Origin of the sequence: Bradyrhizobium sp. CB2312, assembly GCF_029714425.1 — a bacterium.
GTDB lineage: Bacteria > Pseudomonadota > Alphaproteobacteria > Rhizobiales > Xanthobacteraceae > Bradyrhizobium.
On sequence record NZ_CP121668.1, the window covers coordinates 6,954,726 to 7,185,411 of the forward strand.

The following is a 230,686-nucleotide window of genomic DNA, read 5'->3' on the forward strand; positions in this document are numbered from 1 at the left end:
GCCTGGTTCGAGCCGGAGCATCACATCGTCGAGCTCGCCGCGCCGTTTTTCGCAAAACGCTTTGCCGACATGCCGTGGTCGATCCTGACGCCGGACCTCTGCGCGCATTGGGACGGCCACGCGCTCTCGTTCACGCCGGGCGTGAGCAAGAGCGAGGCACCTGGCGAAGACCGGCTGGAGGAAACCTGGCGGCGCTACTACGCCAGCATCTTCAATCCGGCCCGGCTGAAGGTGAAGGCGATGCAGACGGAGATGCCGAAGAAATACTGGAGGAACCTGCCCGAGGCTTCGATCATTAAACCCCTGATCGAGGACGCCGAGCGCATGACCGGCGCCATGATCGCCAATGCCGCAACCGATCCGCACAAGCCTCAGAAGCGGGCGGAGGCTCCGATGAAACGCAAACCTGCTGCCGACGATCTCGAAGCCCTCCGCGAGGAGGCCGCGCATTGCCGCGCCTGCCATCTCTACAAGGACGCGACACAGACCGTGTTCGGCGAGGGCCCGAAGAACGCCAACATCATGCTGGTCGGCGAGCAGCCCGGCGACAAGGAAGATCTCGCCGGCCATCCTTTCGTTGGACCCGCCGGGCAGATGCTCGACCGCGCGCTGGAGGAAGCCGGCGTCGACCGCAAGAAGGTCTACGTCACCAACGCGGTCAAGCACTTCAAATTCGTGCCGCGCGGCAAGATCCGCCTGCATCAGAAGCCGAACACACCTGAGATCCGGGCCTGCCGGCAATGGTATGAGCGGGAAGTTTCGGCAATCCAGCCTGATCTCATCGTCGCGATGGGCGCCACCGCCGCGCAGAGCGTGTTCGGCAAGATCACTCCGATCGGAAAGACCCGCGGCCGGCTCATAGACCTGCCCGATGGACGCAAGGCGCTGGTGACGGTGCATCCGTCCTATCTGCTGCGGCTGCCCGATCCGGAAGCGAAAGTACTGGAGTATCAGCGCTTTGTCGAAGACCTGAAGATCGCCGCCGCCTTGCAGAAGAAAGCTGCCCGCGCCGCTTAAATAGAAGAGGAAAGCGACGTTAGCACGCAGGTTGTCATCCAGCCTTCAAATCATTCGCGGACAATAGCCCTTCCAATAGGTTAAGGGGCGTTCAAACATGACCGATGTAGCATTTAACGGGACGGTAGCCGATGGCACGCCGATCCAGCCGGCTTCCCGGCCAAACCTCGACAAGGGCTTCAACCCTCTCACGATGATCCTGTTCTTCGGCATCCTCGCCGCGGGCCTGCTGTTCGTCGCCTACAGCATCTATGTCGACGTCAACGCGACCGGCACCAAGGTCACGACCTTCCTGCCCTACATCCTTCTGTTCGTCGCGCTCCTGATCGCGCTCGGCTTCGAATTCGTCAACGGCTTCCACGATACCGCCAATGCGGTGGCGACGGTGATCTACACCCATTCGCTGCCCGCCGAATTCGCCGTGATGTGGTCGGGCTTCTTCAACTTCCTCGGCGTGCTGCTCTCCTCCGGTGCGGTCGCCTTCGGCATCGTCTCGCTGCTGCCGGTCGAGTTGATCCTCCAGGTCGGCTCCAGCGCCGGCTTCGCCATGGTGTTCGCGCTGCTGATCGCTGCGATCATCTGGAATCTCGGCACCTGGTTCTTCGGACTTCCCGCCTCCTCCTCGCACACGCTGATCGGCTCGATCATCGGCGTCGGCATCGCCAACGCCGTCATGCGCGGCCGCGACGGCACCTCGGGCGTGGACTGGAGCAAGGCCACCGAGATCGGCTACGCGCTGCTGCTGTCGCCGTTGTTCGGCTTCATCTGCGCCGCCGTGCTGCTGCTGGTTCTCAAGCTCATCGTGCGCAACCCGGCACTCTATGCTGCGCCCGAAGGCCACAAGGCGCCGCCGCTCTGGATCCGCGGCATCCTGATTGCGACCTGCACCGGCGTCAGCTTCGCGCACGGCTCGAACGACGGCCAGAAGGGCATGGGCCTGATCATGCTGATCCTGATCGGCACCGTCCCGACCGCCTACGCGCTCAACCGCGCGCTGCCGGAATCCCAGGTCGCCCAGTTCCAGAAGACGTCGGAGGCCGCCTCCAAGGTGATCTCGGCCAAGGGCGCCGGCCACAGCATCATCGGCGATCCCCGTCCGGCCGTGACGCAGTACATCGCACTGCATCACATCAACGAAGGCACCTACCCCTCGCTCGCCGTGCTCGTGAAGGATGTCGGCGATCAGGTTGCCAAATACGGTTCGCTGAACAAGGTGCCGGCGGAAGCGGTCGGCAACACCCGCAACGACATGTACCTGACCTCGGAAGCGATCCGCTTCCTGATGAAGGACAAGGAAAACGATCTCAACAAGGACGAGGTCGCGACCTTAAACGCCTACAAGGGCTCGCTCGACGCCGCCACGAAGTTCATCCCGAACTGGGTGAAGATCGCGGTCGCCATCGCGCTCGGCCTCGGCACCATGATCGGCTGGAAGCGCATCGTGATCACCGTCGGTGAGAAGATCGGCAAGACCCATCTCACCTACGCCCAGGGCGCCTCCGCCGAGCTCGTCGCCGCCGCCACGATCGGCGCCGCCGACGTGTTCGGCCTGCCGGTCTCGACCACCCACGTGCTGTCGTCCGGCGTCGCCGGCACCATGGCGGCCAATGGCTCGGGCCTGCAATTGGCGACGATCCGCAACCTGCTGATGGCCTGGGTGCTGACGCTTCCCTGCGCGATCATGCTGTCGGCCACGCTCTACGTGATTTTCTCGCGCATGTTCTAAGCCGAGCAGATCCCGCAACGACAAAGGGCCCGTGCGATGCGCGGGCCCTTTCATTTTGTGCGTCGGACGTGAGCCTTACGACGCCGCGAGCTGTTCCTCGACCAGCTTGACCCAATAGGACGTGCCGTAGACGATCGCCTCGTCGTTGAAATTGTAGGCGGGGTGATGCAGGCCGGCACTGTCGCCGTTGCCGCAGAAGATGAAGGCGCCGGGGCGCGCTTCCAGCATATAGGCGAAATCCTCCCCGCCCATCAGCGGCGGCATCTCGAGCACGTTGGCTTCGCCCGCAACCTGCTTCGCAATGCGCGTCGCCACTTCGGTCTCCGCGGCATGGTTGTTCACGACGGGATAGTTGCGTTTGTAGTGCAGATCGATCTTGGCGCCCGTAATCTGCGCCACGCCCGCCACCACCTCGTGCACGCGCTTCTCGACCAGCTTGCGCACCTCAGGTGTCAGCGTGCGGATGGTGCCGCGCAGCGTCGCCGTCTGCGGAATGACGTTGCGGGCGTTGCCGGCGTGGAACTCGCAGATCGAGATCACCGCCGATTCCAAGGGATCGACGCTGCGCGCGACGATCGATTGCAGCGCCGTGATTACCTGCGCGCCGACCAGCACCGAATCCACGCATTTGTGCGGACGCGCGGCATGACCGCCGAAGCCCTCGATCACGATATCGACCTCGTCGGTCGCCGCCATGATCGGGCCCGGCCGGATCGCGAACGAGCCGATCGGGATGCCGGGGCCGTTGTGCATGCCGTAGACCTGCTCGATGCCGAAGCGCTCCATCAGCCCGTCCTTGACCATGGCCGCACCACCGGCGCCGCCTTCCTCGGCCGGCTGGAAGATCACCACCGCATCGCCGGCGAAGTTGCGGGTCTCGGCAAGGTAGCGCGCCGCGCCGAGCAGCATCGCCGTGTGGCCGTCATGGCCGCAAGCGTGCATCTTGCCGGGGGTCTTGGAGGCGTAAGGCAGGTTGGTCTCTTCGTCGACAGGCAGCGCATCCATGTCGGCGCGCATGCCGATCACCCTGAGCCCCTCGCCGGCCGGCTTGCTGCCCTTGATCACGCCGACCACGCCGGTCTGGCCGACACCGGTCACGACCTCGTCGCAGCCGAACTCGCGCAGGCGGTCCGCGACGAATGCTGCGGTGCGGTGAACGTCGTACAGCAGCTCGGGATGCTCATGGATGTCCCGGCGCCAGGCCTGAATATCGGGTTGGAGGTCGGCGACGCGGTTCACAACTGGCATGGAGGGTCTCAAGCTTGGTTGAAAATACAGCACTGTCTACCATGCAAGCGCGAGTCCACCCAACTGCTTGGGGTCCGGGGTAGCTCTGTCTTCCCGTCATGGCCGGGCTTGTGGCCAGCTTGTCTTGCCCATCCACGTCTGAGTATTAGGACGGGAAGCGCGTGGAAGCCCGGGACAAGCCCGGGGATGACGCCTGTTTGGGTGGAAGCAGAATGCCAAGACGGCTCGAAGGTGAGTTTGACTATATCGTCGTCGGAGCCGGCACCGCCGGCTGCATCCTCGCCAACCGGCTGTCCGCCGAGCCAAAGAACCGTGTCCTGATTCTCGAAGCCGGCGGCGACGACAACTGGATCTGGTTCCATATCCCGGTCGGCTATCTCTTCGCGATCGGCAATCCGCGCTCGGACTGGATGTTCAAGACCGAGGCCGAGCCGGGCCTGAACGGCCGCGCGCTCGCCTATCCGCGCGGCAAGGTGATCGGCGGCTGCTCGGCGATCAACGCCATGATCTCGATGCGCGGCCAGGCCGCCGATTACGATCACTGGCGCCAGCTCGGCATGACCGGCTGGGGCTATGACGATGTGCTGCCGCTGTTCAAGCGGCTGGAAGACCACTTCCTCGGCGCGAGCGAGCATCACGGCGCCGGCGGCGGCTGGCGCATCGAGGCGCCGCGGCTGTCGTGGGCGGTGCTCGACGCCGTTGGAGACGCCGCCGAGGAGATGGGCATCAAGCGCATCCCGGATTTCAACACCGGCGACAACGAAGGCACCAGTTACTTCCATGTCAACCAGAAGCGCGGCCGCCGCTGGTCATCGGCACGCGGCTTCCTCAAGCCGGCCCTGAACCGCCCCAATCTGCGGCTCGAGAAGCATGTGCTAGTCGATCGTCTCATCATCGAGCAGGGCCGCGCCGTCGGCGTGCGTTTCATCCAGAACGGCGAGATCATCGAGGCGCGTGCCAAGCGCGAAGTCGTCCTCTCGGCCGGCTCCATCGGCTCGGTGCAGGTGCTGCATCGCTCCGGCATCGGGCCTGCCGACTGGCTATCACCGCTTGGCATCGACATCGTCATGGACAAGCCCGGTGTCGGCCGCAATTTGCAGGACCATCTCCAGCAGCGCGCGATCTACAAGGTCGAGGGCGTACGCACGCTGAACGAGACCTATTACAATCTGTTCCGACGCGGCCTGATGGGGCTCGATTACGCCTTCCGCCGCCGCGGTCCCTTGACGATGGCGCCATCGCAGCTCGGCATCTTCACGCGTTCCGACGCGACGCGCGCGCGGGCCAACATCCAGTTCCACGTGCAGCCGCTGTCGCTCGATAAGTTCGGCGATCCGCTGCACCGCTTCCCCGCGATCACGGTCAGCGCCTGCAATCTTCAGCCGACCTCGCGCGGCACCGTGCGCCTGCGCACGGCGACGCCCGACGAGAAGCCGATCATCGCGCCGAATTACCTCTCGACCGACGACGACCGCCAGGTCGCCGCCGACGCCATCCGCACCACCCGCCGCCTGATGCAGCAGAAGGCCCTGGCAAAGTACCACCCGAGCGAATATCTGCCCGGCCCGTCGGTCGGCGACGACGAAGCCTCCCTCGCCAAGGCCGCCGGCGATATCGGCACCACCATCTTCCATCCCGTCGGCACCGCCAAGATGGGCGCAGCGAACGATCCCATGGCGGTGGTCGATGAGCGCCTGCGCTTCTACGGCCTCGGTGGCCTGCGCATCGTCGACGCCTCGATCATGCCGACCATCACCTCGGGCAACACCAACACGCCGACGGCGATGATCGCGGAGAAGGGCGCGACGATGATCCTGGAGGATGCGAAGTAGCATCGCATCGCCATGGTCAATCCGCACCGCTTTTCAATTGGCCCCGCCGGCGCAGAGATCGCCATGTTGCAATGGGGCGAGAGCGGGAAACCGCCCGCCCTGCTCGTGCACGGCACCGGTTTCGTCGCCGATGTCTGGAACGAGGTCGCGCGCGAGCTTGCGTCGACCTACACCGTCTACGCCCTCGACCGCCGCGGCCACGGCGCCAGCCACAAGCCCAGCACCTATCACTTCCTGGACTTTGCCGACGACGTCTGCCGGGTCATCGATGCGCTCGGGCTGCGCGACGTCTACGGCATCGGCCACAGTGCGGGAGCGACCGACCTCCTGCTCGCGGCAAGGCTATTGCCCGGGCGTTTCACGCGCCTGTTCGTGATGGAGCCGACCATCATGGACCCGCGCGCGGCACGCTCCGGCGGATTGGACGAAGGGGCCCTGTCCCGCGTGCAAGGCGCGCTGCGCCGGCAGGCGGAATTCGACAGCCACGATGCCGTCTTCAACCGCTACCGCGCGGCACCGGCATTCGCGGATTGGACCGAAACGTCGCTGCGGGCCTATGTGCGTCACGGCTTCATGCCGATCGAGGATGGCCGAGTCCGGCTCTGCTGCACGCCCGAGATCGAGTCGGCGATGCTGCGTCCGATCTACGAGGCGATGACACAGGTTTACGTCGGCGATGCGCGCGGCAATCCGTTTGCCTCGCTCGCCGAGATCGCCTGCCCGGTGCGCGTCACCACCGCCGCGAAGTCGGGGCCGATCTACAAGGTGATGGCGGCGCGTGCGGTCTCGCTGATTCCGCGCGTCAGCACGCTGGTCTTTGAAGGCGCCGGGCACTGCGTGGCGCAGGAGGTGCCTGCTCTCGTGGTCGAAGCGGTGCGGGAGTTCGCGAACTAAGTCTCGTGCCCCGGACGCGCTGCAGCGTGCAACGCTGCTGCGCAGAGCCGGGGCCCATCTTACAACGTACCGTGCGGCCTTCTAGGTCCCGGCTCTGCAGCGCACCGCCAAGAGGCGCTGCGCTGCGTCCGGGACACGAGAGCCACCTCACGAAATCGTCATCGCGTCTGGGAATAAGCCTCCCCCTCCCCCAATCACCTCCCCGCAGCCCAATTCCGGGCGAAGCGGAGAGGTGCGATGAGCGGACACGATCACGGGGACGACGGCGTCAGCCGCCGCAAGGTGCTGGAATGCATGACCTGGGCCGGCACGGGGGTGCTCTGGACCGTCACGGGTGGCGTGCCGCGCTCGCTCGGCATCATCGATTCGGCTGAAGCCGCGACGGCGGCCACGCCCGGCATGACCTTCCTCCAGATCAGCGACAGCCATGTCGGCTTCGACAAGCCGGCCAATCCCAACGCGCTCGGCACGCTGGAGGAGGCCGTGAACAAGATCAACGCGATGCCGGCAAAACCGTCCTTCATGATCCACACCGGCGACATCACGCATCTGTCGAAGGCCGCCGAGTTCGACAATGCCGAGCGCATCATCTCGCAGAGCAAGCTCGACGTGCACTACGTTCCGGGCGAGCATGACTTCCTCGACGAGGAGGTGAAGTTCTATCGCGAGCGCTACGGCCGCGGCACCAAGGGCCAGGGCTGGTACTCCTTCGACGCCGGCGGCGTGCACTTCGTCGGCCTCGTCAACGTCGTCGACCTCAAGGCCGGCGGCCTCGGCAATCTCGGCGCCGAGCAACTCGCCTGGCTCGCGGACGATCTGCGCGGCAAGTCGAAATCGACGCCAGTCGTCTTGTTCGCCCACATCCCGCTCTGGACCGTCTATCCCGAATGGGGCTGGGGCACCGAGGACGGCGGCCGCGCGCTGGAGCTCGTGAAGGGCTTTGGCTCGGTGACCGTGCTCAACGGCCACATCCACCAGGTGATGCAGAAGGTCGAGGGCAACGTCACCTTCCACACCGCGCGCTCGACCGCCTTCCCGCAGCCGTCGCCGGGGGCCGCCCCCTCGCCCGGACCGATGAAGGTCGAGGACGCAAAACTCCGCTCCATGCTCGGCGTTGCCAGCGTCAACTTCAAGCAGAACGAGCAGCGGCTCGCGATCATCGACACGCCGCTCCAGGGTTGATCCAGGGCCAGACGGAAGCTGACAATGAAAACCCTCAACCGCCGCGACTTCGGTGTCGACCTCGGTCTCGCTTTGGCCGCGGCCATCCTGTTGCCCGCCACAAAAGCCCGTGCCGACAACGACCTGGAAGTGCATATCGACAATTTCGTGTTCCAGCCGGCCGAGCTCAAGATCAAGGTCGGCACCACCGTGACCTGGACCAACCGGGACGACATCCCGCACACCGTGGTGTCGGCCGGCAAGTTCAGGTCCAAGACCCTGGACACCGACGACAAGTTCTCGTTCACCTTCACCAATGCGGGCGACTACAAGTATTTTTGTTCGCTGCACCCGCACATGACGGGGATGATCAAGGTTGAGTAACGTCTCCAACCAAGGCATCAACGTCTTGCCCGGCCGGTGGTCCCACGCCGGCCGGGCTCACGCGTCTTCGGCCGCGGCCGTAGCGGAAGCAAAGCAAGAGGCAAAGCGAGGAGCGATGCCCGCCAACGACGATTTGCAGAAGGCTCAGCGCTTCCGTGAAGCTGCGCTGCCCTATCTCAACGACGTCTATACGCTCGCGCGCTATCTCTTGCGCGACGCCTCCGACGCCGAGGATGCGGTGCAGGAGTGCTATCTGCGCGCGCTGAAGCACTTCGACAGCTACCGTGGGCCGGCGATGAAACCTTGGCTGTTCGCGATCCTGCGCAATGTCTGCAACGCCGAATACGCACGGCGGGCGCACCGGCCGAGCGCGATCGAGGATACGCCCGGCGCCGACGAGCAGACGCCGTTATGGCAGGAGAGCGAGGCAAGCCCCGAGACCGAGGTGCTGCGCAGCCGCGATGCCGGCACCATCCGCAAGCTGATCGAGGCACTCGCCGAGCCGTTCAGGGAAACATTCGTGCTGCGGGAGATCAACAACCTGTCCTATCGTGAAATTGCCGAGGCGGCCGGCGTGCCCGTCGGCACCGTGATGTCCCGCCTCGCCCGCGCCCGCGCCATGCTGCGCGCGGCCTGGACGGCGGAAGAGGAGCATTCGAAATGACCTGCGACGAAGCAAAGATCCTGCTTCACGCGCTGCTCGACAACGAGCTGGACGCCGGCCATGCGCGCGAGGTCGAAGCCCATATCGCAAGCTGTCCGGACTGCGCCGCCGAGTTTGCCGCTCAGCGCCAGATGCAGCGCGTGCTCGCCGACACCGATTTGCGCTACACCGCGCCGGCGAGCCTCCGCACCCGCATCGAGGCCTCGTTGCCGCAGCCGCAGCGCCAGCAACCGACCCGCCGCTCCGTGCTGCGCGGCTTTGCCATGGGCTCGGCGGTCTCCGCGCTCGCCGCCTCCGGCGTCGTCGCCGTGGTGCTGCGCCAGGACGACCAGCAGCGCATCCTGTCGGAGGTCGTCTCCGCGCATCTGCGCTCGCTCCAGGCCGGTCACCTCATCGACGTGGTCTCGACCGACCAGCACACGGTGAAGCCGTGGTTCAACGGCAAGCTCGACGTTGCGCCGCCCGTGATCGACCTCACCGCGCAAGGCTTTACGCTGGTCGGCGGCCGGCTCGACTATATCGACGCACGCGCCATCGGCGCCGTCGTCTACAAGCGCCGGCAGCACGTGATCAACCTGTTCGTGTCGCAGACGTCGAACGCGGAATATCGCGCACCGAAGACCGAGACCATGCAGGGCTTCAACTGCCGCCGCTGGGGCAATCGCGGCCTGAACTTCTGGGCCGTCAGCGATATCGGCGCCGACGAGCTCGCCGAGTTCGTCGACAAGTTCGAGGCCGCGATGAAGGCGAATGTAGAGGGGTAGACCCAAGGTATGTATCACACACTGATACATTCTCCTTGCGTCTGTATCAGACTATGATACACTGCCTCTGTGATCAGAACGTTTCGGGACAAAACCACTGAAGCGGTCTTTAACGGCGAAAGTCCAAAGGGCTTTCCGGCCGACCTCGTGAAGGTTGCGCGGCGGAAGTTGCGCTATCTTCACGCGGCCGCCGAGCTCGGCGACTTAAGGGCGCCGCCCGGCAACCGCCTCGAAGCCTTGGCAGGCGATCGCAAGGGACAGCACTCGATCAGGATCAACGATCAATTCCGAGTGTGCTTCATCTGGACCGCGGAAGGTCCCGCTGAGGTCGAGATCGTGGACTATCACTAAGAGAGCGAGAAGATGGCGAGAAAGCTCAAGCCCATGCATCCTGGTGAGGTTCTGCGGGAAGAATTTCTGATCCCGCTGAACATGTCCGCCGGCGCGCTCGCCAAGACATGCGGCCTGCCGCGCACGCGCCTTGAGCGGATTGCGAGTGAGCAGACCGGGATTACCGCCGACACGGCACTTCGGCTTGGCAAGGCGCTCGGCACGACCGCCGAACTTTGGCTCAATCTTCAGAACGATTTCGACATCCAGATCGCCAAACGCGATCTCGGCAAGGCGCTCGATCGCATCGAGACCGTCAACAAGCCCAAAGCGGCCTGAGCGATCGTACGGCGCCTGCGCGCGTTATTCGAGCGGGGGAAACCGTTCGAACACCGGCAATTCGTGCGCCCGCTCCATCCAGCCAATCCGCTCGGCGATCTGGATGTGCATCATGGCCGGAATGGCATCGGGGTCATCATAGGTGCCGCTCTGGATGTCGATGACGTCGGGCATCAGGTTTTCGTTGACGTAGAACAGCCCCGTGCCGCAATCGGCACAGAAGTGCCGGCGTCCATGCTCCGAGGAGTGGTAGATCTTCGGCTGGCCCCGCACCACTTTGACCGCTTCGCGCGAATACATCGCCCAGCCGACCATCGGCGCTCCCGAATGGCGACGGCAATCCGCGCAGTGGCAGAGCGCGTGCACCATCATGTCGCCGTTCACCTCGTAGCGGATCGCACCGCAATGACAGCCGCCAGTCACAGGCATCGCGCAACTCCTCTCCCGGTCAGGTCAATGCCGGGAAGGTAAGTGCCGATTTGGCGTTTCAGGAGGCAGACTGCTTCAGCAGGCCGCACGTCGCGACATCAGGCCGCGGCGGAGGCCTTACGCCGACCGCCGCACCGCGTTGTCCACCAGCGTCTTGCCGAGCGACCAGATCGCGCCGGGGACCTTGTGGCTGCCGGCGATGACGTCGTCGAAGGCGCGCTCGATCCAGTTGCAGTCTTCTTCGGTGATGGTGAGCGGCGGCAGCAGCTTGATGGTGTGGCTGCCGTGGCCGGCGACCTGGGTGAGGATCTTGTGGTCCTTGAATAGCGGCACGGTGATGAGCTGGCAGAACAAGCCCTTGTTGGCGGTCTCCAGCACGTTCCATGAGGCGCGCAGGCGCAGCGACTTCGGCGGGCCGAACTCGACGCCGATCATCAGGCCCTTGCCGCGCACTTCCTTCATCAACTCGTAGCCGGGCACCATGCGCGTCAGCGCGAGGCGCAGCTCGGCGCCGCGCTTGGCGGCGGACTCGATCAGCTTCTCGGACTCCATGACATCGAGCGTGGCGATGCCCGCGGCCATCGCCAGGTCGTTCTTGGAGAAGGTCGAACCGTGCACCACCGCACGGTCCATCTGGTTGAAGATCTTGTCGAAGATGCTCTTGCGCGTCAGCACCGCGCCGACCGGCACGTGGCCACCGGACAGCGACTTCGACAGCAGCACCATGTCGGGCTCGACATTCCAGTGCTCGACTGCGAGGAAGCGGCCGGTACGGCCCATGCCGGTCTGGATCTCGTCGGCGACGAACAGGGTGCCGTATTTCTTGCAGAGCGCGGCCGCGCCCGGCAGGAACTCGTCGGTGGGCATGTTGACGCCCTTGCCCTGAATCGGCTCGACGACGAAGGCTGCGACCTCGCGCGAGGCCAGCGCCTTTTCCAGCGCGGCCAGGTCGTTGAACGGGATCGACGTGCAGCCCGGCAGCAGCGGCTCGAAGCCGGTGCGGAAATTCGAATCACCCGTCAGCGACAGCGCGCCATAGGTCAGGCCGTGATAGCCGTGGGCGCAATAGACGATGCCGGGACGCCCTGTCGCGCCACGGGCGAACTTGATCGCCGCTTCGACGCATTCGGCGCCGGAATTGGCGAAAAACGCCTTGTCGAGATAGGGGACGTATTTCAGGAGGCGCTCGGCGAGCACGCCGGCGAGCGTCGAGACGTCGAACTGGACGAGATTGGGCAAATCGGCGTCGAGCACGCTCTTGAGCGCCTCGCGCATGACCGGATGGTTGCGTCCGATCGCGAACACGCCGAATCCGGACAAAAGGTCGAGATAGCGCGCCCCGTCGCGGTCGTAGAGGTACTGCCCCTGCCCCTTCTGGAAGCCGACATCGTAGCCGATGGTCTTCAGAACCCGGACGAACTGCTCGTTCAGGTACCGATTATGCAGAGCGCTGCGCTGGGCCTGACGGTCCGCGAACAGCTGAGACATGTCTGGATTTGGACTGTGCATCCGCTACATACTTCGGTTGAGGGCCGTCTCGTCAACTGAAAACGGACCGTTACTGAAAACGGCTGTGCGGCCTTTTGCCCTTTTTCGGACCATCTTCGCAAGCACAGCTTTAGACCATGTTGCACTGCCAAGGAACTCTCATGCGTTTAGCCCTTTACACCGGAATTATACTGGCTGGCGGTTACACCTGCCTGACCCCGGCGCTCGCCGCCGATCCTACCGGCGACTGGCGGGTCGCCGACGGCGTCGCCAACATCCGTGTCGCCCAATGCAATGGCAGCATGTGGGGCGCAGTTTCCTGGGAAAAACAGCCCGGCGGCCGCGACGAGAACAATCCGGATGTGTCAAAAAAGAACAGGCCGACGCTGGGCATGGCGACCCTGATCGACATGAAGAAGAAGCCCGGCGTCGATCAGTGGGAAGGACAGGTCTACAACGCCAAGGACGGCCAGCTCTACAGCGCGACCATCACGCCTGCCGGCACCGACCAGCTCGAAATCAAGGGCTGCGTGATGGGCTTCCTCTGCGGCGGCGAGACCTGGACCCGGGTCGGCCCGCCGATCCCCTTGAGCACAGCGAACGCCATGGCGAAGGGTGGACCGAAGTCCACGGCGCCGAAAGCCCAGAGCACGACGGGCGCCGCAGCGCCTGCAGCCCCCGCGCCCGCAGCCCCGAAGACCGCCGCCAAGCCCGGTCAGAAAGGCGCCGCCGACACGGTCGGCGACATCTGCCTACTCCCTGAGATTGCGGGGCTTGCCCATTAGGGCCGGCTGGAACAGCAGCACCGCGGCAAGCGTCGTCACCAGCGAGAGTGCGAGCAGCTTGCCCATGCTGGACGTGCCGGGATGGCTCGACAGCCACAGGCTGCCGAACGCAGTCGCCGTCGTCAGCGCACTGAAGAAGATTGCGCGCGTGAGGCTGGTCTGGAGCAGATTCGTTCTGCCCGAGCGCCAGGCCACGACATAATAGATCTTGAAGGCGACGCCGACGCCGAGCAGCAGCGGGAACGCGACGATGTTGGCGAAGTTGAGCGGCAGGCCGATCAACACGCAGATTTCGAGCGTCACCGCGCCGGCCACCAGCAGCGGCACCAGCGTCATCAGCACGTCGACGAACCGCCGCAACGTGATCCACAGCAACAGGCTGATCACCAATAGCGCGTAGATGCCGGCGTGGATGAACGCCTTCACCACGGTATCGCCGGACTTCAGGATCGAGACCGGCCCGCCGATCGCCGTCGGCTCGGCCGCGAGCACCGCGGCGGCAAATCTGCGCAGCGTGTCGTTGTCGTTGGGATCGCCCTTGGGCAGCGCTTCGACGCGGATGACGCCGTCCTTGCTCTTCCAGGCGCTGACGAGATCGGGCGGCAGCGAGGCCAGGGTCACGGGGCCCGCCTGCATCGCGTTCCTGAGCTGGTCGAACACGATCTTCATCGGCGTGACGAACACGTTCTGCGCCTTGTTGCGCGTGGCCTCGTCGCCATTGGCGAGCTTCTCGAGCGCGTCCGCCAGCCGCCGCGAGGCGACCGCGCCAGGGCCCTTCGTATCACCGGCGGTCCGGCGCAGATTGTCGACCGAGGATTTCAGCGCCTCGACATTTTCCTGATCCGTCGGCGCCGCATCGATCTGGTCGGGGTTGAGCGCGGGGTTCAGCACCTTGGCGCCCTGCGCGATCAGCTTCAGCTTCGGCTGCTGGTCCTGCGGCACGAAGCTGTCGAGCGACATCACCCGCAGCACTTCCGGGACCTTCTCCAGCCTCGCCTCGACCTGCCTCGCCTGCTCCTCCGATGTGGTCATCACGTTGATGGCATTGGCGCCGGTGTTGGGATCCTTGCGCAGGTCGAGGAAGGTCGCGATCGATTCGGCATGCGGGTTGCGCAGGTTCATCGGGTTGAAGTCGAACTTCATGAAATAGAGCAGCGGCAGGCCGGCGAGCGCCAGCAGCAGCGTGCCGCCGACGACCAGCACACGGTGCTTCTCCAGGAAGTGATCGAGCGGCGCCAGGAAGGCGTAGCCGACCGGCTCCATCTCGCCGGGCGGGTTCAAGAGCTTCAGCAGTGCCGGCAGAACCGTGATCGAGGACAGGAACGCCACCAGCATGCCGACGCCGGCAATCTGGCCCAGCTCCGCGATGCCCTTGTAGTCGGTCGGCATGAAGCAGAGGAAGCCGGCCGCGGTCGCCATCGCCGCCAGCGACAGCGGGATCGCCGAACGCTTCGCCGCCAGCACCAGCGCACCCGTGAGGTCGTCGTGCTTGTAGCGCTCCGAGCGATAGCGGACGCTGTACTGGATGCCGAAATCGACGCCGAGGCCGACGAACAGCACCGCGAACGCGATCGACAGCAGATTGAACGAGCCCACCATCATCAGCCCGGCCGCGGTCGTGATCGCGAGTCCGACGAAGAGATTGATGAACACGGCGAAGATGATCTTGGCCGAATGCAGCGCCAGCCACAGGATCACCAGCACGACGAGGACCGTGCCGACGCCGTTCAAGACAGCACCTTCCTGCACGGTGGCGTATTCCTCGTTCGCGATCGGCACCGGGCCGGTCAGCCGCACCCGGGCCTGGAATTTGGTCGGGAAATCGAGCTCGGCGGCAGCCTTGCGGATCGCGTCGGTGGCGTCCTTGCCGGGCTCCAGCGCGTTGTAGTCGAGGATCGGCTTGAACTCGATGAAGGCGCGCCTGTCCGAATCCGACAGCGGCTGGTCGCTGACGAGCTCGCGCCAGGAGAAGGTCGCGTTGCCCTTGTTGACCACGGTCTCGACGGTCTGCGCGATCTGGTTGAAAGGCCGCTCGGTGCTGTCGAGCTTCACCTGCCCGCGCTTGACGCCGGCAAGCCCGGTCTCGAGCGCTCCCGTCAGGCCGCGGATCGAGGGATCGCCGGCCATGATCTCGATCAGGGGCGCTGCGGATTCGAACTGACTGGTCGCCTTGGCAACCTCTTCGGTCGGCAGGAACAACAGGCCGTTGCGCTCGAAGAACTCGCCGGTGCCGAGCTGCTGCATCGACACGAAATTGGTCTTGTCGTCTTTCAGCTTCGCATAGAGCGCGTCCGCCGCGGCGGTCGTCAGCTCGGGCGTCGCGGCCTCAACGACCGCGAGAATCGTCGCGTCGCGGTCGAAGGCGCGGTCGAACTGCTGGTCGCGCTGGCGCCAGTCGAGATTCTGGGAAATCAGCGAATTGATGTCGGTGTTGATGGCGAAGTGCCGCGCGGCGTAATAGCCCGCGCCGACCGACAGCAGGAGCCCGAGAATGACGACGAGGGAGGCAAACCGGGTGCAGGCCCTGACGATGGCAACGACTACGCTTTGCAGCACATCTTTTCTTTCTGGTGAACAGCTTGCCGAAAACGCCCGCTGTTTATCGGAGTTCCCGGGCGAAACCTATTGCTGTTTTGGGTGGCACTCGCCGCACCGAGGTTCGAGGTAAACGGCAAAGGCCGTCGCGAAATGCGGCGGTCGGTATAGCCGGGGAGTTAAGGCGGGAAAGTGGCGATGCGGTGAGCACAAAGGTCGCTTTGCCCACCGGGGGGTACCATATTATAGTACCGCATCGTTAGGGCAGCCGGGGAACCCGGGTTCATTGACCTTTCCTTGCTGCCGATTTTTTGACACAAAGTATTGCGCCTCCATGCGCCGGAACCCCGATGGGGGTGGGTGGTTACCGCGTGCGCGAAACCAATGGTGCGGTTATTGCACCTGATTGGTCAGGGTCGGGGTGCCGCCGGGGACTTGAAGCGGATTGGTGCAACTTGCGTGATGGGCGTCCTATGGAAGTTTACCTAGCGCAGCCGCGCGGCTTCTGCGCCGGCGTGGTGCGTGCGATCGAGATCGTGGAACGGGCGCTGGAGAAGTACGGCCCGCCCGTCTACGTGCGCCACGAGATCGTGCACAACAAGTACGTGGTCGAGAGCCTGAAGAACAAAGGCGCGATCTTCGTCGAGGAGCTGTCCGAGGTTCCGCCGAAGGCCGTGACGGTGTTCAGCGCCCATGGCGTCGCCCGCAGCGTCGAGGAAGAGGCCGCCGCGCGCGACCTTCCGGTGCTCAATGCCACCTGCCCGCTGGTCACGAAAGTTCACAATCAGGGGAAGCGCTACATCACCAAGGGCCGCACCCTGATCCTGATCGGCCATGCCGGCCACCCCGAGGTCGAGGGCACGATGGGCCAGGTTCCCGGCCCCGTGCTGCTGGTCCAAAGCGTTGAAGAGGTTAACGCCCTGGCGCTGCCGGCAGATACGCCATTGGCCTACATCACCCAGACCACCCTGTCGGTCGACGACACCAGGGACATCATCGCGGCCCTCCAGGCCCGCTTTACAGATATTCAAGGTCCGGATATCCGGGATATCTGCTATGCGACACAGAACCGCCAATCTGCGGTAAGGGACTTGAGCAAGCTGGTCGACGTGATCTTGGTGGTGGGCGCTGCCAATAGCTCGAATTCGAACCGGCTCCGCGAAATCGGCACTGAGGCCGGCGTCGCGAGTTATTTGATTGCCGACGGCAGCGAGCTCAATCCGGAGTGGTTGAAGGATGCCAGGACCGTCGGCGTCACGGCCGGCGCCTCGGCGCCCGAGGTACTCGTGGATGACGTGATCGAAGCGATGCGGCGGATCGGACCGGTGAAGGTCCAGGTGCTGCCGGGCCGCGAGGAAAACATCGAATTCAGGCTTCCGGCCGAACTGGCTGCGAGCTGACCTACCCCGAATTCCAATCCCAGAAAGAAACCTGCAATGGCTATCCCCTTCTTCAAGGAAATGCGTATCGGCGGCTATTTGCTCAAGCAGAAACTGCTTGGCCGCAAACGCTATCCGCTCGTGCTGATGCTGGAGCCGCTGTTCCGCTGCAACCTCGCCTGCGTCGGCTGCGGCAAGATCGATTATCCGGATGCGATCCTCAACCGCCGCATGACCGCGCAGGAGTGCTGGGACGCGGCCGACGAGTGCGGCGCGCCGATGGTCGCGATTCCCGGCGGCGAACCGCTGATCCACAAGGAGATCGGCGAGATCGTGCGCGGCCTCGTTGCGCGCAAGAAGTTCGTCTCGCTCTGCACGAACGCGCTGCTGCTCGAGAAGAAGCTCGACCTGTTCGAGCCCTCGCCCTACCTGTTCTTCTCGGTGCATCTCGACGGCCTGCGCGACCACCACGACAAGGCGGTGTCGCAGAAGGGCGTGTTCGACCGCGCCGTCTCCGCGATCAAGGCGGCCAAGGCGCGCGGCTTCACCGTCAACGTCAACGCCACCATCTTCGACGGCCATCCGGCCGAGGAGATCGCAAAATTCCTCGACCTCACCGTCGAGCTCGGTGTCGGCGTCTCGATGTCGCCGGGCTACGCCTATGAGCGCGCGCCGGACCAGGAGCACTTCCTCAACCGCACCAAGACCAAGAAGCTGTTCCGCGACGTCTTCGCGATGGGCAAGGGCAAGAAGTGGAACTTCATGCATTCCGGCCTGTTCCTGGACTTCCTCGCCGGCAACCAGGAATACGAGTGCACGCCGTGGGGCATGCCCGCGCGCAACATCTTCGGCTGGCAGAAGCCCTGCTACCTGCTCGGTGAAGGCTACGCCAAAACCTTCAAGGAGCTGATGGACACCACCGACTGGGACACCTACGGCACCGGCAAGTACGAGAAGTGCGCCGACTGTATGGCCCATTGCGGCTACGAGCCGACGGCGGCGACCGCAGCGCTCAACAACCCGCTGAAGGCGATGTGGGTGTCGCTGCGCGGCATCAAGACCACTGGCCCGATGGTGCCGGAGATCGACATGTCCAAGCAGCGCCCGGCGCAGTACATCTTCTCGGAGCAGGTCCAGAAGAAGCTGTCGGAGATCCGCAAGGACGAAGCGCTCGCCGCCGAACAGAAGGCCGCGCGGAAGGCTTCGACCGCCGCGTAAGCGCGCGGACAACAGATACAAACAGAAAGGCCCGGTCGCGCGACCGGGCCTTTTCTTTTGCTCAGCGCGAAGACGTCGCTCAGGCCGCCTTGGACACCAGGACCTCGCTCTCGATGAGCTCCGTCCCGATCAGATAGTCGCGGCAGCCGCGAAGTGAGCGTAGCGCGCGATTGAAGTCGATGCCGGTCGAGACCAGCGCATGCAGCGTCGTCGGATTGCGCACGATGCCGCGCAGCACGGCTGGAAGGTCGATCTGACCGTTCGGCTTGATCGCGGCACGGGCGAGCGCCGGCAGCGCACGGTGGGCGGGGTCGCTGATGACGCGGACCGCGGCGAAGGGCAGCCCGGCCTCGGCGGCATAGGCAGCCGCGATGTGGCTTTCCATGTCGACGGCCGCAGCCCCGGTCTCGGAATGCAGCGCCGCCTTGCAGGACCGCTTCGTGACCACCTCCTCGGCGCCGGCGAGGCTGCCGCGCACCACGCGGCGGCGGCCCGAGGTCAGGCGGTCGATCAGGTCGTCGCCGAGCGACAGGCCTGCGGCCCAGCGGGTGTCGCCGGACAGCACCTCGGTCGCCAGCACGACGTCACCGGAGCGCAGCGTCGGATCGAGCCCGCCGGCCACGCCGAACGAGATCACGCCGCGAATCGTATCGGGATCGACCACCGTCAGCAGCGCGCGCAATTGGCTGGGGCTGCTGGACGAGCAGATGACGGCCATTCCAGGCCCGGCCGCGATACGGGCCTCCTGAACCAGTCCAGTCACGATCAAGATCGGCCGCGGATCAATGGCATTGCCCGCGGTAAAATAGTCCCCCGTCCCCAAAGTCACATTCCGACCCCTACCACCCTGCTGTTGGTGTTCCGCAAGTTCCGATACCGCGCCAGCGCCCACAGCGGAAAGAACTTTGGGTAACCATGATACCGTAGATAGAACACGCGGGGGAAGCCTGTGGCGGTGTACCGCAGCTCGTCCCACAGTCCTTTTTTGTTCTGTGTTGCAATCAGGTACTCCACCCCGCGGGCGACGGCCGGGTGATCAACCTCGCCTGCCGCCATCAGGGCAAGCAAGGCCCATGCCGTTTGCGAGGCGGTCGACGGGGCGGCCTCCCAGCCCTTGTAGTCCAGGCGGTAGCTGACCGCGTCCTCGCCCCAGCCGCCGTCCTTGTTCTGGATCGAGGCCAGCCAGGCGGCAGCCTTCCGCATCATCGGGTCCTTGTGGTCGACGCCCGCCATGTTGAGGGCGCAGAGCACGGACCAGGTTCCATAGATGAAGTTCAGGCCCCAGCGGCCATACCAGGAGCCCTCGGGATGCTGGGTCTTGCGGAGATAGGCCACGCCGTCGGCGACGTGCTTGCTGGTCTTCTCGGTCTCGCCGAGCTGGGCCAGCATGGAGATGCAGCGAGCGGTGACGTCCTCGGTCGGCGGATCGAGCAGCGCGCCGTGGTCCGAGAACGGAATGTTGTTGAGGTAATATTCGAGGTTGTTGACGTCGAAGGCAGCCCAGCCGCCATCGTCGCTCTGCATGCCCTCGATCCACTCCCGGCCGCGGGCGATCGCGGCATCATAGCCGGTCGCACCGTGCTCCCGGCGCATGCGGTCCATCGACATCACCACGACGGCGGTGTCGTCGAGATCGGGGTAGTGGGCATTGTTGTACTGGAACGCCCAGCCGCCCGGGCGCACGTCGGGCCGCTTCGCCGCCCAGTCGCCCTTCACCTCGAGCTCCTGCTTCGGGATCAGCCAGTCGAGGCCCTGCTTGGCCGCGGGCACCGCCTTGTCGCCGCCGGCTTCCAGCAGCGCATGCGCGGTCAGCGTCGTGTCCCACACCGGCGAGACGCAGGGCTGGCAATAGGCTTCGTCGTCGCGGATCACCAGCAGCTTGTCGATGCCCCGGCGCGTCACCGCACGCGGCGGATAGTTCTCGTCCTTGCCGAGCGCATCGTACATCATGACGATGTTGGCCATCGGCGGATAGATCGCGCCCATGCCGTCCTCGCCGTTCAGCCGCTCCTCGGTGAAGGCGAGCGCCGCATCGATCGCGCGCTGGCGCAGGCTCTTCGGAAACATCGGCTCGATGACGCGCAGGATCGCATCGAGCGAACGGAATAGCAGGAACCAGGCCATGCTCTGATGCGGCGCCTTCGCCGTCATGCCGATCGAGCGCGGATCCTGCAAAAACAGCTCGTCGATGCCGACGCCCTTCGGATTCTTCGCGCGCGGCTTGAGCGCAGCGATCACCATCAGCGGCACCATGGTGGTGCGCGCCCAGTAGGAGATCTTGTTGAGGTGGAACGGCGACCAGAACGGCAGCAGCACGATCTCGATCGGCAGCACCGGCACCGCGCGCCAGGTCACGACGCCGAACGTCGCGAGCAGGAAGCGTGTGAAGACGTTGCTGTGAATCGCGCCGCCGCGGGCATGGATCGCCTCGCGCGCACGCACCATATGAAGCGCATCGACGGAGTCGCCGATCATCTTCAGCGCGAAGTACGCCTTCACGCTGGCGCTCATGTCGAACTCGCCGTCATGCACCAGCGGCCAGCCGCCATGGGCGCCCTGGACGCGGCGCAGATAATTGCCGATCTTGGCCTCGAGCACGGTGTCGACGGGCTCTGCGAGATAATGGCGGAGCAGGATGTACTCGGCCGGAATCGTGCAGTCGGCCTCGAGCTCGAACACCCAGTGGCCGTCCGGTTGCTGGAAGCCGAGGACGCCTTGCGTGGCGAACGCAATGCTCGAGTCCAAGGTCCTCGATTCCAAGGTCCTCGATTCCAGGACTTCGCGATTGGGCGCGTTCACGGAATCCATCTCGCTCGATTACTCCGATAGTTGATTGAAAATGACCGGGACATCCGCCCGTCAGGGCCGCTTTCAAGATCCTTTGGCGGCCAGAACCAGATCCGCGGCGCGGTCACCGGACCGGACCGATCCTTCGATCGTTGCAGGCAATCCCGTAGCAGTCCAATCGCCGGCAAGGAACAGGTTTTTCAGCGTAGTCGCCGGCCCTGGACGCAGGGCATTCTGGGCCGGCGTCGCCGCAAATGTGGCACGGCGCTCGCGCACGATCTGCCACGGCGGCAGCTCGCCGGACACGCCTGCGGCCTCGCAGACATCGTTCCAGATCGCCTGCGCCAGTTCCTCGCGCGGCATGTCGACCAGGCGGTCGCCATTGCTGATGGTGACTGAGAGCCGGTTCGGGAACGCGAACAGCCATTCCACGACGCCGCCGATCACACCGAGGATCGGCGCCGAACCGGGCGGCGGCTCAAAGCGGAAATGCGCGTTCACGATGGCGCGGAATTCGGTCGGCGTCTTCAGGCCCGGCAGCAGGCTCGCTGCCGCGCGCGGCGGCACCGCCATCACGATGACGTCGCCCGCACCGAGCTGGACCACGTCCTCGCCGCCGAAATTCAGCGCGGTCACCTTGCCGTCGCTGCTGACGAACGACCGCAGCTCGTGGCCGAGCTGAACGGAATGGCCGCGCTCCTGCAGGAATTTCACGGCCGGCTCGATCAGCACGGCGCTGAGGCCGTCGCGCGCGATCAGCGGGCGGCAGGCCTGCCCGCCCGCAAGCAGCGTCTCGCGCACGATGGCGCCGGCAAGTCCGGCCGAGCCCTCGGGCGGATCGACGTTGAGCGCGGCAAGCAGCAGCGGCTGCACCAGGCGCTGATAGAGGATGCCTTCGCAAGGAATCGACTTGCCGACCAGCGTGTCTTCCGAGGCCCAGATCAGCGGCGCCAGCTTCAGATAATCGGTGAGCCCGGTGTCGGGCACGCGGCGGCTTTCGTCGAGCACCCAGGTCGGCAGCCGGCCGTTGCCGAGATCGATCTGCCAGCGCTGGCCGGTCTTGATGTCGACGAAGGGAAACTGCGCGCTGTCAGGGCCGACGAGGCCGGCCTCGGTGCCGATCGAGCGCGCATAGGCGCGCGCATGGCCGTTGCCCGACAGCAGCAAGTGATTGCCGTTGTCGATGGTGAGATTGGTGGCGCCGTCGAAATAGGAGCGGCAGCGGCCGCCGGCCTGGTGCGTCGCCTCGTGCACGGCGACCTTGAAGCCGGCATTGGCGAGCCGCACGGCGGCAGAGAGGCCGGAAATTCCGGCGCCGATGATGTGAGCTGTCTTTTGCATCAGATGAAAGCGTAGCGGAGCAGGATCAGCATGCGTGTGACCTTCGACACACGCACCGGTTCGCGCGGCGCGTTGAAACCGCGCGCGATCAGGAGGTCCAGAATGGAATGGTAGTACTTCGACATGATCCGCGGCGCACGCACGGCGCGGCGCTTGTTGCGGTTCATGATCTCGTCCGACTTTTCGAAATGCGCCTTGGCGCGCTGCGTCAGCGGCACGCAGACCTTCGGCAGCGCGCGCTCGGCGATCACGCGGTTCGGATCGTTGGAGGTGATCCCGGCATGCAGCAGCGCCTCACGCGGCAGATAGAGCCGGCCAAGGCCGGCGTCCTCGTCGATGTCGCGCAGGATGTTGGTGAGCTGGAGCGCGCGGCCCAGATGATGGGCGAGCAGGATGCCGTCCTCTTCCGGCAGGCCGAACACGCGCACCGACAATCGTCCGACAGCGCTCGCGACGCGATCGCAATAGAGATCGAGCGTCGCCATGTCGGGCGCGCGGATGTCCTGCGGCACGTCCATCTCCATGCCGTCGACGATGGCGAGGAAATCCTCCCGCTTCAGGCCGAAGGTCTTCACCGAGGCGACGTAGTCCTTCAGCCGCGGCGGCGGATTGCCCTGATAGAGCGCATCGATGTCGTTGCGCCACTCCTGCAGCGCGGCGAGCCGCTCGTCGCGCGGGCCGTCGGAATCGGCGATGTCGTCGACCTGGCGGCAGAAGCTGTAGATCTGGAACATCGCTTCGCGCTGGTCATGCGGCAGGATGCGCATCGCAGCGTAGAAGGAGCTGTTCGATGCGGTCGAGCCATAATTGGCGCCGGGCGAGGTCGCCTCAAGCGTCATGGGCAGTCCCCGGTCTGGAAATGGCCTTGCGCCCGATCGCGCGGCGGCCGACTTCGCCGATCATGCCGGCGAGGCTGAAGGTGAGCAGCTCGAACTTGTTCAGGTGCACGCGCTCGCGCAAGGGGTCGCGCACCTTCAGGAGGCGCACGATGCGGTCGGCATAGGCCTGGATCACCGCGACGTCGACGCCGAGGCGGAAATCCCGGATCTCCGCAGCTAGCGACCTGCCCTCGTCGAGCAGGGCCTCATTGCGCGCGGCAAGCGACTGAAGGCAGGCCAGCATGGCCGGCGGCGACTGCGCGAGCCCGAGTTGCTCGACCGAGGCGCCGCTCGCGGCCAGCGCATCGCGCGGCAGATAGACGCGGTTGAGCTCGCGGAAATCCTTGCCGCAATCCTGCAGGTGATTGTTGATCTGAAGGCCGGCGCAGAGCGCGTCCGACGCGGCCCAGGTCGAGGTGCTCTCGCCGTGAACGTCGAGCATGAAGCGTCCGACCGGCATCGCCGAATAGCGGCAATAGTGGATCACTTCGTCCCAGGTCTCGTAGCGCAGCTTGGTCACATCCATGCGGAACGCGATCAGCACGTCGAGCGCATGGCGCGGCGTCATGCCGCGGTCAGCCAGCGCACGCCGCAGCGTGACAGCCTCGGCCTGGGTATCGCCCTTGCCGAGCAGTTCCGCCTCGAGCAGGTCGAGATAAGCGAGCTTCTGGTCGGGGGGCAGCGTCGCGTGGTCGGCGATGTCGTCGGCGGTGCGGACGAAATTGTAATACGCCAGGATCAGGGCGCGATGACGCGGATGAATGATCCAGGACGCGACGGGAAAATTCTCGTCGCGGTCACCCTTGCCGGATCGCAATTCGCTCGCAGAGGTCATCGAGGGCTGATTTACAATCGTTTGGACAGGAAGGGGTTTTTCGCTCGCGCGGGCTCATGCCGGCGATGCCGCCGCGGCCCCCATATAGGGGAATACGGCCGCAAAACCAATCCTGTCACTCGATGGCAGCCCTTCCAGATCCGCCCAAAAAGGCGGCTCCTGGGCCGCCTTTGTGGGCCAGTGGCCGAGCTTACTGGTTGTGGTTCTTCAGGACCTGGTCGCAGGCCTGCGAGATCTTGGCCCGGTTCTCCTTGAGGCAGGCCAGGATGGTGAAATCGCCCTGGTCGATGACCGGACGGCAGAACTTCTGCACGTCGCGCGTGCAGGCCTTCTGCTCGGCGTCCGTGCCGCGCCCACCTTGCTGCTGGGCGAATGCTGCCGTCGAAAGAGATGCGGACACCAGGGTGAGAGCGACGAGAAGCTTACGCATTGTATTCCTTCATTCTGACGGCAGAATCGCACCGATCCCGGACAGCACAGCGCGGAGACGGGAACGGATTGTTCTGATGGCAAGTCGCCGCGGAAGCAGCGGCCTCGGAGAAGGCACAAGCACTGGCAAATGCGGCCAAATTGGCGCCGCGCCTCCCAAATCAGGTCTTCCCTACGCTTTCATTGGCAGATGTAACAGGTTGATACTACGTCATAATTCTGGCACGTCGCGTTTTGCTTGGCACCTGTTGCACACCTGCATCTCTCCGCCCGGCTGTTTCGCCCAGAAACATGCGGAAATAAAGGGAATCGCGATATCGGGGCGGCGCGAGCCGTCGTGAACCGCCATCTCTGGCGGCCGGGATTTGAACCTGAGACAGGCTCAAGGCACTAAACTTTCGATGTGGCGAGACGTTCTTCATCATAAGCGAACGTCGTTCCAAAACGGGATATTTGAGATGAAATTCTTTGGGCGATCTGGACTGGCAATCAAGGCGGCCGGCATCGGGGCTGCGCTGCTCTTCTCAGTTACGGCAAGCCATGCTCAGTCGTCCGGACCCTTTGCCGGTTTCGACGGCGCGTGGACCGGCACCGGCACGGTGTCGCTGTCAGACGGCTCCACCGAGCGCATCCGCTGCAAGGCCGACTACAAGGTCGCCGGCAGCGGCCTCGCGCTCAAGCAGGCGCTGCACTGCGCCTCCGACAGCTACAAGTTCGACCTGACCAGCGATGTCACGAGCCAGGGCGAGCGGATTTCCGGCAATTGGAGCGAGTCCAACCGCAACATCTTCGGCAATCTGCAAGGCACCGCCGGCGGCGGCCAGATCGACGTGTTCGTCGAGGCCAACGGCTTTGCCGCCAATCTGTCGCTGCGCACCAACGGCACCAAGCAGACGGTCCAGATCTCCTCCAAGGGTGAGATCCGCGGCGTCAACATCACGATGACGAAGGGCTGATTGCCCTTCTCGCGTTGGAAGGAACACGCCCCCGGTTCTCGCGAGCCGGGGGCTTTTTGCTGACATGAACGTGGCCGGATTGCTGAAATGGACCTAATCCGCAGACATCTTCTCAAGGCCGCCGGGCTCTTCGTGGCCAGCCGCGCCTTCGCCGACGATCAGCCGCCAAATCAACAGGGAACGAACATGCAGCCATCCTCGGTGAAGCCGCGTCACGTGCTCTGCTTTCTCGGCAAGGACGACAGGCTGCTCACTCCGCCGAACGCAGTGGCGAAGACGATCGCCGATTTCAACTTCGAGATCGACCGCACCTATTCGCAAGCCAAACCCGATCCGCATATGGAGCGATCGTTCGGCGTGTGCTGGGACCGCGTCTTCCCGAAAGCATGGTCGGCGGCCGACGAAGCCGCCGTGGCGAGCCACAAGGCGGTTCTCTACGTGCTGAGCCCGCCGCTGGAGCAGCAGAAGGCGGTCGCCTATTCGGCGGCAGCCTTGCGTATCGTCGAGGAAATGATCGAGGCCGGCGCCACCGCCGTGAAGGGCGAAAGCGCCGGCGTCGCCCACGGGCTTGCGCGGTGGCGCAGCCTCGCTGATCAGGCACGCACGGGCGCAAAGACCAGCCAGGGCCTTGGCATGACGCTCGCCCTCGCCAAGGCCTGTCGCCTTGCCTTCGCCAAGCGCCCGCTCGGCGGCGATCGCTATTACGAGACCGTCGGCTATCACCTCGTCGGCCTGCCGGAGGTCTATGTCGCAAAATCGCGCGGCAACGAGTGGTCCGCGGTGATGCTGATGGAGGAAATCGCCAACGCGATGGCGGAGCACGGCATCGAGGCGACGCTGCGCGACCGCAAGCTCACGCTCTCGCGGGAGCAGGACTACGCGGAAGACGATTTCAAGTTCAATCCGTACGGGATCGTCCGCATCGAGACGTGAGCGCCGCACACCGCCGGGTCAATCCTTGCGCGCGACGCATTCGCACCGGCATCTGAAATAGACAGCGTCCGGATCGCGCCCCCAGGCGTCCCATCCGGTCAGCGCAGCCTGGATCTCATCGTCGGTTGCGAGCCCCTTCGCAACGAGCTGCGGCCCGAGACCGAGCAAGCTCCGCCGCGCATCGGTGACGGCTTCGGTGCGGCTCGCAGCATCGGCGCTATGATTGACATAGCTCGCACCGGCCCAGACCGGCGTAAAACCGTGAGCGCGAAGAATCGAGCCCTGCCGCCGGCCGAAGCGAAGCGCGTCCGGATCACCGTGCTCGTACCAGCGCTGCCAGAGATCGAGCGCGAGGCGCACGCCATCGATGTCAGGATGAAGGACGTTGCCGCCGATATCGGCGTCACGCGTCGCGATGAGGCCACCGGGCTTCAGCAACCGCCGGGCTTCTGCCAGCGCTCGCGCCAGCACCGCATGGCTCTGATGGTAGAGCACCGCATGAAAGAACACCGCATCGAACGACTCGTTCTCGAAGGGAAGCGCGGTGATGTCGGCTTCGACAAAGGCCAGATTGGTCAAGCCTTCCGCTGCTGCCAGCCGATTGGCGGCAACGATCGCATTCGGCTCGATGTCGACGCCGACTGCCTTTGCGACGACGCCCGCGAGCGCCGCCGTGATGGTCCCGGGCCCACAGCCGGCATCGAGCAGGATCATGCCCGACGTCAGGAACGGGACGAGAAAGGCGGCGGAATCACCGCTCCGCTTCCGCTGAAACTCCACGATGGAACTGTCGTGCCGTATCGGCCGCATGAGCTATCCTCGGAACGAAAATCGGCGCAGTCGTTCAGACTGCGCCGATTCCATGTCCGGTGGATGAAGCCGCTCAGATCGCCGGCTTGTCGGGGCCCTGAAGCCTGGCGTGCAGGTTGATCAGCCACATCGCCGTCGGCCTGAGGATGAAGAGGTCGGCGACGAGCGCCATGACCATCGAGAAGGCACTGAGCCAGCCGAACAGCCGCAGCGACGGCAGGTCGGAGAACACGGTGACGACGAGGCCGCAGGCCAGCACCACCGTGGTCAGGATCAGCGCAGGTCCCACCAGCACGGTCGCCCGCTCCACCGCGAGCGCCGAGCCGACGCCGGGCTTACTCTCCAGGCGGAGGCGATTAAGGAAGTGGATGGTGGCACTGAGGCCGAGACCGAACGAGACGGTGAGCGCGACGACGCTGGCAAATTGCAATCCCTCGCCCATCGCCCACAGCACCGTTCCCGACATCACGACGGGGAAGATGCCCGGCAGGATGCAGGCGAACATCACGACCCATGAGCGGAAGGCAAGGCCGATGAAGAGCGCGACCAGCGCGAATTCAACCGTGAGGCCGCGGTTCAGCTTCTCGATCATGCTGGCGGAGTTGCGCGCGGCAATCGCGGCAAGACCGGTCACCGCGATCTCATAGCCGGGATGCTTCTTGCGAACGGCGTCGAGCTCGGTATCGAGCTTGTCGACGATCGGCAGCAGCTGGCTGGAATCCTTGTCCGGCACGCGGCCCGCGACCACGACGGCATCCTGCTCGGCGTCGATGAAACGCCGCACCAGATGCTCGGGGATGACGCTGACATATTCCTTCAACGTCGCGACGTCGGCGCTGCCGGCCTTTTCCGCGAGCCAGCGGCGCAGGGTCTCGAGCGACCAGACGTTGCCGACCCCGGCCGCCTTCTCCACCGTCGCGTGCACGTCCGCGATGGTCTGGAGCGTCTCCGGCGAATACAGCGTCTCACCCTTGGGGAACTGGATCAGCACGTTGACCGGGTTGGCGCCGGTCAGCTTGGCGTCGAGCCGGTCGCTGGCGGCGACCGCCTGGCGCTTGTCCGGGACCTGGTCGGCGAGCCGATAGCGCGGCTCCAGATTGGCGTAGATGACGCCGAGGCCGCCGACGAACAGCACCGCGATCAGGCTGAACAGGCCGGGCCGGCCGACCATGCGCACCGCGATCCAGTAGCAGAAATTGCGCAGCGCCTGCACGCCGGCATCGGCGCCCTGGAACTTGACCGCGAAGACCTTCTCGTTGCGCACGAACAGCACGCCGAACACCGGCACCAGCGACAGCACCGCGACCAGCGCGATGATGGTGGCGGCAAGGCCCGCCTCACCGAACTTGCGGATCAGGTCGGAGTCGGAGAACTGGAGCGCGATGAAGGAAATGCCTGCGGTGCCGTGCGTCAGCACGCAGGCCGGGCCCACCACCAGCACCGCGTTCTTGAATGCGGTGAACTTGTCCTGCCCTGCGATCAGCCGGTCGCGCGCGGCGAAGGTGAGCTGCATCGAGTCCGAGAAGCTGATCACCATGATGAGCGGCGTCATCACGTTCAGGAACATGTTGAGATTGAAATTGGCCCAGCCGAGCGCGCCGAGTGCCAGCAGGATCGCGATCATCGGCGGGAACGCCGCCGCGATCATGAAGGAGATCTTGCGGAAGAAGATGATGGCGATGACGCAGCCGGCGAGAATGCCGAGGATGTTGTAGGTCAGCCCGTCGCGCTCGACCGCGTTGCGGATCTCGAGCTGCATCACCGGCACGCCGGAGAGCTGCACGTTCAGCCCGGTATCGCCGAGATCCTCCTTCATCAGCGCGCGGATGTCGCCGACGGTCTTGGTCAGCTTGCTGGAGGCGACCACCTCCGGATCGAGCGACAGCACGATCAGCGCCAGCGTGCCGTCCTCAGAGAGCAGCTTGCCGCGGATGATCTCGTTGTTCTTGACGGTCTCGATGAACTTGTCATAGGCCGCGCCCTCGGGCAGCTCGGGCGGGAACAGCGCCGCCGGCAGCTTGCCCGGCGCCGGTGCCTGGCGCGCCGAGAACAGCGAGACGAGGCCGCGGGTGCCTTCGACCAGCTGCATGTCGGTGATGAAGTCGCGCAGCTTCTCGAGGTTGTTCCGCGCCAGGAGATTCTTGCCCTCGACCACGACGAGGACGTCGAATTCCTCGGCCGGGAACTTCTTGGTCACCTCTTCATACTGCCTGAATTCGCGGGTGTCGGAGCGGAACAGCTGCGACAGCGAATCGTCGATCTTGATCCGGTGGATGCCGAACACGGCGCCGACGATCAGCGCGAGCAGGATGATGCAGGAGACGATCGGCGCTCGGACCGCGATCAGGCCGAGGCGTTCGAGCCCGAAGGCGATCGAGGACGCAGGTCCCTGCTCGACCTTGTCGACATGAACCTCACTCTCGCTGTGCTTTTCGAGCATGCCTTATCCAGTTCCTAAATCGGCTCAAGCTGTTGGCTTATGGCGTCCCGTGAACGGCTTGAAAATGCCATACCAATGGGAGGCTTGCCCTTTGAAATTGCGCGGAAAATCGCCGGCAGCGGTTTAGCAGGTCAAAAGGCCTTTTCGCAAGCAGGCGGAGGGCAGCCGAATCGATCAAGATGCGGCGATTTTGCCGGAATGCCCGTCATTCGGGCCGCGCCGTACCGATTCGACGCGGCGCGCGGTCGGCGCTCTCGTCCTTCAGCGCCACCCCGGTGACCTCCCGGGCCAGCCCCTCGCGGACCAGCCAGGCGATCTTGAAGGCGGCCTCGTCATAGCCCAACCCGGCCTTGTGGATGTTCGAGACGCAATTGCGCTCGGCATCGCTGCGGCCGGGCTTCGGCGCGAAGGTCAGATAGGCGCCGAGGCTGTCGGGCGCCGACAGGCCGGGCCGCTCGCCGATCAGCATCACGACCATGCGCGCACCGAGAATCGCGCCGATCCCGTCGCCAAGCGCGACGCGCGCGCCTGAGGCGACGACCAAATGGCCGATCGCGACATCCCCTTCCGCAAGCAGCGGCAGGAGGGATTCCACCAGCGCCGCCGCATGGGCGTGGACTGCGGCCGCCGACAGGCCGTCGCCGATCACGATCGCGAGCGGGCACGGTGCGGAAGCACTTCGTGCCAGTAGCTCAGCCGAGCCGGCATCGAGCTGTCGTCCGAGATCCGGCCGGCGCAGATAGTCCCTGCGATCGACCGCCTGGCTGCTCGCCTCGGTGACGACGAGGCCGAGCGCGCGGAGATCGGCAGCGAGCCGCGGCGCATCGAACACCGCATGCACGGCGTCGCGCGCGCGGGCATGATCCAGCGTGAAATCGAGTAGGGGCTTGGTCGGCACGCTCGCGCCGCTGCGGCCGAGCGCAACGCGCGCGGGTGTGAGCGACCGCAGATCAAGGGTCGGACGGCGCGGAACGGCCGGATCAGACATGTCGCATCATTCTGCGGGAACGGCAGCCTCGCGCAGCCGCAGCGAATAGTTCGACGCATTCTGCTGGCCGCTGGAGGCCGCGCGCGCGAAGGTGATGAGATGGTGCGCGATCAGGGTGCAGCCGATCAGGCCTTCGAGATCGCCGCGCTTGATGCGACCGAGCGCGAACTTCCAGAACACGCGCCTGTAGTTGCCGAGCACGCCGACCTTCCAGAAGATGTTGCGCATCATGACGAGACCGCGCCGGATGTTCGGCCAGGTCTTCATCTCGTCCGGCACCGGTATCTTGAGGCGGTGGGGATAGACGTGATCGCACTGATACTGGAAGCGCGCGTAGACCTTCTCGGGCTCGTAGGCGACGGCCATGGCGTGCTTCCAGGACGCGACGACGTCGTCATAGGGCAGCAGGAAGTCGACGTTGGAATCGCGCCCGTCGTCGTCGATCAGGCGCCCTTCCCGCTCCAGCCGGTCCCACAGCGGCGTCTTCGGCAGCGCCTGAAGCAGGTTGATGGTGAGCAGCGGAATGCGCGATTCCTCGACGAAGGCGAGCAGCGCTTCGGATGTATTCGGCTTGTCCGTGTCCAGGCCCATGATGATGCCGGACACCACCTCCATGCCGTAGGAGTTGATGGTGCGCACACCCTCGAGGATCGGGACCATCATGTTGTGGTCCTTGTGCATCGCCTTCAGCGCGTCGGGATCGGGCGTCTCGATGCCGCAGAAGATGGTGATGAAATAGGCCTCGCGCATCTTCTCGAGGATCTCGGGCCGCTTGGCGATGTTGAGCGTGGCCTCGCAGGCGAGACGCACCACGTAGCCGGTCTTCTTCTGCCATTCGATCAGATGCGGCAGCAGGTCCATCGCCGCCTTGCGGTTGCCGATGAAATTGTCGTCGACGAAATAGACCGTGTCGGTCATGCCGCATTCGCGCAGGCGGTCGAGCTCGGCGATGATCTGCTCCGGCGTCTTGATGCGCGGGTTGCGGCCGTAGAGGCCGGGGATGTCGCAGAACTCGCACTGATAGGGACAGCCGCTGGAATACTGGATGCTGCCGAGGAAGTATTTCTTCACATCGGCGAGCTCATAGGCCGGGATCGGAAACTCCGTCATCGGCACGCGGTCTTTGGTGGTCAGCACCACCTGTTCGTCGGGACGCGAGGTGTCGCGCGAAAGAATCTCGATCAGCTGGTTGGTGGCGTCGCCAAGTTCGCCGACATGGAGATAGTCGAACGACGGATAATAATCCGGGCAGGCGCTGACGGAGGGACCACCGAGCGCGACCGGCAGATCGAACTCATGGGCGCGGCGGCAGATGTCGTTCATCTGCTGGCGCTGGATGTGCATGCCGCTGACGAAGACGGCTTCCGCCCATTCGAACTCGTCCTTCGTGGTGCGGCGGAGATTCTCGTCGACGAATTTGACCTGCCAGTCCTCAGGCAGATAGGCGGAGATCAGCAGCAGGCCCTGCGGCGGCATGAAGGCGCGGACGCCGTCGGTCAAGGGATAGGAGTGCTCGAACGTCCCGAACGACGAGGTGTATCGCGGAAACACGCAGAGAATCCGCCGGGCCGTACCGTTGCTTTCAGCTCGCATCAAAGCTCCCCCAGCCACGCTCGACAGATGGTGCGGAAATTGCCAGCAGACACATAGCGTAACGCTGCCGCCGGAATTTCTCAATATTGTGGCAGCATCTTAATTCGCAAAGCCCGCCAATGGTTTCCTCTCGGGGATCTGGGCGCTTCAGCGCCCTCATGCGATCAGCCGCGAGGCAAAATCGGGCAGCAGGCCTGCATCGCCGGCAAGGCGGAAATCGGCGCCTGCAATGCCTGACTGCACCAGCCAGTCGTCGAATTCCGGGGCACGGCGCAATCCGAAGACGTCGCGGACATAGAGCGCGTCGTGAAAAGACGTGGACTGGTAATTCAGCATGACGTCGTCGGCGCCGGGGACGCCCATGATGAAGGTGACGCCGGCCGCCGCGAGCAGCGTCAGCAGATTGTCCATGTCGTCCTGGTCCGCCTCGGCATGGTTGGTGTAGCAGATGTCGATGCCGAGCGGCAGGCCGAGCAGCTTGCCGCAAAAATGATCCTCCAGCCCGGCGCGGATGATCTCCTTGCCGTCATAGAGATATTCCGGGCCGATGAAGCCGACCACGCTGTTGACCAGCAATGGCGCGAAGGCGCGGGCGACCGCATAGGCGCGCGCCTCGCAGGTCTGCTGGTCGACGCCGTGATGGGCGTTGGCCGACAGCGCCGAGCCTTGGCCCGTCTCGAAATACATCACGTTCTCGCCGACCGTGCCGCGCCGCTGCGACAGCCCGGCTTCTCGCGCCTCCTTCAGCAAGGCGAGGTCGATGCCAAAGCTGCGGTTGGCGGCCTCGGTGCCCGCGACCGACTGGAAGACGAGGTCGACAGGCACGCCCTGCCCGATCAGCGACAGCGTCGTCGTGACATGGGTGAGCACGCAGCCTTGCGTCGGGATCTTCAGCCGCGCGATGATCTCATCCAGCAGCCGGAGCAATTGCGCGATCACGGCAGGATCGTCGCTGGCCGGATTGATGCCGATGCAGGCATCGCCGGCCCCCAGCAAAATGCCGTCGAGGATCGAGGCTGTGATGCCCCTCGCATCGTCGAACGGATGGTTGGGCTGAAGCCGCGTGCTGATTCGGCCCTTGAGGCCGATGGTGTTGCGGAAGGCTGTGGTGACCTCGCATTTCCGCGCCGCCAGGATCAGGTCCTGGTTGCGCATCAGTTTTGAGACCGCAGCCGCCATTTCCGGGGTGATGCCGCCCGCCAGCTTGCGCAGGACTTCGGGCGTCGCGGCATCCGACAGCAGCCAGTCGCGGAAGGCGCCGACCGTGAGCGAGGCGACCTGCGCAAACGCTTTTGCGTCGTGGCTGTCGATGACGAGGCGGGTGACCTCGTCGGCCTCATAGGGGATGACCGCTTCCTGCAAGAACTGCCCGAGCGGGACATCCGCCAGCGCCATCCGCGCCGCGATCATCTGCTCGGCGCTGGCGGCGGCGATCCCGGCCAACCGGTCGCCGGAGCGCGGCGGGGTTGCCTTGGCGAGCAGGTCGCGCAGATCGGGGAAAGTGTAGGTCGTGGCATCGATGGTGTGGCGGTAGACCAAGGGCCTCTCCGGGACTCGTCGGCCAGCGGCCGACTCCAGGGACTATCCTGAAACTATACCTTCTGATCAAGACGCTGAAATATCTTACCTTTCTTTCGACTAAGGGCGAAGGGGGCGACGGCGCATGTTAACGCTGCATCCACCTTCGTTCTGCATAGTTTTGCATCAATTCTAGACGACCGCACTCTCCGGCCGCTCCCGGCCATTCGGGCTCCGCACCATGACATCAGACCGATCTGGGAATGCCGCCGGGCTGGCAGGCCGTTTCACGCTGACCGCCAAGCTCTATGCGATCTTCGCGCTGTTTGCTCTGCTGACGGCGGCGATCGCGATGCTGTCCGACTACAACAGCCGCCGCAGCGCCGAGCTGACCAGCGCGATCGAGACCGCCAACGCCGCTGCGCTGAACGTCGAGCGGGTCAATTCGCTGGTCTACGCGGTCGTGATGGAGTCGCGCGGCGTCTACATGTCGACCGAGCCTGCCGTCGTGAAGAAATACGGCGATGGCCTGCTCAAGTTCAACGCGCAGATCCTCGAGGTCGTCAAGCGCTGGGAGACCATCGTCAAGGCGGACGATGCCGAGCAGTTCGCCACCTTCAAGAAGCGCATCGAGCAGTTCGTCGAGTTCCGCAAGGAGCTGGTGCGCCGCGGCGTCGAGATCAACGCGGCCGCGGGCCGCGAATGGGGCGACAACAACGCCAACCGCACGGTGCGCTCGGCGCTGAACAAGGATCTCGAGGCGCTCTCCAAGGTCTATGCCGAGCGCGCCAAGCAGATCGCGCACGAGACCGAGACCAACCGCACCCTGTCCTTCGTCCTGACCTGCCTGGGCGGCCTGGCACTGGTGCTGGTCGTGATCGGCATCGTCATCATTGCCCGCTCGATCGCGCGGCCGCTCTCGGCCATCACCGCGACCATCAAGCAGGTTGCCGACGGCGCCGAGGATGTCACGGTGCCGCACACCGAGCGCGCCGACGAGATCGGGGCGCTGGCGCGCGCGATCCAGGTCTTCCAGGAGGCCATGGACCGCAACCGCAATCTGGCCTCGCAGGTCTCGCAGGACTCCGCGACGCGCGAGGAGCGCGCCCGCCACATCGAGACATCCGTCGAGGCGTTCCGCGAGGCGATCGGAGCGATCATGCGCGGCCTCAGCGACAACGCCACCGTCATGCGCGAGACCGCGCAGACCATCACGCGCGCCACGGCGAACGCCAGCGGCCGCGCCGGCACGGCGGCCAGCGCCACCGAGCAGGCTTCAAACAACGTCACTGCGGTGGCGGGCGCGGCCGAGGAACTGTCAGCGTCGGTCGAAGAGATCGGTCGCCAGGTGCGGCAGTCCGCGAGCGCCGTCGAGCAGACCGGCCAGCGCACCGAGAAATCGATCGCCGAGATCGAGAGCCTAGCTGCCGCCACCCAGCGCATCGACGGCGTGCTCAATCTCATTCAGGCGATCGCCGAGCAGACCAACCTGCTCGCGCTCAATGCCACCATCGAAGCCGCCCGCGCCGGCGATGCCGGCCGCGGCTTTGCCGTGGTCGCCCACGAGGTGAAGGCGCTGGCGGGCCAGACCGCCAAGGCCACCGCCGAGATCGGCGAGAACGTCTCGATGATCCAGAGCTCCACCCGCAACGCGGTCGACGCGGTGCGCGAGATCGGCGGCGCGGTGCGCGAGATCAACGAGGTCACCTCGGCGATCGCCGGCGCCATCGGCCAGCAGGACCAGGCCACGCGCGAGATCTCGTCCAACGCGCAAAGCGCGGCGCAGGGCAACGAAACGCTGGTCGCCAACATCACCTCGCTGCGCGACGCCATCGGCGAGACCGACACGGCGGCATCCTCCGTGCTGACCGCCGCGAGCAGCCTCACCGCAACGGCCGCAACGCTGTCGCGCGAGGTGGAGACGTTCTTCCAGAACCTGCGCTCGGGAGCGGCCGACAGCCGCATCGCCAAAGCGGGATGACAAGGCGGGATGACAGCGGTTCCGCCCGCTCCAACAAAATATCGAAAACAACCCCATGCACAGTAGCCGGGGTGAGCCTTATCAACGGCTTCGCTGCCCCGTGCAGCGGTTGTGCGGATTTTACGAATTCCTTTTGACACGTCGGGCAAAACACTGGCATGATGTCAGTATGCCGATCCTGCCCGTAGCCGCGCGATGCTTCCATTCCTCATCCCATCACTCCAGCGCTGGATATGCATTCCCCCTCGAGGAGTGCGTCAGGTCGAATGTCCAGCACTTCATCGAAACTTCTATCTGGCGATGTACTATACGGGCTAGTCACGCAGGCTGCCGCAAACGGCAAAAGACGATCATCGCCGAAAGCACAACTCAATGAACAAGAACAATCGCGTGCTGTTTCTCTGCACCGGCAATTACTACCGCAGCCGTTATGCCGAAGAGATCTTCAACCACCGCGCCAGGCGCGAAGGACTGGATTGGCTTTCCTTCTCGCGCGGCGTCGCCGAAGCACTTTCGCCGGAAAACGTGGGCCCCATCTCGATTCATACGCTGGACGCCCTGCAGGCGAAGGGCATCGCGCCTGATGGCGCTGCGCGGAATCCGGCGCTGTGCACGACCAGCGACTTCGCGGACGCGGCGCTTGTGATTGCGCTGAAGGATGCCGAGCATCGCCCGATGATCGAGCGCCGCTTTGCCGGCGTCGCCCATCGTGTCGAGTACTGGGACGTGGATGACATCGAGTATCTCGATGCGCCAACGGCGCTGGGCAAGATCGATGAGCTCGTTGGGCAGCTGATCGGGAGCCTGCAAAGCCGCTCCCGATAGACGGCGTTGCTCCGCCGTCACACCGTCAGCAACGTCTTGATCGCGCGGCGCTGGTCCATCGCGCGCGTAAGGAGCTTGCGCGCCGGTGGCAGCCCTAGAGCATCATGGAAGCGAGGACGATCAGGCCGATCGCGGTCAACCCCCAAGCCAGCGAATGCATTGCCCACGGCCGCATCGTTGTACTCCGTCCGGGTCTCCTGCGCTCAGCATGAAACGCCCGGGCGACACGCACGGCTTGAGGTAGATCAATGATTGAAGATGAGCGCAGAGACGACGGCCACAGTGAAAGCACCGGCCGCAATGGCGATGACGCGCAGGAGAAGCTCGTTGCCCATGCCCAAGACTAACATGGGTTAAGCCGGGCAAATTATGCAATTTGTGCCAGAATGGACCGTTCGGACAATGCGCCGCTTCGATAGGCCGGGTTAGTCCGCCGTTGCGCCTATTTCGGCAAACATTCCACATTGTAGGCGATGATGATCTGGCTGGGGTCAGCCTTTCCCAGGCTCTTCAAATCTTCCAGGCCACTCTTCAGCCTCTCGCCTGCGTGGCTCAGGCTGGACTCGAGCGTCGTCTTTGCCGCCCTGCATCGCTCTTCGTTCGAGAACTCCTGAAACACGACGGTCGGCAGCAGCCGCCATTCCGCCTTGTCGTTCGTTGCGGCCGGACTGACCGAATAGGAGAAGACGTACATCAGGACCCACATTGAGGGGCTCCCGTGAGATGCGGTACTGGCCGTATCCGGCCACGCGGCGCCGTGTCCTGCTTGATCCAGATCAACGATATGGTGGGTCTCGCGCGGCCGCGCAGCCATTCCCATGGCGAAGGCCTCGATAACGAAAAGCCCCGGCATGCGGGCCGAGGCTTGCGATCCAGCCCGCGTACATCCGGCGAACCGATCGTCGACGCAGAGATTAGCCGCGAATTTTGAATAGATGATGACGGACTAGCATCGACAAAATGTCGCGCCGGGTCGGAACCGGATCGCGCATCGTGGGACTATCGTTCCGAAATCGCTTTTTGATCGACGAAGATCCGAACGCGGCCGATATCCTCGACCTCACGATAGTGGCTCAGCTCGAGCTTGAGCTCGGGATCGGAACTGGCCCAGGCCAGCCAATCGAACGGAACCGAGCTCAGCATGTAGGTATCCACCAGAATTACGTCGGGGCGGCCGCTTCGCAGGTCAGCCAACAGTTGTCGACGCTCGAAATCGATGATGCCGTCCAGCTTTGCCCGCTCGCCCTGACTGAGCTGCGGGTTTCTCTGCTGCATCATCGCGCCGGCCGCCAGCATTTGCACACAGGCATTGCCCGCCCAGGTCCCCTTGATCTTGCGGACGAGCGGATGTCCCAGAGCGATGTGATCGGTGATCGTGATCAGCCGCGGGTTTTTGACGAGGCCCGCGATACGCTCCTCCAACGGAGGAAAGTGCCGGACCGGTACGGACAGGCAGAAGCCGATGAACACGATGGCAGCGAGGCCGCCGATCATGACCGGCAGGCGCAACGTCCTGGCGCGAACATGCAGCAACGGCGCGGCGATCGCAAACATGCAAAGCGCGAATGCCGTGTAGGTCCAGCCCTTGCCTTGCAGAACGAAGCTCGCGGCGCCGCCAACGGCCGCGGCGAGCCACGGGGTTGCCTCGCCGTCCAGCTTGAAGTGTTGCGGAGCGACCAGGCGCAGAAACGCGATGGAGGCGAAGATCACGATGGCCGGAAAGTAAAGCAGATCGCCCAGATTCATCCTCAACGGTACATAGGTGGCCGCGACCATCGGAGCATAGGTGAACAGATACTCGGGAAAGGCGAGAGCGAGCACCGCGCCGTAGCAGATGACGACGGCTGCGGCTGCGCACGCTTCAGCGGTGAACAAGGGCCTGAGCGAGCGCTGGCGCAAGGCGGCAAGGATGATCGGAACGCCTGCCACGAGCGCGAGATGCGGCTTGATGCTCATGGCGAGCCCGGCCCCCAGCCCCGCCACGACCGCAACCGGTCCGGGGCCAAGGCCGCGCCAGCGGATCGCGGTAATCGCGACGAAAGGGGTCAGTGCAATGACGGCGATGTGCTCGCGCTGTCCGAACACGGCGCTGGGAAGGATTGCGAACAGGAAGGCGAGCAGGCACGTCGCAAGACTTCTCTCGCCAGCGTCCAGCCCTGCCGTCACGGCGGCGCGGTCGATCACGACGAGCGCGCCGACGATCTCGATCATCACCAGGATGATCACGAAGATCTCGGGCGCAAGACCGGTCGCACGCGCCAGCATCAACGCGGGCATGTACAGGTAGACCGAGAGCGGCGGATTCACCTCGAAGACGTTGACCCCGAGCTTGCCGCCGTCCAGGACCTTCTCGCCTCCGGTCAACAGGCAGCCCAGATCCGCGTTGAGAACGACGGGCATCTGAACAAGCAAGGCCGTCAGCAGGATCGCGGCCACGATCATCCAACGGTGCTTCATGCTGAAATTGCTTCCTGACAGACCCGGGGCGCGGCCGCCTCTCGTGAGGCCGGCAGAAGCGCTCTCCGCGGGCGGGAGCAGTCTATTCTCTTCACCTGCGTGAACCTGCCGTAGAGCGCGCTCAGCGCCACTCTCAACAGTAGTCGTTACTATTGTGCTACAACGATCTGAAACAATGCTGCAATAGCCTCGAATAATGCCGTGTCATGACCGGAGGCAGGCCAGCGGCGGCCTTCTCATTCTCGCCGATAACATAAAAACATAACATATAACACAACGTTGCGCCGGCGATCCCTGCGGTGCCCGACTGCGCATCCGTCTCGGCCGGCGGCTAGCGGCCTACCTCATCACCCCGCCGCGCTTGATCAGCTCCTTGCCGACCGCGGCAAGGTGCACCTGATCCGGCCCGTCGCCGATGCGGATGAAGCGGGCGTAGACGTAAGCACGCGCGAGGAACGTATCCTGCGAGACCCCGGCGGCGCCGTGGATCTGGATGGCGCGGTCGATGACGCGCGCGGCCATGCTGGGCACCACGATCTTGGCCGCGGCGATCAGATCGCGCGCGGCCTTGTTGCCCTCGCGGTCCATCTTGTCGGCGGCCTGCAGCGTGAGCAGGCGCGCCTGCGCGATCTCGCAGAAGGAGTGCGCGATGTCCTCGCGCACCGAGCCCTGCTCGGCCAGCGGCTTGCCGAAAGCAACGCGGGAGACCGACCGCTGGCACATCAATTCCAGCGCGCGCTGGGCGCAGCCGATCAGCCGCATGCAATGATGGATGCGGCCGGGGCCGAGCCGCCCCTGCGCGATCTCGAAGCCACGGCCCTCGCCGAGCAGCATGTTCTCGGCGGGCACGCGGACATTCTCATAGACGATCTCGGGATGGCCAACCGGGGCGTCGTCGTAGCCGTAGGTGAGCATGTCGCGAATGATGCGCACGCCGGGCGTCGCCTTCGGCACCAGGATCATGGATTGCTGGCGATGGCGGTCGGGATCATCGGGCGCGGTCTTGCCCATCACGATCAGGATCTCGCAATCCTCGTTCATCGCACCCGAGGTGAACCATTTGCGACCGTTGATGACAGAGCCCGCTCACCCCACTCGTTGCCTCGCTTCACGTCCCGCGCAAGAGCTCGCTCGCGACGACCCAGTCGTTGCCGTCGAACTGGAGCATGTAGCCGTCCTTGATCGGGCGGAAATCCTGCGGCGTGGTGTTGAGGGTGATGCCAGGCATCAGCAGCGAGAGCGGCACGTTCTTCAGGTTGGCCGCCTGCGCCATGATGTTCTCGCGCGTCAGATTGTCCTTGCATTGCTTCAGCAGCACCACCAGCGCCTCGGCGACGGTGTAGCCGTAGAGCCCGGCGACGTTGTTGATGTCGGCATTGGGCAGGCGCTTCTTCATGAACTCGATATAGGCCGTCATCGCCGGATCGTCCTTCGGCTGCTCGACGAAGGGTTTCAGCGAGCCGAGCGAGAGCACGCCCTTGCCGGCATCGAGGCCGGCAGGCGTCATCACCGTCGCCTTGTTGGCGCAGCCGCTCGCAAGGAAGCGCGTCGGCTGCCAGCCGACCTCATGCGCCTTGCGAATCGCCTGGGCGCAGGCGCGCGGTGTCACCGAATAGATCATAAAGACGTCGGCCTTGGTGTTGGCGAGCGTCAGCACCTGGGAATCGACGGTGGGATCGGTGACCTCGAAGCTCGACGCCATCGCGATCGCCTTGTCGGCGTCGGCGCCGAGCGCCTCCTTGACGCCGCGGAAATATTCCTTGCCGGCGTCGTCGTTCTGGTAGAGCACGGCGAAGCGCGCATTCGGGTTCTTGGCGCGGGCATAGGCGACGTCGATCGCAGCCTCGCTGGTGTAGTTGGGCGCCCAGGGCAGCGCCATCGACCACGGCATGTTGGCGGGATCGTTCCACTTCGAAGCCGAGCTGATCAAAAAGATCTGCGGCACCTTGTTGCTGTTGAGATATTTCGCGATCGCCGAGCTCGGCGCGGTGCCCATGGTCGCGAAGATGAAGGCGACCCCGTCGCCTTCGACGAGGCGCCGCGCGGCCTCCATGGTCTTGGGCGGCGAGAACGCGTCGTCGAGCGAGATCAGGTTGAGCTTGCGGCCGTTGACCCCGCCCTTCTCGTTGACCTCGTCGAAATAGGCGGAGATCACCCGGCCGGTGATGCCGAGCGGCGAAGCCGGCCCGCTATAGGGCATGGTGTTGCCGATCTTGATCTCGGTGTCGCTGACACCAGGACCGTAGGATTTCTGTGCGAACACGGGTGTGGACAGGCAGGCGGCAGCTAGCGCTGCGGCCAGGGCCCAAGCGGCTTTCATGGTTTCTCCCCGATGATTTTCGCCGCGCGAGGCGACACGCGGCGTGCTGCTTCTTGTCAGCGCGTCAGATCAGCGGAGTTCCGCAAGAGGGTCTTGCGTCGAGTTGCTGGTAGCTAGTGCCTCAGGTTGTTGCTTGAGCATGATCTTTTCGGAAAACCGCCGCGCACTTTGCGCTAACGCGGCCGTCCGGGTCCGGATCATGCTCTCCGCTTCAGGCTCAAGCCGAGGCCGATCCAGCCCGCGCCCGCCATGATCAGGTCGATGCCGAGGAACAGGCCGAGGATGTAGACGCTGTTCACCGGCCAGCGCGCCACGATCAGCAGACCAAGCAGCAGCGTGATGGCGGCCGAGAGTGCCACCCACACCCACGGGCTTTCGCGCTTCATGCTGAAGGCGAGAAACAGCCTGACGGCGCCGGAGGCGATCAGCGATATGCCGAGGAAAAGCGTCAGCAGGACTGCCGCGAATAGCGGGTTCTCGAAGGTGAGGAAGCCGGCGATGACGTAGAGCACGCCGAGCAAGGCCCAGATCAGGAACTTGCCCCAGCTCTTCATCTGGAACGCACCGATGATCTCGGTGGCGCCGGCGACGATCATCATGGCGCCGACCACGATCACGCTCGCCACCGTCGCCATCACCATGCTGCCGAGCGCGATGAAGCCGGCGATGAGATAGACGACGCCGAGCGCGACGATCCAGCCCCATTTGGCGTGAAGCGCCGTGATACCCGAGCCGAGGCTTGAAGGATGAGTCGTATCCGAAGCACTTGTCATGGCGGCCACTCCTGCATGCAAGCCCGGAGGCACACGCCAGGATAGCACGAGCCGAGCCGGGGCGACAGCATCAGAGCAGCCCTCAGCGACAGCAACATTGACGCAAATCAAGATCGAATGCGGCGCGTCAGGGGCGCGAGCGCTCCATCTCGAGCTCGGCCTTGAGGCTGTCGAGGTCGCGATAAATTGAAGCAACCGCTAGCACGCGGCCGCCCTTGCGGTACTTCAGCAGGCAGTCCTTGCCGGAGATGCTGCCGTCGATCGCGATGTCGTCAAAACTCTCGGCGTGGCCGACATAGTTGATCGGCACGTCGTAATGCTGGCTCCAGAAGAACGGCACGGCCTCGAAGCGCTCGCGCCTGCCGAGCATGTTGCGCGCCGCGGTCTGGCCCTGGCGCTCCGCCACCACCCAGTGCTCGACGCGGATGGTGTGCCGCGAGTGCGGATCGGGCCAACGCGCGATGTCGCCGGCCGCGAAGATGCCGGCGATGCTGGTCTCCAAAAATTCGCTGACGCTGACGCCGCGATCGGCGGCAAGGCCCGCCTGCTCGGCCAGCGCCAGGCGCGGCTTGACGCCGATGCCGACCACGACGAGATCGGCCTCGATCACCCCGCCGCTCTTCAGGGTGGCGCGGGTGCCGTCGAGCTTCTCGACCGTGTCTTTCAAGTGAAAGTTGACGCCGTTCTCCTCGTGCAGCGAGCGGACGAAGTCGCCCATCTCGGGGCCGAGCACCTTCTGCATCGGCCGCTCCTCGGGCGCGACGACATGCACCTCGATCTTGCGCGCACGCAGTGATGCCGCGACCTCGAGGCCGATAAAACTGGCGCCGATCACCAGCGCGCGCTTGGCGCTGCTGGCCGCCTTGATGATGGCACGGCTGTCGGCGACGGAGCGCAGGGTGTGGACATGCGGCTGGTCCGCGCCGGGAATCTGGAGCCTGACCGGCTCGGCGCCGGTGGCGAGCAACAGCCGGTCGAACGGGAGCTTGTCACCATTGCCCAGCGTCACGCTGCGCGCCTTCGGATCGATCGCCGAGACGTCAGTGTTCAGCCTGAGGTCGATGCCGGCGTCCTGATAATAGTCCTCGCCCCGCAGCGGCAGCCAATCCTCCGGCGCGTTGCCGGCGAGGTAATCCTTGGAGAGATTGGGACGGTCGACCGGCATCGCGCCGTCATTGCTGAGCATGGTGATGGCGCCGGCAAAACCCTCGCGCCGGAGTGTCTCGGCCGCCGCAAAGCCCGCCGCACCACCGCCGACGATGACGAATTTTTCCGGCGTCGGCGCGTTGCGATGAGCGGCTGACGGCTTCGGCGCCTCGCGCTTGCGCTGGACGATGATCCGGTCGCCATCGCGCAAGACGTCCCATACCGCGAGTGCATTCAGCGCCGGCGGGCGCGTGGTCTCGCCCGTGCGCAAGGAGAAGCAGGCGTGGTGCCAGGGGCAGCGGATGGTGTCGTCGACCACGAGGCCTTCCGCGAGCGGGCCGTGATAGTGGCTGCAAGACGGCTCGATCGCAAAAATCTCGCTGCCGGCCTGCACCAGGAGGACATCCTCTTCGCCGACATGGCCGAGCAATTTGCCGTCCTTGAATTCGGTCAGCGACACGCCGCTGGTGAGGTCGGGTCCGCTCGGCTTCTTGTCCTCGGTCATGGTTGTCTCCTTGGCGTCGTCTCCTTGCGGATCAATCGTCCGAATTTGCCAGCCCCAACAGCTCCTGGCGGGTCAGCGCATTGTCGCGGAACACGCCTAACATGCGGCTGGTGACGAGATCGGTGCCGGGCTTGTGCGCGCCGCGCGTCGTCATGCAGTGATGCGTCGCCTTGATGATGACACCGACGCCTTCGGGCTGCAGCACATCGTTGATCGTGTTGGCGATCTGCGCGGTCATCTTCTCCTGGATCTGGAGGCGCTTGGCGTAGATGTCGACGACGCGCGCAAGCTTGCTGATGCCGACGACGCGGCCCTGCGGGATATAGGCGACCCAGGCGCGGCCGACGATCGGCGCCATGTGGTGCTCGCAATGGCTCTCGAAGCGAACCCCGCGCAGCACGATCATCTCGTCATAGCCTTCGATCTCCTCGAAGGTCTTTTGCAGGATTTCGGTCGGATCCTGCGCATAGCCGGAAAAGTACTCCTCGAAGGCGCGCGCGACGCGGTCCGGCGTCTCGCGCAGGCCGTCGCGCGAGGGATCATCGCCGGCCCAGCGGATCATGGTCCGGATCGCCTGCTCGACCTCCGCCCTGTCAGGCCGGTCGCTCGGCGCCTGCGCCACCGCGACCCGTTCCAGCTTGCGCGCTTGCAACTTCATCCAAAACCTCCCCTGCAACGAGCCGCAGACAAAAGCGGCCCCACAACTTGGACGGCCGCGATTGGAAAAGGTTCCCGGGATCGGGAAAAATCGCGAAGGGTGGCGGATCAATGGAGCCACGCCCCCCTTTAGACCCTCATGGTGAGAGCGCCACAGGCACGTCTCCGGACGATGCTTCGCATCGCCGGGAGAACCATGCAGGCCCGGCTGTGGCCTTCATCCTTCGAGACGCCCGCTGCGCGGGCTCCTCGAGATGAGGAGCTGGGCTGTCTATGGCGCGGCCGCCTTGCGCGCGTCGATCGCGGCCTGCGCCCATTCGGCCGGCCGCTCCTGCGGCAGGTTGTGACCGGCGCCCGCGAACACGCGGCGCTCGAAGAAAGCGTCGAACTTGCGCGCGTGGTGCGCGGTGCCGGGATTGACGCCGTCGCTGTCGCCGTCGATCGCGATCGTGGGAACGCGGATCTGGGGCTGCGCGGCGAGCTTCGCCTCGATCCCCGCATAGGCCGGATCGCCCTCGACCAACGCGTAGCGGTGGCGATAGGAGTGGATCACGACATCGACGAAATCAGGATTGTCGAAAGACGCGGCGCTCCTCTCGAACGTCGCGTCGTCGAAGGTCCACGTCGGCGACCACATCGACCAGAGCTGGCGCGCAAAGCCGCGCCGGTTGCGATCCAGCGCACGGCGGCCGCGCTCGTTGTGGAAGAGATATTGATACCAGAGCGCCGCCTCCTCCGGCGGCGAGGCCGGCTCCATGGACCGCGCGATGTTCTGGATGTTGTAGGAATTGCCGGAGACGAGCGCGACGACGCGCTCGGGATGCAGCGCCGAGACCACGCAGGCCGCGCGGCCGCCCCAGTCGTAGCCGCCGACCACCGCGCGTTCGATGCGGAGCGCGTCCATGAAGGCGAGGAGATCGGCCCCGAGCGCGGCCTGCTCGCCGGAGCGCAAGGTCGACGCGGAGCGAAATCGCGTCGGCCCATAGCCGCGCAGCCAGGGCACCAGCACCCGCGCGCCCGCCGCCGCGATGAGCGGCGCGGTGTCGGCATAGGCGTGCACGTCGTAGGGAAAGCCGTGGCCCATGATGCAGGGCCAGCCATCCTCAGCGCCGTAATCGAGATAGGCGATGTCGAGAACGTCCGTGGTGATGGTTTTTTGTTGCATGGTTTGCTCACGGATTGGGGGACCTCGTAGCCCGGATGGAGCGCAGCGTAATCCGGGGTTCGCGGATGCAGGCGTCCCCGCATTCCGCTCCGCTCCATGCGGGCTACGAGAGCTACTTCTGCGGCCCGGACAGTGAGATGTCGCGCTCGGCGCGGAACACGTTGCTGTAGAGGTTGGCGATCCACTGCCGGCCAATCTCGGTCTTGTTGAGATAGCCGATCTCGGTCTGGATGTGCGGTGCGACGCTATTCCAATAGAATTGTGGATAGCGGTTCACGATGTCGGCCGGCGAGTCGTAGCCGAGCTGGCGATTCATGCCGACTTCCTCGAACTCGTAGTAGAGCGCATTGGCCTTGCGCAGATAGTTGGGATCGCCGAGCTGGCCGATGAAGTCGGCGGCGCGCAGGATCGAGGCTTCGTCGTCATATTCCTGCCCCTCCCGTGCCGGGAAGCGCGTCCCCTCGATGGCACGGACAATGCGCTCAGAGTCGAGGCCGCGGATCGGCGGCAGCCGCCGCCGCACAAATAGTTGCGAGCGATCGACGTGATACATCATCAGACTGGCATCCGAAGCCCCGCGCGGCAGCGACACCTTGGTCCCGGCTTCGTCGATGATGAAACCATCTTCGTCATCCTCCGGAAACAAGCCGCGGACATAGCCGATGTCGTGCGCAAGGCAGGCAATCAGGACATGAACGTAGTCGTCCGCCTCCAGGTGAGTGTGAAGGTACCGCCCGCTGAGAATGGAATGGCCCGCCAAAGTCACCAGCATCGTATGCTCGATGTTGTGATAGAGCGCATCGCTGTTGCCGATGCATTCCATGGTGGTGCGGGTGGCGCTCTCGATGACGTTCGCCGACTCCTCGCCGTACCTGCGACGCATGAACGAGCCCAGCAACTTCTCCAGGGATTCAGCCGCCAGTCTCGGCAACGTCAACATGGATGCAGCCCCGCTTGTCGGTGGTGTCCCACGCCAGCTCCCGACGTTATTGTCCTCAACGCAAGAGCCAGCATAGCCCATCTTGGGCCGGGGGGCCAAATCCCGCGCCCCAAATCGGTAAATTAAGTTGCTCTTGTGCCCCGCGAGATCGTGGTTGCAGTCGCGGCGCGATGCAGCCGGGCCGACCGGTCGGAAGGGTCCGGCCGAGGCGCGTAAATCAAATTCGCTTTATCGGACGTCGGCGCAAGGCTGGCGCAATGGACCGCAGCCGGGCGCATGCGCCTGCATCGTCTTCGCGGCCGGGACGGCGGAGCGCGCCGTCACTCCACCAGCAACACGTCGACGGCGACGCCGAGCTTCTGTTTCGGCGAACCGACGATGATGCCGTCGACCGGCGAGACATCGGAGAAGTCGCGGCCGACCGCGAGCACGATATGGTCGTTGGCGACAAGGAGATCGTTGGTCGGATCGAAATCGACCCAGCCGAGCTCCGCCCCGCACCACAACGACACCCAGGCATGAGTGGCATCGGCACCTTGCAGGCGCGGCTGGCCCGGCGGCGGAATGGTGCGCAAATAGCCGCTGACATAGGCCGCAGGCAGACCGAGCCCGCGCAGCCCTGCGATCATCACATGAGCGAAATCCTGACAGACGCCGTGGCGCTTGTCGAAGACCTCGTTGAGCGGCGTCGAGATCACGGTGGCCTTCGGATCGTAGCGGAATTCGGTGCGGATACGGTGCATGAGATCGACCGCGCCGGCGAGGATACCCCTGCCCGACGCAAAACTCTCTGCAGCATAGGCACTGACGGGACGCAGAACAGGCACCAGCGGGCTTGCAAAGACATAGCCGACCGGCGAGGACGGTCCGAGGCTGGTTGCTTCGAACGCGATGTCGCGAACGCTCTCCCAGGGCGGGCTCGACGCATCGCGCGCCGGCGGCTGCCGCTCAACGGAGACACGCGAACGTGAATCGATCCGCAGGTTTCGATGCGCGGCCTCGATCACGATGCTCTCGGTCAGCGTGCCGAAGAAATCGCGCCGCACGTGACGCTCGGCCGGGCGCGGACGGATCTCGACGCGATGCGAGATCAGCTCCTGGCCGCTACCGCTCTTCGGCTCGAGCCGCAGCGTGCAGCGGGCGAAGCTGACCGGACTTTCATATTCGTAAGTGGTGACGTGACGGATGTCGTAGATCACGCCAGCCCCGTCAGCTTTTCCGGCCGGCTGGCATTGGGGCCGTGCGGGAAGTAGTGCAAGCCCACCGCCTCGGCGAGGCTGAGCAGATCCTGCTCCAGTCCGAACAGCGTCTTGACCTCGAGCTTCTCGGCTTCCGCGGTAGCGAGCATCGCCTGCACGGCGACCGCAAGCCGCTGCGGCTGCTCGATCAGGCCGTGCTCCTTCAGGCTCGGCAGTGCCGCGATATGCTCATTCAAGGTCGCGACCTGGAACGCGACCGACCGCGGGTTGTACGTGTCGAGCACGGCGAGGTCGCGCACGGGCGCGAGGATCGGCGTCAGCAGATAGCGCGAGCGGTAGGTGATCTGGGAATCCACCAGCGTCAGCAGGATGTCGAGATCCTCATCGCCCGCCTCGTCATATGCAAATTGACGCGCAAAGCGCGTCGTGTTGATGGCGCGCTCGGCGCGGCGGCCGATGTCGAGGAATCGCCAGCCGGCAGCGCGGTTCATGTTCTCCTGCGCAAGGCCGGCAAAGCTCGCGAGCTCCTGCAAGGTGAGCTCGGCCGCGCTCAGCACGTCGTCGTCGTCCTCGACCTCGAGAGCGAGGCGCTCGGCCATCTCGGTGATGACCTGCCAGGCATCGGGCGACAGCCGCTCGCGCAAGGAGGTCGCGGTGCGCTGTGCCGCGCGCACCAGCGACAGCGCCGAGCCGAAACGCGCCTCGCTCTGCAACGCTTCGGCGACGATGCGCCCCGGCGCCGCGCGCGAGGCCTGCGAGATCGCGCCCCACGCCACCAGCAGGCGCTGGATACGGTCGGCCGATTGCAGCGAGGCCGCGGTGCCCTTGTTGGGCCCGCTCGGCGAGCCCAGCGCGCGCACGAGACGCAGCGTCGCCTCGGCGCGTTCGAGATAGCGGCCGAGCCAGAACAGATTGTCGGCGGCGCGGCTCGGCAGCACGCCGGCGATGCGGCGGATGCGGACCTTGTCGGTCGCCGGCAGCAGCGTCGCGGTCGAGACCTTCTTCTCGGAGACCACCCAGACGTCGGCCGCGCGCGCGCCGTCGCCCATCGACACCGCGCGCGCATCGGCCTGCTCGGCGATCCGGCAGAAGCCGCCGGGCATGATGGCCCAGCCGTCCGGGGTTGCGGCCGCAAACACCCGCAGCACGAAGGGGCGCGGCGTGAGCTGGCCCTGTTCCCACACCGGCATGGTCGAGAGCCGCACCACCTCCTGGCCGACATAGTCCATGCCGCGCGCGCTGATGGCGTCGACCAGCCGCTGACGTCCAGATGCATCGAGCTCGCTCGCGAGCACCGGACCTTTGCTCTCGAAGCCGGGAACGCCGCGGCGATAGGCGCCCTCGATCGCGACCTCGTCGAGCCGCGACAGCACCTCATCGCGCGCATTGCGCTGGCCGCACCACCAGGTCGCGATGTGCGGCATCTTCAGCTCTTCGCCGAGCAGGCGGCGGCTCAGCGCCGGCAGGAAGCCGAGCAGCGCGCGCGCTTCGAGGACGCCGGAGCCCGGCATGTTGGCGACGACGACGCCGTCCTTGCGCAGCACATCGATCAGGCCGGGCACGCCGAGATGCGAGGATGCATCGAGCTCGAGCGGATCGAGCGAGTTGGAATCGACCCGGCGCAGCAGCACGTCGAGCCGCTTCAGCCCGGCCACAGTGCGGATGTGGATGCGGTTGTCGCTGACGGCGAGATCGTCGCCCTCGACCAGCAGGAAGCCGAGATAGCGCGCCAGCGTGGCGTGCTCGAAATAGGTCTCGCTGAAGCTGCCCGGCGTCAGCACGCCGATGCGCGGCTCGTCGCGATCGGCGCGCGCGCGAAGACTGTCGCGGAACGCCTCGAAGAACGGCGCGACGCGCGGCACGTTCATCGACTTGTAGAGATCGGAGAAGGCGCGCGATTGCACCAGGCGGTTCTCCAGCGCATAGCCCGCGCCCGACGGCGCCTGAGTGCGGTCGCCGAGCACCCACCAGCGGCCATCGGGCCCGCGGCCGACATCGGCGGCATAGAGCGAGAGATAGCGCCCGCCGGGCGGCGGGACGCCGCAAACCGGACGAAGATATTCGGGGCTGCCGGCGATCGCGGCCGCCGGCAGCGCGCCCTCGGCGACCAGCCGGCCCTCGCCATAGATGTCGCGCAGCACGAGCTCCAGAAGCTCGGCGCGCTGGGTGATGCCGGCGGAGAGCTGCTGCCAGTCGGCTTCGTCGATCAGGAGCGGCAGATGGCTGAGCGACCACGGCCGGTCGGCGCCGTCGCCGGGCGCGCGGTAGGTGACGCCGGCCTCGCGGAGGTGACGGTCGGCCATGGCGAAGCGCCGCTCGGCCTCGTCGGGCGCCAGCGCGCCGAAGGCGTCGAAGAAGCGGCTCCAGACCGAGCGGGGCGCGCCGTCGGGCCCCAGAAACTCGTCGGGAATGCCGGGCAGATGGCTGTAGTCGCGGACCCATTGGGCGAGACGGCGCTGGCCTTCACGCTGGCCCTCACGCTGGCCTTGCGCCTGCCCCGCTCTGTCGTCCTCGGCTGCGCCCTCGGCCATCCGCCTCTCCCTGCCCCACCATCATACTCATTGCAGGAGCGGGGTCCGCAAGTCGAGGGTCAGCGGAAACTCATTTGTGCGTTCCTCGGGCGGCGGCTGCATCGGACCCGGGGTGTGGCCGTGGTCCTGGAAGCGCGCCAGCCGCCGCGCCTCGGCCTCGTAGGTGTTGACCGGCTTGGTGTCGTAGTTGCGCCCGCCGGGGTGGGCGACGTGGTAGACGCAGCCGCCGAGCGAGCGGCCGTTCCAGGTGTCGATGAGATCGAAGGTCAGCGGTGCATGCACAGGGATGGTCGGGTGCAGGCCGGAGGCCGGCTGCCAAGCCTTGAAGCGAACGCCAGCCACGGCCTCGCCCGAGCGGCCGGTCGAGGTCATGGGCAGACGGCGGCCGTTGCAGGTGACGATGTGGCGGCCTTCGACGAAACCTTCAGCCTTTACTTGAAGACGTTCAACCGACGAGTCCACATAGCGCACGGTACCGCCGGCCGAGCCCTCCTCACCCAAGACATGCCAGGGCTCCAGCGCCTGGCGCAATTCCACGGTCACGCCGCCATGATGAACGCGGCCGAACGCGGGAAAGCGGAATTCGAGCTGGGCCAGATACCATTCCGGCTCAAAGGGATAGCCTGACTGCTTCAACTCAGAAAGTACATCAACGAAGTCTTCCCAGATGAAGTGAGGCAGCATGAAGCGGTCATGCAGCGCGGTGCCCCAGCGCACGAACTTGCCGGCTTGCGGCTCGCGCCAGAACTTTGCGATCAGCGCGCGGATCAGGAGTTGCTGCGCCAATGACATGCGCGGATCAGGCGGCATTTCGAGCGCGCGGAATTCGACGAGGCCGAGGCGGCCGGTCGGCCCTTCCGGCGAATAGAGCTTGTCGATGCAGATCTCGGCGCGATGGGTGTTGCCGGTGATGTCGACAAGCAGATGCCGGAACAGCCGGTCCACCAGCCACAGCGGTGTCTGGTAGCCCGGCGGCGGCACGTGCGAGAGCGCGATCTCGAGCTCGTAGATACTGTCGTGACGGGCCTCGTCGATGCGCGGCGCCTGGCTGGTCGGACCGATGAACAGGCCGGAGAAGAAATAGGACAGCGACGGATGCCGCTGCCAGTACAGCACCAGGCTCTTGAGCAGATCGGGCCGGCGCAGGAACGGCGAGTCCTGCGGGCTCGAACCGCCGACCACGACGTGATTGCCGCCGCCGGTGCCGGTGTGGCGGCCGTCGACCAGGAAACGGTTGGCGCCGAGGCGCACCTTGCCGGCGTCCTCATAGAGGCCCGTGGTGATCTCGACCGCGTCGCGCCAGCTCTTCGCCGGCTGGATGTTGATCTCGATGACTCCAGGGTCGGGCGTCACCTTGATCACCTCGATGCGCGGGTCGAACGGCGGCGGATAGCCCTCGACATGGACCTGGAGCTGCATCTCCTCGGCGGTGGCTTCGAGTGCAGCTGTCAGCTCGAGATAATCCTCGATGCGCTCGACCGGCGGCATGAAGGCGCAAAGCACGCCGTCGCGGACTTCGACCGACATCGCGGTGCGGACCGGGATGGAGGTGTTGAGATGCTCGGGAGCGACCCGTGGCGGCGCTTCCGGGCGCGCTGCGAGGGTGAACACGGGCAGCTTGCCCCGTGCGTCCATCGGGTCCCGCTCGATGATGTAGGGATATTGATTGGGCGGGACATAGCCGAGCGACCCGATCGGCAGGCGCAGGCCGAGCGGTGAATCGCCCGGCGTCAGGAACAGATGGTTGCGCCGGAGTTGCCAGCGCTCGCTGCGCCAGCGCGGCGGCGCGTTCCAGCGCTGCACCGGCAGCACGAAGCCGCGCGGCGTATTGAGGCCCTGCTCGAACACCCGCGCGATGCGCGCACGCGCCTCCGGATCGGATAATTTGGAGTCGGAGGGATCGACGTTGACGGGAAGCTCGGCTTCCTTCTGGAGCCAGAGCGTGGTGTCCTCATAGGCCGGCATGATGTAGCCGGGATCAAGCCCGAGCCGCAGTGCCGCGCCCTCCATGAAGGCCTCGGCGTCCTTCGTCCCGGCGGGCCGCGGATTTTCGATCTTCGCGATGAGGTCGGCGTTCTTCCAGATCGGCACGCCGTCCTTGCGCCAGTAGAGGCCGAAGGCCCAGCGCGGCAGGCTCTCGCCCGGATACCATTTGCCCTGGCCGTAATGCAGAAGGCCGCCGGGCGCAAAGCGCGTGCGCAGGCGGCGGATCAGATCGTCGGCGAGCGTGCGCTTGGTCGGACCGACGGCGTCCGTATTCCACTCTGCCGCTTCGAGATCATCGACCGAGACGAAGGTCGGCTCACCACCCATGGTGAGCCGCACGTCCTGGCTTACGAGATCGCCGTCGACCTGCTCGCCGAGATCGTTGAGCCGCGCCCAGGATTCGTCGGAGAACGGCTTTGTGATGCGCGGCGCCTCGCGGATGCGCTTGACGCTCATGTCGAAGGCGAACTCGACCTCGGCAAAGCCGGCGCCGCCGGAGATCGGCGCGGCCGAGCGATAATGCGGCGTGGCGGCAACGGGGATGTGCCCCTCGCCCGCGAGCATGCCGGAGGTGGCGTCAAATCCGATCCAGCCCGCGCCCGGCAGGTAGACCTCGGCCCAGGCATGCAGATCAGTGAAGTCGTTCTCGACTTCTGGCGGGCCCTCGATCGGATCGATGTCGGGACGGATCTGGACCAGGTAGCCGGAGACGAAGCGCGCGGCGAGACCGAGATGGCGCAGGGTCTGGATCAAGAGCCAGGCGGAGTCGCGGCACGAGCCGGCGCCGGACGACAGCGTCTCCTCCGGCGTCTGCACGCCGGGCTCCATGCGGATGATGTAGCGGACCTTGTTCTGGAGCTCCCGGTTGAGCTCGACCAGGAAGTTGACCGTGTTCGGGGCTTCATGCGGGATCGTGTCGAGATATTTCGCGAACAGGCGATCGGGCTTGATGGTCTCGAGATAAGGCGCGAGCTCGGTCTTGAGGTCCTTCGGATACTCGAACGGAAAGCTGTCGGCATAGGGCTCGACGAAGAAGTCGAACGGGTTGACCGTGGTCATCTGCGCCGTGAAGTCGACCTCGAATTTCAGCTCGGTGGTCTTCTCCGGGAAGACGTAGCGCGCGAGCCAGTTGCCTTGCGGGTCCTGCTGCCAGTTCACGAAGTGATTGGCCGGCGTGACCTTGAGCGAATAGCTCAGGATCGGCGTGCGCGTGTGCGGCGCCGGCCGCAGGCGGATGGTCTGCGGTCCGAGATCGATCGGGCGGTCGTATTTGTAGTGCGTGACGTGGTGTAATGCGACGTAGATCGACACGGGGTACGGTGCTCCAGCAGCTTTTTTGAGCAGAACACCTGATGTCAGTGCGATCAAGCACTAACAACGGGCAGAGGCTGCCTATGCAAGGTGCGGGCCGAGTGCTTGTGGGGGCGTTCTCGGCGCATGCTGCCCTCCCTTCTCCCCTTGTGGGAGAAGGTGGCGCGCGAATGCGCGCCGGATGAGGGGTATGTCTCCGCTGCGCAAGAACGCTCGTGAGGATAGAGACCCCTCACCCGTCTCGCCGCTGTCGCAGCGAGCCACCCTCTCCCACAAGGGGAGAGGGTAAGAAGACGCCCAGTCTTGGCGCAAATCTTATGCCGCCGAGGTCAGCCGCTGCAGGAACTGCGTCACCTCGTGGCGGAGCGTTTCGACTTCGCCGTGGACACGTTCGGAGGCGCTGTTGACGCGGCTGGCGACGCGGCCGGTGTCGGCGGCGGCATCGCTGATGCCTGTCACGTTGGAGGAGACCTGCGAGGTGCCGGCGGAGGCTTCCTGGACGTTGCGGGCGATCTCGCGCGTTGCGAGGCCCTGCTGCTCGATCGAGGTCGCGATCGCGGCGGTGATGCCGTTGATCTCGGCGATGGTCTGCGCGATCGCCTCGACGGCCGCGACCGAATTGGTGGTCGATTGCTGCATCTCGCCGACCTTGGCGCTGATCTCTTCGGTCGCCTTCGCAGTCTGATTGGCGAGGCTCTTGACCTCGGAAGCCACCACCGCGAAGCCGCGGCCGGCCTCGCCTGCGCGCGCCGCCTCGATGGTGGCGTTGAGCGCGAGGAGATTGGTCTGCGAGGCGATCTCGCTAATCAGCTTGACGACGTCGCCGATCCGCATCGCCGCGTCCGCAAGCGCGCGGATCTCGCTGCCGGCACGATTGGCCTCGTTGACGGCGCGGCCCGTGCTCGCGGTCGAGCCGGTCACCTGGCGGCCGATATCGGCAATCGAGGATGCCAGCTGCTCCGCCGCGCTGGCGACGGTCGCGACATTGCGCGAGGCCTGGTCGGAGGCGCTGAGCACGCCGGAGGTCTGACGGCTGGTCTTCTCGGCCGCCGCCGCCATCTGGTGGGCGTCGGATTCGAGGTCGGTCGCAGCGCCCATCAGCGTGCCGGCGACGCCATCGAGATGCGTGCCGAACTGCTTGGCGAGATCGGCGATTTCCACCACGCGACGGCCAAGGCTGTCGGTACCGGAATTGATGACGACAGCCGAACGGCGGAACGAGCCAGGCAAGCCGCGCGCCAGGATCTTGCGAAAATGCTTGCCGCGGCTGGCATAGTCCATCGACGCCGAAGCCTCGCGCAGGAATGCGTCGGTGATGTCGAGCATGTCGTTGACCGATTTCTGGATCGACCCGATGCGCCCGGCCTGGCGGTCGCTCAGGATGCGCGCTTCGAGATCGCCCTGCGAGGCCTTGCGACAGACATCGGCGACCTCATCGACGGCGGCGGCGGTGCGATGCTGGCACCAGACCGCATAACCGAGTAGCGCGATCATCGCGCCGAGCAACACCGCTCCGGAGATTCCAGTTACACCGAGAAGCGAGAGTCCGAAGGCAACGACGGCAAGAACACACGCGAGCGCGGTCGCTCCCTGCGCCTTAGAGAGAGAGCACAAATTCATCGTAACCGATACCCTGTTGCTTCAGTAATCCGACCATCGCATCAAAGCTCGCATGCATGCCGTCCCTGGCATTGGCGTGCCGCGCCTCTTCCGCGCACAGCGTCTTGTAGATCGGCTTGATGCGCTCGATCTGCGCCGGATCGGGCTTGCGCCGGTTGGAGTGATAGCCGACGATGTTGCCGCGTTCGTCGAACGTCGGGGTGACGTGGGCGAACACCCAGTAATGGCTGCCATCCTTGGCCAGATTGACGACATAGGCGAAGATCTCCCGCTTCGCCTGAAGCGTGTCCCAGAGCAGCTTGAAGACGGCGCGCGGCATGTCGGGGTGACGGATGATACTGTGGGGCGCGCCCATCAGCTCCGCGTAGCTGTATTTCGCCATGCGGACGAAGACGTCGTTGGCGTAGGTGATGCGGCCCTTGAGATCGGTCTTGGAGACGATCAGCTCCTCCTCACCGAGGAGATTTTCCACGCCGGTCGGCCGCATCGCACGCGTCATCGTTGACGAATCCTGTCGAAAGGCAGCGCCCCCTCGAAGGAGTCGCCCGCATCACCTCACGATTACGGTGGGAAATATTAATCCCGAGTGACCGGGGGAACTGCTGCGATCATATGACACCTACGTATGACTACGTAGGTGTCCACCGTTCGTGCTGTCATTCAGGCAGCGAGGTGCATCAGCACCGTTACATCGTCGCGCCCAGCACCCAGGGCGCGAACTCGGCGCCGCCGAAATCGAAGCTTTCGCTCTTGGTCGGCTGGCCGGATGCGGTCTTGAGGATGAGATCGAAGATGCGCTGGCCGCATTCCTGAACGCTCTCCTCACCTTCGAGGATGGTGCCGCAATTGACGTCCATGTCCTCTTCCATGCGCTTGTACATGGGCGTGTTGGTGGCGAGCTTGATCGAGGGCGCGGGCTTGCAGCCGAACACGCTGCCGCGGCCGGTGGTGAAGCAGACGAGATTGGCGCCGCCGGCGACCTGGCCGGTCGCAGCGACTGGGTCGTAGCCGGGCGTGTCCATGAAGACGAAGCCCTTCTTGGTAATGGGCTCGGCGTAGCGCAGCACCTCGACGAGGTTGGTGGTGCCGGCCTTGGCCATCGCGCCGAGCGACTTCTCCAGAATGGTGGTGAGGCCGCCGGCCTTGTTGCCGGGGCTCGGATTGGCGTTCATCTCGGCGCCTTCGCGCTCGGTGTATTCATCCCACCAGCGCATCAGATCGACCAGCTTCTCGCCGACCTCGCGGCTGACCGCGCGACGCGTCAAGAGATGCTCGGCGCCGTAGGTCTCCGGCGTCTCCGACAGGATCACGGTGCCGCCGTGGCGCACGATGAGATCGCTCGCAGCCCCCAGCGCCGGATTGGCTGATACGCCGGAATAGCCGTCCGAGCCGCCACATTGCAGCGCCACGGTGAGCTCGCTCGCGGGAACGCTCTCGCGCTTGACCTTGTTGGCGTCAGCCAGCGCCTCGCGCACGAAGGCGATGCCTGCCTCGACCGTCTTGCGGGTGCCGCCGACCTCCTGGATGTCCATCGCGCGCAGACGGCCGGCGAGCTTCTGCTCTTCCATCAGCCCGCCGATCTGGTTCACCTCGCAGCCGAGACCGAGCACGATGACGTGGGAGAAATTGACGTGCCGGGCGTAGCCGCCGAGCGTGCGGCGGAGCAGCGCTAAGGGCTCGTTCTGCGTCATGCCGCAGCCGGTCTTGTGGGTCAGCGCGACCACGCCGTCGACGTTGGGGAAGTCGGCCAGCGGATTGTCGCCGGTGAAGGGATTCTTCTTGAAGACGTCGGCGACGAGGCTTGCGACATGCGCACTGCAATTCACCGAGGTGAGGATGCCGATATAGTTGCGCGTGGCGACGCGGCCGTCCGGTCGGCGGATGCCTTCAAAGGTTGCCGGCAAATCGAAATTCGGCGTCGGCTTGACGTCGGCGCAATAGGCATAGTCCTTGGCGAAGTCGCCCATGCCGATGTTCTGCACGTGCACATGCTGGCCCGGCGCGATCGGTGCGGTCGCAAAGCCGATGATCTGGCCGTAGCGGATCACAGGCTCGCCCACGGCGAACGGCTTGATCGCGACCTTGTGGCCGGAGGGAATGCGATCGACGGTGGTGACGCCGTCGGCGACGACCGTTCCCGGCGGCAGGCTGGCGCGCGCGATCAGCACGCCATCATCGGGATGCAGGCGGATGACGGGGCTGATGGTCATGGCGAATCTCCTTCGGAGGCGAATAGCGAGTGGTGAGTGGCGAATGGAAAAGGGGAGCAGCGCCATTCGCTACTCCCCATTCGCCATTCGCGAGTTCCTAGGCTTTGCCGCCCGACTCCTTGCGGGTCGCGTTGACCTGCATCTTGGCGTAGGTCGTCATCAGGCCGACCTCGTTCGACAGCGTCACCAGCTTGAAGCCCATGTTGATGGCGCGCGCAGCGCCCTCGGCGCCGCTGCAATGGATGCCGGGGTTGAGGCCGCGCTTGCCGCACTCCTTGATGATCTTCTCGTAGATCGCGAGGATCTCCGGCTCGGTGCGGTCGAGCTTGGGCTCGAGACCGTAGGAGAAGCCGAGGTCGGACGGGCCGATATAGACGCCGTCGATGCCCTCGACGTCGAGGATCGCTTCCATGTTCTCGACCGCGGTCTTCGTCTCCATCATCGGCAGCAGGATGGTGTCGGCATTGGCGGTCTTCTGATAGGAGCCCGCGGTGCCATACATGCCGGCACGGATCGGGCCGTTGGAGCGCACGCCCTGCGGCGGATATTTCGAATAGGAGACGAGGTTCCTGGCTTCCTGCGGCGTGTTGACCATCGGGCAGATCACGCCATAGGCGCCGCCATCGAGCACCTTGCCGATGATGCCAGGCTCGTTCCAGGGCACACGCACCATCGGCGTGACCGGATGCTTGTCCATCGCCTGGAAGCACTGCACCATCGAGAGGTAATCCTGCACGCCGTGCTGCATGTCGACCGTGACGCTGTCGAAGCCGCATTGCGCGATCATCTCGGCCGAGAAACCGGACGGTATCGCGAGCCACGCATTGACGACGGCCTTGCCCGACTTCCAGATCTCTTTGACTTTATTCGCCACGTTGCCTTCCTTCTTTGTTGTTTGGACCGTCGTTGTTTGGACCGTCGTCACCATGACGAGCGCCGCGACAGGGCGGCGCCGTTATTACCGCGAACTCGATCGCCGCGCTACGCTCGCGATGACGCGAGATGTCTTGGCTGGGGCGGCGTTATCCGTTCCGGCGCCGATTTTCGCGCGATCGGCTTGGGCGGCACTTTGAGCGAAAAAGAGCGGCCATGTCCATGGTTTGTCGTCGCGCGACGGCGCATATCAGCTTTCACTCCTCTGCACTTGCCTCCTCGCCGGCGCCGAGCCCTGCCAGACTCTGCTCGAGCTCGCCGAGCATGTCCTGCAATTCGGCGAGCTTGCGGGCGCCGAAGCGCCGCGTGATCTCCGCATAGATCGCTTCCGACGTCGGCGCCACCGAGGCCATCAGCTTCACGCCCTCCTTCGAGATCGAGACCATGCTGCGGCGCTGGTCATTCTTCACGGTCTTGCGCTCGATCAGATTGCGCGCCTCGAGATCGCGCAGGATGCGCGACAGGCTGGGTCCGAGCAGGAACGCGGTGCGCGCGAGTTCCGTGACCTCGACCGCCTCGATGGCCGCGAGCGCGCGCAGGATGCGCCATTGCTGCTCGGTGAGGCCGTGCTCCCGCAGCGAGGGGCGAAACTGCCGCATCACGGCCTCGCGCGCCCTGAGCAGCGACATCGGCAGCGAGCGCGAGAAATCGCGCATCGGCACCTGCCGCGCGGCAGGCGCACCACCATTTGCCGGATCACCCGGTCTCTTCGTCATGGCGCCCTTTCAGCCCGCAAAAGTTTGCAGTGCAGCAAAGCCAGATTCCGTTTGACGCATTCACTTAACATGTTAAGTATCTCCGGGCACCACGATTTGTAAGATCACAAATGGCGCTTTCCAACGACGATATCCAAGCTTGCGCGAGCCGTCTGCATCAGGCGGAGAAGACCCGCACGCAGATCCGGCAGCTCTCGCAGGATTTTCCTGAAATCACTATCGCTGACGCCTACGCGATTCAGAAGGCCTGGGTCGACGTCAAGATCGCGGAGGGGCGTATGGTCAGGGGCCACAAGATCGGCCTGACCTCGAAGGCGATGCAAAGCGCGCTCAATATCGACGAGCCTGACTCCGGCGTGCTGCTCGACGACATGTTCTTCGCCGATGGCGGCTTGGTTCCGACCGAGCGCTTCATCGCGACGCGCGTCGAGGCCGAGCTCGCCTTCGTCATGAGCAAGCGCCTCTCGGGGCCCGATTGCACCATGTTCGACGTGCTCAACGCCACCGACTTCGTGGTGCCGGCGCTGGAGATTTTGGACTCGCGGATCGAGCGCGTCGATGCCAAGACCAAGGCGACGCGCAAGATCTTCGACACCATCGCCGACAACGCGGCGAATGCCGGCATCGTGCTTGGGGGACGGCCGATCCGTCCGCTCGACGCGGACCTGCGCTGGATCGGCGCGCTCTGTTTCAGGAACGGCCAGTTAGAGGAGACCGGCCTTGCCGCCGGCGTGCTCAATCATCCCGCCACCGCTGTCGCCTGGCTCGCCAACAAGATCGCACCGCTCGGCCTTGCGCTGGAGCCCGGACAGGTGGTGCTCGCCGGCTCCTTCATCCGCCCGATCGAGACCCGCAAGGGCGACACAATTCAGGCCGATTATGGCGCCTACGGCTCTGTCAGCTGCTACTTCGCCTGAGAAACAAAAATACAGGGAGTGAAACCGCGATGCCGCATTTCACGATCGAATATTCGGCCAATCTCGATCGCCGCCTCGACATCGCGGCGGTCTGCGAGGTCGTGCGCAAGGCGGCGGTGGAGACCGGCATTTTCCCGCTCGGCGGCATCCGCGTCCGCGCAATCCGCTGCGAGCATTATGCGATTGCGGATGCGCGCAACGACTACGGCTTTCTCGACATGGTGCTGCGCATCGGCGAGGGCCGCGACCTGCCGACCCGCCAGAAAGCCGGCGAGCATGTCTTCCAGGCCCTGTCAAAACATCTCGATCCCGTCTTCGCCGCCAGCAAGTTCGCTTTGTCGTTCGACATGCAGATCAACGACAAGGACACCAGCTGGAAGCGCAACAACATCCACGATGCCCTGAAAGTGGAGGCCGCCCATGGATAAGCCCAGCCCGAAAGCCGATGTGTTCCAGGCTAACCGCGACCGCGTCGCGCCGCTCCTGAAGAAGCTGCGGGCCGACGGCATCGGCCACATGATCGACGGCAAGACCGTCGCCTCGATCTCGGGCGAGACCTTCGAGACGAAATCGCCTGTCGATGGCGCTGTGCTCGCCACCGTCGCACGCGGCAATGCCGAGGATATCGACGCCGCGGCAACGGCCGCTGCCCTCGCCTTCAAGTCCTGGCGCGACATGGGGCCGGCGATGCGGCGCAAGCTGCTGCACCGGGTCGCCGACGCCATCGAGGACAATGCCGAGGACATCGCGGTGCTCGAATGCATCGACACCGGCCAGGCCTACCGCTTCATGGCCAAGGCGGCGATCCGCGCCGCCGAGAATTTCCGCTTCTTCGCCGACAAATGCGCCGAGGCACGCGACGGCCTCAACACGCCGAGCGAGGAGCACTGGAACATCTCGACCCGGGTGCCGATCGGCCCGGTTGGCGTGATCACGCCGTGGAACACGCCGTTCATGCTCTCGACCTGGAAGATCGCCCCGGCGCTGGCCGCCGGCTGCACCGTCGTGCACAAGCCGGCCGAATGGTCGCCGGTGACCGCCGCCATCCTGGCGAAGCTGGTCAAGGAAGCCGGCGTTCCCGACGGCGTGCTCAACACCGTGCACGGCTTTGGCGAGGAGGCCGGTAAGGCGCTGACCGAGCATCCCGCCATCAAGGCGATCGGCTTCGTCGGCGAGAGCGCGACGGGCTCTGCGATCATGGTTCAGGGCGCGCCGACCTTGAAACGCGTGCATTTCGAGCTCGGCGGCAAGAACCCGGTGATCGTGTTCGACGATGCCGATCTCGATCGCGCGCTCGATGCCGTCGTGTTCATGATCTACTCGCTCAACGGCGAGCGCTGCACGTCTTCCAGCCGCCTGCTGATCCAGCAGAGCATCGCGGACAAGTTCGTGGAGAAGCTGACCGCGCGGGTAAAGGCGCTGAAGGTCGGCCATCCCCTCGATCCCACCACCGAGATCGGGCCGCTGATCCACGAACGGCACCTCGCAAAAGTCTGCTCCTATTTCGCCGTCGCGCGCCAGGACGGCGCGACGATCGCGGTCGGCGGCAAGGCCTATGACGGCCCCGGCGGCGGACATTATGTCGAGCCGACGCTGGTGACCGGCGCGCACGGCAAGATGCGTGTGGCGCAGGAAGAGGTGTTCGGCCCCTTCCTCACCGTGCTGCCGTTCAAGGACGAAGCCGACGCCATCGAGATCGCCAACGACATCCGCTATGGCCTCACCGGCTATGTCTGGACCAACGACGTCGGCCGGAGCTTGCGTGTCGCCGACGCGCTCGAGGCCGGCATGATCTGGCTGAACTCGGAGAACGTCCGCCATCTGCCGACGCCGTTCGGCGGCATGAAGGCAAGCGGCATCGGCCGCGACGGCGGCGATTACTCGTTCGACTTCTACATGGAAACCAAGCACGTCTCGCTGGCGCGGGGCACGCACAAGATTCAGAAGCTGGGAATTTAGCTGTCATTCCGGGGCGCGCGAAGCGCGAGCCCGGAATCCATATCCACCAGCCGGGGTTATGGATCCCGGGCCTGGCCCTTCGGGCCATCCCGGGATGACGAGCCGAAAGGGGAAACGCACATGCCCGTACCGCAACATATCTTCGAGCCGCCGTTCAACATCATCCGCTCCAGCCACGTCGTGCTCGACGTCACCGATCTGAAGCTGAGCCGCGAGTTCTACGAGACCACCGTCGGCCTGCATGTCGAGGATTCCGACGACAATGTCGTCTACTTGCGCGCCGCGGAAGAGCATCAGCATCACTCGCTGGTGCTGCGGAAGGCGGCCGTGCCGGCCTGCGCCCGGCTCGGCTTCAAGGTCGGCAACGACGGGGACCTCGACAAGGCCGCGGCCTTCCTCTCCGAGAACGGCCTGTCTTACGCCTTCGCCGACCAGCCCTTCCAGGGCCGCACGCTCCACTTCACCGATCCCTTCGGCTTCCAGATCGAGCTCTACGCGTCGATGGACCGCCGGCCGCATCTCCTCCGCCGCTACGACCTCTACCGGGGCTGCCATCCGCAGCGGCTCGACCATTTCAACGTGTTCGCCGCCGAGGTGCAGGACACCGTCGACTTCTATGCGCGGCTCGGCTTTCGTCTCACCGAATATGCCGAGGAGGACGGGCCGAACGGCCGCATCGCCGCGGCCTGGATGCATCGCAAGGGCAACGTCCACGATTTCGCGATCACCAACGGCAAGGGCCCTCGCCTGCACCACTTCGCGTACTGGACGCCGACGGCGATGAACATCATCCATCTCTGCGACGTCATGGCCTCGCAAGGGTTCGTGAAGAACATCGAACGCGGCCCCGGACGCCACGGCATCTCGAACGCGTTCTTCCTTTACGTGCGCGATCCCGACGGACACCGCCTCGAGCTCTACACCAGCGACTATTTCACCGGCGATCACGACCACGAGCCGCTGCGCTGGTCGCTGCGCGATCCGCGCCGCCAGACGCTGTGGGGCGCGCATGCGCCGCGCTCCTGGTTCGAGCAGGGCTCGCCGTTCACGGGCCAGGCCGTTCGTGAGCCGAAGTTTGTCGCCGATGTGCTGGTGGCGGACTGATGCCGGTGACAGGCAAAGCCTCTCTCCCCGTCGTCCCTGCGAAAGCAGGGACCCATAACCACAGGGAGAAGTTTGGCGAAGACCCGTTGTTCGGTACTCCTGCCTCATCCAATCGATAGATTCCGCGGTATGGGTCCCGGCGTTCGCCGGGACGACAGGAAATACAGGAAATAGAGTCGCTAATGAAGCTCCCTTGCCTCGCCACCTATTCCGTCAAGGGTGATGTCAGCTACGGCGCCGTCCTGGCGGGCGGCATCGTCGATCTCTCCGCCCGCTATGCCAAGACCTATCCGACGCTGCGCGAGGTGATCGCGGCGGGAAAGCTCGTGAGCCTTGCCGAAGAAGCCGCCGGCCGCGCGCCGGATTATGCACTCGCCGACATCACCTGGCTGCCGCCGGTGCCCGCGCCGGAAAAGATCATCTGCATCGGCGTCAACTACCCCGACCGTAATGCCGAGTACAAGGACGGCCAGGACGCGCCGAAATATCCGAGCATGTTCATGCGCTCGCCGCGCTCCTTCGTCGGCCACGACACGCCGCTGGTGCGGCCGCGCGTGTCCGCGCAGCTCGACTATGAAGGCGAGATCGTGCTGGTGATCGGCAAGCCCGGCCGGCACATTGCGGAAAGCGCCGCGCTCGACCACATCGCCGCGCTGACGCTCTGCAACGAAGGCTCGGTGCGCGACTGGCTGCGCCACGCCAAGTTCAACGTCACGCAGGGCAAGAATTTTGATTCCAGCGGCAGCCTCGGGCCGTGGCTGGTGCCGTACACACGGGAATCCCAGATTGCGGACATCAGGCTCATCACGCATGTCAATGGCGAGCTGCGTCAGGACGACCGCACCAGCCGGCTGATGTTTCCGTTCCGCTACCTCATCAGCTATATCTCGACCTTCGCAACGCTGATCCCCGGTGACGTCATCGTGACGGGCACACCGACCGGCGCCGGTGCGCGGTTCGATCCGCCGCGCTATCTCAAGCCGGGCGACGTGATCGAGGTCGCGGCCGAGGGCATCGGAACCTTGCGCAACGGTGTCGTCGACGAAGCCTGAACAACAATGGAAGTGGAATAGTGCAATGACCACCCTCACCGGCGGCGAAGCGATCGTCAGCGGCCTTGTCGCCCACGGGGTCGACACCGTGTTCGGCCTGCCCGGCGCGCAAATCTACGGCCTGTTCGATGCCTTCCATCAGGCCCAGCTCAAGGTGATCGGCGCGCGGCACGAGCAGGCCTGCGGCTACATGGCGTTCGGCTATGCGCGCGCGAGCGGCCGGCCCGGCGTGTTCAGCGTGGTGCCCGGCCCCGGCGTGCTCAATGCTAGCGCGGCGCTGCTCACCGCCTATGGCTGCAACGAGCCGGTGCTGTGCGTCACCGGCCAGGTGCCGACGCAATTCCTCGGCAAGGGCCGCGGTCATCTGCACGAGATGCCGGACCAGCTCGCCACCTTGCGCACCTATTTGAAATGGGCCGACCGCATCGAGACGCCCGGCAACGCGCCGACCACGGTCGCGCGCGCCTTCCAGGAGATGAACTCGGGCCGGCGCGGCCCCGCTTCGGTCGAAATGCCCTGGGACGTCTTCACCCAGCGCGCCGACACCTGTGCCGCACGGGTGTTGGAGCCGCTGCCCGCGCCGCTGCCTGACCCCGACACGATCAAGCAGGCGGCCGCACTGATCAAGGCCAGCAAGGCGCCGATGATCTTCGTCGGCAGCGGTGCGATCGAGGCAGGCGCGGAGATCCTCGAGCTCGCCGAGATGATCGATGCGCCCGTCGTCGCCTTCCGCAGCGGCCGCGGCATCGTCTCCAATGCGCACGAGCTCGGCCTCACCATGGCCGCCGCCTACAGACTATGGCCGAACACCGACCTCATGATCGGGATCGGCACGCGGCTGGAGCTGCCGACCATGTCGCGCTGGCCGTACCGTCCCGAGGGGTTGAAGAGCATCCGCATCGACATCGATCCCGTCGAGATGCGGCGCTTCATCTCCGACATCGCCATCGTCGCCGATGCCAGGACCGCCACTGCCGATCTCGCCGCGGCCGTCAGCAAGGCCGGCTACAGCAAGACGGTCGGCCGCCGCGCCGCGATCCGCGAAGCCACTGCCGCCGCGCAGGCCGATATCCAGCGCGTCCAGCCGCAGATGGCGTATCTCAACATCCTGCGCGAGGTGCTGCCGGCGAACGCGATCGTCACCGATGAATTGTCGCAGGTCGGCTTCGCTTCCTGGTACGGCTTTCCGATCTACGAGCCGCGCACCTTCATCACCTCGGGCTATCAGGGCACGCTCGGCTCGGGCTTCCCGACCGCGCTCGGCGCCAAGGTTGCCAATCCCGACAAGCCGGTGGTCGCGATCACCGGCGACGGCGGCTTCATGTTCGGCGTGCAGGAGCTCGCCACCGCCGTGCAGTTCAACATCGGCGTGGTGACGCTGGTGTTCAACAACAATGCCTATGGCAATGTCCGCCGCGACCAGCGCGAACGTTTTGACGGCCGCGTGGTGGCGTCGGATCTGGTCAATCCGGATTTCGTCAAGCTGGCGGAGTCGTTTGGTGTGGCTGCGGCACGCGTCACCGCGCCGGAGCAGTTCAAGGCGGCGATGGAGAAGGCGCTTAGCCACGGCGGGCCGTATCTGATCTCGGTCGAGGTGACCAGGGATTCGGAAGTCAGCCCGTGGGCGTTCATTCACCCGCCGAAGCCCTAAAGCGAAACATCGCGGCCGGGTTTCTTCCCTTCTCCCCTTGTGGGAGAAGGTGGATCGCTGACGCGAAGCGGCAGCGAGACGGATGAGGGGTCTGTCTCCGCGGATGGAGTCCCCTCATCCGCCTTCCCTTCGGGAAGGCACCTTCTCCCACAAGGGGAGAAGGAAGATCACCGCGTCCTGCGAAACGTCAAATTGATCCGCTTCCGCCCGAGCAGCGCGTGCTCGCCCTCGGCCAGGGGTGCGACGCCGTGATAGGCGAGCCTGGACGGGCCGCCCCAGACCACGACATCGCCATGCACGAGGCGGAAGCGGCGCGGCTTGTCGCTGCGCGCGAGGCCGCCGAACAGGAAGGTCGCGGGCAAGCCGAGCGAGACCGAGACGATCGGCGCCGAATAATCCAGCTCGTCCTTGTCCTGATGCAGCGAGAGCCGCGTGCCGGGCTCGTAGCGATTGACGAGGCACGCATCGGGCGCGAAGTTCTGGAAGCTGCCCTGCTCCGCCGCGTTGCGGGCGAGATCACGGAGCACTTGCGGCATCGCCGGCCAGGGCGCGCCGGTTCGCGGGTCGATCGGATCATAGCGATAGCCGGTGTGATCGGTGATCCAGCCGCGCTCGCCGCAATTGGTCATCGCGACCGACATCAGATGGCCGCCCGGCGTCGTCATCCGCCGGAACGGCGACTGCGCCACGATGGCACGCACCGCGTCGATCAGCTCGCGCTCGATCGGCTTGACGAAGCCGCGCAGCAGCACGGCGCCGTCGGCGATGTCCTCGCGCGACGGCTGCGCCTCGGCAACGTTGTCGAACAGATCAGCCGTCAATCGCAGCGCTCATTTGGCATCGTGAAAGATCACACCCAGCGTGTGGCGCTGACCAGAGCGAATCCGGCTGACGCCATGGCGCATGTTAACGCGGTAGGTGCCGCGTGTCCCCTGTACCGGGCGGTGATGCACGGCAAAGGCGACCGCATCACCCTGCATGAGCGGAACCACCTCGGCACGCGACTGCATGCGCGGCCGCTGCTCGGTCAGCACGAACTCGCCGCCGCTGAAGTCGCGGCCGGGCTCGGACAAGAGGATCGCGACCTGGACCGGGAACACATGCTCGCCATAGAGGTCCTGGTGCAGGCAATTGAAGTCGCCGGCTTCATATTGCAGCAGCAGCGGCGTCGGCCGTGACTGGCCCGACTCATGGCAGCGCTTCAGGAACGCCGCGTGCGCCTGGGGATAACGGATGTCGATCCCCATCGCCTCGTTCCAGCGATTGGCGACGGCTTGAAGATGCGCGTAAAGCGCCGGACGCAGCTGCGCGATCAGATCGGGCAGCGGATAGGAGAAATATTTGTACTCGCCGCGGCCAAAGCCGTGGCGGCCCATGACGATGCGGCTGCGGAAGTGCGCGTCATCGGGATAGAGGGTGGCGATGGCGCGGCATTGGTCCGGCGTCAGCAGGCCCTTGAGGACGGCGCAGCCCTGGGCGTCGAGCTCGGCGGTGATTTGCGGCCAGTCGAGGGTGTCGACGTGGGCGGCTGGGTCGGCGGAGGGCGGCGAACGAGACGTTTTGCGTGCTGTTGCTGTCATGGCTGCGACTTTCGCAATGCGTCCCCTCTGCAGCCACCCGATTTCCGATTACTTTCCCGTCATTGCGAGCGAAGCGAAGCAATCCAGAGTGTCTCCGCGGAGGGAACCTGGATTGCTTCGTCGCTTCGCTCCTCGCAATGACGCGGAGAGAGTCCCGCTCGCAATGACGACGGAGAGAACTAGCCCCTCACCGGCAGCGTCACCACGTCGTAGCCGTGCCTGATCGTCCGCTTCAGCACGGGGTCTTCCAACTCGAAGTCGAAGCGGTCCGCCGGGCGGATGCCGCCCTTGGCGGCAAAGGTGCCGCCGAACATGGCGCAGCCGTCGGGGAACTTGCCGCCCTCGAAACCTCGCGCGATGAGATCAGTGACGGGCAGCATCGCGTCCAGCGTGCCCTCCTGGTAGAGCACGCGCTCGCCCTTGATCGTGGCGTAGGAGCGCAGGATCATCTTGTCCCAGTGACCGATGACATCCTCGAGCTCCCACAGCGTGGAGGCGACCGGCTTGTCGCACATCTGCTTGGACACCGTGACGTTGTAGGCCTCGACCTTGCGGTCGGTGTGGTCGGAACCGCAGCCGACGAAGATGCGGCCCTGCCAGCCGATCAGCACGAACTCGACCTCGCCGGAGGAGTCCCCGCCGCAGCATTCGATGCTGTCTTCCTGGGTCAGCCGGCGCGCGGAGGCGCGGTAGTAGATCGGCGTCGAGGCCGGCGGAGCGATGCCCATCTCTTGCAGCTCGGCGATGTGCTTGTCGCGCGCAACGGGGTCGCGGCCGGTCCAGCCGGCGATGACCATCTGGTCGATCGCGAGCGTCAGCGGCGTGGTGGTGTCCTGGGCATCGACGGTGAAAGTGAGATCAAACACGAATGACAGCCTCCATGCCGGCAGCAAGTTCAAAGATGCGGCGGTCCGAGCCGCCCGCCCCCGCGAGCATCAAGCCGACGGGAACGTCGCCCTCGCGGTGCGCGGGCAACGAGATGGCGCAGCCGTCGATCATGTTGATCAGGGTGCAATTGCGCAGCGCACGCAGATTTTGCGTGGTGAACGCCTTGTCGTCGGCCAAGTCGGAAATCTTCGGCGGCGTGTTGGCGGTGGTCGGCAGCACCAGGGCGTCATAGGGCGCGATGCGCCCGTTGACGCGGGCGATCAGCGAGCGGCGCTCGTTCAGGAGATCGATGTAGTTTGCCGCGCTCTGCGCCTCGCCGCGCATGATGCGCACCGACACGCGCGGATCGTAGACGTCGCCCTTGGCGGTGATGAGATAGCGATGCCAGGCGTAGCTTTCCGCGGCGGCAAAGCCGCCCTTCGCGTTCATCGGACCGATATCGTGGAACTCCGTCATCTCGATGCGCTCGATCGCGGCGCCGTGGTCGGCAAGCGTCTTCAGCGCGCGCTCGAAGGTCTCGGCGACCGCCGCATCGAGATCGTCGAGCGCGATCGTGGTGGGCACCGCGAGCCGCATGCCCTTCACGGGACGCGGCTTCAGCGGAACGATCGGCTCGTTCGCCAGCACCGCGTCGAGAATGGCACAGCAGCTGACCGATCGCGCCAAGGGCCCGATGCTGTCGAGCGAGAACGACAGCGGCACCGAGCCGTCGAGCGGCACGCGGCGCTGCGTCGGCTTGTAGCCGACGATGCCGTTATAGGCGGCCGGAATGCGGCAGGAGCCGCCGGTGTCGGTGCCGAGCGCGCCATGCGCCATGCCGTCGAGCACCGAGACCGCGGCGCCCGAGGACGAGCCGCCGGGCACATGGCCCTCGGCGCGGTTCCAGGCGCCTTTCGGCGTGCCGTAATGCGGATTGATGCCGATGCCGGAATAGGCGAACTCGGTCATGTTGGTCCGCCCGATCACGACGAAGCCGGCGTGGCGCAGCCGCGCAACCGCCGGCGCATCGTGCTCCGCTGGATCGGAATCGTCGAGCGCGCGAGAGCCGGCGCGCGTCGTCTGCCCCCTGATATCGAAGAGGTCCTTGATCGAGACCGGGATACCCGCATAGGGCGACGGCGCCGCCTTGACCCTGCGCAGGGCATCCATCGCATCCGCGGTCGCGAGCGCGGCGTCCTTGTCGACATGGATGAAGGCGCGCTGGCCTTCACCGGCGGGGTCGGCGATCCTGGCGATGCACGCCTCCACCAGCTTGCGGGAGGTGGTGCGGCCGCTTTCAAGGTCTTCGGCCAGTTTCGCCAGTGTCGGAAAATCGGGCATGTCTGTCTCACGGAATATTGGCGCGCGCAATCTATAGCGCTGCCTCAGTTCGACACAAGCATTGTGCGCATGATGGCATGCATGCGCATTGCTGGACCGTTGACGCACGATGGTCGATTGTCGCATCAAGATCGAAACGGGCGGGCGTCAAGCCTGCCCCTTGTCAAAAGAAGTCCTGGGAGGGCGTTCCGAGATGGCCGAACCGCAGCGCGCGCGACCGAAACCGACGCCGGAAACCCAGCATTTCTGGGACGGCGCGAAAGCGGGCGAATTGCGGCTGCAACGCTGCGATGCCTGCGCGCATGTCTACTTCCCGCCGCGCCCGTTCTGCCCCTCCTGCGCCTCGCGCAAGGTCAGCATCTTCAAGGCGAGTGGCAAGGGTTTCCTCTACAGCTACGTGATCAACCACCGGCCCGCCGCGCCCGGCTTCACGCCGCCCTACGCGATTGCGGTGGTCGAGCTCGACGAGGGCCCACGGATGATGAGCAACATCATCGACTGCCCGCAGACCCCGGAGGCGCTCGAGCTCGACATGAAGCTCGAAGTCGCTTTCCAGGAGCTCGACGACAAAATCACCCTCCCCGTCTTCCGTCCGGCGAAGGGGTAGACCATGCGCACGAACCAGGTTGCCGTCGTCGGCGCGGCCGAGACCACCGAGCTCGGAATCATCCCCAATGCCTCGCAGCTCCAGCTCCACGCGGATGCGGCGCTCAATGCCATCGCGGATGCCGGCCTGAAACTGTCCGACATCGACGGTTTCGCCACCGCGGTCGAAACACCGCAGCAGGTCTGCCACTATCTCGGCATCAAGCCGACCTGGGTGGACGGCACCTCGGTCGGCGGCTGCTCGTTCATGCTGCACGTCCGCCATGCCGCGGCGGCGATCGAGGCTGGTCTCTGCAAGACCGTGCTGATCACGCATGCGGAGAGCGGCAAGTCCATGATCGGTAAATTGCCGCGCTCGACGCCGGCGGACAGCCTCAATGGCCAGTTCGAGGTGCCCTATGGCGTCTACGGACCGCCCAGCATGTTCCCGATCCCCGTGCTGCGCTTCATGAAGACCTACGGCATCACGCATGAGCAGCTCGCCTCGGTGGCGGTGGTGCAGCGCGAATGGGCGGCGAAGAATCCGCGGGCGATGATGAAGGACCCGATCACGGTTGCCGACGTCCTCAATTCGCGCATGATCGCCTATCCGTTCCGCTTGCTTCAGTGCTGCCTCGTTACCGATGGCGGCGGCGCGCTGATCCTGACCTCGGCCGACCGCGCCAGGGATTTTCCGAGGAAGCCGGTCTACATCATGGGCACCGGCGAGAGCGTGGAAACGCCGATGGTCAGCCAGATGGAGACGTTCAACTCCTCCCGCGCGTTCAAGACCGCGGGTCCGCTGGCGTTCAGGGAGGCCGGCATCGCACACAAGGACGTCGATCATCTCATGATCTACGACGCGTTTGCGCATCTGCCGCTGTTCGGCCTCGGTGATCTCGGCTTCATGCCGTATGAGGAGACAGGCAGGTTCATCGCGGAGGGCAACACGCGGCCCGGCGGCAAGCTGCCGCTCAACACCAATGGCGGCGGCCTCTCCTACATGCATTCGGGCATGTACGGCATGTACGCGCTTCAGGAGAGCGTGCGGCAGATGCGCGGCATCGCGCCGGCACAGGTGCCGAATGCGAAGATTTCCGTGTGCCACGGCGTCGGCGGCATGTTCGCGGCGAGTGGCACGATCGTGTTTACGAACGAGAGGTAATTGCTGTCATTCCGGGGCGGCGCGAAGCGACGAGCTATGATGCGCAATTGCGCATCTGAGAATCCATACCCCCGATGGTGGTTATGGATTCCGGGCTCGCGCCAAGAGGCGCGCCCCGGAATGACGGCGGAATTTGGAACGCATAGCGGAGAACCCACATGAGCAAATCACTTCAGGACAAGGTCATCATCGTCACCGGCGCAGGCCGCGGCATCGGGCGCGAGATCGCGCTGCTCTGTGCTGCCGAAGGCGCCAAGGTCGTCGTCAACGATCCCGGCGGGGCCGCTGACGGCGCGGGCACCAGCGCCACGCCCGCGGAAGAAGTGGTGGAGGAGATCAAGAAGCGCGGCGGCACGGCCGTCGCCAATTTCGAGTCGGTGGCCGAAGCGATCCCTGCCAGCAAGATCGTGAAGACTGCGACCGATGCCTTCGGCAAGCTCGACGGCGTCGTCAACAATGCCGGCATTTTGCGCGACATGATCTTCCACAAGATGAGCGTGGAAGCGTTCGAGGCCGTCATCAAGGTGCATCTGATGGGCTCGTTCTACGTCAGCCACGCCGCGGCGCGCATCTTCCGCGAGCAGGAGAGCGGCTCCTTCGTCCACTTTACCTCGACCTCGGGCCTGATCGGCAACTTTGGCCAGGCGAATTACGCCGCCGCCAAGCTCGGCATCATCGGGCTATCGAAATCGATCGCGCTCGACATGGGGCGCTTCAACGTCCGCTCCAACTGCGTCTCGCCGTTCGCCTGGACGCGCATGATCGGCACCATCCCGACCGAGACCGAGGCCGAGAAGGCCCGTGTCGAGAAGATCAAGCAGATGGGGCCGGAGAAGATCGCGCCGATCTGCGCTTATCTGCTCTCCGACGCCGCCAAGGACGTCACCGGGCAGATCTTCGGCGCGCGCATGAACGAGCTGTTCCTGTTCAGCCAGAACCGCCCGCTGCGCTCGGTGCACCGGAGCGAGGGCTGGACGCCGCAGTCGATTGCGGAACACGGCATGCCGGCGCTGAAGGGATCGTTCTACAAGCTCGATCGTTCGGCCGACATCTTCCCCTGGGACCCCGTGTAGGGATTCCCGTCTAGCCACATTTTTGGCATCCCTGCGCTGCGGTCTCTGGTTGTCTGGTCCGGAGATCGCCCCGCTTTATGCCTGAATGCGGGCGAATGGTGTCCTCCCAACAAACTTTGGGAGGAAACCATGACAAGAATACTGACCAACTCCGACGACACGACAGCAACCGGCGGTCTCGGCCGCCGTACGCTCCTCAAGGGCGCGGCAACTGTCGCCGCAATCAGCCTGCTCGCCACGAAGGCCGACGCCCGCGACTTCGGCGCCAATGCCGAGCCGCAGCGCTACCCCGACCCTGACATCCTCGTCATCGATCCCAAGCGCTTCAAGGCCAAGGTCGGCAACACCACGATCAAGCGGCTCTACACTGGCTGCCTGTGGGCGGAAGGACCGGCGTGGAATGCGCAGGGACAATATCTCGTCTGGAGCGACATTCCGGCCAATCGGCAGCTGCGCTATCTCGACGACGACGGCCATATCTCCGAGCAGTTCCACAAGCCGTCGAACGAGGCCAACGGCAACTCGTTCGACACCGAGGGACGCCAGATCACCGCCGAGCGGACCCGTCTCGTCCGCTACGAGCACGACGGCGCGGTGACGACGTTGGCCGAGCAGGCGGGCGGCAAGCCACTGAACGGGCCGAACGACATGGTCGTGCATCCCAACGACAAGGCGATCTGGTTCACTGATCCCGGCTATGGCGCGATCAGCATCTACGAGGGCAAGCTCGCCAACACAGGCTCGCTGCAGCCCTACCAGAAGGAAGCGGTCTACCGGCTGGACGCACAGACGGGACAGGTCGCGAAGGTCGCCGACGAGCCGTTCAAGCCGAACGGCATCGCGTTCTCTCACGACTACAAGAAGCTCTATGTCTGCGACACCGGCATCACGCATTATCCGCAAGCCGAGAACGTGGTGTGGTCCTACGACATCGACGGGCCGAAACTGTCGAACCCGAAGAAGCTGATCGACATGAAGCTCGAGGGCAAGTCAGGCTTCCCCGATGGATTGCGCGTCGACACCGAGGGCAATATCTGGGTTGGCGCCGGCTGGGTTGGCCCCGGCTATGACGGCGTGCAGGTGTTCTCGGGCGCCGACGGCGCGCGGATCGGGCAGATCCTGCTGCCGGAGACCTGCGCCAACCTCTGCTTCGGCGGCAAGAAGCGCAACCGCCTGTTCATGACCGCGAGCCAGTCGCTGTATTCGGTCTATGTGGAGACGCAGGGCGCGCATTTCTGTTGAGTGCTACGCTCTCACCACGCGTCATGGCCGGGCTTGACCCGGCCATCCACGTGGTAGCGCAAGCGAGGGAAGCCGTCATGGCCGGGACAAGCCCGGGCATGACGGCTGAGTGTGTGGCGGCAGCGTCGCCCCTACCCCGTATTCCTCAACCCCGCCGAGATGCCGTTGATCGTCAGCTGAATCCCGCGCAGCACCTGCTCGTCCGGGTTCTGCGCGCGGTGCTCTTTCAACAGCTCGACCTGCACGTGGTTGAGCGGATCGAGATAGGGGAAGCGGTGGCGCACCGAGCGCTCCAGCAGCGGATTGCCTTGCAGCAGGCGGTCCTGCCCCATGATGTCGAGCAGCGTCTCGATGCAGGAATGCCATTCGCGGCGGATGCGGCCGAAGATTTTTTCGCGCAAGGCCTCGTCCGGCACCAGCTCGGCATAGCGCGAGGCGATCGCAATCGAACTCTTGGCCAGCACCATGTCCATGTTCGACAGCAGCATGCGGAAGAACGGCCATTCCTTGTAGAGCTCTTTCAGGAACGGCATGCCCTGCTGCGGATGCGCCGCGATCCACTGCTCGACCGCGCTGCCAAAGCCGTACCAGCCCGGCAGCATCAGGCGGCATTGCGCCCAGGAAAACACCCAGGGAATGGCGCGCAGGTCTTCGATCGCGCGGGTCTTCTTGCGCGAGGCCGGACGGCTGCCGATGTTCAGCGTCGCGATCTCGTTGATGACCGTCGAGGCCCAGAAGTAATCGACGAAGCCGTCGGTCTCGTAGACGAGGCCGCGATAAGCCCTAAACGCAAGGTTGGACAGCTCGTCCATCGCGGCGAGATATTCGCGGCGCGGCGCGCTCTGGCGCGGCTGAAGCAGGCTCGCATCCAGCGTGGCGGCGGCGAGGATCTCCAGATTGTTGCGGCCGACCTCGGCGTTGGAATATTTCGACGAGATGATCTCGCCCTGCTCGGTGATGCGGATCTGGCCATTCACCGCGCCGCCAGGCTGCGCGATGATGGCGTCATAGCTCGGCCCGCCGCCGCGGCCGACCGAGCCGCCGCGGCCGTGGAACAGGCGCAGCCTTACGTGATGGCGCTCGAACACCTCGACGAGACCGATCTCGGCCTTGTAGAGCTCCCAGCCCGAGGTGACGAAGCCGCCGTCCTTGTTGCTGTCGGAGTAGCCGAGCATGACCTCCTGCACGCTGCCGCGGCTGTCGACGAGGCGGCGGTAATCGTGCAGCGACAGCATGCGGTCCATGATGCCGGATGAAGCCTGCAGATCCTCGATGGTCTCGAACAGCGGCACGATGTTGATGGCGCTGCGCCCGGAGGGATGGACGAGGCCCACTTCCTTCAAGAGCACCGCGACCTCGAGCATGTCGGACATGCCCTTGCACATCGAGATGATGCACTGGGGGATCGCATCCGAGCCGAACTTCGCATGCGCTTCGGCTGCGGCATGGAAGACGTTGAGCTCGCCCATGGTCTCGTCGCTGTACTTCACGAACGGCGAGACCAGCGCGCGCGTCGAGCGCAGCTCGTTGGTGAGCAGCGAGATGCGCGCGTCCTCGCCGAGCGCGAGATAGGACATGCCGGGATTGGCGGCATCCATCAGCTCGGCGATGGTGCGCTCGTGCACCGCCGAATTCTGGCGGATGTCGAGCCGCGCCAGATGAAAGCCGAAACAGTCCACCGCGCGGCGGAGCAACCGCAGCCGGCCGCGGGCAATGACGCGGGCATTGTTGGAGATCAGCGAGCGGTGCAGCACGTCGAGATCGGCCTGCAATTCCCTGACGCTCTCGTAAGGCTTCCCCTTGCCGACCGGCCGGCGCGTGATCTCGACCTCGAGCTTTTCCGCCGTTGCGGTGAGACGGGCATAGATGCCGGAGACCGCGAGCCGATAAGGCTCGCCGCTCCGATGCGGCGAGGTGTCGGGCGATCGCTCCGCCAGCGTGCGCAGCTCCTCGGAGACGTCGGCGAGATGCGCCGCGATCGACAGTTCCGAGCCGAGCACGTGCAGCTCTTCGAGGTAGAACTGCATCACCCGGCTCGACTGCAGCCGCAGCGTGCCGCGCATGACGTCGGCGGTGACGAAGGGATTGCCGTCGCGGTCGCCGCCGATCCAGCTCCCCATGCGCAGGAACGAGGCGAGCTCGTGTGCTGCCGCCTCGCCGCCCTCCTCCAGCCGGTCCTCCAGCACGTTGACCAGCCGCGGCACCTCGCGCAGGAAGGTGTAGTCGTAGAACGACAGGCCGTTGGCGACCTCGTCGAGCACGGTGAGCTTGGTGCGGCGGAGCAGATTGGTCTGCCACAGCGTCAGCACCTCGCGGCGCAGCTGCTCGTCGCTGGCGGCGGCCTCGTCCGCGGTCAGCGCGACACGCTCGCGGCGGTCGAGCAGCGCGGCGACCTCCATCTCGCGGTCCATGGTGCTCTTGCGGCGGACCTCGGTCGGGTGCGCGGTCAGGACCGGGCTGACCAGCGCGGTCCTGAAGAAGCCGCGCAAGGTATCGGAGTTGATGCCCGCGGCCTTGGCCTTGGCCAGGGCCTCCGCCAGCACACCGGAGCCGCCGCCCTTGCCGGCACGCATCTGGCGGATGTTGTTCTGGTCCTCGGCGATGTTGGCGAGATGGGAGAAATAGCTGAAGGCGCGAACGATCCGCACCGTCTCGGAGGTCGACATGCTGTCGAGGATCTGCTCGAGCTCGCGGCGGGCGAGCCGGTCCTCGTCGCGGTGGAACCGGATCGAGGTCTGCCGGATGCGCTCGACCAGGTCGAACACGTCGGCGCCCTCCTGGTCGCGCACGGTGTCGCCCAGGATGCGCCCGAGCAGGCGAATGTCGTCGCGCAGCCGCGCTTCCGCTTCCGTGACCTGAACGTCCTCGGGGCGGTTGGAGCGGTGATCAGGCGCGTCGGATGGTATGGTCTGGAGGGACATTGGCTCGCTCCCCTGAGTAGAGCTCCGTATGGCTCCCCGGCCGACCGAGTGTGCAAGTTTTTTGCCGCAGCGCAAGACGAAGTTGGGGGCGGCGCACACCCAGGGGGCTAGAGCGCGAAGACAATCGTCCTCGCGCTCTAGGTTGTTGTTTAGGCATGATCTTTTCGGAAAACCGCTTCGCACTTTTCCGGATCATGCCTATGCCGGCACGATCACCTTGCCGATCGGCCAGAGCGCGATGCCGGCGAGCTTCAGATGGGCCCAGGCGAAGGGGATGCCGATGATGGTGATCGCGAGCACCAGCGCGGTCACGAGGTGGCCGAGCGCCAGCCACCAGCCGGCGAGCACGAACCAGATGATGTTGCCGATCACCCCGAGCGGGCCGGTGCCGATATCGCTCTCGCCGGTGACCTCGTAGCGGCTGACCGCGCGCGAGCCGAACGGCAGCAGCGTGTAGACGGCGATGTTGAACGCCGCCCGCGCCCAGGGCAGGCCGATGATGGTGACGGCCATGATGACCGCAGCCACCAGCCAGCCGAACGCCATCCAGGCGCCGCCGATGAGAATCCAGAGAATGTTGAGCAGGATGGAAACGGGGGACATGGGACGATCCGCGGGTCAGTGATCCCTCACTATAACACGATGCCCGAGGTCATAGTCCATGACGCCGGCTGCGTTCGGCCCGCAGCGACGTGCCGACAAACCCAACATCTTCGATCCCTCGCGAAATATCCTTCGCGCAGAGCCAAAGCGTCAGCGCGACAGCGCCAATCGCGCCCAATCCCGAGATGAGAAGCGGATTCGGGCAGAATATGACGAGAAAATTGTCGAGCGGAACGGATCCAGTTGGCCAGCGCGGTGTGCAAGAAAATGACAGTGCCCAACCGCAAAGCATCACGGCGGCGGCGTTCGCTCCGGCCAGGGCCCCCACGACGATCGCGAGACCCTTCGTCATGGAGAGTGCGAGATCAACCAACTTCACGACGGCGCAGCATGCGAGCGCGACGATGATCATCAGCCCCCATCCGGAAGCCCCCGCGGCGACGGTCTGGGCCTGACCGCTCCATGTCCACAGCGCAGTGACGCAGACGAGCAACGTCAGATTGACCTTCACGGCTTCGGGAAACTTGCAACGAAGCGCATAGGCATTCGCCTTCTCGACCAGGTCCAGCACCGCGCAGGCGATCAATCCGGCGGCAAAGCCACCGAGATGGACACCCCAGTCGATACGCGAGTTGCTGAGCGCGAACGCGATGTTCAAGCCGATGTTGATCGCGAAGAAGTCGAACCTGACGTCGAGCTTGCCGAGGATCCACAGGCAGAGCAGCGCACCAAGAATGCCAGACGTGGCGCCGGACGCTCCGACGGTCAAATAGGGGGTGGAATGAATGCCATTGCCGATGACGGCGCCGAACACCATCGCGCAGAGATAGATGATGAGGAAGTAGGCCGGCCCGATCCGTCTTTCGAGATGTCCTCCCCACAGCACAAGACACAGCATGTTCATCGTCAGATGAACGAAATTGACATGCAGGAAGCCGTAGGCGACGAGCCGCCAATACTCATGCCGCGCGATTGCGGTCGAATACATGCCGCCGTAGCGATACAGCAGCTCCGCCGGCGCTGACGGGCCGCCCGCCTGGATGAAGCAGATTCCCGATACGAGGACCGTCACGGTCATGACCGCGTAGACGGCGGCGTGCGGGATTTCGAAAAAGCCGGGGCTGCTGCGGTATGCGGGCATGAAAGAATCGCGATCGGATGCAAATGGAAATCGCAGCGTAGCGAACCCAATCGGCAATTGCCACCCTTGCGTGCACCGTCTCGCGTGCATATCATACGGGTCGTGCAGCATCCTCGCTCATGGGCGGGACAGGCGAAGTCGATTGTCTCCGACGAGAGTTCGCGAGCCACCCATTGATCTCGGCGCGATTGCCTCGAATGGCCTCGCCGGCTCTTTCTCGATCAAAACCGGCGTTTCATCGAACTGACGTGCACACGGCCCAGAATGGCACGCCGCTTGAAACATTCGGCAGGCGTTGGCGTTGCCGTCGCGGCCATTGGGGCTTGGGGATTCACATGTCCGATTTCATCATCGAGGAGGGCCTGCCCGATCCGCTGGGTGCCCATTGGAGCGGCAAGGGCACGAATTTCGCGGTGTTCTCCGCCAACGCCACCAAGGTCGAGGTCTGCCTGTTCGATGGCGAGCGAGAGACGCACCGCTTCGAGCTGCCGGAATATACCGACTAGGTCTTTCACGGCTACATCGCCGGGTGCGGTCCGGGCATCTTCTACGGCTACCGCGTCTACGGCCCCTATCAGCCCGACGCGGGTCATCGCTTCAATCCCAACAAGCTGCTGCTCGATCCCTATGCGCGGGCCCATGCCGGAAGCCTGACATGGGACCCGGCCGTGTTCGGCTACAAGATGGAGACCGGCGACGACCTCACCTTCGACGAGCGTGACAGCGCGCCGTTCATGCCGAAATGCGTGGTGGTCGATCCCGATTTCGACTGGCAGGCCGAGGCGGCGCGGCAGAACGTCCATTGGGACGAAACCATCGTCTACGAGACCCATGTCAAAGGCTTCACGAAGAAGCACCCCGATGTTCCGGAGAACCTTCGCGGCACCTATGCCGGCTTCGCCGCGCCGGAGCTGATCGCCCATCTGACATCGCTCGGCGTGACCTCGATCGAGCTGCTGCCGATCCATTCCTTCATCAATGATGACAATCTCCTGAAGAAGAACCTCGTCAATTACTGGGGCTACAACACCATCGGCTTCTTCGCGCCCGATCCGCGCTACGCCTCCGACGTGCCGAACAGCCTGCGCGAATTCAAGGAGATGGTGTCGAAGCTGCACGGCGCCGGGCTCGAGGTGATCCTCGACGTCGTCTACAACCACACCGCCGAAGGCAACGAGCTCGGGCCGACGCTGTCCTTCAAGGGCATCGACAATGCGAGCTACTACCGCCTGCTGCCGGACCGGCGGCGCTATTACATCAACGACACCGGCACCGGAAACACCGTCAATCTCTCCCATCCGCGCGTGATCCAGATGGTGATGGACTCGCTGCGCTACTGGGCCGGGCATATGCATATCGACGGCTTCCGCTTCGATCTCGGCACCATTCTCGCCCGCGAGGTTTACGGCTTCGACGAGCAGAGCGGCTTCCTGAAGGCAATGGACCAGGATCCGCTACTGTCGACGGTCAAGCTGATCGCCGAACCCTGGGATTGCGGCCCCGGCGGATACCAGGTTGGCGGCTTCCCGCCCGGCTGGGCGGAGTGGAACGACAGGTTTCGCGACACCGCGCGCGACTATTGGCGCGGCGAGGCGCCGCCGTCTGCGCTCGCATCGCGGCTGCTCGGCTCCGGCGACATCTTCGCCCGCTGGGGCGGCCGCCGCTCCTGGGCCAGCGTCAATTTCATCACCGCCCATGACGGTTTCACGCTGAACGACTGGGCGAGCTACAACGACAAGCACAATGAGGCCAATGGCGAGGGCAACCGCGACGGCAATTCCAACAACCGCTCCTGGAACTGCGGCGTCGAGGGCCCGACCGACAACAAGAACGTCATTGCGCTGCGCGAACGGCAGAAACGCAACATGCTGGCGACGCTGCTGCTCTCCCAGGGCACGCCGATGCTGCTGGGCGGCGACGAGTTCGGCCGCACCCAGCAAGGCAACAACAATGCCTATTGCCAGGACAGCGACATCTCCTGGTTCGACTGGAACATGGGCGAGAACGCGCAGAAGCTGCTCGCTTTCAGCAAGCGCGTGATCGAGCTTCGGCGCGACTACCCGATCCTGCGCCGCAGCCGCTTCCTCACCGGCGCGCACGACACCAAGCTCGACATCCGCGACGTCGTCTGGGTCAATGCCAATGGCAGCGAGATGTCGAGCGCCGACTGGCAGACCGGCTGGCTGAAGTGCTTTGGCGTCGTCCTCGACGGCCGTGCGCGAAAAACCGCGATCCCGCGCCGCGGCGAGGACGACAGCGTGCTGATCATCCTCAACGGTTTTGAGGGCGAGGTCGACTTCAAGCTGCCGCACACTTCGGCCGGCCCATGCTGGTCATTGCTGCTCGATACCAATGTCGGGGACGGCGGGTCAGGCGCCCGGTTCGAGTTCGACAGCATCTACAAGGTGCCGGGGCGGTCGTTCCTGCTGTTCGTCGGCGGGGAGCTGGTTTAGGAGCGCAGATCCGCTTTGCCTGTCCATGAAGGCTTTCATGGCACCTTGAGCGTGATGGTCGCGATGTGGTCCGCGACTGCGTAGAGAACTTCCTTCGCAGCGTCGCTCATGACAAATGTTTCCGCATCCGTTATCTCGTAGGGTGGGCAAAGGCGCGCTTGCGCCGTGCCCACCATTGTCTCCGTAGTCGAATTTGGTGGGCACGCTTCGCTTTGCCCACCCTCCGGATTCTCGTCGAATGTCAAATCTTCCGTCCCGCCTGCTCCCAATAGGGATCGCGCAAGCGGCGCTTGAAGATCTTTCCGGAGTCTTCACGCGGCAGCCCGCTGCGGATCTCGATGTGCTTGGGCACCTTGTAATCGGCGAGCGAGGTCTTCAGCCTTGCGCGGACATCGCCGGCATCGAGCGTGACGCCCGCTTGCGGTTCCACCACCGCCATCAATGCCTCGCCGAACTCGGCATCGGGGATGCCGAACACCGCGCAATCATGCACGCCCGGCACGGCATGCAGCACGGATTCGATCTCGGCCGGATAGATGTTGACGCCGCCCGAGATCACCATGTCGCGCTTGCGGTCGCAGATGAAGACGTAACCGTCCGCGTCGATATAGCCGACATCGCCCGAGGTGATGAAACCGCCACGGTCGATCTCGGCGCGCTTCTCCGGCTTGTTATGGTAGGTGAAGTCGGCAAGCTCGGCCATGCGGGAATAGATCTCGCCGATCTCGCCGACGCCGAGCACGCGGCCGTCCTCGCCGATGAAGCGCAGCTCGGCGCCGGGCGAAATCTTGCCGACCGTACCCGGCTTCTTCAGCGCATCCTCGGAAGTTGCGAAGGTGACGGCGCTTGATTCCGTCGAACCGTAGAACTCGTAGATCACCGGCCCCCACCATTCGATCATGGCGCGCTTGACGTCGGCCGGGCACGGCGCGGCGGCATGGATGACGTGGCGGAGCGAGGAGACGTCGTACTTCCTGCGCACCTCTTCCGGCAGCTTCATCAGGCGAATGAACATGGTCGGCACCATGAAGATGGTGTCGATCTTGTAGCGCTGGATGAGCTCCAGAAATTCTTCGGCCTCGAAGCGCGGCATCAGCACCAGCGCGCCGCCGAGTTTCCCCGCGCGGATGCCGAACGAATTCGGCGCGGAATGATAGAGCGGCCCCGGCAGCAGCGCGCGGGCATTGGGCTTGAGGCCATAGATCATCGCGCGCATGCGTTCGCCGGCGGCCTGCTGCCCCGGCGTCGGAGCATTGCGCCGCACGCCCTTGGGATGGCCTGTCGTGCCTGACGTGTAGATCATGTTCATCGGCTGCGGCACGACCGGGCCGTCATAGGGCTGGAATTGCGCGAGCCAGGGCTCGAAATCGATCGCGAAATCCGGCGTCTTCAGATGATCGGGATCGATCTTGTAGTTGGACAGGATCTCCGGCGGCGTCGGCACGCTGAGCGCGGTGACGCCTTTGGGAATCGCATCGCGCAGGGCATGCAGCATGTCGGCATGCCCGATCAGCACGGACGTGCCGGTGTCGTTCAGGATGTAGTTGATCTCCTCGGGCTTGAAGTGCCAGTTGATCGGCACGCCATAGGCCCCCAAACGCATCGCGGCGTATGCGGCCTCCAGGAAGGCGATGTCGTTGCGCATCAGCATGCAGACGCAATCGCCCTGGCGGACGCCGATCTTGGCGAGGCCGGAGGCGATGCGATCGGCGCGATTGGTGACCTCGGCGTGGGAACGGCGGCGATCGCCGGAGATGATGCCGAGGAATGGGGACGTTTCGCTCATTATTGTTTTTCTTTATTGTTGTGCGCCGATCTTAGTTAGTCGTCATCACCGGGCTTGTCCCGGTGATCCACGTTCCTGCTTCGTCGCCTGGATCAAGAACGTGGATGGCCGGGACATCTAGCGCGAAGACGCGCTTCGCGCTTTTGCCCGGCCATGACGGAGAGTCTCAATCCGCAAACTTCGCCGCGCGCTTTTCTAGATTGGAGCGCACCGCCTCGGTCTGGTTCGCACTGCCGATCAGCTTCTGCTGCTCGACGGACTCCGCGAGCAGCGCCGGCCCCGGATCGACCGAGAGATTGTTCAAGAGGCGCTTCGCCGCGCGGATCGCATCGGGGCTCTTGCCGGCGATCTCGCGCGCGACTTCGAGTGCCGCAGCGCGTGGATCGTCACAAATGCGCGTGGCGAGACCATATGTCATCGCTTCCTGCGCGGAGAAGATGCGGCCGGTATAGGTGAGATCGCGCAGGATGTCGTCGCGCACGAGCGAGGCCAGGATCGGCGTGCCCGCCATGTCGGGGACGAGGCCCCATTTGATCTCCATGATCGACATCCGCGCATCTGCGCTGAGAAATCGCATGTCGGCGCCGAGCGAAAGCTGAAATCCGCCACCGAAGGCAACGCCATGGACCGCCGCGATCACTGGAACCGGAAGCTGACGCCATCCCCATACCGCCTGTTGCGGAAAGTTCGCCTGGCCATGCGTCCGCTTGGTGAGATCGCGATTTTCGCCACCCGGAATTCCGTTGCCGCCCTTCTCTTTCATGGCGGCAAAACGCCCCATGTCGAGGCCGGCGCAGAAGGCGCGGCCTTCGCCCGACAGCACGACGGCGCGCAGGCCTTTTTCCTTCGAAAGCCGCTCTGTTGCCGCGACAAGGGCCTCGAACATGGCCTGATCCAGCGCATTCATCTTGTCGGCGCGCACCAGCCGCACGTCGGCAACCCCTTCCGAGATCGAGATCGAGATGCGCTCTTCCATGGATCAATTCTCCCCTGTTCTTGTTCAGTGCCGCTTTACAGGAAGCTGGCGGCCAGATTTAGTCAATCGACCAATTAACTGACAATCCGTACGGGAGAAACAGCCATGTTCAAGGAAAATCTTCTGGCTGGGCGGCGCATTCTCGTGACCGGCGGCGGCACCGGGCTCGGCAAGTCGATGGCGGCGCGCTTCCTCCAGCTCGGCGCCGAAGTGCACATCTGCGGCCGGCGCAAGATCGTCTGCGACGAGACTGCGACCGAGTTGATGGCCGAGTATGGCGGCCGCGTCACCAGCCACGGCGTCGACATCCGCAATGCGCTCGCGGTCGAGGAGATGATCGAGAATATCTTTCGGGACGGACCGCTGACTGATCTCATCAACAATGCCGCGGGCAATTTCATCTCGCGCAGCGAGGAGCTATCGCCGCGCGGGTTCGATGCGGTCGCCAACATCGTCATGCACGGCACGTTTTACGTGACCCAAGCGGTCGGCAAGCGCTGGATCGCCCTAAAGCAGCCCGGCAACGTCGTCTCGATCACCGTGACTTGGGTGCGCAACGGCTCGCCCTATGTGGTGCCGTCGGCGATGAGCAAGTCGGCGATCCATGCCATGACGATGTCGCTCGCGACCGAATGGGGCCGCTACGGCATCCGCCTCAACACGATCGCGCCGGGCGAGATTCCGACTGAGGGCATGAGCAAGCGCATCAAGCCTGGTGACGAAGCCGGCGCGCGCACCAAGGCGATGAACCCGATGGGCCGCGTCGGCACCATGGAGGAATTGCAGAACCTCGCGGTGTTCCTGATCTCCGGCGGCTGCGACTGGATCAACGGCGAGACCATCGCCATGGACGGCGCGCAGGCGCTCGCGATGGGCGGCAATTTCTACCAGCTGCGCGACTGGAGCGACGACGACTGGAAAGCCGCGCGCGAGAGCATCATGGCGCAGAACGAGAAGGATCGGGCCAAGCGGGGGTGATTGTGCGAAAGCTTGCAAGTGGCTGACACTTTCGCCCCACCCGCAATTGTCGTCCCTGCGAAAGCAGGGACCCATAACCACAGCGAAGAGTTGTAGGGCGAGACAGGCAACTCCGAGTCTTCGCCAAGCCACTCCCTGTGGTTATGGGTCCCGGATCTTCGCTTCGCTCGTCCGGGACGACAGTGGGGCTCCCATCTTGTCTTCACCCACAGATGACGCCACACTCCCGGCATAAAAACAAAACGCCACGGGAGAGACATGTCCACCACACAGCCATTGGCGAACCTCGCCGACATGGTGCGCGAGCGCGCGACGAGCCGCGGCGATGCCATCGCCTACGAGTTCGAGGGCCGCGTCACCAGCTTTGCCGAATTTGATATCAAGACCAACAAGGTCGCCAACGCGCTCCTCGCAATGGGCGTGAAGAAGGGTGACCGCATTGCCTATCTCGGCAAGAACAGCGACCTCTATTTCGAGCTGCTGATGGGCGCGATGAAGGCGGGCGTCGTGATGGCGCCGGTGAACTGGCGGCTCGCGGGGCCCGAGGTCGCCTTCATCGTCGCCGATTGCAAGGCGCCGGTGCTGTTCGTCGGGCCGGAGTTCATCGCGCAGGTCCGGCAGATCAGGGACCAGATACCCGGCGTCCGCACGATCATCACCACCGAAGGCGGCGCGCCGGAATGGCAGGATTTTACAGCGTGGCGCGATGCGCAGAACGGCGACGACCCGAAGGTGCCGATCGACACCAAGGACATTGCGATCCAGCTCTACACCTCGGGCACCACAGGCAAGCCGAAGGGCGCGATGCTGTCGCACGCCAACTTCCTCAACCTCGTCCAAACCGGCAATGCCGAGGACAAGCCGGAGTGGAACCGGTGGTCAACCGACGACGTCTCGCTGGTGGCGATGCCGATCTTCCACATCGGCGGCTCCGGTTGGGGCGTGATGGGGCTCTATCATGGCGCCCGCGGCGTGATCGCCCGCGAGTTCGATCCGACCAAGGTTTTGGATTTCTTCGAGCAGTCGGGCATCACGAAGCTGTTCATGGTGCCGGCGGCGATGCAGTTCGTGGTGCGGCAGCCGCGCGCGAAGACCGTCGATTTCTCGCGATTGAAATACATGCTCTACGGCGCTTCGCCTATACCGGCGGCGCTGCTGAAGGAATGCATCGAGGTCTTCAAATGCGGCTTCGTGCAGATGTACGGCATGACCGAGACGACGGGCACGATCGTCGCGCTGCCGCCGGAGGATCACGTCGAGGGGCTTGAACGCATGCGCTCGGCCGGCAAGGCACTGCCGGGCGTCGAGATCGCAATCCTCGACGTGGACGGCAAGCCGCTGCCGCCGCGTGAGGTCGGCGAGATCGCGACGCGCTCGGGCTCGAACATGGCCGGTTACTGGAATCTGCCTGAAGCCACCGCCGCGACGCTGCGAGGCGACGGCTGGCTGCGCACGGGCGATGCCGGCTATATGGACGAGGACGGCTATCTCTACATCCACGACCGCATCAAGGACATGATTATCTCCGGCGGCGAGAACATCTACCCCGCCGAGGTCGAGAGCGCACTGTGCGATCACCCCGACGTCGCCGAGGCCGCGGTGATCGGCGTGCCCGACGACAAATGGGGCGAGGCGGTGAAGGCCGTCGTCGTGATGAAGCCGGGCAAGCACGCCACCGCCACCGACATCATCAACTTCACCCGCGAGCGCATCGCCGGCTACAAGACGCCCAAGAGCGTCGAGTTCTTGCCGGCCCTGCCGAGGAATCCGTCAGGCAAGATTTTGCGGCGGCAATTGCGCGAGCCGTATTGGGCGGGGAAGGATCGGCGGGTGAATTGATCTGCGGTCCCGTAGGTGGGCAAAGGCGCGAAGCGCCGTGCCCACCATCTCGTTCCGTATACAAAGGGATGGTGGGCACGCTTCGCTTTGCCCACCCTATGAGACCGGTGCAAGCCTCAGTGCTTCCCCGGCCCCATATAGCCGAACAAGAACCCCGCCACTTTCCGCATCTGGATCTCCTCGCTGCCCTCGGTGATGCGATAGCGGCGGTGGTGGCGGTAGATGTGCTCGAACGGCTTGTGGCGTGAGTAGCCCATGCCGCCATGAACCTGCATGGCGCGGTCGGCGGATTCGCAGCAGAGGCGGTTTGCCCAGTAATTGCACATCGAGACGCGGTCGGACAGCGTGCGCTCGATCTGCTCCTCGGTGAGCTGGTCCATCTCCCAGGCCGTCTTGCGGATCAGAAGGCGCAGCATCTCGGCCTGCGTCGCGAGCTCGACCAGCGGGAACTGGATCGCCTGGTTCTCGGCGAGCGCCTTGCCGAACGGCTTTCGCTCCCGCGCGTATTTGACGCTCTCGTTGATGCAATAGACGGCCGCGCCAAGCGAGCTCGCCGCCTGGCGGATGCGGTTCTGATGGACAAAGCACTGCGCCAACGACAGGCCGCGGCCGACCTCACCGAACTGCGCGTCTTCTGGCACGAACACGTCGGTGAAGCTGACGCGGGGATGGTCGGTCGGCATGTTGAAGGTCCACATGTATTCCTCGACCTTCACGCCGTGGCTCTTGGCCGGCACCAGGAAGCAGGTGATGCCGCGGGCATCGCCATCATTGCCCGAGGTGCGCGCGAACAGCGCGCAATGCGTGGCGACGTGCATGCCTGTGGTCCACATCTTCTCGCCGTTGATGATCCAGCCCTTGACGTTGTCGCGGGTCGCCGGCACCGCGCGCGTCTCCATATGGGTGGCATCCGAGCCGTGATGCGGCTCGGTCAGTCCAAAGGTGATGCGGTACTTGCCCTTGATCGAACCGTCGATCATCGCCTTCTGGTCGTCGCGGCCGTAGCGGTCGAGCATGGTGACGACCGGGAAGTTGCCGACGATGGAGTGCTCGTTCTGCAGGTCGTTGTGCAGGCCGAGGCCCTTGGCGGCAAAATGCTCGCGGATCACGGCCATCCAGAGATTGGAGCCGTCCTTGCCGCCATATTGCTTCGGCACCGGAAAGCGCAGATGACCGGCGGCATCCGCGAGATCTTTTGCCTTGCGCAGCAGCGCTTCCCATTCGTGGCGCGGCAGGCCGCCATTCTCGAAATCGGTGCGCGCCCATTCGCGGCGATGGTCGAAGAAGCGGATGTTGTCGTCGGCCTCCTCCAGCGGCTTGATCTCGCGGTCGATGAAACGGTCGAGCTCTCCGAGATAGGCGACGAGATCGGCAGGCAGTGAGAAATCCACAGGTTCTCTCCCGGATTGATTTTATCGTTTTGCGTTAAGGCGCTAGGCACGCTTTTGCTTCGTACGATTAAGGTGAGAAGAGCGCTGCCAAGTCAAGCAAGGCGAGACGTGCCGGATGCGCAAGGCGCGCCCGCGCAATTCGATGGTGCTCAGGCGCTGAGGCACGGTAGTATGACGCCGATATTCCTTCAGAAGAAAATGCGGGAGCGCGCGATGGAGCTGAAGTTTTCAAAGGTGGAACGCAAGGGGCCGATCACGATCGTCACGCTGTCGCGGCCCGAGGTCTACAACGCGCTGCATATCGATGCGCATTTCGAGCTCAACAAGGTGTTTGACGATTTCTCCGCGGACCCTGCGCAGTGGGTCGCGGTCGTCACCGGCGCCGGCGACAAGGCGTTCTGCGCCGGCAACGATCTGAAGTGGCAGGCGGCGGGTGGCAAGCGCGGCTGGGACAAGGGTGGCTTTGCCGGCCTCACCTCGCGCTTCGACTGCGACAAGCCGATCATCGCCGCCGTGAACGGCGTCGCGATGGGCGGCGGCTTCGAGATCGCGCTGGCCTGCGACCTGATCATCGCCGCGGAGAATGCGACCTTCGCTCTGCCCGAGCCGCGCGTCGGCCTTGCTGCGCTTGCCGGCGGCCTGCACCGGCTGCCGCGCCAGATCGGCCTGAAGCGCGCCATGGGCATGATCCTCACCGCACGCCATGTCAGCGCCAAGGAAGGCCATGAGCTCGGCTTCGTCAACGAGGTGGTGCCGCAAGGCGAAGCGCTCGCCGGCGCACTGCGCTGGGCGGAGATGATCACCAAGAACTCGCCGATGTCGATCCGCGCGTCGAAGCAGGCCATCCAGCGAGGACTGGGCGTGTCGCTGGAGCAGGCCATCGCGGAGCAGCGGGACTATCCAGCCGTGCAGGCGATGGCGGCCTCACAGGATTACATCGAGGGCCCGAAGGCGTTCTCGGAGAAGCGGCCGCCGAAATGGGTGGGGAAGTAGGGTTCAATCCTCTCCGCGTCATGGCCGGGCTTGTCCCGGCCATCCACGTCTTGCCGCGCATTACGAAGAACGTGGATGCCCGGGACAAGCCCGGGCATGACGAGACGGAGGGAGCGCAACTCCCCAATACCGTCATTGCGAGCGTAGCGAAGCAATCCAGAATCGTTCCGCAGAAAGTGTCGGGATTGCTTCGTCGCAAGGGCTCCTCGCAATGACGAGAGAGAGGCCTACCCGCCTACCGCCCCAGCTCCCGTTTATACGACGCGTAATTCGGCTGATCGACGGCGAGCTTGTCCATCGTGGTCGCCCACAGGTGCTCGGCTAGCCCTGGCGTTGCGAGATCGACCTCGCCCTTTGCAATGCGCTCGGCAAGCGCGCGGTTGAGCTCGGTCACCGAACCATCGATGCCGAGCAGCGCACGCAGCCGCTCCACCTCCTTCGCATCGCTCCCCGCCTCCTGCGTCAGCTGCCGCGTGACGAGATCGAGGATGTTGATCGCGACGCGCAGCTTGAAGGCCTGGTGGCCGGAGATCAGCGGCGTGATGTCGCTCCGGAGGAAATCGGCGACAGCCTTGGTCAGCTCGATCGGTGTCGGTTCGTCCTGCATGCGTCAGCTCCCGCGCGGCGCCAGCAGCCGCAACAGATCGATCTCGGTCTCGCTGGCGCGGCGGCCGATCATGGCGCGCTCCATGGAATGGTCCGGCCCCTCGCGAAAACGCTGCATCATGCCGCCGCACATGATGCCCCAGCGCAGCGTCCCCATCACTTCCCAGAATTTGACGCGCGCGGGATCGACCTTGCGGCCTGCCGCCTCATAGCCCGTGAACAGCTCCTCGCGTGAGCCAAAACCGCCGACGGGCTTGTCGATCTCGCCGAAGCGCCAGGAGTTGACGCACACCCAACCGAGATCCTCCATGGGATCGCCGAGATGGGCGAGCTCCCAGTCCAGGACCGCGCGGACGCCATCCGCGCCGATGATGAGATTGCCGTTACGAAAATCGCCATGCACCAGCGTGGTCTCGACCGAGGGGCCAGGATCGTGGTCGCGCAGCCAGCGCAGCGCCAGCTCGAATACGGGCTTGGGCCAGTTCAGGCTGCGATAGTCGCGCTCGAACTCCGAGATCTCCTGGGTCGCGCCGCGGCTGCGCAGCTCGGGCAATTTGTCCTGCGGCAGCTTGTGCAGGCCGGCCAGCACACCGCCGATCTGCCGCGCGAGCAGCGGCCTTGCCGCCGCGTATTCCTCATCACGCAGGATCTTGCGCGCGATGGTCTCGCCCTCGACGCGCTGCATGATGAAGCCGGTGCCGAGATCATCTTCCGGCACCAGCACATGCATCACGCGCGGCGACGGCACGCCGGCCTCGTAAGCGAGCTGCATCAACTGCGCCTCGGCGGCGAGCCCGGCCGCACGCGTCGGTGCTGCGCCATAGCCTTTCGGCGAGCGGCGCAGGATTGCACCGATCGGCCCGTCCGGATGCGTGATGTCGAAGCGCCAGGTCTCCTGGCTGGCGCCGCCGGACAGTTTTGCCGCGCCGGCGACGCCGGTCGCGCCCTTGCACCAGCGCGCGACGCTGCGCGAAAGCTCCGCCTCGATCATTTGCCTTTGAACTGTGCGGGGCGCTTCTCCAGGAACGCGCCGACGCCCTCACGGAAATCCTGGGTGTCGCCAGCACGCAGCTGGCACTGGAATTCGAGATTGAGCTGGTCCTCGAAGGAATTTTCCGGGCTGTCCCAGTAGAGCTTGCGGATCAGCGATAGCGCCACTGTCGGCCCGCTGGCGAGATCGCGCGCGAGCTTCATCGCCTCCTCCATCAGCACGCCGTCGTCATAGACGCGGTTGATGAGGCCCCATTCCAGCGCCTTCTCGGCCGGCAGCCGCTCGCCCATCAGCGACAATTCGATCGAGCGCGCCCGGCCGACGAGGCGCGGCAGCAGCCAGGTCGAGCCGCAATCCGGCACGAGGCCGATACGGCGGAACGCTTGCAGGAAATAGGACGAGCGCGCGCAAAGGATCATGTCGCCGAGCAGGGCGAAGCTCATGCCGGCGCCTGCCGCCGGCCCGTTGACCGCGGTGATGATCGGGCAGTGCAGATTGCGGATGCGGCGCAGGAAGGGGTGAAAGCCGGTCTCCAGCGTCAGGCCGGCCTTGGTCTTCTTCGACTGGTTGTTGCGCCCTTGCAGATTAGCGCCCGTACAGAACGCGCGCCCCGCGCCGGTCAGCACCACGCAGCGCACCTCGTCCTTCCTCTCCTCGATCGCGTCCAGCGCCTCGGCAAGGCCGCCCAGCATGTCCACGGAGACCGCGTTCATCACCTCCTGATGGTCGAGCCTGAGGATCGCGACCGAGCCATCGAAATCGAGCGTGACGTGTTTGAACTGCATGGTTTCCTCGTCAGTTGCGGACCGCGTCAGTTTCGCAGACCGGAATTCGTTTTTGCCGGGCGCATATTTGATTTTTGTCGCGGCCTTGTCCATGGTGATCGGAGCATAGCAAGCAATCTTGTGCGCAGCGGCTGATGCGCCTCATATCAAGAACAGGAAACGCGCCATGAACATTTTCGACCTCACTGGCCGTGTCGCCGTGATCACCGGCGGCAATGGCGGCATCGGGCTCGGCATCGCGCAGGCCCTCGCCGGCCAGGGCTGCAACGTCTCGATCTGGGGCCGCAATGCTGACAAGAACAAGGCTGCTGCCGCGAGCATGGCGGGGCTATCAGGCAAGATCGACAGCCGCGTCTGCGACGTCACCGATCCCGCCTCGGTCAATGCCGCCATGAAGGCGACGCTCGACACGTTCGGCCGTGTCGACGGCTGCTTCGCCAATGCCGGCATCGGCGGCGGCGGGCGGCGTTCCTTCATCGAGCGCACCGAGGAGGAATGGCGAACGATGTTCGCGACCAATCTCGACGGTGTGTTCCACGCATTCCAGGCCGCCGCAAAGCACATGACCGACCGCGCCAATGCCGGCGATCCGTTCGGCCGGCTCGTTGCGACCTCGAGCCTCGCCTCGATCTTCGGCACCGCGCGCAACGAGCATTACGCCGCGACCAAGGCCGCTATCAACGCGCTGGTGCGCGCGCTCGGCGTCGAGCTCGCCCGCCACGGCGTCACCGCGAACGCGATCCTCCCGGGCTAGATCAAGAGCGACATGACCTCGGGTCTCATGGCCAACGAAAAATTCGTCGCCAATGTGATGCCGCGGATTCCGGTGCGGCGCTTCGGCGAGGCGTCCGATTTCGGCGGCATCGCCGTGTATCTGATGAGCAAGGCGTCGTCGTATCACACTGCGGATACGTTCGTGATCGATGGCGGCTATACCGCGTTTTGAGATTTCGTAGCCCGGATGGAGCGAAGCGCAATCCGGGATTTCTAGAAGCAAGCAAGATCCGGATTTCGCTACGCTCCATCCGGGCTACACACTCTGAGGGGAATGGGCAATGTTCTCGCACATCATGATCGGCACCAACGATCTGGACAAGGCCAAGGCGTTCTATGACACGCTGCTCGGCACGCTCGAGGTGCGTCCGGCCAAGGTCGACGGCCATCGCATCTTCTACTTCACCAAGACCGGTGTGTTCTCGGTGACGAAGCCGATCAACGGCGAACCGGCGACCTGCGCGAATGGCGGCACGATCGGCTTTGCCGCCAACTCGCCCGAGCAGGTCGACAAGTGGCACGCCGCCGGCGTCGCCGCCGGCGGAACGCCGATCGAGAATCCGCCTGGCATCCGCGAGGGCGCGGGGAACAAGCTCTATATCGCTTACCTGCGCGACCTCGACGGCAACAAGATCTGCGCGATGCATCGGATGCCGAGCTGATTGCTCTAGGACGCTGTCATTCCCCGCGAAAGCGGGGAATCCAGTACGCCGCGGCTTCTCCGTGACTCGCTGACGTCACGGCGTACTGGATCGCCCGCCTTCGCGGGCGATGACAACGGTGAGTACGGCGCGCGCCTGCCACTCACCCCCATTCAAACAACATTTCAAACGCCCTCGCTAAATTCCATCACGTGGCATGGCCCCGCGTGAAAAATACGCGCTCGCACTTTGGCGTCGCTGCGACTATTCTTGCGGCCAACACGATCTCAGCGCCCCTCGGGAGGAACAATGACAAAACACGCCTACATTCCCCGCACCACCAACTATACGCTCAATCCCGGCGACGAGCTGAACGATCTGCGCATGTCGGACCAGGTCCGGCCGCTCTATGATCACGTCAAGAAGTTCATCCGCGACACCGTCGAGCCGATGTCGATCGAATTTGCCAAGGCCGGTGAAGGCAAGGAGGATCGCTGGAGCTTTACGCCGAAGCAGCTCGAGGTGCTGGAGAAGGCCAAGAACAAGGCCAAGCAGGAAGGCCTGTGGAATTTCTTCCTGCCCGATGACGAGACCGGCCAGGGCCTGAAGAATCTCGACTACGCTTACATCGCCGCCGAGCTCGGCAAGAGCCCGCTGGCGTCGGAGACCATGAACTGCTCGGCGCCCGACACCGGCAATATGGAGGTGCTGGAGCGCGTCGGCACCAAGGAGCAGAAGGAGAAGTGGCTCAAGCCGCTGCTCAACGGCGAGATCCGCTCGGCCTATGTCATGACCGAGCCGAACGTCGCCTCCTCCGACGCCAAGAACATCTCGACGACGGCAAAGCTCGTCGGCGACGAATGGGTCATCAACGGCGAGAAGTATTACATCTCCGGCTTAGGTGATCCCCGCTGCAAGATCCTCATCGTGATGGTGAAGACCAACCCGGATGCGGCGCCGAGCAAGCAGCAATCGCAGATCCTGGTGCCGCGCGACACGCCCGGTGTCGAGGTGCTCGGGCCGATGTACGTGTTCGGCCAGGACCACGCGCCGCGCGGCCACATGCACATGCGCTTCAACAATGTGCGGGTGCCGAAGGAGAACATGCTGCTCGGCGAAGGCCGCGGCTTCGAGATCTCGCAGCTGCGTCTCGGGCCGGGGCGCATCCATCACTGCATGCGCACCATCGGCAAGGCCGAGAAGGCGCTCGACCTGATGGTGCAGCGTGGCCTCACCCGCGAAGCGTTCGGCAAGAAGATCGCCCATCTCGGCGGCAACATGCAGATCATCGCGCAGGCACGCTGCGAGATCGAGGCGATGCGGCTGATGGTGCTGAAGGCGGCGAAGGCGATGGACGTGCTCGGCAACAAGGAGGCCCGCGTCTGGGTCTCCATGGTCAAGGCCATGGTGCCGGAGCGTGCCTGCAAGATCATCGACCAGGCCATCCAGATGCACGGCGCCACCGGCATCTCGCACTGGACCCCGCTCGCGGAGATGTATCAGGACGTGCGCCACCTGCGCTTTGCGGATGGTCCGGACGAGGTGCACTGGATGGTGGTCGGTCGCCACGAGCTGAGCATGGCGTAAAGGTCTCTCCTCTTCCCACTCGGGAAGAGCCGTAGGGTGGGCAAAGGCGCGCTCTTCGCGCGCCGTGCCCACCATCTCGGGCGTCACAAAGAGTGGTGGGCACGCTTCGCTTTGCCCACCCTACGATATTCGCGAACGACGTTATGCAGTCTTCGCGACTTCGATCTTGTCCTGGGTCTTGGTCTCGAAATCACTCGCGTCGTGGCGCTCGTGGAGCTGGCTGGCAGGGTCGCCGGAGACGCGGTTGACCATGCGGCCGCGCTTCACCGCGGGGCGCTGCGCGATCTGGTCGGTCCAGCGCTGCACGTTCTTGTAGTCCTGCACCGACAAGAATTCGCCGGCGCCGTAGACCAGTCCCTTGGCGAGCGCGCCGTACCACGGCCACACCGCCATATCGGCAATGCTGTAATCCTTGCCCGCGAGGTACTCGTTGTCGGCAAGGCGCCGGTCGAGCACGTCGAGCTGGCGCTTCACCTCCATCGCGAAGCGATCGATGGCGTATTCGATCTTGGTCGGGGCGTAGGCGTAGAAATGGCCGAAGCCGCCGCCGAGATAGGGCGCGCTGCCCATCTGCCAGAACAGCCAGGACATCGCCTCGGTGCGGGCCTTGATGTCCTTGGGCAGGAAGGTGCCGAATTTCTCGGCGAGATAGAACAGAATCGAGCCGGATTCGAAGATCCGGATCGGCTCCGGGCCGGAGCGGTCCAACAGGGCCGGGATTTTCGAGTTCGGATTGATGTCGACGAAGCCGCTGCCGAACTGGTCGCCATTGCCGATCCTGATCAGCCAGGCGTCGTATTCGGCGCCCTTGTGGCCGAGCGCCAGCAGCTCCTCCAGCATCACGGTGACCTTCACCCCGTTCGGGGTCGCCAGCGAATAGAGCTGGAAGGGGTGCTTGCCGACCGGCAGCTCCTTGTCGTGGGTCGGACCGGCGATCGGCCGGTTGATATTGGCGAACTGCCCGCCATTCTCCTTGTTCCAGGTCCAGACTTTGGGCGGCACGTAGGCGGGGGCGTCGGTCATGCGGGGGCTCCGGCAAAAAGATGCGCTTGCATTAATTAGCCCGCGCGCGGCCGATGACAAGGCCTCCGAAATGCATTGCCCGGCAGGGCAACTCACCGTTTCGTCATGGCAAGCCCCTCCCCACCGTCATTCCGGGGCGCGCACAGGGCGGGCCCCGGAATGACAGCCTCTATGACGCTGCCGCCTGCGGCTGCAGCTCGGCCTCCATCACAAAACCCTCATATCCCTTCGCAGCGACCTCGTCGCAGATGCGGCGATAGACGCCGACGCCGCCGATATAGGGCATGAAGATGCGCGGCTTGCCCGGGATGTTCGCCCCCATGTACCAGGAATTGGCCTGCGGATAGAGCGTGCCGTGGGCGACCTCGTTGACATGGGCGACCCATTTCTCCTCGGCATCTCCGTCCGCCTCCATCGTCGCGAGGCCCTGCCCGCGGATATGGACAAGGCCATCGGCGATCCAGTCGACATGCTGCTCGATCGAGACGATCATGTTCGAGAGCACGGACGGGCTGCCGGGACCGGTGATGATGAAGAGGTTCGGAAAGCCCGCGCTCATCAGCCCGAGATAGGTCTTTGGGCCCTCCGCCCATTTCTGGCTCAGCGTCTGCCCGCCGCGGCCGTGGATGTCGATCTTCGCGACCGCCCCGGTCATGGCGTCAAAGCCGGTCGCCATGACCAGCGCATCGACCTCGTGGTCCTTGCCTGCGACACGGACCGCGTTCGCGGTGATCTCCTCAATCGGGTTGGTCTTGATGTCGACCAGCGAGACGTTCGGCCGGTTGAACGTCGCGAAATAATCCGTGTCGATGCAGATGCGCTTGGTGCCGATCGGATGGCTGTTCGGCTGGAGCAGTTTGGCGGTCGCGGGGTCCTTCACGATCTCGGCGATCTTGCCGCGGACGTAATTGGCGGCGGTGTCGTTCGCGGCCCGATCGAGGCCGAGATTGTTGTAGACGTACATGAAGGTGAGTCCGCCGCGATCCCATCGCGCCTTGTATTTGGCGCGCCTGACGTCCTCGGCATCGTCGAGCGCGCCGCGGTCGGGCTGCTCGGCATAGATGCCGTTGCGGGCGACCTCGCGGGCGAAGCGGCGGATCTCCGGATAGTGCTTGCGGAACGCATCGCGCTCCTCGACGGTCAGCGCGGCGTTGCGAGCGGGGATGGAGAAGTTCGCGGTACGCTGGAACACGGTGAGATGTTTCGCTTGCTCCGCGATGATGGGCGCCGACTGGATTCCTGACGATCCGGTGCCGATCAGGCCGACGCGCAGGCCGGTGAAGTCGACGTCGTTATGCGGCCAGTTGCCCGTGTGGTAGACGGGACCCCTGAAATTTTCGAGGCCCTTGATGTCAGGCTTGCGCGCGTTCGAGAGACAGCCGGTAGCGAGTACGACGAACTGGGCCCGAACCGTCCTGCCGTCGGAAGTCGTAACCGACCAGACATTCGCACGCTCATTGAACACGGCGCGCTCGACGCGGGTGTTGAACTGGATGTCACGGCGAAGGTCAAAACGGTCGGCGACGTGATTGGCGTATTTCAGGATCTCTGGTTGCGGCGCGTAGCGTTCGCTCCAGTCCCATTCCTGCTGGAGCTCCTCGGAGAAGGAGTAGGAATATTGCATGCTCTCGACATCGCAGCGCGCGCCGGGATAGCGGTTCCAGTACCAGGTGCCGCCGACGCCGCCGCCCTGCTCGAAGACACGTGCCGAGAAGCCGAGCCCGCGCAACCGGTGCAGCATGTACAGGCCGGCAAAGCCCGCACCGACGACGACCACATCGTGGGCTTCCGTACCCTGAGCCGGATTCGCTTGCGCTGACGACATCTCTTGGCACTCCCTGATTTGTTTTCTGTTGTTGCGAGCCAGCATTCTCTGAAGGGTGCGAAAGCGCAAGAGGCTAATCGGACGGCCTTGGCCCGCTTATTTTGTAGAGCGGAATGGTGCGTTCTCTGCGCGGCGCCTGCACGCAAGATGCGGGGTCGAATCCGGCATGGCATCGCAGGCGACGATGGGCTAGCGTCGCGCAATCTTCGCACGCAAAGCAACAACAGCGACGAAGGCGGCCGCCGGGAGAGAACCATGAAATCGCCGATCTGCGACATGCTGGGCATCGAGTTCCCACTGCTCGCCTTCAGCCATTGCCGCGATGTCGTTGCCGCCGTCAGCCGCGCCGGTGGTTTTGGCGTGCTCGGTGCCACCGCGCACATGCCCGACACGCTCGAACGCGAGCTGAAATGGATCGACGAGCACGTCGACGGCAAGCCCTACGGCATCGACGTGCTGATCCCCGAAAACATCTCGACCGCGGGCGAGAAGGACGTCACCTGGAAGAGCCTGGAAGCGCGCGTGCCGCAGGAGCATCGCGCCTACACGCGCGACCTGCTGAAAAAATACGATATCGAGCTGACGACAACTGATGTCGCCGACAACCGGCCGCAGCCGTTCGACGCCAAGACGGCGCTGGAGCTGCTCGAAGTCTCCTTCAATCATCCGATCCGCCTGATCGCCAATGCGCTGGGCGTGCCGCCGAAGGCGATGATCGAGATGGGCAAGACGCACGGCGTGCCTGTGGCCGCGCTCGTCGGCGCCAAGGAGCACGCGTTACGCCAGGTCGCGGCCGGCGTCGACATCCTCGTGGTGCAAGGCACCGAGGCCGGCGGCCATTGCGGCGAGGTCTCGACCATGGTGCTGGTGCCGGAGGTGATCAAGGCGATCAAAAAGGTCCGCGACGTGCCCGTGCTGGCGGCCGGCGGCATCATGACCGGGCGGCAGATGGCAGCCTGCATGGCGATGGGCGCGGCGGGCGCATGGACCGGCTCGGTGTGGCTCGCGACCGTCGAGGCAGAGACCAGCGAGATCTTTCGCGAGAAGATGATCGCCGCCTCGTCCCGCGATGCGATCCGCTCGAAGGGCCGCACCGGCAAGCCGGCGCGGCAGCTCCGCTCGGTCTGGACCGATGCCTGGGACCGCGCGCCGGAAAGCCCAGGTGCGCTGCCGATGCCGCTGCAAAGCATCATCAGCCGCGATGCCTTCCATTCGATCGATCGCGCCGCGGCAGCCGGTAACGCCAAGGCGCGCGATCTCGTCAGCTACTTCGTCGGCCAGGGCGTAGGACTGATCGACAGCGTGAAGTCCGCCGGGGCGGTGGTGCAGGAGTTCAAGGAAGATTTCGCCGAAGCCGTCGAGCACATGAATGCGCTGGTGGCGGAGTAGCATCCACATCGTCATTGCGAGCGAAGCGAAGCAATCCAGACTGCTTCTGCGGAAAGATTCTGGATTGCTTCGCTGCGCTCGCAATGACGAAACAACCGACATCGTGAATTGAAGCATGACAGATAAGACCAATACCCCTGAAGACCGCATTCCCGTCATCGTCGGCATCGGCGAAATCGTCGACCGCCCCAGGGAGATCACCGACGGCCTCGAGCCGCTCGATCTGCTCGAACAGGCATTGCGGCGCGCCGAAGCGGACGCGGGCGCAAAGCTGCTCGGCGAGGTGCAGTCGCTCGACGTGGTCAATTTCCTGAGCTGGCGCTATCGCGATCCGGAAAAGCTGCTGGCGCAGCGGCTCGGCATCTCGCCGGCGCGTTGCTATTACGGCCCGGTCGGCGGCGAGAGCCCGATCCGTTACATCCACGAAGCGGCCAAGCGCATCGCGCGCGGCGAATGCACCGTGGCGGCGGTGTGCGGCGCGGAGGCGCAGTCGACCGCGACCAAGGCCGAGCGCGTGGGTGCAAAGCTGCCATGGACGCCGTTCGCGCATGACGTCGAGGAACCAAAACGCGGCGCGGCGTTCCAGAAGCCGCTGGCGGTGAAGCTCGGCGTGTTCCGGCCCGTCACCGTCTATCCGTTCTATGAGGCGGCCTCATCAGCGCATTGGGGCCAGACGCCGCGCGAGGCGATGGCCGAGTCAGGCACGCTGTGGTCACGCTATTCGGAAGCCGCCGCGCAAAATCCCAATGCCTGGCTGAAACGTCGCTATGCGCCTGAGGAGATCACGACGCCGACCGCTGACAACCGCCTGATCGCCTGGCCCTACAACAAGCTCATGGTCGCCAATCCCAGCGTCAACATGGGCGGCGCGCTGCTGCTCACCAGCCTTGCCAAGGCGTGTGCGCTTGGCATCGCGGAAGACAAGCTGGTCTATCCGCTCGGCGGCGCCTCGGCGGAAGAGCCGCGCGACTATCTGCTACGCGATCAGTTCTACGAGAGCCATCCGCAGAACGCGGTGCTCAGGAGCGTGATGGACCTCGCCGGCGGCGACGGCAAGAAGTTCGACGCGATCGAGCTCTACAGCTGCTTCCCCTGCGTGCCCAAGATGGCACGGCGGACGCTCGGCCTTTCCGACGACGTCCAGCCGACCGTGACCGGCGGCCTCACTTTCTTCGGTGCGCCGCTCAACACCTACATGACGCATGCCGCCTGCGCGATGGTACGGCGCCTGCGCGAGGGCGCAAAACTCGGACTGCTCTACGGACAGGGGGGCTTCGTCACCAAGCATCACGCGCTGGTGGTGGCGAGGACGCCGCCGCGCGAGGCGCTGGCGCAGGAGACGAGCGCGCAGGCGGAGGCGGATCGCAACAAACGCGCGGTGCCGGAGTTCGCTAACGAAGCCTCAGGCAAGGGAAAGGTCGAGAGCTTTACCGTGCTCTACGGCCGTGGCGGCGATGTCGAGCACGGTGTGGTGATGCTGCGGACGGAAGACGACCGACGCACGTTGGCGCGGATTCCGGCGGGTGATAGCGCGACGCTGGCGCATCTGCTGAACATGGATCGTACGCCGGTGGGTTCGCTTGGCGAGATCACCATGGCTGCGGATGGCGTGCCGGAGTGGCGGGTGGCGTGATCTCGTAGGGTGGGCAAAGGCGCTCTTGCGCCGTGCCCACCATTCTTTCCGCATCGCACGGAAGTGGTGGGCACGCTTCCGCCTACGCTCTTCGAGCTACGGCGGACAAGTCGCTTTGCCCACCCTACGAGTCTAGCGTCCGCGGCGCGAGATCGCGTCTCAGCCCTTCGGCGGCTGCTTCTCCGACGCCGTCGCCGGCTTGCCCTTGGCGCCGGCGCCAACCACACGCACCTGATCGCCATCGGAGAGACCATCCGGCGGAGCGGTGATGACGCGGTCATCAGGGGCGATGCCCGAGGCGAGCTCGATCTCGCGGCCGAGATCGCGGGCGATGGTCACGGTCTTGAACAGCACCTTGTCGTCGGCACCGACGGTCGCAACCCGCAGGCCGCTGCCGTTGAAGATCAGGGCGCTGGCGGGGATGCTGAGCGGCGCAGTGTCGCGCTGCAGGTTCAGCTTCACGCTGGCATAGCCGCCGGGCATCAGCTCGCCCGAGGAGTTGTCGAGGCCGAGCTGCATCCGCGTGGTGCCGGAGGCGACGTCGACAGCCTGCGAGGACGCCTCCACCGTGGCCTGGAAGGTACGGTTCGGATATTCCGGCAGCGTGATGATGGCCTTGGCGCCGATCTTGATCGCCGGCACGTAATTCTGGGGCACGTTGACGTAGACGCGCAGCTTGGTGATGTCGGACACCACGAACATCGCGGGGCCCGAGCCGCCGCCGGCATTGATGAGCGCGCCGACGTCGGTGTCGCGCGCGGTGACAACACCGTCGAACGGTGCGGTGATCTTCTTGTAGCCGGCGAGCGCCTCGAGCCGCTCGACATTGGCCTGTCCCGAATGGACGGCAGCGTTCTTGTTGGAGAGGTCGGCGGTGCGCTCGTCGATCTCCTGCGCGGAGACGAAGTTGGAGGCGACCAGCGTCTTGCGGCGGTTGAGCGTTGCTTCCGACAGCCTGGCGCTGGCCTGCTGGCTGGCGAGGTCGGCGCGGGCCTGGAGCAGCTGCTGGTCGAGATCGGGCGCCTCGATCTCGGCAATCACCTGTCCGGCCTTGACGCGGGCGCCCATGTCGGCGCTCCAGCTCTTCAGGTAACCAGAGACGCGCGCGAAGATCGGGGCGCGGTAATAGGCCTCCAGCCGGCCCGGCAGATCGATGGTGGCATTAAGGGACTTGGCGTTGGGCAGGGTCACCGCGACGCTGGGAATAGCCTGGTCGTCGGTCCACTCCTTCAGCTTGGAGCCTTGCTCTTCGCGGGCCCGGATGCCGCTGCCGACGACGAGGCCCGCCGCGATCAGCGCCACCACGCCGAAGATGCCCAGTTTCCGGTGCGACACCGGGGAGCGAGGTTCAGTGGGCGACATGCGGTGTCTCCGATGAGGCGGCGGCTTTGGCGCCTTGTTTCTTGTGTACCATACTGAACACCACGGGAACAAACATCAGCGTGGCGAAAGTTGCAAAGATCAGGCCACCGATCACGGCGCGGCCAAGTGGCGCATTCTGCTCGCCGCCCTCACCCAATCCTAAGGCCATCGGCGCCATGCCGATGATCATGGCGAGCGCGGTCATCAGCACCGGGCGGAACCGGACGAAGCCGGCCTCCAGCGCAGCCGCGACGGGATCACCGAGTTCCTCGTAGCGCTCGCGGGCGAAGGAGATCACCAGCACGCTGTTGGCGGTGGCAACGCCCATGCACATGATCGCGCCTGTCAGCGCCGGCACCGACAGCGTCGTCTCGGTCATGAACAGCATGCAGACGATGCCGGCGAGCGCAGCCGGCAGCGCGGTGATGATCACGAACGGATCGGACCAGGACTGGAAGTTCACGACGATCAGGAAGTAGATCAGCACGACGGCGCCAAGCAGGCCGAACAACAGGCCGGTGAAGGCGCTGTTCATGGTCTGCACCTGGCCGAGCAGCACCACCGAGGAACCCTTCGGCACGTCCTTGGCGGTGTCGGCGATCACCTTTCGGATGTCGGCGGCGACGGCGCCGAGGTCGCGGCCCGAGGTCGTCGCGAAGATCTGCACCATCGACTGAATGTCGTATTGCGAGACCACCGCGCTCGAGGTCGAGCGCTTGATGTCGGCGATGCCGCCGAGGATCGGCGACTGGGCGTTGCCTGCTGCTGTGATCGGCAGGGTCTGCAGCGCGCCGAGCGAGTCGATCTGGTATTGCGGCGTCTGCATCACGATCGAGTAGGACACGCCGTTGTCGGGGTTGAGATAGTAGGTCGGCGCGACCTGCGAGGAGCCGGCGAGATTGACCACGAGGCTGTTGGTGACGTCGCGCTCGGTCAGGCCGACATATTGCGCGCGGGTGCGGTCGACATCGATGTTGAAAGTCGGGTTGTTCGGCGATTGCTGGATGCGCGCGTCCGCAACGCCCGGGATCTTGCGGACCTTGGCCAGCAGGCTGTTGGCGTAGGCGAAGTTGGCGTTGAGATTGGCACCGCGGATCTGCAGGTCGATCGGCGCCGGCGCGCCGAAATTCAGGATCTGGCTGACGATGTCGGCGGGCAGGAACGCGAAGCTGACGCCGGGGAACAGGCGCGGCAGCTGCTCGCGCAGAACCTTCACATGCTCCTCGGTCGGCTTGTGGCCTTCCTTCAGCTTGATCTGAATGTCGCCGTCCTGCGGGCCGATCACGCCGGTGTTGTTGTAGGTCATGTTGATGCCGGAGATCGGCATGCCGATGTTGTCGGTCATGGTGTCGATCTCGCCCGGGATCAGCTTGCGCACCGCCTTCTGCACGTCGGCCAGCTGGTTGGCGGTCTCCTCGACACGGGTGCCCACTTGCGTGCGGACATGCATCAGGATGTTGCCGGCATCGACGGCCGGGAAGAAGTTGCGTCCGAGGAACGGCACCAGCGCAAAGGACGCGCCGACCACGCAGAGGAAGCCGATCACGAACACCGCACGATGCGCCAGCGCCATGCCGAGCAGGCCGCGATAGAAGCCGCGAATGCGCTCGAACCGCGCCTCGAAGCCGCGCTGGAACCAGACCAGGGGATTGCGCGACTTCGGTGGGCCGCCCTCATGATGGACATGCGCCTGCAACAGGTAGTTCGCCAGGGTCGGCACCAGCGTGCGCGACAGGATGAACGACCAGATCATCGCGAACATCACCGCTTCCGCCATCGGCACGAACAGGAAGCGCGCGACGCCGGTGAGGAAGAACATCGGCACGAACACGATGCAGATGCAGAGCAGCGAGACGAAGGCCGGCGTCACGATCTGGTTGGCGCCGTCGAGGATCGACTGCTCGACCGGCTTGCCCTGCTCGAGATGGTAGTTGATGTTCTCGATCGTCACGGTCGCGTCGTCGACGAGGATGCCGACCGCGAGCGCAAGACCGCCCAGCGTCATGATGTTCAGCGTCTCGCCGATCGCCGACAGCATGATGATGGCGCCCAGCACGGAGAGCGGGATCGAGACCGCGATGATGATGGTCGAGCGCCAGCTGCCGAGGAACAACAGGATCATGACGCTGGTCAGCAGCGCCGCGATCACGCCTTCGAAGGCGACGCCCTCGATCGCGCCACGGACGAACACCGACTGGTCGCCGATGAAGCCGATCTTCAGCGCGTCCGGCAGCTGGTCCTTGACCTCGATCACCTTCTGCTTGATGCCGGCGATGATGTCGAGCGTCGAGGTCGCGCCCGCCTTCAGCACCATCATCAGCACGGAGCGGTTGCCGTCGACATGGACGATATTGGTCTGCGGCGGATTGCCGTCGCGCACGGTCGCGACGTCGCGCACATAGACCATCGCGCCGTTGACGGTGCGGATCGGCAGATTGCCGAGCTCGTCGATCTTCAGCGGCGAGTTGTTGAGCTGGATGTTGTACTCGAACTGGCCGATCTTCTGGGTGCCGACCGGCGTGATCAGGTTCTGGGCTGCGAGCGCATTGGCGACGTCCTGGCCCGACAGGCCGCGGGCCTGGAGCGCGGTGGGATCGAGGTCGATCTGGACCTGGCGCTGCTTGCCGCCGAACGGATAGGGGATCGCCGCGCCCGGCACGGTGACCAGCGGCGTGCGCAGCTGGTTGATGCCGATGTCGGCGAGGTTCTGCTCGGTGAGGCCCTCGCCCGACAGCGCCACCTGGATGATCGGCACGGTCGAGGCCGAATAGTTCAGGATCAAGGGCGGCGTCGCGCCCGGCGGCATCTGCTTGAGCAGCGTCTGCGATATCGCGGTGACCTGCGCGTTGGCGGTGCGGATGTCGACGTTCGGCTGGAAGAAGATCTTGATGATGCCGAAGCCGTTATAGGAGTTGGCGGTAATGTGCTCGATGTCGTTGACCGTCGTCGTCAGCGCGCGCTGGAACGGCGTCGTGATGCGGCCGGACATCTGGTCGGGTGGCAGGCCAGTGTACTGCCAGACCACACCGATCACGGGGATGCGGATGTCAGGGAAGATGTCGGTCGGAGTCCGCAGCGCCGCCAGCGGTCCGATGATCAGGAGCAGGAGCGCGAGCACGACAAACGTGTAGGGTCGGCTCAGGGCAATACGGACCAGAGCAATCATTCGTCAGGCAATTCCAGGTCGAGCGAGGATTACGGAATCCGCCCCATGGGGACCCCTTTCCCGTTTACCCGAGCACCGCCGGAAACGCTAATCTCCGGCGGCCGTCCTGCATTCACTTCCCTGCTACCGCACTGCGAAATCAACATCGCAGCCATGCAGACGGACGCCTCAGGCGACGCGAACGTTGGTCAGGAACTTGCTGACCTCGGTCTTGAGCCGGTTGGAATCGCGCGACAGCATCTGCGCCGCCGACAGGACTTGTGAGGACGCCGAGCCGGTCTCCGAGGCGCCGCGCTGAACGTCGCTGACGTTGGAGGAGACCTGCTGGGTGCCGTGGGCCGCTTCCTGCACGTTGCGGGCGATCTCCTGGGTCGCCGCGCCCTGCTGCTCCACGGCCGCCGCGATGGTGGAGGATATCTCCGACAGCCGCGCGATGGTGCCGCTGATTTCGCTGATGGCGCTGACCGATTCCTGGGTCGCCGCCTGGATCCCGCCGATCTGCTGGCCGATCTCGCCGGTCGCCTTGGCCGTCTGCTCGGCCAGCGCCTTGACCTCGGAAGCGACCACCGCGAAGCCGCGGCCGGCCTCGCCGGCCCGCGCCGCCTCGATAGTGGCATTCAGTGCCAGGAGATTGGTCTGCCCTGCGATGGCATTGATGAGCTCGACGACGTCGCCGATCCGCGATGCGGCGCGCGACAATTCGCTGACCCGCTCGGTGGTGGCGTGCGCCTGGCTGACCGCCTCGCCGGCGATGCGGGCGGAATCCTGCACCTGGCGGCTGATCTCGCTCACCGAGGACGACATCTCCTCGGCCGCAGAGGCCACCGAATGGACGTTGGTGGAGGCCCGTTCGGAGCCGGAGGCGACGGCCGTCGCCAGATCCTGCGCGCGGCCTGCGGTCGAGGACAGCGTCGAGGCCGAAGCCTCGAGCTCGGTCGCGGCCGAGGATACGGTCTCGACGATCTCGCCGATCGCCGCCTCGAAGCCGTCGGCGAGCTTGGTCATGTCGGTCTTGCGCTGCGCCTCGGCACGACGCTGCACCGCCTGCACCTCGTCACGGCTGAAGCGGATGATGGTCTGGACGGTCTGGAGGTTGCGCAGCGCCTCGCCGATCTCGTCGTCGCGCTCGATGTTGATGCGGTTGTCGAGCTTGTCCTGCACGAGGTTGACCAGCGTGTCGTTGAGATGCTGCATCGGCCCCTGGATCGCCCGCATCGTCGCAAGGCCGGCGAAGCCGGCGATGGCAGCGCCGATGACGGCTAGCAGCGACAGGATCAGGCTGGTCGAACCGCCGGTGGAGAGCGCACCACCGGCGCCGAGTGCGAGCATGAACAGCGCCTGGAGCGCCATCGTCGTGACAAGACGCGCCTTCAGCGTGCCGGTGAAGACGCTGAAGCGGTCGAGCAGCGAGCGGCGGCGGATGATGCCGGCATCGATGCGATAGCCATGCGGCTTCTTCTCGCGGATCGCGGCGTAGACCTCTTCGGCGAGCTTGCGCTGGTCGGCCGGCAGCCTGGTGCGGATCGAGGTGTAACCCTTGACCTGCCCGTTCTCACGGATCGGAGATGCCGTCGCCAGCACCCAGTAGAAGTCGCCGTTCTTGCGGCGGTTCTTCACCGCGCCGAGCCATGGCTTGCCGGCCTTCAGCGTGTCCCAGAGATTGTCGAATGCCTCCGGCGGCATGTCGGGGTGACGGACGATGTTGTGCGGCTGGCCCATGAGCTCCGCCGACGTGAAGCCGGCGGCCGCGATGAAGTCCTCGTTGAAATAGGTGAGCTTGCCCTTGAGGTCGGTGCGCGAGACGATCAGCGTCTCGTCGCTGACCGGATATTCGGTGTCGGTGACAGGAAGATTCTTGCGCATCGGCCCCCCAGAGCAAGCTTCGGTATGGACTCATTCCAACCGGGGCTGCCGCCATGCGAGACCGCCCGCGCGCAACTCTCGTAAATCGAATTTAACCATCGATGAAGCGGCGCACCCGTACGATTACGGATCATCCGACACGACGCTACCTTGAGACGACATCATGCGACCGCCAAAAGAAAACGGGCGGCGCTCGCGGCGCCGCCCGTTCGTCGATGGATGTCCGGTCGCGATTTACGCTGCGCGGACGTTGGTCAGGAACTTGCTGACCTCGGTCTTGAGCCGGTTTGAATCGTTGGACAGCATCTGCGCCGCCGACAGCACCTGCGAGGAGGCGGTGCCGGTCTCGGTCGCGCCGCGCTGCACGTCGGTGATGTTCGACGAAACCTGCTGGGTGCCCTGCGCCGCTTGCTGGACGTTGCGGGCGATCTCCTGGGTCGCTGCGCCCTGCTCTTCCACCGCAGCCGCGATCGCCGACGAAATCTCCGAGAGGCGCTCGATGGTCGAGGAGATCTCCTTGATCGCGCCGACCGAGTCGTTGGTCGCCGCCTGGATGCCCGAAATCTGCTGGCCGATCTCGCCGGTCGCCTTCGCGGTCTGCTCGGCCAGCGCCTTCACCTCCGAGGCCACCACGGCGAAGCCGCGGCCGGCTTCACCGGCGCGCGCCGCCTCGATCGTGGCGTTCAGCGCCAGCAGGTTGGTCTGGCCGGCGATGGTGTTGATCAGCTCGACGACGTCGCCGATGCGGGATGCCGCCTTGGAGAGCTCGCTGACGCGCTCGGTGGTGGCACGGGCCTGCCCGACGGCGTCGCCCGCCATCCGCGCCGATTCCTGCACCTGACGGCTGATCTCGCCGACCGACGAGGCCATCTCCTCGGTCGCCGAGGCCACCGACTGCACGTTGGTCGAGGCTTCCTCTGAAGCTCCGGCAACGGTGGTCGCGAGCCGCTGCGAGCGATCGGCGGTCGAGGTCAGCGTCGAGGCTGAAGCCTCTAACTGGGTCGAGGCCGACGACACGGTCTGGACGATCTCGCCGATCATGGATTCGAATTCGCGGGTGATGTTGTCGACGCGGCGGCCGCGCTCGATCTTGGCCTCGGCGTCGGCGGCGGCAGCCTCGTCGGCGGCCTTCTTGGCGATGAGGGCCTCCTTGAAGATCTGGAGCACGTCGGCCATGGCGCCGATCTCGGTCTTCTCGCCGCGATGCGGGACCTCGGCGGAGAGGTCACCCTTGCCCAGCGCCTGCATCGGCAGGGTGATCGAGTTGATGCCGCTGGAGACGTCGTGGACGAGATAGAAGCCGACGCCGATACCGACGATGACGGCGGCGCCGAGGATGATCGAAAGCAGCATGAACGCAAAGGAATAGCTGCTGTCCGCGTCCCGGGCAGCCTGATCGCCACCTTTGGTGTTGAGATCGATGTCCTTGCGCAGAACCTCGTCGGACTGGATACCGATCTTGTTGGCGGTCTTGACGTTCAGCTCATGCGACTCGTGCGGAACCTTGCCGACCTCCTTGCGCGACAATGCAAAAACCTCGTCGGCGCCCTTCTTGTAGTCGTCCCACAGCTTGGACCATTCGGTGTAGAGCGCCCGCTCCTCCGGCGAGGTGATCATGGTCTCGTAGGTCTGGCGGGCCTTGGCCAGGGCCTCGCTGGTTGTGACCGCGATCTTTTCCATCGCGAGCTTTTCTTCCATGGTCTCGGCCAGCATGTGCTCGCGGACCACGCTGCGATAGGTGATGACCGAGGCCCGAAGCTCGCCCAGCACCCGCACGCTCGGCATCCAGCTCGTCGTGATATCGACCGTGTTGGCGTTCATCGACCGCATCTTCATGACGGCGAGCAGGCCCATGCCGGCCATCGCGACCAGCAGGAACGCCACGACACTGATGATCTTGGCGCGAATGGAAATCTTGGCGAGCATAAGCGGTCTCTTTGCGTTGGCGCGGCGGCGCGTCCGGAAATGATCATCAACCAAACGATGCGGCGCCGATATCCAACAACAAAGCGACTGAGCAGTTGTTAACTACGACTCCGCACAAGTACGGAAGCCGAAAGAAATGAATGAGGGGCTAAGAATGCTCTGCGCTCAGCGCATGAGCCTAAGCGCATCCGAGAAAAACTCCGCGCCGCCGAAATTTCCGGACTTCAGCGCGAGCAGCATGTCGCCACCAGCACCGACCGCGCGCAGCACCGGAACGCCAGCGGCAATTTCTACTCCTACGAGAAATCCGGGAATCTTCAACCGATCAACGACCGCGCCGGATGTCTCGCCACCGGCAACCACCAAGCGCCGTATACCTGATTTCACAAGGCTTTCGGCGATGTCGGCCATCGTCTGCTCGATGGCATGGCCCGCCGCGTCGCGGCCGTGACGCGCCTGAAGCGCGGCGACCTGATCCGGTGTCGAGCTCGATGCGATCAGCACCGGACCTTCGGCCAGTCGCGGCCTTGCCCAGTCCAGCGCACGCTGGGCTTCACCCGCTCCCGTAAGAATACGGTCCGGATCGAGATGCAACACCGGCATGACACGTTCGGCATTCGCGATCTGCTGAAGCGTCGCCTGCGAGCAGCTTCCGGCAAGGCAGGCCGCCGGTCCGCCGACAGCCGCGCCGGTCTCTGCGCCCGTCGCGGCCGATTTGACCTTGCCCGTCGACACCAGCGCCCGCGCCAGCCCAAGGCCGATGCCGGAGGCGCCGACCGACAGCCGATGTCCGGCGGCGACGAGACCGATGGTCTCGAGATCGCGGTCGAACACGGCGTCGATGATCGCAGCGCCGATGCCCTTGCCCGCGAGCTCGGCCAGCCGCGCCCGCACAGCGTCCGCGCCGCGCGTGACGGTGGCGAGATCGACCAGGCCGATTTGCGTCCGGCTCTGGCGCGCCAGCACGCGCACCAGGTTGGAATCGTGCATCGGGTTGAGCGGATGGTCCTTCAGCGGGCTCTCGTTCAGCGGCACCGCGCCGACGAAGAGGTTGCCCTGATAGACGGTGCGGCCGGTCTCGGGGAATGCCGGCGTCACCAGCACGACGGCCTCGCCACTATCGGCGCGGAGTGCATCCATCACCGGGCCGATATTGCCGGCGTCGGTGGAATCGAAGGTCGAGCAGATCTTGAACAGCACATGGCTCGCGCCGCGGCTCCGCAGCCATGTCTCCGCCGCGCACGAGCGCGCTACGGCAAGGCCGGCCTCGATCGAGCGGCTCTTCAGCGACACCACGACGGCATCGACATCGGGGAGCGCGAGGTCGTCGGCGGGCACGCCGATGGTCTGCACCGTGCGCAGGCCCCCGCGCGTCAGCGTGTTGGCGAGATCGGACGCGCCCGTATAGTCGTCGGCGATGCAGCCAAGCGAAAGCGTCACGGCTTCCCTCCAACGTAAGGCTTGAACCAGGCGAGCCCATCGGTGGTCTTGCCGCGCGGATTGTATTCGCAGCCGACGAAGCCGGGATAGCCGAGCCGGTCGAGCTCCTCGAACAGGAACGGATAGTTCAGCTCCTCGCCGTCGGGCTCGTTGCGCGAGGGGATGCTGGCGATCTGGACGTGGCCGATGATCGGCATCATCTCGCGCAGCCGCATGGTGACGTCGCCATGGATGATCTGGCAGTGATAGATGTCGAACTGGAGTTTCAGGTTCGGAAGCCTCAGCTCCTGGATCAGGTCGCGGGCGAAGCCGAAATCGTTGAGGAAGTAGCCGGGCACGTTGCGGGCGTTGATCGGCTCGATCACGACGTCGATGCCATGCGGTGCGAAGAACTCCGCGGCCCAGGCCACGGATTTGTAGAACGCCTCGATCGCGACCCGCTCGCCGCGATTGGCGATGCCGGCCATCAGGTGCAGACGCTTCACGCCGGTTGCCTTGGCGTAAGGCAGCGCGGTCTCCAGGCCCGCCTTGAGATCATTGAACCGCGCCGGCAGCGCCGCAAAGCCCTTCTCGCCCGCATTCCAGTCACCCGGCGGCAGGTTGAACAGCGCCTGGGTCAGGCCGTTGCGCTTGAGCCGCTCGCCGACGGCCTCGGCCGGATGCTCGTAGGGAAAGAGGAACTCGACCGCGGTGAAGCCTGCTTGCGCGGCGGCGTCGAAGCGATCGAGGAACGGCACCTCGGTGAACATCATCGAGAGGTTGGCGGCGAAACGGGGCATTGGAGATCCTCTTACTTGTCGCCGGGAAGCTTCACGCCGGTGACCTGCGCATACATCCGCGCCACCGAGGCGTCGTCGTCGCGGCCCATGCCGGCGGCTGCCGTCATCAGGAACATCTGGAGCGCGGCGGCGGAGACCGGCACCGGGAACCTGGCACTGCGCGCCATGTCCTGGATGATGCCGAGGTCCTTCACGAAAATCTCGACGGCGCTGCGCGGCGTGTAATCGCCATCGAGCACGTGCGGCATACGGTTCTCGAACATCCAGGAATTGCCGGCGGAAGCCGTGATCACCTCGTAGACCTTGCGGATGTCGAGACCCTGCTTGGCGGCGAACGCCATCGCCTCGCTGGCAGCGGCAATGTGCACGCCAGCGAGCAACTGGTTGATCATCTTGAATGCAGCGCCCTGCCCCGCGGCATCGCCAAGCTCGTAGAGTTTTGCCGCCATGGCATCGAGCGCCGGTCGCGCCTTCGCGAAGGCGGCGGCGCTGCCGGAGGCGAGGATCGTCAATTCGCCTTGCGCGGCGCGCTGCGCACCGCCCGAGATCGGCGCATCGAGATAATGCCGGCCGGTCGCCTCGAGCTGTTTTGCAAGACGCCGCGCCACGTCGGGATCCATGGTGGCGGAGGAGATGAAGACGCCGTCCTTCGGCAGGGTCTCGGCGACGCCATCCTTGCCGAACAGGATCGCTTCGGTCTGGGCGGCATTGACGACGACGCTGACGACGATGTCCGCGCCCTTCGCCGCCTCGGCCGGCGTTTTAGCACCGGCGCCGCCGTCCTTCACGAACCGCGCCACCGCATCAGCCGAGACATCGCAGCCGGTCACGGCATGGCCGGCGCGCTTCAGCGAGGTCGCCATGCCGTACCCCATCGAGCCGAGCCCGATGACGGCGATGCGCTGATTTTGTGACGTGGAGGCGGACATGCAACTGACCCTTGCGAACGTTTCCTGGACGGCCGCCCTTTGCGGCGGCTTGGCAACCGAATAACACGGCTTGGCCGCGCTGCCAAAGCGTGAGACAAGCGGGCATGACGGCCATGAGCACTGAAACGAGCAACGAGACAAGGCTGCGTGAGGATATCTGCCGGTTCGGACGGTCCCTGTTCGAGCGCGGGCTGACGCCGGGCTCCTCCGGCAATATCAGCGTCAGGCTGGACGGCGGTGGCTGGCTGGTGACCCCGACCAATGCCTCGCTCGGCTTCCTCGATCCGGCAAAGCTGTCGCGGCTGGACGAACAGGGCCGGCTGGTCTCGGGTGATGCGCCGACCAAGGAAGTTCCGCTGCACACCGCGCTCTATGACACGCGCGGCAGTGCCCGCGCGATCGTGCATCTGCACTCCACCCATTCGGTCGCGCTCTCGATGCTGCCCGAGATCGACCCGCGCGCCGCGCTGCCGCCGATGACCGCCTATTATCTCATGAAGTGCGGCGCCACCGCGCTCGTGCCCTATTACCGCCCCGGCGATCCCGCGGTCGCCGATGCGATCAAGGGACTGGCGGGGAAATATTCATCCGTGCTGCTCGCCAATCACGGCCCGGTCGTCGCGGGCGACACGCTCGAAGCCGCGGTGTTCGCGACGGAAGAGCTGGAGGAGACCGCGAAGCTGTACCTGCTGCTGCGGGGGATGAACCCGCGGTATCTTTCGCCGGAGCAGGTGACGGATCTGGTGAAGGTGTTTGGGGTGAGCCTGCCGGAACATGGGCACGAGCATTAGTGCTCGCCGCTGTCATTCCCCGCGAAGGCGGGGAATCCAGTACGCCACGGCATATCCGTATCCCGCTGACATCTCGGAATACTGGATCGCCCGCCTTCGCGGGCGATGACACCGAACATGTTGCCCGAGCGCGCGCAATACTTTGCGTCTACAGCCCCAGATACGCCTTGCGCACGTCCGGATTGCCCTTGATCTCCGCTGATGGGCCCTGCATCAGCACGCGGCCGGTTTGCAGGATGTAGGCGCGGTCGGCGATCTCGAGACACTCGGCCATGCGCTGCTCGACGATCAGGACGGTCATGCCGGCGTCGCGGATGCGCTTCACGGCCTGGAAGATCTCGTCGACCAGTTTCGGCATGATGCCCTGCGAGGGCTCGTCCAGCATCAAGAGCCGCGGACGCGTCATCAGGGCGCGACCGATCGCGAGCATCTGCTGCTCGCCGCCGGAGAGTGTCTCGGCGCGCTGCTCCAAACGTTCGGACAAACGCGGAAACAGGTTGAAGACGAGATCGAGCGGCCCCTCGCGATTCGCCTCGCCGCGGTAGAGGTAGCTGCCGAGACGGAGATTGTCGCGCACCGACAGGCGCGGGAACAGGCGGCGATTCTCCGGCACATACGCGATGCCGGTGGCAGTGATGTGGTGCTGCGCCATGCCGTCGAGACGCTTGCCGTCGAACGTCACCGTGCCCGAGCGCGGACGCTCGGCACCGGCGATGGATTTCAGCAGCGTCGACTTGCCCGCGCCGTTGGCGCCGGCAACGCAAACGATCTCGCCCTTCTGGACCTCGATCGAGACCGCGGAGATCGCGACCAGGCCCTGATAGGCGGTCGTGACTTCATGCACGCTGAGCATGACGATCTCCCAGATATGCGCTGATCACCTTGGGATCGCGGACGACGTCGGCGGGCTTGCCCTCGACCAGCACCTTGCCGAGGTCGAGCACGATGGCGCGGTCGACCAGCGGCATCACGATCTCCATGACGTGCTCGACCATCAACACGGTGATGCCGGCATCGCGCACCTTGCGCACCAAGGCAACGCCGGTCTGGGCCTCGGTCGGCGTGAGGCCGGTGAGGACTTCGTCGAGCAGCAGTAGTTTCGGTTCGGTCGCGAGCGCACGGGCGACTTCGAGGCGGCGCTTCTCGGCCGGCACGAGATCGCTCGCGAGCACGTCGGCGCGCGCGGCCAAACCAGTGAACTCCAGCACCTCATGCGCCTTGCGGCGCGCCTCACGCATCACGGTGTTGCGGACCAAGGCACCGACGATGACGTTGTCGATGACGCTCATGGTCTCGAAACTCTTGACCACCTGGAAGGTGCGTCCGACGCCGCGCTGGCAGCGCGCGGCCGCCGGCATGTGGGTGACGTCCTCGCCGTCGAACCAGATCGAGCCTTGCGTCGGCGGCAGGACGCCGGCGATGAGATTGAACAGCGTCGACTTGCCGGCACCGTTGGGGCCGATCAGGCCGACGATCTCGCCGCGCCCGACCGAGATCGAGACATCGCTGTTGGCAACGAGGCCGCCGAACCGCTGCCAGACGCCGCGGGTTTCAAGGAGCGCGGTCATCGCGTGGCTCCTTTCGCCTTCGAACGGGAGAACAGGCTCACCAGGCCTTGTGGCAGCGCCAGCGAGATCGCCACGATCAGCGCACCATAGACGATGAGATCGACGCCGCGGCCGGAGCCACCGATGTAGGAGCGCGTCAGCTCCGTCATCGGGATCAGGATGGCGGCGCCAAGCACGGGGCCCCAGAGGGTGCCGATGCCGCCGAGCACGGCCGGCAGCGCCATCAGCAGCGAGAATTGGAAGCCCATCACGCTCTCAGGATCGATATAGGCGAGGAACTGCGCATAGAACGCGCCGCCGATGGCGACGAGGAAAGCGGAGACCGCGGCCGCGCCCATCTTGGAGTTGAACACGACCACGCCGAGACTCTCGGCCGCTTCCGGATTGTCCTTCACCGCGCGCCACCAAAAACCCCATTTGGAGTCTTCCAGCCACCAGGTGACGAACCAGGCAAGGCTGCACAGCGCCAGCGCGAAATAGAAGTACGGCAGCTTGCTGCGCAGGAACTGGAATTTCAGCCAGCTGTCGCCGCGCACCGGAATGGTGATTCCCATCGCGGCGCCCGCCCACTCCCAGTTCTGGAACAGCAGCAGGCCGATCTCGGCGATGACGATGGTCGCGATCACGAAGTAATGGCCGCGCAGGCGGAAGAATGGATAGCCGAGCCCCATCGCGATGACCGCCGCGATCACGCAGCCCGCGAGCATGCCGAACCAGGGCAGCACGCCGAACTTGGTGAACAAGAGCTCGGTGGTGTAGGCGCCGATGCCGAAATAGAGCGCGTGCCCCAGCGAGATCTGGCCGCAATAGCCGGACAGGATGTTCCAGCTTTGCGACAGCGCCGCATACATCAGGGTCAAGATCAGAATGTTCTGGACGTAGACGTCCTTGATGAACAGCGGCGCGAGCGCGGCGAGGGCTGCCAGCACCGCGGCGATGATGAGGTCGCGGCGGCGCCGCGCGGCAAAATCCTTGTCCATCACATCGACCCGAACAGGCCGCGCGGCCGGATGAAGACGACGAGCAGATAGACCGCGTAGATGCCGACCGATTTCAGCGAGGGCGGCAACACCAGGGCGGTCGTGGCCTCGACGAGGCCGACGATGATGCCGCCGGCGAAGGCGCCGAACACGCTGCCGAAGCCGCCGAGCGCCACCGTGACATAGGCGATCAGCGCGAAGGACGCGCCGACATCGGGATAGATGTAGAAGAACACCGCCATGATCGCGCCGGCGAGGCCGACCAGCGCGGCGCCGAGGCCCCAGCCGAGCGCGAACACGCGGTTCTTGTCGATGCCGACCAGCGCGACCGCGCCGGGATCTTCACGCGTCGCTTCCAGCGCGCGGCCGAAATCGGTGCGGTGGATGAAGAAATAGAGGCCGGCGAAAGCGGCGATCGACACCAGCGCGCCGATCAGCTGCGGCTCCGGCAGGAAGATGCCGGCGATAGACACCGTCTTGCCGCCGAGCCATGACTGCGGAATGCTGCGATAGTCCGGCGTGAAGAAGAACTGAGCGAGGCCGCGCATGACGATGGCAAGGCCGAAGGTCGAGAAGATCTGCACCATGCCGGCATTGGCCTTGGCCCGCATGGCGAAGCGTACAATCAAGAGGTAGACCACCGCCCCGAACACGAACAGCGCCGCGGCGACCAACGGCGCCGACAGCAAGGGGTCGATGGCGAAGAACGCGAACAGGAAGAAGCTCGCATACATCGCGATCATCAGGAACTCGCCATGGGCGAAATTCACGACGTCCATCAGGCCGAAGATCAGCGCGAGGCCGACCGCGATCAGTCCATAGAGCAGGCCCATGAGAAGGCCGCTCGCGAGACTCTGGATAATGGCTTGGGCTGTCAACTCTGGTCCCCCGTTCGAAACGTCATCGTTTGCTCCGTCATTGCGAGCGAAGCGAAGCAATCCAGACTGCCTCTGCGGCAATAGCCTGGATTGCTTCGTCGCTTCGCTCCTCGCAACGACGAGGCTCGCGCGACGATCTCGACTTGCTCCCCTGCTCCCGCAGCGCTTACTTCATCGGCCAGGTCGCCTCGGCGATCGCGGCCTGCGGCGGGAAGACGGTGACGAACTTGCCGCCGATATATTGCAGCAGCACTGGGTCGGCGTCGTTGTTCTGGCCCGTCTCGTCGAACTTGACGCGCTTCCACGGCATGATGGTCTGCTCGCCCGGGATGTCGGTCGCCGCCAGCGCATCGCGGATCTTCTCGCCGTCGGTCGACTTGGCGCGGCTGATGGCGTCGGCGAGGATGATCAGGCCCATGAACTGGCGCGAGGTGAGGTCGTTGAAGTCCTTGCCCGAGCGCGCCTTGAACATCTCGTTGATCTTGCCGACCATCGGGCGCTTCTGCGCGAGGTCGAGCGAGAAGGTGCCGCGCGAGATCACGCCTTCGAGCTTGTCGCCGACGGCGTCGTACAGCGCCTTCTCGGAGAACCCGGCGTCCTGCGCCACGATCGCGTTCGGCTTGTAGCCGAGCTCGGCCATGGTCTTGACCAGCAAGATGCCGTCGGTGGTGTAGCTCGACGGCATCAGCACGTCGGCATTGGCGGTCTTGAGCTGCTGCACTTCGGCCGAGAGCGAGGGCGAGTTGGCGCGATACTTGATGTCGGAGACGATCTTGTAGCCGCGCTCGCCGGCGATCTTGGCCTGGGCGTTGCCCGAGTCGGTGCCGAAGATGGTGTCCTCGTGGAACAGCGCCAGCGTCTCGATCTTGGTGCCCTTCTTCTTCATGGCATCGAAGAAGTCGAACATCGCAGCCGAATACATCTCGTCATGCGGCGCGGCGCGGAAATAGTACTTGAGACCGCGGCGATGCAGGCTCGGCGAGGAGTTGTCGGCGGAGACGAACGGGACCTGGTAGCGTTCGCAGATCTGGCTGACCGTGACGGCAACCGCGCTCTGGTAGGTGCCAATGATGGCGCAGACCTTCTCCTGTGTGATCAGGCGCTCGGCCTCGGCGCGGCCCTTCTGCGGATCGGCCTGGTGGTCGGCAAACACGAGGCGCACCTTGGCGCCGCCGAGGCCCGACAGGCCCTCGCCCTTGGCCAGCGGCAGATCGAAATCGGTATCCTTGTTGATGACCTCGAGCGCGGTTTCATAGGCCTTCTGCGCGTCGACGCCCTGCTGCGCGCTGCCGCCAGAGAACGGATAGATGACGCCGATCACGACTTCCGAGGTCTGGGCGCGTGCGGCGAGCGGCATCAGCGCAGCTGTCGCAGTGGCTCCCAGCAGCACATCGCGGCGAGTGATCGTCATGGCAAAGTCCCCTGTTACGAATTTCGACTGTTCGAATGAAGCGATTGGCGGTTAGCGTAAAGCCCGAAGAAGCAGCAAACGCTGCCTCCTAAATCACGGCCATGGTCCTGTTCTTCAGATCCGTCACCAGCATCAAGCCGGGCGAATGCGTGATCGCGAACGGGAGCTTCGCGGCGTTGATCACCGATTGCGGCGTCACGCCGCAGGCCCAGAACACCGGGATCTCGTCGTCGGCAACGGGCACGGGATCACCATAGTCGGGCTTGGCGATGTCCTTGATGCCGATCAGGTGCGGATGGCCGAGATGCACGGGCGCGCCGTGCACGGCGGGATAGCGCGAGGTGATCTGCACCGCGCGGATGGCATCGGCAGGCTTGAACGGGCGCATCGACACCACCATCGGACCGGCGAACGGACCGGACACGCCGCAGGCGATGTTGGTGCGGTACATCGGCACGCGCACATTGTGCTCGATGTGGCGGATCGGCATACCCTCGTCGAGCAGCGCCTCTTCGAACGAGAAGGAGCAGCCGAGCACGAAGGTCACGAGGTCATCGCGCCAGTAGCTGGTCACGTCGGTCGGCTCGTCCGCTACCTCGCCGTCGCGCCAGACGCGGTAGCGTGGAACGTCGGTGCGGATGTCGAGATCGGCGCCGAGCGCCGGAATATACGGGCTGCCGACATCGGACATGCCGATGATCGGGCACGGCTTCGGATTGAGCTGGCAGAAGCGGTGAAAGGCGCTGGCGTATTCGGCCGGCAGGATCGCCAGATTGCCCTGGACGAAGCCGGGGGCGATTCCCGCGGTGGAAGCGACCAGCCCGTCGCGGTAGGCGAGCCGGGCCTTGCGGCTCTGGAGCGTGTCGGGCGTTTCAGTTTGCTGCGCTGCCACTAAAACAGTCATTTGATCGACCTGCCTATGAACTCGACAAGCACAGCCAACATCAAGCATACTATAAAGTCTAATCGTCCTTTCTAATCGATATCGATAAAACTGTTTTATCGATCGGGAAAATCCTTCCAATGCTCGACTTCAGGTCGATCGAAACCTTCCTCTGGGTCGTGAAGCTCGGCAGCTTCCGCGGCGCCGCGGCACGGCTCAACACGACCCAGCCGGCCATCTCCCAGCGCATCGCCCAGCTCGAGCGCGAGATGGGCGTGAAGCTTCTGAACCGGGATCACCGCGTCGCCTCGCCGACGCCGAGCGGGCGGCAGATGATGGTCTATGCCGAGAAGCTGATCGGCCTGCGCGCCCAGATGATGGCGGAAATTGGCGATCGCTCCGCGATGCGCGGCGTGATGCGTCTCGGCGTCGCCGAGACCATCGTGCACACCTGGCTGCCGCGCCTCGTGAAGAGCGTGAACGAGATCTATCCGAACCTGTCGCTGGAGATCGAGGTCGACATCACGCCGAACCTCACCGCGCGCCTGCTCGCGCAGGAGATCGAGCTTGCGTTCGTGGTCGGCCCGCTGTCGGCCTCGGGCGTGCATAATCGCGTGCTCGCGGATTATCCGATCGGATTCCTCGCAAGCCCCTCCCTCGGTCTCGGCAAAGGTCCGGTGACGCCGGCGGAGCTCGCGCGGTTTCCGATCATCACCTTCCTGCGCAAGACCAAGCCGTACGAGGTCGTGCGTGAGGTGTTCGACCGGCCGGAACTGCCGCCGATCCGGCTGCACGCGTCCGCCTCGCTCGCGACCGTCATCCACATGGCGGTCGAGGGGCTCGGCATCGCCGTGATCCCCGACGCCATCGTCGAGAACGAGCTTGCCGACGGACGACTGCAACTGCTCGACACCGATCTCGCGATCGCGCCGCTGACCTTTACCGCGAGCTGGCTCGCCTCGCCCGACGTGGTCGCGGTGGAGCGCGTCGCCGAGCTGGCACGGCAGATTGCGCAGAGGAGCCTTGCGGTTGACGCGCCCGCGCTGGCGGGTCATTGAAAAAGGCGCCGGACAAAAGAGAGAACGACCGCATGAGCCGAGCCGCCACCAATCTGCAAATCGATTCCACCCGTCTCTGGGGCTCCATCCACGAGACCGCGCAGTTCGGTGCGACGGCCAAGGGCGGTGTGAAGCGGCTGACGCTGAGCAGCGAAGACAAGCAGGTGCGCGACTGGTTCCGCAAGGCCTGCGAAGAGGCAGGCCTGGAAGTGCACACCGATGCGCTCGGATCGCAGTTCGGCCTGCGCAAGGGCCGCGACATGTCGAAGCTGCCCGTCGGCATCGGTTCGCATCTCGACACCCAGCCGACCGGCGGCAAGTATGACGGCATTCTGGGGACGCTCGGCGCGCTCGAGGTGATCCGCACGCTGAACGATGCCGGCATCGAGACCGAGGCGCCGATCTGCATCGTCAACTGGACCAACGAGGAAGGTTCGCGCTTTGCGCCGGCGATGATGGCATCCGCCGCCTATGTCGGCGATTTCACCACCGACGACATCCTCTCGCGCAAGGATATCGAGGGCACCACCGTCGGCCAGGCGCTCGACAGCATCGGCTATCGCGGCGACAAGCCGGTCGGCTTCCAGAAGCTCGGTTGCTTTGTCGAGCTGCACATCGAGCAGGGCCCGATCCTGGAGGCCGAGGGCAAGACCATCGGCGTGGTCGATTCCGGCCAGGGCGTGCTCTGGTACGACGGCAAGATCTCCGGCTTCGAGAGCCATGCGGGATCGACGCCCATGCCGCTGCGCCGCGATGCGCTGGCGACGCTCTCGGAGATCGTGCTGGCGATGGAGGCCATCGCCAAGAAGCATGGGCCGAACGCGGTCGGCACCATCGGCGAGGCCGTGATCGCAAACCCCTCGCGCAATGTCATCCCCGGCGAGATCGCCTTCACCATGGATTGCCGCAGCGCCGATGGCGCGATCATGGATGCGCTCGACCGCGATCTGCGCGCCGCCATTGCCGAGATCGCCGCGCGCCGCAAGGTTGACGTGAAGATCGACCTGGTCTGGCGCAAGCCGCCGACGCATTTCGATCCCAAGCTCATTGCAGCCGTCGAGAACGCGGCCAAGACGCTCGGCTATTCCTCCCGCCGCATCACCTCCGGCGCCGGCCACGACGCCTGCAATCTCAACACCGTCATGCCGGCGGCGATGGTGTTCGTGCCCTGCAAGGACGGCATCAGCCACAACGAGCTGGAAGATGCCACCCAGCCCGACTGCGCCGCGGGCACCAACGTGCTCATGCATACCGTGCTGGCGATCGCCGGCGTCGCGTCCTGATCGGAGGGAGCCATGCGCGGAGTTTTCGTCGACGCCAACGAAGCCCTCGCCGTGATCATGGAGCGGCTGGAAAAGCCCGGTGATCCCAAGGTGCGGATCCACCGGGACCCCGACATCAAGCCCGAGCAATACCCCGAAATCCTCGACGGCGCCGAGATCGCGATCGTCGACCACACGGCGCTGCCGACCGAAGTCGCGAAGAAATGCACGGGGCTCAAGCACGTCGTCTTCCTCGGCACCGGCGCGCGCAGCTACATGAACCCGGAGGAGCTCGCCGAGCTCGGCATCTCCGTGCATCTGATCAAGGGCTATGGCGACACGGCGGTCGCCGAATCCGCGATCGCGCTGATGTGGTCCTCCGCCCGCGTCATCGCGATGATGGACCGCGAGATGCGCGCCGGCAATTGGCTGCGCGAGGACGGCATGCAGCTCACCGGCAAGACGCTCGGCCTGATCGGCTTCGGCGGCATCGCCGCGGAAGTTGCGCGCATCGCGTCCGGCTCAGGCATGAAGGTCATCGCCTGGAACCGCTCGCCGAAGAGCCATCCCGGCGTCGAGTTCACCGATCTCGACAGCGTCTTGGCGCGAAGCGACGTCGTATCGTTGCATCTGCTGCTCAACGATGAGACGCGCGGCATGATCACACACGAGAAGATCTTTGCGATGAAGCCTGGTGTCATCCTCGTCAACACCGCCCGCGCCGCGATCGTCGATGAAGCCGCCATGATCGACGCGTTGAAGTCGGGGCATATCCGCCATGCCGGCCTCGACGTCTTCAACACCGAACCGCTGCCGGCGGACCATCCGCTGACCAGGATTCCGAACGTGACGCTATCGGCGCATTCGGCCTTCCGCACGCCAGAGGCGAGCGAGAACCTGATTGAAGCGGCCTGGGTCCACTGCCGCCGCATCGTGAAAGGATAAGAGCAACAACAATGGCCGACTACCGCACCATCAAGGCAGAGGCGCTTAACAACGCCATCCACGCCATCGTCAAGGCCGGCGGCTCCTCGGACCGCGAAGCCGAGCTCGTCTCCACCAACCTCGTCGAGGCCAATCTGAAGGGACACGACTCCCACGGCGTCGGCATGATCCCGCGCTATGTCCAGAGCGTCACCAATGGCGGCCTCACTGTGAACCAGCACGTCAAGATCGTGCTCGACACCGGTCCGCTTCTCACCCTCGACGGCCTCACCGGCTACGGCCAGGTGATCGGCCATGAAGCGATGGAGCTGGCGGCCGAGCGCGCCAGGCGCAACGGCGTGTGTCTCGTCGGCCTCTCCAACTCGCATCACATCGGCCGCATCGGCCACTGGGCCGAGCAGTGCATCGACCACGGGCTGGTCTCGATTCACTTCGTCAACGTGATCTCGCGCCCAATCGTGGCGCCCTGGGGCGGCAGCGATGCGCGCCACGGCACCAACCCGTTCTGCGTCGGCATCCCGCGCAGGGGCAAGGACCCGATTGTGCTCGACTTCGCCACCAGCAGGATCGCGCAAGGCAAGACCCGCGTCGCCCACAACAAGGGCGTCGAGCTCGAGCCCGGCACCATCATCGACAATGAGGGCAAGCCGACCACCAATCCGCGCTACACCGTGATCCCGCCGCACGGCGCCATCCTGCCGTTCGGCGAGCACAAGGGCTCGGGCCTCGCGCTGGTGTGCGAAATCCTCGGCGGCGCGCTCTCCGGCGGACAGGTGGTGAAGGGCCCGTCTGACGGCAAGTACAACGTCCTCAACGGCATGCTCTCGATCGTCATCGACCCGGACAAGCTCGGCACCGGCGAAAACCTCGCACGCGAAGTCGAGAGTTTTGTCGCCTGGCACACCGGCTCGCCTCCCGGCCCCGGCGTCGACAAGGTCAAGATCGCCGGCGAGCCCGAGCGCGAGACCAAGACCAAGCGCCTCGCTGAAGGCATTCCGGTCGATCCGACCACCTGGCAGGAGATTCTCGACGCCGGGAAGAAGTTCGGGCTGGACCAGGCGACGATCGAGAAGATCGCGGGCTGATCGCGACGGAGCCCAATGCTCGGAAGAGTTCCGGCCGAATGCACAATTGCGCAACAGAGGCTAGACCAGGGCGAAACATTGGCGCACCTGCGGGGTGGATTTGAACCGGTCCGCGTTGTCTTACGACAACGCGGATATCCCGGCTCACATCCGCCCCAGAGGTTCACATGCTCTCCCGTCTCGCAAAGTTCATGTCCGGCTCAGATCGGCCGTCAGGCTCGGCCGACCTCTATCGGCATCGGCTCGCGATCTATGAGAGCGAGCTTGGCGAGCCCGAGCACAGCTTCACCGACAGCGCCGAGCGCCGCATCGACATTCACGCCTTTGGCCGCGATTTCGTGCCGGTCTGCCAAGAGGGATCTGACGAAGGCTCCGTGCTTCTGACCAACGGCATGAGCGAGCAGCGGATGTCGGGCGTGCATGGGGACGCGAAACCGCGCGCCGAGCTGATGTGGTACGTCCGCGAGCCGACAGAGGAGATCTGCGCCAATCTGCGCTGGCTCGCCAATCTGCCGTTCATCGACACGACCTGGTTCGGCTTCGGTCACCGCGTCGCGCTGCCGTGGCCGCCGGTTGCGGGAACGGACTTCCAGACGTTTCTGTTTCTCACGCCGATCATCGGCCCGGATAAGAGCATCGCCGAGGCATTGGAGATCGCAGGCGATCCGGTGGAGATTTTGACGGTAAACCTGATCTCGCAGCAGGAGCTCGGGCTGATCAAGTCCAGGGGGCTCGATCCGTTTCTCGACCTGCTCGACGAGAACGACTATCCGCCGATCTTCGATCCGGCGCGGAAGTCGTATGTCTAGGGTGCGCGCCAAACCACCGCGGTCCTTCCCTTCTCCCCTTGTGGGAGAAGGTGGCATAGGCGGCCTTCGGCCGCCGTTCTTAAGAACGCCGATGCTTCGCATCGGCTATGGCGCCGGATGAGGGGTTCTCTCCGCGAGCAATTCTACGACTGATAGGTCTGCATCTGCGGAGACAGACCCCTCACCCGTCTCGCCGCTATGCGGCGAGCCACCCTCTCCCACAAGGGGAGAGGGGAAAACTGGCCGTCTCAATCCACCATGTCCGCGACCGCCTTGCCGCAGGCCGTGGTGTCGGCATTGCCGCCGAGATCTTTGGTCCGCAGAGTGCGCTCGGCGAGCGTCCGCTCGATCGCCTCGACAATCGACTTGCCGGCAACCTTCTCGCCGAGATGCTCGAGCATCATTGCGCCCGACCAGATCATGCCGATCGGGTTGGCGATGCCCTGCCCTGCGATGTCGGGCGCCGAGCCGTGCACCGGCTCGAACACCGACGGGAAATCGCCCTCGGGATTGATGTTGCCCGACGGCGCGATGCCGATGGTGCCGGTGCAGGCCGGGCCGAGGTCGGAGAGGATGTCGCCGAACAGGTTCGAGCCGACCACGACGTCGAACCAGTCCGGATGCAGCACGAAATTCGCCGTCAGAATGTCAATGTGGTACTTGTCCCACTTCACGCCCGGGAACTTCTTGGCCATCGCCTCCACGCGCTCGTCCCAATAGGGCATGGTGATGGAGATGCCGTTGGACTTGGTCGCCGAGGTCAGGTGCTTCTTCGGCCGCGACTGCGCGAGCTCGAACGCGAATTTCAGGATGCGGTCGACGCCGGTGCGGGTCATCACCGTCTGCTGCGTCACGAACTCGCGGTCGGTGTCCGGGAACATGCGGCCGCCGACCGAGGAATACTCGCCTTCGGTGTTCTCGCGCACCACCCAGAAATCGATGTCGCCGGGCTTGCGGTTCGCCAGCGGCGACGGCACGCCGGGCATCAGCCGCACCGGGCGCAAATTCACATACTGGTCGAACTCGCGGCGGAATTTGATCAGCGAACCCCACAGCGAGACGTGATCCGGAATCTTGGCCGGCCAGCCCACCGCGCCGAAGTAGATCGCATCGTGCTTGCCGATCTTCTCCTTCCAGTCATCGGGCATCATCTGGCCGTGCTTCTCGTAATAGTCCCAGGACGAGAAGTCGAAATGGTCGAAATGCAACGAGACGCCGTGCTTCTTTGCCGCTGCCTCCAGAACGCGCAGGCCTTCGCGCATCACTTCCTTGCCGATGCCGTCGCCGGGAATGACTGCGATCCGGTATTGTTTCTTGCTCATTGAGAACGTCCTTCGTTGGTCCGGCAGCCGCCGCGTTTTGACCGCACTGCAATGGACCAAAGTCGCGGGCAGCGCAACGCTGCACTGCAATGTTGACCGTGGCGCCGCCGAGCGCCTACTGGTTTCATCCTGTTCCCATCCTTGCGAGTACCTCTCATGGATCTGCATCTGCGTGGCAAGCGCGTCCTGATCACAGGCGCGTCCAAGGGCATTGGCGCCGCCGCCGCCGAGGCTTTCGCTGAAGAAGGCGCGCATCTCCTGCTCGCCGCCCGCAGCGGCGACCAGCTCAAGGCGCTGGCCGAGCGCCTGCGCTCCGCGCACCAGATCGATGCCGCAACCAGCATCGTGGATTTGCGCAAGGCCGAGGACATTGCGCGGCTCGCCAGAGAAGCGGCCGAGATCGATATCCTTGTCAACAACGCCGGCGACATTCCCGGCGGCTCGATCGACAAGATCGACGAGGCGACCTGGCGACACGCCTGGGAATTGAAAGTGTTCGGCTACATCAACCTGACGCGGCATATCTATGCGCAGATGAAGGCCAGGGGCGGCGGCGTGATCGTCAATGACATTGGTGCTGCCGGCGAGAAATTCGATGCCAACTATATCTGCGGCAGCGCCGGCAATGCCGCGCTGATGGCCTTCACCCGCGCGCTCGGGGGAAAAAGCCTCGCCGACAACATTCGCGTGGTCGGCATCAATCCCGGGCCCGTCGGCACCGACCGACACGTCACCCTGCTCAAGACCCGCGCAAAGCACCAGTTCGGTGACGAGAGCCGCTACAAGGAATTCCAGAAGAGCCTGCCGCTCGGCCGGCCTGCGCATGCGCGCGAGATCGGCGACCTCATGGCGTTCCTGGCGTCGGATCGCGCGGGCTATACGTCCGGCGTGATCTATACGGTGGACGGCGGCATCAGCGCGGGATGGGGTTGACTCTATCCTCGTCATTGCGAGCGAAGCGAAGCAATCCAGGAATGTGGCCGCGGTGACAGAGTGGATTGCTTCGCTGCGCTCGCAATGACGACCAAAGAATAAGCACAGGAGTAAGATAATTGTCTCAAGACCTGATCCGCGACACCGCCTGCACCGTCGTCGACAAGCTGCGCTCCGGCGACGTCTCGCCGCTCGAACTGCTGGATGTGGTGGAGAAGCGCGTCAGGGACGTCGACGGCAAGGTCAACGCGCTGCCGACGCTGTGCTTCGATCGCGCGCGCGACCATGCCAAGGCGCTGATGCAGAAGCCGGCCGGCGCGCGCGGCCTGCTCGCGGGCCTGCCGGTTCCGATCAAGGACCTGACCGACGTCGCGGGCGTCCTGAACACCCAGGGCTCGCCGATCTTCAGGGATAACATCCCCGCAACGTCCGACCTCATGGTCGAGAACCTCGAGGCCAACGGCGCAGTGGTCTACGCCAAATCCAACACGCCCGAATTCGGCGCCGGCGCCAACACCTTCAACGAGGTGTTCGGCGCGACGCTCAATCCCTGGGATACGTCAAAGTCGGCGGCCGGCTCGTCCGGCGGCGCCGCAGTGGCGCTCGCCACCGGCATGGCCTGGCTCGCCCAGGGCTCCGACATGGGCGGCTCCCTGCGCAGCCCCGCGGCGTTCTGCGGCGTCGTCGGCATGCGGCCGAGCATCGGCCGCGTCGCGCACACCCCGAAATCGGCGATCGACCGCAATCTCGGCGTGGTCGGCCCGATGGCGCGCAGCGTCGAGGATCTCGCGCTGCTGCTCGATGCCATGAGCGGCGACTATGCCGCCGACCCGCTGTCGCTGCCGGCGCCTCTGATCTCGTTCCTGTCGGCCGCCCAATCGGGCAAGAAGCCGAAGCGCATCGCCTATTCGCCCGACCTCGGCATCACCCCTGTTGATCCCGAGGTGAAGGCGATCACGCGCAAGGCAGCGGAGCGTTTTGCCGAAGCCGGCGTCATCGTCGAGGAGGCGCATCCGGACTGGCGCGAGGCGCATGAATGCTTCCACGTACTGCGCGCCTTCGATTTTGCGATCACCAAGGCCAACCTCCTGCGCACCAAGCGCGACCTGCTCAAGCCCGAGGTGATCTGGAACATCGTGGAGGGCCTCAAGCTCACGGTCGAGCAACTCGCGCGCGCCGAAGCGCAGCGCGTCGGCATGACCGCGCGCGCGATCGAGTTCTTCAAGACCTACGATCTGTTGCTGACGCCGACGACAATCGTGCCGCCGTTCCCGATCGAGCACCGCTATGTCGCCGAATGCGCCGGCAAGAAATTCGAGAACTACGTCGAATGGCTCGGCATCGTCTACGCGATCACCCTCGCCTGCTGCCCGTCGCTGTCACTGCCTTGCGGCTTCACAGCCTCGGGCCTGCCGGTCGGCGTGCAGGTGGTCGGCGCCCCGCGCGCGGATGCGCAGGTGCTCGCGGGCGCAAAGGTGCTGGAGGATATTCTGGGCCTGCGCGGGACGACGCCGATCGACCCGAAGGTCAAGGCATGATGCGGGCCGGATCGGGGGACCTTAGCTGTCCCCCGATGCCGGCATCCGCGTGCCCTAGTCGTTTGCTTTCGGGCCGCCATGATACTGATGCGCGTCGTAGCCCGCATCCTCCGACATAGCAGTGTAAGCCATGGAGCCCGGATGGACCTGTGACATCCGGACAGCCGCTTCCGCTGCGGACGGATGGTGCGCCACATCGCGGGCGTCGGCAGCGGAGCAAAGCGCGACCAGAACGGCCGACGCGGCGAGAACAGATTTCATCATGATTTGACGTGCCTCGTGTTGAAGCCCACCAGCAAACCAGAGGTGGGTTTCGCAACGTAGGATTCCCAGTCTGAATCGATGCTCCTGCTATAGGCGCGGCATAAACATTTCGTGCTCCCGGATTTACCTCGCGGCGGTGTGAGCCTCCAGGCTCCGGCTGTAGCGCGACATCGCAAAGCAAAACACGAAATAGATCGCGGCGACGAAGATATAGACCTCGACCGAAAACTGCTGCCAGGCCGGATCGATGATCGCGGTTTTCGCTGTCGTCAGCAGATCGAAGATGCCGATGATCAGGACGAGGCTGGTGTCCTTGAAGAAGGCAATGAAGGTGTTGACCAGCGGCGGAATGACGTGGCGGATCGCCTGCGGCAGGATGATCAGCCGGTGCTTGCGCCAATAGGACAGTCCCAGCGCATCCGCCGCTTCATACTGCCCACGCGGCACGGCCTGGAGGCCACCGCGGATGACCTCGGCAAGATAGGCCCCGGCAAACAGGATGATCGCGATCTGCGCGCGCAAGAGCTTGTCGATGTTGAAGCCGGCGGGCATGAACAGCGGAAACATCACGCTCGCCATGAACAGCAGGCTCACCAGCGGCACGCCGCGGATCAGCTCGACATAGAGCACGCTGAGCGAGCGGATCGCCGGCAGTCTTGAGCGCCGGCCTAGCGCGATCAGGATGCCGAGCGGGAAGCCGAACGCCAACCCGAACGTCGCCAGGATTAGCGTCACCGGCAGGCCGCCCCAGCGATCCTGCGAGACGAAGGAGAGCCCGAACACGCCGCCCCACATCAGCACGCTGATCAGCGCCAGTGCGCCGATCCAGAGATAGACCAGCTCGCGCCGCCACAGGGCGCGACGGGTCGAGACATAATACAGCGCGATGAACAGCACGACCGACAGCGCCGGCCGCCACTGCTCGTCGAACGGATAGGTGCCGAACAGGATGAAGCGGTATTTTTCGGGGATGATCGCCCAGCAGGCACCGATGCCACGCGCGGCACGACAGGCGCTGGAGTCGTTCGCGGGCGTCACCCAGACCGCATTTGCGATGCCCCATTGCACGAAGCTGAAGATGCCCTTGGCGAGCAGCGCCAGCAGCACGACCGTGAGGATGCCGTTCGGGATCGACGAGAACAGGTTCGTGCGCAGCCAGCGCAGCACCGGATTGCCTGCCTGCGGGCGGCGCGCGGCACGCGGTGCATCGGGGATGTCGGTGATCGCGGTCATGCTCAGCGCTCCACCAGCGCGATGCGCGCATTGTACCAGTTCATGAAGAAGCTGATGGACAGGCTGATGGTCAGGAACACCGCCATGATCAGCGCGATCGCCTCGATCGCCTGCCCGGTCTGGTTCAGCGTGGTGTTGGCGACCGAGACAACGTCCTGGTAACCGATCGCGACCGCGAGCGAGGAGTTCTTGGTGAGATTGAGATATTGGCTCGTCATCGGTGGCACGATGACGCGCAGTGCCTGCGGCAGGATGATCTGCCGCAGCATGAAGCTGCGGCGGAGGCCAAGCGCATTGGCGGCATCCCACTGGCCGCGCGGCACCGACTGAATGCCGCTGCGCACGATCTCGGCGATGAAGGCCGAGGTGTAGGTGACGAGCGCGATCAGCAGCGCGAAATATTCCGGCGCGAGCGTGAGCCCGCCGACGAAGTTGAAGCCGCGCAGCTGCGGCCACTCGATTGTCCAGGATACGCCGAGCAAAAGCGAGACTGCCGCCGGAAGCACGACAATGAGACCAAGCGCAAAGGGCCAGGCCGGCCGCGGTTTGCCGTCGCGCATCTGCTCCGCGATCAACCGTCGCCGGATGAGATAGTATACGGCGAGCCCGAGCACGGCCGTGCCGAGCACCCACAGCTGCGGCAGGCCAATCGGGACCGCCGGCAGGATCAGGCCGCGATTGGACAGGAACACGCCCTCGACCGGCCGCCACGCCGCGCGAGCGGCCGGCAGCGCCTGCATGAGCACGTACCAGAACAGAAGCTGGAGCAGCAGCGGGATGTCGCGGAGCGTCTCGACATAGACGGCGGCGAGCCGCGACAGCAGCCAGTTGGCGGACAGCCTGGAGATGCCGATCAGCGTGCCCAGGACGGTGGCGAGCACGATGCCGATCACCGCGACGCGCAAGGTGTTGGCGACGCCGACGACGAACGCCCAGAGATACGTATCCCTCGGGCTATAGGCGAGCAGGCTGTCCGCGATGGGCATGCCGGCCTCGCGGCCGAGGAAGGCAAAGCCGGTCGTGATGCGGCGGGCGGTGAGATTGGTGACGGTGTTGGACCAGAGGAAGGCGATGATCGCAACCGCGATCCCGACCACCAGCACCTGCCAGAACAGGCCCTTCAGCTCGCGGGGGCCCCATGCGCCGAACAAGCGGCGACGCGGCGGCGGTCTTGGCGTGTCGGATGTCACAGCACAAAAATCCTTCTCAAAAGCAACGATTTCCGGCGGCGCACGTCAACTGTTGCACCAATTCCAGATTCATGCAACAAATGTTTCATGGCCGAGCCCGCGAAATCCTCGCCTTTGAGCGAACTGCGCATCGCATTGCCATCGCTTCCCCTGCGCCTGCAGGAGGTCGGCCGCTTCGTCGCCGCCAATGATTACGACGCCACCACCCGCTCGATGCGCGACCTCGCCGCGGAAGCCGGCGCCGATCCCGCCGCGTTCACACGGCTTGCCAAGGCGATCGGCTATTCCGGCTGGGACGAGCTGCGCGCGGCGCTGACCGAAGCGCGGCGGCCGTCGCAGACCTCGCCTTTCTCCGCCAGGGCGAAGGGCCGGCGTCATGGCCCCAACGCCGATGTCGCGCTCGTCATCGACAAGCTCGCGGCCGAAGGCGCCGGCCTGCCACGTATTCCGGCACAACCCATCGCGGAAGCGGCCCGTGCGCTGCACGAGGCCAAGCGAATCTGGATCGCCGGCTACCGCAGCTGCCGCAGCGTCGCGGAGCTGTTGAACTACGAGCTGCGGCTGTTCCGCCCGGAACAGGTGCAGCTCGTCGGCGCATCCGGCCCCGACGATCTCGATCTCGGCGCCTTCCGTCCTGGCGAAGCCGTCATCGTCGTCGGCTTCCTGCCCTACACGAACGCGAGCGTGCGGGTCGCGCAAGCCGCTCATCGCGCTGGCGCAACGTTGATCGCGATCGCGGACAGCCTCTCGGCACCGATGGCCGAGGGCGCCGACCAGGTGCTGCTGTTCGAGGCGGCCTCGTCTCCCGGCTTCTTCCCCAGCCTTACCGGCGCCATCGCGATCGCGCAGTCGCTCGCTGCGGTGACGTTCTCGCTCGGCGGCACCGCCGCGAAGAAGCGCCTGGAGCATACCGAAGCGCGGCTCGCCGCGGCCTCTACCTACGTCTCAGAGAAAGGTTGACCCATGAGCACCCGCACCAGCCGCGTGCTGCACCGCTCGCTCCGCGAAACGCCGCCCAAGGCGATCGGCGGCGAGGGCGTCTATCTCTTCGCCGAGGACGGACGCCGGGTGATCGATGCGTCCGGCGGCGCCGCGGTCTCCTGCCTCGGGCACCAGCATCCGCGCGTGATCGCGGCGATTGCCAAGCAGGCCTCGACGCTGGCCTATGCCCATACCGCCTTTTTCTCGTCCGAGCCGGCCGAGGCGCTCGCCGAAAGGCTGGTCGGCCACGAGCCCGGCGGCCTCGGTTACGCCTATTTCGTCAGCGGCGGGTCGGAGGCGATCGAGGCCAGCATCAAGCTGGCGCGGCAATATTTCATCGAACGCGGCGAGCCGCAGCGGCAGCATTTCATTGCGCGGCGGCAGAGCTATCACGGCAACACGCTCGGCGCGCTCGCCGCCGGCGGCAATGCCTGGCGCCGCGCGCCCTATGCGCCGCTGCTCTCGGCCGCGTTCAGCCATGTGACGCCGGCCTTCGCGTATCACGAGAAGCACGACGGCGAGACCGATGCGCAGTTCGTCGCGCGCCTCGCCGCGGAGCTCGAGGCCGAGTTCCAGCGGCTTGGTCCCGACACGGTCGCAGCGTTCCTGGCCGAGCCCGTCGTTGGCGCTACCGCCGGCGCCGTGACGGCACCGGACGGCTATTTCAAGGCGATGCGCGAGATCTGCGACCGCCATGGCGCGCTGCTCATTCTCGACGAGGTCATGAGCGGCATGGGCCGTACCGGCACGATGCATGCCTGGGAGCAGGAAGGCATCGCGCCTGACATTCAGACGATCGCAAAGGGTCTCGGCGGCGGCTACCAGCCGATCGGCGCGATGCTCGCGAGCAGAGAGATCATCGACACCATCCGGTCAGGCTCCGGCGCGTTCCAGCACGGCCACACTTATCTCGCCCATCCCCTCGCCTGCGCAGCCGCGCTCGCAGTGCAGGATGTGATACGCGAGGACCGCCTGCTCGACCGCGTGAAGGAGCGCGGCAAGCAGCTCGAGCAGAGGCTGACCGAGCGCTTCGGCAATCACCGCCATGTCGGCGACATCAGGGGGCGCGGCCTGTTCTGGGCGATCGAGCTCGTCGCCGATCGCGCCAGCCGCACCTCGTTCGACCCGGCGCTCAAGCTGCACCAGAAGATCAAGGCGGAGGCCTTTGCCGGCGGGCTCGGCTGCTATCCCGGCGGCGGTACCGTGGACGGCGTCCGCGGCGACCATGTGCTGTTGGCGCCGCCCTATATCGCTTCGGCAGACGAGATCGATCAGATCGTCGACAAGCTCGGCACGGCCGTCGACAACGTGTTGCGTAGTGTCAATCACTGAGGGGAGAGTAGAATGAGGAAAGTGGTTATCGCAGCGGGCGTGCTCGCGGCATCACGGTTGTCGCATCGGCGGCGACGCTGGACACGGTGAAGAGCCGCGGCACGCTGGTGTGCGGCGTCAGCGCCGGCTTTGCCGGTTTCTCGGCACCGGACTCGCAAGGCAATTACAAAGGTCTCGACGTCGACTATTGCCGCGCGCTCGCAGCCGGCGTGCTCGGAGATGCCAGCAAGGTGCGCTACGTCTCGCTGACCGCGCAGAACCGCTTCACTGCGCTGCAATCGGGCGAGATCGACGTGCTCTATCGCAACTCGACCCAGACCTATTTGCGCGGCGTCACGCTGGGCCTGCGTCAGGGTCCGATCAACTTCTACGACGGCCAGGGCTTTGTCGTGAAGAAGGACCTCGGCGTGAAGGAGCTGAAGGATCTCAAGGGCGCCACCGTCTGCGTCGCGCAGGGCACCACTCATGAGGTCACGCTCGGCGATTACGGCCGCGCCAACGGCATCGACTGGAAGCCGCTGGTGTTCGACCGCGTCGACACCATGTACCAGACCTTCTTCGGCGGCCGCTGCGATGCCATGACCCAGGATGCCTCGGCGCTTGCCGGCGCCGTCACGACCGCGGCGCCGAACCCGGCCGATTACGTCGTGCTGCCGCAGACCATCAGCAAGGAGCCGCTCGGCCCCTTCACCCGCAACGGCGACGAAGTCTGGAGCGACATCATCACCTGGCTGCATTACGGCCTGATCGAGGCTGAAGAGCTCGGCGTCACGCAAGCCAATGTCGAGGAGATGACGAAGTCGCAGACCCCCGCGATCCAGCGCCTGCTGGGCGCCACCGGCGATCTCGGCTCGCGGCTCGGGCTGGACAACAAATGGCTGGTCATCGCGATCAAGGCCACCGGCAATTACGGCGAGATCTACGAGCGCAATGTCGGCAAGGCGAGCCCGCTCAAGCTCGAGCGCGGCCTCAACGGCCTCTGGAGCAAGGGCGGCTTGATGTACGCCGTGCCGTTCAAGTAAGGAAGCTCTCACCCCACCCCTCTCCCCGTAAGAACGGGGAGAGGGAGACGAGACATACGATGCGTATCGCCCTGATCCACGCCCTCAAGCACTCCATCGCCCCGATCGAGGCGGCATTCGCGCAGGCGTGGCCGGAGGCGCGGCTGATGAATCTGCTCGACGACAGCCTGTCGGCGGATCTGGCCCGCGACGGCGCACTCAACGATGCTATGACCGGGCGTTTCCTCGCGCTCGGCGACTATGCAGCGGCGACCGGAGCCAATGCGATCCTGTTCACCTGCTCAGCCTTTGGTCCCTGCATCGAAGCGGTGGCGCGGGCGCATGCGCCGATGCCGGTGCTCAAGCCCAACGAAGCGATGATCGAGCGGGCCGTGACGATGGGCAAGCGGATCGGCCTGCTCTCGACCTTTCCGCCGACGCTGGTGTCGATGCCGCCGGAGTTTCCCGCCGCCGTCCAGATCGTGCCGAAGCTCGCCGAGGGCGCGCTGGCGGCGCTCGACCGCGGGGACCGCGCCACGCACGACCGGCTGATTGTCGAAGCATCAAAAGACCTGCGCGATTGCGACGTCATTGCGCTGGCGCAGTTCAGTATCGCGTCGACGGCCCCGCTGGTCGCGGAGGCCACCGGCCGTCCCGTGGTGACAACGCCTGACAGCGCAGTCGAGAAGCTCATGAGGCTGCTGAAGGCGAAAGCCTAAGCGCCGGCCTTCTTCTGGCGCCGCGCGTCCTTGATCGCGACCGCGAGCGCCGCCTTCGTCTCGTTGACAAAATCCTCGACCAGCTCCTCACGCGTGGCGTGCGCCGACTCGCCGGTGAACAGGCCCTGCTCGGCCAGCATCACCACGCCGTGCAGCGCGGCCCAGATCTTCAGGGCCTGCCGCTCGCGCAAATAGCCAACGGCGGGCGATTCCAGCGCTTCGATCACGAGCCCGAACGTCTCGCGCGTCGCCGCGTGCAGCTCGCTGTCCTTGGCCGCGCATGACACGATGCGGGATGCGAACATCAACCGGTAGATGCCGTTGCGGCGCAGGCCGAAATCGAGCGTCGCCTGCGCCAGGCGCGACAGCTTCGATTGCTTCGACGGTTTCGCCATCGCCTCGCGCAGGATCGCGCTGAGCTGCCGGAACGCTTCGGCCGTCGCCGCCGCAAGCAGCGCCTCGCGATCGGCAAAGTGCCGGTATGGCGCCGGCTGCGAGACGCCGAGCTGCTTTGCCAGCGCCTTGATGCTGATTGCTTCCACCCCGCCCTGCTCCGCCTCGCGCAACGCGGCCTTGATCAGAGCGTCGCGGAGATCGCCGTGATGGTAGGTCTTCTCGGGCTTGCGAGCGAGTTGTGAGCGCATGTTGCGGTCAAGCCTATAAGTTTGCGCTTGACAGGGGAAGCCTGTCGCGAATGTAATAGCATATAACTTAGAATAAGCCGCAAATGTCGCGGACAAGATAGACACGAGGAACGCGCCGCCCTTCCGGCCCCGCGCATACGACCGAGGAAGCCGCCATGACAGAGCGACTGAGGGTTCACGTCGATCCCGACAAGTGCCAGGGCCACGCACGGTGCAAGGCGCTCGCGCCGGAGCTGTTCGAGCTCGACGAATACGGCAACGCCCATGAGGCTGGCGATGGCGTCGTTCCACCGGGCCTCGAAGACAAGGCCTGGCTTGCCAAATCCAACTGCCCGGAAATCGCAATCGATGTGATCGAAGAGTAGCGGGGAGCTCCCCGCGCCCCGCGAGTTGCCAACGAACGCGAGCTACAAGGGATTTTCGAGATGTCCGACGTCAGCCAGCCCGCCGCCCATCCGCCCGTGACCGACTGGGTCCATGATTTCGACCACACCGACCCGCAATGGACTGACGACCCCTTCCCGATCTGGGAAGAACTGCGCGCCGCCAGTCCCGTCGTACATACCGAGCGGTTCCTCGGCTGCTACATGCCGACGACCTACGAAGCTGTGCGCGCGATCGCCAATGACACCGAGCATTTCTCCTCCCGCCGCATCATCGTCCGTGACGTACGGCCGGAAATCACCAGCAGGAACGCGGCCCCGCCGATCACGTCCGATCCGCCCGTGCACAAGCCGGCCAAGCAGCTGCTGCTGCCGCCTTTCACACCGGACGCGATGAAAAAGCTCGAGCCGCGGGTGCGCGCCATCTGCAACGAGCTGATCGACGGATTCATCGCCGAGGGCCGGATCGATGCGGCGGACCGCTACACCAAGCACATCCCGGTGCGCGCAATCGCGCACATGCTCGGCATTCCCGAGACCGACAGCGACCTCTTCATCAACTGGATCCACATGATCCTCGAGCTCGGCATCAAGGACGAGAACGTGCTGCTCCAGGCGGTGCAGGAGATGAGCGCCTATTTCAGCGGACACATCGAGGAGCGCAAGAACAAGCCGACCAACGACCTGATCTCCTATTTGATGAATGCGAAGGACAAGGAGGGCAATCCGCTCGAGGATTCCCACGTGCTGGGCTCGCTGCGGCTGCTCCTGATCGCCGGCATCGACACCACCTGGAGCGCGATCGGCTCCTCGCTCTGGCATCTGGCCAAAACGCCTGTTGACCGCGAGCGGCTGATCGCCGAGCCCGGGCTGATCCCGACCGCGGTGGAGGAATTGTTGCGCGCCTATTCGCCCGTCACGATGGCCCGCGAGGTGGTCAAGGAGACCACGATCTCGGGCTGCCCGGTCAAGACGGGCAACATGGTGCTGCTGTCCTTCCCGGCCGCCAACCGGGACCCAAAAATGTTTCCGGACGCTGACAAAGTCGTGATCGACCGCCGCGAGAACCGCCACGCCGCTTTCGGCCTCGGCATCCACCGCTGCGTCGGTTCCAATCTTGCGCGCATGGAGATGCAGGTGGCGCTGGAGGAATGGCTGAAGCGGATTCCGGACTTCGCCCTGGATCCGGCAGGCACCGTGACCTGGTCCCAGGGCACGGTGAGAGGCCCCCGCCAGTTGCCATTTTTGCTGGGAAAGGCGATGTAGACCTTTCCGACAGAGATACGGAGAGGCCGGACGTGACTGAGCAAGCAATCCAACCGGCCTCCGACCACATTGACCTCGCCGACGCCGAACGCCGGATCAAGGCGATCTTCATCGGCTCGATCGGCAATCTCGTCGAGTGGTACGACTTCTACGCCTACACCGCGTTTGCGCTCTATTTCGCCCCGGCGTTCTTCCCCGGCAATGACCCCGTCGTACAGCAATTGAATGTCGCCGTGGTGTTCGCGGCGACCTTCCTGATGCGCCCGCTGGGCGGCTGGTTCTTCGGCTACCTCGCCGACCATTTCGGCCGGCGCATCTCGCTGACCCTGTCGGTCGTCTTCATGTGCTTCGGCTCGCTGATCATCGCGCTGACGCCGACCTATGCGACGATCGGATTCGCAGCGCCGGTGATCCTGGCGCTCGCCCGCATCATCGAGGGCCTCAGCCTCGGCGGCGAATACGGCGCCAGCGCCACTTACCTCAGCGAAGTTGCCGACCCCAGGCATCGCGGCTTCTATTCGAGCTTCCAGTACGTCACGCTGATCGGCGGCCAACTCACCGCGATCATCGTGCTCCTGCTCCTGCAAAAGGTCTTCCTCACGCCGGAGGAACTGAAGGCCTGGGGCTGGCGCATCCCGTTCGCGATCGGTGCGGCGCTCGCGATTTTTGCCGCAGTGATGCGGCGCAATCTGCACGAGACCGAGGCCTTCGAGGAAGCCAAGAAGGTCGTGAAGCCGACCGGCTCGCTCGCTAATCTGCTGCGCTATCCGCGCGAGCTGCTGCTGGTGGTCGGCCTCACCGCCGGCGGCACCGCGGCGTTCTACACTTTCACCACCTACATGCAGACCTTCGTCAAGCTCTCGGTCGGATTGACCGAGGACCAGACGACTTTCGTGATCTTCGGCACGCTGATCTTCGCCACCATCCTGCAGCCGATCTACGGCGCGATCTCCGACAAGATCGGCCGCAAGCCGCTTTTGATCTTCTTCGGTGTCGCCGGCACGCTCGCGACCGTGCCGCTGCTGATGACGTTGAAGGAGACCAAGTCGCCGTTCATGGCCTTCATCCTGATCTGCTGCGCCTGGCTGTTCGTCGCCGGCTACACCTCGATCAACGCGGTGGTGAAGGCCGAGCTGTTCCCGACCAATGTCCGGGCGCTCGGCGTCGGCCTGCCCTATGCGATCACGGTCTCCATTTTCGGCGGCACCGCGCCGGCGATCGCGCTCTATTTCAAGAGCATCGGGCACGAGGACTGGTTCTATTACTATCTCGCGGGCATTATCTGCCTGTCGCTGATCATCTATTCCACCATGCGCGACACCAAGCACGCCTCCGCGATGCATCGCCACGAGTAGCCCATTTCACGAGTAGCCTATGGCTGACGAGACGCCATCCGACAGCAAGCTGACGCGCACCAAGGAGAAATGGGCGCGCGAGGGCCGCTTCCTCACCGGCAAGGTCACGCGTCCGGAGGACCAGCGTCTGCCGCCGGGCCAGCATCTGACAAACGACTGGCCGGTGCTCGATCTCGGCGTCGTGCCGCCGGTGTCGCGCGAGCGCTGGCGGCTCGACGTCTACGGCGCGGTCGACAATCCCGTGTTCTGGAGCTTCGCCGAATTCGCTGCTCAGAAGCAGGCGCAATTCACCTCCGACATCCACTGCGTGACCACCTGGTCACGCTACGACAACCATTGGGAAGGGCTCGCGACGCGCGAGCTGCTCGAAGCCTGCCGGCCGCGCGAGGATGCACGCTTCGTCGTGCTGCATTCCTATGACGGCTACACCACCAATCTTGCGCTGCAAGATTTTGCCGCCGAGGACGCCCTACTTGCCCATAGCTGGTCCGGCCAGCCGCTATCCGACGAGCATGGCGGCCCGGTACGGCTCGTGGTGCCGCATCTGTATTTCTGGAAGAGCGCCAAATGGCTTCAGGCCATCGAATTCCTGACCGAGGACGCGCCGGGTTTCTGGGAAGTCCGCGGCTATCATAACCGCGGCGATCCCTGGGCCGAGCAGCGCTATTCGGGCGATTAGACTTCGAACAAGAGCGGGGAAGAACCATGGCAACGGAGCGCTTTCAATTCACCGGCGAAGATGGCCATCAGCTCGCGGCCGCGCTGGAATTGCCGGACGGCGAGCCCGCGGCTTACGCGCTGTTCGCGCACTGTTTCACCTGCGGCAAGGACACGCTGGCGGCCAAGCGCATCTCGGTCGCGCTCGCCGCCAGGGGCATCGCCGTGCTGCGCTTCGACTTCACCGGGCTCGGCTCCAGCGAAGGCGATTTTGCCAATTCGACGTTCTCCTCCAACGTCGCCGATCTCGTGCGCGCCGCCGATCATTTGCGCAGCGTCCGCAAGGCGCCGTCGATCCTGATCGGCCACAGCCTCGGCGGCGCCGCGATCCTCGCGGCAGCCGGGAAGATCCCCGAAGCCAGGGCGGTCGCGACCATCGCGGCGCCGTCCGATCCGGCTCATGTCACGGGTCTCTTCAAGGAGCATCTCGACAACATCCGCGCGCAGGGCGAGGTCGAGGTCTCGCTCGCAGGGCGACCGTTCCGGATCAAGCGCGAATTCCTCGACGACATCGTCGAGCACGAGCTGATGAAGGACGTCACCGGCCTACACAAGGCGCTGCTGGTGATGCATTCGCCTGTCGACGACACCGTCGGCATCGACAACGCCACAAAGATTTTCCTTGCGGCAAAGCACCCCAAGAGCTTCGTCTCGCTGGATCACGCCGATCATCTGCTGACCAAGCCGGCCGACGCGCTCTACGCAGCCGATGTGATCACGGCCTGGGCGAGCCGCTACATCGATACGGCAAAGCCCGCGCCGACAATGGACCTCGCCGAAGAGCCTCGCAAGGTGGTGGTTCAGGAGACCCGCAAGAGCAAGTTCAACCAGATCATCACCGTGGGCCCGCATCATCTGGTCGCGGACGAACCGAAGGCTGCCGGCGGCGAGGATGCCGGTCCGGGACCTTACGACTTCCTGCTCGCCGGTCTCGGCGCCTGCACCTCCATGACCATGCGCCTCTATGCCGACCGCAAGTCGCTGCCGCTCGATCGCGTCACGGTGACGCTGAAACATTCAAAAATCTACGCCAAGGACTGCGCGGAGTGCGAGATGCGGGACGGCATGCTCGACCAGATCGAGCGCGATATCGCGATGGACGGCGCACTCGACGCCGAGCAGCGCAAGAAACTGATGGAGATCGCCGACAAGTGCCCGGTGCACCGGACGCTGACGTCCGAGATCCGCATCGTGACCAAGGCCGTGGATTAGCGCCTAAAGCGAAATGGCCTTAATTTGAATCGACCGCCCGCGGGCTTGTTCGAACCTCTCCCGCTTGCGGGAGAGGTCGGCGCGAAGCGCCGGGTGAGGGCTTTCTCCTCTTGGGGGTTCTTCGTGGTGGAGACACCCTCTCCCCAACCCTCTCCCGCAAGCGGGAGAGGGAGCGCACCTCCTCCGTTGCCGCATCAAGCCTATCTCCATGCTCTAGAAGCACGACGCCATCGTCCGCAGCGCCGCGCTGATCTCGCTCTCGCGCCACGCCGCAAAGCCGAGCAGCAGGCCGTGATCGCGCGGCCGGCCAAGCGCAAGACTCGATAAGGCGCGCGTCTCGACACCCGCGGCGACGAGCCTCTTCACGGCCGCCTGATCGGCCCGGCCGCGCTTGAGGCGCGCGACGAGCTGGATGCCGCCGGAGGGCACCTCGACCGCAAGCACCTCGCCGAGTTGGCGCTCCAGTCCCGCGACGAGATGATCGCGGCGCGCATGATACAACCGGCGCAGCCGGCGCAGATGCGCGAGGAAGTGGCCGTCGGCAATGAACTCCGCCAATGCTTCCTGGATGTGGCTGGCGGCGATCAGCCCGATGTGCCGCTGCGCGATCTCGAGGGTGCTGACCAGCGCCGGCGGCGCGACGAGATAGCCGAGCCGGATATCCGCCGTCATCGCCTTGGCGAAGGTGCCGACATAGAAGACACGGCCATGGGCATCGAGCCCTTGCAGGGCCGGCACGGGGCGGCTGTCGTAGTGGAATTCGCCGTCGTAATCGTCCTCGACGATCCAGGTCTTGCCGGCCTTGCTCAGCCCAAGAAATTCGGTGCGGCGCGCCAGCGACATCAGCCGTCCGGTCGGATGCTGATGCGACGGCGTCATGAAGACGAGCTTTGGCGCCGACAGTCCCGGTATCCGCTGCATGCCCTGCTCGTCCAGCCTGATGCCGGTCACGCGCGCGCCGGATGCACGGAAGGCGGCCGCCGCGCCGGGATAGCCGGGATCCTCGACCCAGACCTCGTCACCGGGCGAGATCAGCGCGGCCGCGATCAAGGTCAGCGCGGCCTGCGCGCTCGGCAGGATCAGGATCTGGTCCGCCCTGGCGCGAACGCCCCTGCTGGTCGCGAGATAATGCGCGAGCGATTCGCGCAGGCGCGGCCGGTTGATCGGTCCAAGCTCACGCCTCGCCGCACGCCCGGCACTGCGGCGCAGGCAGCGCGCCCAGACCTCGTTCGGAAACTCCCGGAAATCGCCGTGTCCCGGACGCAACGGTTTTAGCAGCGCCTGATAGGACATCGGCCAGTCGGTCTGCTTGAGTTTTGCCGCCCATGGCGAGAGCCGCGGCTTGCCGATACGCGCACCTGCGGCGCTCGCCGCTTTGCCGGGCTCGCCGCCATCGACCGTGACGACCGGACGGCGTCCGTGCGATGCCTCGAGATATCCCTCGGCGGCGAGTTGCTCGAACGCATAGGTGACGGTGTTGCGCGAGACGCCGAGATCGCTGGCGAGGCGGCGGCTCGACGGCAGCACACGGCCTTTGCCGAGACGGCCGCTCGCGATCAGGCGGCGGAGCTGGCTGGTGAGCTGCGCCATCAGCCCCTGCTCGTCGGCCCGGTTCAGGGCGATCATGGCGGAGATCACACCGTCTGAAACTGGCACCTTATTATTCTCCGATCTGGCACTTTTTCTGGTGCCAGCGACGATGCTATCCGGCGCACTGGACTGCTTCAAGGACCTCCGCGATGAACTCCCTGTCACCCCGTGCGGCCATCGGCCTGTTCCTGATCGTCGTCGTGGCCTGGGGCGTGAACTGGTCGGTGACGAAGCAGCTGGTCCAGTTCTTTCCGCCGCTGTGGACGTCAGCGATCCGGAGCTGGATCGCGCTGGCCGGATTGTTCGTGATCCTCGGACTGAGCAACAATCTGGTGATCCCGGAGCGGCGCGACATGCCGGTGGTGCTGAGCGTGGCGCTGCTGCACATGACGATATTCTCGGTCCTGGTTGCGGCCGGTGTGCGCTTCCTGCCCGCGGGCAAGGCCATCGTGCTCGGCTACACCACCCCGCTCTGGGTCGCGATCGCCGCGCCGTTGCTGGGGAAGGATACCTTGACTGCGCCAAAGCTCGCCGGCGCGCTGCTTGGATTGATCGGCCTCGCCGTGATCCTGAACCCGACATCGATCGACTGGACCAACATCAACGTCCTCATTGGTGCCGGCATGGTCATCCTGGCCGCGATCTCCTGGGCGGCGAACATCATCTATATCCGCGCGCATCGCTGGATCGCCTCACCGCTGCAGCTTCTGATCTGGCAGGTGCTCGTCGCGCGTGCTGACAGTCAGCGCGACGGTCGCTGATGGGCTGCCGCACGCGGAATGGTCGTGGAAGCTCGTGCTGCTATTTCTGTATTCCGGTCTGATCGGGACAGCGCTGGCCTATTGGGCGATGTCGATGGTCAACAAGAGCATCTCGGCGTTGACGACCTCGCTCGGCACCACTGGGACGCCGCTCGTCGGCATCGCCGCCGCCGCGATCCTGCTGGGTGAGCCGATCGACATCAGCCTTGCGATCGCCGCCGGACTGATCGTGACTGGCATCGCTCTTGCGACGCTCGGCGACCGCCTGCTGCGCGGTCAGGCCACCGCGAGCGGCTGAACGCGCAAGCTCCCGCGCAGGCCGGCCGTGGTGCCGAGCAGAATGCCGGCGACGGCGACGAACGAGCCCAGCGCGAGCGTCGATAGGCCCGTAAGCCCCTGCCCGATCGAGCAACCGAACGCCATCACGCCGCCGATGCCCATCAGTGCAGCGCCGCCGCCTGAACGCAGCATGTGGCGCGGCGAGGAATAGCCTTCGAGATGGAAGCGGCCGGTGGCGAGTGCAGTGACCAAGCTACCGGTGAAGACGCCGGCGACCGTCGCGATGCCGAAATTGAGCGTCAGGCCGGTCGAGAGCATCGCGTATTGCAGGCTATCGGCGATCGGCGCAATGAAGGTCAGCGACGTCACCGGCACGGGGTTGAAGTCGTCGGCACCGAGGTAGCCGGTGACGTACCAGCCGCCAGCGACGAGAAGACCGACGATGATTCCCGCCGCGATCTGGCCCGGCGAGCGGCGGAACGGCGGATGGGCGAAGGCGAACAGGACCAGCGCAAGAACGATCGCGGCAGCGGCCAGCGCGCGCGCAACCGCCTCCGTGAAACCGAGCGTCGCCAGCAGCGACGGCAGCGAGTTCGCATTGACGGTCATCTGCGAAGCCTGAACCATCGCGATGCGCGCAGGTGCGACCAAGCCCTTCAGCGTCATCTGCGCGGCGATCCCCAGCACGATCACGACGACGAAGGAGCGGAGATTGCCGCGGCCGAGCAGCACCAGCGCGCGCGAGCCGCAGCCATTCGACAGCACCATGCCGTAGCCGAACAGCAGGCCGCCGAGGAACAGCACGGGCACCGAAAAGGTTGGTTGCAGATAGATCGACTTGCCGAGATCGACCATGCCGTTGCCGGCAAGGAGCTGGCTCGCCGCGATCGCGACCGCGATCGCCAATGCATAAGAGCGCACCAGCCGCCCGTCTCCCTTCGTCAGCCAGCCGCGCATGCTGCTCATCAGGCAGAAGCCGCTAAGGAGGCCGACGGCGCCGTAGACGAGGCCGATGACGAGACCGGCGAGGACGACGAGTTGGGTGGGTTCCATCTGTAGTTCTCAGACCTCTCCGCGTACTCCGTCATTGCGAGCGTAGCGAAGCAATCCAGACTCCCACCGCCGAAAGACCCTGGATTGCTTCGCTACGCTCGCAATGACGAGCCTCATGGCCGCAGAATTATTCTGTCGCGCGACGAGCCGGCGACGGCAGCGTATGCTTCCTTCGCGCGCTCCAGCGGATAGATCGCGTTCGCCTTGATCGGGAATGGCTTGAGGTGGCCGCTGGCAAAGCCCGGGCCGAGATCGCGCAGCACCGCACCTGTCGTGGCCGAGGACAGCCCAAGCGTGTCGATGCCGACATAGGTGTGCTGCCCGCGATAGAATTCGAGGATGTTGAACTGCACGATGCGGTCGATCGCGGCGATCAGGATTTGGCGGCCGCGAAGAGCAAGCGACTTGTGTGCGGCCTGGAAGTAGGGATCGCCGACCGTGTTGAAGACGACGTCCGCACCCTTGCCGCCGGTCAGTTCGCGCACGCGCGTGGCGACATCGGTCGCGGAGGCGTCGATCACTTCGATGGGCGCGTTGGCGTGACCTTCGTAAGCTTCCGCCTTGCGCACCACGCCGATGACGCGCGCGCCCTGCCAGGTCGCGATCTGCACGGCGGCCTGGCCGACCTTGCCGTTGACGCCGAACACCAGCACGGTGTCGCCGCTCTTCGGCACGCCGGCGCGGCGAAAGCCCTCCATCGCGGTCACGAAGGGCACGCCGATGCCGGCGGCCTCCTCCCAGGACACCGTCTTGGGCTTCTCCACGACCGCATCGGCCTCGACGACGAGATGGCTTGCGTGGGTACCGTCGCGGCGGATGCCGAGATCGCCGGAGGAGCCGAACACTTCGCGTCCCATCGTGCCGGCCGGTCCGTCGATCACCACGCCGGCATAGTCGCGGCCCGGTGTGCGCGGGAACACGGCATAGGGCATCAGCCCGGTCGCAGCCTTGACGTCGGACGGGTTGACGGCAGCAGCCTTCACCTCGATCAGGAGATCATTGGGACCGCGCGCCAGCGTATGGTGCTCGACCACCGGCGCAAGCGCGCCGGCATTCTCGGCCTTGGCATTGAGGCGCACGCAGCGCGCTTCGATGGCTTTGGGATCGGCTGATGACATGGAAAGACCCGCGATTTCTCGCGGGCCTTGTCGCCCCTGGGGGCGGTCAAGTCAATCCGTCAAGTCAGTCCTTGGGCCGCTTGTCGTAGAGGCGCTTGGCCTTGCCGAGCGAGCGCTCCAGCGTGGCCGGCGCGACCACCTGGACCCTGGAGCTGATGCCGATCGTATTCTTGATATGGGTCGAGACCCGGTCGGCATGGTCGACGAGGCCCCGGCCGTCCCAGCTCTCGGGCCGCGCCTCGGCGATGATGGTCAGCTCGTCCATGCGGCCCTCTCGGGTGAGCTCCAGGATGAAATGGCCGCCGCACCAGTCGGTCGCGAGCAGGACCTCCTCGATCTGGGTCGGGAACAGATTGACGCCGCGCAGGATGATCATGTCGTCGGAGCGGCCCGTCACCTTCTCCATGCGCCGCATGCCCGGACGCGCCGTGCCCGGCAGCAGCCGCGTCAGGTCGCGGGTGCGATAGCGGATCACCGGAAAGGCCTCCTTGGTGAGGGAGGTGAAGACGAGCTCGCCCTTCTCGCCATCGGGCAGCACCGCACCGGTCTCGGGATCGATCACCTCCGGATAGAAATGGTCCTCCCAGATGTGCAGGCCGTCCTTGGTCTCGATGCATTCCTGCGCGACGCCGGGACCGATCACCTCGGACAGGCCATAGATGTCGGTCGCGTCCATGTCGAAGGCATCCTCGATCTCGCCGCGCATCGCGTTGGTCCAGGGCTCGGCACCGAAGATACCGACCTTGAGCGAGCACTGGCGCGGATCGAGCTTCTGACGCTTGAACTCGTCGAGGATCGCGAGCATGTAGCTCGGCGTCACCGTGATGATGTCGGGCCTGAAGTCGTTGATGAGCTGCACCTGCCGCTCGGTCATGCCGCCGGAGATCGGCACCACCGTGCAGCCGAGCTTTTCGGCGCCGTAGTGAACGCCGAGACCGCCGGTGAAGAGGCCGTAGCCATAGGCGTTGTGGATGATCATGCCGGTGCGGCCGCCGGCGGCGCGGATCGAGCGCGCCATCACCTCGGACCAGGTGTCGATGTCGCGCTGGGTGTAGCCGACGACGATCGGCTTGCCCGTGGTGCCCGAAGAGGCATGCACGCGCACCAGCTTCTCGCGCGGCACCGCGAACATGTTGAAGGGGTAGTTGTCGCGGAGATCCGTCTTCACCGTGAACGGGAATTTCGCGAGATCGGAGAGCTCGCGAAAGTCGGACGGATGCGCGTCGGCCTTGTCGAACGCCTTGCGATAATGCGCGACGTTGTCGTAGGCGTGCTTCAACGACCAGGCAAGGCGCTGCGTCTGCAACGCCATGATCTCGTCGCGTGACGCACGCTCATGCGCGTCCATCTCGGCACTATAGGCGTTGCCACCTTCCTTGAGCCTCGTCAGAGCCATCCTCGTTTCCCCACATTGATTTGTTCTTTTCTTTATTGATCCTGCGCGGGCAGCCATGTGCCGGGAATGACACGGGAATGCCCGCGGAATTCCGCGATGACGGAGTCGCCGACGGTAACGCGCACATCGTAGATGCCGGAGCGGCCGCCACGGGTCACCTCGCGCGCCTTCGCGACGAGGCGGTCGCCGAGCCTGCCGGGCTTGATGAAGGTGATCTGCCCCTGCGCCGCCACCACGCGCTCGTTGTGCGAGTTGCAGGCGAACGCAAAGGCAGAATCGGCGAGCGTGAAGATGAAGCCGCCATGGGCGATGCGCTGGCCGTTGACCATGTCCGGCCGCACCGTCATCGCGAGCGTCGCAAAGCCCGGGCCGATCTCGACGATCTCCATGCCGAGACCTTTGGATGCATCGTCCTCCGCCCACATCGCATCAGCGCAGGCGCGCGCAATATCCTGAGGTGACAGGGCGGCTTTGACGTTCACGCGCTTCTCCCGGTCAATCGTTTGCTCATGATGTTCTGCTGCCTGGTCAAAACTGTCAAACGTGGTCGTAGTCGACCACGACGCGCGCGGAGGCTGGCTTGGCCTGGCAGGTCAGGACAAAGCCGGCCTTCAGCTCCCATGGTTCCAGCGAATAGTTGAGGTCCATCGGCGCCTCACCCTCGACCAGCTTGGCGCGGCAGGTCGAGCACATGCCGCCCTTGCAGGCGAAGGGCAGATCGACGCCGGCGCGCAACGCGGCATCGAGGATCGCTTCGTCCTCGGCGACCGGCACGTCGCGGCGCTTGCCGTCGATGATCAGGGAGGCGATCGCCTTCGGCGGCGCATCGGGCGCAACGGCCTTCTTCGGCCGCGGCTTGCCGCCGAACTCGGAGACGAAACGCTCGACGTGGATGCACTCATCCGCGATGCCGAGATCGCGGCAGGTCACTTCGATCTCCTCGCTCATGCCGAGGGGACCGCAGATGAAGACGTGGTCGACGCTTGTTGCCGGCACCAGCGAGCGCAGCAGCACCCTCACCTTGTCGCCATCGAGCCGGCCATGCAGGATCGGGATGTCCTGCTCCTCGCCGGAGATGACGTGGAAGAGCGAGAGACGATCGATGAAACGATCCTTGAGCTCCTCGAGCGCCTCGAGGAACATGATGTTGTCGGTGGCGCGGTTGCCATAGAACAGGAAGAAGCGGCTGTGCGGCTCGCGCGCGAGGATGCCCTTGACGATCGACAGGATCGGCGTGATGCCGGAGCCCGCGGCGAAGCCGACATGGATGCGCCCCGCTTCGGCAGGCGGAACCACGCCAAATCGCCCCGTGGGCGTCATGACGTCGAGCTCATCGCCGCATTTCAATTCGTCCGCCGCCCAGTTCGAAAACGCACCGCCGTCGACCTTCTTCACGGCGATACGGATCTCGCCGTCATCAGGGCCGGAGCAGATCGAATAGGAGCGGCGCACCTCTTCGCCGTCGAGCATGGTGCGGAGGGTGAGGTACTGGCCGGGCGTGAAGGCGTAGTCGTCGGCGAGTTCACCGGGGATGGTGAAGGTCATTGAAACCGCATCCGACGCCTCGCGGCGGAGATCGGCGACGGCCAGACGATGGAAGCGTGGTGCGGCTGCGGACATGGTCAATGACACTTGAAATAATCGAAGGGTTCGCGGCAGGCCTTGCAGCGCCACAGCGCCTTGCACGAGGTCGAGCCGAACTCGGACAGCAGCTCGGTCTTGTCGGAGCCGCATTGCGGACATGCGACGGCCTGCGCACCGAACAGCGCGCGGCGCGAGTGCGAAGCCTGAGGCGGTGCGATGCCGTAGGCGCGCAGCTTCTCGCGGCCCTCCTCGCTCATCCAGTCGGTGGTCCAGGCCGGCGACAGCACCGTGCGCACCTTCGGGCGACGAAAGCCGGCACGCTCCAGCGCGACCTCGATTTCGAGCGCGATCATGTTCATGGCCGGGCAGCCTGAATAGGTCGGCGTGATCGCGACCTCGACGCGGTCGCCGTCGATGACGACATCGCGGAGCACGCCGAGATCGGCGATGGTCAGCACAGGAATTTCGGGATCGACCACGCTCGCCGCGGCATCCCAGGCGCGCCGGCGCAGCTCGCTGTCACGGTCCAGCACCGTCACCATGTGAGCCCCGGAAACGTTCGCTGCATCGATTGCAGCTCGGACAGGAGATGGCCAAGATGCTCGCTGTGCCGGCCGGCGCGGCCACCCTGCTGCGTCCAGTCGTTCTGCGGCAGCGCGAGCGTGGCTTCGCCGACGACATCAGAGAGAATTGTCAGCCAACGGCCGCGCAAGGTCCCGGGATCGACGGCGATACCGGCATGAATCAGCGCGCGCTCGCCATCATCGACGACGAACATCTCGCCGTTGAAGGCCCAGAGGTGATCGATCGCAGCCTGCGCACGTCGATGGCTTTCGTCCGTGCCGTCGCCGAGCCGGATGATCCATTCCGACGCGTGGCGCAAATGATAGGCGCTCTCCTTCTCCGACTTGGCGGCGATGGCCGCGAGCGTCGCATCGCGCGAAGTCATCATCGCGCGCCAGTAGAGATCGGCGAAGGCGGAATAGAAGAACTGCCGCACCAGGGTCTGGGCGAAGTCGCCATTAGGCTGCTCGACCAGCAGCAGGTTGCGGTACTGCCTGACGTCACGCAGGTAAGCGAGCTTGTCCTCGTCGTTGTCCCTGCCTTCAACCTTGGCGGCATAAGTGTACAGCTCGCGAGCCTGGCCGATCAGGTCGAGCGCGATGTTGGAGAGCGCCATGTCCTCTTCCAGCATCGGCGCATGCCCGCACCATTCCGACAGCCTGTGGCCGAGGATCAGCGCATCATCGGCCCGGCGCAGCGCGTAGAGCACCAGCGGCGCTTCGGAGACCTGGATGTTGGCGGTCGCCATCACATGTGCCCCACTTCTTCCGGCACCTCATAGAAGGTCGGGTGCCGGTAGATCTTGGATTCCGCCGGCTCGAACATCATGCCCTTCTCTGCGGGATCGCTCGCGGTGATCGCGGTCGAGGGCACGACCCAGATCGACAGGCCCTCGCCGCGCCGGGTGTAGATATCGCGGGCGGCTTGCAGCGCCATGGTCGCATCGCTCGCATGCAGCGAGCCGACATGCTTGTGCGCGAGCCCGTTGCGGCTGCGTATGAAGACTTCCCACAGCGGTGTATTCGGCGTGGCCATATTGATCTCCCTATTCCGCGGCTTGCGCGGTCCGACGCTGCGCGCGCTTGGCCGCGTAAGCGGCCGCCGCCTCGCGCACCCAGGCGCCATCGTCGTGTGCCTTGCGGCGCGCGGCCATGCGATCGCGGTTGCAGGGGCCGTTGCCGGCGAGCACCTGCTTGAACTCGGTCCAGTCGATCTCGCTGTAGCGCCAGTGCCCTTCCGCATCCTGCGTCATGCCGGGATCGGGAATGGTGAGGCCGAGATATTGCGCCTGCGGGACGGTGGCATCGACGAATTTCTGGCGCAGCTCGTCGTTGGAGAAGCGCTTGATCTTCCACTTGGTCGAAGTGTCGCTGTGCTGGCTCGTGGCATCGGGCGGGCCGAACATCATCAGCACCGGCCACCACCAGCGGTTCAGCGCGTCCTGCGCCATCGCCTTCTGCTCGTCCGAGCCGCGGCACAGCGTCAGCATGATCTCGTAGCCCTGGCGCTGATGGAACGACTCCTCCTTACAAACGCGGATCATCGCGCGCGCATAGGGACCATAGGAGCAGCGGCACAGCGGGATCTGGTTCATGATCGCGGCGCCGTCGACCAGCCAGCCGATCGTGCCGATATCGGCCCAGGTCAGCGTCGGATAGTTGAAGATCGAGGAATACTTGGCTTTCCCTGCGAGCATCGCATCGACCAGCTCCTCGCGCGAGGTGCCGAGCGTCTCGGCCGCGGCGTAGAGATAAAGCCCATGGCCGCACTCGTCCTGCACCTTGGCGAGCAACGCGGCCTTGCGGCGCAAGGTCGGCGCGCGCGTGATCCAATTGCCTTCGGGCAGCATCCCGACGATTTCGGAATGGGCGTGCTGGGAGATCTGGCGGGTCAGCGTCTTGCGATAGGCCGCCGGCATCCAGTCGTTCGGCTCGATGCGCTCCTCGGCATCGATGCGGGCCTGGAACTGCGCGGCTTTGCCTGCGTCCTCCAGACCGCGATCGTCGGTCTCGGCCGTGTTCAGCGCCTGGGTGTACATGCGCGTCCTCCCGTTTTATTGGGAGGCAATATATAACAGAAATTATGTCATGCAAGATATTTCTGTAACATATAAATCAGGCCTCGAACCTCCTTTCCAGGAGCTTTCGGGCGGGCGGCAGCGGCCCCTTTTCGTTGGTTCCGTGGCCATCAAGCCATTGTTCGGACGGGGCAAGCAGCGCGCGATAGATCTCGCCGCAGAGCGCGCGGGCCGCCCTGCCCGGCCAGTCCGTCGGCAGCAGGCTCTCGGGCAGCAGCGGATCGCGCAGCACGACACGGCGGTAGTAGTGGATCAAGAGGATGCGCGCGGTGAACGCTTCAGCCTCGGACAGATCCGTGCCGCGCGCGATCGCGGCGCGCAGCGGCTCAAAGGTCTTCATGAATTTCAGATAGGCGTCCGCGGTGCGCTCCAGCGGCCAGCTCGCGCTGAGCAGGCGGCGGCCATTGTCGTCCTCGGCGGCGACTTCGAGACGGATCGCACCCGCAGCTTCGTCCGGCACCGGCACACCCGATGGCGCCACCCATACGCCTGGCAGCGGGCTGCCGAAACCGGCGTTGCGCAGCGCTTCGCGCGAGACGTCGCGGTCCTCGCCATTGCCGATCAGCAGCAGCTCGAAGCGTCCGGTCCAGTCCGACGGCGGTGGATCGTAGATGTGGCGCGTCGCGGCTTCAAACGTCTGGCGCCCCTTGTCGGCGAGGCGATAGAAACTGTTGCGGCCGACCTTTTCGCGCGTCAGCCAGCCATCGGCGGCAAGCCGCGACATCGCGGTGCGCACCACGCCGCTGTCGATGTCGAGGCCTTCGAAGAACTCCAGCAGCGTGCCGAGCCACACCACACCGCCGCGTGGCACGATGGCATCGCCGAACACGGTGATGACGATGGAGCCGGTGCGCGACGGCTCGCGCTTGAGCTGGTCGATGATGCGGGACAACGGATGCGCCATGCGCGAGGCATAGCGCGTTTGGTGCGGGCGCGACAATGGACGGCAGCGACGCTTCCTCTTCTCCTTCGCCCCGCTTGCGGGGAGAAGGTCGGGATGAGGGGGACCCTCCGCACGTTCGGTGAGAGTTGGACTCGTGGAGACTCCCCTCACCCGGATCGCATCTCCGATGCGATCCGACCTCTCCCCGCAAGCGGGGCGAGGTGAAGAGAAGTGCTACCGATGCGGATCGGGATAGGCCAGGCTGCGCCAGCCGCTGCGATCGAACGGGCGCCACTGGCCTTCCTTCTGCGCGAGGCGGTCGGCGACGGCGTAGACCGCGGCGGGATGGTGGCCCATGCCGCAATGGCTGCTCTCGACCTCGATGCTCTCGGTCTGCGCGCCCGACTTCTCCATGCAGCCTTGCCAGGCGCAGACACCGTCGGTGCGGCTGAAGATGGCAGAGGTCGGCACCGGCGGCGGCACGGCGAGCTCGCCGCCGAAGCATGGATCGACCTCGTCAGCGCGGCGGCCGCTCGCCCATTCATAGACGCGCCAGGCATTGGTCGATCGGGGGTTACCGGCGAAGGGGCTGCCGAGCGTGATCACCTGGCGCACGCGCTCCGGCATCATCTTGGCGAGCTGGCGCGCGTAGAGGCCGCCCAGGCTCCAGCCGACGAGGCTGATCTTGCGGCCGTGCTTGTCGTTGAGCTCCTCGACCAGATCGACCATCGCATGCTGCACACCCGGCCGCAGGCCGTAATTGCGGCCCTGGCGCCAGCCGCTCACCGCATAGCCCTTGCTGGTCAGGAACGTGCGTAGCGCGCGCGTGGACGCGTCGGAGGCCACGAGGCCCGGCAGCACCAGCACCGGATGCCCATCGCCGCGCGGCGCGAGGCTTAGGAGCGGCAGCGCGCCGAGGAATGCGCCGAACTCGTGGATCGCGCGCCCTTCCAAGAACATCAGAGTACGGGACGGTGGACGCAGCGTCTGGGCAGTAGCGGTCATCAATGGATCCCCTGGAGAAGGCGCCGGTCGCGATGCCGGCAATGGGCATGAATTCCAATACGCCGGCTTCTTGAACGTTCCGCAGCGCAACATGAATCAGCTAGGCGGCCGGTTCCGGATATTCAAGCGGGAGAGACGCGAAGCGACAATAGGTCCGCACGTTAATGCTAACGGCCGTGACGCAAAAGTCACAGCAATCGAAGCAGGAATTCTACGGAGTATAGCGCAAGACCGGCGAGGCCGCCGATCAGCGAGCCGTTGAAGCGGATGTATTGCAGGTCGCGGCCGATGTTGATTTCGATCAGCGAAATCAGCTGCGTCATATTCCACGCCTTGACCTGGTCGGAGATGAAGGTCGAGACGCCGCTCTTCTGGTCGGCGACGAAGCTGCGCAGCACCGTCACGAGACCCTGGTTGATCTCGCCGCGCAGCTCGGCATCGCCGGCGAGCGCCTCGCCAGCCGAAACGAACATGCCGGCAAGATGATGCTGCAAAACCTGCGTCTCGCCACTCGCGCTGCGCTCGATGAAGGAGCGCGTGTTGGCCCAGACAGTGCGGGCGAGATCTGCAAGCTCGGGGCGCGCGAGCAGGTCACGCTTCAAGCCGTCGATGCGGTCGATATAGGCTTGGTCGGTGCCGAGGCGATCGACGAAGCTGAGCACCATGCGGTCGAACTCACCGCGGAACGGATGCTTGGGATCGCTGCGCACCTCGTTGAAGAACGCGGTGGCGGACGACACGATCTTGTTCACCAGAAACTTGTCGGCGCGATAGAGATTGAGCAGGGTCGGCAGCTCCGCGCGCACCTTGTCGCGGATCATCGCCATCGTCTCTTTCTGGGTCAGCGTCTCGTGCATCACCCGCAGGAGATCGTCGAACAGGATCTGATGCCGCCCCTCCGCCACGAAGCCGCGCAACGTGCCGGCCGCGAGCGGCGCAAGGTCGATGGCCTGGAGCTGCGAGGACATGCGGCGGATGATGAAGGTCATCAGGCCGGAGCTTTCCGTCGCGGAGACGGCTTCCGGCAGCAGGCGCAGCGCGAAACGCGCAAGGTCATCGCTTCGCTTGCGGTCGCGCAGCCAGTCGGCGACGAAGGAGCCGAAATCGATCTCCTTCAGCTTGGCCTCGACGGGACCCGCCTCGAGGAAATGCACCTGGATGAACTCGCCGAGCTTGTCGGCGATGCGGGCCTGGTTGCTCTGGATGATTGCGGTATGCGGGATCGGCAGGCCGAGCGGCCGCTTGAACAGTGCGACCACCGCATACCAGTCGGCGAGCCCGCCGATGGTCGCGGCCTCCGCGAAGGCGGCGATGAAGCCGAACACGGGATGCACGGGCAGCAGCCATTTTGCGACGATGAACAGCGCCAGCGTCGAGGCCAGCACCAGCGTCGCCAAGGCCTTGACGCGGCGCAGCTCGGCAGCGCGTTCGGCATCGCCGGGAGTGTCGAAGGAGAAGGTGGCGGGTGCGTTCATGGCTGCATCACAGTACTCGTCATTGCGAGCGAAGCGAAGCAATCCAGCCCGCCCCCGTGGAAAGACTCTGGATTGCTTCGTCGCAGCAGCGCAAAATTGCTTTGCAATTTTGTCGCGGGCTCCTCGCAATGACGGCGGCGCAAAACAAAAAACAAAAGGCCCGCCGAAGCGGGCCTCATATTCAGTTGCTACTCAGGCGGCCAAATCAGGCGGTCTTGGTGTAGACCTTGGCAAAGTTGTCCTGAGCGGACTTCGCACCATTGGCGGCGAGCTTGCCGAGATAGTCGGCGGTCGCCTTGGCGCGCGAGACGAACACTTCGCCGCGGGCGCGGAGCAGGCTCGACTGGATCTCGACGGCTTCGCTGACCGACTTGGCGGACGCGAGCTTGTCGATACCCGAGAAGAACGCCTCGGCGTCCTCGTAGATCGCATGCTGAATGTTGCGGCTGATCTTGCCGGCCTCAGTGACGGACTCGGTCACCGCGTTCTCGACGGCGGCGGTCACGCGCTCGGAGCCAGCGAACACCTCGGCAGCACGGTCCTTGGCGGTGTTGGCGGTCTTCTTGACGAATTCGCGGGCGGCCTCGGGAACTTCCAGGTTCTGGATGTTCTTGAAAGCGTCCTTGAAGCCCTCGAAAGCAGTGTTGGTTTCAGTGGTCATGGGGTTCTCTCCATCCTCATTGGGTTGAGCTATGGGCTCACCCCGTCCGCATTGGCCCGGGGCACGACCTATATGGCATAGTTAATTGTGCGATGCAATATTCCTATTGCACTGCGATATCACGAGATCGTGAACAGCCTTAACAGAAGGCATCCTGATGCCTCCCTGCCCAATCGGGTTCCCAAGAGGCCGGGCGGTGCTGCGAGTACTGGACGCCCCCTTTCAGTGCTGGACGGCGCCCGGCAGACCATAGGCCTCCATCTGGGCCTGGACCTGCGCAATGTTGTGGCCGAGCACCACGATGTCGTGGGTCTTGCCGTCGACGTCCCGGACATGGTCGCGCAGAAGAGCCTCGGCCTTGAAGCCGAGGCTCTCGAACAGCGCGATCGCCGCCTGCTGGTCCACGGTCATCTGGACGGAGAGTTTTTCGAGGCCCGCCCCTAGAGCGAGCGCAAAGGTCTCCTGCGATACCGCCTTTCCGACGCCCTTCCCGCGCACGTCGGGCGAGACCACCATGCGGATCTCTCCGACATGCGGCGACCAGGAGTGGGGATCGCGCACCAAGGTGCCGCAGCCGACGACCCTGCCGTCCTTGACGGCGAGCAGGCTCTGAATCGCGCCGCGCTCGATCTCCTTGACCCAGGCCGACAGCACCTTCGGCTCGCTGATATTACGCGGCAGGAACAACAGGTCATGGGTCGGTAGGCCCTTGCCGAAGGCCAGCACCGCGGCCTCGTCCGCGGGCGACATCAGGCGGATCTCGATCTCGCCGGCCTCGGTCTTGACGTCACGCGGATAGGAACGCTGCTCGCTCATGTCGATCTCTTCCCCAGCCAGGAATCCAGTTTCGGCCACAGCCGCTTCACCGCGTTGGCGCCGGCGACCAGCGAGACGTGACCGCCTTTCAGCATCACCTCTTCCTTGTCCTCGGACCCGATCTTGGCGATCAGGTGCTTTGCGGCGTCATAAGGCACGATGTGATCGTGCTCGGCGACCGCATGCAGGATCGGCACCTTGATGTCTTCGAGCTTCGCCGCGCGGCCGCCGACCGACATGGTGTCGTTGAACAGCTTGTTGTCCCACATCAGATCCTTGGTGATGGTGCGGAAATATTCGCCCGCCAGCGGCAGCGTGTCGGTCGCCCAGCGGTCGAACATCCGGTACGACTTCACGAACTCGTCGTTCCAGATGTTTTCCCAGAGCTGGATCTGGCTCACCGTGCGCGAGGCCGGACGCAGCATCTCGAACGAGGACAGGATCATCTCCGGCGGCACATTGCCGACGCTGTCGACGAGGCGGTCGACGTCGAAATAGCGGCGGTCGGAGAAGTTCGAGAACAGCTTCATTTCGCGGAAGTCGATCGGCGTGGTGAAGCAGATCAAATTCTTCATCGGCCCGTCCTTGAAGATCGAGCCGTAAAGCAGCGACAGCACGCCGCCGAAGCAGTAGCCGACGACGGAGACATCCTGCTCGCCGGAATCGGCCTGCACGCGGCGGACGCAGTCCGGGATGAAGTCGAGGACATAGTCCTCCATGCGCAGGCTCTTCTCCTCCGGCCGCGGCGCACTCCAGTCGAGCATGTAGACGTCATAGCCCCGCTTCAGCAGGAACTCGATGAAGCTCTGGCCGGGCACGAGGTCGAGAATGTAGCCGCGGTTGGTGGTCGCCATCACGATCAGCACCGGCACGCGGTAGATCTCGTCCGACATCGGCCGGTAATGATAGAGGCTCATGGTGCCGCGCGAATGCAGCACGTCCTTCGGCGTCGAGCCGAGCGTCGGACCGGAGGTGGAGAAATATTCGACGCCCTTGATGCTGCGCATGATGGCGCGCTGCACTTCGGACTGGATGCGCTCCGGGATCCCTGCGAAATCAAGTCCCGTCGGCGCGTTCATTTTTGCTCTCCGCCTTCGGACGGCGGACGTTTCGTGCGCGGCGGCCGCGGCACGGCGCCAACCTGCTCTGCGCCCGAATTGGCCGACATCTGGCTCAACATCGACTTGATCTCGCCGATCTGACCTTCGATCGACTGGAGCCGTTCGGCGATACCGGTCATCTGCTCGCGGCTCGGCAGGTTCATGGAGAGCAGGTATTTCTCCATGAGATCGCCGAATTGCTTCTGAGCACCTGCAGCAACGCCGCCGGCGCGGTTCATCGCCTGCGAGAATTCGGGCGTCTCCATGGCCTTGGTGGCGAAGGAGTTGAAACCCTTCTCCATCTCGCCAACCATCTTCTGCCACAAGGCGACCGGATCGGTGATCTTGTCGGTCATCAGCGTCCTCCCAATGTGGAGGGCTTTGCACCCTTCTTGTCTCGCCATACCACACCGTTGCGCGGTGCCGGTCAACCGGCAAGCCGCGGATGCGATCTCGCGCACGCGGCTTCTTCGCGGAACAAAACCGTGCGATACAGCATCGATCAGCAGGAGGGACCGCGCCCGTGACCACCCATCAGCCGCCCCACACCGTCCGCGCCAACGGCATCGACATCTGCTACGAGATCTTCGGCAACGACAACGCCGAGCCGCTGCTGCTGATCATGGGGCTCGGCGCGCAGATGATCCATTGGGACGACGGGTTCTGCGAGCAGCTCGCCGCACGCGGCTTTCGCGTGATCCGCTTCGACAATCGCGACATCGGCAAGTCGAGCCATCTCACCGGCGGCAAGCGCCTGACGCCGCTCGAACTGCTGAAACTGCGCTTCCTCAGGATCCCCGTCGCCGCGCCCTACAAGCTGATCGACATGGCCAGGGACACGGTCGGCCTGATGGATGCGCTCGGCATCAAGTCGGCGCATCTCGTCGGTGCCTCCATGGGCGGCATGATCGCGCAGGAGGTGACGCTGTCGTTTCCGCAGCGCGTGCGCTCGCTGACCTCGATCATGTCGACGACGGGCAATCCGCGCGTGCCGCCGCCGACGCGCGAGGCCGCCGCCATGCTGATGGCACCGCCGCCGCGCAGCAAGGAGGAGTTCATGGTCCGCTTCGGCGAGACCTGGAAGGTGCTCCGCGCCGGGTCCTTTCCGGAAGAGGAAGCGCTCGATCCCGGCCGCGCCGAGCGCGTGTTTGCACGCGGTCTCAATCCGGCCGGCGTCGGCCGCCAGCTCCGCGCCGTGCTCGCCTCCGGCAGCCGCAAGGAGCGGCTGCACAGCGTCAAGACGCCGACGCTGGTGATCCATGGCACGGTCGATCCGCTGGTGCGGCCCGAAGGCGGCAAGGACACGGCAGCGTCCATTCCCGGCGCCAAGCTGCTGATGATCGAGGGCATGGGTCACGCGCTGCCGATGCGCTTCTGGCCGGAGATCATCGCCGCCATCGACAAGCACGCGCATGGCGCGGCGGCGAAGGCGGCGTAGACCGGTCAGTCTCCTCTCGGTGACCATGTGAGCTGCCGGTTACTCTCTTAACGCACGCCGGCGCGAAAGCTATACAAGCCCTCCCTCAGTCGCAAGATAAAGAGGCTGCGGCCTCTCGGAGCTCACATGCATCCCATCGTCCGGCCCGTCGCAATGATTGCGGCCTCCATTCTCGTGCTGTCCTTCGCTGGCGGCGCCGCGATTGCCGGCAGCGCGCAGGAAGAAGACAATCGCGCCGCCGTGCTTGCCTTCTACGAGAAGGGCCTCAACCAGAAGGACGTCGATGCCGCCCTCGCCTATGTCGGCAACCGCTATGTGCAGCACAATCCCAATGCGGCCGATGGTCCGGAAGGCTTCCGGAAGTTCATCGGCTTCCTCCGTGAGAAGTTTCCGAACTCGCACAGCGAGATCAAGCGCAGCTTCGTGGATGGCGACTACGTCATCCTGCACGTTCACTCCGTTCGCGAGCCCGGCACCAGGGGACGCGCGATCGTGGACATCTTCAAGCTGGAGAACGGCAAGATCGTCGAGCACTGGGATGTGGTTCAGGAGATTCCCGAGAACCCGGCCAACGGCAACACGATGTTCTAGCCCGCGGTTCGTAGGGTGGGCAAAGGCGCGCACTTCGCGCGCCGTGCCCACCATCCCTCCACATCGACGATAGGAATCGTGGGCACGCTTCCGCCTTCGCTCTTCGAGCTACGGCGGACAAGTCGCTTTACCCACCCTACGGTTTCCGCGCGATCCAGATCACGTGGCGTGCACCGCCGCCTCGGCCGGTGGCGCGGACGTTGACTTCGTTGACCTCGAAACCGGCGCTGCGAACGCGCTTGGTGAATGCGGGGTTGGGTCCCGACGACCAGACGCCAAGCACGCCGCCCGGCCGCAGCGCCGTCTTCGCAGCCTTCAATCCGCTCACACTATAAAGCGCGTCATTGCCTTTCCGGGTCAGCCCTTCCGGGCCGTTATCGACGTCGAGCAGAATGGCGTCGAAGGCCGAGCTCTTCGCCCGGATAATTTCGCCGACGTCGGTCTCGCGGATGCTCACCCTGGCATCATCGAGGCTGTCACCAAAAACCTCCGCCATCGGGCCTCGCGCCCAGGCGACGACCGACGGCACGAGCTCGGAGACGACGATCTTCGCCTTGGCGCCGAGCACGGCGAGCGCCGCGCGCAGCGTGAAGCCCATGCCGAGACCGCCGATGAGAACGACAGGCTTGGCGACCTTCTCGATTCTCTTCGCCGCGAGCGTCGCGAGCGCGGCCTCGGAGCCCGACAGGCGGCTGTTCATCAGCTCGTTGGTGCCGAGCTTGATCGAAAACTCCTTGCCCCGCCGCATCAGGCGAAGCTCCTCGTCGGAGCCGGGGATTTTGGCGGTGTCGAGCTTTTCCCAGGGAATCATGGGAGTGCTTTAGCACGATTACTTCGTAGCCCAGATGGAGCGAAGCGCAATCCGGGAAACTCTCAAGAGAAAAGACCGCCCCGGATTTCGCTTCGCTCCATCCGGGCTACGGGAGCAGGCCCTTGCGCCTATCCCCCCGCCCAGACGTCCAGCACGTAGCGATTCTTCGTGCCCATCTCCTCGATCCACCGCGCACTGGCGGCGGCATCGCTGCCGGTCTTCTCGCGATGGATCGCGACGAGCGCGGCCTTCACATCGGGCTCCATCTTGCCGCCATCGCCGCAGACATAGATGATCGCGCCCTGCTCGATCAGCGGCCAGACCTTATCCTTTTGGGCGGCGAGCACGTGCTGCACGTAGGTCTTTGGTCCGTCCGCGCGCGAGAACGCCGTGAACAGCTCGGTGATGCCGCCGGCCGCCAGTGCCTTCAGCTCCTCCGCATAGAGAAAGTCCTGGTCGGGATGGCGGCAGCCGAAGAACAGCATGGCCGGACCGAGGGTGGCCCCTTTCGCCTTGCGGGCGGCGCGCTCCTGGAGGAAGCCACGGAACGGCGCAAGGCCCGTGCCCGGGCCGATCATGATGATCGGCACGGATGGATCATCCGGCAGGCGGAAGCCGGCCTTTGTCTCACGCACAGTGGCGTAGATCGTATCGCCCGTGCGCCGGTAGGCGAGATAATTCGAGCAGATGCCTTTGTAGACGCCGCGCCCGGAGGCCGCGGGCCCTTCGACCACGCCGACGGTGACGCTGCATCGCGCCGGATCCGCTGACGGCGAGGACGAGATCGAGTAATAGCGCGGCGCCAGCAGCGAGAGCATTTCGAGATAAACGTGGAACGGCAATTCGCAGGCGGGATATTCGAGCAGAAGGTCGAACACCGATTTGCGCCTGGACAGGATCTCGGTGCGGTAACGCTCGAGCGGTTCAGCCTCCTCGCCGACGAAGGCCAGCAGCTTCGGCTTGGTGACGGGGCAACGGGTGTGATCCGCCATAATCTGAATTTGCTTGCGCGTTGCGACCTGCTGCAGCTCGACGAACTCGCTGAGCAGGCGGCCGACTGATACGGCATCCCCCACCGGCAATTGTGCGCGGCGGCCTTCTGCGACCTGAAGCCTGATCTGATCGGCCGGCAGGAAGCCGAAGCGGCGGGCAACCGAATCCACCAGCGTTGGATCGTTGCGCGGGACCACGCTCAAATGATCGCCGACGCGATAGGTGATGCTGGACGGCAGCTGCACCTCGATATGGCGGGTCGAGCGTTCGGAAGGATTTGCGCCGGACTTGTTCTGGAGCTCGGCATTGACCAGCACCTTCATCGCCACCGCGCCGCCCTGGGCGACGATGGTGTTAACGGCGGTCACCGCGACCGGCTCGATCGCATAGAGCGGATCGTCTTCCGCCGTGCGGGTGAAATTCCAGTCGATGCCGAATTCCTTGGTCGCGACTTGCGCGGCCGCCGGGAACCATTTCTGGAACTGGCCGTCGAGATCGCTGCGCGCATCGCCCTCGCCGCGCGGATAGACTGCGCGCGCACCATGCGCCGACAATTTCTCGTCGATGAAGCGCGGCACGGATTGATAGGTCGCCGCCCAATCGCTGTTGCCGCAGCCGAACACGGCGTAGCGCACATTGGCGAAGGCATCCTTTGGCAGGTCCTCGCCGAGCCATTTGACGAACTGCGTCGCATTGTCAGGCGGCGCGCCGTTATAGGAGGCGCAGATGATCAGCACACCGCCCTCCCGCGGCAGCTTGCCGACATAGTCGTCGAGCGCTCCGAGATGTACGGCAAAGCCGTTGATCTCGGCAAGATCCGCCATGCGGGTCGCAAGCTCTTCGGCGGTGCCGAGATTGGAGCCGTAGAGCACCAGCATCGGCGTGTTGTGGCCGGGGCGCGTGGTCGGCTGGCGCTGCGCCTTCGGCACTGAGGATGCGGCCGCGATCGGCCCGCCATAGGCGCCGCGCTCGCGGTCCGCCCGCGGCCGCACCTTGATCTTGAAGCCTTCCGGCTTCATCGTCAGCGTTTCCTTCAGATGCATCTGGTAGCGCTGGTGGTCGATCAGCTTGAAGCGTTGCAGGATCATGCCGAGCGCAAGTGCGGCCTCGTGCATGGCAAAGCCGCGGCCGATACAGGCGCGCTGGCCGTTGCCGAACGGCTTCCAGGCATTGACCGGCCGCTTGGCCTCGGCCTCGCGGCTGAAGTTCTCGGGGTCGAAGGCGTCGGGGTTCGGCCCCCAGACGGTGGGATCGCGATGCAGCGCCGTCACCAGGATGGTGATGAAGGTGCCCTTCCGGAGCTTGTACTTACCGCCGCCGATGGTCTCGTCGGCGAGCGGCGAGATGCCGTAGGCCGGCGCCGGCGGCCACAGCCGCAGCGCCTCCTTGAGGATCTGCGTGATGTAGCTGAGCTGCGTCACCTGCTGGTAGGTCGGCTTCGCGTTGACGTCTGGACCGAACACACGATCGACCTCGTCATAGGCCTTCTTGAGAATGTCCGGATGCTTGAGCAGCGCATAGAGCGTGTAGGACAGCAGGCCGCTGGTCGTCTCGTGGCCCGCGATCAGGAACGTGTTGATCTGGTAGCGGATGTTGACGTCGTCGAGCTGCTCGCCGGTGGAGCGATCGACACCGGTCATCATCGCGGCGAGCATGTCCTTCTTGTCGTCGATTCCTTCCGAACTCTTGCGGCGCTCGGCGATGATCTCGTCGACCATCTTGTTCATGAAGGCGACGTCTTCGGCGAGCGTCTTGCGCCGCTTCTGCATCCAAAGCTGCTCGAACGGCAGGCCGCGCGTCATCATGATGGTTTCGAGCGAGCGCACCAGCGACTCGACGAAGGGATGATAGTCGCGCCGGTAGAACGAGTTGAAGCGGTACTCGAAGCCGCACAGGCCGATCGTGTCCAGCGTCAGCGCCGTCATGTCGTGGACGACGTCGATCTCGTCGTCGGCGTTGAGCCGCTCCCATTTCTGCACGAGCTGCTCGGCGATATCGACCATGCTCGGGTGATAGGACTGCATGGCGCGGTTGCCGAACGGCTGCAGCAGGATGTTGTGGGCCTTGCTCCAGTTCGGCTCCCTGGTGTCGGCCGTGAACAGGCCGTCGCCGCCGACCGCGCGCACGCGCCGCAGCGCGCCGCGCACCGTCTTGTCGAAACGCTTCTCGTCGGAGAGCTCGTCGACGAGATCGTGGCCGGAAACGACGACGATCGGCGCGCCCATCATGTCCAGCCAGAAGATCGGGCCCAGCTCCTTGGCCAGCCGCGTCAGATGCTGCACGGGGGCAGCGGAATCCAGCGACAGCATGTTGCCGACCACCGGCTTGGTCGGCGGCTGCGGGATCGGATTCAGTCGGTTCTTGGATGACATTTAACTGCGCTTCCCCCTGCCTCGGTATTCATCGCCGTCATTGCGAGCGAAGCGAAGCAATCCAGGAATATATCCGCGGAGGCAATCTGGATTGCTTCGTCGCTTCGCTCCTCGCAATGACGAGCTAGCCAAACCGCCTTCTACGCCATTCGATCAGCTTGGCACTGACCTCTTCCGGCTTCTCCTGCTGCGTCCAATGGCCGCTGTCCTTCACCAGATACTTCTCGAGGTCGGCGATCAGCTTCTCCATGCCGTCCGCCGCCGACGGCGGCAACACGGCGTCGTTCTCGGCCATGATCATCAGCGACGGCACGCTGATGTGGTGGTCGAGCCCCTTCGACCGCTCCCAATTGCGCGTGAAATTGCGATACCAGTTGATGCCGCCGGTGAAGCCTGTTTTCGTGAAGGTGTCGACGAACACCTTCTTCTCCTCCGCCGACAGGATCGGCGTGCGCGGATCATGTTTGGCGTCGTAATTCGCGATCATCTGCGGGAACGCCAGGTTGATGCGGGGCGAAGCACCAATGCCGGCAATCGGCTGTTCCTCGGGCGCATCCGGAGGGCGCGCGGCCGGCTTGCGCATGAAGGCATCGAAGGTCTCTTCGACGCGGCTGCCGAAGATCTTGTCCGGCCCACGCGCGGGGTCCTGGAATTGGACGATATACATCTGCTCGCCGAAGCGCTGGCGAAACAGCGCGATCGGATCCATCGGTGCGCGATCCCAATGCGGGGTGTTGACGCCGACAACGCCGGCGACGCGCGTGGGATGCCGCAGCGGCATCTGCCAGACGACGAAGCCGCCCCAGTCGTGGCCGACGAAGATCGCCTTGTCGATCCCGAGATGATCGAGCAGTCCGACGAGGTCGCCGGTCAAATGCTCCATGTCGTAGGCCTCGACCGGCTCGGGCCGGTCGGTCGCGCCATAGCCGCGCTGATCGGGTGCGATCACGCGGATGCCGGCCTCGCTCAGCGCCTTGATCTGATGGCGCCAGGAGAAGGCGAGCTCGGGCCAGCCGTGGCACAGCACGACCGGCGGGGTGTCGCTCTTCGGGCCCGCATCGTAATAGCCCATGCGGATTCCGTTCGTCTGCGCGAACGCAAGCTGCGGCATTTCAGTCATTGCAAGCTTCCTATTCGGCTGCGCCCTTGACGTCTGCGGCCGGCGGCGCGTAGGCCGCCTCCAGCGCGGCAAACTCCTCCGGCAGCATGTCGCACATCACCTGCACATGCGGGATGATGTTGGCGCCGACGATGAAGCCGAAATCGAGCTGGTCGCGATAGCTCTGCACGGTGATGTTGAGCGCCTGCCCGTGGGTCGAGATCGACACCGGGAAGATGTGCAGCAGCTCGGCGCCGGCCGCATAGAGCGTCTGCCGCGGCCCCGGCACGTTTGACACCGTGATGTTGGCTGCCGGCGGCAGCACGTCCGACAAATTGGAGCGGCTGTAGAGCAGCGCCAGGATCTGCACCATGATCGGCGCGCCCAGCATCGAGATGTTGGAAACCTGCGGCATCAGGGCGCGCAACGGGTGCGACATCTCCTTGGACTTGGTCGACTGGGCGATGATGGCCTCCAGCCGCGCCTTGGGATCGTCGATGTTGGTCGCGATCGCGCAGATCATGCCGAACACCTGGTTGTTGGCCTCGGTATTGCCTTCCTCGCGCAGCGAGATCGGCACCGCCGCCGTCAAGGATTTTGCCGGCAGCGTGCCATATTGCTGCAGGTAGCGGCGGACCACGCCGGAGGCGAGCGCCAGCACGACGTCGTTGAGCTTGCCGCCGGCCTGCTTGGCCAGCGCCTTCGCCCGCGACAGCGAGATCGACACGCCGGCGAAGCTGCGCTCCGACGAGATCGTCTTGTTGAGCATGGTCGGCGGCGAGACCATGCTGACGAGGCTCTCGCGCGACTTGGGATCAGAGACCTTGCCGAGCACGTCGGAGACGCTCTTGAGCACGGTCGGGATGTTGCCGGCAAAGCGCACCGCGCTCTCGATCTGGTACATCGCGTTGTCGAACAGGATCGAGCCGATGTCGCTCTTGCCGGTGCGCGGCAGCTGCAGGTTCTTTGCCGCTTGCGAGGCATCGAGCGGCTGGCTGAACAGCTGCTGATAGGAATCGAGCAGGTTCGCCGCGATGTCGCGCGGCTCCTGTCCGGGCTTCGATCCGCCGGTCGGCGGATCAACCTGCCGCGGGATCGGCGAGATGTCGTAGATCATGTTGGTCAGCGCCGCACCGGCGCCGCCGTCGATGGCGGCATGGTGCATCTTGGAATAGAGACCGACCTCGTTGTCCTTCATGCCCTCGAACACGTAGAACTCCCAGAGCGGGCGGGCGCGGTTCAACAGCTTGGCATGCATCCAGCCGACGATGCGCTCGAGCGTGGCGCGGTCGCGCGGCTGCGGCAGGCTGGCGCGGAAGATGTGGCGGTCGATGTCGAACTGGTCGTCCTCGACCCAGGAGGGATGGTCGATGTCGAGCGGGGCTTTCTCCAGCCGCGCCTTCAGGATCGGCGCGATGTGCAGGCGCGAGACGATCATCGCCTTGAAGTCTTCGAAGAAATCGCCCTTGTAGTCGTCGGGCAGGCGAAAGATCGCCATGCTGCCGACATGCATCGGCATTTCCGGCGTTTCGAGATACAGAAACGACGCATCCAGCGACGACAGCTTCTTACCGTCAGCCATAGTTCCCTCCACTCATATTCGACGGGCGCCTTTGCCGGCGCTTCTCGTCAGGCCGATACTGCCCGCTCCGGCGGGGCATATGCAATGGCAAAGGGCCCTGCCCGGTCAAATGGCCAGAACTCTCCCTCCGGTTGCGCCAGCCGGTCCGCCACGGCCCACAATGCGGCGGGGTTCACCCCGAGGCCGATGTGGCTCGCCAGGTGGACCTCGATGTTCTCGGCGCGGTCGGACGGGCGGAGCAGACAGGTCCGCCAGTTCACGACGCCGTCGGCACGCGAATAGATCGACGTCGCGGGCACCGGAAGATCGCCGGCGATCGCCGCGCGCGCTTCGGCGAAATCCTCGACCCGGTCGCCGGACAGCGCCTCGTAGAGCCGCGTGGCGTTGGTCGCGCGTACGTCGTTCGCAAACGGGCTGCCGAGCGTGATCACGTAGCGGACCTTGTCGGGCGCCCAGAGCGCGAGATCGCGGGCATAGACGCCGCCGAGGCTCCATCCGACCAGGCTGACTTTGCGCCCGGTCGCGCCATGGATCTCGGCCAGGCGGGCGCGCAGCGACTCCCGCATCCGCCCGAGACCGCCGAGATTGCGGCCCATCCGCCAGGCATGTGCCTCATAGCCGAGCTCGCTGAGATAGCGTCGCATCGGTACCATCGAAAGATCGCTGGCGAGAAAGCCCGGCAGGGCCAGCACCGGATGGCCGTCGCCCCTGGGCGCGCGCATCAGCACGGGCGACAGCATGAGGCTCGCATTCAATTCGAACAGCCCGCGCGCTTCGGCGAGCAGCAGGCCGAGAGCCGGCGGACGAAGCCGGTCCGTCTCCAGCGGCGCGTCCCGCCCGGGCGCCACTACTTCTTCTTGTCGCCGCTGCGCGGGCCGCCGAGGCCGGCCATCGCGACGAACATGTCCTGAAACCGCTCGGCGATCTTGGGATCGAAGGTGAACCAGCTCTGGACCAGCGATTCCGGCGAGATCTTCTCGATGTTGCTCAGGACTTGCTGCTGCAGCTTGTCCATCACCGCCGTCTGCATCGGCGCCACGTCGGGCAATCCGAAGAACTGGCGGGCCTCAAGGGGGGTGCAGTCGATTTCGATGTTAACCTTCATGTCCCCTCCGGATCAGATTCGAGCGGCCTGTTGCAGTATCGCCGCGACACGGTGTGCAACGCAAGCGACCTGAGACGGCCGGCTGGGCGCCGCCCTGCGCAAATGGCGGGTATGGTCAATCAAATCGCGAAGGCGCCGCACCGGCGGCCGGGCACGACCGTCCTGCCCCCGGAGGATTTCATAGGTCGAAAGTCGATATCGTCCACGGCCCGCTCGCTCCAAAATTACCGGTCAGCATTGCTGCACAGCGGTGCAACTTGGCGCGTTCCTTGCTGGAATGCCGCTTGCACGGGTCGAGAACTCTGGGCAACATGGATAAGTCAGCCCCGCCGAACAATCAAAAATCACCGGCGCGGGCGAGTGGAGAGGGTCAAGAATGTCAGTCGGACGAAGTCTGTTTGCGGCGACGCTCGCCGGTGTGCTTGCGCTGGCGGTTTCACCGGCGTCGAGCCAGACGCTGCGCTACGCCAACCAGGGTGAGCTGAAATCGCTCGACCCCTACACGCTGAACGAGTCGACCACGAGTGCGCATCTCGGCCATGTCTATGAGGGCCTTGTCGCCCGCGGCAAGGACCTGAAGATCATCCCGGCGCTCGCCGAAAGCTGGGAGACGCCGGAGCCGACGCGCTGGCGCTTTCACCTGCGCAAGGACGTAAAATTCCATAACGGCGACCCCTTCACCGCGGACGACGTCGTATTCTCGGCCGAGCGCGTGCGGGCGAAGGGCTCGAATTTCCAGAGCCGCGTTCCCGCCGATGCCAAGGTCGTCAAGGTCGACGACTACACCGTCGATTTCATCCTGACCTCGCCCAATCCCATCCTGACGGCGCTGTGGGCGACCTGGTACATCATGGACAAGAAATGGGCAGAGGCGAACGATGCGGTGGCACCGACGCCGGCCGCGGCCACGACCCCGAGCTATGCCTCGCTCCATGAAAACGGCACCGGCGCCTTTACCATCGAGAGCCATCAGCCGGGCGTGAAGACCGTCTTCAAGGCCAATCCGAACTGGTGGCGCAAGCCGGAGCATAATCTGAAGGAGATCGTCTTCACGCCGATCGCAAACCCGGCCACGCGTGTCGCGGCGCTGCTGTCGGGCGAGGTCGACGTGATCGAGCCGGTTCCGGTCCAGGACATCGAGCGCGTCAAAGCGAGCCCCAACGCCACCGCGCTGACGGGACCCGAGCTCCGCACCCTCTTCGTCGGCATGGATCAGGCACGTGACGAACTCCTGTACTCCAACGTCAAGGGCAAGAACCCGTTCAAGGACGTTCGCGTCCGCGAAGCCGTCTACCGGGCGATCGACGTTGATCTGATCAAGAATCGCGTCATGCGCGGGCTCTCCACGCCGTCCGCACTGATGGTCGCACCGGAGATCTTTGCGATGTCGAAGGACTTCACGCGACCGAAGCTCGATCCTGACGCCGCCAAGAAGCTTCTGGCGGACGCTGGCTATGCGGACGGTTTCGAGGTGACCATGGACTGCCCGAACGATCGCTACGTCAATGACGCCGCGATCTGTCAGGCCATCGTCGGCATGCTCGCCCGCATCAATATCAAGGTGGACCTGCTGACCCAACCCAAGGCCCAGTATTTCGCCAAGGTGCTGAAGCCCGGCGGCTACAAGACCTCGCTGTACATGCTGGGCTGGACCCCGGATACGCTCGACTCCCAGAACGTGCTCCACGACATCATGGGCTGCCGGGACGATCCCAAGGATCCCAACCGCGGTGAGGCCAATCTCGCAGGCTATTGCAACAAGCAGTTCGACGAGCTCGCCGACAAGGTTCTCGTGGAATCCGATACGACCAAGCGCGATCTCCTGATCAAGCAGGCCTTCGAGGTCTCGATGAAGGACTGGGCCTACGTTCCGCTGCACCAGCAGGCGCTCGCCTGGGGCGTGTCGAAGAAGGTGAAGCTGACCCAGCGTGCTGACAACATGGTCATGCTCTACTGGGCGACCAAGCAGGACGAGTAAGTGTCGACATCTTGTGAAGTCCCGGAAGCCCAGGCTTCCGGGACTTGCTATTTCGAGCTAACGCAATGATGCGTGCTGTTAAAGAGATGTGAAAGGAACAGATGCTCGCTTTCACACTGCGCCGAGCCATCCAGGCCATCGGTGTCATGATCGCCGTCGGGGTCATCGCGTTCTCGATGTTCCGCTTCGCGGGCGATCCCGTGAACCAGATGGTCGGTATGGATACGTCGGGCGCCGAACGCGCAGCGATCCGCAAATCGCTCGGTCTCGATGATCCCGTACTGGTGCAGTTCGGCCGCTATATCGGCAATGCCGCGCAATTCAAGTTCGGCGTGTCCTATCAGTTCCGCCTGCCCGTCACCAACCTGCTGGTAGAGCGGATGCCCGCGACGCTGGAGCTCGCCATCTGCGCCACCATCTTCGCGATGATCAGCGGCATCCTGATGGGGGTCTATTCGGCGCTTCGCCGCGACAGCTGGCTCGCGCACATATTCCAGGCCGTCTCGCTGATCGGTATTTCGCTGCCGACCTTCCTGATCGGCATTCTCATGATCTACCTGTTCTCGGTAACGCTCGGCTGGCTGCCCTCGTTCGGCCGTGGCGACGTCGTGCATATCGGCTGGTGGACGACCGGGCTCCTGACGCTGTCGGGCCTGAAGGCGCTGATCATGCCATCGATCACGCTTGGCCTGTTCCAGATGACGCTGATCATGCGCCTCGTTCGCGCCGAGATGCTGGAAGTGCTGCGGACCGACTATATTCGCTTCGCCCGCGCCCGCGGGCTCACCACGCGGGCGATCCATTTCGGCCATGCGCTGCGCAACACGCTTGTTCCCGTCATCACCGTCGCCGGCCTGCAATTTGGCTCGGTCATTGCTTTCGCAATCATCACCGAGACCGTATTCCAGTGGCCGGGCATGGGCCTCCTGTTCGTGCAGGCCATTCAGAACGTCGATATCCCGATCATGGCAGCCTATCTCATGATGGTCGCCCTGATCTTCGTCACCATCAATCTCGTGGTTGATATCCTCTACACCATCGTCGATCCGCGGCTGCGCTCGACGGTCAGCCGGGCGCATTGAGATGAGCGAAGCCGTCGTTCCGCATACAACCGACAAGCGCGCTGCGGAGGCCCCCGGCTGGTTCAGGCGCGCGCTCGACAGCGACCTGTTCTATTCGTTCCGCCGCTCCAAGATCACCATGATCGCGGCAGGGGTAACGCTGCTGTTCTTCCTGGTCGCGATTTTCGCCTCCGTGCTGTCGGTGCAGAATCCGTTCGACCCGGCGCAGCTCCAGCTGATGAATTCGCGCATCTCGCCGCTCTGGACGGCCGACGGCCAGAGCCCGTTCCTGCTCGGCACTGACGAGCAGGGCCGCGACGTGCTGTCGGCGATCCTCTACGGCCTGCGCATCTCACTGCTCGTCGGCGTGCTCGGCGTGGTCTTGTCCGGCGCGATCGGCATCCTGCTCGGGTTGACGGCCGGCTATTTCGGCGGCGCCGTCGACGGGCTGATCATGCGCATCGCCGACGTGCAGCTTTCCTTCCCGGCCATCCTGATCGCGCTTTTGATCAACGGCATCGCCAAATCGGTCTTTGGCAACAAGCTTGACGAGATGAGTATGTTGGCGGTCCTGGTCTTCGCGATCGGTCTGAGTTTTTGGGTACAATATGCGCGCACGGTGCGCGGCTCGGTGCTGGTCGAGAAGAACAAGGATTATGTCGCGGCTGCGCAATTGATCGGCCTGCCCGCCCCCGTGATCATGCTCCGCCACGTGCTGCCGAACACCACGGGGCCGATCCTCGTGATCGCCACCATCAACCTGGCGCTCGCCATCATCACCGAGGCAACGCTCTCGTTCCTCGGCTCGGGCATGCCCGAGACCATGCCCTCGCTCGGCACGCTGATCCGCATCGGCAACGGCTATCTGTTCGCAGGCGAATGGTGGATCGTCGCCTTCCCTGGGATCGCACTCGCGGGGTTGATCCTGTCGATCAACTTGCTCGGCGACTGGCTGCGCGACGCCCTTAACCCGAAACTCCGATGAGTATGCAGCGTTCATGACCGAACCCGTTCTCTCCGTCCGCAATCTCAAGGTTGAGTTCGCCTCGCGTCGCGGCACGCTGCGCGCCATCGATGGCGTCTCCTTCGACATCGCCAAGGGCGAGGTGCTGGGCGTGGTCGGCGAATCCGGCGCCGGCAAGTCCGTCACCGGCTTGTCTGTGATCGGCCTGATCGATCCGCCTGGCCGCATCGCCGGCGGCGAGATCCGTCTCGCAGGGCTGCGGATCGACAACCTGCCGCCGGAGGAGATGCGCCGCGTCCGCGGCAAGCGCATCGGAATGATCTTCCAGGATCCCCTCACCTCGCTCAATCCGCTGTACAAGGTCGGCGACCAGATCGTCGAGACGATCCGGACTCACCTGAACTTGTCCGAGACCGCCGCCCGCCGCCGCGCCATCGACCTCTTGGCCGAAGTCGGCATCCCCGCACCGGAAAAGCGCATCGACGGCTATCCGCATGAATTCTCCGGCGGCATGCGCCAGCGCGTCGTCATTGCGCTAGCGATCTGTGCCGAGCCGGAGCTGATCATCGCGGACGAGCCGACCACCGCGCTCGATGTCTCCGTGCAGGCGCAGATCATCTCGCTGATCAAGCGGCTCGGCCGCGACCACGGCACCGCCGTGATGCTGGTGACGCACGACATGGGCGTGATCGCCGAAACTTCGGACCGCGTCGCGGTGATGTATGCCGGGCGCGTTGCCGAGATCGGCCCGGTGCAGGACGTCGTCAGGAATCCTCTGCACCCTTACGCCAAGGGCCTGATGGGCGCGATCCCGACGCTTGCAGGTGACGACAAGCGCCTCGTGCAGATCCCCGGCTCGATGCCGCGCCTGTCGGCGATCCCGCGCGGCTGTTCGTTCAATCCGCGCTGTGCCTTTGCCTTCGACCGCTGCCGCGTGGAGCGGCCGGAGCCGCTGCCGCGCGGCGCGCAATCTGTCGCGTGCCATCTCTATGACACCGTCCCGGCGGAGAGCGCAGCATGAGCACGCCCTTCGTTCAGGCCAAAAATCTGCGCCGCGTCTTCGACGTCTCGAAGCCATGGCTCAACCGCGTGCTCGAAGGCGGGCATCTCGAATATCTTAGGGCGGTCGACGGCGTCACCTTCGACATCCGGAAGGGTGAGACCTTCGCGCTGGTCGGCGAGTCCGGCTCGGGCAAGACTACGGTGGCGCGGATGGTGGTGGGCCTGTTGCCGCCAAGTTCCGGCGACGTGCTGATCGACGGCGTCTCGATGACCGATCCGCGGCAGGCACCGGCACGTCGAAAACTGCGCCGCCGCATCCAGATGATCTTCCAGGATCCCTATGCGAGCCTTAACCCGCGTTTCCGCGTCGATGCCATCATTTCCGAGCCGATCCGCGCCTTCGACCTGATCCAGGGCGAGCGCGACATCCAGGCCCGCGTCGGCGAATTGCTCAGCCTTGTCGGCCTGCATCCGGACGACCGGCTGAAATTCCCGCACGAATTTTCCGGCGGCCAGCGCCAGCGCATCGCGATCGCGCGGGCGCTCGCCTCCGACGCCGAGTTCATCGTCTGCGACGAGCCGACCTCGGCGCTCGACGTCTCCGTGCAGGCCCAGATCCTGAACCTGATGCGCGACCTCCAGGACAAGTTTGGCCTGACCTACATGTTCATCAGCCACAACCTCGCCGTGGTCCGTCACATGGCGAGCCGGGTCGGCGTGATGTATCTCGGCCGCATCGTCGAGATCGCGGAAGGACGCGAGCTGTTTTCCCGGCCGCGCATGCCCTACACCAAGATGCTGCTGGGCGCCGTGCCTGACCTTGCCATGAGCGGCCGCCAGCGCATTCCGGTCAAGGGCGAGATCCCGAACCCGATCAATCCGCCCTCGGGCTGCGCCTTCAATCCGCGCTGCCCGCTGGCGTTCGATCTCTGCCGCAGGGAAACGCCGGAACTGATCGACGGTGTCGCCTGCCACGCGGTGAACACCGCACCGGTCCCAGCGTGACGCGCGCGTGCCATGCGGCCTGCGCATTTGGCATCCCAGCACCGGCTGTGATCAATTGCGCGCGCCGCAAATGAGGTAGCCCATGGCCAGCAACATCAATCCCGATCCGTTCACGACGCGCCCCGAGATCGAGGGCACGTTCGGGGTCGTCGCCTCCACGCACTGGATCGCGACCGCCGTCGGCATGGGCATCCTGGAGAAGGGCGGCAACGCCTTCGATGCCGGCGTCGCCACCGCCTTCACGCTCCAGGTGGTCGAGCCGCATCTGAACGGTCCCGGCGGCGATGTTCCGATCATCGTCCACGACGTCAAGCGCGGCCGCACCGAGGTGATCTGCGGCCAGGGCCCGGCGCCGGCGCGCGCCACCATCGCGCATTACAAGAGCGAAGGCCTCGACATGGTGCCCGGCACCGGCCTGCTCGCCGCCTGCGTCCCCGGCACGTTCGAATCCTGGATGATGCTGTTGCGCGACTACGGCACGATGCGCGTGCGCGACGTGCTGGAGCCCGCGATCTCCTATGCGCGCGACGGCTATCCGCTGGTCGAGCGCGCCTGCGCCACGATCCAGACCGTCGAGCAATTGTTCCGCAAGCACTGGCCGACCTCGGCCGCCGTCTATTTGCCAAATGGCGAGGTGCCGAAGCCCGGCACGCTCTTCACCAACAAGACGCTGGCCGCGACCTACACCCGCATTCTAGGCGAAGCCGAGAGCGGCGGCGGTGGCCGCGACGCCGAGATCGAGCGCGCGCGAAAGGCCTGGTCGCAAGGTTTCGTCGCGGAGGCCATCGACAAATTCTGCCGGACGCAAGAGGTGATGGACGTCAGCGGCTCGCCACATCGCGGCGTGCTCTCGGCCGACGACATGGCGCGCTGGCAACCGACGGTCGAAGCGCCCCTCACCTATGATTATGGCCGCTACACCGTCTGCAAGGCCGGCGTCTGGAGCCAGGGCCCGGTGACATTGCAGCAGCTCGCGCTGCTCAAGGGCTTTGCGCTCGACGGGCTCGACCCGACCGGGCCGGAATTCATCCATCTCCAGATCGAATGCGCAAAGCTCGCTTTCGCCGATCGTGAGAAGTTCTACGGCGATCCCAAGTTCACGGAGATCCCGATCGCGACGCTGCTGTCGGATGCCTACAACGACGAGCGCCGCAAGCTCGTCACCGACAAGGCCTCGCTCGATTTCATTCCTGGTTCGGTCGAGGGCTTTGGCGGCGTCGTCAAGCTGCGCCGCGCGGAAGGCCAGCGCGAGGCGGTCGGCGCGCTCGGCGCCGGTGAGCCGACCGTCGGCCGCTTCGGCGAGGTGCGCGGCGACACCGTGCATTTCGACATCATCGACAAGGCCGGCAACATGGTGTCCTCGACGCCGTCGGGCGGCTGGCTGCAATCCTCGCCGATCATTCCGGAACTCGGCTTCTGCCTCGGCAGCCGTGCCCAGATGTTCTGGCTGGAGGAAGACCATCCCGCCGCGCTCGCGCCGGGCAAGCGGCCGCGCACGACGCTGTCGCCGACCATGGCGCTGCGCGACGGTGAGCCGTATCTGGCCTGGGGCTCGCCCGGCGGCGACCAGCAGGACCAATGGATCACGCAGTTCTTCCTGCGCCACGTTCACTGCAACCTCAATCTCCAGGAGGCCATCGACGCGCCGGCCTGGCATTCCGAACATTTTCCGATCTCGTTCTGGCCGCGCACCGCGCGCCCCGGCGTGCTCGTGGTCGAGAACCGCGTGCCGAAGGCGACGATCGAGAACCTGCGCGAGCGCGGGCATATCGTCGAGGTCGGCCCGGACTGGTCGGAAGGCCGCCTCACGGCGGCTTCGCGCGTCGGCGTGCGCCGGCGCGCCGCCGCCAATCCGCGCGGGATGCAGGGTTACGCCGCGGGACGCTGAAGGTAGCACATGACCTGGTCGATCATCGCGCGAGACCCTGCCACCGGCCAGTTCGGCATCGCGGTTGCGACCCGCTTCTTCGCCGTCGGCGCGCGCGTGCCCTATATCGCTGCGGGCCTCGGCGCCATCGCAACGCAGGCCTTCGTCAATCCCTATTACGGCATCGACGGCTTGAAGCTGCTGCGCGAAGGTCTGAACGCCCACGACGTGCTCGCCACGCTGCTGGCGGCCGATGACGGACGCGAGAGCCGGCAGATCCACATCATGGATGCTAGCGGCGAGATTGCCGCGCATACCGGGCGCGACTGCATCGCCTGGTGCGGCCACGTCGCAGGCAGCGGCTTTTCCATTGCCGGCAACATGCTGACAGGCGCCGACGTGCTCGACGAGACCGCAAAAACCTACATTGCCAATGACAGCCTGCCCTTCCCGCGCCGCCTGCTCGCCGCGATGCGCGCGGGCGAGGCCGCCGGCGGCGACAAGCGCGGCAAGCAGTCCGCAGCGCTGCTGATCCACGGTGAGGAGGAATGGCCGGCGCTCGACATCCGCGCCGACGATCATCCCGATCCGCTCGGCGAGCTCGAACGGCTCGAACGTGTCAGCCAGGAGCTCTGGGTTCACTTCCGCAGCTCGCTGCCGACGCGGCAGAACCCGGCCGGCAACACCGATCGCAGCGTCATCGACGCCAGCATCGCAGCCGCGCGCGCAAGGACGTCATGAGCGCGAGCCCCCTCATCGAAATCAGGGACCTGCGCATCCGTTTCCACGGCGACGACGGACGCGTCACCCACGCGGTCGACAGCGTCGATCTCAGCGTCGCCAAGGGCGCCACGCTCGGCCTCGTCGGCGAATCCGGCTGCGGCAAGAGCGTGACGTCGCTGGCGATCATGGGCCTGCTGCCGAAGCAAAGCGCCGAGATATCGGGCGCGATCAGCTTCGACGGCTTCGACCTGCTGCATACGTCCGATCAGACCCTGCGTGACCTGCGCGGCAACCGGCTCGCGATGATCTTCCAGGAGCCGATGACCTCGCTCAATCCGAGCTTTACGATCGGCGACCAGATCATCGAGACGATCCTGCGCCACCGCGGCGGCTCGCGGAAGAGCGCGCGCGAGCGAGCGGTCGAACTCTTGCGCCGTGTCCACATTCCCTCGCCGGAACGGCGGATCGACGAGTATCCGCACAAGCTCTCCGGCGGCATGCGCCAGCGCGTGATGATCGCGATGGCGCTCGCCTGCGACCCGCAGCTCCTGATCGCGGACGAGCCGACCACGGCGCTCGACGTCACCTTGCAGGCGCAGATTTTGGAGTTGATGCGCGAGCTGAAAGCGGCGAGCGGCGCCGCGATCATCCTGATCACCCACGATCTCGGCGTAGTCGCCGAGGTCTGCGACGAGGTCGCGGTGATGTATGCCGGCGAGATCGTCGAGCGCGCGCCGGTGGATGAATTGTTCTCAGCGCCGCAGCATCCCTACACCGTCGGCCTGCTCGGCTCGATCCCGCGTCTGGATCATCGTGCCGAACAGCTCGCCACCATCGAAGGCATGGTGCCGAACATGGCGCAGCCGCCCGCCGGCTGCCGTTTCGCCGCGCGCTGCCCGTTCGTGCTGGACGCCTGCACCATGGCGCCGCCGCCGCTGGTCGAAGCCAGCCCCGGCCACCTCTCGCGCTGCATCCGCGCGCCGCTCGAATTGCTGGTGTCGTGATGGCCTTGCTCTCCTCTCTCGTGCCCCGGGCGCAGCGCAGCAAAAGCGAGGCGCCGTGGTGCGCTGCTGAACCGGGGCCCATGCGGCAACAGACTGGGTCCCGGTTCAGCGTCGCAGCACTTCGCGTTGCGCCGCGCCCGGGACACGATACCGGATTTCGCGGGGAGCACCGACGATGACCGCGCTCCTCGAAGTCCAAGGCCTGGTCAAGCATTTCGTCGCGCAGCGTTCGCTGTTCGGCCGCGCGCTGGCGCATGTCAAAGCCGTTGATGGCGTTTCCTTCTCTCTCGAAGCCGGCAAGACGCTGGCGCTAGTCGGCGAATCCGGCTGCGGCAAATCCACCGTCAGCCGCCTGGTGCTGCGGCTGATCGAGCCGGACGCGGGCACTGTGCGTTTCGACGGCCGCGACCTGCTCTCCCTCGACGCCGACGCGCTGCGAAAATTCCGCCGCGAGGCGCAGATCATCTTCCAGGACCCCTACGCCTCGCTCAATCCGCGCATGACGGTCGGCCAGATCCTGACCGAACCGCTGGCCCTGCATGATCTGGTGCCGCCGACGCAGCGGCGCGAGCGCGTCGCGGAGCTGCTGCGGCTGGTCGGGCTGGAGCCACGGCTCGAGCGGCGCTATCCGCACGAATTCTCCGGCGGCCAGCGTCAGCGCATCGCGATTGCCCGTGCGCTCGCGGTCCAGCCAAAACTGATCATCTGCGACGAGCCGGTCTCGGCGCTCGACGTCTCGATCCGCTCGCAGATCCTGAACCTGCTGCGCGAGCTCCAGGACCGGCTTGGCCTCGCCTACATCTTCGTCTCGCACGACCTCGCCGTGGTCAAGCATATCGCTGACCGAGTCGCGGTGATGAATCTCGGCCAGATCGTCGAGACCGCCGATGCGGACGCGCTGTTCGCCCAGCCACGCCATCCCTATAGCCGCGCGCTGTTGTCCGCGATCCCCGTGCCTAAACCGCGGGCAAAGAGCAGCCGGATTGTGCTCCAGGGCGAGATCCCGAGCGCCCTCAATCCCCCCGCCGGATGCCGCTTCCATACCCGCTGCCCCTACGTGATCGACCGCTGCCGCAGCGAAATGCCTCGGCTGGTATCGGATGGCACCGGACATGCAACGGCTTGCCACCGAACGTCGGAACTGCCGTCCTCCGCGGCGATCGTCCCGATGGACGGCGGCTTCTCGCCGGTCCTTGAAAAATTGGTCGCCGCCTTCAGCGGCAGCCCGGAAGCAGCGCGCGCGAGCGGGGTTAGTCCATTGGGGACCGATCCCGCATAGCCGCAAAACAGAGGTTGAGAGCGATGAGTTTCATGCGTTTGGCAATCCTGGCGTCGGCCCTGCTGACGTCACTCGTGGGCGCGGCCCAAGCCCAAGTTCAAGCCCAGACCACGCTCCGCATCGGCATCGCCGAGGACCCCGACATCCTCGATCCCAGCATCGGCCGCACCTATGTCGGCCGCATCGTGTTCTCCGCCTTCTGCGACAAGCTGTTCGACATCGACGAGAAGCTCAACATCGTTCCGCAGCTCGCGCTGTCGCACGAGACCTCGGCCGACGGCAAGGAGATGACGATCAAGCTGCGGCCTGGCGTCAAATTCCATGACGGCGAGCCGCTCGACGCCGAGGCCGCCAAATTCTCCCTCGAGCGTCACATGACATTGCCCGGCTCGTTCCGGAAATCCGAGCTGGCAAGCGTGGATCATGTCGAGGTCGTCGATCCCCTCACCATCAAGCTGGTGCTCAAGACCCCCTACTCGCCGTTGATCGCCCAGCTCACGGACCGCTCCGGCATGATGGTCTCGCCGAAAGCTGCGAAGGAAGCCGGCGACAAGTTCGGCCTGCATCCGGTCTGCGCCGGCCCCTACAAATTCGTCGAGCGCGTTCAGCAGGACCGCATGGTGTTCGAAAGGTTCGCCGACTACTGGAACAAGGACAACATCCATATCGACCGCGTCGTGTTCCTGCCGATCGTCGATGCCACCGTCCGCCTCGCCAATCTGAAATCCGGCGGACTCGACCTGATCGAGCGCGTGCTCGCCACCGACATCAAGGACGTGCGCGCCGATTCCCGCCTCGTGCTGTCGACCGCGCCGGAGCTCGGCTATCTCGGCCTGACCGTCAACATCGGCAACGAGAAGAACAAGGGGCCGCTGAGCCAGTCGGCAAAAGTCCGCCAGGCGCTCGATCTTTCGATCGACCGCGAAGCGCTCAACCAGGTCGTCTTCAACGGCGAGTTCACACCGGGCAACCAATGGGTCAGCCCGACGCATCCCTATTACCAGAAGGCATTCCCGGTTCACGGCCGCGACATCGCGAAGGCGAAGGCACTGTTGAAGGAAGCCGGCGTCACCACGCCAGTGACGGTGGACTACATGATCCCCAAGGGCGCGGAGAACGAGGCCGTCGCCCAGGTCGTGCAGTCGATGGCCGCGGAAGCGGGCTTCGACATCAAGATCCGCGCCGTCGAGTTCGCGACGACCTTCAAGCAAGCCCAGGCCGGCGAGTTCCAGGTGTTCCAGATCAACTGGAGCGGCCGCATCGACCCCGACGGCAATTCCTACATCTTCATGCGCAGCAAGGCGCCGCAGAACGACGGCGTGTACTCGAACCCCGAGGCAGACAAGCTGATGGAAGATGGGCGAGCGACGTCCAACGTCGAGGAGCGCAAGGCGATCTACCAGAAGCTGACGAAAATCCTGCTCGATGACCTGCCGATCATCTACATCTACCATCGCACGCTCCTGATCGCGCATACCAAGAAGCTCGAGGGTTACAGGCAGATGCCGGACGGGCTGGTCCGCGTGGTCGGACTGAAGTTCAAGTGATGACGACAGCGCATACAAAGCCATCGACATCATGCTGAACTTCCTCGCCCGCCGCCTTGCGCAGATCGTGCCGACGCTGTTCTTCGTGTCGGTGCTGATCTTCTCGCTCCAGCAATTGCTGCCGGGCGATCCCGCGCTGGTCATGGCCGGCGAGGAGCGCGATCCCGCCGTGATCGAGCAGATCCGCCAGCAGTACAAGCTCGATCAGCCGATCCCGGTGCAATACGTCTACTGGCTCAAGGGGGTGCTGACGGGCAATTTCGGCGAGTCCTTGCGCAACAAGATGCCGGTGCGCGAGCTGATCGCGCAGAAGCTGCCGGTCACGCTCCAGCTCGGCTCGATGGCGATCGTCATCGCGTTCTGCATTGGCATTCCCGCCGGCATCGTCTCGGCGGTGAAGAAGGGCACGGCCTGGGACTATGGCGCCAATCTGTTCGCGCTGTGGGGCATCTCGACGCCGAACTTCTGGCTCGGAATTCTCCTCATCTTCCTGTTCTCGATCAAGCTGGGCTGGCTGCCGGCCTCCGGCTATGTGCCACTCACCGAAAACTGGCGCGCGAGCTTGGCTGCCACCATCATGCCGGCCTTCGTGCTCGGCAACGCGATCTCCGCGATCCTGATGCGGCATACCCGTAGCGCGATGCTCCAGGTGCTGGAAAGCGATTATGTTCGCACCGCACGCGCCAAGGGCCTTTCCGAGCGCTCGGTGATCCTCAAGCACGCGATGCGCAATGCGCTCACGCCCATCATCACGCTCGGTGCGCTCGAGCTCGGTACGCTGCTCTCAGGCGCCGTGCTGACCGAGCAGATCTTCTCCATTCCCGGCTTCGGCAAACTGATCGTGGATGCCGTGTTCAACCGCGACTACGCCGTCGTGCAGGGCGTCGTGCTGGTGACGGCCACGGTCTATATCACGCTCAACCTGGTTGCCGACATCGCCTATGTCCTCGTCAATCCCAGGCTGAGGGGCTAGGCAAATGACCGACGCCGCGCTTTCAGCCAGTCCCGCCACGCAAGCCTACGAGCTCGACAGCCCGGCCCGCCGCGCGCGGCGACGCCTGTTCAAGCGCAAGGCCGCCGTGTTCGGGCTTGTCGTGATCGTTGCGTTCATCCTGCTTGCGGCTCTCGCACCGCTCGTCGTCCCCTATGATCCCATCGCCACGAGCTGGAGCCTGGTGCGCAAACCGCCGACGGGAGCGCACTGGTTCGGCACCGACGAGCTCGGCCGCGATATCCTCAGCCGCGTCGTCTACGGCGCGCGGGCATCCCTGATGGCGGGTCTGATCTCCGTCGCGATCGCGCTCGGCATCGGCGTGCCGCTGGGCCTTCTCGCCGGCTATCGCGGCGGATTTGTCGATGCCCTGATCAGCCGGATCACCGATGCGATGCTGGCCTGCCCGTTCCTGATCCTGGCGATCGCGCTCGCCGCATTCCTCGGGCCGAGCCTCGGCAACGCCATGATCGCGATCGGCATCTCGGCGACGCCAATCTTCATCCGCCTGACCCGCGGCCAGGTGCTGAGCGTCAAGGCCGAGGACTATGTCGAGGCCGCGCGCGCGCTCGGCAACCCGCCGTGGCGGATCGCGTTCTCGCACATCCTGCCGAACATCCTGCCGGCGCTGCTGGTGCAGGCCACGTTGTCGATCGCCGCCGCCATCATCGCGGAAGCTGCGCTGTCCTTCCTCGGCCTCGGCCAGCAGCCGCCGGCGCCGTCCTGGGGCAGCATGCTCAACGCCGCACAGCGTTTCCTGACCCAGGCGCCATGGATGGCGATCTGGCCTGGCTTAGCGATCTTCCTCGTGGTGCTCTCACTGAACCTGCTCGGCGACGGCCTACGCGACGCACTCGATCCGAGGCAGCGCTAAGGCCCGATGAGACCCGACTAGCGCTCCGACGTAGGTGCGTTCCCTCCCCTCTTGCGGGGGAGGGCTAGGGAGAGGGGTAGCCCAGGAAACGGCGCCCGTTGTTGATGATGCGCTGAAGATGGGTGCACGAAGGATGGAATCCCCGTGTGACACCCCTCTCCCTGCCCCTCCCCCGCAAGGGGGGAGGGAACGGACAGAGCGGTGTTGAGGAGCTTCAAATTACGGTTTCCCGCATCACGCGTCGGCAATCCATCTCGTATTCGAGATCGACCACCGGCGGGCGAGCGAAATGCCAGGTCAGGCCGGAGCGTAGCGCGCCGCGGCGGACCAGCTCGTCCACCAGCGCGTGGTGGAAGTCGTGCACGGAATAGGCCTGCACGCCGGTCGTGTCCTTCCAGCCAAAGCCGAACGCCGTCATCCGGTTCTCCATCTGCGACGTCGTGGTGAAGCGCACCTTTTCGCGCAGGCCCTCCGGGCTGAGATCGCGGTAGCGCACCGTGCGCTCGACATAGGTGCCGCCGCCCTCGCGCGCCTCGGCGCCGCCGGCAATCACGAAGGACGGCGCCTTCGATGTCGTCGGCCGCGTGAACGAGAACGCATAAAACGACGGCTCGGACGGCGGATCGATCTCCGGACAGACATTGCTGCGCGCCACCGGATTGGTGGTGCCGTCGAAGATGCCCCATTCCGACAGCGTCTTCACATAATGCAGATTGAACGCGCGAAAGCCCTCTTCGCTGAACGCTGCCGGCGAGCGCAGCTCGCAGGCGCAGAAGGCGGTCAATGGCCGGCCCGCCTCCTGAATATACTTTGCGGCCAGTGCAAATCCCTCCGCCAATGGCACCAGACGATCAAACCGGACGCGCTCGATCTCGTAGCCGTCGTTTGCGGCCGCGCCGGCCGAATACTGGAACACGGACGGGATGAAACGATAATTGCCGGCAGAGAAGTCACTGACCATGTCGAGCTCCTAGTCCAGTTGCATGCGGATACCCTTGGCGCCGTTGAGCAGGCGCTTCAGGTGGAAGCTGGCCAGCGGATCCTCGGCATGCATCCCCACCAGCGCGGCAAAGGCCGGCATGGCGGCGACATCGCCGGCCTCCATCTTGGCGAAGGCCTCGGAATAGAGCGCCGTCTCCGGCGCTTCGAATTGGGCCTGCGGCAGCGGCTCGAAGGCGCGCAACGGCTCGCTGCGTCCGCGCAGCATCAGCTCGCCCACGGGGCGGCCCTGAAAATTCTGCGCCGCCTTGGCAACGCTGGCGCTGACGCAGATGCGTGTGCCGAGATGCTTGTTGGCGGCTTCCAGCCGCGCCGCGATGTTGATGGAATCGCCATAGGCGGTGTAGTCGAAGAAGCGGTTGCCGCCGAAATTGCCGACCAGGGCTGGACCTGCGTGAATACCGATGCGCGTGGCGCCGAAGTTCACGCCCTTGGCGCTCTGGCGCGCACAAAAATCCTGCGCCCAGGCATCGAGATCATGGGCGCAGGCGACCGCGCGCGTCGCATAGTCAGGCTGATCGCCCGGCGCGTTGAACAGCACCTGGAGCGCATCGCCGATGATCTTGGCGACCGTGCCCTCATGCGCGAAGACGACCTCGGTCATCCCGCCGACATACTCGTTGAGGAGCTCGCCCAGCGTCTCGGGCGGCGCGCTCTCGACCAGCGAGGTGAAGCCGGTGATGTCGGTGAAGATGGTGGCGACCTCGCGCCACTGCACCTCGATCCCATCGCCCTCGCCGCTTGCCGCCAGACGCTTGGCAAGCTCCGGCGAGAAATGGCGCGACAATGCGGCATGGGCCCGCTCCGCCACCATCTGGCGGCGCCGCACCTCGCGCAGCATCTCGATGTGACGGATGGTCTTGTCGATCGTGGCTTCGAGGTCGGCGAAGTCGATCGGCTTGGTCAGGAAGTCGAACGCACCGCGGTTCATCGCGGTGCGGATGTTGCTCATGTCGCCATAGGCCGAGACGATAATGGTCGACTTCTTGTCCTCGGCCTCCTGGAGCTTTTGCAGCAGCGACAGCCCGTCCATGCGCGGCATGTTGATGTCGGAGACCACCATGTCGACCTGCGGATTCTGCTCGAGCGATTGCAGCGCCTCCAGGCCGTCGCGGGCGAACATGATGGCGAGCATCCCGTCGCGGATTTGCCTGCGGAATTTCTGCAGGACCAGCGCCTCGAGATCCGGCTCGTCGTCGACGAAGAGGATGGTCGCAGTCATGCTGCCTGCTCGAGCCTCGTGTCGATCTCCTGGCGCAGCAGCGCAAAGTCGATCGGCTTGGTCAAAAGCCCGACGGCGCCGCGCTCGATCGCCTTGCGGCGCGTCTCGGCATCACCATAGGCCGTGATCATGATGACGGGAACGTCGGGATGCTCGGCACGCACCTTGGGCAGCATGTCGAGCCCGCTCATGCCGGGCATGTTGATGTCCGACAGGATCAGGATCAGCGAGGGATCGCGCACCTCGGCGGCGAGCTTCAGCGCATCGGGCGCGGACGGCGCGAATTCCATCTGGAAACGGCCGGCGCGCAGGTCGCGCCGGAACTGCTGCCGGAACAGCGCCTCGACGTCGGGCTCGTCATCGACGACCAGGATGTAGACGTTCAACTCTTGCCTCCGGAAGTGCCGCCCGCCGCCATCATGCGCGGCAGGGTGATGATGAATTCGGTGAATACACCGGGTTCGGTGTTCACGTCGATCGTGCCGCCGTGCTGCTTCACGACGATGTCATGGCTCATGGACAGGCCGAGCCCGGTGCCCTCGCCGGCCGGCTTGGTGGTGAAGAAGGGATTGAACATCTTCGCCTTCACCTCCGCCGGAATTCCGGTGCCGTTGTCGCGGATCCGGATCTCGACCCCGCCGCCGAGATCTTTCGTGGCGGCGCTCAAGGTGGGCTCGAAGCCGTCTTGCGCGCTCTCCTTGCGCTTGGCGGACGCATAGAAGCCGTTCGAGATCAGATTGAGCAGGACGCGGGTGATCTCCTGCGGGTAGACATCGATCATGCCGGCGGCAGGGTCGAAGTCGCGCTTCAGCGTGACGTTGAAGGCCGGCTTTTCGGCGCGCGCGCCGTGATAGGCGAGATTGAGGCTCTCCTCCACGATCGCGTTGATGTCGCTGGGGCGATGCTCGCCGGAGCCTTCGCGCGAATGCAGCAGCATGTTCCTGACGATGGAATCGGCGCGCTTGCCGTGCTGCACCACCTTTTCCAGATTGCTCTTGAGCATGCCGGTCAGTTCGTCGATGTCCTCCTTCGTCTTGGCATCGAGCGACACGGCTTGCAGGGTGTCGTTGAGCTCGTCGATCAACTCGGTCGACACCGACGAGAAGTTATTGACGAAGTTGAGCGGGTTCTTGATCTCGTGCGCGATCCCGGCGGTGAGCTGACCCAGCGACGCGAGCTTCTCGGTCTGGATCAGGCGGTCCTGGGCGGCACGCAGATCGTCGAGGGACCGCGACAGCTCCCTTGTGCGCTCCTGCACTTCCTCGAACAATCGGACATTCTCGATCGCGATAAGGGCCTGATCTGCAAACGTCGTGGCGAGTTCGATCTGCTTCTCGCTGAAGGGCCGCACGACATGCCGCGTCAAGACGAACACGCCGATGGGTAGCCCCTCGCGAAGCAGGGGCACACCCAGCATCGTACGAACGTTGGAGCGTCTTCGCGCGGACGAAGGCGCATAGTCCGGGTCCGCCTGCACGTCCGGAACATGGACTGTCTTGCAATCGAGCAAGGTCCGGCCGACGACGCTTCCCCGCTCCGGTACGGAGGCAAACGTCCGAAGCTTGGTCTCCTGCTCAGCGTCAAGACCGCAGCTCGCCGCCAGATAAAACACGCCATCGCGCGGCCGGAAGATCGTTCCTTCGTCCGCATCACACAAGCGGGCGGCCGATGCGACGAGCGTGTCGAGCACGGTTTGCAAATCGAACGTCGAGCGGCTGATCACCTTCAGCACATCGGCGGTTGCGGTCTGCTGCTGCAATGCTTCCCGCAATTCGGCAGTCCGCTGCTCGACCTTGTTCTCGAGATCGGCATAGGATTCCTGCAGGCGCTCGCCCATGTGGTTGAACTGGTCCGCAAGACCCTCGAGCTCATCGCCGGTCTTGATCGAGATGCGCTGGGCGAAATCACCGCCGCCGATCCGCTCGGCGCCGACGCGCAGCGCGCCTGGATCGGTCCGACCATGCGGCGCGCCAGGAAAATCCCGGCAAGCACCGCGAAGATGGAGGCGACGAGCAGCACGAGCGCGAGACGCTCCAGCGCGGCATAGAGCGCCGCATAGGCCTCCTCGACCGGCAGCTCGACGAACATGGTCCAGTGCAGCGGCTCGATCGGGGCCGATGCGGTCAGCACTCTCTGTCCCTGGATGTTGCGCGCTTCGGCAAGCGCGCCCATGGTGTCGCCGCCGGCGAGCGCAGCGCGCACCTGCGCGAGGTTCGACATGTCGGTGTTGCGCAGGACAAGGCTGATATCGGGATGGGCGATCAGGCGCCCCTCCGGGCCGACGACGTAGGCGTGCCCGTGCTGGCCGACCTTGATCTGGGACACGACGTCCCAGATCAGCTTGAGATTGACTTCCGCGATGCTGACGCCGGCGTCCTTGCGCGACCCGGCCTGCGCCAGCGTCATGTAGGGCTCGGAATCCCTGCGGAAGTAGACCGGTCCGTAAAAGACCTTGCGCGCGACCGCCTGGGTGAACTTGGGGTCATCGGACAAATCGATCCCGCTGTCGATCGCGTCCATCGCGAGCCGCGACACGCGCAGCCGCTCTCTGCCGGTCGCGTCGACCTGGGCGAGCTCGGTGATCGCGGGCACTTGGCGCAGCAGCCGCAGCGCGTCGAACCGGCGCTGCTCGACCGAGCTTGCCGACCACGGCAGCTGCGTGGTCCAGCCGAGCTGGCTCTCGATCTCCTTGACGAACTGGCCGATCTTGGCCGCGGCCGCCTCGGCCTGCTCATGCTGGACGCGGATCAGCGAGGCCTTGTGTTCGCGATAATAAAAGAAGACCTCGAACAGCCCGTTGGCCAGCAGCGCGATGGCGACGACGGCCACGAACAGCGCGACATATTTGGTGAACAGCCGGGTCCTGATCCCTCGCCCCGCCGCCTCGCCGGACGCAACACCGCCCGCGGCCGCGCTCGGCAGCGTCCTGGCTTGCGGGGTGTCGGGATGGAGGGAGAGAGTCATATCCCGCCGAACCTAGCAAGAAGGCCCGACCTTGTCTCTCGTGCTCGCCCTAAGCCTTAGGGCGGACGCGGGCACCGGGACATAAAAAGGGCGGCAACGGACCCGCCGTTGCCGCCCTTCTCTCTTCGTTCGATTGTCCGCCGCCTCAGGTCGGCCGCAGCGCCTTGGCGTCGAGGTCGAGCGCGTTGACCTGCTTGTTCCGCTCGGAATCGGCGGCCGCGCGGTGGTCGGTCGCCAGCACCACGTAGACGGCGGGCAGCACGAACAGCGTGAACAGCGTGCCGATCGACATGCCGGCGACGACGACCAGGCCGATCGAGAAACGGCTGGCCGCGCCCGCGCCGGAGGCGGTCAGAAGCGGGATCAGGCCGGTCACCATCGCGGCCGTGGTCATCAGGATCGGACGGAGGCGGATGCGGGCCGCCATCTCGATCGCCGAGCGGCGGTCGAGCCGCTCGTTGACCTGGAGCTCGTTGGCGAACTCCACCATCAGGATGCCGTGCTTGGTGATCAGGCCGACCAGGGTCAACAGGCCGACCTGGGTGTAGATGTTCATGGTCGCAGCGCCGAAGAACAGCGGGATCAGCGCGCCGACGATCGCCATCGGCACCGAGATCATGATCACGAACGGGTCACGCAAGCTCTCGAACTGCGCCGCCAGCACCAGGAAGATGATGATCAGCGCAAAGCCGAAGGTGATCGCGAGCTGGTTGCCTTCCTGCACGTACTGACGCGAGTCCGCCAGATAGTCGTGGCTGAACCCCTGCGGCAGCTTCTTGGCTTCGCCTTCGAGGAAGTCGACCGCGGCACCGACGGTCACGCCGGGCATCGGCACCGCCGAGAACGTCGCCGAATTGAGCTGGTTGTAGTGAGTCAGCGAGTTCGGGTCGGTCCTGGTCTTGATCGAGACCACGGTCGACAGCGGCAGCTGCTGTCCGGTGTTGGTGGTCACATAATAGCCGCCGAGCGATTCCGGCGAGAGCCGCTTGCCGCGCGGCACCTGCGGGATCACCTGGTAGGAGCGACCCTCGAGGTTGAAGCGGTTGATGTAGTTGCCGCCGAGCAGGACCGCGAGCGTAGAGCCGAGGTTCTGCATGTTGACGCCGAGATCCTGCGCCTTGGTGCGGTCGATCGTGACCTCCACGCTCGGCTGGTTGTAGGCAAGGTCGCTGTCGGAGACGATGAACATGCCGCTCTTGCGCGCGGCGTCCTTCAGCTTCTCCATCTGCTCATAGACCGTCTGGAAGCTCGCGGTGGAGTTGATCACCATCTGCACCGGCAAGCCGCCCGGCCCGCCCGGCAGCGGCGGCAGGTTGAACGCGAACGCCTGCACGCCCTCGATCTTGGAGAGCTCGGCCTGCACCAGCGGCTTCAGCGCAATCGACGAGCGCTTGCGCTCCTCCCAGGGCTTGAGCAGCATGCCGGCGATGCCGCCCTGCGGGCCGTTGATGCCATTCAGCACGAAGCGCAGATCGGTCTCGGGGAACTTCTGGAATTCCTTGTCGAGCTTTTCGCCGTAGTAATCGACATAGTCGATGTTGGCGTATTTCGGCGCCTTGGTCACCGCGAACACGATGCCCTGGTCTTCCTCAGGCGCCAGCTCCTTCGAGGTGTGCATGTAGAGGAAGCCGACGAGCCCGAGGATCGTCACCGCGAACAGGCCGGTGATGGCCTTGTAGTCGAGCGAGCGGTCGAGCCTGCGGCCGTACCAGCGCGTCATCGCGCCGAACACGTTGTTGACCAGCTTGGCGAAGCGGCCCTCTTCGGTGTTCTTCAGCAGCACCGAGCACATCATCGGCGACAGCGTCAGGGCGATCACGCCCGACACGATCACCGAGCCCGCGAGCGTGAAGGCAAACTCGCGGAACAGCGAGCCGGTGAGGCCGCCGAGGAAGCCGATCGGGGCATACACCGCGGCCAGCGTGATCGTCATCGAGATGACGGGACCGACGATTTCGCGCGCGCCTTGCAGTGAGGCCTGGACCGGTGTCTTCCCCTCTTCCAGATGGCGATGGATGTTCTCCACCACGACGATGGCGTCGTCGACCACGAGGCCGATCGCGAGCACCATCGCGAGCAGCGTCAGCAGGTTGAAGCTGAAGCCCAGCGCCAGCATCAGGGTGCAGACGCCGATCATCGACAGGGGAATGGTGACGACCGGGATGATGACCGAGCGCAGCGAAGCCAGGAACAGGAAGATCACCACGATCACGATGATCACGGCTTCGCCCAGCGTCTTCTCAACCTCGTCGATCGAGGACTGGATGAACTTGGTGGAGTCGTAGGCGACCTTCATCTTCATCGACGGCGGCAGGTTGCGTTCCAGTTCAGGGAACAGCGCGCGGACGCCCTTGACCAGCGTCAGCGGGTTGCCCTGCGGCGTTGCCTGCACGCCGATGAAGATCGCGTGCTCGCCGTTGAAGGCGACGCTCGCGTCCGTGCTCTGGGCGGCAAGCTCAATGGTGGCGATGTCCTCCATCCGCACGAAGCCGCCGTCCTTGGCCTTGACGATCATCTTCTTGAACTGGTTGACGTCGGTCAGACCGGTGTTCGTCGAGACGTTCGAGACGATCAGATAGCCCTTGGTCTGGCCCGCCGCGGACTGGAAGTTGTTGGCCTGGATGGCAGCGGCAACGTCTGCCGGCGACACGTTGCGGCCGGCCATCTTCACCGGATCAAGCCACAGCCGCATCGCAAAGGTCTGACCGCCGAGAATGTCGGCCGAGGCGACGCCGTCGACGGTCGACAGCACCGGCTGCACCACGCGCGTCAGATAGTCTGAGATCGCCGAGCCCGACAGCTCCTCGGACGAGAAGCCGAGATACATCACGGCCGTGGTCTGGCCCGTGGTCTTGGTGACGATCGGGTCGTTGGATTCCTTCGGGATCAGGTATTTGACCGAGTTGGTCTTCGCCAGCACCTCGGTGAGCGCCTGGTTCGGGTCGAAGTTCAGCTTGATGTAGACCTGGATCGTCGAGGTGCCGAGCACCGAGGACGAGGTGATGTAGTCGACGCCCTCGGCGGAGGCGACCGCCTGCTCGATCGGGGTGGTGATGAAGCCCTGAATCAGGTCCGCGGACGCGCCCGGATAGACGGTCGTGATGTTGATGACCGTGTTCGACAGCTTCGGATATTGCCGGATCGGTAGCACCATCGCCGCGCGCAAGCCGATCAGCAGGATCAGCAGACTGACGACGACCGACAGAACCGGGCGCTTGATGAAAATATCGGTAAAGGCCATCGCGGCGATCTCGATTTCTTTGTCTCAAGAGACGTGATCCGGCCGGGCCGGATCACGCGAGGATGTTGTCAGTAGCGAGGCGGCTGCGCCGGGATCGCCGGAGCCGGATCGGTCGAAATCGACACCGGCGCGCCCGTTTGCAGCTTGAGCTGGCCAACGGCGACGACCTTGTCGCCGGGCTTCACGCCCTTGATGATCTCGACGCGACCGTCGACCCGGTTGCCGGTCTGCACGAAGGTGCGCACCGCGGAGAGGCTGGTCTTGCCGTCCTCTGCCTTCTTCTCGGTGATCACGAACACCGAGTCGCCGTACAGCGTGTAGTCGACCGCCGTCTCCGGCACGGTGATCACCGCCGGCTTGTCCGGCAGCACCACCGTGGTGGTCACGAACATGCCGGGCTTGAGGATCTTCTCGGGATTGGCGATCGTCGCCTGCACGCGGATGTTGCGGGTGTCGGTGGCGATCTGCGGCTCGATCGTGGTGATCTTGCCCTCGAAGCTGCGGCCCGGATAGGCGTCGACCTTCAGCCGAACGGTCTGGCCGACCTTGAGGCTGCCGGAATCCTTTTCGGTCACCGTGAAGTTGGCCCACAGTTCCGACAGATCGGTCAGCGACACGATCGCCGTGCCGGCCGTCAGATACTGGCCGACTTCGACCTTGCGCATGCCGAGATCGCCGGAGAACGGCGCGCGCACCAGCTTCTGCGAGATCAGCGCTTCGGTCTTGGCGATGCCGGCCATCGCCTGATCGTAAGCGGCCTGCGCGGTATCGACCGTCGCCTGCGGACCGAACTGGCGCGAGGCCAGCTGCTTGGCGCGGTCGAGCGACAGCTGCGCGACGGTCGCCTGCGCCTTGTAATTGGCGAGGTCGCCCTGCTCTGGCGTGTCGAACATTTGCACCAGCGGCGTGCCGGCTTCGATATGCGCGCCCGGCTCGAACTTGATCTCGGTGACGCGGCCATTGACGTCGGCGCTGACGTCGACCTGGTGCACGGCGACAAGGCTGCCGACCGCGGTGAGCAGGTTCGGCACGACCTCCGACTTCGCCTCGGCGGCGCTCACGGCGACCGGTGGCGGCTTGTTGTTGGCGAAGAACTGCTTGATCATCTGGCCGCGGAAATAGTTGAACCAGACGAGCCCCCCGACCAGCAAGCTCAGCAGCAGGCCGACGATGATGAACCAGCGGACCGGTTTCACGGGCCGCTTCGGCGCCTTGTCGATCGGTTCGCCCGATATCTTGTGTTCAGCTACGATGTTCATGTCATGCACTTTCTGCAATCGCCGCCTTGCCGGCACCCGGCGCCAAAGCGCGGCCCAGATGCAAAGCAATTGCGGCGTCGTTAAGTCCGATACCTCTCAGGAGAAACTCACAGAGCTGGCGCTCGAGATCACCAGCCTTGCCGTAGGCGAGACAGGGCGTGGCTGGCAGCCTGGTCAGCGCCGCCATCATCACCGTGTGATGTGCGAACCAGAACAGGTTGAGCGGATCGCCGCTGAATGGCCGCGCGTCCCCGGCGCCCACCGCGCGCTCGAGCGAGGTGACGAACACCGCGCCGATCAGCGTCTCGATCTTGGCATATAGCAAACGGGCGAATTCGCCGTCATCCAAATGGCTCGTGGCCATCAGTCGCAGGCGCTGCGCCTCTTCCTGGTCGGGCCCGTCGGCGGTCTCGAGGAAATGCTCAACCATGCCGCGGATCAGCTCGACCAGGGTCGCCGTCGACGGCTGCCGTTCGAGCAGATCGATCAGCGCCGGATCCGCTTCGCATTCGTCGCTGAGGATTTCCGCGTAGAGCGCCGCCTTAGACGGGAAATGCTTGAACAGCAGCGCTTCGGAAATGGCAGCGGCGGCCGCCACGCTCTTGGTCGTGGTGCCGTTATACCCATGTCGTGCAAAGCAGCGTTTTGCGGCACCGAGGATCAATTGACGCCTCAGGTCGCTCGTCATTCGCAATGAGCTCATGTTAGTGAGTAAGCACTCACCCACGCAAAAGTCAAGCAGAATGCTGCGTCGCAACCTAGATGCGTTATAAATTCAGTGGAAATCGACGCGGCCTGCACGGGGCGCGTGCAGGCCGGCGATGGCAGCGGAATCAGGAGGTCCGGCCTAGATGGGCTGGAAGCCGAGGTCGCCGCGGATTCGGTTGAGGATGTAGGTCCCGTCCCGGGTCGGCAGGATCCGCTCGAGGCTGGCGTTGTCGATCTTCACATTGGCGAAGCGCGGCCCGGCGGAGACGTCGTGGACGGCTTTGGCGAAGGCCTCGACCTCGGCCATGGTGGTCACGGCCCGGCTGTCGGCAATGCCGCAGGCCCTGGCGACCCCGACGAGGTCAGCGGCGGCCGAGGTGTGGCTGGTCTGGCCGCCGGTCTCGCCATAGGCCTCGTTGTCGAGCACTGCGATCGACAGGTTGGACGGTTTCTGCAGGCCGATGGTGGCAAGGCTGCCCATCCCCATCAGCATCTCGCCGTCGCCGGTGATGACCAGCACCGGCAATTTGGGCTGCGCCAGCGCAAGGCCCAGCCCGATCATGGCGGCGCCGCCCATGCCGCCCCACAGATAGAAATTGCGGGCGTGGTCGCCGGCCGCGCAGATGTCGTTGGTGGAGGCACCTAGCCCGCCGATCGCGACGACGTCCTTGCGGTTCGCCAGCAGCGCGGCGACCACCTGGCGGCGATCGAGGAGATTGGCTTTGGTCATTTGGTGAACACCTTGGCGCCGATCAGGCGCTGCGATAGCAGGACGGCGGTGGGCGTGAGCGCGTTGTAGGCCTGCGCGGCGGCCGCCTCCATCACGGCCGGCACTTCGGCCGCGTTCGCGGCGCGCAGCACCTGGACGCCGGAGAGCTCGAACACGCCCTGCGTGGTCGACCCCATCGGCACCTGCCACGGATTGAACTCGCCCCACTCGCCGCGCATGGTCACGAGCGTGAGGAACGGAAAGCGCAGGATCGGGATCAGCGAGAGCATGTTGATGCAATTGCCGACGCCGCTCGATTGCATCAGCAGGACGCCGCGCTGTCCGCCGGCCCAGGCGCCGGCGAGTAGCGCCACGCCCTCCTCCTCCGTCGTCAGCGGAATGCCGCGCATCGCGGATGAGCCCAGCACGCGCTGGATCAGCTTGGAATGGCCGGCATCAGGCACGTAAGGCACCTGCCGGACGTCGAAGCGTTGCAAGGTCGCGAAAATATCGTCGGGCCAGTTCGGGGCCGTGTCGGCAGCGTCAGCGCGGGCGTGCATTTTCCTGTCCGGTCGGCTTGCAAATCACGGCACGACTGTAGACGGTGCGCCGAGCCGCTCGAAAGAGCGAAAACAGCATAACGGTCTCAACCGGCGAGTATGGCGGATGAACGCAAGTGCGAAAGAACTGGCGGCCAACTTCGATCTGGAGAAGCTGACGGCGGAATTCTACGACGATCCCTATCCGACCTATCGTGCACTGCGGGAGAACGAGCCGGTCAAGCGCCTGCGCAACGGCACCGTATTCCTGACCCGCTATGACGATCTCGTCACCACCTACAAGAACACGAAGTCCTTCAGCTCGGACAAGAAGCGCGAGTTCGCGCCGAAATACGGCGACACCCCGCTCTACGAGCACCACACCACCAGCCTCGTCTTCAACGACCCGCCGGCCCACACCCGCGTGCGCCGCCTGATCATGGGCGCGCTGTCGCCGCGCGCGATCGCGGGGATGGAGGGCGACATCGTCAAGCTGGTCGACGGCCTGCTCGACGCCATCGCCGCCAAGGGCCATTGCGAGATCATCGACGACTTCGCCGCTTCCATTCCGATCGAGGTGATCGGCAATCTGCTCGATGTTCCCCATGACGAACGCGGGCCGCTGCGCGACTGGTCGCTTGCGATCCTTGGCGCGCTCGAACCCGTGGTGTCGCCTGAAGTCGCCGCGCGCGGCAACAAGGCGGTGACCGATTTCCTCGCCTATCTGGAAACACTGGTGGCGCGCCGGCGCGCGAAGCCCGGCAATCCCGAGCGCGACGTGCTGACGCGGCTGATCCAAGGAGAAGGTAACGGTGAGGAGAACGGCGAGCGGCTGACCGAGAAGGAGCTGCTGCACAATTGCATCTTCCTGCTCAATGCCGGCCACGAGACCACGACCAACCTGATCGGCAACGGCCTCGTCGCGCTGGACCGGAATCCGGACCAGAAGCAGCGGCTGATCGACAACCCCGACCTGATCAAGACCGCGGTCGAGGAGATGTTGCGCTACGAGAGCTCGAACCAGCTCGGCAACCGCATGACGACCGAACCGGTCGAGCTCGGCGGCGTCATGCTCGAGGCCGGCACGTCGGTGACGCTGTGCATTGGCGCTGCCAACCGCGACCCCGTGCAGTTTACCGACCCCGAGCGCTTCGACGTTGCCCGCACGGCGAACCGGCATCTCGCCTTCGCCACCGGCGCGCATCAATGCGCCGGCATGGCGCTGGCGCGGCTGGAGGGGGCGATTGCGATCTCGCGCTTCCTGGCGCGCTTCCCGGACTATGCCGTCAACGGCCAGCCGGTGCGTGGCGGACGGGTGCGGTTCCGCGGGTTCTTGAGCGTGCCCTGTGCGATCGGGTGAGGCCTCGAAACAAAAAGGTCGAAAACAACCCCATGCACAGTAGAGTGTGGATCGGCGAGCGATGCCCTGTGGCCACGCAGAAGCATCTGACATTTCGGGCAAATCAGGCCGCGCCGCGCCACCGGGCGCATCAAGGCTTCCGAGCGGGCAGACTGCTACCCACATCAGTTTGAGCGCAGCCGGGCCGTCGGTTGACACCGGCGCAGCAAGGAGTGATGACAGATGAGCTCCTCGGTCATTGATTTCGTCGCAACAGAAGCACGCTTTGGCGCCCGTAATTACGAGCCGATCGGGGTCGTCCTGTCGCGCGGCGAAGGCGTCTGGGTCTGGGATACCGAAGGCAACCGCTATCTCGATTGCCTCTCGGCCTATTCGGCGGTCAGCCAGGGGCACTGCCACCCCAAGATCCTGGCGGCGATGGTCGAACAGGCACACAGGCTGACGCTCACCTCGCGCGCCTTCCACAACGACCAGCTCGCCTTGTTCTACGAGGAGATCGCGGCGCTCACCGGCTCCCACAAGGTGCTGCCGATGAACAGCGGCGCCGAGGCGGTCGAAAGCGCGATCAAGTCGGTGCGCAAATGGGGCTACGAGGTGAAGGGCGTGCCCGACGGTCAGGCCGAGATCATCGTCTGCGCCAACAATTTCCACGGACGCACGCTGGGCATCGTCGGCTTTTCAACCGACCCCGAGACACGCACACATTTCGGGCCGTTCGCGCCGGGCTTCAAGATCATCCCGTTCGGCGACGCCGCGGCGCTGGAGGAGGCAATCACTCCAAACACCGTCGCCTTTCTGGTCGAGCCGATCCAGGGCGAAGCCGGCGTCATCATTCCTCCAGCCGGCTATTTCACGAAGGTACGAGAGCTCTGCACCGCCAACAATGTGATGCTGGTGCTGGACGAGATCCAGACCGGGCTCGGCCGCACCGGCAAGCTGCTCGCCGAACAGCACGAGGGAATCGAGGCGGACGTGACGCTGCTCGGCAAGGCCCTGTCCGGCGGCTTCTATCCGGTGTCGGCCGTGCTCTCGAACAACGACGTGCTCGGGACCTTGAGACCCGGGCAGCACGGTTCGACCTTCGGCGGCAACCCGCTTGCCTGCGCGGTGGCGCGCGCGGCGCTGCGCGTGCTGGTCGAGGAAGGCATGATCGAGAACGCGGCGAGGCAAGGCGCGCGCTTTCTGGAAGGCCTGAAAGACATTCGTGCCAACACGATCCGCGACGTCCGCGGGCGCGGCTTGATGCTGGCGGTCGAGCTGCATCCCGAGGCCGGGCGCGCACGCCGCTACTGCGAGGCACTCCAGGGCAAGGGCATCCTCGCCAAGGATACCCACGAGCACACGATCCGGATCGCCCCGCCGCTGGTGGTCACCAGTGATGAGGTCGACTGGGCGCTGGAGCGGCTCGCCACCACCCTGACGCAGGATTTCGCTTGAGCCTGCCTGCGTCGGACGAGGATGGCCGCCAGATCCGGAAAGAGCCTGGAAGCAGCCGCTTTCACATTTTCAGTTTGAGCAATCGCTGAACTCGCACAACTTTTTCTTGATCACGGATAGAACCCGCTCGGCGAACGGCAGCCCGCCCATCGCGCGGTAATCGGCGAAATTCGCGCCGACCGTTATTCTTGGTGTAATTCGAGCGTAGTAAGCGCAGAACAATGTCGGCCGCGGTGGCTCGCCACCGCTCACTTTGCACCCGCTGATCTTGTAAAGGCCGTTCGGCGACTCCACCCTCACAATTCCATCTTCATCGACCGGCATTCCTGGCTTCCAGGCCTCCGGCCGCGGAGGAGGCTTCTCATATTGAGTGAATCCTGGCTCACGCTTCGTCGGAGCGTAATAAACGTTGAAGTAGGCGTATAATCGCCGGTCAACGCCATCCGGGTCGGAGTTGGCAATCCGGCGTTCGGCGATCGCCAGCGGCTCGCCTGTGTCGTGCGCGAGAAAGAGCACCAGAGCATCTACATCGGTCGCCACATCCGGCATCGTTTTCGGTGTCGGCCATTTGTAAGGCAACGCGAATTTGATATAGGCGCGCGGAATCACCATGTCCGGCGGGAGTTTGACTCCGGGCACCGGCTCCATTCGCTTGAAGGTGATCTTCACGGGAGTCATGTCCGTGCTCCAATAACTCCAAAGACCCTGCCCGCGCGGCGCTGGTGGCCTTTCGCAGGACGCAAGCGCGAAGACGATCGCGCATGCGGTGAACACCCGCGTCATGGCGCCGGCGAATTTCATTTACGGGTCTCCTCGGCTGTCTTCCCCTCCGCCTCCCCCACCGGCCGCACCTTGCACCGCACTCTCTCTGCGATGAGCAGTCGCGCCGTGATCCGAGCCGCTCCCGGCTTGATCGGAGTAGTCAACCTGAAGCATCGGCCTTCCCACGACAGGATTACTCAGGGATTTTCAGGCATGGACCAATAAAATGGCGGTTACGACAATTGCAGTTTCAGGTTGTTGCCTAACGATTGCTTGCCCAGCACTGAAGAAAATGAGGGGAATTCCTTCTGCCGCGTTAGCCCCCTCGGGTAGCACGAACGCCGTGTCCGCCTTGGGGCCAGAAGCTGACGTTATGGGGGGTGCCTGCTACAATGGGCAATCCAGACGGCACGGTTGATGGTTTGATGATCGTGAAGCAGGGCGATGTGGACAGAAATCTCAAGAGCGTCGTTCATTACTATTCCGATAGTCGGAATATTATCCGCGCTGCTATGCATCGAACGGCCTATTCGACGTATAAGTTGGTTGGAAGTCGTTTCGACGGCGCGAATTTTCCTTGGTTCTACACGGCGCTGCAAAGCCCCTGGTACGCAAAACAATTTTGGGGACAGGACGATATTGCTCTGGCGCTCCCTGACGACTTGAAAACGATGGTCACTCGCGCGAGAAACCGGATTAAATACGGAATAGCGACAATCATTTTGTGGACCATCTTTGCTCTCTCCGTCGGAGACATAGCAGCCCATTTTCAGAGCGGCAGATAGCCGACCCTCATCGTAGCTCCGGATCCTTTCGACGACCCACATAGCGAAATGTACCGCCGCGCTAAGCAGCGAGCAGAAGGCGCGCCTTCAACACGCTGCAACAGGTCGCAAGCCCGTGAGGGTAGCGCGCGTGGGACCTACACCACCGTCCGATACCGTTCGATGCAGGTGCGCAGCATCTCGTCCACCGACTTGTCCCACCAGTCGTTGCAGAAGATCGCGATCTCCGAGAAGCCGGCGTAGCCCTGCCAGGTCTTCCGACGTCAGCACCCTGTCCGCAATTGGGCTCAAGCTGTATAGCCGCTCGAGATCGACCGGGCGCTCGAGCGGTTCGCCACGACCCTGACGCGGGACTTCTCTTGAGGCTGCCTGCTCTTGAGGCCGCATGCGTCGGAAGACCGCAATACCGGCTGCGGCCAACAACGAGTTAGCGACCCGGCTAGAACCGGACTCGTGCGGCGCAGCGAATAGTGAAGCATGGTCCCAAGCAAAACTCTGCATGATCCCGGCAACCGGATGAATGGGGTGCGTGGAACCTATCGGAGCGACGGGCGTTTGTCCGCGAATGAGCAGCGCCGTGCCCGGCGCAGCAAGCGCCGAGCGGAGGCGCTGAGCTGCGCGGATCGGAGTAATGCTCATGAGACTCACTCTTTCAGTCATCAAAGCTGACGTTGGCTCCGTTGGCGGCCATACGAAACCGTCTTCACGCATGATCGCAGCTGTGGAGGGCGAGGTTGCCAAGGCGATCTGCAATGGTCTGCTGATCGACGGTTTCATCTGCCACACCGGCGACGACATTGCGATCATCATGACGCACACACGGGGCGAAGGAAGCCCCGAGGTCCATCAACTCGCCTGGAAGGCGTTCCTCGCGGCCACCTCGGTCGCGAAAACCTCCGGGCTCTATGGCGCTGGCCAGGATCTTCTCGCCGACGCGCCTTCCGGGAACATTCGCGGCGCCGGCCCAGGCGTCGCCGAGCTCAGCTTCGACCACAGCCTCTCCGGCGTGCGACCCGCGGAGTCGTTCATGGTGTTCGCGGCCGACAAATGCGGCCCCGGCGCCTACAACCTGCCGCTCTATCTCGCCTTTGCCGACCCCATGTACTGCGCCGGGCTGATGCTGCCTCCGATGATCAAGGGCTTCCGTTTCCATGTCATCGACATGGACAACACAGCCGGCGACAGCCTACTCGAGCTCGACGCACCCGCCGACAGCTACCACATTGCCGCCCTGCTTCGCGACAACGAGCGCTTCGGCATCGATCGCATCATTTCTCGAACTCATGGCGAGGTCGTCGTGGCCGTTTCGGCACAGCGCCTCCACGCGATCGCAGGCAAGTACACCGGCAAGGATGATCCAGTCGCGATCGTCAGGAACCAGGGGATTTTCCCAGCTCCGGAGGAAATAGTCTCGCCGTTCGCCAAAGCGCACTTCGTGGGCGGCGATGCACGCGGCTCGCATGTGATGCCGCTCATGCCGGTGCCACTCAACACGTCCGTTACGGGCATGTACTGCCTACCGATCGTTTCTTGCGTCGGCTTTTCGATCGACAGGGAAGGCCGCTTTGCCGAGTCCTACACCGATTTCTTCGACAACCCGGCATGGGATGAGGTCCGCCGGCGCGCCCAGCGCAAGGCCATCGAGATGCGCAGCCAAGGCTGGTCTGGCGCCGCCATGCTACCCTATTCCGAACTGGAATATGGCGGCTTCCGCGACACCGTGTCCGGACTGCTGAAGCGTTTTCGACTGCGCGACGACCGCAAGCCGGAAGCGGCCGAGTAGCGACCGCCTCCAACCAGAAACCGGAGCGACGTTCACCGTTCAATCGACAGATGCAGGCGCTATGACGACATGCCGATCCGGGAGGTGGATATGGCCAAAAAACGCATCGGCATTCTCACGGGCGGCGGCGACGTCGCCGGCCTCAATGCAGTCATCAAGAGCGTGACTTATCGCGGCAGTGAGGACGACATCGAGGTTGTCGGCCTGCGCCGTGGTTGGGAGGCCCTCACGCACCTGAACCTCGACGACCCAAACAGCAGGTCCCACTACGTCATCCCGCTGAATCGTGAAAACACTCGAACCATCGACCGGCGCGGCGGCACCGTGCTGCACTCGAGCCGCCTCAATCCCTCCAAAATACAAAACCTGCCCGATCATCTCGTCGGCAACGATGTTCCGGTCTCGCTGAGCACCAACGGCGGCATTGCGACAAAGACGTGGGACCTCACCAGCCGGGTGCTCGCTAACCTTTCGGGACTTGGCATCGAACACCTGATCGCCATCGGCGGCGACGACACGCTCAGTTATGCGGCCAAGCTCAACGAACTCGGCGTCAAGATCATCGCCATCCCGAAGACGATGGACAATGACGTCCGCAACACCGAGTACTGCATCGGCTTCTCGACCGCGATCACCCGCGCCAGCGATGCCATCCAGCGGCAGCGCACCACCGTCGGCTCGCACGAGCGAATTGGCATTTTCCGCGTCTTTGGCCGGGATGCCGGATTTACGGCACTCTACACCGCGTATGCCACCTCGATACGATGCGTCATACCGGAGTATAAGGTCGACCTCGACAAGCTGATCCAGTTGCTCATCGAGGACAAGCGGGCCAATCCAAGCAACTACGCGCTGATCGTGCTCAGCGAGGGAGCTCAGTGGCAAGGCTACAAGCTGCGGGAATACGGCGAGCCTGACGCCTACGGTCACCGCAAGAAGGCCAACGTGGCGGAATCGCTTGCCGACGAGATCAAGCAGCGCACCGGCGAGGAGACGATCACCTCCGATCTCACCTACGATCTGCGATCGGGCGATCCGGACTTCATCGACAAGCTTGTGGCCCTGACTTTCGGTAACATGGCCTACGATGCCATGCTGGAGAGCAAGACCGGCCTCATGTCGGCGCTGGTCGAGGGCCGCTACGACCTCGTGCCCATCCCTGACGCCAAGCTCGGTCCGCGCAAATTGGACGTTGCGAGCAGCTACAACACGGAGCGCTACCGCCCCATCTACGCCAACAAGCAGGGGCTGCCGATCTTTCTCAACCGCGCGTCTTAGCGTGCCGGACCGGGCGAGCCAGCAGTAAGTCCGACCAATGTCCGTTCTGCCGCTGAAAGCGGACGTCAATGCAGAGGGCTCACGCTGACGGCCGTCTGAAATCGACTGGGCGCTGGAGCGGCTTGCTGCCACCCTGACGCAGGATTTCGCTTGAGGCTGGCCTGCGTCGGAAGACCGCATGCCGGCGGCGGCCGACAACGAACGATTCCGCCACCCGCGCGTTGAAAGTCGTGGGCAATTACGAGCTGGGAGCGACGATCATGCTTCCGCGTGGCGTTGGCCTGACGGCTGTCTTGGTCGGTGTCTCGATGCTGGCGACCAGCGTCGGCGCGTTCGCCCAAGGACCCGGCCAGGGACATGGAAGGGGCGGGCCAGGCGCGGCGCCGGCAGCACGGCCAGCAGCACCACCGGCCATGCCCCGTCCGGCAGCCCCACCGCCGATGGCACGTCCCGCCGCGCCGGCATTCCATCCCCCGGCCATGCCGCAGCGACCGGCCATGGCGCCACATCCTGTGCCGCATATCGCCTCGCCGCCGCCGCGTCCGGCTCCCCACTTCGCTGCACCACCGCCGCGGGCGGCCCCGCACATCGCAGCGCCGCGGCCTGAATTTCATCGGACACCGGCAGCTCCGCAACGTCCGGCCATGACGGCGCGGCCGACGCCGCATATCGCCGCCCCTTCACGCCCCAGCGCACCGGCCGCCGCGGGCGAGCAGCTGTCGCGACGGGACCAGATCGATCAGCGCGCGCAACGGCATCAGCAGCAGATCGAGCAGCGCCAGCAGATGGTGCAGCAGCGGCAGCGCGAGATGCTGTCGCGCCAGACGACGGAACGCCAGACCCGCATTGATCGCCTGCAGCAGCGCGTGCAGCAACTCCAGTCGCAGAAACCGGAAGGCGCCCGGGCGCTGCGCGAGCAGCAACGGACACTCCAGACGCAGAACCGCTTGCTTGACCGTGAGCAGCGCGCTCAGCAAAGCGATCTGGCACGCCAACAGCGACTTGGACTGCAAGCTCCGACCGGGCGGGCGCCGGCGATTGCGGCCGCCGCGCAGGCCACCCAGCGCGGGCGGTTTGCCGAGCGCTTCCGCGACCAGGCGCCTGCGCAGGCCCAGGCGGCGCTCACCACCCGCCAGAGCGGCTGGGCTCCCCGGCAGGCCTGGCGACATCGCCATCCCGCGGTGTTCGTCGCTTGGCTTGGGCCCGTGTTCTGGCCTTATGCCTATTCCGACATCTTCGACTACACGTTCTGGTCCTATGCCTACGAGCCCGGCTATTGGGCGTACGCGTATGACGACTTCGTCGACACCGTGTTCTGGGGTGGTGACGACCCCTATTCCGCCTATGCCAGCATCAATCCGCAGGACTACCCGCCAGCCGGCGGCGGCGGCCGCGTTCGCCAGCGCGCCAGCGTGAGCCCGCAAACGCTACAGCAATTGTGCGGCACACCGGACAAGGGCGTGACCGCCTGGCCGCTTGCCGACATCGCGCGGGCCGTGCGCCCGACACCGGAGCAACGCGCACTGCTCGACGAGCTGAAGACCGCGGCGGCCAAGGCCGCCGGTGTGTTCAAGGACTCTTGCGCGGAGACCTATGCACTGACTCCGCCTGGCCGCCTGCGCGCGATGATGAACCGCGTCAGCGCGACGCTGGAAGCCGTCAAGATCGTACGGCCGGCACTGGAGACTTTCTACAACTCGCTCAGTGACGAGCAGCAGGCCAGCTTCAACGCGCTCGGTCCCAATGTCGGCGAGCGCTCGCCGCAACAGCAAGCCAACGCCGAGGGCTGCGGCGATCCGAAATCCGGCCTGACCCAGTTGCCGATCCAAAGGATCGAGGCTGTGCTCCACCCCGCCGGCAAGCAGAAGGAGGCGCTCGACCGCCTCAGCGAAGCGACAGCCAAGGGTGTTGAAGGCCTGCAGGCGGCCTGTCCAAACGATGTGCCCCTGACGCCGGTCGGACGGCTGGAGGCGATGCAGCGCCGGCTCGAGGCCATGCTGACGGCCGCCAAGCTGGTCGAACCTGCCCTCGACGAGTTCTATGCCACGCTGAGCAGCGAGCAGAAGGCGCGCTTCAACACGCTGCAACAGGTCGCAGGTCAATGAAGGGACGCGTTCACTCGTTGCGGCCTCGTTCTGATCCCACGCGGAAATCGTTTTCTGCCGGCATCATTGGTGCTTGTGATCGCTTGAGGCTGCTCTAAGGCGCGATGAGATCAGGATGAATCGTCATCGCGCTTTGGGATGTTTGAGCACGATCTTTTCGGAAAACCGCTGCGTACCTTGCGCTAGCGCGGCCCTCCGGGTCCGGATCATGCTCTGTCTCATTCGAGCCAATGAGGTTGCGTCGTTGCAAGTGAGTTGCATTGCTGGAAGTGAGAAGACAACTCGAGATCGGCCAGGTGATCCCAGTATTCTGCTTCGGCGAGCAGCTTCCATTTGTTCATGCTGTTTTATGCGGCCTGTTGGCGGCACAGTGAGCTCATCGCACGCAAGCGTCGCACCTTCTCCACTGCGGACCTCCTCCCTTCGCACTTGCTTGTCTGCAAGCGCATTTGTGTTGTCACAGCTTCGCAGATCGAATTGACGAGTGATAGTCCGGTGTTTGACGGTAAATCTATGATAGCGCAATCGTCTGACTTTTAAGTCGCGCGCCCGGACTTGAAACCATTTAGGCCCGACACATTGAATTCCACGATCGTCCTTGGCGTTTCTTTCGCTGCAATAAAGCACGCGGAGGCTTTCGGCAGAGGTCCCCGGCCCTTTCGCGCCGATCACAACAATGGCCCCGACGATTGCGCGCCGGGGCCATTCGAGATCAACAGGCAAGGGTACATCCGCCGCGTCTGCTGATCGTTGATGCCACTGATCACCACATCCAATCTGGCGCAGACTGTGACGAGGCTGCGGCATCGAGATGACGATATTCTGCCTGGGACTGATCGCCGTCCACCGCATCATTGGTGGTACTCCGACCGGCTAGCTGCTTCGCCAGCTAGAGGGGCCGTGCCGCCGGCGGCCAAGCCGGTCGAAGGCGCGCTGCAACAGGTCGCAAGCCCGCGGGCCGGGCGCACTTGTGGTAACCAGGGGCGTGAACTCACAAACGCTGCCGCGGATCAGCGCGCCGATATCTGCTCTACGCCCGACAGCGGCGGAATAGCGGACATCCCTCAACCGGCGCTTGGGGCCAGCAGCTGACATGGCGCGCCACGCGATGTTCGACGGATTTCGCTGGACACCGGCACGCCAACGTCCGGCCAGACCCCCGAGGAAAGGACGCCCGGCCGGATTGCTGAGGCATCAGTTGTTCGCGCCGGCGCGCGCGTGCCGAATGACCTGATGCTCGTCGCTGGTGAGCTGCACCGGCCCGACCTTGAAGGTGAGCTTGTCGAGCTTGCCGGTGAAGCGGAACGGCACCTGATAGTCCTTGTCGTCAACGGGGGTACGGGTATCGACACCCACGTCGAAGGTTTCCTCGATGGCAATGATGAACGGAATGGTGTGCGGGATTTTGTTGTTGGCGACCTCCTTGCCGTCCACCTTCAGAACGCCCGTGCCGCCCTTGCCGAAGCCAGGTCCATCGTATCTGAAGTCGAACACGATGGTGTGCTTGCCGGGTGCGAGCGCATTCGGGCCTTCCCACCGGAAGCGTTCCAGGTCGAGGAAGTTGTAGAGAAATACTGGCTTGCCCTTGAGCAGATACAGGCCGTAGCCGCCGAAGCGTCCCCCTTCAGTGACGATCATCCCTTCGCTGCCGTCCTGTGAGCCCGCACGCCCAACGGTCGAACCAGCACTGCCCGGAATGTCCACTTCGGCGGTGATCGTATAAGACCTGTTCAGGATGCTGGGCGCATCGCTCTCGGGCAAGCCTGATAACTCGCCCGAGTAAGTGAAGGCGTTCCGACCGGCGGTCGCACTTGGCCTTGGTGCGATGATGCGCGGAAGCACCGAGTTGTCCAGCGGAAACACATTGTACTTCGTCGCCTCGACCATAAACAGCTCCTGCAGCTCGCGCAGCTTGTCTGGCATCTTCGCCGCAAGGTCGTTGCTCTCCGAGTAATCCTCGGCAATGTTGTAGAGCTCCCACTTGTAGCCATTGACCACGTCCGTGGGCAGCTTGGCGGTGCCCAGGAGCCATGGCGGTGCAGGTGGCGTTGTCGCCGCGATCCAACCGTCGTGATAGATCGCGCGATTGGCGAACATCTCGAAATACTGCGTTGTTCGCGCCGACGGCACGTTGGCGCTCGACTTGTCGAAGGTGTAGCTCATGCTGACACCTTCAATGGGCTTCTGCGCGATGCCGTTGACCATCACCGGCGCGGGAATGCCGGTTGCCTCAAGGATCGTCGGTACGATGTCGATCATGTGGTGGAACTGGGTGCGGATGCCGCCCGTATCCTTGATGCGGTTCGGCCAACAGATCGCCATGCCCTGACGGGTGCCACCGAAATGCGACGCCACTTGTTTCGTCCATTTGAACGGAGTGTCGAAGGCCCATGACCAGGCCACCGACATGTGCGGATAGGTGGCGGCTGACCCCCAAGCGTCGTATGCCTTCAATTGATCGGCGATCGGCAGGTCCAAGATACCATTGTAGGCGGTGTATTGGTTGGGTGTGCCGACCGTTGTGCCTTCTGCACTCGTGCCATTGTCACCGCTGATATATATGATCAGCGTGTCGTCCAGCTTGCCTTGGTCCTGGACTTCCTGGATCACGCGGCCGATCTCATGGTCGGTGTAGGCAGCGTAACCGGCGAATACCTCCGCTTGCCGCGCGAACAGCTTTTTTTCGTCGGCTGTCAGCGTGTCCCACTTTTTCAGATCATCCGGCCAAGGCGTGAGTTGGGTGTTCGCCGGGATGACGCCAAGCCGCTTTTGATTGGCAAAGATCTGCTCGCGAAGTTCGTTCCAGCCCATGTCGAACTTGCCCTTGAACTTGTCGATCCATTCCTTGGTCGGCTGATGCGGCGAATGGGTGCCGCCGGGCACGTAATAGAGGAAGAACGGCTGATCCGGATTGGCCGCATTGAGCTGTCGCAGGTGGGCGATCGCATCGTCGGCCATGTCCGTGGTCAGATTGTAGGTGGAGTTTCCGACCCAGGGGAAAACCTGGGTGGTGTTCCGGAACAGATATGGCGTCCACTGGTTGCTCTCGCCGCCCATGAAGCCATAGAAGTAGTCGAAGCCCATGCCGATGGGCCATTGATCGAACGGCCCCGTCACACCGTACTGATAACTCGGCGTGTTGTGGTTCTTGCCAAACCAGGACGTGGCGTAGCCGTTCTGTTTGAGGATCGTGCCAATGGTGGCACTCTCAGGTCCGATGATGCTGTCGTAACCCGGATAGCCCGTCGATTGCTCCGAGATGATGCCGAACCCCACGGAGTGGTGATTGCGGCCGGTGATCAGCGCCGCCCGCGTCGGCGAGCAAAGGGCCGTGGAGTGGAACTGAGTGTAGCGCAGCCCCATTTGCGCAATGCGATCCATTGCAGGTGTCGGGACGACGCCACCAAACGTCCCCGAAACGCCGTAGCCTTGGTCGTCGGTCATGATCAGGAGAACGTTGGGCGCACCCTTGGGCGGCACCACGCGGGCGGGCCAATACGGTTTTGACTGGCTGGCTTGAAGGTTGATGTCGCCGCCGAACTTCGGTGGCGGTGGCGGAAGATACTTTCCGTCTATCGTCGTGGTGGCCCCGGGTGAGCCCGGCGTGCCGGTGGTTTGCTGCGCGAGGCTGGTTGTTCCCAGTGCGCACAGCAAATAGGCGGCGCTGAGTGTGGTGCCGCAAAGCAGTAAGTTGCGGCGGTTTAGTAAACAGCTTTCTGGCTTTGAGTTATCGTCATCCTGACGGGTACGGGTCATTGGAAGCTCCCTTTCGGAAACGTCAGAACCCTGTGGACGCGCAACCGAGACACAACGCCGCAAAGCTTCCTTTGATCTAGATCAACTTGCCGCCCATGGGTCCGAAACGTCGGCTTCGAGTCATTTGCAGCGGTCAGCCTATCAGTCGGGCGGCGTCCGGCTTCCCTCAGACAGCAGACATGGCGATGGCTTTCGTGGTGTTCAGCTCAGGGCTAAGAGCTGCTCTCCGTGCTCCACCCGCAATCTACCAGTTTAGCGAACCGGCGGAACTTTCCCGATCGACTGCGTCCCCGCTGACTTCCGCTCGCGCGGGATGTTGATCGCGTTCAGTAACCGCGCGACGCCGATCATCATCAGCACTCCGGCAACACTAACCACGATCTGCATCGCAAGCCCCTCCGAAAGCTCGAGCAGCGTAAGGTGGCTGGCGAGCACCAGAAGGACGCCGAGACAATAGATCGGCAGCGAGTTCTCGCCACAGCACTTCGCGCAGCTCAGCACCGGCGTCGATAGCCTCTCCCAATTCCGCGGAATGAATCGTAGCGCCACAATTGCAAGAGCCATAAAATGCAGCAGCCGTATCGGACTGAGATTCGATTTATCCGGTGGAAATAGCAGGTCCCTCAAACTTTGCGAGACCAGCGGCTCGATGCTCCAACTCTGCGCAAGGACTAGGCCCAAAACCAGATAGAGAACAGCCAGAACAAGCGTCAAGCGCGACATCAGCCACGGCCGGAATTTCGTTCCCTCAATGACGCACCATGCGCCCAGCACGATCAGAAACTGCCAAGCCAGCGGATTGAAGAACCAGACGCCGTTGGGCCAGGCGGAAACTCTCCAACCAAAGACGTGCACGAGCGCGTAGATCAACAAGGACACCCCAAGCGTGACGTTCGGCGCTCGCAGCAGCAGCCATAGCAGCGGCGCGAACAGCACGTGAAAAATCACGAAAACCGGCAGGACGTCAGTGTTGACAGGCCGGTATTGCAGGATTGCGGCGTGCGCAAGCGTCGCGCCCGGACGTTCGAGCAGAATGCGCGTATTGCTCCCGTCGGCCAGATCATCGCTGCCCGCAAGGTAGACCAGGATGGCGCAAGCGAGCGTAAGCAGTAGAAACGCCGCGTAGATGTCCCATCCCCGGCGCAGCGAACGGCCGATCATGCCGCTCCAGCCCTCGCGCTCACGCGTCCTGCCATAGGCCAGCGCACAGGTCACGCCCGAGAGGAACATGAAGATCTCGGCGGCATCGCAGAGACCGTAGTTGCGCGGTGTCAGCCAGCTCCCGATGTTATTGGGAACATGATCGAGAAAGATCCACCATAACGCGATCCCGCGGCAGACATCGATACGCAGATCGCGGCCGTCCGCTCTGAACACCGGCGGAGCTTCGCCGAACAATCGCGTCGAGGTTTGAGTTCGATCGTCCATCTGTTGGCCCGCGCTCGCGCCTCATAAGGTCGATAACGCGCTCCAGCTACCCGATGGATGATGGGGGCTCCTTCGTCGCCCAGCTACTCCCTAGAGCGCCAGGGTCGGGAGGATCATCGTCCTCCCAAGGCGCTTCCAGGATTTTGTCGCCAACGCCCCGTATCAAGAGTTGCTTTCGCATTTCGGTGAAGCGGGCCCGGCAGTACTCGCGATAAAGCATGTCGAGTATGGTGGACATGATCGAACCTCTTCCTGATCACCACGGTCGCCGTCCCATGCGACAGATTTCGACCATTTCATCCGGCAGCTAAAAGGAACAGTGCCGGGAAGTGATTTGGGTCCGACGAACCTTAAAGGTGATGCAGCAATCAAGGCACGATAGGAAACCGGATCAGAGGACAGTGTTGTTCTGCGGAACTCGCGGGCCGATGAGCCCGATCAGTCGCGAGCAGTGCGATAAAGTTGGATCTGGTCTTGCAGCCAGGGATGTTTCAAACTGGATCCGATGGCAGCAATTTGAAATAGAGCCATTACAATCATCTCCTCTTAAAGGAGATATTTGCACGCGGCATTTGCAATCAAAAATTGCCGTAATTTTCTGGTCGCCACGTGAGCCAGTTCACATCAGCATCAATCACAGGTGAATGAGACTAGCAGACAAATGAAGTAGCTTCTTGGAATCCTGCGCACCTGAGGAGACGGTCGGTGCGCGAATTGCAAAATACGGATACCGGCAGCTGGCCTGCCGCAGCATTTTGACGCAGTGGCTTATCAAGGCTGGAGGTCCCCATGTCTACGGACGCAGCCAATTTCGTATCGCATCGATTCTCGACGCGCGAGCATCCGGAGCGGATGCGACTTCCACTATGGCGCGAGAGGTTTGTACGGGGAATAGTTCACGTCGATATCGAACCTCTAACGAACGGTCCGTTTCAAGCCGACGCAACATTGCAAGCGCTCCGGGGTCTACGCACGCTCGCACTGAAAGGCTCTCCCATGCGCTTCAAGCGCTTGCGGGCAAGCGTTGCTGACGGCGACGACTCGATCGGCCTCATCGTCTGTTTACCCGGCAAAAGCCGTTTGTCGCAGCGCGGCCGGGACATCGAGCTTTGCGCCGGCGACGCAACCTCGATTCTGCATTCGGAGCCCGCTACCGTCACCTATATCGACGGAATGCTATTTGGTCTGGCGGTACCCCGAGAGGCGCTTGCGCAGCGCGTGACAGACATCGAGAGCCTCGCCATGCGGTCCATTCCTCAGCGAAATGAACCACTCCGCCTCCTCATGGCCTATCTGAAGTCAGCATTTAAGGAGGGTGCTCTGGCCGCCCCCAAGCTGCGTGATGTGGTCGCAGCTCACACCTGTGATCTTGTTGCGCTCGCGGTCAGCGAGTGCGCTCCCTTGGGCGAGAGCGACGCGAGTGCGGTCGTGGCCGCGCGCCACAGCGCCGTACTCGACTACATCGCGGCACACTTTCAGAAGCCTGGGCTTAGCGTCGAGGAGGTCGCTCATCGCCAAGGCATTTCACCTCGCTATCTGCAGCGCCTGATGGCGTCATCAGGATCATCGTTCACCGGGCACGTGAATGAGCTACGTCTCCAACTTGCGTTCAAACTGTTGACCGAGGCGCGCGTCAACGCGCAGCTCATTTCCGATATCGCGCTGGAGGTAGGCTTCTCGGATGTTTCGCATTTCAATCGCCTGTTCCGAGCTCGCTTCGGCGATTCGCCGCGTGGGGTCCGTTACACCGGCAGGGATGCCGGCCGAGCCACCTGCCCCTGATCGGCGCGTGCGCGAGATCCCGCTAGCGAATGTCCGCATTGGGTCTTGGTTGTGTGCAAACGGATAGGTCGGACGCGGCGTGGTCGCCAATCATTGCAGGCGGCCGGTGCTGACGCATCGGATCGTCCAATGACCGGCCAAAGTGGGTATCGCGACGGGGTATTGCGGTTTTGGACGCGCTTTCCGGCCTTCAGGCGGCGCGGATGGCTGCAATCAGGCGCGGTTTGCCGACGATGTTCATCACCCGTGTGAGGTTATAGGCGAGAACATGCAGCGCCATCTCAGCGGCGACATTCCGTAGGCGCTTCATCAGGAAGTGGGTCGCACCCATACGGGCTTTGATCGTGCCGAAGGGATGCTCGACTGTCTCACGTCGCGTCCGCATGGCGTCAGGATTGGAATCGAGCCGTCGCTGGACCTCCTCGACCACATGCTCATGCTCCCAGCGCGTGATCCGGCGCTCCTTGGACGGCGTACATTGGCTCTTGATCGCGCAGCCTTGGCATGCCGCCGTCGACCAGTAACGGCGCAGCGTCATTCCATGCTCGATGTTGGTGAAGTGATAGGGCAGCAGCTGGCCCGATGGGCAGCGGTAGACATCCTCATCAGGCAGGTAGGCGAAGTCCTGTTTGCCGAACCGGCCCTCCGCCTTGGCGTTCGACGTCATGGGCTTGGGCAAGGTGACTGCAACGCCAGCCTCTTCGCAGGCCAATATCTCCTCTCCGTCGAAGTAGCCACGATCGGCGACCGCATCGAGTTTGTCCACTGCGAGCACTTCTTTGGCCTGCTTCGACATCCGAGCAAGCTGCCCACGGTCGTTGCCGACGTTTATGACCTCGTGCGTCACAATCAGATGGTGTTCGGTGTCCACCGCGACCTGGACGTTGTAGCCGACGACACCCGATCCGCGTCCGCTGGTGGCCATCGAACGGGCATCCGGATCGGTCAGCGATATCTGTTGATCCGGCGTGTTGCGCATCTGCGCATCAAGCACTTCCAGGCGGCTCATCTCCTGCTTCAGCCGAGCGATCTTTTCCTTGATCCTCGTCGTCTTGATGCTGATCGCTTCCGATGGCTCCTGCCGATCGGCGCTATCGAGTTGACGCAGATATCGACCGACGCTTTCCTCGATCTGCGCCATCCGCCTTGCCATCTTGGCATGCGTGAAGTTGCGGTCGCGGTTGTTCACCGCCTTGAACTTGCTGCCGTCGATTGCGACGCTTGCGGTCTGCAACAGGCCCATTTGCCGGCATAGTGCAACGAACTTCGCGCAAACCTTCCGGATCGCCGCGCCGTTATCCTTCCGGAAATCGGCGATCGTCTTGTGATCGGGAGCCAGGCGCCCAATCAGCCACATTACCTCGACATTGCGGCACGTCTCACGTTCCAGGCGGCGACTGGATTGCAGCCGATTGAGATAACCGTAGATGTAAAGCTTCAGAAGGACTGCCGGATGATAGGAGGGCCGGCCCGTCTCCTTGGCGATCACACGCTCAAACCCCATTCCATGCAGGTCGAGCGCCTCGACGAACACATCGATCACGTGGACCGCGTTGTCCTCGCCTACCCAATCCTCCAGACATTCCGGCAAGAGCGTCAGCTGGGATCTGTCCGCGCCTTCAACGAAGCGTCCCATCCGTATCCCCCATCAGGAAACGGAAGAATCCTAGCCGACTCGTGACTTTTCACACAGCCAGGGTCAAAACCAGTAACGCTCAACCCGAGCAGATGCTTTCCGCTCGGCCATCAGCTGCTGACGTTGCCTCAATGAGTACACGCCCTTCTGTAATGGGCCCGATGATGTCAAGCCTCCCGAGTGAACGCCACGCCGCCGAGCTCATGCTTCTGTTCGTGGTCGACGCCTGGCCGCCACATCATGCTGTCAGAGGGAGCGGTGAGCCTATCTAGATACGCGTGGTTCGTCGGACGACGCCACTGGGCGTGTAACGGCTTCACCGCATCCACCGTCCCGGCGACGGGACTTCGGGCACCGGGCTTCAGTTCATCCCGGTTGCGTTCTTGATCTCCTCCACGTCTTCTATGCTGCGATTGAGCCCGCTTCGGCCCATCGGTAAGTCGTGCCATCGACCCAGATCCGATGCAGGATCACTGCGAGCTTGCGTGCCAAGGCGACCTTTGCGCGCTTCGAGCCTCTCCGCTTGGCGACGTCCATCCCCCAGCGTTTGAGTTTTGAGAACCGCGTGATGCGCGATAGCAGAACGTTGGCGGCTTCATACAAGGCCGTCCGCACCGTCTCATCGCCGGCCAGCGTGATTCCGCCCGTGACGTCCTTTTCTCCCGATTGATATTTCTTTGGCGTGAGCCCGAACAGCGCGCCTGCTGCCTTTGACTTTACAATGCGATGAGGATCATCAATCGCCGATTTGTAGGTGATGGCCACCAGGGGACCAACGCCTGGTACTGTCATAAGCCGGCGGCAGACTGCATCATCACGCACAATTGCCAGCACAGCCTTGTGTAGTCTTCCGTATTCTGCCTTCAGGGCCGATCGTGCCGAAAGCATCGCACCAGCAATGCGCTCCAATGTCGCCTGGCCTGCAACCAACTCTCGAATCCGCGCTTCGAAATTCCTTCGCGTCACCGGGCCAACCTTCAGACCGAAGCCGCGCAAAATCCCTCGGATACTTAATTCTACATCGATCAGCCGCCCGAGAAGCTGTTTGCGTGCGATCAGGAGTGCCCGGATCTCTTGCGCATCAACCGACTTTGCGTGTACCTGCCGAAACCATCCCATCCGGATCAACTGGGCGATCCCGCGGGCATCCTTGCGATCCGTCTTGACCGTCATTGCAGATAATGCGGCCTTCACGTGCCGCGTTTCCAGCAGAACTGTTTCAAATCCTGCACCTTTCAGGCCTGCATGCAGCCATTGCGACAGCGGCCCAGCCTCCAGCCCGATCCGCTTCACTGCAAAGCCGAGCGTCTCAAAAAACTCAACTAAGGCGTCGGGTTCGCTTGCGACCTTCGCTTCCTTCAGGATCTTACCCTGGGCGTCCACAACACACACGCTCGACAGTTCCAATGACACGTCGATTCCGGCATAATTCTCCACGGCTGTCCTCCGTCTCCAGATGCTTGGGGCCGACTCAAGTCGTGACCCCGTTTCATCATCTATCGGGGGACAGCCACCATCATGACCCCTTGCTCCGGAGCCGGGCCCATTACCGCATCTAGACCACCGTCTTGTGCCGCGCGATGCAGGTGCGCAGCACCTCGTCCATCGGCTTGCCCCACCAGTCGTTGGAGAAGATTTCGATCTCCGAATAACCGGCAAACCCCTGCGCTTCGACGGCAGCGCGGGCCGATTTGATGTCGATCACGCCATCGCCCATCATGCCGCGGTCGTTGAGGATGTCCTTGGTCGGCACCAGCCAGTCGCAGACATGGAATGCGAGCAGGCGATCCTTGCCGGCGCGCGCGATCTGGCCCATCAGCTCCGGGTCCCACCAGATGTGATAGACGTCGAGCGCGACGCCGAGCATGCCGCTGCGGCCGGGATCGAGCCGGTCGCAGATGTCGAGCGCCTGCTTTGTCGTGTTCACGCAGGCCCGGTCGGCGGCATAGGCCGGATGCAAGGGCTCGATCGCCAGCGGCAGCTTTGCCTGCCGGGCGTAGTCGAGCATATCGGCAAGAGCTTCCTCGACCTGCCCGCGCGCGGCCACGATGTTCTTCGAGGCCTCGCTGCCCGGCCGCGAATATTGCGGCAGGCCGCCGACGACGAGGACGATGCAGGAGGCCCCCAGCGCCTTGGCTTCATCGACGCAGCGCCGGTTATCGTCACGCACCTCGCCCCGGCGCGAGGCGTCCGAGGTGAACATGCCGCCGCGGCAATAGCCTGAGAGATCGAGGCCGGCATCGCGCACCGCGCGCGCGGCGCGGTCGAGACCAACGGCAGCGACCTGGTCGCGCCAGGGATCGATGGCGCGAATGCCATGCCTGGCACAGGCATCGATGATCTCGACGAGGTTACCCTGCTTGCGGACGGTCGCCGTGTTCAGCGACAGCCAGCGATGGTCGAACGAGAAATCACGCATCAGGATTCGATACCGTGGGTAGCGAGCACGGTCTTCATCCGCTGCGTCGCAAGTTCGGGATTGGCCAGCAGGCCGGCCTTGTCGGCGAGGCGGAACAGCTCGGCCAGATGCAACGTGGAACGCGTGCTCTCCTGACCACCGACCATGGTGAAATGATCCTGGTGGCCGTTGAGATACGCCATGAACACGACGCCGGTCTTGTAGAAGCGCGTCGGCGCCTTGAAGATGTGGCGTGACAGCGGCACCGTCGGGCCCAGCACATCGTGGAAGCCGGCTTCGTCGCCGGACGCGAGCCGCGACAGCGCGTAGGATGCCGCCGGCGCGATGGCATCGAAGATACCGAGCAGCGCGTGCGAAAAACCTTGGCTGTCGCCGGCGATCAGCTCCGCGTAGTTGAAGTCGTCGCCGGTATACATCTTGATGCGCTTGTCCAGGCGCCGGCGCATGTCGATCTCGCGCTGCTTGTCGAGCAGCGAGACCTTGACGCCGTCGACCTTGGCGGCGTTGTTGTTGATGATGGCCACCGCAATGTCCATCGCCTTGTCGAGATCCCCGGTGCCCCAATATCCGGTCAGCGCTGGATCGAACATGTCACCGAGCCAGTGGATGATCACGGGTTCACGAACCTGCGACAGTACGCGGTTGTAGACCTTGGCGTAGTCGTCGGCGCTGCGGCCGAGTTTTGCCAACGCGCGCGAGGCCATCAGGATGATGCGGCCGCCGACCTTCTCGACGGCCGAGAGCTGCTCCTCATAGGCCCGGATCACGTCGTCGAGGCTCTTGGCATCGTCCACTGCGAGGTGATCGGTGCCGGCGCCGGAGAACACCAGCGCATTGCGCCGCTTGGCGGCCGCGACCGAGCGCGTGATCAGCTCCAGCGAGGTCGGCCAGTCCAGGCCCATGCCACGCTGCGCGGTGTCCATGGCTTCGGCGACGCCGAGGCCGAGGTCCCAGACATGCTCGCGGAAGGCGATGGTCTTGTCCCAGTCGACTGCGGCGGAGAGCCAGGGATCGTTGTCGGCGAAGGGATCGGCCACCGTATGCACGGCCGAGAAGGCGATGCGGTTCAGCGGGCCCTCGAGCTTTGCGGGAAACGTGCGCGAGGCCGCGAGCCGATAGGTCTCGATCGAGCGATCGGCCTTCGGCAGCTTGAGCGATAGGGATGACATTGGCTGGACGGGCTTGTTCATGATTTCAGACCTCTCCCCGTCATTGCGAGGAGCGAAGCGACGAAGCAATCCAGACTGCCTCTGAGGAAAGACTCTGGATTGCTTCGCTTCGCTCGCAATGACGGCTCAACAGACACTTATCCAATCAACCTCAGGCCTTGATCGGGGCGACGTCGATCCAGCGCCGCTCCTTCCAGCTCTTCAGCGCGCATTCGGCGAGCTGAACACCCTTGGCGCCTTCGAGCAGCGTGAACTTGTAAGGAGCGCCCTCATAGACGTGGCGGATGAACATCTCCCACTGCTCCTTGAAGCCGTTATCGTAGCTGACGTTGTCGGGCATCTTCTGCCAGTCGCCGTAGAAATCGTGCAGCCGCTTCTCGTCGGGATTCCACACCGGCCGCGGCGTTGCCTGCCGCGCCTGGATCATGCAGTCGGTGAGGCCCGCAACTGCCGAGCCCAGCGTGCCATCGACCTGGAAGGTGACGAGGTCGTCGCGATAGACGCGCGTCACCCAGGACATGTTGATGTGGGCGATGACGCCGCCCTTGAGCTGGAACGTCGCGTAGGCGGAATCGTCCGCGGTCGCCTTGTACTTCTTGCCCTGCTCGTCGTAGCGCTCGGGAATGTCGGTGTTGCCGATGCACATCACGCTCTCGACCTCGCCGAAGAGATTGTCGAGCACGTAGCGCCAGTGGCAGACCATGTCGAGGATGATGCCGCCGCCATCCTCGCTGCGGTAGTTCCAGGACGGCCGCTGCGCCTCCTGCCAGCCGCCTTCGAACACCCAATAGCCGAACTCGCCGCGCACCGAGAGGATGCGGCCGAAGAAGCCGGAGTCGCGCAAGAAGGCGATCTTCTTCAGGCCAGGCAGGAACAGCTTGTCCTGCACCGTGCCGTGCTTGACGCCCTTGGCATTGGCAAGCTTCACGACCTCGACGGCTTCCTCGAAATTCGTCGCGATCGGCTTCTCGCAATAGACGTGCTTGCCGGCGTTGATCGCTTGGGTGAGCAGGCCCGGGCGCGCCTGCGTGGTCGCGGCGTCGAAGAACATGGTGTCGTTCTTGTCGGCGAGCGCCGCATCGAGGTCGGTGGTCCAGCGCGTGATGTTGTAGCGCTTGGCGAGCGCCTCGACCTTGTCGGCGCTGCGGCCGACCAGGATCGGATCGGGCATGATGCGGTCGCCGTTCTTCAGGCGGACGCCGCCCTGGTCGCGGATCGCGACGATCGAGCGGATCAGATGCTGGTTGAGCCCCATGCGGCCGGTGACGCCGTTCATGATGAGGCCGAGGCGTTGGGTGGTCATGCCAATTGCTCCTGAAGTGATCTTGGCTGTTCGAGCGGACGGAGCGCCGACCAGTCCGGATGGACCGACGTCGCAAAGCCCGTTGCATGAAGCGATCCCGTCAGGAGATCGCCGTCGTGAATCTTGAGCCGAATGCCGTGCCCGGCATCGGCATAGAGATCGGGATGCGCAGCGGCGAAGGCTTGCGCTTCGGCGGCGGGCGTCTCGCCAAAGCCGTCGACATAATGATGGCCGTTGCGCTCGGCATGGCTCACGCCAATGAAGGCACCGAGCGCGAGGTCCTGCTGCACGGCAAGGCCGGCCTGGCAGGTCAGGTCTTCGCCGGTGACGAAGAACCGCGCCCCACCCGCACTCCATTTCGCCGCGCGCGTCGCATTGACGATGGACTTGTAGAGCCCTTTGCAGGACTTTGAGGAGATGCCGCAATAGCCCAGCGCACGCGCCGCCGGGAAGGCATCGTAGGAATCGTCAGCCTCGTCGATGATGAAGCCGTATGCGGCGAGCGACCCCAACGGCGATTGCCGCGTGATGTCGCGCGGCATCGGCTGTTCGACATAGAGCAGGTGCGACGCGATCGGCCGCAATGCGGAATCACGATCGAGCCGGTCCATCAGCGCCCGCAGCGCAGCCAGGTCAGCGTATTGCTCGTTGGCGTCCAGCGTCACCTTGTATCCGCGCCCGGGCGTATCGAGTTCCGTGCCGATCCGCGCCAGCCGCGCCGCATCGGCCGCGGGATCGCCCGACAGCTTCAGCTTGAAATAACTCGCACCGGCATTCCCATGTGCGTCGGCGACACCGCCCGGGCCTTCGACGGTATCGTCGAGGCCGACGGTATGCCTGACGGCAACGCGCGGCAGCGGCTTGCGGCCGGCAAGGAACGTCGTGATATCCGCGTCCTTCAGGTCAGGCGAAAGCCGCGCATCGATGCCGGCGATGTTGCCGGCCATCCCGTCGAAGACGCTGGTCTCGGACGCACGCAAGAGCGCATCGAGAATCGCCTTGTCGATCTCGGCGGGACCATAAGCCGCGGCAAGTGGCGGAATGTTCTCTTTCGCGCACGCCGCAACCTGGGCACCGATGCACGAGGCATGCAGGCCGAACGCCGTCTGGAAACCGGTTTGCGCCAGATAAAGATCACGCGCGATCTGAAGCGATCTGCGCAAGCCGTCGACCGTCTGCGCCGGCGACCGCTCCGGCCGCTTGTCGAACCACTTTGGCACCAGCAGCTCGGCGCTGGCGCCGACCGCGACGCCCCTGCCCTCGACTTCGATCTCGGCCCGCACGAACAGCTGCGGCGTCGCGTTGATGGTAACAGCGCCAAAGCGGAACGGCCGCGCGAACTGCACGGGACGTTCGAAGAAGGCGATCTCTCGCAGCTTCAGGCGCGGCGACATGGTGCTACTGGGCCCCAGAAATCTGGCGGCAGGGACGGTCACCTCTCCCGCTTGCGGGAGAGGTCGTCGCGCGAAGCGCGGCGGGTGAGGGTTTTCTCCTCTGGGGGGTTCTCGCGAGTGGAGACACCCTCTCCCCAGCCCTCCCCCGCAGGCGGGGGAGGGAGCGCACCGGCTCCATGGTTGCAGCGAGACTCAATCCCATCGCCCTAATCCAACGCCCCCTGCGAGAAGAAATGCTTGCGGATGCGTTGCACGAGCTCGGTGAAGACGGGGTCGGCCATCACGTCGAGCGAGCGCGGGCGCGGCAGTGGCACGTCGTAGATCGCGGCGACTGCGCCGGGGCGCTCGGTCATGACCAGCACGCGGTCGGCGAGGAACACGGCTTCCGGAATCGAATGCGTGATCAGCAGCACCGTCTTCTTGGTCTCGCGCTGGATCCGCATCAATTCGACATTCATGCGCTCGCGCGTCAGCGCGTCGAGCGCGCCGAACGGCTCGTCCATCAGCATGATCCTGGGATCGTGCACCAGTGCGCGGCAGATCGAGGCGCGCTGCTGCATGCCGCCGGAGAGCTGCCAGGGCAGCTTCTTCTCGAAGCCTTCGAGGCCGACCAGCTTCAGAAGCGACCTGGCGCGATCGAGATATTCCTGCCGCGGCAGCCGCTTCATGTCGATCGGCAGCATCACGTTGTTGAGGATGTTGCGCCAGGGCAGCAGCAGCGCGTTCTGGAAGACGATGCCGACATTGCCGTGCGGCTTCGTCACCTTTTCGCCCTCGACCAGGACCTCGCCCGTGGTCGGCGGCAGCAGGCCCGAGATCAGCTTGAGCAGCGTGGATTTGCCGCAGCCGGAGGGACCGACCACGACGAAGAACTCGCCGTCATTGATGTGGAAGTCGAGCGGCCGCAACGACGGCACGTCGCCGTCGCGCGTCCGGTAGGTCTTCGACACGCCTGACAGTTTGATGCCCGACGCATCGCCGGCCCGGTCGTGCACCAGTCTCAGATGCGCGGCCGGCTGCACGGCGTCACTCACGACCGTCGCTGGTTTCACGAGCCACTCTTCGGCAGATAGTCGTTGGTGTAGAAGGCCTTCGGGTTCTCCTTGGCCTTGGCGTCGAGGCCGCCATATTCGACGATCAGGTTGACCGAGTCGGTCATGTTCTGATCGGTGACCTGGAACGGCCGCTTGCTCTTGGTTTCCGCGGTCCGGTAGAGCGGAATGGTCAGCTCAAAACCCTGCGTCAGCGTATCGATCTTGCCGCCCTTGGGGTTGGCATCGAGGATCGACTGCGCCGCCGCCTTCGGCTCCTTCTCGGCGGCTTCGACCGCCTTGGTCGTCGCCGACATGAAGCGGCGGACGAGATCGGCATTGGCCTTCACATAGTCGGAGTTGGCGATGATACCGGAGGAGACCATGTTGATGCCGTAGTCGGCGAACTTGATCGGGAACACGTCCTTGCCGGTCGCGTCCTTGATCTTCATCGACTGGTCCATGACGTAGCCGAGCAAGAGGTCAGCCTGGCCGTTGATGACGGCGTTGAGCTTGGTCTGGCCGTCGCCGGCGACGGTCTTGAAATCGCTTTCCTTGAGGCCAGTCTTCTTCAGGAACAGCGGCCAGATCTGGGTCATGGAGTCCGCCGGCGTGATCGCCACCGTCTTGCCCTTGATGTCCTCGGGCTTCCTAATGTTCTTGTCGGCGAAACCCATGGCGGACATCGGCGAGGTCTGGAGCAGCACGCCGGTCGCGACCACGGGCGCACCCTTGATCGCGGCGCGCATCATGGTGGGGACGTCGACATAGCCGAAGTCAGCGGTCTTGGCGGCGACGGCCTGCGTGGTCGCAGCCGAGCCGCGGCCTTCCTGGATCTCGAGGTCGATGCCCTCGGCGGCATAGATGCCCTTGGCCTTGCCGTAATAGAACGGCGCGTGCTCGCCATAGACGTACCAGTTGAGCATCAGCACGACCTTGTCGGCCGCCTGCGCCGGCGCAACCGCAAGCGCCATCAGCGCCACCGAGACAGCCCCAATCCACCGCTTCATCGTCACTCTCCCTGTCGTTGTTGTTTCGGCCGTTGGTGGCCGTTCGTTGCTGAAATTAAGATGCGAAGATCACGTCCTCGCGCTGGCTGACATGCCAGGGAATGACCAGCTTCTCGATACGGTCCACGACCCAGAACAGGATCACGCCGAGCAACGCCAGGATGACGAGCGCTGCGAACATCGTCGGCAGGTCGAAGGTGCCGATCGAGCGCTGCATGACGTAGCCGATGCCGGAATTGGAGCCGACGAACTCGCCGACGACGGCGCCGACCACGGCCAGCGTCACCGAGACTTTGAGGCCGGAGAAGATCGCCGGCAGCGCATGCGGCAGGTTCACCGCACGGAACACCTGGAAACGGCTGCCCTGCATGGCGCGGGCGAGATCGACCATGTCAGGATCGACCGACTTGAAACCCTGCACGGCCGAGACGACCACCGGGAAGAAGCCGAGCAAGAAGGCCGAGATCACCTTCGGCAGGATGCCGAAGCCGAACCAGACCACGAACAAGGGCGCAATCGCGATCTTCGGCACGGACTGGGAGAACACCAGCAGCGGATAGACGTAGCTCTCCACCGTCTTAGATCCCGCAATCAGCATCGCCACGGGGATGCCGAACAGCGCGGAAAGCACGAAACCCCAGATGGTCGCGTAAGTGGTTGGCCAGGACTGGCGCAGCAGTTCCGGCCAGTCGCTGCGCAGCACGGCGACCACGTCGGCCGGCGCCGGGATCTGATAGGCAGGGATCTTGAACAGCCGGATCGAAAGGTCCCAGGCGACGACGATGAACACCAGGAACAACAGCGGCCGCACCCAGGCCGCATTCAGCATCTTGGACACCGCACCCTGCGGCTTCACTTCAGCCACGTCTCACTCCCGGCATTCTTCTTCGTTCGGGCGAGAAATTAACCCGTTGGATAAATACTGTCCAGAGGATTCCCTGTGACGTTTTGTGCCGGGGTTCCGGAAGGTGAAACGTAACAGGTGGCCGAAGGCCGCATGGCAGGATGGTCGCGCCCCATCCTCGATGTCATTCCCCGCGAAAGCGGGGAATCCAGTACGCCGCGGCTTCTCCGTACCCACCGGCGGTCTCTGGAATACTGGATCGCCCGATCAAGTCGGGCGATGACAGCGGAGAGTTTGGTTACACCGTCTGCGCCACCGCGCTGCGCGACTTCGGCGCCTTCGCAATCTCGAACAGCGCGGCCGACTGGCCCGTCAGCGCGGCGAGCACCAGGCCGACCATGTGCAAAAGCCGCTCGTCCTTGGCGTCCTTGGCGAGCAGGTCGCGGCCGAAGATCACGCTGAGCGTGGCCGAGTTGGAGAGGTAGAAGAAGCAGAGGCCCGCGATCGAGATGTAGAGCTGCACCGGATCGACCGCGACCTGGAACTCGCCGCTCTCGACGCCGCGCCGCACCACCGTGCGGATCATCTCGACGAAGGGCGAGTGCATCGACTTGACCTTGGTCGATTTCTTCAGGTGCTTGGCGCGCGCGAGATTCTCGGTCTGGAGCAGCGACAGGAATTCGGGATTGCGCAGGAAGTAATTCCAGGTGAACTCGATCAGCCGCCGGATCGCCTCAGGCGGATCGAGATGTTCGAGATCGAGTCCCCGCTCCTCGCTGCGGATCTTGTCGTAGGCGCCTTCGAGCACCGCCAGATAAAGCTCGTCCTTGTTGCCGACGTGGTAGTACAGCATGCGCTTGTTGGCGCCGGCCTTGGCCGCAATGCGGTCGACGCGCGCGCCGGCAAGCCCATGGGCGGAAAACTCCTGCTTGGCGGCTTCGAGAATGCGCAGCCGCATCCCCTCGGGGTCGCGCTGCCATTTCAGAGTTCGCTTTGCCTTTGTCGCCAAACCGGATGCTCGCTGGGTGGTCGTCCAGATCGCATGTATCATGCGCGCGAACGTTTGAGAACGATCTCGTGCCCAGGAGGCGGTTTCGTAGGGTGGGCAAAGGCGCACTTGCGCCGTGCCCACGTCTTCCCATCAAATAGGCAAGACGTGGGCACGCTTCGCTTCGCTTTGCCCACCCTACGGGACTCTTCGAACGGAGAAAGCGGCGCGCCTCACTCCACCGGCTTCGGCGAGCGCTCCAGCAGCACGGTCTGGATGCCGCAGGTGCCGCTGCGCACCGTCATGATCCGCGTGCCGGGCTTGCGGCCGTTGCGGACCTCGCTGACGTCAAGGCCGGCGGCGATCAGGCGGGCGCGGGTGGCGTCGATGTCGGCGACGCGCCAGCTCAGACCCCAGAGACGGTCGTGCTGTAAATCGCCGCCCGCCACGGGGCGGCGCACCACCTCGACGATGAGATCGCCGCAGCGGAAGAACATCAGCTGGCCCCAGTCGTGGTGCGAGCGATCGAGCGCGAGATCGAGCCCGAGCCGCGCGCCGTAGAGCGCGGCGGCGCGATCGGAATCCTCGGTGGTGATCACGACATGGTCGAGCCCGTCGATCGGCGCGAAGTCCGTCGCAACCGATTTCGGCCGCTCCTCGGCAAGCTCGAGGAAGAACATGCGCACCCCGCGCGTGAGCTCGGTCGCCGCGCGCGCGCGCTTCCAGTGCAGGACGGCGCCTGACGCCTCGTCGCTGCTCTCGACCTCGGCGACGGGATCGGGCCTGAGCGCCACACGCTCCAGCCGCCGGTGCGTCTTGCCCATGTCTGCGACACGGAAGCAAAGGCTGGCGAGCACGCCTTCATGGTCGTCGAGCAGCGCACGCATCCGGTCGGCGGTCGCCGTGAAGCCGCTCGGCGCCATCAATTCGATGGTCATGTTCTCGAGGGTGAACAGCACCCGGTCGGCGCCCTCGCCGGAATTCTGCCAGGCCGGCGCGCGTCCGAGGAGCGTCTGATAGGCCGCCTTGGCCGCGCCGATGTCCCTGACCAGAGCGACGACGTGATCGAGGCCGGTGATCATATGTCCCCCTTTTGATCGACCTGGAATTGAACGACCTGGAACCGCGCGCCGAAAAGACGGCGTTTGTCCGGGCTTGGCATGGGCCTGACATGGTCGTATTCCGGCACCATGCCGACCTCAAGCGCCTCGGGGCGGTTTTGCGAATAATTTCAGCGTCCCAGACGCGGAACCGGTGCTAGAGTAAGTGCGCCGGCCGGGACCACAAGCGCATCACGGACAAGCAATGCAGGCTCTCTTCATCGGACAGACCTATATCGACGTCGTCTTCATCACCGACCACATGCCGACCGGCGACGAAAAGCACGTGGCCAAGGACTACGCGGTCTCCTTCGGCGGCAACGCGGTGACGGCGGCGTTCTGCTGCGCCAAGCTCGGCATCGTGCCCGACCTGATCGCGACCGCGGCCAATGACTGGCTGGGGCGCATGTTCCAGGACATGTGCGCGAAATACGCGATCTCGCTGCACGGGCGGAAGGTGAATCAGTCCTCGCTGTCCTTCATCATGCCCAAGGACGGCAAGCGCGCCATCGTCCGCTGCCGCGACGACGAGCACATCCACCCTTTTCCGATGCTCAATCTCGGCGGCTGCCGCGCGCTGCATGTCGACGGCCATCAGCCGGACGCCGCGATCCACTACGCCAAGGTGTGCCGCGAGGCAGGCATCCTGACTTCGCTCGACGGCGGCGGCCTGCGCACCAACACGCATGAGCTGCTGGAGTTCATCGACGTCGCGATCGTCGCTGAACGTCTCTGCGAGCAGATGGATCTGACGCCGGAGAAGATGCTCGATTATCTCAAGAGCCGCGGCTGCAAGATCGGCGGCGTCACCATGGGTGAGAAGGGCCTGCTCTGGTACGACGAGACCGGGACGGTTCAGGTGATGCCGGCAATGCCGATCCCGCGCGAGCGCGTGATCGACACCAACGGCGCCGGCGACGTCTTTCATGGCGCCTATGTCTATTCTTATCTGGCCCATCCGGGCAAAAGCTGGCGCGAGCATTTCGATTTTGCCCGCGCCGCCTCGACCTACAAAATCCAGCGCCTCGGCAACGAGGCCGGCCTGCCGACACTTGTCGACATCGCAAAAGTCCGGCACGAGTTCGAGGTCAGGGTCTAGCGTTCGCTGGGGGGAACATGGGGCGCGTCTTCGTCGCCGGCAGCATCAACATGGATGTGGTGGCGACGGCCGATCGCCATCCACGCGTCGGCGAGACCGTCGCGGGAAAACAGGTGCTGTATTTTCCGGGCGGCAAGGGCGCGAACCAAGCGGTCGCGGCATCGCGGCTCGGCGCCAGGACCACGCTGATCGGAAGGCTGGGACAGGATTCGTTCGGGGCCGAGCTGAGGACGTTCCTCGGCGCCCAGGGCATCGATCTCGCCTCCGTCCGCGAGGCCGACACGCACACCGGCACCGCGATCATCACCGTCGCGGCTTCCGACAACACCATCGTCGTCATTCCCGGCAGCAATGCCCTGGTCAGCGCGGACGACGTCAGCGTCGTGCCGCTGCTCAAGGGCGACGTCGCGGTCAGCCAGTTCGAGATCCCGCTGCCGACCATTGCCGCGTTCTTCCGGCGTGCGCGTAGCGCTGGTGCCACGACCTTGCTCAACCCGGCACCGGCGCAGGCGATGTCGGGGGAGCTGCTGGCGCTGGTCGACATCCTCGTGCTCAACGAGACCGAGCTCGGTTTTCTTGGGGGCACCGAGCTCTCCGACAGCGACGAGGCGGCGCGGATCATCGAAGTCGCGCGAAACCTTCGGGCGCGCGAGGACCAGACCATCTGCGTCACGCTCGGCAAGCGCGGCGTGCTCGCGCTGGCGGGCCGCGAGGAGATTGCGGTGCAGGGACGCGCAGTGAAGGCGGTCGACACGACAGGCGCCGGCGACTGTTTTGTGGGCGCGCTCGCCTCGCAACTGGCCGAAGGCGCCGCCTTGCGCGCCGCCCTCGCCTTCGCCAACGCCGCCGCCTCGATCAGCGTGCAGCGCATGGGCGCCGGGCCGTCGATGCCGACGGCCGCGGAAGTGGCGGCAGTGCTCAGCTCAGGCTGATCAAGCGAGCGCGCTCTTCAGGTCGAAGCTCTCATCGGCGGCCTGCTCCGGCGTGATCGAGCGGTCCATGCTCTGCAATCTCCGGCCGAACATGTGATCGCCGGCGCGGTTGATGGACTCGATGCCGAGCAACCTGTCGCCGTGATAGCAGAACGCCGAAAACGCCTTCCTGGCGGGATCGCCACGCAGCACGACGCGGTCGTAGCCGGTGGTGAGGCCGGCGATCTGAAGCTTGTCGTCGCCCTGGTCGCTCCAGAACCAGGGATGGCTGTCGTACGGTTTTCGGTCGCCGGTCAGGCGCGCGGCCAAGCAGCGGGCGTGGTCGGTCGCGTTCTGCACCGATTCCAGCCGCAACGATCCGCCGAAGCGCGGGCTTGCGAACAGCGCGCAGTCGCCGATCGCGGAAATGTCGGGATCGGCCGTCGACAGATATTCGTCGACGATGATGCCGGCGGCAACCGGCAGCCCCGCTTCGGCTGCGAGCTCGATATTCGGCAGCACGCCGACGCCGACCACGACGAGATCCGCGGGCAGATGCCGTCCGTCGCTCAGGGAGACGCCGGTGACCTTGCCGTTCTCGGCCTCGATGGAGGTTGCCTGCACGCCAAGATGGATGCGGATGCCGGCCTCGCGATGGCGGTCCTGAAAATATTCCGAGACCTCGGATGTCACCGCGCGCGCCATCACGCGCGGGGCGAGCTCGAGCACGTCGACCTCGAGACCCTTGATCCGCGCAGTGGCAGCGAATTCGAGGCCGATGAAGCCGGCGCCGATGATCACGGCGCGCGTCTTCGACGGCATGATCTGCCTGAGCGACTCGCTGTCGTCGAGGATGCGCAGATACTTCACGTCGGGCAGATTCGCATTCGGCAAATCAAGCAGCCGGTTGCGCGCGCCTGTCGCCAGCACGAGATGGCCGTAAGGCAGCGTCTCGCCGGATGCGAGGAGGACCTTGCGCGCCGCGCGATCGATCGAGACCGCGCGGCCCGCGATAAGCTCGATCTTCTGGTCCTGGTAAAATTTTTCGGGGCGGAACATGAGGCTCTCAGGCCCCGCGGAACCCTTGATATAGCCCTTGGACAGCGGCGGCCGCTGATAGGGCAGATGCGCCTCGTCATTGATCAGGCTGATAGGCTCGGAAAAACCCGCCTGGCGCAGCGATGCCGCGACCTGGTATCCACCATGGCCGGCGCCGACGATGATCACCGGACCCGTCATTGGGCAGCCCATTTCTTCAAGACACGAGCGTGACCCATGTCGTCTCCTCTCTCTATAGATGGCTTGGCTAGCCTAGGAGGAGCCGGCGCTCGTGTCCGTCCCTAAACGAAGGCGGCCCCATTTGAGCCTATCATTCCGCCCGACGCAAGGGTGGCTCGCGGGGCACTTGCGGCTGGGGATTGTCTCCCCTCGCCTTCTGCGATTTAGTTGCAGCAACGAACCTCTAGCCGGGGATTTCAAAAATGCCAGCTCCCGTCTCAAAGCCCGACGATCCCGCGCTGCTGCGGATCGACGGTGCGATCGCGACCATCACGCTCAACCGCCCCGCCGCGTTCAACTCGATCAACCTCGCGATTGCGCAGAAGCTCGAGCAGCTCGCGGCCTATATCGAAGGCGATAGCGCAATCAGGGTTCTGGTGATCGAGGGTGAGGGCCGCGCCTTCTCGGCCGGCGGGGATTTGCAGACGATCGGCGCTGCGGCGGAAGCGGGCACGGTGACGCCGGTCGTCGGCGAGCTCCTGAAGCACTATCATTCCTTCATTGAGATCATCAGGCGCATGCCGAAGATCTCGCTGTCGAGCGTGCACGGCTCGGCCGCCGGCGCCGGGATGGGCCTCGCCTTCGTCACCGATCTCTGCATCGCCGCGGAGGATGCCAAGTTCACGCCGGCCTATGCAAAGATCGGGGTGTCGCCGGACGGCGGCTCCACGGTCGGCATCGTCGGCACGGTCGGCTCCCGCCGCGCGCTGCAGATCTTTCTCGCCGAGGACAGTTTCACCGCGCGGCAGGCCCATGAATGGGGCCTCGTCGCCAAGACCGTTCCTGCGACCGAGCTGAAGGCGGCCACGCGACAACTCGCCGAGCGGCTGGCGCTGAACCCGCCGGCGGCGATATCAGGCACCAAGCAGCTGGTCTATTCCGCCGCGACCACGCCGGTGAAGCAGCAGCTCGACGCCGAGGAGCACAAGATCATCATGGCGATGAACACGGAGGAGTTCCGTGTCGCCGTGAAGAAGTTCACCAGCAAGGGCAAGTAGCGCTCACGCAATCAGCCTCACTGCGGACAGATATAGCCCGTCCCCGCCGGCGACTTGAAGCAGCCGACCGACTCCGGGAGCACGTGCCGCGGCAGCCACAGCACGACGCTCGGGAAGTAGATCGCGAACGCGATGGTGGTGAAGAACACGAGGTAGATCGGCAGCGCCGCGCGCAGCGCCTTTGCAAAGCTGATGCCGACGAATTTCGAGGCCATCAGCAGCACCAGCCCGTAAGGCGGCGTGATCAGGCCGAAGGCGAGCGTTGCGATCAGCACCACGCCCATGTGGACGCCGTTGATCTCGCCGGCCTCGGTGAGCGCATTGACCAGCGGCATGAAGATGATGATGGTCGGCACCGGCTCGATGAAATCCCCGACCACCGTGAACAGCAGCACCATCAGCAGCATGATCAGATGCGGGTCGTTACCCGCGATCGAAGTGATCATGTCGGCAATGTAACTGGCGCCGCGCAAATAGGCGAGCATCCAGCCGAAGGCATTGGCGGCGCCGATGGTGATCAGCGGCAGCGAGAAGATCAGGCCGGCGAGGCAGAAATCATACGGGATCTTCCTGATGTGGCCACGGTTGAGCGCGGGGATCACGACCAGGATGATCCAGACCACGGCGACGACGCCGGCTTCCGTCGGCGTGAACCAGCCGGTGAGGATGCCGCCCAGCAGGATCACCGGAATCATCAGCGGCAGCGCGGCATCTCCGGCCGCGAACACCACCTGCCGCAGCGGCGCGCGCGGTTTGCGCAGGCCCGATGGGCCGAAGAAATAGCAGTAGATCATCAGGCCGAAGCCGATCATCAGGCCGGGCACGACGCCCGCCATGAACAGGCCGGCGATCGAGACGTTGCCGACCGCGCCATAGACCACCGCCGTGATGCTCGGCGGCACCAGCGCCGCTATAGTGGAAGCTGATGCGATGATGGCGGCGATGAAGGCGGGCTCATAGCCCTCGCGCTTCATCGGGCCGCCGAGCGCGCGGCTCATTACGGCGACGTCGGCCGTGGTCGAGCCTGACATCTCCGAGAAGAACATGCTGAAGACGACCACGACCTGCGACAGCCCGCCTCTGATATGACCGACCAGCGACACCGACAGGTTGGCTATTCGCACCACCACATTGGCCGAGCTCATGAGCTCGCCGACCAGAAGGAAGAACGGGATCGCCAGCAGCGCCTCGGAATCGACGCCGTCGAAGATCTTCTGGATGATCGCGGCGAGCGAGACGTCCGAGAGGATCGCGCCGATGAACACGCCGGCCATCAGCGAGAACGGCACGGGCACGCCGAGATAGCCGAACGACAGGAAGCAGATCGACATCAAGGCGAGGACAACAGGTGCGCTCACGGCTGCGCCCTCATCTGCGCGTCGGTGACGACGGGCGCCCCATCCTCCTCCGGCGGCTCAGGATGGTCAAAACCGTTGCGCAGGCCGTTGACGAGCTGCTCGATGGTGAACAGCCCGATCAGCACGCCCGACAGCGGGATGATCGCGTAGAGCGAGGCGATCGGGGTGCCCGACGGCAGGCGGAAGCTGCCGAAGCCGCGCAGATAATTCTGATAGCCGTACCAGATCAGGCAGAAGGCAACGCCGAGCACGACGAGGCGGATGAGGACCTCGACGATCAGCCGCGATGTGCCGTGCATCGCCTCGGAGATTGCGGTGAGATAGAGATGGTCGTTGCGCCGCGTCGCCGCCGCGGTCCCGATGAAGATCGCGTAGATGAACAGTGTCGACGTGACCTCCTGCAGCCACAGCCAGGGATGGCCGATGGTGCGGGTGACGATGTCGGCGGTCACGGACAGCGAGAAGCCGAAGCAGAGCAGGCCGCAGAGGATCATCAGCGCGAGCTCAAGCCAGTCGAACGCGCGCCATTTCAGGTGGCGTTGCCGTTGCACCAGCAGTTTGTCGGCGATGGGCATTGTTGCTCCCGGCTACGGCTTTCCGTCATGGCCGGTCTTGTCCCGGCCATCCACGCTCTTGGCGCGGGCTCGAAGGAAGAACGTGGATGTCCGGGACATCTAGCGCGAAGACGCGCTTCGCGCTTCTGCCCGGGCATGACGACCTTGCTTGTGGTCAATTGATCGACCGGATCAAATTCTTGATCTTCTCGGCGTGCGGGCCGAGCTCCTTGGCGAGCTTGTCGAGATAGGGGTCGGCGATCGCCGTAAAGCTCTTCTTGTCGACGTTGTCGACGACCTTGACGCCCATCTTCTTCAGCTTCTCGGCCGCGGTGCGTTCGAGCTCGAACGCCTTGGCCGGCTCCTTGGAGCTGATCTCGTTGGCCGCGGTCTGCACCCATCCCTTCTGCTCGGGCGTGAGACTCTGCCAGAGCTTGTCGGAGATGAACACCAGCGCGTTGTTGGCCTCGTGCTCGGTGATGTTGAGGACGGGCGCGACCTCGTAATGCTTGTTGACGAGGTAGACGTTGATGCTGTTCTCGGCAACGTCGACGACGCCGGTCTGCAAAGACGTGTAGACGCTGCCGAACGGCATGTGCACGGTCTGGGCGCCGTAGGCCGGGAACATGGTGTCCTCGGTCGCGGTCGCCTGCACGCGGACCTTCAGCCCCTTGATATCAGCTACATTGTGGATCTCGCGCTTCGAATACATGTGGCGCACGCCTTGCGAGCCCGTCGCGATCACGTGCAGACCCTGCGTGGTCCCGTCGATCATGGTCTTGAGCGCTTCGAACACGCGGGGATCGGCGAGGCCCTTGATGACGTGGTTCTCGTCGCGGAACAGGAAGTGCAGCGACATCACGCCGGCCTGCGGCGAGATGGTCGCGGTGTTGGCGGAGGAGATGATGGCGAATTCGACGTCGCCGGCCTTCACGAGCTGGAGCACCTGCGGCTCCTGTCCGAGCTGCGCGCCGGGATACTGGTCGATGATCATGGTGCCCTTGCTCAATTCCTTGAGCTTGTCGGCAAACAGGTCGCCCGCGATCGAATACCCGGTGTTGCGCGGCTGGTCATAGGCGAAGCGATAATGCTTCACCTCCTGCGCTCCGGCGCCCGTGACGAAAAGCATGGCGGCCGCGGCCACGAGCCCATGTAAGAATCTTGGCATGGATCGCGCAATCATCGTTTCCCCCTGTTTTATCGCCCGCCGCTTGTGCGGTCTGAGCGCTCGTGCGAGTCGTTAATCCGTCTTTGGTCCAGTCCTCTGCATAAAGTCGAAGTCGCAGCCCTCGTCGGCCTGCAAGATGGTCTTGTCGAACAGCCAGGCGTAACCTCGCTTGGGTTCATCCGGCGCGGCTGCGGGCTTCAACGCCGCGCGACGCCGCTCCAGCTCGGCGGCATCGACCAGCAGCTCGATGCTGCGCTTTGCAACGTCCAGGCTGATCATGTCGCCGTTCTTCACCAGGGCCAGCGGCCCGCCGACGGCGGATTCCGGCGTGATGTGCAGAACGATGGTGCCGAACGCGGTGCCGCTCATGCGCGCGTCGGAAATGCGCACCATATCCTTGGTGCCGCCGCGCGCGAGCTTCTTCGGGATCGGCAAGTATCCTGCTTCGGGCATGCCCGGCGCGCCCTTCGGGCCGGCATTGCGCAGCACCAGCACGTCGTCGGAATTCACGTCGAGATCGGGATCGTCGACCCGCAGGGTCATGTCCTCGACGGATTCGAACACCACGGCGCGCCCGGTATGCTTCAACAGTTTTGGGCTCGCGGCCGACTGCTTGATGACCGCGCCACGCGGCGCGAGATTGCCGTGCAGGATGGCAAGACCGCCCTCTTTCTTGATCGGATTGTCGCGCGAGCGGATCGCGTCCTGGCCGGGCACGTCCTCGGCATTGGCGACGACATCGCGCAGCGTCTGACCACTGATGGTCTTGGCGTCGAGATCGATGAGGTCGCCGAGCTGCGCCAGCAGCTTCGGCACGCCGCCGGCATGGTGGAAATGCTCCATGTAATGCTCGCCGGACGGCTTGAGGTCGACCAGCACCGGGACTTCGCGGCCGATCTGGTCGAACGCCTCGAGATCGAGCCGGTGCGGCGAGCGATGCGCCATCGCGGTCAGATGGATCAGGCCGTTGGTCGAGCCGCCGATCGCCTGGAGCACGACCTGCGCGTTCTTGAAGGAGGCCGGCGTCAACAGTTCGCTCGGCTTCGGGCCCTTGGTCTTGGCCATCTCGGCGGCGACCTTGCCGCTGGCTTCGGCCAGACGGAAGCGCTCGGCATGGGGCGCGGGGATAGTCGCGCTCATCGGCAGCGACAGGCCCATGGCTTCGATCATGCAGGCCATGGTCGAGGCCGTACCCATCACCATGCAGGTGCCGACGGATGGTGCGAGGCGCCCGTTGACCGCCTCGATCTCGGCATCGTCCATGTCGCCGGCGCGATATTTCGCCCAGAGCCGGCGACAGTCGGTGCAGGCGCCCAGCACCTCGCCCTTGTGATGGCCGACCACCATGGGACCGACGGGAATGACCACGGTCGGCAAATCGGCGCTGATCGCCGCCATCACCTGTGCAGGAAGAGTCTTGTCGCAGCCGCCGATCACGATCACGGAATCCATCGGCTGGGCCCGGATCATCTCCTCAGTGTCCATCGCCATCAGATTGCGCAGATACATCGAGGTCGGATGCGCAAAGCTCTCGGCGATCGAGATGGTCGGGAACACGAACGGCATCGCGCCCGACAGCATCACGCCGCGCTTGGCGGCCTCGATGATCTCAGGAACGTTGCCGTGGCAGGGATTGTAGTCGCTATAGGTGTTGGTGATGCCGACGATCGGGCGCTCCAGCGCGTCGTCGGAATAGCCCATGGCCTTGATGAACGCCTTGCGCAGGAACAGCGAGAAGCCGGCATCGCCATAGCTCGTCAGACCCTTGCGCAGACCACTCGTCATCATGCCACTCCCTAGTTTGGCATTGTGGTACAGCCTGCCCCCTGATTGTCAATAAGACTGGTCCATATTGTCGCGCTTTCTGATCGGAAGCGCCACCTGAGGCACGAATTATTGACAATCTGTCCCTTCCCTGCTCCACAGGACGGACCGGCGAGAGGCCGGAGGCTGAGGGCATGTCCGACATACGCACTGCTGAGACAATGCCGGTCCGGCGTGACGATCCGGATGACGTGGTCGCGCGGCTGGAGGAGGACATCATCTTCGGACGGCTGCCGCCCGGCGCGCGCCTGACCGAAGACGCGCTGATGTCGCGCTACGGCACCTCGCGCCATTTCGTGCGCCAGGCGCTGGTCGATGCCGAGCGCCGCGGCATCGTCCGCCGCGAGAAGAATGTCGGCGCCACCGTGCGGTTCTATTCGGCCGAGGAGGTGCGGCAGATCTACGAGGTTCGGGAGATGCTGACGCGGCAGGCCGCGCTGATGATCCCTCTGCCCGCGCCGCAACCTCTCATCGACGAACTGACCGCCTTGCAGAAGCAGTATTGCGCGAAGGCAGACATACGGGATCTCCGGGGCATCCACGAGGCCAACGACGCGTTCCACGTCGCCCTGTTCTCGGCCTGCCGCAATCCCTATCTGGTGCGCTCGCTCCAGGACTACATGAACCTGACGCTGCCGATGCGCGCCAAAAACCTCGCCGACCGCGAGGGCCTGGCGCAATCGCGCCGCCAGCATGAATTGATGATCGAGCTGTTGAAGGGCCGCGACAGCTGGGCGCTGGCGCAGCTGTGCGTGGATCATATGC

Annotated in this window: 192 protein-coding genes and 5 pseudogenes (2 of these 197 only partly in view); 80 read left to right on the forward strand and 117 right to left on the reverse strand. The window is 64.6% G+C overall.

Annotated features, from left to right (window positions below; translation table 11 throughout):
- Positions 1 to 1,017, forward strand: the 3' portion of a protein-coding gene (locus tag QA642_RS33935) for a UdgX family uracil-DNA binding protein (RefSeq protein ID WP_283080772.1). The gene continues 426 nt to the left of window position 1, outside the view; 1,017 of the gene's 1,443 nt are visible here — the last part of the coding sequence; its start codon lies off the left edge, out of view; its stop codon occupies positions 1,015 to 1,017.
- 97 nt (positions 1,018 to 1,114) lie between these two features.
- The gene (locus QA642_RS33940; RefSeq protein ID WP_283080773.1) at positions 1,115 to 2,743 is read left to right on the forward strand and encodes an inorganic phosphate transporter; all 1,629 of its coding nucleotides are present in this window, start codon (positions 1,115 to 1,117) and stop codon (positions 2,741 to 2,743) included.
- A gap of 75 nt (positions 2,744 to 2,818) precedes the next feature.
- On the opposite strand, the gene QA642_RS33945 is transcribed toward QA642_RS33940, so the two are convergent.
- Complete coding sequence (locus QA642_RS33945; protein ID WP_283080774.1) at positions 2,819 to 3,991, reverse strand: M20 aminoacylase family protein; 1,173 nt, start codon at positions 3,989 to 3,991, stop codon at positions 2,819 to 2,821.
- Positions 3,992 to 4,203: 212 nt separating this feature from the next.
- Between QA642_RS33945 and QA642_RS33950 the strand changes: the two genes are divergently transcribed.
- From QA642_RS33950 to QA642_RS33985, 8 genes are all read left to right on the forward strand, one after another.
- Positions 4,204 to 5,823, forward strand: a complete 1,620-nt coding sequence (locus QA642_RS33950; RefSeq protein WP_283080775.1) for a GMC family oxidoreductase N-terminal domain-containing protein — start codon at positions 4,204 to 4,206, stop codon at positions 5,821 to 5,823.
- A gap of 12 nt (positions 5,824 to 5,835) precedes the next feature.
- Entirely contained in the window at positions 5,836 to 6,717 is an 882-nt protein-coding gene (locus QA642_RS33955) for an alpha/beta hydrolase (protein WP_283080776.1), read from the forward strand.
- 237 nt (positions 6,718 to 6,954) lie between these two features.
- Complete coding sequence (locus QA642_RS33960) at positions 6,955 to 7,899, forward strand: metallophosphoesterase (RefSeq protein ID WP_283080777.1); 945 nt, start codon at positions 6,955 to 6,957, stop codon at positions 7,897 to 7,899.
- Positions 7,900 to 7,923: 24 nt separating this feature from the next.
- Positions 7,924 to 8,262 carry a cupredoxin family copper-binding protein gene (locus QA642_RS33965; RefSeq protein ID WP_235539447.1) on the forward strand — a complete coding sequence of 113 codons (339 nt, stop codon included), beginning with the start codon at positions 7,924 to 7,926 and terminating at the stop codon, positions 8,260 to 8,262.
- Between the two features lie 115 nt (positions 8,263 to 8,377).
- Positions 8,378 to 8,926 carry a sigma-70 family RNA polymerase sigma factor gene (locus QA642_RS33970; RefSeq protein ID WP_283080778.1) on the forward strand — a complete coding sequence of 183 codons (549 nt, stop codon included), beginning with the start codon at positions 8,378 to 8,380 and terminating at the stop codon, positions 8,924 to 8,926.
- Positions 8,923 to 9,690, forward strand: coding sequence for an anti-sigma factor (locus QA642_RS33975; protein WP_283080779.1), 768 nt, complete (start codon positions 8,923 to 8,925; stop codon positions 9,688 to 9,690). Before QA642_RS33970 ends, QA642_RS33975 begins: the two co-directional genes overlap by 4 nt.
- Before the next feature lie 69 nt (positions 9,691 to 9,759).
- Positions 9,760 to 10,041 (forward strand): type II toxin-antitoxin system RelE/ParE family toxin, encoded by a 282-nt coding sequence (locus QA642_RS33980; protein WP_283080780.1) that lies wholly within the window; start codon positions 9,760 to 9,762, stop codon positions 10,039 to 10,041.
- A 12-nt stretch (positions 10,042 to 10,053) separates the two neighbouring features.
- Complete coding sequence (locus QA642_RS33985) at positions 10,054 to 10,359, forward strand: HigA family addiction module antitoxin (RefSeq protein ID WP_283080781.1); 306 nt, start codon at positions 10,054 to 10,056, stop codon at positions 10,357 to 10,359.
- A gap of 24 nt (positions 10,360 to 10,383) precedes the next feature.
- Here QA642_RS33985 and QA642_RS33990 read toward each other — a convergent pair whose 3' ends face one another.
- The gene (locus QA642_RS33990) at positions 10,384 to 10,788 is read right to left on the reverse strand and encodes a GFA family protein (protein ID WP_283080782.1); all 405 of its coding nucleotides are present in this window, start codon (positions 10,786 to 10,788) and stop codon (positions 10,384 to 10,386) included.
- Positions 10,789 to 10,905: 117 nt separating this feature from the next.
- Positions 10,906 to 12,297: an aminobacteriohopanetriol synthase HpnO gene (hpnO, locus tag QA642_RS33995; protein ID WP_283080783.1), complete on the reverse strand. Its 1,392-nt coding sequence runs from the start codon at positions 12,295 to 12,297 to the stop codon at positions 10,906 to 10,908.
- Between the two features lie 140 nt (positions 12,298 to 12,437).
- On the opposite strand from hpnO, the gene QA642_RS34000 reads away from it, so the two are divergent.
- A complete protein-coding gene (locus QA642_RS34000) occupies positions 12,438 to 13,061 on the forward strand; it encodes a DUF2147 domain-containing protein (RefSeq protein ID WP_283080784.1) in 624 nt (207 codons plus the stop codon).
- On the opposite strand, the gene QA642_RS34005 is transcribed toward QA642_RS34000, so the two are convergent.
- The gene (locus tag QA642_RS34005; protein WP_283080785.1) at positions 13,029 to 15,617 is read right to left on the reverse strand and encodes an MMPL family transporter; all 2,589 of its coding nucleotides are present in this window, start codon (positions 15,615 to 15,617) and stop codon (positions 13,029 to 13,031) included. The two genes, QA642_RS34000 and QA642_RS34005, sit on opposite strands and share 33 nt — an antisense overlap.
- 452 nt (positions 15,618 to 16,069) lie before the next feature.
- On the opposite strand from QA642_RS34005, the gene ispH reads away from it, so the two are divergent.
- Both ispH and hpnH read left to right on the forward strand, forming a co-directional pair.
- Positions 16,070 to 16,996, forward strand: a complete 927-nt coding sequence (ispH, locus tag QA642_RS34010) for a 4-hydroxy-3-methylbut-2-enyl diphosphate reductase (protein WP_283087034.1) — start codon at positions 16,070 to 16,072, stop codon at positions 16,994 to 16,996.
- 36 nt (positions 16,997 to 17,032) lie between these two features.
- Entirely contained in the window at positions 17,033 to 18,193 is a 1,161-nt protein-coding gene (gene hpnH / locus QA642_RS34015; protein ID WP_283080786.1) for an adenosyl-hopene transferase HpnH, read from the forward strand.
- A 79-nt stretch (positions 18,194 to 18,272) separates the two neighbouring features.
- Here the strand turns inward: hpnH and QA642_RS34020 are convergent, their stop codons facing one another.
- From QA642_RS34020 to QA642_RS34045, 6 genes are all read right to left on the reverse strand, one after another.
- Positions 18,273 to 19,022 carry a phosphorylase gene (locus QA642_RS34020; RefSeq protein WP_283080787.1) on the reverse strand — a complete coding sequence of 250 codons (750 nt, stop codon included), beginning with the start codon at positions 19,020 to 19,022 and terminating at the stop codon, positions 18,273 to 18,275.
- Positions 19,019 to 21,001 carry a squalene--hopene cyclase gene (gene shc, locus QA642_RS34025; protein ID WP_283080788.1) on the reverse strand — a complete coding sequence of 661 codons (1,983 nt, stop codon included), beginning with the start codon at positions 20,999 to 21,001 and terminating at the stop codon, positions 19,019 to 19,021. The genes QA642_RS34020 and shc overlap by 4 nt, the downstream gene beginning before the upstream one ends.
- Positions 21,002 to 21,064: 63 nt before the next feature.
- On the reverse strand, positions 21,065 to 22,321 hold the full coding sequence (hpnE, locus tag QA642_RS34030) for a hydroxysqualene dehydroxylase HpnE (protein WP_283080789.1): 1,257 nt from the start codon (positions 22,319 to 22,321) through the stop codon (positions 21,065 to 21,067).
- A complete protein-coding gene (hpnD, locus tag QA642_RS34035) occupies positions 22,321 to 23,160 on the reverse strand; it encodes a presqualene diphosphate synthase HpnD (protein ID WP_283080790.1) in 840 nt (279 codons plus the stop codon). The genes hpnE and hpnD overlap by 1 nt, the downstream gene beginning before the upstream one ends.
- Positions 23,150 to 24,034 (reverse strand): squalene synthase HpnC, encoded by an 885-nt coding sequence (gene hpnC, locus QA642_RS34040; protein WP_283080791.1) that lies wholly within the window; start codon positions 24,032 to 24,034, stop codon positions 23,150 to 23,152. The genes hpnD and hpnC overlap by 11 nt, the downstream gene beginning before the upstream one ends.
- A 190-nt stretch (positions 24,035 to 24,224) precedes the next feature.
- A complete protein-coding gene (locus QA642_RS34045; RefSeq protein WP_027558691.1) occupies positions 24,225 to 24,464 on the reverse strand; it encodes a hypothetical protein in 240 nt (79 codons plus the stop codon).
- A 457-nt stretch (positions 24,465 to 24,921) separates the two neighbouring features.
- Between QA642_RS34045 and QA642_RS34050 the strand changes: the two genes are divergently transcribed.
- Both QA642_RS34050 and QA642_RS34055 read left to right on the forward strand, forming a co-directional pair.
- Positions 24,922 to 25,419: a hypothetical protein gene (locus tag QA642_RS34050; protein WP_027558690.1), complete on the forward strand. Its 498-nt coding sequence runs from the start codon at positions 24,922 to 24,924 to the stop codon at positions 25,417 to 25,419.
- A gap of 87 nt (positions 25,420 to 25,506) precedes the next feature.
- Complete coding sequence (locus tag QA642_RS34055) at positions 25,507 to 26,352, forward strand: hypothetical protein (protein WP_283080792.1); 846 nt, start codon at positions 25,507 to 25,509, stop codon at positions 26,350 to 26,352.
- Positions 26,353 to 26,370: 18 nt separating this feature from the next.
- Here QA642_RS34055 and QA642_RS34060 read toward each other — a convergent pair whose 3' ends face one another.
- The 5 genes from QA642_RS34060 to QA642_RS34080 form a co-directional block, all read right to left on the reverse strand.
- On the reverse strand, positions 26,371 to 27,162 hold the full coding sequence (locus tag QA642_RS34060; protein WP_283080793.1) for a class I SAM-dependent methyltransferase: 792 nt from the start codon (positions 27,160 to 27,162) through the stop codon (positions 26,371 to 26,373).
- A gap of 73 nt (positions 27,163 to 27,235) precedes the next feature.
- On the reverse strand, positions 27,236 to 29,602 hold the full coding sequence (locus QA642_RS34065) for an MMPL family transporter (RefSeq protein WP_283080794.1): 2,367 nt from the start codon (positions 29,600 to 29,602) through the stop codon (positions 27,236 to 27,238).
- Positions 29,603 to 29,807: 205 nt separating this feature from the next.
- On the reverse strand, positions 29,808 to 30,590 hold the full coding sequence (gene eutC / locus QA642_RS34070) for an ethanolamine ammonia-lyase subunit EutC (protein WP_283080795.1): 783 nt from the start codon (positions 30,588 to 30,590) through the stop codon (positions 29,808 to 29,810).
- Positions 30,591 to 30,596: 6 nt separating this feature from the next.
- A complete protein-coding gene (locus tag QA642_RS34075; RefSeq protein ID WP_283080796.1) occupies positions 30,597 to 32,183 on the reverse strand; it encodes a B12-binding domain-containing radical SAM protein in 1,587 nt (528 codons plus the stop codon).
- Between the two features lie 156 nt (positions 32,184 to 32,339).
- A complete protein-coding gene (locus QA642_RS34080) occupies positions 32,340 to 33,722 on the reverse strand; it encodes an ethanolamine ammonia-lyase subunit EutB (RefSeq protein ID WP_283080797.1) in 1,383 nt (460 codons plus the stop codon).
- Positions 33,723 to 33,942: 220 nt separating this feature from the next.
- Between QA642_RS34080 and QA642_RS34085 the strand changes: the two genes are divergently transcribed.
- Positions 33,943 to 35,682, forward strand: coding sequence for a HAMP domain-containing methyl-accepting chemotaxis protein (locus QA642_RS34085; protein ID WP_283080798.1), 1,740 nt, complete (start codon positions 33,943 to 33,945; stop codon positions 35,680 to 35,682).
- A gap of 390 nt (positions 35,683 to 36,072) precedes the next feature.
- Positions 36,073 to 36,507 (forward strand): low molecular weight phosphatase family protein, encoded by a 435-nt coding sequence (locus tag QA642_RS34090; protein WP_283080799.1) that lies wholly within the window; start codon positions 36,073 to 36,075, stop codon positions 36,505 to 36,507.
- Between the two features lie 442 nt (positions 36,508 to 36,949).
- Here QA642_RS34090 and QA642_RS34095 read toward each other — a convergent pair whose 3' ends face one another.
- From QA642_RS34095 to hpaR, 17 genes and pseudogenes are all read right to left on the reverse strand, one after another.
- A complete protein-coding gene (locus QA642_RS34095) occupies positions 36,950 to 37,360 on the reverse strand; it encodes a hypothetical protein (RefSeq protein ID WP_283080800.1) in 411 nt (136 codons plus the stop codon).
- 146 nt (positions 37,361 to 37,506) lie between these two features.
- The gene (locus tag QA642_RS34100) at positions 37,507 to 38,718 is read right to left on the reverse strand and encodes a hypothetical protein (RefSeq protein WP_283080801.1); all 1,212 of its coding nucleotides are present in this window, start codon (positions 38,716 to 38,718) and stop codon (positions 37,507 to 37,509) included.
- Positions 38,719 to 39,303: 585 nt separating this feature from the next.
- Positions 39,304 to 40,041, reverse strand: a pseudogene (locus tag QA642_RS34105) (acyl-CoA dehydrogenase family protein); the annotation flags it as partial.
- A 31-nt stretch (positions 40,042 to 40,072) separates the two neighbouring features.
- Positions 40,073 to 41,284, reverse strand: coding sequence for an ABC transporter substrate-binding protein (locus QA642_RS34110; protein WP_283080802.1), 1,212 nt, complete (start codon positions 41,282 to 41,284; stop codon positions 40,073 to 40,075).
- 197 nt (positions 41,285 to 41,481) lie between these two features.
- The gene (locus QA642_RS34115) at positions 41,482 to 42,057 is read right to left on the reverse strand and encodes an HdeD family acid-resistance protein (protein WP_283080803.1); all 576 of its coding nucleotides are present in this window, start codon (positions 42,055 to 42,057) and stop codon (positions 41,482 to 41,484) included.
- Positions 42,058 to 42,184: 127 nt separating this feature from the next.
- Complete coding sequence (locus tag QA642_RS34120; protein WP_283080804.1) at positions 42,185 to 43,708, reverse strand: FAD-dependent oxidoreductase; 1,524 nt, start codon at positions 43,706 to 43,708, stop codon at positions 42,185 to 42,187.
- Positions 43,709 to 43,739: 31 nt separating this feature from the next.
- Positions 43,740 to 44,366 (reverse strand): GTP cyclohydrolase I FolE, encoded by a 627-nt coding sequence (folE, locus tag QA642_RS34125; protein WP_283080805.1) that lies wholly within the window; start codon positions 44,364 to 44,366, stop codon positions 43,740 to 43,742.
- 270 nt (positions 44,367 to 44,636) lie between these two features.
- Positions 44,637 to 45,530, reverse strand: coding sequence for an alpha/beta hydrolase (locus QA642_RS34130; protein ID WP_283080806.1), 894 nt, complete (start codon positions 45,528 to 45,530; stop codon positions 44,637 to 44,639).
- Positions 45,531 to 45,642: 112 nt separating this feature from the next.
- The gene (locus tag QA642_RS34135; protein WP_283080807.1) at positions 45,643 to 46,470 is read right to left on the reverse strand and encodes a metal-dependent phosphohydrolase; all 828 of its coding nucleotides are present in this window, start codon (positions 46,468 to 46,470) and stop codon (positions 45,643 to 45,645) included.
- Between the two features lie 320 nt (positions 46,471 to 46,790).
- The gene (locus QA642_RS34140) at positions 46,791 to 47,669 is read right to left on the reverse strand and encodes a transglutaminase family protein (RefSeq protein WP_283080808.1); all 879 of its coding nucleotides are present in this window, start codon (positions 47,667 to 47,669) and stop codon (positions 46,791 to 46,793) included.
- Complete coding sequence (locus tag QA642_RS34145; RefSeq protein ID WP_283080809.1) at positions 47,666 to 50,200, reverse strand: circularly permuted type 2 ATP-grasp protein; 2,535 nt, start codon at positions 50,198 to 50,200, stop codon at positions 47,666 to 47,668. The genes QA642_RS34140 and QA642_RS34145 overlap by 4 nt, the downstream gene beginning before the upstream one ends.
- A gap of 27 nt (positions 50,201 to 50,227) precedes the next feature.
- The gene (locus QA642_RS34150; RefSeq protein WP_283080810.1) at positions 50,228 to 53,497 is read right to left on the reverse strand and encodes a transglutaminase family protein; all 3,270 of its coding nucleotides are present in this window, start codon (positions 53,495 to 53,497) and stop codon (positions 50,228 to 50,230) included.
- A 315-nt stretch (positions 53,498 to 53,812) separates the two neighbouring features.
- Complete coding sequence (locus QA642_RS34155; protein WP_283080811.1) at positions 53,813 to 55,117, reverse strand: methyl-accepting chemotaxis protein; 1,305 nt, start codon at positions 55,115 to 55,117, stop codon at positions 53,813 to 53,815.
- Entirely contained in the window at positions 55,095 to 55,616 is a 522-nt protein-coding gene (locus tag QA642_RS34160) for a PAS domain-containing protein (protein ID WP_283080812.1), read from the reverse strand. The genes QA642_RS34155 and QA642_RS34160 overlap by 23 nt, the downstream gene beginning before the upstream one ends.
- A 187-nt stretch (positions 55,617 to 55,803) precedes the next feature.
- The gene (locus QA642_RS34165) at positions 55,804 to 57,327 is read right to left on the reverse strand and encodes an altronate dehydratase family protein (RefSeq protein WP_283080813.1); all 1,524 of its coding nucleotides are present in this window, start codon (positions 57,325 to 57,327) and stop codon (positions 55,804 to 55,806) included.
- A 97-nt stretch (positions 57,328 to 57,424) separates the two neighbouring features.
- A complete protein-coding gene (locus tag QA642_RS34170) occupies positions 57,425 to 58,201 on the reverse strand; it encodes an aldolase/citrate lyase family protein (RefSeq protein WP_027558665.1) in 777 nt (258 codons plus the stop codon).
- 256 nt (positions 58,202 to 58,457) lie between these two features.
- Positions 58,458 to 58,976, reverse strand: coding sequence for a homoprotocatechuate degradation operon regulator HpaR (gene hpaR / locus QA642_RS34175; RefSeq protein ID WP_283080814.1), 519 nt, complete (start codon positions 58,974 to 58,976; stop codon positions 58,458 to 58,460).
- Between the two features lie 110 nt (positions 58,977 to 59,086).
- Between hpaR and hpaH the strand changes: the two genes are divergently transcribed.
- The 6 genes from hpaH to QA642_RS34205 all read left to right on the forward strand — a co-directional run bounded on the left by hpaH (position 59,087) and on the right by QA642_RS34205 (position 65,659).
- Positions 59,087 to 59,893, forward strand: coding sequence for a 2-oxo-hept-4-ene-1,7-dioate hydratase (hpaH, locus tag QA642_RS34180; protein WP_283080815.1), 807 nt, complete (start codon positions 59,087 to 59,089; stop codon positions 59,891 to 59,893).
- A 29-nt stretch (positions 59,894 to 59,922) separates the two neighbouring features.
- The gene (locus QA642_RS34185; RefSeq protein ID WP_283080816.1) at positions 59,923 to 60,321 is read left to right on the forward strand and encodes a 5-carboxymethyl-2-hydroxymuconate Delta-isomerase; all 399 of its coding nucleotides are present in this window, start codon (positions 59,923 to 59,925) and stop codon (positions 60,319 to 60,321) included.
- Positions 60,314 to 61,852 (forward strand): 5-carboxymethyl-2-hydroxymuconate semialdehyde dehydrogenase, encoded by a 1,539-nt coding sequence (gene hpaE / locus QA642_RS34190; protein ID WP_283080817.1) that lies wholly within the window; start codon positions 60,314 to 60,316, stop codon positions 61,850 to 61,852. The genes QA642_RS34185 and hpaE overlap by 8 nt, the downstream gene beginning before the upstream one ends.
- A 120-nt stretch (positions 61,853 to 61,972) precedes the next feature.
- Positions 61,973 to 62,956 (forward strand): 3,4-dihydroxyphenylacetate 2,3-dioxygenase, encoded by a 984-nt coding sequence (gene hpaD, locus QA642_RS34195; RefSeq protein ID WP_283080818.1) that lies wholly within the window; start codon positions 61,973 to 61,975, stop codon positions 62,954 to 62,956.
- Positions 62,957 to 63,138: 182 nt separating this feature from the next.
- Entirely contained in the window at positions 63,139 to 64,008 is an 870-nt protein-coding gene (locus tag QA642_RS34200) for a fumarylacetoacetate hydrolase family protein (protein ID WP_283080819.1), read from the forward strand.
- A 25-nt stretch (positions 64,009 to 64,033) separates the two neighbouring features.
- Entirely contained in the window at positions 64,034 to 65,659 is a 1,626-nt protein-coding gene (locus QA642_RS34205; RefSeq protein WP_283080820.1) for a thiamine pyrophosphate-dependent enzyme, read from the forward strand.
- 167 nt (positions 65,660 to 65,826) lie between these two features.
- On the opposite strand, the gene alkB is transcribed toward QA642_RS34205, so the two are convergent.
- From alkB to QA642_RS34225, 4 genes are all read right to left on the reverse strand, one after another.
- Positions 65,827 to 66,480: a DNA oxidative demethylase AlkB gene (alkB, locus tag QA642_RS34210; RefSeq protein ID WP_283080821.1), complete on the reverse strand. Its 654-nt coding sequence runs from the start codon at positions 66,478 to 66,480 to the stop codon at positions 65,827 to 65,829.
- A 9-nt stretch (positions 66,481 to 66,489) separates the two neighbouring features.
- Positions 66,490 to 67,239, reverse strand: coding sequence for a 2OG-Fe(II) oxygenase (locus QA642_RS34215; protein ID WP_283080822.1), 750 nt, complete (start codon positions 67,237 to 67,239; stop codon positions 66,490 to 66,492).
- A gap of 179 nt (positions 67,240 to 67,418) precedes the next feature.
- A complete protein-coding gene (locus QA642_RS34220; protein ID WP_283080823.1) occupies positions 67,419 to 68,105 on the reverse strand; it encodes a DUF2848 domain-containing protein in 687 nt (228 codons plus the stop codon).
- Positions 68,098 to 69,447 (reverse strand): amidase, encoded by a 1,350-nt coding sequence (locus tag QA642_RS34225; protein ID WP_283080824.1) that lies wholly within the window; start codon positions 69,445 to 69,447, stop codon positions 68,098 to 68,100. The genes QA642_RS34220 and QA642_RS34225 overlap by 8 nt, the downstream gene beginning before the upstream one ends.
- 193 nt (positions 69,448 to 69,640) lie before the next feature.
- On the opposite strand from QA642_RS34225, the gene QA642_RS34230 reads away from it, so the two are divergent.
- The 4 genes from QA642_RS34230 to QA642_RS34245 all read left to right on the forward strand — a co-directional run bounded on the left by QA642_RS34230 (position 69,641) and on the right by QA642_RS34245 (position 73,512).
- Positions 69,641 to 70,054, forward strand: a complete 414-nt coding sequence (locus QA642_RS34230) for a Zn-ribbon domain-containing OB-fold protein (protein ID WP_212369054.1) — start codon at positions 69,641 to 69,643, stop codon at positions 70,052 to 70,054.
- Between the two features lie 3 nt (positions 70,055 to 70,057).
- The gene (locus QA642_RS34235; protein ID WP_283080825.1) at positions 70,058 to 71,197 is read left to right on the forward strand and encodes a thiolase; all 1,140 of its coding nucleotides are present in this window, start codon (positions 70,058 to 70,060) and stop codon (positions 71,195 to 71,197) included.
- A 158-nt stretch (positions 71,198 to 71,355) separates the two neighbouring features.
- On the forward strand, positions 71,356 to 72,270 hold the full coding sequence (locus tag QA642_RS34240) for an SDR family oxidoreductase (protein WP_283080826.1): 915 nt from the start codon (positions 71,356 to 71,358) through the stop codon (positions 72,268 to 72,270).
- A 129-nt stretch (positions 72,271 to 72,399) separates the two neighbouring features.
- A complete protein-coding gene (locus tag QA642_RS34245; protein WP_283080827.1) occupies positions 72,400 to 73,512 on the forward strand; it encodes an SMP-30/gluconolactonase/LRE family protein in 1,113 nt (370 codons plus the stop codon).
- A gap of 131 nt (positions 73,513 to 73,643) precedes the next feature.
- Here the strand turns inward: QA642_RS34245 and ppc are convergent, their stop codons facing one another.
- The 3 genes from ppc to QA642_RS34260 form a co-directional block, all read right to left on the reverse strand.
- A complete protein-coding gene (ppc, locus tag QA642_RS34250; RefSeq protein ID WP_283080828.1) occupies positions 73,644 to 76,433 on the reverse strand; it encodes a phosphoenolpyruvate carboxylase in 2,790 nt (929 codons plus the stop codon).
- Between the two features lie 198 nt (positions 76,434 to 76,631).
- Complete coding sequence (locus QA642_RS34255) at positions 76,632 to 77,036, reverse strand: YccF domain-containing protein (protein ID WP_235539507.1); 405 nt, start codon at positions 77,034 to 77,036, stop codon at positions 76,632 to 76,634.
- A gap of 49 nt (positions 77,037 to 77,085) precedes the next feature.
- Positions 77,086 to 78,177, reverse strand: coding sequence for a rhomboid family intramembrane serine protease (locus tag QA642_RS34260; protein ID WP_283080829.1), 1,092 nt, complete (start codon positions 78,175 to 78,177; stop codon positions 77,086 to 77,088).
- Positions 78,178 to 78,512: 335 nt separating this feature from the next.
- Between QA642_RS34260 and glgX the strand changes: the two are divergent.
- A pseudogene (gene glgX, locus QA642_RS34265) lies at positions 78,513 to 80,630 on the forward strand (glycogen debranching protein GlgX).
- Positions 80,631 to 80,871: 241 nt separating this feature from the next.
- On the opposite strand, the gene QA642_RS34270 reads toward glgX, so the two are convergent.
- Complete coding sequence (locus tag QA642_RS34270; RefSeq protein ID WP_283080830.1) at positions 80,872 to 82,416, reverse strand: acyl-CoA synthetase; 1,545 nt, start codon at positions 82,414 to 82,416, stop codon at positions 80,872 to 80,874.
- Positions 82,417 to 82,582: 166 nt separating this feature from the next.
- Entirely contained in the window at positions 82,583 to 83,392 is an 810-nt protein-coding gene (locus tag QA642_RS34275; protein ID WP_283080831.1) for a crotonase/enoyl-CoA hydratase family protein, read from the reverse strand.
- A gap of 105 nt (positions 83,393 to 83,497) precedes the next feature.
- On the opposite strand from QA642_RS34275, the gene QA642_RS34280 reads away from it, so the two are divergent.
- Together QA642_RS34280 and QA642_RS34285 are read left to right on the forward strand one after the other, a co-directional pair.
- Positions 83,498 to 84,370 (forward strand): SDR family oxidoreductase, encoded by an 873-nt coding sequence (locus tag QA642_RS34280; protein ID WP_283080832.1) that lies wholly within the window; start codon positions 83,498 to 83,500, stop codon positions 84,368 to 84,370.
- A 258-nt stretch (positions 84,371 to 84,628) separates the two neighbouring features.
- The gene (locus tag QA642_RS34285; protein ID WP_283080833.1) at positions 84,629 to 86,209 is read left to right on the forward strand and encodes a fatty acid--CoA ligase; all 1,581 of its coding nucleotides are present in this window, start codon (positions 84,629 to 84,631) and stop codon (positions 86,207 to 86,209) included.
- Positions 86,210 to 86,325: 116 nt separating this feature from the next.
- Here the strand turns inward: QA642_RS34285 and QA642_RS34290 are convergent, their stop codons facing one another.
- On the reverse strand, positions 86,326 to 87,600 hold the full coding sequence (locus tag QA642_RS34290) for an acyl-CoA dehydrogenase family protein (protein ID WP_283080834.1): 1,275 nt from the start codon (positions 87,598 to 87,600) through the stop codon (positions 86,326 to 86,328).
- 213 nt (positions 87,601 to 87,813) lie between these two features.
- Between QA642_RS34290 and QA642_RS34295 the strand changes: the two genes are divergently transcribed.
- Positions 87,814 to 88,593, forward strand: coding sequence for an enoyl-CoA hydratase-related protein (locus tag QA642_RS34295; protein WP_283080835.1), 780 nt, complete (start codon positions 87,814 to 87,816; stop codon positions 88,591 to 88,593).
- 235 nt (positions 88,594 to 88,828) lie between these two features.
- On the opposite strand, the gene QA642_RS34300 is transcribed toward QA642_RS34295, so the two are convergent.
- The 3 genes from QA642_RS34300 to QA642_RS34310 are packed head-to-tail and all read right to left on the reverse strand — an operon-like array spanning position 88,829 to position 90,975.
- Positions 88,829 to 89,200 carry a DUF6285 domain-containing protein gene (locus tag QA642_RS34300; protein ID WP_283080836.1) on the reverse strand — a complete coding sequence of 124 codons (372 nt, stop codon included), beginning with the start codon at positions 89,198 to 89,200 and terminating at the stop codon, positions 88,829 to 88,831.
- 3 nt (positions 89,201 to 89,203) lie between these two features.
- Entirely contained in the window at positions 89,204 to 90,190 is a 987-nt protein-coding gene (locus QA642_RS34305) for a phosphotransferase family protein (RefSeq protein ID WP_283080837.1), read from the reverse strand.
- Entirely contained in the window at positions 90,187 to 90,975 is a 789-nt protein-coding gene (locus QA642_RS34310) for an enoyl-CoA hydratase/isomerase (protein ID WP_283080838.1), read from the reverse strand. The genes QA642_RS34305 and QA642_RS34310 overlap by 4 nt, the downstream gene beginning before the upstream one ends.
- Positions 90,976 to 91,141: 166 nt before the next feature.
- Between QA642_RS34310 and QA642_RS34315 the strand changes: the two are divergent.
- The 3 genes and pseudogenes from QA642_RS34315 (at position 91,142) to QA642_RS34325 (ending at position 93,977) form a co-directional block, all read left to right on the forward strand.
- Positions 91,142 to 91,921: pseudogene (locus QA642_RS34315) on the forward strand (SDR family oxidoreductase).
- A 109-nt stretch (positions 91,922 to 92,030) separates the two neighbouring features.
- Positions 92,031 to 92,411: a VOC family protein gene (locus QA642_RS34320; protein WP_283080839.1), complete on the forward strand. Its 381-nt coding sequence runs from the start codon at positions 92,031 to 92,033 to the stop codon at positions 92,409 to 92,411.
- A gap of 288 nt (positions 92,412 to 92,699) precedes the next feature.
- Positions 92,700 to 93,977 carry an acyl-CoA dehydrogenase family protein gene (locus QA642_RS34325; RefSeq protein WP_027558632.1) on the forward strand — a complete coding sequence of 426 codons (1,278 nt, stop codon included), beginning with the start codon at positions 92,700 to 92,702 and terminating at the stop codon, positions 93,975 to 93,977.
- A gap of 141 nt (positions 93,978 to 94,118) precedes the next feature.
- Here QA642_RS34325 and yghU read toward each other — a convergent pair whose 3' ends face one another.
- Entirely contained in the window at positions 94,119 to 95,000 is an 882-nt protein-coding gene (gene yghU, locus QA642_RS34330; RefSeq protein ID WP_283080840.1) for a glutathione-dependent disulfide-bond oxidoreductase, read from the reverse strand.
- 169 nt (positions 95,001 to 95,169) lie between these two features.
- Entirely contained in the window at positions 95,170 to 96,825 is a 1,656-nt protein-coding gene (locus QA642_RS34335) for an NAD(P)/FAD-dependent oxidoreductase (protein WP_283080841.1), read from the reverse strand.
- 255 nt (positions 96,826 to 97,080) lie between these two features.
- Between QA642_RS34335 and QA642_RS34340 the strand changes: the two genes are divergently transcribed.
- Together QA642_RS34340 and QA642_RS34345 are read left to right on the forward strand one after the other, a co-directional pair.
- A complete protein-coding gene (locus QA642_RS34340) occupies positions 97,081 to 98,214 on the forward strand; it encodes a nitronate monooxygenase (RefSeq protein WP_283080842.1) in 1,134 nt (377 codons plus the stop codon).
- Between the two features lie 115 nt (positions 98,215 to 98,329).
- Positions 98,330 to 99,847, forward strand: coding sequence for an acetyl-CoA acetyltransferase (locus QA642_RS34345; protein ID WP_283080843.1), 1,518 nt, complete (start codon positions 98,330 to 98,332; stop codon positions 99,845 to 99,847).
- 159 nt (positions 99,848 to 100,006) lie between these two features.
- Here the strand turns inward: QA642_RS34345 and QA642_RS34350 are convergent, their stop codons facing one another.
- The 7 genes from QA642_RS34350 to ltnD all read right to left on the reverse strand — a co-directional run bounded on the left by QA642_RS34350 (position 100,007) and on the right by ltnD (position 111,312).
- On the reverse strand, positions 100,007 to 101,209 hold the full coding sequence (locus QA642_RS34350) for an efflux RND transporter periplasmic adaptor subunit (protein WP_283080844.1): 1,203 nt from the start codon (positions 101,207 to 101,209) through the stop codon (positions 100,007 to 100,009).
- A complete protein-coding gene (locus QA642_RS34355; protein ID WP_283080845.1) occupies positions 101,196 to 104,375 on the reverse strand; it encodes an efflux RND transporter permease subunit in 3,180 nt (1,059 codons plus the stop codon). The genes QA642_RS34350 and QA642_RS34355 overlap by 14 nt, the downstream gene beginning before the upstream one ends.
- Positions 104,376 to 104,543: 168 nt before the next feature.
- Positions 104,544 to 106,238: a methyl-accepting chemotaxis protein gene (locus tag QA642_RS34360; RefSeq protein WP_283080846.1), complete on the reverse strand. Its 1,695-nt coding sequence runs from the start codon at positions 106,236 to 106,238 to the stop codon at positions 104,544 to 104,546.
- Between the two features lie 234 nt (positions 106,239 to 106,472).
- A complete protein-coding gene (locus QA642_RS34365) occupies positions 106,473 to 108,164 on the reverse strand; it encodes a methyl-accepting chemotaxis protein (RefSeq protein WP_283080847.1) in 1,692 nt (563 codons plus the stop codon).
- 165 nt (positions 108,165 to 108,329) lie between these two features.
- Positions 108,330 to 109,604, reverse strand: a complete 1,275-nt coding sequence (gene otnK, locus QA642_RS34370; RefSeq protein WP_283080848.1) for a 3-oxo-tetronate kinase — start codon at positions 109,602 to 109,604, stop codon at positions 108,330 to 108,332.
- Positions 109,601 to 110,383 (reverse strand): 2-oxo-tetronate isomerase, encoded by a 783-nt coding sequence (gene otnI / locus QA642_RS34375; protein WP_283080849.1) that lies wholly within the window; start codon positions 110,381 to 110,383, stop codon positions 109,601 to 109,603. The genes otnK and otnI overlap by 4 nt, the downstream gene beginning before the upstream one ends.
- Before the next feature lie 11 nt (positions 110,384 to 110,394).
- Entirely contained in the window at positions 110,395 to 111,312 is a 918-nt protein-coding gene (ltnD, locus tag QA642_RS34380) for an L-threonate dehydrogenase (protein WP_283080850.1), read from the reverse strand.
- A 104-nt stretch (positions 111,313 to 111,416) separates the two neighbouring features.
- On the opposite strand from ltnD, the gene QA642_RS34385 reads away from it, so the two are divergent.
- Complete coding sequence (locus QA642_RS34385) at positions 111,417 to 112,103, forward strand: aldolase (RefSeq protein WP_283080851.1); 687 nt, start codon at positions 111,417 to 111,419, stop codon at positions 112,101 to 112,103.
- A 148-nt stretch (positions 112,104 to 112,251) separates the two neighbouring features.
- Here the strand turns inward: QA642_RS34385 and QA642_RS34390 are convergent, their stop codons facing one another.
- The 6 genes from QA642_RS34390 to QA642_RS34415 form a co-directional block, all read right to left on the reverse strand.
- Entirely contained in the window at positions 112,252 to 112,956 is a 705-nt protein-coding gene (locus QA642_RS34390) for an ABC transporter ATP-binding protein (RefSeq protein ID WP_027558619.1), read from the reverse strand.
- On the reverse strand, positions 112,940 to 113,671 hold the full coding sequence (locus tag QA642_RS34395; protein WP_092216921.1) for an ABC transporter ATP-binding protein: 732 nt from the start codon (positions 113,669 to 113,671) through the stop codon (positions 112,940 to 112,942). The genes QA642_RS34390 and QA642_RS34395 overlap by 17 nt, the downstream gene beginning before the upstream one ends.
- Complete coding sequence (locus QA642_RS34400; RefSeq protein WP_283080852.1) at positions 113,668 to 114,651, reverse strand: branched-chain amino acid ABC transporter permease; 984 nt, start codon at positions 114,649 to 114,651, stop codon at positions 113,668 to 113,670. Before QA642_RS34400 ends, QA642_RS34395 begins: the two co-directional genes overlap by 4 nt.
- Positions 114,651 to 115,484, reverse strand: a complete 834-nt coding sequence (locus QA642_RS34405) for a branched-chain amino acid ABC transporter permease (protein WP_231164374.1) — start codon at positions 115,482 to 115,484, stop codon at positions 114,651 to 114,653. The genes QA642_RS34400 and QA642_RS34405 overlap by 1 nt, the downstream gene beginning before the upstream one ends.
- 211 nt (positions 115,485 to 115,695) lie before the next feature.
- Positions 115,696 to 116,940 (reverse strand): ABC transporter substrate-binding protein, encoded by a 1,245-nt coding sequence (locus tag QA642_RS34410; RefSeq protein WP_283080853.1) that lies wholly within the window; start codon positions 116,938 to 116,940, stop codon positions 115,696 to 115,698.
- An 88-nt stretch (positions 116,941 to 117,028) separates the two neighbouring features.
- On the reverse strand, positions 117,029 to 117,844 hold the full coding sequence (locus QA642_RS34415) for a putative hydro-lyase (RefSeq protein WP_283080854.1): 816 nt from the start codon (positions 117,842 to 117,844) through the stop codon (positions 117,029 to 117,031).
- 119 nt (positions 117,845 to 117,963) lie between these two features.
- Between QA642_RS34415 and QA642_RS34420 the strand changes: the two genes are divergently transcribed.
- The 5 genes from QA642_RS34420 (at position 117,964) to QA642_RS34440 (ending at position 122,982) form a co-directional block, all read left to right on the forward strand.
- Entirely contained in the window at positions 117,964 to 118,881 is a 918-nt protein-coding gene (locus QA642_RS34420; protein WP_283080855.1) for a LysR family transcriptional regulator, read from the forward strand.
- 32 nt (positions 118,882 to 118,913) lie between these two features.
- Positions 118,914 to 120,164: a Zn-dependent hydrolase gene (locus QA642_RS34425; protein ID WP_283080856.1), complete on the forward strand. Its 1,251-nt coding sequence runs from the start codon at positions 118,914 to 118,916 to the stop codon at positions 120,162 to 120,164.
- A gap of 12 nt (positions 120,165 to 120,176) precedes the next feature.
- Positions 120,177 to 121,088, forward strand: coding sequence for an NAD(P)-dependent oxidoreductase (locus QA642_RS34430; protein WP_283080857.1), 912 nt, complete (start codon positions 120,177 to 120,179; stop codon positions 121,086 to 121,088).
- 11 nt (positions 121,089 to 121,099) lie between these two features.
- On the forward strand, positions 121,100 to 122,173 hold the full coding sequence (locus QA642_RS34435) for a malate/lactate/ureidoglycolate dehydrogenase (protein WP_283080858.1): 1,074 nt from the start codon (positions 121,100 to 121,102) through the stop codon (positions 122,171 to 122,173).
- A 167-nt stretch (positions 122,174 to 122,340) separates the two neighbouring features.
- Positions 122,341 to 122,982 (forward strand): suppressor of fused domain protein, encoded by a 642-nt coding sequence (locus QA642_RS34440; RefSeq protein WP_283080859.1) that lies wholly within the window; start codon positions 122,341 to 122,343, stop codon positions 122,980 to 122,982.
- 248 nt (positions 122,983 to 123,230) lie between these two features.
- Here QA642_RS34440 and QA642_RS34445 read toward each other — a convergent pair whose 3' ends face one another.
- Positions 123,231 to 124,304, reverse strand: a complete 1,074-nt coding sequence (locus tag QA642_RS34445; RefSeq protein ID WP_283080860.1) for a tartrate dehydrogenase — start codon at positions 124,302 to 124,304, stop codon at positions 123,231 to 123,233.
- A gap of 156 nt (positions 124,305 to 124,460) precedes the next feature.
- On the opposite strand from QA642_RS34445, the gene QA642_RS34450 reads away from it, so the two are divergent.
- Complete coding sequence (locus tag QA642_RS34450; RefSeq protein ID WP_283080861.1) at positions 124,461 to 125,237, forward strand: SDR family oxidoreductase; 777 nt, start codon at positions 124,461 to 124,463, stop codon at positions 125,235 to 125,237.
- A gap of 119 nt (positions 125,238 to 125,356) precedes the next feature.
- A complete protein-coding gene (locus QA642_RS34455) occupies positions 125,357 to 126,775 on the forward strand; it encodes an amidase family protein (RefSeq protein ID WP_283080862.1) in 1,419 nt (472 codons plus the stop codon).
- A 54-nt stretch (positions 126,776 to 126,829) separates the two neighbouring features.
- Here the strand turns inward: QA642_RS34455 and QA642_RS34460 are convergent, their stop codons facing one another.
- From QA642_RS34460 to QA642_RS34470, 3 genes are all read right to left on the reverse strand, one after another.
- Complete coding sequence (locus tag QA642_RS34460; protein WP_283080863.1) at positions 126,830 to 127,039, reverse strand: hypothetical protein; 210 nt, start codon at positions 127,037 to 127,039, stop codon at positions 126,830 to 126,832.
- A gap of 123 nt (positions 127,040 to 127,162) precedes the next feature.
- Positions 127,163 to 128,272, reverse strand: a complete 1,110-nt coding sequence (locus QA642_RS34465) for an amino acid ABC transporter permease (protein WP_283080864.1) — start codon at positions 128,270 to 128,272, stop codon at positions 127,163 to 127,165.
- A 2-nt stretch (positions 128,273 to 128,274) separates the two neighbouring features.
- Entirely contained in the window at positions 128,275 to 129,462 is a 1,188-nt protein-coding gene (locus QA642_RS34470) for an ABC transporter permease subunit (RefSeq protein WP_283080865.1), read from the reverse strand.
- 87 nt (positions 129,463 to 129,549) lie between these two features.
- Between QA642_RS34470 and QA642_RS34475 the strand changes: the two genes are divergently transcribed.
- The 4 genes and pseudogenes from QA642_RS34475 (at position 129,550) to QA642_RS34490 (ending at position 133,495) form a co-directional block, all read left to right on the forward strand.
- Positions 129,550 to 130,422, forward strand: coding sequence for a MurR/RpiR family transcriptional regulator (locus tag QA642_RS34475; RefSeq protein WP_283080866.1), 873 nt, complete (start codon positions 129,550 to 129,552; stop codon positions 130,420 to 130,422).
- Between the two features lie 3 nt (positions 130,423 to 130,425).
- The gene (locus QA642_RS34480; RefSeq protein WP_283080867.1) at positions 130,426 to 131,775 is read left to right on the forward strand and encodes an aspartate aminotransferase family protein; all 1,350 of its coding nucleotides are present in this window, start codon (positions 130,426 to 130,428) and stop codon (positions 131,773 to 131,775) included.
- 12 nt (positions 131,776 to 131,787) lie between these two features.
- Positions 131,788 to 132,797: pseudogene (locus QA642_RS34485) on the forward strand (amino acid ABC transporter substrate-binding protein).
- A 59-nt stretch (positions 132,798 to 132,856) separates the two neighbouring features.
- Positions 132,857 to 133,495, forward strand: a complete 639-nt coding sequence (locus QA642_RS34490; RefSeq protein ID WP_283080869.1) for an aspartate/glutamate racemase family protein — start codon at positions 132,857 to 132,859, stop codon at positions 133,493 to 133,495.
- Here QA642_RS34490 and QA642_RS34495 read toward each other — a convergent pair.
- Positions 133,492 to 134,139 carry a TetR/AcrR family transcriptional regulator gene (locus QA642_RS34495; protein ID WP_283080870.1) on the reverse strand — a complete coding sequence of 216 codons (648 nt, stop codon included), beginning with the start codon at positions 134,137 to 134,139 and terminating at the stop codon, positions 133,492 to 133,494. The genes QA642_RS34490 and QA642_RS34495 overlap by 4 nt on opposite strands.
- 155 nt (positions 134,140 to 134,294) lie before the next feature.
- On the opposite strand from QA642_RS34495, the gene QA642_RS34500 reads away from it, so the two are divergent.
- The 5 genes from QA642_RS34500 to QA642_RS34520 are packed head-to-tail and all read left to right on the forward strand — an operon-like array spanning position 134,295 to position 139,072.
- On the forward strand, positions 134,295 to 134,504 hold the full coding sequence (locus QA642_RS34500) for a ferredoxin (protein ID WP_027558597.1): 210 nt from the start codon (positions 134,295 to 134,297) through the stop codon (positions 134,502 to 134,504).
- 60 nt (positions 134,505 to 134,564) lie between these two features.
- The gene (locus QA642_RS34505; RefSeq protein WP_283080871.1) at positions 134,565 to 135,788 is read left to right on the forward strand and encodes a cytochrome P450; all 1,224 of its coding nucleotides are present in this window, start codon (positions 134,565 to 134,567) and stop codon (positions 135,786 to 135,788) included.
- 32 nt (positions 135,789 to 135,820) lie between these two features.
- The gene (locus tag QA642_RS34510) at positions 135,821 to 137,143 is read left to right on the forward strand and encodes an MFS transporter (protein WP_283080872.1); all 1,323 of its coding nucleotides are present in this window, start codon (positions 135,821 to 135,823) and stop codon (positions 137,141 to 137,143) included.
- Between the two features lie 19 nt (positions 137,144 to 137,162).
- Entirely contained in the window at positions 137,163 to 137,822 is a 660-nt protein-coding gene (locus tag QA642_RS34515; protein ID WP_283080873.1) for a sulfite oxidase-like oxidoreductase, read from the forward strand.
- Positions 137,823 to 137,848: 26 nt separating this feature from the next.
- Complete coding sequence (locus QA642_RS34520) at positions 137,849 to 139,072, forward strand: bifunctional alpha/beta hydrolase/OsmC family protein (RefSeq protein ID WP_283080874.1); 1,224 nt, start codon at positions 137,849 to 137,851, stop codon at positions 139,070 to 139,072.
- Between the two features lie 213 nt (positions 139,073 to 139,285).
- Here QA642_RS34520 and QA642_RS34525 read toward each other — a convergent pair whose 3' ends face one another.
- A complete protein-coding gene (locus QA642_RS34525; RefSeq protein WP_283087035.1) occupies positions 139,286 to 140,698 on the reverse strand; it encodes a PLP-dependent aminotransferase family protein in 1,413 nt (470 codons plus the stop codon).
- 113 nt (positions 140,699 to 140,811) lie between these two features.
- Between QA642_RS34525 and QA642_RS34530 the strand changes: the two genes are divergently transcribed.
- Together QA642_RS34530 and QA642_RS34535 are read left to right on the forward strand one after the other, a co-directional pair.
- Positions 140,812 to 141,423, forward strand: coding sequence for a DMT family transporter (locus QA642_RS34530; protein ID WP_283080875.1), 612 nt, complete (start codon positions 140,812 to 140,814; stop codon positions 141,421 to 141,423).
- Positions 141,395 to 141,721 carry an EamA family transporter gene (locus tag QA642_RS34535; protein ID WP_283080876.1) on the forward strand — a complete coding sequence of 109 codons (327 nt, stop codon included), beginning with the start codon at positions 141,395 to 141,397 and terminating at the stop codon, positions 141,719 to 141,721. Before QA642_RS34530 ends, QA642_RS34535 begins: the two co-directional genes overlap by 29 nt.
- On the opposite strand, the gene QA642_RS34540 is transcribed toward QA642_RS34535, so the two are convergent.
- From QA642_RS34540 to QA642_RS34615, 16 genes are all read right to left on the reverse strand, one after another.
- Positions 141,700 to 142,755, reverse strand: a complete 1,056-nt coding sequence (locus QA642_RS34540; RefSeq protein WP_283080877.1) for a YeeE/YedE family protein — start codon at positions 142,753 to 142,755, stop codon at positions 141,700 to 141,702. The genes QA642_RS34535 and QA642_RS34540 overlap by 22 nt on opposite strands.
- A gap of 113 nt (positions 142,756 to 142,868) precedes the next feature.
- The gene (locus QA642_RS34545; protein WP_283080878.1) at positions 142,869 to 143,873 is read right to left on the reverse strand and encodes a zinc-binding alcohol dehydrogenase family protein; all 1,005 of its coding nucleotides are present in this window, start codon (positions 143,871 to 143,873) and stop codon (positions 142,869 to 142,871) included.
- Between the two features lie 64 nt (positions 143,874 to 143,937).
- A complete protein-coding gene (gene paaK, locus QA642_RS34550) occupies positions 143,938 to 145,269 on the reverse strand; it encodes a phenylacetate--CoA ligase PaaK (RefSeq protein WP_283080879.1) in 1,332 nt (443 codons plus the stop codon).
- 32 nt (positions 145,270 to 145,301) lie between these two features.
- A complete protein-coding gene (gene paaI / locus QA642_RS34555) occupies positions 145,302 to 145,751 on the reverse strand; it encodes a hydroxyphenylacetyl-CoA thioesterase PaaI (protein WP_283080880.1) in 450 nt (149 codons plus the stop codon).
- A 55-nt stretch (positions 145,752 to 145,806) separates the two neighbouring features.
- Positions 145,807 to 146,889 (reverse strand): 1,2-phenylacetyl-CoA epoxidase subunit PaaE, encoded by a 1,083-nt coding sequence (gene paaE, locus QA642_RS34560; protein ID WP_283080881.1) that lies wholly within the window; start codon positions 146,887 to 146,889, stop codon positions 145,807 to 145,809.
- A 2-nt stretch (positions 146,890 to 146,891) separates the two neighbouring features.
- Positions 146,892 to 147,395 carry a 1,2-phenylacetyl-CoA epoxidase subunit PaaD gene (paaD, locus tag QA642_RS34565; RefSeq protein ID WP_283080882.1) on the reverse strand — a complete coding sequence of 168 codons (504 nt, stop codon included), beginning with the start codon at positions 147,393 to 147,395 and terminating at the stop codon, positions 146,892 to 146,894.
- Positions 147,389 to 148,165: a 1,2-phenylacetyl-CoA epoxidase subunit PaaC gene (paaC, locus tag QA642_RS34570; protein ID WP_283080883.1), complete on the reverse strand. Its 777-nt coding sequence runs from the start codon at positions 148,163 to 148,165 to the stop codon at positions 147,389 to 147,391. Before paaC ends, paaD begins: the two co-directional genes overlap by 7 nt.
- On the reverse strand, positions 148,165 to 148,452 hold the full coding sequence (paaB, locus tag QA642_RS34575; protein ID WP_008136594.1) for a 1,2-phenylacetyl-CoA epoxidase subunit PaaB: 288 nt from the start codon (positions 148,450 to 148,452) through the stop codon (positions 148,165 to 148,167). The genes paaC and paaB overlap by 1 nt, the downstream gene beginning before the upstream one ends.
- Before the next feature lie 10 nt (positions 148,453 to 148,462).
- Positions 148,463 to 149,455 carry a 1,2-phenylacetyl-CoA epoxidase subunit PaaA gene (paaA, locus tag QA642_RS34580; protein WP_283080884.1) on the reverse strand — a complete coding sequence of 331 codons (993 nt, stop codon included), beginning with the start codon at positions 149,453 to 149,455 and terminating at the stop codon, positions 148,463 to 148,465.
- A gap of 76 nt (positions 149,456 to 149,531) precedes the next feature.
- Positions 149,532 to 150,398: a phenylacetic acid degradation operon negative regulatory protein PaaX gene (paaX, locus tag QA642_RS34585; protein WP_283080885.1), complete on the reverse strand. Its 867-nt coding sequence runs from the start codon at positions 150,396 to 150,398 to the stop codon at positions 149,532 to 149,534.
- Positions 150,399 to 150,611: 213 nt separating this feature from the next.
- Positions 150,612 to 151,382, reverse strand: coding sequence for an alpha/beta hydrolase (locus QA642_RS34590; RefSeq protein WP_283080886.1), 771 nt, complete (start codon positions 151,380 to 151,382; stop codon positions 150,612 to 150,614).
- Between the two features lie 188 nt (positions 151,383 to 151,570).
- Positions 151,571 to 152,857: a DUF445 domain-containing protein gene (locus tag QA642_RS34595; RefSeq protein WP_283080887.1), complete on the reverse strand. Its 1,287-nt coding sequence runs from the start codon at positions 152,855 to 152,857 to the stop codon at positions 151,571 to 151,573.
- A gap of 205 nt (positions 152,858 to 153,062) precedes the next feature.
- Complete coding sequence (locus QA642_RS34600) at positions 153,063 to 153,518, reverse strand: phasin (RefSeq protein ID WP_283080888.1); 456 nt, start codon at positions 153,516 to 153,518, stop codon at positions 153,063 to 153,065.
- 222 nt (positions 153,519 to 153,740) lie between these two features.
- Positions 153,741 to 154,334: a GNAT family N-acetyltransferase gene (locus tag QA642_RS34605; protein WP_283080889.1), complete on the reverse strand. Its 594-nt coding sequence runs from the start codon at positions 154,332 to 154,334 to the stop codon at positions 153,741 to 153,743.
- A complete protein-coding gene (locus tag QA642_RS34610; protein ID WP_283080890.1) occupies positions 154,331 to 155,413 on the reverse strand; it encodes an alpha/beta fold hydrolase in 1,083 nt (360 codons plus the stop codon). Before QA642_RS34610 ends, QA642_RS34605 begins: the two co-directional genes overlap by 4 nt.
- Positions 155,410 to 155,790 (reverse strand): hypothetical protein, encoded by a 381-nt coding sequence (locus tag QA642_RS34615; protein WP_283080891.1) that lies wholly within the window; start codon positions 155,788 to 155,790, stop codon positions 155,410 to 155,412. Before QA642_RS34615 ends, QA642_RS34610 begins: the two co-directional genes overlap by 4 nt.
- A gap of 167 nt (positions 155,791 to 155,957) precedes the next feature.
- Between QA642_RS34615 and QA642_RS34620 the strand changes: the two genes are divergently transcribed.
- On the forward strand, positions 155,958 to 156,872 hold the full coding sequence (locus tag QA642_RS34620) for an alpha/beta hydrolase (RefSeq protein ID WP_283080892.1): 915 nt from the start codon (positions 155,958 to 155,960) through the stop codon (positions 156,870 to 156,872).
- A 126-nt stretch (positions 156,873 to 156,998) separates the two neighbouring features.
- Positions 156,999 to 157,463: a nuclear transport factor 2 family protein gene (locus QA642_RS34625; RefSeq protein WP_283080893.1), complete on the forward strand. Its 465-nt coding sequence runs from the start codon at positions 156,999 to 157,001 to the stop codon at positions 157,461 to 157,463.
- 136 nt (positions 157,464 to 157,599) lie between these two features.
- Here QA642_RS34625 and QA642_RS34630 read toward each other — a convergent pair whose 3' ends face one another.
- The 6 genes from QA642_RS34630 to QA642_RS34655 all read right to left on the reverse strand — a co-directional run bounded on the left by QA642_RS34630 (position 157,600) and on the right by QA642_RS34655 (position 165,425).
- The gene (locus QA642_RS34630) at positions 157,600 to 158,274 is read right to left on the reverse strand and encodes a spermidine synthase (protein WP_283080894.1); all 675 of its coding nucleotides are present in this window, start codon (positions 158,272 to 158,274) and stop codon (positions 157,600 to 157,602) included.
- A 128-nt stretch (positions 158,275 to 158,402) separates the two neighbouring features.
- Entirely contained in the window at positions 158,403 to 161,639 is a 3,237-nt protein-coding gene (locus QA642_RS34635; RefSeq protein ID WP_283080895.1) for a cytochrome P450, read from the reverse strand.
- Positions 161,640 to 161,763: 124 nt separating this feature from the next.
- Entirely contained in the window at positions 161,764 to 162,759 is a 996-nt protein-coding gene (locus QA642_RS34640) for an alpha/beta hydrolase (RefSeq protein WP_283080896.1), read from the reverse strand.
- 10 nt (positions 162,760 to 162,769) lie between these two features.
- Positions 162,770 to 164,320: a wax ester/triacylglycerol synthase family O-acyltransferase gene (locus tag QA642_RS34645; protein ID WP_283080897.1), complete on the reverse strand. Its 1,551-nt coding sequence runs from the start codon at positions 164,318 to 164,320 to the stop codon at positions 162,770 to 162,772.
- Positions 164,321 to 164,367: 47 nt separating this feature from the next.
- Positions 164,368 to 165,168, reverse strand: a complete 801-nt coding sequence (locus QA642_RS34650) for an alpha/beta hydrolase (RefSeq protein WP_283080898.1) — start codon at positions 165,166 to 165,168, stop codon at positions 164,368 to 164,370.
- Positions 165,168 to 165,425 (reverse strand): DUF6489 family protein, encoded by a 258-nt coding sequence (locus QA642_RS34655; RefSeq protein ID WP_027558568.1) that lies wholly within the window; start codon positions 165,423 to 165,425, stop codon positions 165,168 to 165,170. Before QA642_RS34655 ends, QA642_RS34650 begins: the two co-directional genes overlap by 1 nt.
- Positions 165,426 to 165,801: 376 nt before the next feature.
- Between QA642_RS34655 and QA642_RS34660 the strand changes: the two genes are divergently transcribed.
- From QA642_RS34660 to QA642_RS34715, 12 genes are all read left to right on the forward strand, one after another.
- Entirely contained in the window at positions 165,802 to 167,403 is a 1,602-nt protein-coding gene (locus tag QA642_RS34660; protein WP_283080899.1) for an ABC transporter substrate-binding protein, read from the forward strand.
- A gap of 101 nt (positions 167,404 to 167,504) precedes the next feature.
- Positions 167,505 to 168,485: an ABC transporter permease gene (locus tag QA642_RS34665; RefSeq protein ID WP_283080900.1), complete on the forward strand. Its 981-nt coding sequence runs from the start codon at positions 167,505 to 167,507 to the stop codon at positions 168,483 to 168,485.
- A gap of 1 nt (position 168,486) precedes the next feature.
- Positions 168,487 to 169,449 (forward strand): ABC transporter permease, encoded by a 963-nt coding sequence (locus QA642_RS34670; protein WP_283080901.1) that lies wholly within the window; start codon positions 168,487 to 168,489, stop codon positions 169,447 to 169,449.
- 13 nt (positions 169,450 to 169,462) lie between these two features.
- Positions 169,463 to 170,449: an ABC transporter ATP-binding protein gene (locus tag QA642_RS34675; RefSeq protein WP_283080902.1), complete on the forward strand. Its 987-nt coding sequence runs from the start codon at positions 169,463 to 169,465 to the stop codon at positions 170,447 to 170,449.
- Entirely contained in the window at positions 170,446 to 171,435 is a 990-nt protein-coding gene (locus QA642_RS34680; RefSeq protein WP_283080903.1) for an oligopeptide/dipeptide ABC transporter ATP-binding protein, read from the forward strand. The genes QA642_RS34675 and QA642_RS34680 overlap by 4 nt, the downstream gene beginning before the upstream one ends.
- 82 nt (positions 171,436 to 171,517) lie before the next feature.
- Entirely contained in the window at positions 171,518 to 173,323 is a 1,806-nt protein-coding gene (locus QA642_RS34685; RefSeq protein ID WP_283080904.1) for a gamma-glutamyltransferase family protein, read from the forward strand.
- A 9-nt stretch (positions 173,324 to 173,332) separates the two neighbouring features.
- Positions 173,333 to 174,043: a DUF1028 domain-containing protein gene (locus tag QA642_RS34690; protein WP_283080905.1), complete on the forward strand. Its 711-nt coding sequence runs from the start codon at positions 173,333 to 173,335 to the stop codon at positions 174,041 to 174,043.
- A complete protein-coding gene (locus QA642_RS34695) occupies positions 174,040 to 175,029 on the forward strand; it encodes an ABC transporter ATP-binding protein (protein WP_283080906.1) in 990 nt (329 codons plus the stop codon). Before QA642_RS34690 ends, QA642_RS34695 begins: the two co-directional genes overlap by 4 nt.
- A 175-nt stretch (positions 175,030 to 175,204) precedes the next feature.
- On the forward strand, positions 175,205 to 176,308 hold the full coding sequence (locus tag QA642_RS34700; protein WP_283080907.1) for a dipeptide ABC transporter ATP-binding protein: 1,104 nt from the start codon (positions 175,205 to 175,207) through the stop codon (positions 176,306 to 176,308).
- A gap of 23 nt (positions 176,309 to 176,331) precedes the next feature.
- On the forward strand, positions 176,332 to 177,855 hold the full coding sequence (locus QA642_RS34705) for an ABC transporter substrate-binding protein (RefSeq protein WP_283080908.1): 1,524 nt from the start codon (positions 176,332 to 176,334) through the stop codon (positions 177,853 to 177,855).
- 31 nt (positions 177,856 to 177,886) lie between these two features.
- Positions 177,887 to 178,828 (forward strand): ABC transporter permease, encoded by a 942-nt coding sequence (locus tag QA642_RS34710; RefSeq protein ID WP_027558557.1) that lies wholly within the window; start codon positions 177,887 to 177,889, stop codon positions 178,826 to 178,828.
- 4 nt (positions 178,829 to 178,832) lie between these two features.
- Positions 178,833 to 179,720, forward strand: coding sequence for an ABC transporter permease (locus QA642_RS34715; protein ID WP_283080909.1), 888 nt, complete (start codon positions 178,833 to 178,835; stop codon positions 179,718 to 179,720).
- Positions 179,721 to 179,934: 214 nt separating this feature from the next.
- On the opposite strand, the gene QA642_RS34720 is transcribed toward QA642_RS34715, so the two are convergent.
- The 9 genes and pseudogenes from QA642_RS34720 to QA642_RS34760 form a co-directional block, all read right to left on the reverse strand.
- Positions 179,935 to 180,681 (reverse strand): hypothetical protein, encoded by a 747-nt coding sequence (locus QA642_RS34720; protein ID WP_283080910.1) that lies wholly within the window; start codon positions 180,679 to 180,681, stop codon positions 179,935 to 179,937.
- Positions 180,682 to 180,690: 9 nt separating this feature from the next.
- Positions 180,691 to 181,941 carry an adenylate/guanylate cyclase domain-containing protein gene (locus tag QA642_RS34725; RefSeq protein ID WP_283080911.1) on the reverse strand — a complete coding sequence of 417 codons (1,251 nt, stop codon included), beginning with the start codon at positions 181,939 to 181,941 and terminating at the stop codon, positions 180,691 to 180,693.
- On the reverse strand, positions 181,938 to 182,327 hold the full coding sequence (locus QA642_RS34730) for a response regulator (RefSeq protein WP_283080912.1): 390 nt from the start codon (positions 182,325 to 182,327) through the stop codon (positions 181,938 to 181,940). Before QA642_RS34730 ends, QA642_RS34725 begins: the two co-directional genes overlap by 4 nt.
- A pseudogene (locus QA642_RS34735) lies at positions 182,324 to 184,905 on the reverse strand (cache domain-containing protein). Before QA642_RS34735 ends, QA642_RS34730 begins: the two are co-directional and overlap by 4 nt.
- Positions 184,906 to 185,050: 145 nt before the next feature.
- Complete coding sequence (locus QA642_RS34740; protein ID WP_283080913.1) at positions 185,051 to 188,146, reverse strand: MexW/MexI family multidrug efflux RND transporter permease subunit; 3,096 nt, start codon at positions 188,144 to 188,146, stop codon at positions 185,051 to 185,053.
- A gap of 68 nt (positions 188,147 to 188,214) precedes the next feature.
- The gene (locus QA642_RS34745; protein WP_283080914.1) at positions 188,215 to 189,405 is read right to left on the reverse strand and encodes an efflux RND transporter periplasmic adaptor subunit; all 1,191 of its coding nucleotides are present in this window, start codon (positions 189,403 to 189,405) and stop codon (positions 188,215 to 188,217) included.
- Position 189,406: 1 nt separating this feature from the next.
- Positions 189,407 to 190,108: a TetR/AcrR family transcriptional regulator gene (locus QA642_RS34750; RefSeq protein ID WP_283087036.1), complete on the reverse strand. Its 702-nt coding sequence runs from the start codon at positions 190,106 to 190,108 to the stop codon at positions 189,407 to 189,409.
- Between the two features lie 144 nt (positions 190,109 to 190,252).
- Entirely contained in the window at positions 190,253 to 190,843 is a 591-nt protein-coding gene (locus tag QA642_RS34755; protein ID WP_283080915.1) for a thiamine pyrophosphate-dependent enzyme, read from the reverse strand.
- Positions 190,840 to 191,382 (reverse strand): phosphonopyruvate decarboxylase, encoded by a 543-nt coding sequence (locus tag QA642_RS34760; protein ID WP_283080916.1) that lies wholly within the window; start codon positions 191,380 to 191,382, stop codon positions 190,840 to 190,842. Before QA642_RS34760 ends, QA642_RS34755 begins: the two co-directional genes overlap by 4 nt.
- 106 nt (positions 191,383 to 191,488) lie before the next feature.
- Between QA642_RS34760 and QA642_RS34765 the strand changes: the two genes are divergently transcribed.
- Together QA642_RS34765 and rocD are read left to right on the forward strand one after the other, a co-directional pair.
- Positions 191,489 to 192,721, forward strand: a complete 1,233-nt coding sequence (locus tag QA642_RS34765; RefSeq protein ID WP_283080917.1) for a cytochrome P450 — start codon at positions 191,489 to 191,491, stop codon at positions 192,719 to 192,721.
- 222 nt (positions 192,722 to 192,943) lie between these two features.
- On the forward strand, positions 192,944 to 194,158 hold the full coding sequence (gene rocD, locus QA642_RS34770) for an ornithine--oxo-acid transaminase (protein ID WP_283080918.1): 1,215 nt from the start codon (positions 192,944 to 192,946) through the stop codon (positions 194,156 to 194,158).
- A gap of 69 nt (positions 194,159 to 194,227) precedes the next feature.
- On the opposite strand, the gene QA642_RS34775 is transcribed toward rocD, so the two are convergent.
- On the reverse strand, positions 194,228 to 194,959 hold the full coding sequence (locus tag QA642_RS34775; RefSeq protein ID WP_283080919.1) for a hypothetical protein: 732 nt from the start codon (positions 194,957 to 194,959) through the stop codon (positions 194,228 to 194,230).
- 353 nt (positions 194,960 to 195,312) lie between these two features.
- Between QA642_RS34775 and QA642_RS34780 the strand changes: the two genes are divergently transcribed.
- The 3 genes from QA642_RS34780 (at position 195,313) to QA642_RS34790 (ending at position 198,766) form a co-directional block, all read left to right on the forward strand.
- Positions 195,313 to 195,705, forward strand: coding sequence for a hypothetical protein (locus QA642_RS34780; RefSeq protein ID WP_283080920.1), 393 nt, complete (start codon positions 195,313 to 195,315; stop codon positions 195,703 to 195,705).
- Positions 195,706 to 196,342: 637 nt separating this feature from the next.
- A complete protein-coding gene (locus tag QA642_RS34785; RefSeq protein ID WP_283080921.1) occupies positions 196,343 to 197,488 on the forward strand; it encodes a fructose-1,6-bisphosphatase in 1,146 nt (381 codons plus the stop codon).
- 90 nt (positions 197,489 to 197,578) lie between these two features.
- A complete protein-coding gene (locus QA642_RS34790; protein WP_283080922.1) occupies positions 197,579 to 198,766 on the forward strand; it encodes a 6-phosphofructokinase in 1,188 nt (395 codons plus the stop codon).
- Positions 198,767 to 199,446: 680 nt separating this feature from the next.
- On the opposite strand, the gene QA642_RS34795 is transcribed toward QA642_RS34790, so the two are convergent.
- Positions 199,447 to 199,689, reverse strand: a complete 243-nt coding sequence (locus QA642_RS34795; RefSeq protein WP_283080923.1) for a hypothetical protein — start codon at positions 199,687 to 199,689, stop codon at positions 199,447 to 199,449.
- A 24-nt stretch (positions 199,690 to 199,713) separates the two neighbouring features.
- Here QA642_RS34795 and QA642_RS34800 point away from each other — a divergent pair, with 24 nt between their 5' ends.
- Positions 199,714 to 200,871: a Spy/CpxP family protein refolding chaperone gene (locus QA642_RS34800; RefSeq protein ID WP_283080924.1), complete on the forward strand. Its 1,158-nt coding sequence runs from the start codon at positions 199,714 to 199,716 to the stop codon at positions 200,869 to 200,871.
- A gap of 1,194 nt (positions 200,872 to 202,065) precedes the next feature.
- Here the strand turns inward: QA642_RS34800 and QA642_RS34810 are convergent.
- Complete coding sequence (locus QA642_RS34810; RefSeq protein WP_283080925.1) at positions 202,066 to 204,627, reverse strand: arylsulfatase; 2,562 nt, start codon at positions 204,625 to 204,627, stop codon at positions 202,066 to 202,068.
- Between the two features lie 252 nt (positions 204,628 to 204,879).
- Complete coding sequence (locus QA642_RS34815; protein WP_283080926.1) at positions 204,880 to 206,055, reverse strand: OpgC domain-containing protein; 1,176 nt, start codon at positions 206,053 to 206,055, stop codon at positions 204,880 to 204,882.
- A gap of 789 nt (positions 206,056 to 206,844) precedes the next feature.
- Here QA642_RS34815 and QA642_RS34820 point away from each other — a divergent pair.
- Entirely contained in the window at positions 206,845 to 207,837 is a 993-nt protein-coding gene (locus QA642_RS34820) for an AraC family transcriptional regulator (RefSeq protein WP_283080927.1), read from the forward strand.
- A 190-nt stretch (positions 207,838 to 208,027) separates the two neighbouring features.
- Here the strand turns inward: QA642_RS34820 and QA642_RS34825 are convergent, their stop codons facing one another.
- The 11 genes from QA642_RS34825 to QA642_RS34875 form a co-directional block, all read right to left on the reverse strand.
- Complete coding sequence (locus QA642_RS34825) at positions 208,028 to 209,473, reverse strand: IS1182 family transposase (RefSeq protein WP_283079231.1); 1,446 nt, start codon at positions 209,471 to 209,473, stop codon at positions 208,028 to 208,030.
- A gap of 402 nt (positions 209,474 to 209,875) precedes the next feature.
- Positions 209,876 to 210,910, reverse strand: coding sequence for an IS110 family transposase (locus QA642_RS34830; protein ID WP_283080660.1), 1,035 nt, complete (start codon positions 210,908 to 210,910; stop codon positions 209,876 to 209,878).
- Positions 210,911 to 211,028: 118 nt separating this feature from the next.
- Positions 211,029 to 211,892 carry a sugar phosphate isomerase/epimerase family protein gene (locus tag QA642_RS34835; RefSeq protein WP_283080928.1) on the reverse strand — a complete coding sequence of 288 codons (864 nt, stop codon included), beginning with the start codon at positions 211,890 to 211,892 and terminating at the stop codon, positions 211,029 to 211,031.
- Positions 211,892 to 213,082 carry a dihydrodipicolinate synthase family protein gene (locus QA642_RS34840; RefSeq protein WP_283080929.1) on the reverse strand — a complete coding sequence of 397 codons (1,191 nt, stop codon included), beginning with the start codon at positions 213,080 to 213,082 and terminating at the stop codon, positions 211,892 to 211,894. The genes QA642_RS34835 and QA642_RS34840 overlap by 1 nt, the downstream gene beginning before the upstream one ends.
- A 130-nt stretch (positions 213,083 to 213,212) precedes the next feature.
- On the reverse strand, positions 213,213 to 214,364 hold the full coding sequence (locus QA642_RS34845) for a Gfo/Idh/MocA family oxidoreductase (protein ID WP_283080930.1): 1,152 nt from the start codon (positions 214,362 to 214,364) through the stop codon (positions 213,213 to 213,215).
- Complete coding sequence (locus tag QA642_RS34850; RefSeq protein ID WP_283080931.1) at positions 214,361 to 215,758, reverse strand: hypothetical protein; 1,398 nt, start codon at positions 215,756 to 215,758, stop codon at positions 214,361 to 214,363. The genes QA642_RS34845 and QA642_RS34850 overlap by 4 nt, the downstream gene beginning before the upstream one ends.
- A 206-nt stretch (positions 215,759 to 215,964) precedes the next feature.
- A complete protein-coding gene (locus QA642_RS34855; protein WP_283080932.1) occupies positions 215,965 to 216,810 on the reverse strand; it encodes an ABC transporter ATP-binding protein in 846 nt (281 codons plus the stop codon).
- Complete coding sequence (locus tag QA642_RS34860) at positions 216,807 to 217,799, reverse strand: ABC transporter substrate-binding protein (protein ID WP_283080933.1); 993 nt, start codon at positions 217,797 to 217,799, stop codon at positions 216,807 to 216,809. Before QA642_RS34860 ends, QA642_RS34855 begins: the two co-directional genes overlap by 4 nt.
- Positions 217,800 to 217,854: 55 nt before the next feature.
- Positions 217,855 to 218,664: an ABC transporter permease gene (locus tag QA642_RS34865; RefSeq protein ID WP_283080934.1), complete on the reverse strand. Its 810-nt coding sequence runs from the start codon at positions 218,662 to 218,664 to the stop codon at positions 217,855 to 217,857.
- 277 nt (positions 218,665 to 218,941) lie between these two features.
- Positions 218,942 to 219,694, reverse strand: a complete 753-nt coding sequence (locus tag QA642_RS34870) for a TetR/AcrR family transcriptional regulator (protein WP_283080935.1) — start codon at positions 219,692 to 219,694, stop codon at positions 218,942 to 218,944.
- A 170-nt stretch (positions 219,695 to 219,864) separates the two neighbouring features.
- Entirely contained in the window at positions 219,865 to 220,713 is an 849-nt protein-coding gene (locus QA642_RS34875) for a VOC family protein (RefSeq protein ID WP_283080936.1), read from the reverse strand.
- Between the two features lie 223 nt (positions 220,714 to 220,936).
- On the opposite strand from QA642_RS34875, the gene QA642_RS34880 reads away from it, so the two are divergent.
- Positions 220,937 to 221,830, forward strand: coding sequence for a sugar kinase (locus QA642_RS34880; RefSeq protein ID WP_027558529.1), 894 nt, complete (start codon positions 220,937 to 220,939; stop codon positions 221,828 to 221,830).
- A gap of 17 nt (positions 221,831 to 221,847) precedes the next feature.
- Positions 221,848 to 222,762: a ribokinase gene (locus QA642_RS34885; RefSeq protein ID WP_283080937.1), complete on the forward strand. Its 915-nt coding sequence runs from the start codon at positions 221,848 to 221,850 to the stop codon at positions 222,760 to 222,762.
- Here the strand turns inward: QA642_RS34885 and QA642_RS34890 are convergent, their stop codons facing one another.
- Entirely contained in the window at positions 222,763 to 223,980 is a 1,218-nt protein-coding gene (locus QA642_RS34890) for an FAD-dependent oxidoreductase (RefSeq protein ID WP_283080938.1), read from the reverse strand.
- Positions 223,981 to 224,222: 242 nt separating this feature from the next.
- On the opposite strand from QA642_RS34890, the gene QA642_RS34895 reads away from it, so the two are divergent.
- Positions 224,223 to 225,017 carry an enoyl-CoA hydratase-related protein gene (locus QA642_RS34895; protein ID WP_283080939.1) on the forward strand — a complete coding sequence of 265 codons (795 nt, stop codon included), beginning with the start codon at positions 224,223 to 224,225 and terminating at the stop codon, positions 225,015 to 225,017.
- 17 nt (positions 225,018 to 225,034) lie between these two features.
- On the opposite strand, the gene QA642_RS34900 is transcribed toward QA642_RS34895, so the two are convergent.
- From QA642_RS34900 to QA642_RS34915, 4 genes are all read right to left on the reverse strand, one after another.
- Complete coding sequence (locus tag QA642_RS34900; protein ID WP_283080940.1) at positions 225,035 to 226,375, reverse strand: TRAP transporter large permease; 1,341 nt, start codon at positions 226,373 to 226,375, stop codon at positions 225,035 to 225,037.
- Positions 226,372 to 226,950: a TRAP transporter small permease gene (locus QA642_RS34905; protein ID WP_283080941.1), complete on the reverse strand. Its 579-nt coding sequence runs from the start codon at positions 226,948 to 226,950 to the stop codon at positions 226,372 to 226,374. The genes QA642_RS34900 and QA642_RS34905 overlap by 4 nt, the downstream gene beginning before the upstream one ends.
- 154 nt (positions 226,951 to 227,104) lie before the next feature.
- A complete protein-coding gene (locus QA642_RS34910) occupies positions 227,105 to 228,112 on the reverse strand; it encodes a TRAP transporter substrate-binding protein (RefSeq protein WP_283080942.1) in 1,008 nt (335 codons plus the stop codon).
- A gap of 57 nt (positions 228,113 to 228,169) precedes the next feature.
- Positions 228,170 to 229,882: an IlvD/Edd family dehydratase gene (locus QA642_RS34915; RefSeq protein WP_283087037.1), complete on the reverse strand. Its 1,713-nt coding sequence runs from the start codon at positions 229,880 to 229,882 to the stop codon at positions 228,170 to 228,172.
- A 173-nt stretch (positions 229,883 to 230,055) separates the two neighbouring features.
- Here QA642_RS34915 and QA642_RS34920 point away from each other — a divergent pair, with 173 nt between their 5' ends.
- Positions 230,056 to 230,686 carry the 5' portion of a GntR family transcriptional regulator gene (locus tag QA642_RS34920; RefSeq protein ID WP_283080943.1) on the forward strand. The gene runs 56 nt beyond the window's last position, so 631 of the gene's 687 nt are visible here — the first part of the coding sequence; the start codon lies at positions 230,056 to 230,058; the stop codon falls past the right edge of the window.

Bases quoted from the DNA above. Each gene is read 5' to 3' on its own strand.
- QA642_RS34285 (WP_283080833.1), top strand. From the start codon at position 84,629: ATGTCCACCACACAGCCATTGGCGAACCTCGCCGACATGGTGCGCGAG.
- QA642_RS34675 (WP_283080902.1), top strand. From the start codon at position 169,463: ATGACCGAACCCGTTCTCTCCGTCCGCAATCTCAAGGTTGAGTTCGCC.
- QA642_RS34165 (WP_283080813.1), bottom strand. From the start codon at position 57,327: ATGACCATCAGCCCCGTCATCCGCCTGCATCCCGATGATGGCGTGCTG.
- hpaR (WP_283080814.1), bottom strand. From the start codon at position 58,976: ATGACGAAGAGACCGGGTGATCCGGCAAATGGTGGTGCGCCTGCCGCG.
- QA642_RS34135 (WP_283080807.1), bottom strand. From the start codon at position 46,470: ATGTTGACGTTGCCGAGACTGGCGGCTGAATCCCTGGAGAAGTTGCTG.
- QA642_RS34155 (WP_283080811.1), bottom strand. From the start codon at position 55,117: ATGAATTTGTGCTCTCTCTCTAAGGCGCAGGGAGCGACCGCGCTCGCG.
- QA642_RS34440 (WP_283080859.1), top strand. From the start codon at position 122,341: ATGCTCTCCCGTCTCGCAAAGTTCATGTCCGGCTCAGATCGGCCGTCA.
- QA642_RS34260 (WP_283080829.1), bottom strand. From the start codon at position 78,177: ATGCCCGCATACCGCAGCAGCCCCGGCTTTTTCGAAATCCCGCACGCC.
- QA642_RS34110 (WP_283080802.1), bottom strand. From the start codon at position 41,284: ATGAAAGCCGCTTGGGCCCTGGCCGCAGCGCTAGCTGCCGCCTGCCTG.
- QA642_RS34915 (WP_283087037.1), bottom strand. From the start codon at position 229,882: ATGACGAGTGGTCTGCGCAAGGGTCTGACGAGCTATGGCGATGCCGGC.
- QA642_RS34530 (WP_283080875.1), top strand. From the start codon at position 140,812: ATGAACTCCCTGTCACCCCGTGCGGCCATCGGCCTGTTCCTGATCGTC.
- QA642_RS34385 (WP_283080851.1), top strand. From the start codon at position 111,417: ATGACGGCCATGAGCACTGAAACGAGCAACGAGACAAGGCTGCGTGAG.
- QA642_RS33985 (WP_283080781.1), top strand. From the start codon at position 10,054: ATGGCGAGAAAGCTCAAGCCCATGCATCCTGGTGAGGTTCTGCGGGAA.
- QA642_RS33970 (WP_283080778.1), top strand. From the start codon at position 8,378: ATGCCCGCCAACGACGATTTGCAGAAGGCTCAGCGCTTCCGTGAAGCT.
- QA642_RS33990 (WP_283080782.1), bottom strand. From the start codon at position 10,788: ATGCCTGTGACTGGCGGCTGTCATTGCGGTGCGATCCGCTACGAGGTG.
- paaK (WP_283080879.1), bottom strand. From the start codon at position 145,269: ATGGCTCTGACGAGGCTCAAGGAAGGTGGCAACGCCTATAGTGCCGAG.
- QA642_RS34655 (WP_027558568.1), bottom strand. From the start codon at position 165,425: ATGAAGGTTAACATCGAAATCGACTGCACCCCCCTTGAGGCCCGCCAG.
- QA642_RS34825 (WP_283079231.1), bottom strand. From the start codon at position 209,473: ATGGGACGCTTCGTTGAAGGCGCGGACAGATCCCAGCTGACGCTCTTG.
- QA642_RS33955 (WP_283080776.1), top strand. From the start codon at position 5,836: ATGGTCAATCCGCACCGCTTTTCAATTGGCCCCGCCGGCGCAGAGATC.
- QA642_RS34785 (WP_283080921.1), top strand. From the start codon at position 196,343: ATGAGACTCACTCTTTCAGTCATCAAAGCTGACGTTGGCTCCGTTGGC.
- QA642_RS34895 (WP_283080939.1), top strand. From the start codon at position 224,223: ATGCCAGCTCCCGTCTCAAAGCCCGACGATCCCGCGCTGCTGCGGATC.
- QA642_RS34295 (WP_283080835.1), top strand. From the start codon at position 87,814: ATGGAGCTGAAGTTTTCAAAGGTGGAACGCAAGGGGCCGATCACGATC.
- QA642_RS34740 (WP_283080913.1), bottom strand. From the start codon at position 188,146: ATGGCCTTTACCGATATTTTCATCAAGCGCCCGGTTCTGTCGGTCGTC.
- QA642_RS34480 (WP_283080867.1), top strand. From the start codon at position 130,426: ATGAGCACCCGCACCAGCCGCGTGCTGCACCGCTCGCTCCGCGAAACG.
- QA642_RS34460 (WP_283080863.1), bottom strand. From the start codon at position 127,039: ATGATGAAATCTGTTCTCGCCGCGTCGGCCGTTCTGGTCGCGCTTTGC.
- paaX (WP_283080885.1), bottom strand. From the start codon at position 150,398: ATGGCGCATCCGTTGTCCCGCATCATCGACCAGCTCAAGCGCGAGCCG.
- QA642_RS34255 (WP_235539507.1), bottom strand. From the start codon at position 77,036: ATGTCCCCCGTTTCCATCCTGCTCAACATTCTCTGGATTCTCATCGGC.
- QA642_RS33975 (WP_283080779.1), top strand. From the start codon at position 8,923: ATGACCTGCGACGAAGCAAAGATCCTGCTTCACGCGCTGCTCGACAAC.
- QA642_RS34760 (WP_283080916.1), bottom strand. From the start codon at position 191,382: ATGCACGCCCGCGCTGACGCTGCCGACACGGCCCCGAACTGGCCCGAC.
- QA642_RS34700 (WP_283080907.1), top strand. From the start codon at position 175,205: ATGACCGCGCTCCTCGAAGTCCAAGGCCTGGTCAAGCATTTCGTCGCG.
- QA642_RS34365 (WP_283080847.1), bottom strand. From the start codon at position 108,164: ATGCTCGCCAAGATTTCCATTCGCGCCAAGATCATCAGTGTCGTGGCG.
- hpaE (WP_283080817.1), top strand. From the start codon at position 60,314: ATGGATAAGCCCAGCCCGAAAGCCGATGTGTTCCAGGCTAACCGCGAC.
- QA642_RS34610 (WP_283080890.1), bottom strand. From the start codon at position 155,413: ATGAACGCGCCGACGGGACTTGATTTCGCAGGGATCCCGGAGCGCATC.
- hpnH (WP_283080786.1), top strand. From the start codon at position 17,033: ATGGCTATCCCCTTCTTCAAGGAAATGCGTATCGGCGGCTATTTGCTC.
- QA642_RS34160 (WP_283080812.1), bottom strand. From the start codon at position 55,616: ATGACGCGTGCGATGCGGCCGACCGGCGTGGAAAATCTCCTCGGTGAG.
- QA642_RS34075 (WP_283080796.1), bottom strand. From the start codon at position 32,183: ATGCGAGCTGAAAGCAACGGTACGGCCCGGCGGATTCTCTGCGTGTTT.
- QA642_RS34545 (WP_283080878.1), bottom strand. From the start codon at position 143,873: ATGTCATCAGCCGATCCCAAAGCCATCGAAGCGCGCTGCGTGCGCCTC.
- QA642_RS34240 (WP_283080826.1), top strand. From the start codon at position 71,356: ATGAGCAAATCACTTCAGGACAAGGTCATCATCGTCACCGGCGCAGGC.
- hpnE (WP_283080789.1), bottom strand. From the start codon at position 22,321: ATGCAAAAGACAGCTCACATCATCGGCGCCGGAATTTCCGGCCTCTCT.
- QA642_RS34000 (WP_283080784.1), top strand. From the start codon at position 12,438: ATGCGTTTAGCCCTTTACACCGGAATTATACTGGCTGGCGGTTACACC.
- QA642_RS34335 (WP_283080841.1), bottom strand. From the start codon at position 96,825: ATGTCGTCAGCGCAAGCGAATCCGGCTCAGGGTACGGAAGCCCACGAT.
- QA642_RS34120 (WP_283080804.1), bottom strand. From the start codon at position 43,708: ATGACCGAGGACAAGAAGCCGAGCGGACCCGACCTCACCAGCGGCGTG.
- QA642_RS34435 (WP_283080858.1), top strand. From the start codon at position 121,100: ATGGCCGACTACCGCACCATCAAGGCAGAGGCGCTTAACAACGCCATC.
- QA642_RS34595 (WP_283080887.1), bottom strand. From the start codon at position 152,857: ATGAACGCACCCGCCACCTTCTCCTTCGACACTCCCGGCGATGCCGAA.
- QA642_RS34430 (WP_283080857.1), top strand. From the start codon at position 120,177: ATGCGCGGAGTTTTCGTCGACGCCAACGAAGCCCTCGCCGTGATCATG.
- paaB (WP_008136594.1), bottom strand. From the start codon at position 148,452: ATGGCCACGCCGAATACACCGCTGTGGGAAGTCTTCATACGCAGCCGC.
- QA642_RS34185 (WP_283080816.1), top strand. From the start codon at position 59,923: ATGCCGCATTTCACGATCGAATATTCGGCCAATCTCGATCGCCGCCTC.
- QA642_RS34505 (WP_283080871.1), top strand. From the start codon at position 134,565: ATGTCCGACGTCAGCCAGCCCGCCGCCCATCCGCCCGTGACCGACTGG.
- QA642_RS34875 (WP_283080936.1), bottom strand. From the start codon at position 220,713: ATGATCACCGGCCTCGATCACGTCGTCGCTCTGGTCAGGGACATCGGC.
- QA642_RS34540 (WP_283080877.1), bottom strand. From the start codon at position 142,755: ATGGAACCCACCCAACTCGTCGTCCTCGCCGGTCTCGTCATCGGCCTC.
- QA642_RS34775 (WP_283080919.1), bottom strand. From the start codon at position 194,959: ATGAAATTCGCCGGCGCCATGACGCGGGTGTTCACCGCATGCGCGATC.
- QA642_RS34840 (WP_283080929.1), bottom strand. From the start codon at position 213,082: ATGAACAAGCCCGTCCAGCCAATGTCATCCCTATCGCTCAAGCTGCCG.
- QA642_RS34860 (WP_283080933.1), bottom strand. From the start codon at position 217,799: ATGAAGCGGTGGATTGGGGCTGTCTCGGTGGCGCTGATGGCGCTTGCG.
- QA642_RS34320 (WP_283080839.1), top strand. From the start codon at position 92,031: ATGTTCTCGCACATCATGATCGGCACCAACGATCTGGACAAGGCCAAG.
- QA642_RS34850 (WP_283080931.1), bottom strand. From the start codon at position 215,758: ATGTCGCCGCGCCTGAAGCTGCGAGAGATCGCCTTCTTCGAACGTCCC.
- QA642_RS34205 (WP_283080820.1), top strand. From the start codon at position 64,034: ATGACCACCCTCACCGGCGGCGAAGCGATCGTCAGCGGCCTTGTCGCC.
- hpaD (WP_283080818.1), top strand. From the start codon at position 61,973: ATGCCCGTACCGCAACATATCTTCGAGCCGCCGTTCAACATCATCCGC.
- QA642_RS34300 (WP_283080836.1), bottom strand. From the start codon at position 89,200: ATGCAGGACGAACCGACACCGATCGAGCTGACCAAGGCTGTCGCCGAT.
- paaC (WP_283080883.1), bottom strand. From the start codon at position 148,165: ATGGCGACCGCCAACATCCAGGTCTCCGAAGCGCCGCTGGTGCTCTAC.
- eutC (WP_283080795.1), bottom strand. From the start codon at position 30,590: ATGTCTGATCCGGCCGTTCCGCGCCGTCCGACCCTTGATCTGCGGTCG.
- QA642_RS34425 (WP_283080856.1), top strand. From the start codon at position 118,914: ATGAGCCGAGCCGCCACCAATCTGCAAATCGATTCCACCCGTCTCTGG.
- QA642_RS34590 (WP_283080886.1), bottom strand. From the start codon at position 151,382: ATGACCGCTACTGCCCAGACGCTGCGTCCACCGTCCCGTACTCTGATG.
- QA642_RS34710 (WP_027558557.1), top strand. From the start codon at position 177,887: ATGCTGAACTTCCTCGCCCGCCGCCTTGCGCAGATCGTGCCGACGCTG.
- QA642_RS34905 (WP_283080941.1), bottom strand. From the start codon at position 226,950: ATGCCCATCGCCGACAAACTGCTGGTGCAACGGCAACGCCACCTGAAA.
- ppc (WP_283080828.1), bottom strand. From the start codon at position 76,433: ATGTCCCTCCAGACCATACCATCCGACGCGCCTGATCACCGCTCCAAC.
- QA642_RS34720 (WP_283080910.1), bottom strand. From the start codon at position 180,681: ATGGTCAGTGACTTCTCTGCCGGCAATTATCGTTTCATCCCGTCCGTG.
- QA642_RS34495 (WP_283080870.1), bottom strand. From the start codon at position 134,139: ATGCGCTCACAACTCGCTCGCAAGCCCGAGAAGACCTACCATCACGGC.
- rocD (WP_283080918.1), top strand. From the start codon at position 192,944: ATGAGCTCCTCGGTCATTGATTTCGTCGCAACAGAAGCACGCTTTGGC.
- QA642_RS34715 (WP_283080909.1), top strand. From the start codon at position 178,833: ATGACCGACGCCGCGCTTTCAGCCAGTCCCGCCACGCAAGCCTACGAG.
- QA642_RS34780 (WP_283080920.1), top strand. From the start codon at position 195,313: ATGGGCAATCCAGACGGCACGGTTGATGGTTTGATGATCGTGAAGCAG.
- QA642_RS34305 (WP_283080837.1), bottom strand. From the start codon at position 90,190: ATGATCGAGGCGGAGCTTTCGCGCAGCGTCGCGCGCTGGTGCAAGGGC.
- QA642_RS34395 (WP_092216921.1), bottom strand. From the start codon at position 113,671: ATGACCGCGCTCCTTGAAACCCGCGGCGTCTGGCAGCGGTTCGGCGGC.
- QA642_RS34310 (WP_283080838.1), bottom strand. From the start codon at position 90,975: ATGCAGTTCAAACACGTCACGCTCGATTTCGATGGCTCGGTCGCGATC.
- QA642_RS33965 (WP_235539447.1), top strand. From the start codon at position 7,924: ATGAAAACCCTCAACCGCCGCGACTTCGGTGTCGACCTCGGTCTCGCT.
- QA642_RS34640 (WP_283080896.1), bottom strand. From the start codon at position 162,759: ATGACTGAAATGCCGCAGCTTGCGTTCGCGCAGACGAACGGAATCCGC.
- QA642_RS34445 (WP_283080860.1), bottom strand. From the start codon at position 124,304: ATGAGCAAGAAACAATACCGGATCGCAGTCATTCCCGGCGACGGCATC.
- QA642_RS34815 (WP_283080926.1), bottom strand. From the start codon at position 206,055: ATGGACGATCGAACTCAAACCTCGACGCGATTGTTCGGCGAAGCTCCG.
- QA642_RS34680 (WP_283080903.1), top strand. From the start codon at position 170,446: ATGAGCACGCCCTTCGTTCAGGCCAAAAATCTGCGCCGCGTCTTCGAC.
- yghU (WP_283080840.1), bottom strand. From the start codon at position 95,000: ATGACCGACGCCCCCGCCTACGTGCCGCCCAAAGTCTGGACCTGGAAC.
- QA642_RS34345 (WP_283080843.1), top strand. From the start codon at position 98,330: ATGACAGATAAGACCAATACCCCTGAAGACCGCATTCCCGTCATCGTC.
- QA642_RS34750 (WP_283087036.1), bottom strand. From the start codon at position 190,108: ATGAGCTCATTGCGAATGACGAGCGACCTGAGGCGTCAATTGATCCTC.
- QA642_RS34695 (WP_283080906.1), top strand. From the start codon at position 174,040: ATGAGCGCGAGCCCCCTCATCGAAATCAGGGACCTGCGCATCCGTTTC.
- QA642_RS34690 (WP_283080905.1), top strand. From the start codon at position 173,333: ATGACCTGGTCGATCATCGCGCGAGACCCTGCCACCGGCCAGTTCGGC.
- QA642_RS34615 (WP_283080891.1), bottom strand. From the start codon at position 155,790: ATGACCGACAAGATCACCGATCCGGTCGCCTTGTGGCAGAAGATGGTT.
- QA642_RS34230 (WP_212369054.1), top strand. From the start codon at position 69,641: ATGGCCGAACCGCAGCGCGCGCGACCGAAACCGACGCCGGAAACCCAG.
- QA642_RS34500 (WP_027558597.1), top strand. From the start codon at position 134,295: ATGACAGAGCGACTGAGGGTTCACGTCGATCCCGACAAGTGCCAGGGC.
- QA642_RS34145 (WP_283080809.1), bottom strand. From the start codon at position 50,200: ATGGCCGAGGGCGCAGCCGAGGACGACAGAGCGGGGCAGGCGCAAGGC.
- QA642_RS34835 (WP_283080928.1), bottom strand. From the start codon at position 211,892: ATGCGTGATTTCTCGTTCGACCATCGCTGGCTGTCGCTGAACACGGCG.
- QA642_RS34115 (WP_283080803.1), bottom strand. From the start codon at position 42,057: ATGACAAGTGCTTCGGATACGACTCATCCTTCAAGCCTCGGCTCGGGT.
- QA642_RS34200 (WP_283080819.1), top strand. From the start codon at position 63,139: ATGAAGCTCCCTTGCCTCGCCACCTATTCCGTCAAGGGTGATGTCAGC.
- QA642_RS34245 (WP_283080827.1), top strand. From the start codon at position 72,400: ATGACAAGAATACTGACCAACTCCGACGACACGACAGCAACCGGCGGT.
- QA642_RS34045 (WP_027558691.1), bottom strand. From the start codon at position 24,464: ATGCGTAAGCTTCTCGTCGCTCTCACCCTGGTGTCCGCATCTCTTTCG.
- QA642_RS34065 (WP_283080794.1), bottom strand. From the start codon at position 29,602: ATGCTCGAAAAGCACAGCGAGAGTGAGGTTCATGTCGACAAGGTCGAG.
- QA642_RS34790 (WP_283080922.1), top strand. From the start codon at position 197,579: ATGGCCAAAAAACGCATCGGCATTCTCACGGGCGGCGGCGACGTCGCC.
- QA642_RS34100 (WP_283080801.1), bottom strand. From the start codon at position 38,718: ATGATCGAGATCGTCGGCGCGCTCGTCGTGATCGACCGCGCCGCCGTG.
- QA642_RS34665 (WP_283080900.1), top strand. From the start codon at position 167,505: ATGCTCGCTTTCACACTGCGCCGAGCCATCCAGGCCATCGGTGTCATG.
- QA642_RS34605 (WP_283080889.1), bottom strand. From the start codon at position 154,334: ATGAGCGAGCAGCGTTCCTATCCGCGTGACGTCAAGACCGAGGCCGGC.
- QA642_RS34890 (WP_283080938.1), bottom strand. From the start codon at position 223,980: ATGACGGGTCCGGTGATCATCGTCGGCGCCGGCCATGGTGGATACCAG.
- QA642_RS34280 (WP_283080832.1), top strand. From the start codon at position 83,498: ATGTTCAAGGAAAATCTTCTGGCTGGGCGGCGCATTCTCGTGACCGGC.
- QA642_RS34400 (WP_283080852.1), bottom strand. From the start codon at position 114,651: ATGGACAAGGATTTTGCCGCGCGGCGCCGCCGCGACCTCATCATCGCC.
- QA642_RS34360 (WP_283080846.1), bottom strand. From the start codon at position 106,238: ATGCGCAAGAATCTTCCTGTCACCGACACCGAATATCCGGTCAGCGAC.
- QA642_RS34350 (WP_283080844.1), bottom strand. From the start codon at position 101,209: ATGTCGCCCACTGAACCTCGCTCCCCGGTGTCGCACCGGAAACTGGGC.
- QA642_RS34225 (WP_283080824.1), bottom strand. From the start codon at position 69,447: ATGCCCGATTTTCCGACACTGGCGAAACTGGCCGAAGACCTTGAAAGC.
- QA642_RS34870 (WP_283080935.1), bottom strand. From the start codon at position 219,694: ATGATACATGCGATCTGGACGACCACCCAGCGAGCATCCGGTTTGGCG.
- folE (WP_283080805.1), bottom strand. From the start codon at position 44,366: ATGAAGTTGCAAGCGCGCAAGCTGGAACGGGTCGCGGTGGCGCAGGCG.
- hpaH (WP_283080815.1), top strand. From the start codon at position 59,087: ATGGCGCTTTCCAACGACGATATCCAAGCTTGCGCGAGCCGTCTGCAT.
- otnI (WP_283080849.1), bottom strand. From the start codon at position 110,383: ATGCCCCGTTTCGCCGCCAACCTCTCGATGATGTTCACCGAGGTGCCG.
- QA642_RS33940 (WP_283080773.1), top strand. From the start codon at position 1,115: ATGACCGATGTAGCATTTAACGGGACGGTAGCCGATGGCACGCCGATC.
- QA642_RS34845 (WP_283080930.1), bottom strand. From the start codon at position 214,364: ATGACCACCCAACGCCTCGGCCTCATCATGAACGGCGTCACCGGCCGC.
- QA642_RS34645 (WP_283080897.1), bottom strand. From the start codon at position 164,320: ATGGCTGACGGTAAGAAGCTGTCGTCGCTGGATGCGTCGTTTCTGTAT.
- QA642_RS34085 (WP_283080798.1), top strand. From the start codon at position 33,943: ATGACATCAGACCGATCTGGGAATGCCGCCGGGCTGGCAGGCCGTTTC.
- QA642_RS34880 (WP_027558529.1), top strand. From the start codon at position 220,937: ATGCAGGCTCTCTTCATCGGACAGACCTATATCGACGTCGTCTTCATC.
- QA642_RS34340 (WP_283080842.1), top strand. From the start codon at position 97,081: ATGAAATCGCCGATCTGCGACATGCTGGGCATCGAGTTCCCACTGCTC.
- QA642_RS34410 (WP_283080853.1), bottom strand. From the start codon at position 116,940: ATGACGATCACTCGCCGCGATGTGCTGCTGGGAGCCACTGCGACAGCT.
- QA642_RS34390 (WP_027558619.1), bottom strand. From the start codon at position 112,956: ATGCTCAGCGTGCATGAAGTCACGACCGCCTATCAGGGCCTGGTCGCG.
- QA642_RS34885 (WP_283080937.1), top strand. From the start codon at position 221,848: ATGGGGCGCGTCTTCGTCGCCGGCAGCATCAACATGGATGTGGTGGCG.
- paaE (WP_283080881.1), bottom strand. From the start codon at position 146,889: ATGTCCGCAGCCGCACCACGCTTCCATCGTCTGGCCGTCGCCGATCTC.
- QA642_RS34515 (WP_283080873.1), top strand. From the start codon at position 137,163: ATGGCTGACGAGACGCCATCCGACAGCAAGCTGACGCGCACCAAGGAG.
- ltnD (WP_283080850.1), bottom strand. From the start codon at position 111,312: ATGTCCGCCTCCACGTCACAAAATCAGCGCATCGCCGTCATCGGGCTC.
- QA642_RS34525 (WP_283087035.1), bottom strand. From the start codon at position 140,698: ATGATCGCCCTGAACCGGGCCGACGAGCAGGGGCTGATGGCGCAGCTC.
- QA642_RS34705 (WP_283080908.1), top strand. From the start codon at position 176,332: ATGAGTTTCATGCGTTTGGCAATCCTGGCGTCGGCCCTGCTGACGTCA.
- shc (WP_283080788.1), bottom strand. From the start codon at position 21,001: ATGGATTCCGTGAACGCGCCCAATCGCGAAGTCCTGGAATCGAGGACC.
- QA642_RS33950 (WP_283080775.1), top strand. From the start codon at position 4,204: ATGCCAAGACGGCTCGAAGGTGAGTTTGACTATATCGTCGTCGGAGCC.
- QA642_RS34465 (WP_283080864.1), bottom strand. From the start codon at position 128,272: ATGACCGCGATCACCGACATCCCCGATGCACCGCGTGCCGCGCGCCGC.
- QA642_RS34235 (WP_283080825.1), top strand. From the start codon at position 70,058: ATGCGCACGAACCAGGTTGCCGTCGTCGGCGCGGCCGAGACCACCGAG.
- QA642_RS34055 (WP_283080792.1), top strand. From the start codon at position 25,507: ATGGACCTAATCCGCAGACATCTTCTCAAGGCCGCCGGGCTCTTCGTG.
- ispH (WP_283087034.1), top strand. From the start codon at position 16,070: ATGGAAGTTTACCTAGCGCAGCCGCGCGGCTTCTGCGCCGGCGTGGTG.
- QA642_RS34600 (WP_283080888.1), bottom strand. From the start codon at position 153,518: ATGACCACTGAAACCAACACTGCTTTCGAGGGCTTCAAGGACGCTTTC.
- QA642_RS34685 (WP_283080904.1), top strand. From the start codon at position 171,518: ATGGCCAGCAACATCAATCCCGATCCGTTCACGACGCGCCCCGAGATC.
- QA642_RS34520 (WP_283080874.1), top strand. From the start codon at position 137,849: ATGGCAACGGAGCGCTTTCAATTCACCGGCGAAGATGGCCATCAGCTC.
- QA642_RS34415 (WP_283080854.1), bottom strand. From the start codon at position 117,844: ATGACTGTTTTAGTGGCAGCGCAGCAAACTGAAACGCCCGACACGCTC.
- QA642_RS34660 (WP_283080899.1), top strand. From the start codon at position 165,802: ATGTCAGTCGGACGAAGTCTGTTTGCGGCGACGCTCGCCGGTGTGCTT.
- QA642_RS34450 (WP_283080861.1), top strand. From the start codon at position 124,461: ATGGATCTGCATCTGCGTGGCAAGCGCGTCCTGATCACAGGCGCGTCC.
- paaA (WP_283080884.1), bottom strand. From the start codon at position 149,455: ATGTACACCCAGGCGCTGAACACGGCCGAGACCGACGATCGCGGTCTG.
- QA642_RS34810 (WP_283080925.1), bottom strand. From the start codon at position 204,627: ATGACCCGTACCCGTCAGGATGACGATAACTCAAAGCCAGAAAGCTGT.
- QA642_RS34275 (WP_283080831.1), bottom strand. From the start codon at position 83,392: ATGGAAGAGCGCATCTCGATCTCGATCTCGGAAGGGGTTGCCGACGTG.
- QA642_RS34405 (WP_231164374.1), bottom strand. From the start codon at position 115,484: ATGGGCCTGCTCTATGGACTGATCGCGGTCGGCCTCGCGCTGATCTTC.
- QA642_RS34420 (WP_283080855.1), top strand. From the start codon at position 117,964: ATGCTCGACTTCAGGTCGATCGAAACCTTCCTCTGGGTCGTGAAGCTC.
- QA642_RS33945 (WP_283080774.1), bottom strand. From the start codon at position 3,991: ATGCCAGTTGTGAACCGCGTCGCCGACCTCCAACCCGATATTCAGGCC.
- QA642_RS34745 (WP_283080914.1), bottom strand. From the start codon at position 189,405: ATGAACATCGTAGCTGAACACAAGATATCGGGCGAACCGATCGACAAG.
- QA642_RS34625 (WP_283080893.1), top strand. From the start codon at position 156,999: ATGCATCCCATCGTCCGGCCCGTCGCAATGATTGCGGCCTCCATTCTC.
- QA642_RS34670 (WP_283080901.1), top strand. From the start codon at position 168,487: ATGAGCGAAGCCGTCGTTCCGCATACAACCGACAAGCGCGCTGCGGAG.
- QA642_RS34910 (WP_283080942.1), bottom strand. From the start codon at position 228,112: ATGATTGCGCGATCCATGCCAAGATTCTTACATGGGCTCGTGGCCGCG.
- QA642_RS34725 (WP_283080911.1), bottom strand. From the start codon at position 181,941: ATGACTGCGACCATCCTCTTCGTCGACGACGAGCCGGATCTCGAGGCG.
- QA642_RS34095 (WP_283080800.1), bottom strand. From the start codon at position 37,360: ATGCCGGGGCTTTTCGTTATCGAGGCCTTCGCCATGGGAATGGCTGCG.
- QA642_RS34490 (WP_283080869.1), top strand. From the start codon at position 132,857: ATGCGTATCGCCCTGATCCACGCCCTCAAGCACTCCATCGCCCCGATC.
- QA642_RS34820 (WP_283080927.1), top strand. From the start codon at position 206,845: ATGTCTACGGACGCAGCCAATTTCGTATCGCATCGATTCTCGACGCGC.
- QA642_RS34060 (WP_283080793.1), bottom strand. From the start codon at position 27,162: ATGCGGCCGATACGGCACGACAGTTCCATCGTGGAGTTTCAGCGGAAG.
- QA642_RS34630 (WP_283080894.1), bottom strand. From the start codon at position 158,274: ATGATTCCCTGGGAAAAGCTCGACACCGCCAAAATCCCCGGCTCCGAC.
- QA642_RS34325 (WP_027558632.1), top strand. From the start codon at position 92,700: ATGACAAAACACGCCTACATTCCCCGCACCACCAACTATACGCTCAAT.
- hpnC (WP_283080791.1), bottom strand. From the start codon at position 24,034: ATGACCTCTGCGAGCGAATTGCGATCCGGCAAGGGTGACCGCGACGAG.
- hpnO (WP_283080783.1), bottom strand. From the start codon at position 12,297: ATGCACAGTCCAAATCCAGACATGTCTCAGCTGTTCGCGGACCGTCAG.
- QA642_RS34765 (WP_283080917.1), top strand. From the start codon at position 191,489: ATGAACGCAAGTGCGAAAGAACTGGCGGCCAACTTCGATCTGGAGAAG.
- QA642_RS34050 (WP_027558690.1), top strand. From the start codon at position 24,922: ATGAAATTCTTTGGGCGATCTGGACTGGCAATCAAGGCGGCCGGCATC.
- QA642_RS34755 (WP_283080915.1), bottom strand. From the start codon at position 190,843: ATGACCAAAGCCAATCTCCTCGATCGCCGCCAGGTGGTCGCCGCGCTG.
- QA642_RS34475 (WP_283080866.1), top strand. From the start codon at position 129,550: ATGGCCGAGCCCGCGAAATCCTCGCCTTTGAGCGAACTGCGCATCGCA.
- paaD (WP_283080882.1), bottom strand. From the start codon at position 147,395: ATGGTGACGGTGCTGGACCGTGACAGCGAGCTGCGCCGGCGCGCCTGG.
- QA642_RS34270 (WP_283080830.1), bottom strand. From the start codon at position 82,416: ATGAGCGAAACGTCCCCATTCCTCGGCATCATCTCCGGCGATCGCCGC.
- QA642_RS33960 (WP_283080777.1), top strand. From the start codon at position 6,955: ATGAGCGGACACGATCACGGGGACGACGGCGTCAGCCGCCGCAAGGTG.
- QA642_RS34355 (WP_283080845.1), bottom strand. From the start codon at position 104,375: ATGATTGCTCTGGTCCGTATTGCCCTGAGCCGACCCTACACGTTTGTC.
- QA642_RS34635 (WP_283080895.1), bottom strand. From the start codon at position 161,639: ATGTCATCCAAGAACCGACTGAATCCGATCCCGCAGCCGCCGACCAAG.
- QA642_RS34215 (WP_283080822.1), bottom strand. From the start codon at position 67,239: ATGACAGCAACAGCACGCAAAACGTCTCGTTCGCCGCCCTCCGCCGAC.
- QA642_RS34130 (WP_283080806.1), bottom strand. From the start codon at position 45,530: ATGCAACAAAAAACCATCACCACGGACGTTCTCGACATCGCCTATCTC.
- hpnD (WP_283080790.1), bottom strand. From the start codon at position 23,160: ATGACGCTTGAGGCGACCTCGCCCGGCGCCAATTATGGCTCGACCGCA.